Source organism: Rhodanobacter sp. Root627, from assembly GCF_001427835.1.
Classification (GTDB): domain Bacteria; phylum Pseudomonadota; class Gammaproteobacteria; order Xanthomonadales; family Rhodanobacteraceae; genus Rhodanobacter; species Rhodanobacter ginsenosidimutans.
Genome location: NZ_LMGW01000002.1, coordinates 918442 through 1149127 on the forward strand (window position 1 = coordinate 918442; position 230686 = coordinate 1149127).

The 230686-nt window shown below is 66.7% G+C and carries 178 protein-coding genes, 1 riboswitch and 1 other annotated feature (2 of these 180 running past the window's edge); of the genes, 88 read left to right on the forward strand and 90 right to left on the reverse strand.

All coding sequences use genetic code 11. The annotated features are described in order from the left end of the window. From ASD68_RS11335 to ASD68_RS11355, 5 genes are all read left to right on the forward strand, one after another. On the forward strand, positions 1-368 hold the final stretch of the coding sequence (locus ASD68_RS11335) for a CDP-glycerol glycerophosphotransferase family protein (RefSeq protein WP_156458384.1). Its footprint begins 649 nt before the window's first position; 368 of the gene's 1017 nt are visible here — the last part of the coding sequence; its start codon lies beyond the left edge, outside the window; its stop codon occupies positions 366-368. 38 nt (positions 369-406) lie between these two features. Continuing rightward, entirely contained in the window at positions 407-868 is a 462-nt protein-coding gene (locus tag ASD68_RS11340) for an adenylyltransferase/cytidyltransferase family protein (protein ID WP_056607534.1), read from the forward strand. Positions 869-908: 40 nt separating this feature from the next. Further along, on the forward strand, positions 909-1724 hold the full coding sequence (locus tag ASD68_RS11345) for a glycosyltransferase family 2 protein (protein WP_056606800.1): 816 nt from the start codon (positions 909-911) through the stop codon (positions 1722-1724). A gap of 130 nt (positions 1725-1854) precedes the next feature. Next, complete coding sequence (locus ASD68_RS11350) at positions 1855-3744, forward strand: glycosyltransferase family 39 protein (protein WP_056607536.1); 1890 nt, start codon at positions 1855-1857, stop codon at positions 3742-3744. Continuing rightward, a complete protein-coding gene (locus tag ASD68_RS11355; protein ID WP_056083132.1) occupies positions 3741-4055 on the forward strand; it encodes a tetratricopeptide repeat protein in 315 nt (104 codons plus the stop codon). Before ASD68_RS11350 ends, ASD68_RS11355 begins: the two co-directional genes overlap by 4 nt. A gap of 3 nt (positions 4056-4058) precedes the next feature. Here the strand turns inward: ASD68_RS11355 and ASD68_RS11360 are convergent, their stop codons facing one another. Next, on the reverse strand, positions 4059-4946 hold the full coding sequence (locus ASD68_RS11360) for a lipid A biosynthesis acyltransferase (RefSeq protein ID WP_056606803.1): 888 nt from the start codon (positions 4944-4946) through the stop codon (positions 4059-4061). A gap of 123 nt (positions 4947-5069) precedes the next feature. Here ASD68_RS11360 and dtd point away from each other — a divergent pair, with 123 nt between their 5' ends. Both dtd and rpoD read left to right on the forward strand, forming a co-directional pair. Continuing rightward, complete coding sequence (dtd, locus tag ASD68_RS11365; protein WP_056083138.1) at positions 5070-5510, forward strand: D-aminoacyl-tRNA deacylase; 441 nt, start codon at positions 5070-5072, stop codon at positions 5508-5510. A 155-nt stretch (positions 5511-5665) separates the two neighbouring features. Beyond that, a complete protein-coding gene (rpoD, locus tag ASD68_RS11370) occupies positions 5666-7546 on the forward strand; it encodes an RNA polymerase sigma factor RpoD (protein ID WP_056083141.1) in 1881 nt (626 codons plus the stop codon). A 166-nt stretch (positions 7547-7712) separates the two neighbouring features. Here rpoD and ASD68_RS11375 read toward each other — a convergent pair whose 3' ends face one another. Genes ASD68_RS11375 through ASD68_RS11385 form a run of 3 tightly spaced genes read right to left on the reverse strand, consistent with a single transcriptional unit; the run spans position 7713 to position 11072 of the window. Further along, positions 7713-8540 carry an aldose epimerase gene (locus ASD68_RS11375; protein WP_056606807.1) on the reverse strand — a complete coding sequence of 276 codons (828 nt, stop codon included), beginning with the start codon at positions 8538-8540 and terminating at the stop codon, positions 7713-7715. Further along, entirely contained in the window at positions 8530-9570 is a 1041-nt protein-coding gene (locus ASD68_RS11380; RefSeq protein ID WP_056606810.1) for a glycoside hydrolase family 43 protein, read from the reverse strand. Before ASD68_RS11380 ends, ASD68_RS11375 begins: the two co-directional genes overlap by 11 nt. Next, positions 9570-11072: an MFS transporter gene (locus ASD68_RS11385; RefSeq protein WP_056607538.1), complete on the reverse strand. Its 1503-nt coding sequence runs from the start codon at positions 11070-11072 to the stop codon at positions 9570-9572. The genes ASD68_RS11380 and ASD68_RS11385 overlap by 1 nt, the downstream gene beginning before the upstream one ends. 647 nt (positions 11073-11719) lie before the next feature. Between ASD68_RS11385 and ASD68_RS11390 the strand changes: the two genes are divergently transcribed. The 5 genes from ASD68_RS11390 (at position 11720) to ASD68_RS11405 (ending at position 18976) form a co-directional block, all read left to right on the forward strand. Next, entirely contained in the window at positions 11720-13015 is a 1296-nt protein-coding gene (locus tag ASD68_RS11390; RefSeq protein WP_056606813.1) for an MFS transporter, read from the forward strand. Between the two features lie 24 nt (positions 13016-13039). Next, complete coding sequence (locus tag ASD68_RS16875; protein ID WP_200945377.1) at positions 13040-13180, forward strand: hypothetical protein; 141 nt, start codon at positions 13040-13042, stop codon at positions 13178-13180. Continuing rightward, positions 13177-16041, forward strand: coding sequence for a glycosyl hydrolase 115 family protein (locus tag ASD68_RS11395; protein WP_056606815.1), 2865 nt, complete (start codon positions 13177-13179; stop codon positions 16039-16041). Before ASD68_RS16875 ends, ASD68_RS11395 begins: the two co-directional genes overlap by 4 nt. Before the next feature lie 67 nt (positions 16042-16108). Next, entirely contained in the window at positions 16109-17548 is a 1440-nt protein-coding gene (gene uxaC, locus ASD68_RS11400; RefSeq protein WP_056606818.1) for a glucuronate isomerase, read from the forward strand. A gap of 81 nt (positions 17549-17629) precedes the next feature. Then, positions 17630-18976, forward strand: coding sequence for a glycoside hydrolase family 27 protein (locus ASD68_RS11405; protein ID WP_056606821.1), 1347 nt, complete (start codon positions 17630-17632; stop codon positions 18974-18976). A gap of 428 nt (positions 18977-19404) precedes the next feature. Here ASD68_RS11405 and ASD68_RS11410 read toward each other — a convergent pair whose 3' ends face one another. Next, positions 19405-21597: a M3 family metallopeptidase gene (locus ASD68_RS11410; RefSeq protein WP_156458385.1), complete on the reverse strand. Its 2193-nt coding sequence runs from the start codon at positions 21595-21597 to the stop codon at positions 19405-19407. A gap of 307 nt (positions 21598-21904) precedes the next feature. Here ASD68_RS11410 and ASD68_RS11415 point away from each other — a divergent pair, with 307 nt between their 5' ends. The 3 genes from ASD68_RS11415 to ASD68_RS11425 all read left to right on the forward strand — a co-directional run bounded on the left by ASD68_RS11415 (position 21905) and on the right by ASD68_RS11425 (position 26964). After that, positions 21905-22159, forward strand: a complete 255-nt coding sequence (locus tag ASD68_RS11415) for a hypothetical protein (RefSeq protein ID WP_056606825.1) — start codon at positions 21905-21907, stop codon at positions 22157-22159. Positions 22160-22423: 264 nt separating this feature from the next. Then, a complete protein-coding gene (locus tag ASD68_RS11420; RefSeq protein ID WP_056606828.1) occupies positions 22424-23572 on the forward strand; it encodes an endo-1,4-beta-xylanase in 1149 nt (382 codons plus the stop codon). 224 nt (positions 23573-23796) lie between these two features. Beyond that, positions 23797-26964 (forward strand): TonB-dependent receptor, encoded by a 3168-nt coding sequence (locus tag ASD68_RS11425; RefSeq protein WP_056606831.1) that lies wholly within the window; start codon positions 23797-23799, stop codon positions 26962-26964. 362 nt (positions 26965-27326) lie between these two features. Here ASD68_RS11425 and ASD68_RS11430 read toward each other — a convergent pair whose 3' ends face one another. The 11 genes from ASD68_RS11430 to ASD68_RS11480 all read right to left on the reverse strand — a co-directional run bounded on the left by ASD68_RS11430 (position 27327) and on the right by ASD68_RS11480 (position 45552). Continuing rightward, on the reverse strand, positions 27327-28640 hold the full coding sequence (locus ASD68_RS11430; RefSeq protein ID WP_056607542.1) for a gluconate:H+ symporter: 1314 nt from the start codon (positions 28638-28640) through the stop codon (positions 27327-27329). 99 nt (positions 28641-28739) lie between these two features. After that, on the reverse strand, positions 28740-30764 hold the full coding sequence (locus ASD68_RS11435; protein ID WP_235578720.1) for a YjhG/YagF family D-xylonate dehydratase: 2025 nt from the start codon (positions 30762-30764) through the stop codon (positions 28740-28742). Next, entirely contained in the window at positions 30764-32365 is a 1602-nt protein-coding gene (locus ASD68_RS11440; protein ID WP_056606832.1) for an aldehyde dehydrogenase family protein, read from the reverse strand. The genes ASD68_RS11435 and ASD68_RS11440 overlap by 1 nt, the downstream gene beginning before the upstream one ends. Then, complete coding sequence (locus ASD68_RS11445; RefSeq protein WP_056606836.1) at positions 32362-33180, reverse strand: fumarylacetoacetate hydrolase family protein; 819 nt, start codon at positions 33178-33180, stop codon at positions 32362-32364. Before ASD68_RS11445 ends, ASD68_RS11440 begins: the two co-directional genes overlap by 4 nt. A gap of 35 nt (positions 33181-33215) precedes the next feature. Beyond that, positions 33216-34664, reverse strand: coding sequence for a mannitol dehydrogenase family protein (locus ASD68_RS11450; RefSeq protein ID WP_056606837.1), 1449 nt, complete (start codon positions 34662-34664; stop codon positions 33216-33218). After that, a complete protein-coding gene (locus ASD68_RS11455; RefSeq protein WP_056083178.1) occupies positions 34661-35707 on the reverse strand; it encodes a sugar kinase in 1047 nt (348 codons plus the stop codon). The genes ASD68_RS11450 and ASD68_RS11455 overlap by 4 nt, the downstream gene beginning before the upstream one ends. Before the next feature lie 12 nt (positions 35708-35719). Next, a complete protein-coding gene (locus ASD68_RS11460) occupies positions 35720-38371 on the reverse strand; it encodes a glycoside hydrolase family 3 C-terminal domain-containing protein (RefSeq protein WP_056607546.1) in 2652 nt (883 codons plus the stop codon). Between the two features lie 84 nt (positions 38372-38455). Beyond that, the gene (locus tag ASD68_RS11465) at positions 38456-40075 is read right to left on the reverse strand and encodes a glycoside hydrolase family 43 protein (RefSeq protein ID WP_235578739.1); all 1620 of its coding nucleotides are present in this window, start codon (positions 40073-40075) and stop codon (positions 38456-38458) included. Between the two features lie 59 nt (positions 40076-40134). Continuing rightward, on the reverse strand, positions 40135-41385 hold the full coding sequence (manD, locus tag ASD68_RS11470; protein WP_056606839.1) for a D-mannonate dehydratase ManD: 1251 nt from the start codon (positions 41383-41385) through the stop codon (positions 40135-40137). A gap of 22 nt (positions 41386-41407) precedes the next feature. Then, positions 41408-43420 carry a sialate O-acetylesterase gene (locus tag ASD68_RS11475; protein ID WP_082546047.1) on the reverse strand — a complete coding sequence of 671 codons (2013 nt, stop codon included), beginning with the start codon at positions 43418-43420 and terminating at the stop codon, positions 41408-41410. Positions 43421-43422: 2 nt separating this feature from the next. Further along, the gene (locus ASD68_RS11480) at positions 43423-45552 is read right to left on the reverse strand and encodes an alpha-glucuronidase family glycosyl hydrolase (protein WP_156458417.1); all 2130 of its coding nucleotides are present in this window, start codon (positions 45550-45552) and stop codon (positions 43423-43425) included. 209 nt (positions 45553-45761) lie between these two features. Between ASD68_RS11480 and ASD68_RS11485 the strand changes: the two genes are divergently transcribed. Further along, positions 45762-46838, forward strand: coding sequence for a LacI family DNA-binding transcriptional regulator (locus ASD68_RS11485; RefSeq protein WP_056083183.1), 1077 nt, complete (start codon positions 45762-45764; stop codon positions 46836-46838). A gap of 279 nt (positions 46839-47117) precedes the next feature. On the opposite strand, the gene xylA is transcribed toward ASD68_RS11485, so the two are convergent. The 5 genes from xylA to ASD68_RS11510 form a co-directional block, all read right to left on the reverse strand. Beyond that, positions 47118-48458, reverse strand: a complete 1341-nt coding sequence (gene xylA / locus ASD68_RS11490; RefSeq protein ID WP_056606841.1) for a xylose isomerase — start codon at positions 48456-48458, stop codon at positions 47118-47120. A 48-nt stretch (positions 48459-48506) separates the two neighbouring features. Continuing rightward, positions 48507-50021 (reverse strand): xylulokinase, encoded by a 1515-nt coding sequence (gene xylB, locus ASD68_RS11495; RefSeq protein WP_056606843.1) that lies wholly within the window; start codon positions 50019-50021, stop codon positions 48507-48509. Between the two features lie 617 nt (positions 50022-50638). Continuing rightward, positions 50639-51577, reverse strand: a complete 939-nt coding sequence (locus ASD68_RS11500) for a hypothetical protein (protein WP_056083191.1) — start codon at positions 51575-51577, stop codon at positions 50639-50641. Between the two features lie 4 nt (positions 51578-51581). Next, positions 51582-52766 carry an SPFH domain-containing protein gene (locus tag ASD68_RS11505; protein ID WP_235577618.1) on the reverse strand — a complete coding sequence of 395 codons (1185 nt, stop codon included), beginning with the start codon at positions 52764-52766 and terminating at the stop codon, positions 51582-51584. A 15-nt stretch (positions 52767-52781) separates the two neighbouring features. Then, positions 52782-53663, reverse strand: coding sequence for an alpha/beta hydrolase (locus ASD68_RS11510; protein ID WP_056606846.1), 882 nt, complete (start codon positions 53661-53663; stop codon positions 52782-52784). 149 nt (positions 53664-53812) lie between these two features. Here ASD68_RS11510 and ASD68_RS11515 point away from each other — a divergent pair, with 149 nt between their 5' ends. After that, on the forward strand, positions 53813-58462 hold the full coding sequence (locus ASD68_RS11515) for a DEAD/DEAH box helicase (RefSeq protein WP_235578721.1): 4650 nt from the start codon (positions 53813-53815) through the stop codon (positions 58460-58462). Between the two features lies 1 nt (position 58463). Continuing rightward, positions 58464-58622, forward strand: coding sequence for a hypothetical protein (locus ASD68_RS17125; protein ID WP_200945378.1), 159 nt, complete (start codon positions 58464-58466; stop codon positions 58620-58622). Positions 58623-58648: 26 nt separating this feature from the next. On the opposite strand, the gene ASD68_RS11520 is transcribed toward ASD68_RS17125, so the two are convergent. The 4 genes from ASD68_RS11520 to glk all read right to left on the reverse strand — a co-directional run bounded on the left by ASD68_RS11520 (position 58649) and on the right by glk (position 66228). Further along, positions 58649-59713, reverse strand: coding sequence for a DUF5009 domain-containing protein (locus ASD68_RS11520; protein WP_056606850.1), 1065 nt, complete (start codon positions 59711-59713; stop codon positions 58649-58651). A 216-nt stretch (positions 59714-59929) separates the two neighbouring features. Then, positions 59930-62251 (reverse strand): family 20 glycosylhydrolase, encoded by a 2322-nt coding sequence (locus ASD68_RS11525; RefSeq protein ID WP_056606852.1) that lies wholly within the window; start codon positions 62249-62251, stop codon positions 59930-59932. Between the two features lie 131 nt (positions 62252-62382). Then, on the reverse strand, positions 62383-65091 hold the full coding sequence (locus tag ASD68_RS11530; RefSeq protein WP_056606855.1) for a TonB-dependent receptor: 2709 nt from the start codon (positions 65089-65091) through the stop codon (positions 62383-62385). Between the two features lie 114 nt (positions 65092-65205). Next, positions 65206-66228 carry a glucokinase gene (gene glk, locus ASD68_RS11535; protein WP_235578722.1) on the reverse strand — a complete coding sequence of 341 codons (1023 nt, stop codon included), beginning with the start codon at positions 66226-66228 and terminating at the stop codon, positions 65206-65208. 3 nt (positions 66229-66231) lie between these two features. On the opposite strand from glk, the gene ASD68_RS17055 reads away from it, so the two are divergent. The 3 genes from ASD68_RS17055 to ASD68_RS11545 all read left to right on the forward strand — a co-directional run bounded on the left by ASD68_RS17055 (position 66232) and on the right by ASD68_RS11545 (position 69176). After that, positions 66232-66438, forward strand: a complete 207-nt coding sequence (locus ASD68_RS17055; RefSeq protein ID WP_162247411.1) for a hypothetical protein — start codon at positions 66232-66234, stop codon at positions 66436-66438. Between the two features lie 283 nt (positions 66439-66721). Then, positions 66722-68002, forward strand: a complete 1281-nt coding sequence (locus ASD68_RS11540) for a sugar MFS transporter (RefSeq protein WP_056606860.1) — start codon at positions 66722-66724, stop codon at positions 68000-68002. Positions 68003-68120: 118 nt separating this feature from the next. Beyond that, positions 68121-69176, forward strand: coding sequence for a LacI family DNA-binding transcriptional regulator (locus ASD68_RS11545; protein WP_040670294.1), 1056 nt, complete (start codon positions 68121-68123; stop codon positions 69174-69176). 23 nt (positions 69177-69199) lie between these two features. Here ASD68_RS11545 and ASD68_RS11550 read toward each other — a convergent pair whose 3' ends face one another. The 15 genes from ASD68_RS11550 to zwf all read right to left on the reverse strand — a co-directional run bounded on the left by ASD68_RS11550 (position 69200) and on the right by zwf (position 91043). Further along, complete coding sequence (locus ASD68_RS11550; protein ID WP_082546048.1) at positions 69200-70072, reverse strand: phosphatase PAP2 family protein; 873 nt, start codon at positions 70070-70072, stop codon at positions 69200-69202. 11 nt (positions 70073-70083) lie between these two features. Next, entirely contained in the window at positions 70084-71265 is a 1182-nt protein-coding gene (locus tag ASD68_RS11555; RefSeq protein WP_056606862.1) for a CoA transferase, read from the reverse strand. A 127-nt stretch (positions 71266-71392) separates the two neighbouring features. Next, positions 71393-73246, reverse strand: coding sequence for a beta-L-arabinofuranosidase domain-containing protein (locus tag ASD68_RS11560; protein WP_235578723.1), 1854 nt, complete (start codon positions 73244-73246; stop codon positions 71393-71395). Positions 73247-73254: 8 nt separating this feature from the next. Continuing rightward, positions 73255-75450 carry an SUMF1/EgtB/PvdO family nonheme iron enzyme gene (locus tag ASD68_RS11565; RefSeq protein WP_056606864.1) on the reverse strand — a complete coding sequence of 732 codons (2196 nt, stop codon included), beginning with the start codon at positions 75448-75450 and terminating at the stop codon, positions 73255-73257. 28 nt (positions 75451-75478) lie between these two features. Then, positions 75479-76438, reverse strand: coding sequence for a ribokinase (locus ASD68_RS11570; RefSeq protein WP_056083223.1), 960 nt, complete (start codon positions 76436-76438; stop codon positions 75479-75481). Further along, entirely contained in the window at positions 76435-77571 is a 1137-nt protein-coding gene (locus tag ASD68_RS11575) for a serine hydrolase domain-containing protein (RefSeq protein ID WP_162247416.1), read from the reverse strand. The genes ASD68_RS11570 and ASD68_RS11575 overlap by 4 nt, the downstream gene beginning before the upstream one ends. Before the next feature lie 543 nt (positions 77572-78114). Beyond that, the gene (locus ASD68_RS11580) at positions 78115-80349 is read right to left on the reverse strand and encodes a TonB-dependent receptor (RefSeq protein ID WP_235577622.1); all 2235 of its coding nucleotides are present in this window, start codon (positions 80347-80349) and stop codon (positions 78115-78117) included. 276 nt (positions 80350-80625) lie between these two features. After that, positions 80626-81522 (reverse strand): LysR substrate-binding domain-containing protein, encoded by an 897-nt coding sequence (locus ASD68_RS11585; protein ID WP_056083232.1) that lies wholly within the window; start codon positions 81520-81522, stop codon positions 80626-80628. Between the two features lie 103 nt (positions 81523-81625). Further along, positions 81626-84058, reverse strand: coding sequence for a sodium:solute symporter (locus ASD68_RS11590; RefSeq protein ID WP_235578724.1), 2433 nt, complete (start codon positions 84056-84058; stop codon positions 81626-81628). A 110-nt stretch (positions 84059-84168) separates the two neighbouring features. Then, positions 84169-85050 carry a CoA ester lyase gene (locus tag ASD68_RS11595; protein WP_056606872.1) on the reverse strand — a complete coding sequence of 294 codons (882 nt, stop codon included), beginning with the start codon at positions 85048-85050 and terminating at the stop codon, positions 84169-84171. 111 nt (positions 85051-85161) lie between these two features. Further along, on the reverse strand, positions 85162-86028 hold the full coding sequence (locus ASD68_RS11600) for a hypothetical protein (RefSeq protein WP_056606875.1): 867 nt from the start codon (positions 86026-86028) through the stop codon (positions 85162-85164). Positions 86029-86167: 139 nt separating this feature from the next. Then, entirely contained in the window at positions 86168-86812 is a 645-nt protein-coding gene (gene eda, locus ASD68_RS11605) for a bifunctional 4-hydroxy-2-oxoglutarate aldolase/2-dehydro-3-deoxy-phosphogluconate aldolase (protein ID WP_056083245.1), read from the reverse strand. Between the two features lie 54 nt (positions 86813-86866). Beyond that, a complete protein-coding gene (gene edd / locus ASD68_RS11610) occupies positions 86867-88711 on the reverse strand; it encodes a phosphogluconate dehydratase (RefSeq protein ID WP_056606880.1) in 1845 nt (614 codons plus the stop codon). Positions 88712-88799: 88 nt separating this feature from the next. Next, entirely contained in the window at positions 88800-89513 is a 714-nt protein-coding gene (gene pgl, locus ASD68_RS11615) for a 6-phosphogluconolactonase (RefSeq protein ID WP_056606883.1), read from the reverse strand. 66 nt (positions 89514-89579) lie between these two features. After that, a complete protein-coding gene (gene zwf, locus ASD68_RS11620) occupies positions 89580-91043 on the reverse strand; it encodes a glucose-6-phosphate dehydrogenase (RefSeq protein ID WP_304437644.1) in 1464 nt (487 codons plus the stop codon). Positions 91044-91291: 248 nt separating this feature from the next. Here zwf and ASD68_RS11625 point away from each other — a divergent pair, with 248 nt between their 5' ends. From ASD68_RS11625 to nagA, 3 genes are all read left to right on the forward strand, one after another. Beyond that, positions 91292-92044 (forward strand): GntR family transcriptional regulator, encoded by a 753-nt coding sequence (locus tag ASD68_RS11625; protein WP_007080594.1) that lies wholly within the window; start codon positions 91292-91294, stop codon positions 92042-92044. Positions 92045-92071: 27 nt separating this feature from the next. Further along, positions 92072-93103 (forward strand): SIS domain-containing protein, encoded by a 1032-nt coding sequence (locus ASD68_RS11630; protein ID WP_056606887.1) that lies wholly within the window; start codon positions 92072-92074, stop codon positions 93101-93103. 196 nt (positions 93104-93299) lie between these two features. Continuing rightward, entirely contained in the window at positions 93300-94457 is a 1158-nt protein-coding gene (gene nagA, locus ASD68_RS11635) for an N-acetylglucosamine-6-phosphate deacetylase (RefSeq protein ID WP_056606890.1), read from the forward strand. 8 nt (positions 94458-94465) lie between these two features. Here the strand turns inward: nagA and ASD68_RS11640 are convergent, their stop codons facing one another. Then, positions 94466-96628, reverse strand: coding sequence for a prolyl oligopeptidase family serine peptidase (locus ASD68_RS11640; protein ID WP_056606893.1), 2163 nt, complete (start codon positions 96626-96628; stop codon positions 94466-94468). Between the two features lie 242 nt (positions 96629-96870). Between ASD68_RS11640 and ASD68_RS11645 the strand changes: the two genes are divergently transcribed. Then, positions 96871-99294, forward strand: coding sequence for a prolyl oligopeptidase family serine peptidase (locus ASD68_RS11645; RefSeq protein ID WP_056607558.1), 2424 nt, complete (start codon positions 96871-96873; stop codon positions 99292-99294). 43 nt (positions 99295-99337) lie between these two features. Beyond that, positions 99338-99808 (forward strand): GNAT family N-acetyltransferase, encoded by a 471-nt coding sequence (locus tag ASD68_RS11650; RefSeq protein WP_200945379.1) that lies wholly within the window; start codon positions 99338-99340, stop codon positions 99806-99808. A gap of 130 nt (positions 99809-99938) precedes the next feature. Here ASD68_RS11650 and ASD68_RS11655 read toward each other — a convergent pair whose 3' ends face one another. After that, positions 99939-100295: a cupredoxin domain-containing protein gene (locus tag ASD68_RS11655; RefSeq protein WP_056606897.1), complete on the reverse strand. Its 357-nt coding sequence runs from the start codon at positions 100293-100295 to the stop codon at positions 99939-99941. Positions 100296-100305: 10 nt separating this feature from the next. Continuing rightward, positions 100306-100854, reverse strand: a complete 549-nt coding sequence (locus tag ASD68_RS11660) for a DUF4142 domain-containing protein (protein ID WP_200945380.1) — start codon at positions 100852-100854, stop codon at positions 100306-100308. 146 nt (positions 100855-101000) lie between these two features. Here ASD68_RS11660 and ASD68_RS11665 point away from each other — a divergent pair, with 146 nt between their 5' ends. After that, positions 101001-101699: an RNA polymerase sigma factor gene (locus ASD68_RS11665; RefSeq protein WP_056606900.1), complete on the forward strand. Its 699-nt coding sequence runs from the start codon at positions 101001-101003 to the stop codon at positions 101697-101699. Positions 101700-101727: 28 nt separating this feature from the next. Here ASD68_RS11665 and ASD68_RS11670 read toward each other — a convergent pair whose 3' ends face one another. Beyond that, entirely contained in the window at positions 101728-102567 is an 840-nt protein-coding gene (locus ASD68_RS11670; protein ID WP_235578725.1) for a helix-turn-helix transcriptional regulator, read from the reverse strand. A 242-nt stretch (positions 102568-102809) separates the two neighbouring features. Between ASD68_RS11670 and ASD68_RS11675 the strand changes: the two genes are divergently transcribed. The 5 genes from ASD68_RS11675 to ASD68_RS11695 all read left to right on the forward strand — a co-directional run bounded on the left by ASD68_RS11675 (position 102810) and on the right by ASD68_RS11695 (position 107994). After that, complete coding sequence (locus ASD68_RS11675; protein ID WP_056084260.1) at positions 102810-103061, forward strand: hypothetical protein; 252 nt, start codon at positions 102810-102812, stop codon at positions 103059-103061. An 84-nt stretch (positions 103062-103145) separates the two neighbouring features. Next, complete coding sequence (locus ASD68_RS11680) at positions 103146-103604, forward strand: MarR family transcriptional regulator (RefSeq protein WP_056083275.1); 459 nt, start codon at positions 103146-103148, stop codon at positions 103602-103604. Between the two features lie 36 nt (positions 103605-103640). Further along, a complete protein-coding gene (locus ASD68_RS11685; protein ID WP_056606903.1) occupies positions 103641-105092 on the forward strand; it encodes an efflux transporter outer membrane subunit in 1452 nt (483 codons plus the stop codon). A 111-nt stretch (positions 105093-105203) separates the two neighbouring features. Further along, positions 105204-106322, forward strand: coding sequence for an HlyD family efflux transporter periplasmic adaptor subunit (locus ASD68_RS11690; RefSeq protein WP_235578740.1), 1119 nt, complete (start codon positions 105204-105206; stop codon positions 106320-106322). 145 nt (positions 106323-106467) lie between these two features. After that, positions 106468-107994 (forward strand): DHA2 family efflux MFS transporter permease subunit, encoded by a 1527-nt coding sequence (locus ASD68_RS11695; protein WP_056606908.1) that lies wholly within the window; start codon positions 106468-106470, stop codon positions 107992-107994. A 136-nt stretch (positions 107995-108130) separates the two neighbouring features. Here ASD68_RS11695 and ASD68_RS11700 read toward each other — a convergent pair whose 3' ends face one another. The 3 genes from ASD68_RS11700 to ASD68_RS11710 form a co-directional block, all read right to left on the reverse strand. After that, positions 108131-108652: an acyloxyacyl hydrolase gene (locus ASD68_RS11700; protein ID WP_056606911.1), complete on the reverse strand. Its 522-nt coding sequence runs from the start codon at positions 108650-108652 to the stop codon at positions 108131-108133. A 175-nt stretch (positions 108653-108827) separates the two neighbouring features. Then, a complete protein-coding gene (locus tag ASD68_RS11705; RefSeq protein ID WP_056606914.1) occupies positions 108828-110309 on the reverse strand; it encodes a pitrilysin family protein in 1482 nt (493 codons plus the stop codon). Next, a complete protein-coding gene (locus ASD68_RS11710; protein ID WP_056607565.1) occupies positions 110306-111694 on the reverse strand; it encodes a pitrilysin family protein in 1389 nt (462 codons plus the stop codon). The genes ASD68_RS11705 and ASD68_RS11710 overlap by 4 nt, the downstream gene beginning before the upstream one ends. A gap of 145 nt (positions 111695-111839) precedes the next feature. Between ASD68_RS11710 and ASD68_RS11715 the strand changes: the two genes are divergently transcribed. From ASD68_RS11715 to fabB, 3 genes are all read left to right on the forward strand, one after another. Beyond that, positions 111840-112424 (forward strand): DUF2239 family protein, encoded by a 585-nt coding sequence (locus tag ASD68_RS11715; protein WP_056606917.1) that lies wholly within the window; start codon positions 111840-111842, stop codon positions 112422-112424. A gap of 255 nt (positions 112425-112679) precedes the next feature. After that, entirely contained in the window at positions 112680-113195 is a 516-nt protein-coding gene (gene fabA / locus ASD68_RS11720) for a 3-hydroxyacyl-[acyl-carrier-protein] dehydratase FabA (protein ID WP_007080576.1), read from the forward strand. A gap of 1 nt (position 113196) precedes the next feature. Continuing rightward, entirely contained in the window at positions 113197-114405 is a 1209-nt protein-coding gene (gene fabB, locus ASD68_RS11725; RefSeq protein ID WP_056606920.1) for a beta-ketoacyl-ACP synthase I, read from the forward strand. A 122-nt stretch (positions 114406-114527) separates the two neighbouring features. Here the strand turns inward: fabB and ASD68_RS11730 are convergent, their stop codons facing one another. The 4 genes from ASD68_RS11730 to ASD68_RS11745 all read right to left on the reverse strand — a co-directional run bounded on the left by ASD68_RS11730 (position 114528) and on the right by ASD68_RS11745 (position 125182). Continuing rightward, entirely contained in the window at positions 114528-115298 is a 771-nt protein-coding gene (locus ASD68_RS11730; RefSeq protein WP_056606923.1) for a prephenate dehydrogenase, read from the reverse strand. A 272-nt stretch (positions 115299-115570) separates the two neighbouring features. Further along, the gene (locus tag ASD68_RS11735) at positions 115571-118747 is read right to left on the reverse strand and encodes an efflux RND transporter permease subunit (RefSeq protein WP_056606926.1); all 3177 of its coding nucleotides are present in this window, start codon (positions 118745-118747) and stop codon (positions 115571-115573) included. 301 nt (positions 118748-119048) lie between these two features. Continuing rightward, positions 119049-122207 (reverse strand): efflux RND transporter permease subunit, encoded by a 3159-nt coding sequence (locus ASD68_RS11740; RefSeq protein ID WP_056606928.1) that lies wholly within the window; start codon positions 122205-122207, stop codon positions 119049-119051. A 1112-nt stretch (positions 122208-123319) separates the two neighbouring features. Continuing rightward, positions 123320-125182 carry a TonB-dependent receptor gene (locus tag ASD68_RS11745; RefSeq protein WP_056607567.1) on the reverse strand — a complete coding sequence of 621 codons (1863 nt, stop codon included), beginning with the start codon at positions 125180-125182 and terminating at the stop codon, positions 123320-123322. A 138-nt stretch (positions 125183-125320) separates the two neighbouring features. Further along, a riboswitch (cobalamin riboswitch) is annotated at positions 125321-125545 on the reverse strand. 126 nt (positions 125546-125671) lie between these two features. Here ASD68_RS11745 and ASD68_RS11750 point away from each other — a divergent pair. The 6 genes from ASD68_RS11750 to ASD68_RS11780 all read left to right on the forward strand — a co-directional run bounded on the left by ASD68_RS11750 (position 125672) and on the right by ASD68_RS11780 (position 131174). Further along, entirely contained in the window at positions 125672-126337 is a 666-nt protein-coding gene (locus ASD68_RS11750) for an alpha/beta fold hydrolase (protein ID WP_056606932.1), read from the forward strand. Positions 126338-126363: 26 nt separating this feature from the next. Then, the gene (locus ASD68_RS11755) at positions 126364-127401 is read left to right on the forward strand and encodes a histidine kinase (protein ID WP_056607569.1); all 1038 of its coding nucleotides are present in this window, start codon (positions 126364-126366) and stop codon (positions 127399-127401) included. Next, complete coding sequence (locus ASD68_RS11760) at positions 127398-128105, forward strand: LytTR family DNA-binding domain-containing protein (protein WP_056606936.1); 708 nt, start codon at positions 127398-127400, stop codon at positions 128103-128105. Before ASD68_RS11755 ends, ASD68_RS11760 begins: the two co-directional genes overlap by 4 nt. A 587-nt stretch (positions 128106-128692) precedes the next feature. Next, on the forward strand, positions 128693-129238 hold the full coding sequence (locus ASD68_RS11770; protein ID WP_056083325.1) for a hypothetical protein: 546 nt from the start codon (positions 128693-128695) through the stop codon (positions 129236-129238). Positions 129239-129347: 109 nt separating this feature from the next. Then, positions 129348-130037, forward strand: a complete 690-nt coding sequence (locus ASD68_RS11775; protein WP_056606944.1) for a hypothetical protein — start codon at positions 129348-129350, stop codon at positions 130035-130037. Positions 130038-130466: 429 nt separating this feature from the next. Continuing rightward, the gene (locus ASD68_RS11780) at positions 130467-131174 is read left to right on the forward strand and encodes a DUF4328 domain-containing protein (protein WP_056606947.1); all 708 of its coding nucleotides are present in this window, start codon (positions 130467-130469) and stop codon (positions 131172-131174) included. Between the two features lie 195 nt (positions 131175-131369). On the opposite strand, the gene ASD68_RS11785 is transcribed toward ASD68_RS11780, so the two are convergent. Next, complete coding sequence (locus ASD68_RS11785) at positions 131370-132422, reverse strand: NAD-dependent epimerase/dehydratase family protein (protein WP_056606950.1); 1053 nt, start codon at positions 132420-132422, stop codon at positions 131370-131372. 435 nt (positions 132423-132857) lie between these two features. On the opposite strand from ASD68_RS11785, the gene ASD68_RS11790 reads away from it, so the two are divergent. Further along, a complete protein-coding gene (locus ASD68_RS11790; RefSeq protein ID WP_056606952.1) occupies positions 132858-133517 on the forward strand; it encodes a glutathione S-transferase family protein in 660 nt (219 codons plus the stop codon). A gap of 37 nt (positions 133518-133554) precedes the next feature. On the opposite strand, the gene ASD68_RS11795 is transcribed toward ASD68_RS11790, so the two are convergent. After that, the gene (locus tag ASD68_RS11795; RefSeq protein WP_056606955.1) at positions 133555-135036 is read right to left on the reverse strand and encodes a SulP family inorganic anion transporter; all 1482 of its coding nucleotides are present in this window, start codon (positions 135034-135036) and stop codon (positions 133555-133557) included. A gap of 72 nt (positions 135037-135108) precedes the next feature. Then, positions 135109-135162, reverse strand: a sequence feature (sul1 is cis-regulatory element that is thought to sense ions involved in sulfur or methionine metabolism; They are found in Alphaproteobacteria). 185 nt (positions 135163-135347) lie between these two features. Here ASD68_RS11795 and hemC point away from each other — a divergent pair. Continuing rightward, positions 135348-136262, forward strand: coding sequence for a hydroxymethylbilane synthase (gene hemC, locus ASD68_RS11800; protein ID WP_056606959.1), 915 nt, complete (start codon positions 135348-135350; stop codon positions 136260-136262). Positions 136263-136518: 256 nt separating this feature from the next. On the opposite strand, the gene ASD68_RS11805 is transcribed toward hemC, so the two are convergent. Both ASD68_RS11805 and ASD68_RS11810 read right to left on the reverse strand, forming a co-directional pair. Next, positions 136519-137316 (reverse strand): DUF481 domain-containing protein, encoded by a 798-nt coding sequence (locus tag ASD68_RS11805; protein ID WP_056606962.1) that lies wholly within the window; start codon positions 137314-137316, stop codon positions 136519-136521. A gap of 85 nt (positions 137317-137401) precedes the next feature. Then, positions 137402-138298, reverse strand: a complete 897-nt coding sequence (locus ASD68_RS11810; protein ID WP_056083353.1) for a hypothetical protein — start codon at positions 138296-138298, stop codon at positions 137402-137404. 127 nt (positions 138299-138425) lie between these two features. Between ASD68_RS11810 and ASD68_RS11815 the strand changes: the two genes are divergently transcribed. After that, the gene (locus ASD68_RS11815) at positions 138426-139397 is read left to right on the forward strand and encodes a WYL domain-containing protein (RefSeq protein WP_056083356.1); all 972 of its coding nucleotides are present in this window, start codon (positions 138426-138428) and stop codon (positions 139395-139397) included. A 107-nt stretch (positions 139398-139504) separates the two neighbouring features. Here the strand turns inward: ASD68_RS11815 and ASD68_RS11820 are convergent, their stop codons facing one another. Beyond that, positions 139505-141313, reverse strand: a complete 1809-nt coding sequence (locus tag ASD68_RS11820; protein ID WP_235578726.1) for an SLC13 family permease — start codon at positions 141311-141313, stop codon at positions 139505-139507. Positions 141314-141467: 154 nt separating this feature from the next. Between ASD68_RS11820 and ASD68_RS11825 the strand changes: the two genes are divergently transcribed. Next, complete coding sequence (locus tag ASD68_RS11825; RefSeq protein WP_056606965.1) at positions 141468-142397, forward strand: patatin-like phospholipase family protein; 930 nt, start codon at positions 141468-141470, stop codon at positions 142395-142397. 8 nt (positions 142398-142405) lie between these two features. Here the strand turns inward: ASD68_RS11825 and ASD68_RS11830 are convergent, their stop codons facing one another. Together ASD68_RS11830 and ASD68_RS11835 are read right to left on the reverse strand one after the other, a co-directional pair. Continuing rightward, positions 142406-142774 (reverse strand): DUF488 family protein, encoded by a 369-nt coding sequence (locus tag ASD68_RS11830; RefSeq protein ID WP_056606969.1) that lies wholly within the window; start codon positions 142772-142774, stop codon positions 142406-142408. A 32-nt stretch (positions 142775-142806) separates the two neighbouring features. Then, the gene (locus ASD68_RS11835; RefSeq protein WP_056606972.1) at positions 142807-143523 is read right to left on the reverse strand and encodes a glycosyltransferase; all 717 of its coding nucleotides are present in this window, start codon (positions 143521-143523) and stop codon (positions 142807-142809) included. Between the two features lie 1032 nt (positions 143524-144555). On the opposite strand from ASD68_RS11835, the gene ASD68_RS11840 reads away from it, so the two are divergent. The 3 genes from ASD68_RS11840 (at position 144556) to ASD68_RS11850 (ending at position 147573) form a co-directional block, all read left to right on the forward strand. Beyond that, complete coding sequence (locus ASD68_RS11840; RefSeq protein WP_056606973.1) at positions 144556-145641, forward strand: DUF748 domain-containing protein; 1086 nt, start codon at positions 144556-144558, stop codon at positions 145639-145641. Between the two features lie 43 nt (positions 145642-145684). Further along, positions 145685-147058: a bifunctional UDP-N-acetylglucosamine diphosphorylase/glucosamine-1-phosphate N-acetyltransferase GlmU gene (gene glmU / locus ASD68_RS11845; protein ID WP_056606976.1), complete on the forward strand. Its 1374-nt coding sequence runs from the start codon at positions 145685-145687 to the stop codon at positions 147056-147058. A 98-nt stretch (positions 147059-147156) separates the two neighbouring features. After that, positions 147157-147573, forward strand: coding sequence for a hemerythrin domain-containing protein (locus tag ASD68_RS11850; protein WP_056606979.1), 417 nt, complete (start codon positions 147157-147159; stop codon positions 147571-147573). A 26-nt stretch (positions 147574-147599) separates the two neighbouring features. On the opposite strand, the gene ASD68_RS11855 is transcribed toward ASD68_RS11850, so the two are convergent. Continuing rightward, on the reverse strand, positions 147600-148583 hold the full coding sequence (locus ASD68_RS11855) for a hypothetical protein (RefSeq protein WP_056606982.1): 984 nt from the start codon (positions 148581-148583) through the stop codon (positions 147600-147602). Positions 148584-148677: 94 nt separating this feature from the next. Here ASD68_RS11855 and ASD68_RS11860 point away from each other — a divergent pair, with 94 nt between their 5' ends. The 6 genes from ASD68_RS11860 to ASD68_RS11885 all read left to right on the forward strand — a co-directional run bounded on the left by ASD68_RS11860 (position 148678) and on the right by ASD68_RS11885 (position 153639). Further along, entirely contained in the window at positions 148678-148947 is a 270-nt protein-coding gene (locus ASD68_RS11860; protein WP_007082529.1) for a phosphopantetheine-binding protein, read from the forward strand. Between the two features lie 117 nt (positions 148948-149064). Then, positions 149065-149358 carry a hydroxymyristoyl-ACP dehydratase gene (locus ASD68_RS11865; RefSeq protein ID WP_056083378.1) on the forward strand — a complete coding sequence of 98 codons (294 nt, stop codon included), beginning with the start codon at positions 149065-149067 and terminating at the stop codon, positions 149356-149358. After that, complete coding sequence (locus ASD68_RS11870; protein WP_056606985.1) at positions 149355-150308, forward strand: acyltransferase; 954 nt, start codon at positions 149355-149357, stop codon at positions 150306-150308. Before ASD68_RS11865 ends, ASD68_RS11870 begins: the two co-directional genes overlap by 4 nt. Further along, positions 150262-150900, forward strand: a complete 639-nt coding sequence (locus ASD68_RS11875; RefSeq protein WP_304437673.1) for a LolA-related protein — start codon at positions 150262-150264, stop codon at positions 150898-150900. The genes ASD68_RS11870 and ASD68_RS11875 overlap by 47 nt, the downstream gene beginning before the upstream one ends. Further along, positions 150897-153221 carry an MMPL family transporter gene (locus ASD68_RS11880; RefSeq protein WP_056606991.1) on the forward strand — a complete coding sequence of 775 codons (2325 nt, stop codon included), beginning with the start codon at positions 150897-150899 and terminating at the stop codon, positions 153219-153221. Before ASD68_RS11875 ends, ASD68_RS11880 begins: the two co-directional genes overlap by 4 nt. Next, positions 153205-153639: a hypothetical protein gene (locus ASD68_RS11885; protein WP_056606993.1), complete on the forward strand. Its 435-nt coding sequence runs from the start codon at positions 153205-153207 to the stop codon at positions 153637-153639. Before ASD68_RS11880 ends, ASD68_RS11885 begins: the two co-directional genes overlap by 17 nt. Here the strand turns inward: ASD68_RS11885 and ASD68_RS11890 are convergent. The 6 genes from ASD68_RS11890 to ASD68_RS11915 all read right to left on the reverse strand — a co-directional run bounded on the left by ASD68_RS11890 (position 153624) and on the right by ASD68_RS11915 (position 160520). After that, a complete protein-coding gene (locus tag ASD68_RS11890) occupies positions 153624-154766 on the reverse strand; it encodes a Fic family protein (protein ID WP_056606995.1) in 1143 nt (380 codons plus the stop codon). The genes ASD68_RS11885 and ASD68_RS11890 overlap by 16 nt on opposite strands. 113 nt (positions 154767-154879) lie before the next feature. Further along, positions 154880-156472, reverse strand: a complete 1593-nt coding sequence (locus ASD68_RS11895; RefSeq protein WP_056607000.1) for a tryptophan 7-halogenase — start codon at positions 156470-156472, stop codon at positions 154880-154882. Positions 156473-156474: 2 nt separating this feature from the next. Then, the gene (locus ASD68_RS11900) at positions 156475-157737 is read right to left on the reverse strand and encodes a cation:proton antiporter (RefSeq protein ID WP_056083396.1); all 1263 of its coding nucleotides are present in this window, start codon (positions 157735-157737) and stop codon (positions 156475-156477) included. Between the two features lie 49 nt (positions 157738-157786). Next, positions 157787-158542, reverse strand: a complete 756-nt coding sequence (locus tag ASD68_RS11905; protein ID WP_056083398.1) for a glycosyltransferase family 2 protein — start codon at positions 158540-158542, stop codon at positions 157787-157789. Further along, on the reverse strand, positions 158539-159330 hold the full coding sequence (locus tag ASD68_RS11910; RefSeq protein WP_056607003.1) for a beta-ketoacyl synthase chain length factor: 792 nt from the start codon (positions 159328-159330) through the stop codon (positions 158539-158541). Before ASD68_RS11910 ends, ASD68_RS11905 begins: the two co-directional genes overlap by 4 nt. Continuing rightward, positions 159327-160520 carry a beta-ketoacyl-[acyl-carrier-protein] synthase family protein gene (locus ASD68_RS11915; RefSeq protein WP_056607006.1) on the reverse strand — a complete coding sequence of 398 codons (1194 nt, stop codon included), beginning with the start codon at positions 160518-160520 and terminating at the stop codon, positions 159327-159329. The genes ASD68_RS11910 and ASD68_RS11915 overlap by 4 nt, the downstream gene beginning before the upstream one ends. A gap of 159 nt (positions 160521-160679) precedes the next feature. Here ASD68_RS11915 and ASD68_RS11920 point away from each other — a divergent pair, with 159 nt between their 5' ends. Beyond that, positions 160680-161384: a YdcF family protein gene (locus ASD68_RS11920; protein ID WP_056607009.1), complete on the forward strand. Its 705-nt coding sequence runs from the start codon at positions 160680-160682 to the stop codon at positions 161382-161384. 222 nt (positions 161385-161606) lie between these two features. Next, positions 161607-162509: an oxygen-dependent coproporphyrinogen oxidase gene (gene hemF, locus ASD68_RS11925; RefSeq protein WP_056607012.1), complete on the forward strand. Its 903-nt coding sequence runs from the start codon at positions 161607-161609 to the stop codon at positions 162507-162509. Between the two features lie 106 nt (positions 162510-162615). On the opposite strand, the gene ASD68_RS11930 is transcribed toward hemF, so the two are convergent. Beyond that, on the reverse strand, positions 162616-164070 hold the full coding sequence (locus tag ASD68_RS11930; RefSeq protein WP_235578741.1) for a mannitol dehydrogenase family protein: 1455 nt from the start codon (positions 164068-164070) through the stop codon (positions 162616-162618). A 56-nt stretch (positions 164071-164126) separates the two neighbouring features. Next, positions 164127-165635, reverse strand: a complete 1509-nt coding sequence (locus ASD68_RS11935) for an altronate dehydratase family protein (RefSeq protein ID WP_056607015.1) — start codon at positions 165633-165635, stop codon at positions 164127-164129. Between the two features lie 337 nt (positions 165636-165972). Here ASD68_RS11935 and kduI point away from each other — a divergent pair, with 337 nt between their 5' ends. Both kduI and kduD read left to right on the forward strand, forming a co-directional pair. Further along, positions 165973-166821 carry a 5-dehydro-4-deoxy-D-glucuronate isomerase gene (gene kduI / locus ASD68_RS11940; RefSeq protein ID WP_056607018.1) on the forward strand — a complete coding sequence of 283 codons (849 nt, stop codon included), beginning with the start codon at positions 165973-165975 and terminating at the stop codon, positions 166819-166821. Between the two features lie 7 nt (positions 166822-166828). Continuing rightward, positions 166829-167584: a 2-dehydro-3-deoxy-D-gluconate 5-dehydrogenase KduD gene (kduD, locus tag ASD68_RS11945; RefSeq protein WP_056607023.1), complete on the forward strand. Its 756-nt coding sequence runs from the start codon at positions 166829-166831 to the stop codon at positions 167582-167584. Between the two features lie 101 nt (positions 167585-167685). On the opposite strand, the gene ASD68_RS11950 is transcribed toward kduD, so the two are convergent. Continuing rightward, complete coding sequence (locus ASD68_RS11950; protein ID WP_056607576.1) at positions 167686-168330, reverse strand: hypothetical protein; 645 nt, start codon at positions 168328-168330, stop codon at positions 167686-167688. Positions 168331-168476: 146 nt separating this feature from the next. On the opposite strand from ASD68_RS11950, the gene gpmA reads away from it, so the two are divergent. Together gpmA and ASD68_RS11960 are read left to right on the forward strand one after the other, a co-directional pair. Further along, positions 168477-169220 carry a 2,3-diphosphoglycerate-dependent phosphoglycerate mutase gene (gpmA, locus tag ASD68_RS11955; RefSeq protein ID WP_056607026.1) on the forward strand — a complete coding sequence of 248 codons (744 nt, stop codon included), beginning with the start codon at positions 168477-168479 and terminating at the stop codon, positions 169218-169220. A gap of 326 nt (positions 169221-169546) precedes the next feature. Then, the gene (locus ASD68_RS11960) at positions 169547-170098 is read left to right on the forward strand and encodes a hypothetical protein (protein WP_056607029.1); all 552 of its coding nucleotides are present in this window, start codon (positions 169547-169549) and stop codon (positions 170096-170098) included. Positions 170099-170227: 129 nt separating this feature from the next. Here the strand turns inward: ASD68_RS11960 and zapE are convergent, their stop codons facing one another. Further along, positions 170228-171340, reverse strand: coding sequence for a cell division protein ZapE (zapE, locus tag ASD68_RS11965; protein WP_056607032.1), 1113 nt, complete (start codon positions 171338-171340; stop codon positions 170228-170230). Between the two features lie 54 nt (positions 171341-171394). Continuing rightward, positions 171395-172087: an alpha/beta fold hydrolase gene (locus tag ASD68_RS11970; RefSeq protein ID WP_056084270.1), complete on the reverse strand. Its 693-nt coding sequence runs from the start codon at positions 172085-172087 to the stop codon at positions 171395-171397. 48 nt (positions 172088-172135) lie between these two features. On the opposite strand from ASD68_RS11970, the gene ASD68_RS11975 reads away from it, so the two are divergent. Then, entirely contained in the window at positions 172136-172729 is a 594-nt protein-coding gene (locus tag ASD68_RS11975) for an ACP phosphodiesterase (protein ID WP_056083432.1), read from the forward strand. 254 nt (positions 172730-172983) lie between these two features. Here ASD68_RS11975 and ASD68_RS11980 read toward each other — a convergent pair whose 3' ends face one another. Next, positions 172984-173505, reverse strand: coding sequence for a c-type cytochrome (locus ASD68_RS11980; protein ID WP_056083435.1), 522 nt, complete (start codon positions 173503-173505; stop codon positions 172984-172986). A gap of 418 nt (positions 173506-173923) precedes the next feature. On the opposite strand from ASD68_RS11980, the gene ASD68_RS11985 reads away from it, so the two are divergent. From ASD68_RS11985 to ASD68_RS11995, 3 genes are all read left to right on the forward strand, one after another. Beyond that, on the forward strand, positions 173924-175156 hold the full coding sequence (locus tag ASD68_RS11985; RefSeq protein ID WP_056083439.1) for an efflux RND transporter periplasmic adaptor subunit: 1233 nt from the start codon (positions 173924-173926) through the stop codon (positions 175154-175156). 105 nt (positions 175157-175261) lie between these two features. Then, positions 175262-178501 carry an efflux RND transporter permease subunit gene (locus ASD68_RS11990; RefSeq protein WP_056607036.1) on the forward strand — a complete coding sequence of 1080 codons (3240 nt, stop codon included), beginning with the start codon at positions 175262-175264 and terminating at the stop codon, positions 178499-178501. A gap of 247 nt (positions 178502-178748) precedes the next feature. After that, positions 178749-181877: an efflux RND transporter permease subunit gene (locus ASD68_RS11995; RefSeq protein ID WP_056607041.1), complete on the forward strand. Its 3129-nt coding sequence runs from the start codon at positions 178749-178751 to the stop codon at positions 181875-181877. A 43-nt stretch (positions 181878-181920) separates the two neighbouring features. On the opposite strand, the gene mnmE is transcribed toward ASD68_RS11995, so the two are convergent. The 4 genes from mnmE to rpmH all read right to left on the reverse strand — a co-directional run bounded on the left by mnmE (position 181921) and on the right by rpmH (position 185824). After that, entirely contained in the window at positions 181921-183261 is a 1341-nt protein-coding gene (gene mnmE / locus ASD68_RS12000; protein WP_056607043.1) for a tRNA uridine-5-carboxymethylaminomethyl(34) synthesis GTPase MnmE, read from the reverse strand. Between the two features lie 230 nt (positions 183262-183491). Further along, on the reverse strand, positions 183492-185210 hold the full coding sequence (gene yidC / locus ASD68_RS12005) for a membrane protein insertase YidC (protein ID WP_056607046.1): 1719 nt from the start codon (positions 185208-185210) through the stop codon (positions 183492-183494). A 60-nt stretch (positions 185211-185270) separates the two neighbouring features. After that, a complete protein-coding gene (gene rnpA / locus ASD68_RS12010; protein ID WP_082546050.1) occupies positions 185271-185675 on the reverse strand; it encodes a ribonuclease P protein component in 405 nt (134 codons plus the stop codon). Positions 185676-185689: 14 nt separating this feature from the next. Next, a complete protein-coding gene (gene rpmH / locus ASD68_RS12015; protein WP_007082494.1) occupies positions 185690-185824 on the reverse strand; it encodes a 50S ribosomal protein L34 in 135 nt (44 codons plus the stop codon). Between the two features lie 190 nt (positions 185825-186014). Here rpmH and dnaA point away from each other — a divergent pair, with 190 nt between their 5' ends. The 9 genes from dnaA to ASD68_RS12060 all read left to right on the forward strand — a co-directional run bounded on the left by dnaA (position 186015) and on the right by ASD68_RS12060 (position 196427). Beyond that, complete coding sequence (gene dnaA, locus ASD68_RS12020; RefSeq protein ID WP_056607052.1) at positions 186015-187349, forward strand: chromosomal replication initiator protein DnaA; 1335 nt, start codon at positions 186015-186017, stop codon at positions 187347-187349. Between the two features lie 247 nt (positions 187350-187596). Then, positions 187597-188697: a DNA polymerase III subunit beta gene (gene dnaN / locus ASD68_RS12025; RefSeq protein WP_056607054.1), complete on the forward strand. Its 1101-nt coding sequence runs from the start codon at positions 187597-187599 to the stop codon at positions 188695-188697. An 85-nt stretch (positions 188698-188782) separates the two neighbouring features. After that, entirely contained in the window at positions 188783-189862 is a 1080-nt protein-coding gene (gene recF, locus ASD68_RS12030; RefSeq protein WP_056607057.1) for a DNA replication/repair protein RecF, read from the forward strand. Between the two features lie 103 nt (positions 189863-189965). After that, positions 189966-192395, forward strand: a complete 2430-nt coding sequence (gene gyrB / locus ASD68_RS12035; protein WP_056607059.1) for a DNA topoisomerase (ATP-hydrolyzing) subunit B — start codon at positions 189966-189968, stop codon at positions 192393-192395. Positions 192396-192617: 222 nt separating this feature from the next. Continuing rightward, entirely contained in the window at positions 192618-193910 is a 1293-nt protein-coding gene (locus ASD68_RS12040; RefSeq protein WP_056607061.1) for a tetratricopeptide repeat protein, read from the forward strand. Positions 193911-194107: 197 nt separating this feature from the next. Beyond that, on the forward strand, positions 194108-194767 hold the full coding sequence (locus ASD68_RS12045; RefSeq protein WP_040671100.1) for an energy transducer TonB: 660 nt from the start codon (positions 194108-194110) through the stop codon (positions 194765-194767). A 97-nt stretch (positions 194768-194864) separates the two neighbouring features. Further along, positions 194865-195590, forward strand: a complete 726-nt coding sequence (locus ASD68_RS12050) for a MotA/TolQ/ExbB proton channel family protein (RefSeq protein ID WP_056083465.1) — start codon at positions 194865-194867, stop codon at positions 195588-195590. An 11-nt stretch (positions 195591-195601) separates the two neighbouring features. Next, positions 195602-196018 carry a biopolymer transporter ExbD gene (locus ASD68_RS12055; protein ID WP_007082486.1) on the forward strand — a complete coding sequence of 139 codons (417 nt, stop codon included), beginning with the start codon at positions 195602-195604 and terminating at the stop codon, positions 196016-196018. 4 nt (positions 196019-196022) lie between these two features. After that, complete coding sequence (locus ASD68_RS12060; protein ID WP_056083467.1) at positions 196023-196427, forward strand: biopolymer transporter ExbD; 405 nt, start codon at positions 196023-196025, stop codon at positions 196425-196427. Between the two features lie 128 nt (positions 196428-196555). Here ASD68_RS12060 and ASD68_RS12065 read toward each other — a convergent pair whose 3' ends face one another. Both ASD68_RS12065 and ASD68_RS12070 read right to left on the reverse strand, forming a co-directional pair. Continuing rightward, positions 196556-197305 (reverse strand): pyridoxine 5'-phosphate synthase, encoded by a 750-nt coding sequence (locus tag ASD68_RS12065; protein WP_056084271.1) that lies wholly within the window; start codon positions 197303-197305, stop codon positions 196556-196558. Positions 197306-197382: 77 nt separating this feature from the next. Continuing rightward, positions 197383-198027: a 4'-phosphopantetheinyl transferase superfamily protein gene (locus tag ASD68_RS12070; RefSeq protein ID WP_056607066.1), complete on the reverse strand. Its 645-nt coding sequence runs from the start codon at positions 198025-198027 to the stop codon at positions 197383-197385. 174 nt (positions 198028-198201) lie between these two features. Between ASD68_RS12070 and ASD68_RS12075 the strand changes: the two genes are divergently transcribed. Further along, positions 198202-201675: a PAS domain-containing hybrid sensor histidine kinase/response regulator gene (locus tag ASD68_RS12075; protein WP_200945381.1), complete on the forward strand. Its 3474-nt coding sequence runs from the start codon at positions 198202-198204 to the stop codon at positions 201673-201675. Positions 201676-201751: 76 nt separating this feature from the next. Here ASD68_RS12075 and ASD68_RS12080 read toward each other — a convergent pair whose 3' ends face one another. The 4 genes from ASD68_RS12080 to acs all read right to left on the reverse strand — a co-directional run bounded on the left by ASD68_RS12080 (position 201752) and on the right by acs (position 210824). After that, on the reverse strand, positions 201752-203215 hold the full coding sequence (locus ASD68_RS12080) for a glutamate synthase subunit beta (protein WP_056607068.1): 1464 nt from the start codon (positions 203213-203215) through the stop codon (positions 201752-201754). An 18-nt stretch (positions 203216-203233) separates the two neighbouring features. After that, the gene (locus ASD68_RS12085; protein WP_056607071.1) at positions 203234-207934 is read right to left on the reverse strand and encodes a glutamate synthase-related protein; all 4701 of its coding nucleotides are present in this window, start codon (positions 207932-207934) and stop codon (positions 203234-203236) included. 168 nt (positions 207935-208102) lie between these two features. Then, positions 208103-208774 carry a response regulator transcription factor gene (locus ASD68_RS12090; protein ID WP_056083485.1) on the reverse strand — a complete coding sequence of 224 codons (672 nt, stop codon included), beginning with the start codon at positions 208772-208774 and terminating at the stop codon, positions 208103-208105. A 109-nt stretch (positions 208775-208883) separates the two neighbouring features. Then, on the reverse strand, positions 208884-210824 hold the full coding sequence (acs, locus tag ASD68_RS12095) for an acetate--CoA ligase (protein ID WP_056084277.1): 1941 nt from the start codon (positions 210822-210824) through the stop codon (positions 208884-208886). 211 nt (positions 210825-211035) lie between these two features. On the opposite strand from acs, the gene ASD68_RS12100 reads away from it, so the two are divergent. Together ASD68_RS12100 and ASD68_RS12105 are read left to right on the forward strand one after the other, a co-directional pair. Next, complete coding sequence (locus ASD68_RS12100) at positions 211036-212400, forward strand: DcaP family trimeric outer membrane transporter (RefSeq protein ID WP_056607075.1); 1365 nt, start codon at positions 211036-211038, stop codon at positions 212398-212400. Between the two features lie 93 nt (positions 212401-212493). Beyond that, on the forward strand, positions 212494-214149 hold the full coding sequence (locus tag ASD68_RS12105; RefSeq protein WP_056607078.1) for an MFS transporter: 1656 nt from the start codon (positions 212494-212496) through the stop codon (positions 214147-214149). Between the two features lie 67 nt (positions 214150-214216). Here ASD68_RS12105 and ASD68_RS12110 read toward each other — a convergent pair whose 3' ends face one another. Then, positions 214217-214477: a GlsB/YeaQ/YmgE family stress response membrane protein gene (locus tag ASD68_RS12110; RefSeq protein ID WP_056083492.1), complete on the reverse strand. Its 261-nt coding sequence runs from the start codon at positions 214475-214477 to the stop codon at positions 214217-214219. 162 nt (positions 214478-214639) lie between these two features. Between ASD68_RS12110 and ASD68_RS12115 the strand changes: the two genes are divergently transcribed. Beyond that, a complete protein-coding gene (locus ASD68_RS12115) occupies positions 214640-215728 on the forward strand; it encodes a PA0069 family radical SAM protein (RefSeq protein ID WP_056607081.1) in 1089 nt (362 codons plus the stop codon). Between the two features lie 149 nt (positions 215729-215877). On the opposite strand, the gene ASD68_RS12120 is transcribed toward ASD68_RS12115, so the two are convergent. After that, a complete protein-coding gene (locus ASD68_RS12120) occupies positions 215878-217563 on the reverse strand; it encodes an AarF/UbiB family protein (RefSeq protein ID WP_056607084.1) in 1686 nt (561 codons plus the stop codon). A gap of 164 nt (positions 217564-217727) precedes the next feature. On the opposite strand from ASD68_RS12120, the gene ASD68_RS12125 reads away from it, so the two are divergent. After that, a complete protein-coding gene (locus ASD68_RS12125) occupies positions 217728-217907 on the forward strand; it encodes a hypothetical protein (protein ID WP_056607088.1) in 180 nt (59 codons plus the stop codon). Positions 217908-217931: 24 nt separating this feature from the next. Here ASD68_RS12125 and ASD68_RS12130 read toward each other — a convergent pair whose 3' ends face one another. Continuing rightward, positions 217932-219989 carry a S9 family peptidase gene (locus ASD68_RS12130; RefSeq protein ID WP_056607093.1) on the reverse strand — a complete coding sequence of 686 codons (2058 nt, stop codon included), beginning with the start codon at positions 219987-219989 and terminating at the stop codon, positions 217932-217934. A 100-nt stretch (positions 219990-220089) separates the two neighbouring features. Beyond that, entirely contained in the window at positions 220090-221025 is a 936-nt protein-coding gene (locus ASD68_RS12135) for a patatin-like phospholipase family protein (protein ID WP_056607095.1), read from the reverse strand. 167 nt (positions 221026-221192) lie between these two features. Between ASD68_RS12135 and ASD68_RS12140 the strand changes: the two genes are divergently transcribed. The 9 genes from ASD68_RS12140 to ASD68_RS12175 all read left to right on the forward strand — a co-directional run bounded on the left by ASD68_RS12140 (position 221193) and on the right by ASD68_RS12175 (position 228117). Beyond that, positions 221193-222074, forward strand: coding sequence for a 2OG-Fe(II) oxygenase (locus ASD68_RS12140; protein ID WP_056607098.1), 882 nt, complete (start codon positions 221193-221195; stop codon positions 222072-222074). A gap of 129 nt (positions 222075-222203) precedes the next feature. Further along, positions 222204-222815: a DJ-1/PfpI family protein gene (locus ASD68_RS12145; RefSeq protein ID WP_056607101.1), complete on the forward strand. Its 612-nt coding sequence runs from the start codon at positions 222204-222206 to the stop codon at positions 222813-222815. A 10-nt stretch (positions 222816-222825) separates the two neighbouring features. Next, positions 222826-223011 (forward strand): hypothetical protein, encoded by a 186-nt coding sequence (locus ASD68_RS16880; RefSeq protein ID WP_156458389.1) that lies wholly within the window; start codon positions 222826-222828, stop codon positions 223009-223011. Next, positions 223008-223412 (forward strand): GFA family protein, encoded by a 405-nt coding sequence (locus ASD68_RS12150; protein WP_056083520.1) that lies wholly within the window; start codon positions 223008-223010, stop codon positions 223410-223412. The genes ASD68_RS16880 and ASD68_RS12150 overlap by 4 nt, the downstream gene beginning before the upstream one ends. Positions 223413-223440: 28 nt before the next feature. Continuing rightward, positions 223441-224070 carry a glutathione S-transferase family protein gene (locus tag ASD68_RS12155; RefSeq protein WP_056083522.1) on the forward strand — a complete coding sequence of 210 codons (630 nt, stop codon included), beginning with the start codon at positions 223441-223443 and terminating at the stop codon, positions 224068-224070. A gap of 142 nt (positions 224071-224212) precedes the next feature. After that, positions 224213-224917, forward strand: coding sequence for a YafY family protein (locus ASD68_RS12160; RefSeq protein ID WP_007082447.1), 705 nt, complete (start codon positions 224213-224215; stop codon positions 224915-224917). Between the two features lie 120 nt (positions 224918-225037). Next, the gene (locus tag ASD68_RS12165; protein WP_056607104.1) at positions 225038-226825 is read left to right on the forward strand and encodes a DUF885 family protein; all 1788 of its coding nucleotides are present in this window, start codon (positions 225038-225040) and stop codon (positions 226823-226825) included. 80 nt (positions 226826-226905) lie between these two features. Next, positions 226906-227316: an MbcA/ParS/Xre antitoxin family protein gene (locus ASD68_RS12170; RefSeq protein WP_056083525.1), complete on the forward strand. Its 411-nt coding sequence runs from the start codon at positions 226906-226908 to the stop codon at positions 227314-227316. 99 nt (positions 227317-227415) lie between these two features. After that, positions 227416-228117, forward strand: a complete 702-nt coding sequence (locus ASD68_RS12175; RefSeq protein ID WP_056083528.1) for an RES family NAD+ phosphorylase — start codon at positions 227416-227418, stop codon at positions 228115-228117. Between the two features lie 37 nt (positions 228118-228154). On the opposite strand, the gene ASD68_RS12180 is transcribed toward ASD68_RS12175, so the two are convergent. From ASD68_RS12180 to pspA, 5 genes are read right to left on the reverse strand one after another with little or no spacing between them, the layout of a single operon-like run. Beyond that, complete coding sequence (locus ASD68_RS12180) at positions 228155-228367, reverse strand: hypothetical protein (protein ID WP_056083530.1); 213 nt, start codon at positions 228365-228367, stop codon at positions 228155-228157. A 9-nt stretch (positions 228368-228376) separates the two neighbouring features. Further along, entirely contained in the window at positions 228377-228769 is a 393-nt protein-coding gene (gene pspC / locus ASD68_RS12185) for an envelope stress response membrane protein PspC (protein WP_056083533.1), read from the reverse strand. After that, positions 228766-229041 carry a PspC domain-containing protein gene (locus ASD68_RS12190; protein ID WP_056607107.1) on the reverse strand — a complete coding sequence of 92 codons (276 nt, stop codon included), beginning with the start codon at positions 229039-229041 and terminating at the stop codon, positions 228766-228768. The genes pspC and ASD68_RS12190 overlap by 4 nt, the downstream gene beginning before the upstream one ends. Then, positions 229038-229259, reverse strand: coding sequence for an envelope stress response membrane protein PspB (gene pspB / locus ASD68_RS12195; protein ID WP_056083539.1), 222 nt, complete (start codon positions 229257-229259; stop codon positions 229038-229040). The genes ASD68_RS12190 and pspB overlap by 4 nt, the downstream gene beginning before the upstream one ends. Before the next feature lie 6 nt (positions 229260-229265). Further along, complete coding sequence (pspA, locus tag ASD68_RS12200; protein WP_056607108.1) at positions 229266-229946, reverse strand: phage shock protein PspA; 681 nt, start codon at positions 229944-229946, stop codon at positions 229266-229268. Positions 229947-230169: 223 nt separating this feature from the next. On the opposite strand from pspA, the gene pspF reads away from it, so the two are divergent. Next, positions 230170-230686 carry the 5' portion of a phage shock protein operon transcriptional activator gene (pspF, locus tag ASD68_RS12205; protein ID WP_056607111.1) on the forward strand. 527 nt of this gene lie beyond the right edge of the window, so the window shows 517 of its 1044 coding nt (coding positions 1-517); it begins with the start codon at positions 230170-230172; its stop codon lies off the right edge, out of view.

A 230686-nucleotide genomic window follows, 5' to 3' on the forward strand; every position in this document is an offset into this window, starting at 1 on the left:
CGGCGCTGGCGCCGCTGCTGCAGGACGCCGACGTCTTGCTGACGGACACCTCGTCGGTGGCCGCCGAATTCATGTTGCTGGACAAACCCGTCGTGGCATTCCGCAACCGCCTGCCCGGCCCGCACCTGGTGAACGTGGACGACCCCGCCGCACTGGAGAGCAGCCTGGAAGCCGCGCTCGGCGGCGACGATCCATCCCACGAAGCGCGACGCGCATATGCCCACGCGATGCAGCCGCTGCGCGACGGACGTTCCAGCGAGCGCGTGCTCGACGCGGTGGAAGCGATGCTGGCGACGGGCCGCGGCGACCTGAAGCGCAAGCCCTTGAGCCTGCTGCGCCGCTTCAAATACTGGCGCAAGCTGCGATGAGCGGCGCCGTCGACACCAACGAGGCAGGGATTCGATCGATGAAAAACGTCGTGCTGACCTACGGCACCTTCGACCTGTTCCACATCGGCCACCTGAACCTGCTGCAGCGGCTGAAGGCGCTGGGCGATTACCTGGTGGTGGGCGTGTCCACCGACGAGTTCAACGCCACCAAGGGCAAGCAGACCATCGTGCCGTTCGAGGATCGCCAACGCATCGTGCAGAACATCAAATGCGTGGATCTGGCCATCGCCGAAAGCCACTGGGAGCAGAAGGTTGGCGACATCGCGAAGTACGGCGTGTCGACCTTCGGCATGGGCGCCGACTGGGCGGGCCGTTTCGACGAACTGAAGGCGCACTGCAACGTGGTTTACCTGCCGCGCACCGAAGGCATATCCAGCACCAGCATGAAGAAACTGCTGCGCGTGCTGGACAAGGAACACGTGGATGACCTGCGGCAGGCGTTGAACGTCATCTCGGCGATCATCGACCGCTTCGATTGACCGCCGCAGCGACCCTGGCTTTGACTGGTAAAATCGCCGCATGCCCCAGCTTCCCCTGACCCTGGTCGTCATGACCCACAACGAGGCGGCCGTGATCGGTCGCTGCCTGGACAGCGTGCCGTTCGCCGCGGAAAAGCTGGTGATCGATTGCGGCAGCACGGACGCCACTCTCGAGGTGGCCCGCGCCCACGGCGCTCGCGTGGTGCACCAGGACTGGCTGGGCTTCGGCCCGCAGCGCAATTTCGGCACCACCCAGGCCAGCCACCCGTGGATCCTGGTACTGGATGCCGATGAGTTCCTCTCGCCGGAGCTGGCGCGCGAACTGGAGCAGCGGCTTCCGCAGGTGATGGCGTCCGACGCGGCCGTGGGCATCCTGCGCCGGCGCACGCTGTACATGGGCGCGCCGATGCGCTGGTACCGGCCGATGGTGGGCGAGAAACTGGCGCGCCTGTATCACCGCGACCGCGCCCGCTGGCGTGACGTGCGGGTGCATGAATCGCTGACCTGGGACGGGCCGCAGGCGTCGTTCAAGGCGCCGTTCGAACATGAGAACAACCCCACCCTGGTGCACAAGGGCCTGAAGGTGCTGCGCTACGCCGAGTTGAAGGCGCGCGACTGGCAACAGAAGGGCCGCAAGCCGCGCATGTGGGATTGCGCGCTGGTGTTCGCCACCACCTTCTTCAAGGATTACGTGCTGCGCCTGGCCATGTTCGACGGCTGGCGCGGCTTCGCGGTCTCCCAGACCAACGCCAGCTACGCGGTCTACAAGCGCATGCGTTATTACGAGATGTGCCGCAACCCGGCGTCGGTGGCGATGGCCGGCGAGGTGCTGATCCGCCACGGGCTGGATCGCTAGCAATCACCGCCGATCACCGCACCCGAGGACGCGCCCGCGACGTGCCGGCCGGTACGATCTGCGGCGCCGGCCACGTTGCCGCGATGCGGCGCAGGCTAGAATCGGCTGCCTCTCCACCATGAGCTTTCCCGTGCCCGTCAACGCCTACAGCCGTCTCGAAAACCTGCGCGCCATGTGGTCGTGGCTGCTGTTGTGGACCGTGGTGGCACTGCTGGCCATTTTTTCGCACGGGCCGATGCCGCTGTATTCCACCCGCACGCTGGCGGTGGCGTGGGAGATGTTCAACCAGGGCCACTGGCTGGTGCCGTACATCAACGGCGAGCCGTACAGCGAGAAGGCGCCGCTGCTGTTCTGGCTGATCCAGAGCGGCTGGTTCGTGTTCGGCGTCAACGATGTCTGGCCGCGGGTGCTGGAGGTTCTGTTCGGTGCCACGCAACTGGTGCTGGTGTCGACCCTGGCGCAGCGGTTGTTTCCGAACCGCCCGTGGATGGCCAAGGCGGCGCCGTGGATGCTGCTGGCGCTGGGCTACGCGTTCCTGTTCGGCCTGCAGATCATGTACGACGTGCTGCTGGCGGTGTGGACGCTGGCGGCGCTGCTGTGCCTGACACCGAAGGCCCGCCGGGCCGAACCGCGCTGGCTGCTGTTCGGCATCTGCATCGGGCTGGGCCTGCTGACCAAGGGTCCGGTGATGCTGTTGCACGTGGTGTTTCCGTGGCTGCTGGGCCCGTTGTGGAACGACTGGGCGCGCCAGCACCGGCTGCGCTGGTACGGGCGCGGCGTGCTTTCGTTGCTGCTGGGTGCGGTGATGCTGCTGGCGTGGGCGCTGCCGGCCGGGTTCGCCGGTGGCGAGGCGTATCGGCAACGGCTGTTTTTCACGCAGACGGCCGGCCGCGTCGTCGATGCACTGTCCAAGGGCAAGGATCTGCAGAATCACGCCCAGCCGGTGTGGTGGTACCTGTTGTGGCTGCCGGCCCTGCTGTTTCCGTTCAGCGGCTGGCCTCGCGCGCCGGTGGCGGTAGCAGCGACCTTGCTGCGCCGGCCCTGGGAACGCGGCATCAAGCCCGCGCTGTGGCTTTCGTTGCTGGCGCTGGTGGGGTTGCTGGTGTTGGCCGTGATTCCCGGCGCCTCGCCGTGGCTGGCGAAGCTGCTGGTGTGCCTGTTGCTGGTGCCGCTGTCGGTGGCGCTGCTGCGACGGCCGCTGGAGCCGGGCCTGCGCTTCGCGCTGTGCTGGCTGTTGCCCGGCTTCTTCGTGTTTTCGCTGATCAGCGGCAAGCAGCTTTATTACCTGCTGCCGGAGCTGGCCGGCGCGGTGCTGCTGATCGCCGGCTGCATCGCCGTGCTGCGCGAGCGCCATCCCGTGCTGGCCAGCCACGGCTGGCTGGGCACCTGGCCGCTGGGCGTGGGCGGCATCGTGTTCGCGCTGCTGCTGTTTGCCATGCCACCGCTGGTGGCCAACCATGTGCTGACCGGTGAATGGGCCAGCGACGCGGCACCATACAGCCGCTACTTCAGCGTGATCTTCCTGTTGCTGGGCGGGCTGTTGTTGCTGCGCGGCCGCGGCGAATTGCGCCGCCTGGCTTTCGCCGGCCTGATTGGCGTGCTGTCGCTCAATACGCTGTTCACGCTGGCCTTGTGGAAGAACTACGACATCCGCCCCGCGGCGCGCCTGCTCGGCGCCGTCGAACAGGCGCATCGACCGATCGGTTACCTGGGCAATTACGCCGGCGAGTTCCACTTCGCCGGGCGGCTGACCCAGCCCATCACCGAGTTGTACGGTGACCAGGCGCTGCTGGATTTCGCCCGCGACCACCCGGACGCGGTGGTGGTGACGCACCCGGACGCGCTCGACCCGAACGACCTGCGCTACGCCTTGCTGGTGCAGCCGTTCCGCTCATCGTGGCTGGCGGTATGGCCGGCCCAGTCGCTGGCCGACCTGCGCGAGGGCCACACCCCGCCCGAGCCCAGCCGCCCCACCCAGGTCTACCCGGCCGACGATCGGCGTTACCGGCTGCAACCGTGAGCGCGCCGCTGATCGCCAGCCTGCGCCAGCAATGCGGTGGGCCGCGGGACGGCGCGCTGCTGCGTTTCTCGCTGGGCACCGCACTGCTGAACGACGGCGACGCGGTCGCCGCGATCGAGGAATTGCGGCGCGCGGTGGCGTTCGACCCGGCCTATTCCGCGGCGTGGAAAGCCCTGGGCAAGGCCTGCCTGGCCGCCGGCCAGGAACCGGCCGCCGCCGAGGCATGGCGCAGCGGCATGGCGGCCGCGGCGCAGCGCGGCGACAAGCAGGCGGAGAAGGAAATGGCGGTGTTCCTGCGGCGGCTGGGCTGAGATTCAGCGCGCGTCGTAAGGGCTGGCCCAGCCGTGGCCCGAGAAGCGTTTGTACTGCCACTGATACTGCGCAAAGGCCTGCTCGACGCAGGCTTCCACGCCCCGGTTGAGCGCGTTGCAGGCCACCACCGGGTCCGCGTCATCCAGCTGCGGCGGCGCGGGCCGGATATGAATGCGATAGCCCTCGCCACGCGGCAACCGCTCGGCAAACGCGAACAGCACGGTGGCGCCGGTGCGCGCGGCCAGCCGCGGCAGCAACACCATCGTCAGCGCGTCACGACCGAAGAACGGCACCGCCTGTCCCTCGCCCGCGCGCGGCTTCTGGTCGGGCAGGATGCCCACCGTGCCACCCGCGGCCAGCCGCTTGTACAGCGCACGCACGCCCGCGCCATCGGCGCGCACCTGCTCGGGCGCCAGCGCGCCGCGCACCTTGCGCAGCAGCGCCTCGATCGCCGCGATCCGCGGCGGACGGTAGAGAATGGCCAGCGGCATCTTGCTGCCCAGCCAGTAATTGAGCAGCTCCCAGCAGCCCAGGTGCGGCGCGGCGATGATCACCCCCTTGCCCTCGGCCAGTGCGTCATCGAGCAGCGCCTCGCCACGCACCTCGCGGATCAGGCCCAGCGAACGCTGCGCGCCGCTGCCCCAGATCTTGATGATCTCGGTCACCGACTTGCCGCTCTCCATCATCACGTCGCGCAGCAGCGCCGCCTGGGCCGCGTCATCGAGTTGCGGCCGCGCGATGCGCAGGTTCACCGCGGTGTTGTGCGCCGTGCGGCCGGCCCGCCACAACAGCAGCCGGCCCAACAGCGCACCGGCGCGATGCAATAACCGCAACGGCAGCAGCGCGAGCAAACGCAGCACGAGATAGAGAAGGTAGACGTCGGGACGCATCCACGAAGTTTACGTGAGGCCGCCGCAGAATCCTCCCGCCGGCGGTACCGGTATCCGCCGCACCGTCTTCCGCCGACCCCGCTGGCGCCGTAAGCTGTGCGCTTCCCGCTACGCCGAGCCCTCATGATTGCCCTGATCCAGCGCGTGCTGTCAGCCGAAGTCGAGGTCGATCAGGAATGCGTTGGCGCCATCGGACCCGGCCTGCTGGCGCTGGTGGCGGTGCAGCCGGACGACGGCGAGACCCAGGCGCGGCGGATGCTGGAGCGACTGCTCGGCTACCGCGTTTTTGCCGACGACGCCGGCCGCATGAATCGCTCGCTGACCGATACCGGTGGCGGCCTGTTGCTGGTCAGCCAGTTCACCCTGGCGGCCGACACCCGCTCCGGCATGCGCCCAAGCTTCACTTCCGCCGCGTCACCGGAGCACGCCCGGCACTGGTTCGACCGGCTGCTGGAGCTGGCGCGCGCCGCGCACCCGGGGGTGGAAACCGGCCGCTTCGGTGCCCATATGGTGATCCGGCTGGTCAACGATGGCCCGGTGACGTTCCGGCTCGATACCGGCTGATGCGAGGCCTGCACCCTGCACCGGAAAACCACGCAAGGCCCCGATCTGGCGCGCTTTTTGCGTGGTCCATCCTGACGATTTCTCACTTGCAAACTGGTCAAAAAAGCAGCATATCGCTATAATGTCCGGTTCTTGAACCCCGCGGTGGTCGGTTAATGAATAGCAAAGCTCCCCACGAGCAACAGTCGGAAATCAAAGCACTCATCTCCAAGGGTCTGGAGCAGGGTTATTTGACGTACGCCGAAATCAACGACCACCTGCCCGACGACGTCGTCGATCCGGAGCAGATCGAAGACATCATGGCGGTGCTCAAGGGCGTCGGCATTGAAGTCCACGACGCCGCACCGGATACCGACACCATCGCCGATGGCGCCGCCCCCGGCAACACCTCCGGCGACGACGAAGCCGCCGCCGAAGAAGCCGTGGCGCTGCTCTCCGCCGTCGACGCCGAGGTCGGCCGCACCACCGACCCGGTGCGCATGTACATGCGCGAGATGGGCACGGTCGAGCTGCTGACCCGCGAAGGCGAGATCGCCATCGCCAAGCGCATCGAGGAAGGCCTGGGCCAGGTGCAGACCGCGCTGGCCAGCTTCCCGCTCACCATCGAATTGCTGCTGGAAGAGTACGACCAGCACCTGGACGGCAAGCGCCGCCTCAGTGAAATCCTGGCCGGCTTCCTGGACCTGGAAGAAGCCGCCGACCTCGCCCGCAAGGAAAAGGAAGCCGCCGCCGCGCTGCTGCCCGAGCCCGATCCCAACGACGAGTCCGAAGGCGACGACGAGGACGAAGACGAGGAAGAGGAAGAGGCCGGCCCGACCGGACCCGATCCGGAAGAGGTCAAGCGCCGCATGGAACTGCTGCGCGACTACTACGCCAAGTTCCAGAAGGCCGCGCCCAAGGCCGACAGCATCACCGACAAGAAGATCGTGAAGCTGCGCGACCAGATGGCCGAGGAGTTCCTGAAGCTCAAGCTGCCTAGCGCGCTGATCGACGGCTTCGTGCGCAAACTGCGCGAAGTGGTGGGCGATATCCGACACCACGAGCGCGCGCTGATGGACATCTTCGTCAAGCAGGTGAAGATGCCCAAGACCGAGTTCATCAAGACCTTCCCCAGCAACGAGGGCAACCTCGAGTGGGCGGCCGAGCTGAGCCGCAAGCGCCAGAAGTGGTCGCCGAACGTCAAGACTCATCGCGAGGCGATCGACGCGGAGCAGGAGAAGCTGGCGGCCATCGAGCGCAAGCTGTTCCTGCCGCTGATCGACATCAAGGACATCAACCGCGCCATGGCCAGCGGTGAGGCGCGCGCGCGCCGCGCCAAGAAGGAAATGGTCGAGGCGAACCTGCGCCTGGTGATCTCGATCGCCAAGAAGTACACCAACCGCGGCCTGCAGTTCCTGGACCTGATCCAGGAGGGCAACATCGGCCTGATGAAGGCGGTCGACAAGTTCGAATACCGCCGCGGCTACAAGTTCTCGACCTACGCCACCTGGTGGATCCGCCAGGCGATCACCCGCTCGATCGCCGACCAGGCGCGCACCATCCGCATCCCGGTGCACATGATCGAGACGATCAACAAGTTGAACCGCATTTCCCGCCAGATGCTCCAGCAGTTTGGCCGCGAGGCCACGCCGGAAGAACTGGCCAAGGAAATGGAGATGCCCGAGGACAAGATCCGCAAGGTGTTGAAGATCGCCAAGGAACCCATTTCGATGGAGACCCCGATCGGCGACGACGAGGATTCGCACCTGGGCGATTTCATCGAGGACGGCAACGCCAGCTCGCCGATCGACTCGGCGACGGAAACGGGCCTGATGGAAACCGTGCGCGACGTGCTCGGCGGGCTCACCCCGCGCGAGGCGAAGGTGCTGCGCATGCGCTTCGGTATCGACATGAATACCGATCACACGCTGGAGGAGGTCGGCAAGCAGTTCGACGTCACCCGCGAGCGTATCCGCCAGATAGAGGCCAAGGCGTTGCGCAAGCTGCGCCATCCCAGCCGCTCGGAGCAACTGCGCTCGTTCCTCGACGTGGAATAAGCGCTACCGCGCCATCAACGAAAAGCCCCGCCAAGTGCGGGGCTTTTTCGTTGGGCCGGAGCTCTTTTTGTAGGAGCGGCTTCAGCCGCGATGCTTTTGCCGCTGGTCGAAGAAGAGCATCGCGGCTGAAGCCGCTCCTACAACAGCCGTCGGCGTGGAGTGCGGATCAATCCCACGCCAGGCGGTACCACGCCGACAGCGTGGCGCCGGGCTCGAGCTGTTGCGCCGAGCCAAGGTTGAACGCATCGGGCGGGCCGCTCTGCGGTTCGACGCAGGTGGCGTGCGCCGGCTGGTCGTAGACCACCCAGTGGTCGCAACTCGACGTCAGCCGCAATTGCTGCGGCCCACGCGCCAGCACGACCGGCTGCTCGTTGATGAAGCAATCGTCCCACGGCCCCGGCGGCGGCTCGGCCAACGGCAGGGTCGCCATGCCTTCGGCGTCGCGGGGGTAGAAACGCGACGGCTGGAAGTCGAGGCGATCGGGCTTCAGGAACCACGGATGCCAACCCAGGGTGACCGGCATGGCCTGCTCCCCGGCGGTCACCGACAGCGTCATGTGCAATTCCCGCTCGCGTGCCTCGATGCGCTGGTGGGCACGGCCGCCGAACGGCCAGCGGTGGTCGCGCGGCAGCGGCAGCGACATCGCCACATGCGTGGCCGAGTGCTCGTCCACCTGCCACGGCAGCAGCAGCGCCACGCCGTGGATGGCGTGATCACCCAGGTTCACCGGCAACTGGCGAGGGCCGTGGAAATCGAACTTCCCGCGCCGTACGCGACCGGCCCACGGCAGCATGGGGAAGCTGCCCCAGGCGATCGCCGCCTGGTTCTGCGGGCCGTAATCCACCAGCCAGGCGACGCCATCGAACATCACCTGCGCCACGCGCCCGCCGGCAACCGGCGCGATATCGACCGACAACGGGCCATGCCCGATCCGCAGCAGCGGCCCCGGCGCAAGCTCGGCGGTGACGTCGGTATCCGTCTGCTCAGGCGCCATACGGGTGCAGCGTCACGATGCGGCCCTGCTCGTCGTGCTGCAGCTCGGTCATCTTGATCGAGCGCAGGTGCGTCACGCCGCCGGACAACAAGGCGTCGTGATAGAACAGGTACCACTTGTCGCCGAACGCGCAAGTCGAATGGTGCGTCGTCCAACCCACCACCGGGGACAGGATGCGGCCCTGGTAGGTGAACGGCCCGTACGGGTTGTCACTGGTGGCGTAGCACAGGAAATGCGTGTTGCCGGTGGAGTAGGACAGGTAGTACGTGCCCTTGTAGCGATGCATCCACGGCCCTTCGAAATAGCGTCGGTCGTGGTCGCCCGCCAGCAGCGGCTTGCCGTGTTCGTCGAGGATGACGATCTCGCGCGGCGCTTCGGCGAAGCCGGTCATGGCCGCGTCGAGCCGGGCCACGCGCGGACCCAGGGCGGGTTCGTGCGCCGCCGGTTCCTCGTTCGCCTCGGCGTAGGTGTTGTCGCGGTATTTCTGCAGTTGGCCGCCCCAGAGACCGCCGAAGTACATGTAGTGCTCGCCATCCTCGTCGGCGAAGACCGCCGGGTCGATGGAGTAGCTGCCCTCGATCGCCTGCGGCTCGGGCTTGAACGGGCCTTCCGGGCGGTCGCCCACGGCCACGCCGATCTGGAAGATGCCGTCGGGGCGCTTGGCCGGGAAATAGAGGTAGTACTTGCCGTTTTTTCGCGCGGCATCCGGCGCCCACATCTGGCGCTCGGCCCAGGGCACATCCTTCACGTGCAGGGCCACGCCGCAGTCGACCGCCTCGCTGTCGGGCGATGCCATGCGGAAGACGTGATAGTCCTCCATGCAGAAGTGGTCGCCGTTGTCGTTGAACGGCACGCCGCCCTCGACGTCGTGCGACGGGTAGATGTAGATCGCCCCGTCGAACACATGCGCGGAAGGATCGGCGGTGTAGATATGCGTGACCAGCGGCTTGGAGATCGCCTGCGCGGTGAGCGCCTGCACTTCGGCCGGAGTGGGGTTTTCCGGCACGCCGTCGGTGGAAGGGTTCGACATCAGACTGCCTCCTCGGCCAATCGCCGACGCTGCTCGAGCTCGAGCTCGATGCGCGACTCCATCGGCTTGTTGATTTTGTAGAAGAACAACAACCCCACGCAGGCCAGGAACGGCAGCGCGGCGTAAAGGCTGATCGACAGGCGGATGCCATCGACCGTGGCGGCGGCCTGGGTCGGCGCACCGGCCTCGTAGCCGTAGTGGGCGAGGAGGCCGGCAACCAGCGCGCCGCCGATGCTCAGGCCCAGCTTCAGGCCGCACAACATGGCCGAGAAGATGATCGCGGTGGCGCGGCGGTTGTTCTTCCACTCCGAGTAGTCGGCCACGTCGGCGGTCATCGCCCACAGCAGCGGGATGGTGATGCCGTAGAAGAAGCCGTGCAGGATCTGCGCAACGAACACCAGCCCGATCCGGTCCGGCGGAAAGGTCAGGAACGCCAGCAGGAACAAGGTGGAGACGAACAGCGCCGCGCCGAACACGTCGCGCTTGCCGAAACGGTCGGCCAACCGCTTGGAGAAGCCGATGCCGACGATCATGAAGATGATGCCGCCGGCGTTGAACAGGCTGAACGCCGAGGTCGCCGGGTCTTCCGGCCACTGGAACTTGGTCAGGCCAATGCCGGTGAGCAGCGCGTTGAGCCCGTCGATGAACCTGTTGAAGCCGATGCCATGCAGGAACGCCGCCAGCGCCGGTTCGTCCAGGTAATACTCGAAGTAGTAGACGTAGGTGCCGCCCTTCAACGCCAGCGTGGTGAACACCATGATGGTCAGCAGCAGCATGACCATCCACGGGCGGTTGCCGGCCAGGTCGGCCAGATCCTGGCGGACGCTGGATTTCTGCTCCGGCGCCGGGACGATGCGCTCGCGGGTGGTGAAGAAGGTGATCAGCAAGAACACCGTGCCGACCCCCGCGAACAGCAGCATCGCATTGTGGAAGCCCTGCACCTTGTCGCCGCCGCCGAGGATCAGCACCAGCGGAAGCAGCAGCGACTGCACCATCAGTTGCGCAACCATCACCGCCACGAAGCGATAGGACGACATGCTGTTGCGCTCGGCCATGCTGCCGGTCAGCACGCCACTGAGCGCCGAGTACGGCAGGTTGCTGGCGGCGTAGACCATCACCAGCAGGGTGTAGGTCGTGGCCGCGTAGATGACCTTGCCGCCCGGTGCCAGGTCGGGCGTGCTGAAGGCCAGCAGCGCCAGTGCGCCGAACGGGATCGCGGTCCACAGGATCCACGGCCGGAATTTGCCCCAACGCGTATTGGTGCGGTCGGCCAGCAGCGCCACCACCGGGGTGAACACGAACGCTCCCAGCAGGCCGACGACGAAGATAATCTTGGCCGCCGTGCCGGCGGGAATGCCGAAAACGTCGGTATAGAAGAAGGCCAGGAACGTGATCAACGTCTGGAAGATCAGGTTGGCGGCCAGGTCGCCCAGGCTGTACCCGACTTTTTCCGTGACCGAAAGCCGGTCGGTGGCGCTACGCGTGGTTGTGGATGGCTTCATGATGGACCGCTTCCGCGCTGTCGCGCCTGAGAGGAGTGTCACGCCACCTTCGCCCGCTGCCTGGCGACCGCCGTGATGCATGCCTGGCGGCGCGTCGAGCGACGAACAATCGATGTCGCACATATGGCGGCCCGCTCGATGCGTCTGCGTCGGGCGGGCCGCCGGTGTCACTGCCGCCAATCTACGACATGGCGGTTTGTTGCGTCAGAAAGTATCGGGTACCCCATGGCAAAAGCCACCGCCCCCGCGCCACGGCGGCGGGGTCTGCGACGGATACCTGCACCGGAGTCCCCCTTCCAACCCTGATATTCGCTTTTATTGTCGAGGGGTCCATGCAGTCCACCGCACACGGCGGGCCACCCTACTTATTTCAAAAAGATAGCGCTAACACTAGCACCCCGCACGCTGCAAAGCAGCATTCGACGGGGGTATCCGGATGTGGCATAAAGCGGTAAAACAAGTAGTTGGGTGAGGGGAGATTTCCACGGACGGCACAAAGGCAGCGACCTGCCCGATGGGGCCTGTTTTCACTGGTAGCGCTATCACCGTCAGGATGACGCTGGGCCGGCTTGATGGGCACACACCAGACCGCCCATCAACCACGACGCGCCGCCATCGCGGCCGGCCTATCGCCAAGGGAGATCGACATGAACGCCATCGACGCTGCCACCACGCCGCCCGGGAAAGGGGGCCGATACCGCTGGCGCGTCTGCGCGCTGCTGCTGGCGGCCACCACACTCAACTACATCGACCGCCAGGTGCTCGGCGTGCTGGCGCCGTTCCTGCAAAACCAGATCGGCTGGAACGAGATCGAGTACGGCTACATCGTCACCGCGTTCCAGTGCGCCTACGCCATCGGCCTGCTGTGCGCCGGCGCGATCATCGACCGCTTCGGCACGCGCATCGGCTACGCCCTCTCCATCGGTATCTGGAGCCTGGCGGCGATGAGCCACACGCTGGCCGCCAGCGTGTTGGGATTCGCGCTGGCCCGGTTCGCACTGGGACTGGGCGAGGCCGGCAACTTCCCGGCCGCGATCAAGACCGTTGCCGAATGGTTTCCGCGGCGCGAGCGCGCATTGGCTACCGGCATTTTCAACTCGGGCTCCAATATCGGCGCCATCGTGGCGCCGATGGTGGTGCCCCTCATCGCCGTGGCGTGGGGTTGGCAGGCCGCGTTCCTGTTTACCGGCGTGCTCAGTGCCACATGGCTGGCCACATGGCTGCTGACCTACCGGACGCCGGAGCGGCAACCAAAACTCTCGTCCGCCGAACTGGCCTATATCCAGAGCGATCCCGCCGAACCAACCACCCGCGTGCCGTGGGCAACGATCCTGCACCACCGCCAGGCGTGGGCGTTCATCGTCGGCAAGTTCATGACTGATCCGATCTGGTGGTTCCTGCTGTTCTGGCTGCCCAAATTCCTGCACAGCACGTACGGCCTGTCCCTGCTGGAACTGGGCCTGCCGCTGATCGCGATCTACGTGACCGCCGACGTCGGCAGTATCGCCGGCGGCTGGCTGGCCGGCTACCTGATCCGTCGGGGCTGGAGCGCCAACCGGGCCCGCAAGGGCGCGATGCTGGCCTGCGCCCTGTGCGTGGTCCCCATCGTGTTTGCCGCCAACGCCCGCCACATGTGGGTGGCGGTGGCGTTGATCGGGCTGGCAACGGCCGGCCACCAAGGCTGGTCGGCCAACCTGTTCACGCTGGCCTCGGATCTGTTCCCGCGGCGCGCGGTGGCCTCGGTGGTCGGCATCGGCGGCTTTGCCGGCGCGGTCGGCGGCATGTTGATCGCCACGTTCGCCGGCTTCCTGCTGCAGGCCACCGGCAGCTACGTGCCGTTGTTCATCATGGCCGGCTCGGCCTATCTGCTCGCCCTGCTCGCCGTGCACGCGCTGGCCCCGCGCCTGCAACCCGCGTCGCTCGGCACCACCACAAACCCTTGATCCCCAGCTCGTCGGAGAGGGCCAATGAAAAAGATCGAAACCTTCCTGGCCCACCTGTGGCGCGAGAAGGGGCGTGCGTATCTCGTCGACAGTCGCCGCCACGGACGGCCGGCGATGCGGTGGTTGCGCGGTTACGTGCGCGGCGTCAAAGGCCCAGCCAAATGAGCGTGCGGTGTCTTGTCTTCGCGGTTGTCGCACTGCTGGCGGGCACCAGCGTTCATGCGGCCACCGACTGCACGCAGCCAGCGGCCGTGTGCGCCCACGCGGCGCCCGGCGCCGCCGCTTTGATCGAGGCCAATACACCAGCGACCATCGTGGCCGATGCGCAGGATTACCCCGGCGTATTGCGCGCCGCACACGATCTGCAATCGGATCTTTCCTCGGTGGCCGGTACGCAAGCGGCGTTCACCACCGACACGCCGGCATCCGGTCACGCCGCGATCATCATCGGCACACTGGGCCACAGTCCGCGCATCGACCGCATCGTGCGCGACAAACACCTCGACGTGAGCGACGTCACCGGCCGCTGGGAGGCGTACGCCTTGCAGGTGGTCGAGCGTCCCGAACCGGGCATCGACCGCGCGCTGCTGATCATCGGCGCCGACAAGCGCGGCACCATTTTCGGTATCTACGAAGTGTCGCGCCGGATCGGCGTCTCGCCGTGGACGTGGTGGGCCGACGTGCCGGTGCCGCGCCTCGCGGCGCTGTACGCGGCGCCCGGGCGCTTCGTCGATGCGCCGGTGGTGCGTTACCGCGGCATCTTCATCAACGACGAGGAGCCCGCGCTCGGCGGCTTCGCGCGGGCGAAGTTCGGCGGCTTCAACCACAAGTTCTACGCCCACGTTTTCGAGCTGATCCTGCGCCTCAAGGCCAACACCTTGTGGCCGGCGATGTGGGGCAGCGCGTTCGCCGACGACGACGCCGAGAACCCGGTGCTGGCCGATGCATACGGCGTGGTCATCGGCACCTCGCACCACGAACCGCTGATGCGTGCCCACGCGGAGTGGGAACGCTACGGTCACGGGCCCTGGGATTATTCGAAGAACCCCGAGGCGCTGCGCAAGTTCTGGCGTGGCGGCATCGAGCGCATGGATCACCACGAAAGCCTGGTGACCGTGGGCATGCGCGGCGACGGCGACGAGCCGATGACCCAGGGCACCGCCATCGGCCTGCTGGAACGCATCGTGGCCGACCAGCGCAAGATCATCGCCGACGTCACCGGCAAGCCGGCCGAGCAGACGCCGCAGGTGTGGGCGCTGTACAAGGAAGTGCAGGACTATTTCGACGCAGGCATGCGCGTGCCCGACGACGTGACGCTGCTGTTTGCCGACGACAACTGGGGCAACCTGCGCCGCGTGCCCAAGCTGGGCGACAAACGCGCCGGCGGCTACGGCATCTACTACCACTTCGACTACGTGGGCGGGCCGCGCAACTACAAGTGGATCGCCAGCAGCCAGATCGAGCGCACCTGGGAACAGATGCGGTTGGCTTCGGCCTATGGCGCCAACCAGTTGTGGATCGCCAACGTGGGCGACATCAAGCCGCTGGAATTTCCCATCAGCTTCTTCCTCGACCTGGCGTGGAACCCGCAGGCAATGACGCTTGAGCGACTGGACGGCTATGCCGCCGACTGGGCCGCGCAACAGTTCGGCAGCGAACACGCCGCCGCCATCGGCGAGCTGCTGACCCGCTACACGCAGTACAACGCGCGACGCAAACCGGAGCTGTTGTCGCCCGACACATTCAGCCTCACGAACTATCACGAGGCCGACCGCGTGCTGGCCGACTGGCAGGCGCTGGCGGACAAGGCGCAACGCATCGGCAAGGCACTGGGCGGCACGTATCACGACGCGTACTACGAACTGGTCGAGTACCCGATCCTGGCCAGCGCCAACCTCAACGCGCTGTACGTGGCGGTGGCGCGCAACCGGCTGTACGCGCAGCAGGGCCGCGCCTCGGCCAACGCATGGGCGAAGGAGGCCGAGCGTCTTTTCGCGCGCGACGCCGAGCTGGCGCGCGTCTACGAGCAGGACATCGCCGGCGGCAAGTGGGCCCACATGATGTCGCAGACGCACATCGGCTATACCTACTGGCAACAGCCCGAGCGCAACGTGCTGCCGGCGCTGTCGCGGGTGGATGTGCCGGCCGATGGCGTGATGGGCGTGGCGATCGAGGGCGACGCGCGTGCGCTGCCACATGTCGCACAAAGCGCGAAGTTGGCGCCGCTGGAGTCGTACGGCGCCGCGTCGCAGGAGGTGGTGGTGTTCAACCGCGGCGGCGCGCCGTTCACCTTCGCGGCGAAGCCGTCGCAGCCGTGGCTGCGGGTCACGCCGGCCAGCGGCAAGATCATTGATGCCAGCAAGTTGCGGCTGGACGTGGACTGGAAGGCGGTGCCGCCAGGCACGCACACCGCCGAACTGTATGTGCGCGGCAGCGACGGCACCGAGGTGCACATCGACGTGCCCGTGCGGCGCGACAACACGCGCATGAGCGGCTTCATCGAGAGCCGTGGTGTCGTGGCCATCGAGGCCGCGCACTATGCGCGCAAGGTCGATGGCGAGGGCGTTCATTGGACCACGATCCCCAACCTTGGCCGCACCCTTTCCGCGGTCACCGCCTTGCCGGCAACGGCGCCGAGCAACACGGCTGGCGGCAACGGTCCGCGTCTGGAATATCCGGTATGGCTGCAACGCGACGGCGAGGTGGATGTGCGTGTCACCGTGTCGCCCACGCTCGATTTCCGCGGCAGCGACGGGCTGCGTTTCGGCGTCTCGATCGGTGACGAAGCGCCGCAAATCGTGACGATCAAGCTCGACCCCACGCCGGGCAAGGCGGATTTCATGGCCTGGAACAAGGCCGTCGCCGACAGCGTCGACGTCGTGGTGTCCCGGCACAAGGTCAGGGCAGGCGCGCAGACGCTGACGCTGTGGCGCATCGATCCGGGCGTGGTGTTCCAGCGCATCGAGATCGTGCGGGGCCCGCCGCGCGACAGTTATCTCGGTGCACCCGAAAGCATCCGCCGTTGATCACGCCTCCGTTCTCCCCCTTTGCGAGGAGAATGGAGCCATTCCCCACTGCTGATATGCCATCGCCATGAGCCTTGCCGGAAATTCCTCCCAGTCAAAGCCGCTCGTCCTGGACGAGAACCGCCTGTTCGCCGCCGACCCCGCGCAGCGCGCCATCGCTCGCCGCCTGTACGCGCAGGTGGCGCAGTTGCCCATCGTCAGTCCGCACGGCCACACCGACCCGTCATGGTTCGCCGGCAACGCACCATTCGCCAATGCCGCCGAGCTGCTGCTGGTGCCGGATCACTACGTGTTCCGCATGCTCTACAGCCAGGGCGTGCCGCTGGATGCGCTGGGCATTCCGCGCCGCGATGGCACGCGCGCCGAGGTGGATCCGCGCGAGGCGTGGCGGCTGTTTGCCGAGCGCTTCCACCTGTTCCGCGGCACGCCTTCGTCGATGTGGCTGAACCATGTATTCCATGAAGTGTTCGGCCTGCGCCAGCGGCTGGATGCGGGCAATGCGGACGCGTACTACGACACCATCACCGAGGCGCTGCAGACCGACACGTTCCGTCCTCGCGCGCTGTTCGAACGCTTCAATATCGAGGTGATCGCCACCACCGAATCGCCGCTGGATCCGTTGACCCACCACGCGGCGATCCGCGACAGCGGCTGGTCCGGCCGCGTCATCACCGCGTACCGACCCGACCCGGTGATCGACCCCGAACACGAGCAGTTTCCTTCGGCCCTGCAACGCTTTGGCGAGATCACCGGCGAGGACGTCCATACGTGGGAAGGCTACCTGCGCGCCCACCGCCAGCGCCGCGCCTTCTTCGCCTCGCTGGGCGCCACCTCCACCGATCACGGTCACCCAGATTGCACCACCGCGGACCTTCCGGTCGATGAGGCGCGCAAGCTGTTCGACAAGATCGTGCGCGGCCAATTCTCGGCCGCCGAAGCGGCCACCTTCCGCGGCCAGATGCTCACCGAAATGGCGGCCATGAGCCTGGACGACGGCCTGGTGATGCAGCTGCACCCTGGCTGTTTCCGCAATCACAACCAGGGCCTGTTCGAGAAGTTCGGCCGCGACAAGGGCGCCGATATCCCGGTGCGCACCGAGTACGTGCACGCACTGAAACCGCTGCTGGACCGCTTCGGCAACGAGCCCGACTTCCGGCTGATCCTGTTCACCCTGGACGAGAGCACCTACTCGCGCGAACTGGGCCCGCTGGCCGGCCATTATCCGTGCCTGCTGCTGGGCCCGGCATGGTGGTTCCACGATGCGCCCGAAGGCATGTGGCGCTTCCGCGAACAGACCCTCAGCACCGCCGGCTTCTACAACACCGTCGGCTTCAACGACGACACCCGCGCCTTCCTGTCCATCCCCGCCCGCCACGACGTGGCCCGCCGCATCGACTGCGCGTTCCTGGCCAAGCTGGTGGCCGAGCATCGGCTGGATGAGGACGAGGCGGTGGAGGTGGCGGTGGATCTGGCGTATCGGTTGCCGAAGCAGGCGTACAAGCTCTAACGGGAACCCGCCATCTGTCCGTGCGGCTCGATCGGCATCCGGCGGCCTTCACCCGTAATGACTCAACCAAGGCGCAGAGACATGTTGAAAACTCTTTGGCGGATTGCAGGCGCGGCGGCCCTCGCCGTTGCAGCGCAGGCACAAGCGCAGCAGGCCACGCTGTCTCCCACACCGCCGATGGGCTGGAACAGTTGGGATTCCTACGGCCTGACGATCGATGAGGCGCAGTACCGCGCCAACGTGGACGTGCTGGCGACGCGGCTGAAGGCGGCCGGCTACCAGTACGCCGTGGTCGATGAGGGCTGGTACCTGGCGAACCCGCAGGATGCCTCGAAGCCCGAGACACTGCATTACCGCATCGATGCCAACGGGCGCTACGAACCCGCGCTCAACCGCTTCGCCACGGCGACGGGGGCGGCGGGGTTCAAGCCGCTGGCCGACTACGTCCATGCGCAGGGGTTGAAGTTCGGCATCCACATCATCCGCGGCATCACCAAACAGGCCGTGGCCGGCAACCTGCCGATCGCGGGCAGCGCGTTCCACGCCGTCGATGCGGCGGACACAGGCGACACCTGCCCGTGGAATCCCGACAACTTCGGCGTGAAGGACAACGCCGCCGGCCAGGCCTGGTACGACTCGCTGATGCGGCAGTATGCAAGCTGGGACGTGGATTACATCAAGGTCGACTGCATCGCTTCGCATCCGTACAAGGGCGACGAGATCCGCATGATCCACCGCGCCATCGTGAAGACGGGGCGGCCCATGATCCTGAGCCTCTCGCCCGGCCCCGCGCCGCTGGAACAGGCCGCGGAGCTCGGCCGGAACGCACAGCTCTGGCGCATCTCCAACGACGTCTGGGACCACTGGGAGGACAACGGCGAGTGGTCGCAGAACGTGAAAGCGCAGTTCGCCGTGATCGCGAGCTGGGCCAGCCACGTAAAGCCGGGCAACTGGCCCGACGCCGACATGCTGCCGCTGGGCTGGCTCGGCCCGGTCCCCGGCGAGGGCAAACAGCGAACCACGCGACTGACCCGCGACGAGCAGCGCACCCTGGTGACGCTGTGGTCGATCGCCCGCTCGCCACTGTTCTTCGGCGGCAACCTCACCAAACTGGATGACTGGACCCAGGCGCTGCTGACCAACCCCGCGGTGATCGCGATGGACCAGCGCGGCGAAGGCCAACGTCTCGCGGGACAGGATGGGGCGGTCATCGCATGGACGTCGCATGCGGACGGGGCGGACTACCTGGCGCTGTTCAACACCAGCGATACGGCAACTACGGTGAAAGCCGGATTTGCGAAGTACGGGCTTGCGCAGGGCAGCTATTCCGTACGCGACGTCTGGGGTGCGAGGAGCCTGGGCAAGCTGGCCGCCGTGAATCACGCGGTCGCCGCGCACGGCGTCTTGCTGTTGGAGTTGCGCCGGTGAGACCTGACGGAGTCAGGTTCACCTCCCTGACTCCGATCTTGCTCGTCTTGCCGGCAGCAAAACGCCCCTGTGGGAGCGACTTCAGTCGCGATGCTCTTGCTCTTTCCCGTATCCGGCGTACCGAAATTTCCAAAACAGGAGCTTTCCTCCTCCTTCGGAACGCGTACCGCAGACATCAGGTTATGTTTCATTAACAAACTATGTAGTACAGTAACACCCATGTCGTGAGACAACACTCCCACCGCATGACCCGGTTCCCCTCCGGTTTCATGCATACAAAGATGGACCCCCCGAAACCCGCAGACTCCCCCTCTGCGGGTTTCTTTATGCGCCACTGTCAGCAACCCGCCCGACACGCATCGGCGGGCAGGCACAACAAAGCCGCCCGAATCGCTCCGGGCGGCTTTGTTTTTCAGCGGACGAATGCGTCAGTCGTTCGCAACATCCAACCCGCGACGTTCGAGCAGCGGCTGGATTTTCGGCTCCTGGCCGGTGAAGTCATGGAACAACTGCAGTGCATCCTTGCTGCCGCCCTGCGACAGCAGGGTCTGGCGGAAGCGGTCGCCATTGGCGCGGGTCAGACCGCCGTGGGTCTTGATCCATTCGACCGTGTTGGCGTCCAGCACTTCGGACCAGATGTAGGCGTAATAGCCGGCCGCGTAGCCGCCCATGATGTGGCTGAAATACGGCGTGCGATAGCGCGGCGGCACCGCTGTGTAATCGGTGCCGTTCGCCTTCAGCGCAGCCGCTTCGAACGCCATCACGCCATCGGCGGCGGGGATCTGGTCGGCGCCGAGCTGGTGCCAGCTCTGGTCCAGCATCGCCGCGCCCAGGTATTCGGTGGTGGCAAAGCCCTGGTTGAACTTGGAGCTGGCCAGCACCTTGTCGAGCAGTGCCTTCGGCATCGGCTCGCCGGTCTGGTAGTGCTTGGCGTAATTGGCCAGCACGCTGGGCCAGTCGGACCACATCTCGTTGACCTGCGACGGGAACTCGACGAAATCGCGCGGCACGCTGGTGCCGCTGAAGTACGGGTATTCCACGTTCGAGAACATGCCGTGCAGCGCATGACCGAACTCGTGGAACGCGGTGGTCACCTCGTCCCAGGTCAGCAGGGTCGGGCCGCTGGCCGGCTTGGTGATGTTGAGGTGGTTGGCGACGATCGGCAGGTTGCCGGTCAGCGCCGACTGGTCGACGTAGGAGTTCATCCAGGCACCGCCGCGCTTGGACGGACGCGCGTACATGTCGGCCAGGAAGATCGCCAGCTGCGAGCCATCCGCGTTGAACACGTCGTACACCAGCACGTCGGGGTTGTAGACCGGCAGGTCGGTGCGCTGCTTGAAGCTGAGGCCGTAGAGCTGGCCGGCGGCGTAGAACACGCCGTTTTCCAGCACATTCTTCATCTCCAGGTACGGCTTGAGCTGGCTCTCGTCGAAGTTGTATTTCTCGGCGCGCACCTTCTCGGTGTAGTACGCCCAGTCCCACGGCTCAAGCTGGAACGTCGGCTCGCCCTTCGCCGCCTGCTCCTTGTCGATCATCGCCTGCAACGCTGCGCCCTCGCGCTTCGCATTGGCCACGGCCGGCGGTGCCAGCTGGGTCAGCATGGCATTGACCGCTTCGGGCGTCTTGGCGGTTTCGTCGGCCAGCACGTAGGCGGCATAGGTCGGATAGCCGAGCATCTTCGCCTTCTCCGCGCGCAGCTTCAGCATCTGCGACACGATGGCGGTGTTGTCATATTTGTTGCCGCGGCTGCCGCGGGCCACCGAGGTCTTGTGCAAGCGCTCGCGCAGGGCGCGGTTCTGCAACTGCGCTTCCGGCGGCTGGCCGGTGGTGTTGAGCAGGGCGATGACGTACTTGCCGTCCAGGCCCTTCTCCTTCGCGGCAGCGGCGGCCGCGGCGATCTGTTCGTCGCTGAGGCCGGCCAGCTCTTCCTTGGTGTCCACCACCACGGCCGAATCGTTGACCTCGGCCAGCACGTTCTGGCTGAACTGCGTGCCCAGCCTGGCCTGCTCGCCGTTGATGGTCTTCAGCCGTGCCTTGTCGGCCTCGGACAGCTTGGCGCCGGCGCGCACGAAATCGGTGTGGTAGCGCTCGATCAGGCGCACGCCTTCCGCGTCCAGGCCCAGGCTGTCACGCGTGTCGTACAGCGTCTGGATGCGCTCGAACAGTTTCGGGTTCAACGCGATCGCGTCGCGATGCGCGGCCAGCTTCGGCGCGTATTCGGCCTGGATCGCCTTGCGCGCATCGTTGGTGTCCACGCCAACGAGGCTGAAGAACACGGTCGAGGTGCGGTTCAGGATCTGCCCGGATTTCTCCAGCGCGAGGATGGTGTTGTCGAACGTCGGCGCCTCAACGTTGTCGACAATTGCCGCCACTTCCTTCAGCTGATCGGCCATGCCGCGGTCGAAACCGGGCGCGAAATCACTGTCCTTGATCTTGTCGAACTGCGGGTAATGCAGCGGCAGTGGGCTTTCAGCGAAAAACGGATTGCTGCTGTCGGTGGCGACTGCCGGGCTCTGCGCCTGGGACGTGGCGGATTCCTTCTTGCCGGATGCGGTATCGGTGCAACCGGCCACGGAGCCGGACAGGGCTATGGCCAGGGCCAGCGCGACGGGATGTTTCATGGAGGACTCTCGACGTGGGCAAACCCCGATCGTACCCAATGCGCCTGCGGATCACCCATGACTAAAGGCATGAAATCAACGAGTCGGAAATCACGGAGTCAGGTCTGGCAACGCAGCGTCTGCAGATGGCCGCCGGCTTCGGGGCCTATTTCACACGGTCGGACGCATCGCCTGCGGGACCGAGGGGAAGTCCGAATGCAACGATGCCGGACTCGACCATCCTGGCCCCGGGAGGGAATGAGCCGCAGCTGTTCAGCAAAACCTTCAGCGCCGTCGAATCGCACTCGCTTACGCACGCGATCCGCTATTGGCCCAACTCCTTCGGGAAGGGCTGACGGCACCCGATCCGCTGCAGCTCGGCATCGTTGCGGAAGCGGACGGCCAGCTGCTGGATGCCGACGGCAACCCCCAGCCCAGGCTTTACGGCATCGGCTCGCTGCTGCGCGGAAACCTGTGGGAATGCACGGCCATGCCCGAAATAAGGGGCGCAGCGAACCGGCTGGCACAGACATTGACCGCAGCGGGAGACACGCCCGGCAGGCGGGCTGTCTCGCAAGCGTGAACTCTGTGACATGCAGCCGTATGGACGTCCATATGGAAGCGCCTCCGCAGGCGCCTCCTGCCCAGTGCCGGTTGCGGATACGCGCAACCGCAGGCCAATGCAGGCTTGGGGCCGGGCCTCCCGATCAACGAAATGAGGGTTGAAACGAGGGGCCGGGTTCATTGAACCGATCTGGCTATCATCGGTGGTGAATCCGAGCCTTTTCAGCAAACTGGTCACCACTGGAGCAGCACGATGTCCCACCCGCGAATCCCACGTCGCCTGATGCGTTCCCTGACGTGCACCCTCGGCCTGGCACTGGTCGCCTGCGTGCTGCCCGCGTACGCCGCGGACGCGCCGGCCACCACGCTCAAGCAGGCGTACGCCAATGACTTCCTCGTCGGCACGGCCGTCAATGACGACATCGTCAGTGGCAAGAACGCGGCGTCGCAGGCGTTGGTGCTGAAGCATTTCAACGCGATCACGCTGGAAAACGCGATGAAGGTCGAGGTGGTGCATCCGTTGCCCGACCAGTGGGATTTCAAGGCGGCGGACGCGTTCGTCGATTTCGGCCAGAAGCATCACATGTTCATCGTCGGTCACACGCTGGTGTGGCACAACCAGACGCCGGACTGGTTTTTCGAGGACACCGCCGGCAAGCCGCTGCCGAGCAAGCAGCTGGCCGAGCGCATGCGCCAGTACATCGAGAAAGTGGCTGGGCGCTACGCCGGGCGCGTTGACAGTTGGGACGTGGTCAACGAGCAGATCGGCGATGACGGCAACTACCGCGACACGACCTGGGTGCGCGGCATCGGCGACGGCGACGAGTTGATGCGGCTGGCCTTCGGCAATGCCGCGCGCTACGCGCCGGACACGGAGCTGTACTACAACGACTTCAACGCGTGGCGGCCGGCGAAGGTCGCCGGCATCGTGCGCATGGTGAAGATGCTCAAGGCGCACGGCGTGCGCATCGATGGCGTCGGCATCCAGGGCCACTGGGGCCTGGATTATCCGTCGCTGGAGGACATCAAGGCGGCGATCGACGCGTATGCCGCCGCCGGGGTCAAGGTGTCGATCACCGAGCTGGACGTGGACGTGTTGCCGCTGACCAAGGAGGGCCAGATCATCGGCCAGGGCATGACCCACCCGCAGTTCCAGTTGCCGGAGTTCAAGAAGTTTCTCGACCCTTACCGCGACGGCTTGCCTGCCGCCGTGCAGCAGCAGCTGACCGACCGCTACGCCGAGCTGTTTGCCCTGTTCCACCGCGAGCGCGACAAGCTGGAGCGTGTGTCGGTATGGGGCGTGACCGACGACATGTCGTGGAAGAACGGCTACCCGATCCCGGACCGCACCAACTATCCGCTGCTGTTTGATCGTCACCACCAGCCCAAGCCCGCGCTGGATGCTGTGCTGGCGGTACCGCTGCGGCATTAGGACGCAGTCGCACGGCAAGTGCGCGCGGTGGCGCCACCGCGTGCGTGGTATTGGAAAAAACCGTATATGAAAGCGCTCGCCGCGCATGTATACAGATAAAAATGTTAGCGCTATCCAGGCTATAGCAATTGCCGCGGCCAGGCTTGGGGATTTTACTGGTACGCAGGTAAATGGAGACGGTGCAGCGGGGGCTGCGCACGCTCCATCCATCGAGAGGGGGAGACATGAAGAGGAACAGCCAAGAGCTGCTGCTGGGCGGAACGCGCGCGCGCGGAAATCGTCGGTTTCGCGAGACGCGGCTTGCCGCCGCGATCGCGCTGGGCATGGCGCTGGTAGGTGCGCCATGCCTGACACAGGCACAGGACGCCAACACGGATACCGCGGCAACGACCGCGCCCGAGTCGGCGGCGATGGCGCCATCCAAAAAGGACGCGGCGGCCAAGCCGGCCGTGTCGGACATGAGTGCCATCACGGTCACCGGCATCCGCGCCAGCCTGATGTCGGCGCAATCGCTGAAGCAGAACGCCGACCAGATCATCGACTCGGTGACGGCCACGGACATCAACGCGCTGCCCGACCGCAGCGTCACTGAAACCCTGCAGCGCATCAGCGGCGTCACCGTGGATCACTTCCTGGCCGACGACGACCCGAACCATCCGGCGGCCGAGGGCAGCGGCGTGCTGATCCGCGGCCTGCCCTACGTGGGCAGCCTGCTCAACGGCCGCTCCAGCTTCTCGGCCAACAACGGCCGCGCGCTGGGCTTCCAGGACGTGCCGGCGGAATTGATGGCCGGCGTGGATGTGTACAAGAACCCGTCCGCCGAAATCATCGAAGGCGGCATCGGCGGCACGGTGAACCTGCGCACGCGCATGCCGTTCGATACCGGCAAGACCACCGCGTTCTCCTTCGGCATCAACGAAGGCGACATGGCGAAGAAGCACAAGCCGGCGGCCTCGTTCCTGTACAGCAACGTGTGGGAGAGCGATACCTTCGGCAAGTTCGGCGCGTTGTTCGACGTGGCGATCTCCGAGCTGGCCACGCGCAGCGACGGCGTGCAGGTGCAGCCCTACGTATTGCGCCCGACCAGGAACGACGGCCCCGACACCTGGTTGCAGGATGCCGACGGCAACTGGCGCAACGACCTCGGCGCCACCGTCGCCGATGGCGCGCCCAATGGCCAGGGCTACGTGCCCGGCGGTGTCAACTGGCGGCGCATGGACATGGATCGTCGCCGCATCGGTCTCTACGGCGGCCTGCAATGGCAGCCGAACGACCGCTGGGAGATTTATTCCCAGTTCTTCCGCTCCAACTACAACCTGCACTGGTCCGAGCACTTCGTGCAGTCCAACGAGGCCAACTTCTACAACCTGCTGCCGGCCGATGGCACCAACTTCACCTATGACGATCGCGGCGTGTTCCAGACCGGCACCGTGACCTCGTCGGCGTGGCGCGGCGACCCGGCACTGGGGCCGTTCGGCAACAACGCGTACTACACGACGAACCGCGATGCCCAGCAGTTCACGCAAACCACCGACTGGTCCAACGGCTTCAAGGTCAACCTCACCGACAACGTGATCCTGAGCGGCGACCTGCAGCTGGCAAAATCCATCAGCAACACACTGGACTTCACCGTCTACAACCAGATCTACATGCCGCCGCTCCAGCTCGACGTCAGCGGCAGCGTGCCCAGCGTGACGGTCACCGACCCGGCCTACCTGGCCGACGGGCACAACTACATCCTGTGGTCCGCCATGGACCACCTCCAGCACGACTACGGCCTGGAGCGGGCCGCCAAGATCGACCTGGAGGTCAACTTCGACAGTGCGGTGGTGCGCTCGCTGCGCGTGGGTGTCCGTGCCACCAACAACCACCGCTACAGCAACAACACCAACAGCTCGTACAACTGGGGCGCGCTCAACACGCACTGGCTGACGTACGACTCACCCGAGGACCTGGCCCGCGCCGACACCTTGCCGAGCTGGATGCAGTCCTACGAGACGCTGGGCAACTTCTATCGCGGGGATGCAAACGTACCCACCACGCTGTGGTTCCCCAGCAGCGAGCTGGTCAGCAACTACCGCAAGGCGATTCCCGCGCTGCGCTCGCACGCGCTGGAAGGCGGCATCTGGTGCCCGCAGGAAACCACCGACGGGTCCTGCACGCCGGGAAGCCCGATGAGCGACAACAACATGTGGGAGAAGACCCAGGCCATATACGGCTCGCTGTACTTCGGCTCACCGGACGACCGGTTCGACGGTAACGTCGGCCTGCGCCTGGTGCGCACCAGCGTGCGCTCGAACGGCTCGGTCACCTTCCCCTCGCTCTCCAGCGCCTCCGGCGACCTGGGCGATTGGCCGCAGAGCGTGCTCGACGTGATGTTCAGCGGCTTGACCGAACCGATGGAAGGCCACACCAGCTACAAGAACGCACTGCCCAGCCTGAATCTCCGCTACAAGCTCACCGACGACTTGCAGTGGCGCTTTGCCGCCGGGCGCGCCATCACCCGGCCGGCCATCAACCAGCTCAACGCCTATCTGAAAGTGGGCGCTTCGTGGGCGGCAACGCCCGGCGGTCAGTCGACGCTGGCTGGCTGGAAGGCAACGTCCGGCGGCAACCCGGCACTGCGCCCGATGATCTCGGACCAGTTCGACACCTCGCTGGAGTGGTACTTCGCTCCCACCGGGCAGCTCTACACCACGCTGTTCCACAAGAAGCTGAAGAACTACATCGCCGACGAGATCTGGCTGCAGAACATCGCCGGCCAGACCCTGCCGGTCAGCGGCCCGGTGAACGCCGGCGACGGTACGGTGAAGGGCTTCGAGATCGGTTACTCGCAGTTCTTCGACTTCCTGCCGGGCGCCTGGCGCGGCTTCGGCGTGCAGGCGAACTACACCTACCTGAAGAGCTCGCGCATCGCCGGCACCACCTCCTGCGACCCGGACCACAACAACGGCAGTTGCGATGCGGAGTTCATCGTCAACAACCAGCCGTTGCCGATGCAGGGCCTGTCGCCTAAGAGCTACAACTTCACGGCGATGTACGAATACGGCAACTGGTCGGCACGACTGGCCTGGTCGTGGCGTGATCGCTACCTGCTCGCCGAGCAGGATTCGGGCGACACCTACGTGCCGGTGTGGAGCGACAGCTTCGGCCAGCTGGACGGTTCGGTGTTCTTCAACATCAACAAGAACGTCAAGGTCGGGCTCCTGCTCAACAACCTGACGAACGCCAAGACCAAGGTACTGATGGGGCCGTCGACGTACGCCAACAGCGACGTCCGCGACAGCAATCCGACATTGGCACCGTCCGGCTTCGTGGACCAGAACCGTTACCTGCGCAGCACGTTCGTGAACGATCGTCGTGCCGAAGTGGTGATCCGCGCCACGTTCTGACCCGCCGCCTAGGAGCGTGGGCGGTAGAAACTTTCGAGGCGAAAAAGTGGTGGCGTGAGGACAGATTTTCGCCGTTTCGCCGGCCCATGGTGGTTCCATGGGCCAAGAAACGGCGGAAATATGGACCGCGCAACCGCTTTTGCAGCCCGGAAGATTTCTACCTCCCACGCTCCTCACTGTCCGCGCCGCTCGCAACGGGGCGCGGACAGTCACGGCGATTGCCGCTTGCCGACGCGTGTGCCGTTCGGCAAGCGGCCTCTTTTCTCCCGATGCATTGCACCAGACCACGGACGCGCGGGGCGACAGCTCCCGCGGCCCGCGCGTGGCCCATCGTCAGCCCGGCAGGCGATGCAGGGGCAGGCTCAGCCCACCACCATGTTCAGCAGCAGCACGCCGGCCAGACCGATCAGCGAGATCGTCGTCTCCATCACGGTCCACGACAGGAAGGTCTGCTTCATGGAGAGGTTGAAGAACTCCTTGAACATCCAGAACGCCGAGTCGTTGACGTGCGATCCGAACACGCTGCCGCAGCCCACGGCCAGCACCATCAGTTCCGGCGACGCGCCGGTGGTGGCGATCAGCGGGCCGACCACGCCGGCGGCGGTGAGCACGGCCACGGTGGATGAGCCGATCATCACCCGCAGCAGCGCGGTGGCGATCCAGGCAAACAGCAACGGCGTCATCTGCCAGGTGCGGCTGAGTTCGGCGATGGTGGCGCCCACGCCGCTGTCCACCAGCACCTGCTTGAACACGCCGCCGGCGGTGATGATCAGCAGGATCACCGAGATGCCGCTGATGGCGGCGTTGAGCCAGCGGGTCTGCGTTTCCAGCGCCGCGCCGCGGCGGTAACCCAGCCAGTAGAACGCGGCCACCGTGGCCAGCAGCAGCGCGATGGTGGGGTTGCCCAGGAACATCAGGGTCTCGCGCAGGATGCCTTTGGGCAGCACGCCGTCGGCCAGCACCGAGAGGCCGATCAACCATATCGGCGACAGCGCGATCAGGAACGAGCTCCATGCGCCCGGCGGCGACTGGTGGGTGGTGGTCGAGCCGGCAAACAGCTCCAGCATCGGCGGATCGATCGCCTTCATCCGCCGCGCCAGCCACGGGCCGGCGATCACCACCGCCGGTATCGCCAGCACCACGCCGTACATCAGGGTGTGGCCCATGTCGGCGCCGAAGGTGTTGACCAGGAACACCGGCCCCGGATGCGGCGGCAGGAAGCAGTGGGTGGTGCTGAGCGAGGCCACGGTGGGAATGGCCAGCTGCAGGATCGGCAAGCCGGTGCGCCGCGCCAGCGAGAAGATCAGCGGTATCAGGATGATGAAACCGGCGTTGAAGTACAGCGGGATGCCGACCATGAAACCGGTCAGCAACAAGGCCCACTGGATGTTGCGCAGGCCCAGCGTGGCGACCAGGGTGGTGGCGATCTTCTCCGCCGCGCCGCTTTCCTCCAGCACCTTGCCCAGCACCGCGCCCAGGATGATCACCAGCGCCAGCCCGGCCAGCGTGCTGCCCACGCCGTGATCGATGGTTTTCAGCAGCTCCTGCGGCGACATGCCCAGCAGCAAGCCCATCGGGATCGCGGTCAGCAGCAGCGACAGGAACGGGCTGACCTTGCGCGCGGTGAGAAAGATCTGCACCGCGATAGCCGCGGCGATGATGAGAAACGTGACCATCCAGTACTCCCCTGGTGCGAACAGCTTCATGCATGACCGCGACGACCTGGGCCGGCGCTACGTGGTGGTGTGCCGGCGCCGGGGCGCCGGCGTGATCGATCAACTGCTGGCTTGCTCCCCGCGTTGCCGTGCCAGCGCCTCGCGTCCCGCGCGCAGCGTTTCCACGATGGCATCCACGTCGTACACGCATCCGCCCCAGGTACCGCCGCTGGCTTCCTGCAGCGCGGCCCACAGGCGCGTGTCGTCGGGCAGCTTCGGATGCGGTGCGATCGCCGGGTGGATCGCGCGCGTGGCCAGCAAGGCTGTCGCTTGTTCCGGTGGCAACGGTTGTGCCGGGTCGGTGCCGATGAAATCGATCCGGCCCTGCAAGGTGTTGCGATCGATCTCGATGCGTACCAGGTCGCCGTCGCGCAGCCGCCCGATCGGGCCACCCGCCAGCGCCTCCGGCCCCACGTGGCCGATGCAGGCGCCGGTGGAGACGCCGGAGAAACGCGCGTCGGTCAGCACCGGCACGTGCTTGCCCCAGGGCAGGTATTTCAGCGCGGAGGTGAGCTGGTAGGTCTCCTCCATGCCGGTGCCGGCGGGGCCGCAGCCGGCCAGCACCACCACGTCACCCGCCACCACCGCACCTTCGCCCTTGCGCTTGATCGCCACGATCGCGTCGTGCTCGGACGCGAACACGCGCGCCGGGCCGGTGTGGCGGTACACGTTGTCGTCGTCGACCACGGTCGGGTCGATCGAGGTGGCCTTGATCACCGAGCCATCCGGCGCAAGGTTGCCGACCGGGAACACCAGCGCCGAGGTGAGCCCCGCGGCACGGGCCGCGTCCGGGCCCATGATCACGTTGGCCGGATCGATGCCGTCCAGTTCGCGCAGGCGTTCGCGGGCGATGCGCCGTGCGGCGCTGTGTTCCCACCAATCGAGATTCTCGCCGACGGTGCGGCCGCTGACGGTGGGCGCGTCCAGGTGCAGCAGGCCCATCTCGCGCAGGTGCAGCATCACCTCGGGCACGCCGCCGGCCATGAACACCTGCACCGTGGGATGGTGGCGCGGGCCGTTGGGCAGCGCGTCGACCAGGCGCGGCGTGGCGCGATTGGCGGCGGTCCAGTCGGCCACGGTGGGCGGCGCCAGGCCGGCCGCGTGGGCGATCGCCGGCACGTGCAGCATCAGGTTGGTGGAGCCGCCGAACGCGGCGTGCACCACCAGTGCGTTCTCCAGCGCGTGGCGGGTGAGGATGGCCGACATCGGCGTGCTCGCCTTGACCAGACGCACCAGCGCCAGCGCCGCGCGCCGCGCCATGTCCAGCCACACCGGCTCGCCGGACGGCGCCAGCGCGGTGTGCGGCAGCGCGATGCCCAGCGCCTCGGCGATCACCTGCGAGGTGGCCGCGGTGCCCAGGAACTGGCAACCGCCGCCGGGCGAGCCGCAGGCGCGGCAGCCCATCGCGGCGGCGTGTTGCAGGTCGATCAATCCGTGCGCGTAGCGGGCGCCGATGGTCTGCACCTTGGCGGTGTCCTCGGCGCCGCGCGCGGGCAGCGTCACGCCGCCGGGCACGATCACGCCGGGCAGGTCGCGGCTGCCGGCCAGCGCCATCATCATCGCCGGCAGGCCCTTGTCGCAGGTGGCGATGCCGAGCAGGCCGCGGCGGTTGGGCAGCGAGCGCACCAGCCGGCGCATCGTCATCGCCGCGTCGTTGCGGTACGGCAGGCTGTCGAACATGCCGGTGGTGCCCTGGGTGCGCCCGTCGCAGGGGTCCGAGCACATCACCGAGAACGGCAGGCCGCCTTGCTCGGCCAGCGTTTCCGCCGCCGCGCGCACCAGCTTGTCGATCTCCCAATGGCCGGTGTGCAGGCCCAGCGCCACCGGTTTGCCGTCGGCGGCGCGCAGGCCGCCCTGGGTGCTGAGGATCAGGTACGGATCGCGCCCGATCTCGCTGGCGCGCCAGCCCATGCCGGCGTTCTGGGTCATGCCGAACAGGTGGCCGCTGGGCGCCTCGCGCAGGGTGGTGTCGTCGACCGGCAAACTGCCGGCCGGGCCTTCGCCGGAGGTGTGGGTGGTGGTCAGCGGGGTGCCGTCACCCAGGATGGCATCCAGCAAGGCATCGTCACTTTGCACGCCGGCCATCACAGGTCGGCCGTGGTCAACTGCCCGTCAACCAGGCGCACCAGCGAACCGGTGGGGTTGGCGTCGCGCAAGGATGGCGGCAGCCGTTGCTGGCGCACGTGGTCGTAGCTGTGCAGCGCGGCAAAGCGCAGCAGCGAGGCCGGGATGCCGACGGCGGTAAAGCCGGGATGCCCGGTGGACGGGAACGGGCCGCCGTGGTTCTGCGCGGGCGACACCGCCACGCCGGTGGGCATGCGGTCGTTGATCAGGCGGCCGACGCGGTGGCGCAGCGCCGGGGCCAGCGCGTCGTACTCGGCATCGTCGGCGCCAGCGGTGTCGCTGTAGATGGTGCCGGTGAGGTTGCCTTCCAGCGCCTGCGCGATCTGCAGCAACTGCGCCTGCGACTCGGCCAGCACCAGCAGGCTGACCTGGCCGAAGGCCTCGTTCTGCAGCGCACGCGGCGCCTCGACGAAGCGGCTGCCGGACACCTTCAGCAAGGTCGGCTGGAACGCGTAACCGGCGCTGTCGGTGGCGATCTCGCCGCCGGCCAGCAGCTCGGCGCCGGCGTCGCGCAGCGCGTTCACCGCCTCGGCCACCAGCTGCGGGCTGCGCGGGGTCAGCAGCACGCCGGCGGGCGTGGCCGCGGTCAGCCGCTGCATTTCCTGCACGAAGGCGTCGGTGTCCGCGCCCGGCGGCAACACCGTCACGCCCGGGCGGGTGCAGAACTGGCCCGCGCCCATCGCGCAGGAGGCGGCCAGCTCGGCGGCGATCGCCGCACCGCGCTCGCGCAGCGCGCCACCCAGCACGAACACCGGGTTGACGCTGGACATCTCCAGGTAGGCCGGCGTGCCGGCCGCGTCGGCGGCGGCCTTGATCGCCATGCCGGCCGGACGGCTGCCGGTGAACGCCACCGCGGCAGTGCGCGGATCGGCCACCACACGCAGCCCCAGCTCGTTGCTGGTGTGGAAGAACATCTGCACCGCGCCCGTCGGCAGGCCGCTGGACTGCAGCGCCTCCAGCGCGGCTTCCGCCAGCAGCTGCGAGGTATGCGGATGGGCCGGGTGGGCCTTGGCGATCACCGGGTTGCCGGCGGCAAAAGCGGCGGCGAAATCACCGCCGGAGACGCCATTGAAGGCGAACGGGAAATTGTTCGGCCCCAGCACCAGCACCGGGCCACCCAACGGGCCGAGTACGGAGCGCAGGTCGGCGGCGGTGTCGATCGTGGGCCGGGCCCAGCTGCCGTCACGCGCGGCCTTGGCGGCCTGGCGCAACTGGCCGGTGGTGCGCGGCAACTCGCCTTTGCGCAGGCGCCCTTCGAGCGGCAAGCCGGTTTCGCGATGCGCGGTTTCGACCAGGGCGTCGGCACGCGCCTCGATGGCGGCGGCGTAGGCGTCGAGGAAGGCGCCGATGCGCTCGCCCGGCAACTGCGCCATCTCGGCGGCGGCACGCTGGCCGGCGTCCAGCATCGCGTCTAGATCGGCCCAGCCGGAGATCGGGTAATCGTGCGCGTCCAGCTCCTGCCCCTGCGAGGGATTGAACGCGTGGAAGCTGCCTTCCGGCGCCTGCGCCTGGACCCAGCGGCCGTCGACAAGAATGGGTTGCATGGAAGTGGGATTGCTCATGATACGGGGTTCTCCAGAACCAGACCGCCGATGTCGATGCTCACGACATCGCCGGCCTGCAGGGTGAAAGTTTCATCCGGCACGATGCCGGTACCGGTGAACAGGAAGGCGCCGTGGGGGAAGGTCAGCTCGCGGAACAGGTAGCCGGCCAGTTCCTCCAGCGCGCGCTTGATCTGCGAACTGCGGGTTTCCCCGGCAAATACAACCGCGCCACCGCGGCGGATCTGCAGCGCGATGGCCAGGTCGCGCAGGCTGTCGACCGGGCACAGGCGGATGCCCGGGCCGATCGCGCAGGCGCCGTCGTAGACCTTGGCCTGCGGCAGGTACAACGGGTTTTCGCCCTCGATGCTGCGCGAGGAGACGTCGTTGCCCACGGCGTAACCGCGGATGCCGCCGGCGCTGTCCAGCACCAGCACCAGTTCCGGCTCGGGCACGTTCCAGGCACTGTCCGCGCGCACCCGAATGCCCTGGCCGTGGCCGCTGGTACGCCATCCGCAGGCCTTGAAGAACAGCTCCGGCCGCGCCGCGCCGTACACCTTCTGGTAGACGTCCGCGCTCTGCGACTCCGCCTCGCGCGCCATGCGGCTGCTGAGGTAGGTGACGCCGCTGGCCCAGGCTTCCTGCGCATCCTCGATCGGCGCCAGCAGGGCGCCATCGGCCGGCGCGCCGCGCGTGGCGGACGCCAGTTGCGCCTGCGCCGCCTCGGCCGGCAAGGCCAGCCAGGCGGACAGGCTGAAATCGACGGGGAGGTAATGGCCGTCCAAAGCCCAACGCGGGCCATCGGCGGTGGTGTGGCGGGTCAGGCTGGGATGCATCGGAGGCTCCAGGAAGTCGGGGTGAGAAAGGTGGGTCAGCTATCCAGCGCGTGCCGCACCGCATCCGGCGTGGCCGGCGCCAGTGCGGCGTGCGCGGCACGCAGCGCGGTGGTGAAACGGGTATCGCCGGCCAGCGCGCCGAACACGCCGTCCAGCGCCAGGAAGGCATCGACGTCACCCGTCGCGCCGCAGCGCGCCAGCGTGTCGGCCAGCGGATCGACGATGGCCACGCCGTTGCGCGCCTGGCGCGCCACGAAGTGCAACCAACCCGCGACCGGCAGGCACAAGCGCTCGATCGGCCGGCCCGCGGCCAGCGCCTCGGCGATCGTGCCCAGCAGCCGCACCGGAATTTTTTGCGAACCGTCCCAGGCAATCTGCGCCAGCAGGTGGCGGATGGCCGGATTGCGGAAGCGGGCCAGGATGGCGTCGACATAGGCCTGCGGATCGAAACCCGGCAACGCCGGCAGCGAGGGCACGATGTCCTGGCGCATCAGCCGCTCGATGAAGCCGGCCAGCAACGGCTCGGCCATCGCCGCGGACACCGTCTCCAACTCCATCAGCGAACCGAGATAGGCCAGCGTGGAATGCGGGCCGTTGAGCAGGCGCAGCTTGGCGCGGTCGTAGCCGGCGATGTCGCGGCTGAGGGTGGCGCCGGCGCGCTCGAACGGCGGGCGCTCATTGCAGAAACGGTCCTCGATCACCCACTGCGTATACGCCTCGCGCTGGATCGGCCAAGCATCGACGCAACCCAGTGCGTCGGCCACGCGCTGGCGCAGCGCGTCGTCGGTGGCGGGGGTGATGCTGTCCACCATCGAACAGGGGAACGCCACCTCGGCCTCGATCCATGCCGCCAGCTCCGCATCGACGCGCGCCGCGTATTGCAGCACGGCGCGGCGCAGGCGATGGCCGTTGCCGGCAAGGTTGTCGCAACTGAGCACGGTGTACGGAGCGATGCCGCGCGCATGCCGTTCGCGCAAACCGGCGACGACGTAGCCGATGGCGCTGCGCGGTGTCTGCGGCGCGGCCAGGTCATGCGCGATATCGGGGTGAGCGAGATCAATATCCTCACCGGCAAGGCAGTAGCCCTTCTCGGTGATGGTCAGCGTGACCAGCTTCACCGCGGGCTCGGCCAACCGCGCCAGCACGGCGGCCTGGTCTTCGCTGGCCACCAGCAGTTCGCGGATCGCGCCGATCACCCGCAGCGAGGTCTGTTCGCCCAGCAAGGCCAGCGTGTACAGGCCATCCTGCGGGCGCAGCGCGTCGCGCACGCCGGCGCTGTGCAGGGAAACGCCGCAGATGCCCCAGTCGGGATGCTCGGCGAGCAGGTCGTCGACATACACCGCCTGGTGCGCGCGGTGGAACGCGCCGGGGCCGAGGTGCACGATGCCGACGCGCACGGCGGCCAGGTCGTAGTTCGGGCGGATCACCGTGGCCGGCAACGTCGGCAACGCGGCAGCGGACAAGCGTGCAGCCGGTGCCTTCAACGCCGCACCTCGAAACCTTCCTGGGCAAGAAGCGCGAGCATGTCGGCCTCGCGCAGCAGGTTCACGTCGCCGAGCACCGAGTGCTTGAGGCTGGCGGCAGCGATGGCGAAATCCAGCGCGTCCTGCTCGCCCATGTCGCGCAGCAGGCCGTGCAGCAAACCCGCGGCGAAGGCGTCACCGCCACCGATGCGATCCACGATGCGGGCGAGGCGATGCGTCCGCGTGGTCAGCACCTGCTGGCGCGTGGCCAGCAGGCCGCTGAGGTCATGCGTGTCCACGTCCAGGTGGCGCCGGTCGGTAGCGGCCATCAGGCGCAGTTGTGGGAACGTGGCGAAGGCCAGCTCGGCCGCCGCACGGAAACGTTGTTGGGCATCGCCCTGGTCGAACGTCGCACCCAGGATCAATGCGATGTCGCGCTCGTTGCCGAACACCAGCTCGGCCTCGGCCAACACCTCGCGCAGCAGCGCCGGGGCCTGTGCCGCCCGCGCCCCCCACAGCTTGCTGCGGTAATTGCAGTCGAACGAGACGCTGACGCCGGCATCGCGTGCCGCACGCACGGCGGCCAATGCCGACTGCGCGCTGGCATCGCCCAGGGCCAGGTTGATGCCTGACAGGTGCAACCAGCGGGCACCATCGAGCAGGCGTGGCCAGTCGTGCGCCGTGGCCGCGGTGCATGCGAACGCCGAACCGGCGCGGTCGTAGACCACTTCGGTAGGGCGCTGCATGGCACCGGGTGCGATGAAATAGACGCCCATACGGCCATCCGCAAAACGGAGGCCGGCTGTGTCCACGCCATGACGCCGCAGTTCGGCGGCGCAGGCGTGGCCGATGGCGTTGTCCGGCAGTGCGGTCACCATGGCGCTGCGGTGACCGAGGATGGCCAGCGAGGCGGCGACATTCGCCTCCGCGCCGCCGAAGCGTGCGTCGAGGTGCGGGGACTGCAGCAGCAGCTCCTGCCCCGGCGGCGACAGGCGCAACAGCAGTTCGCCGAAACAGACGACGCGGCTTTCGCCGCGCGTCTGCCGTGGTGCATTGGACATCATCAAGCCGGCGACTCAGTTGACGGTGAAGGATTGCGTGGCACGAATGTCCGCACTGGAGGCACCGATCTGCACTTCATAACGTCCCGCGTCGACGGCGTAGGCCACCTTCTTGGTGTCGTAGTAACGCAGGTCGGTGGCCGGTGAAACGTCGAACGACACTTCACGCGTCTGCCCCGGTTCCAGGGTGATGCGCTGGATGCCGCGAAGGTCCTTGTTCGACCGTTCGTGCGGCGTGCCGACCCCGCGCAGGTAGAGCTGCACCACTTCGTCGCCGGCGCGCTTGCCGGCGTTGTGCACCTTCACCGTGACGTGCAGCTTGTCGTCCTTGCCGATCTTGTCGTGGTTGAGCTTCAGATCCGCATAGGTGAACTTCGTGTACGACAGGCCGTAGCCGAACGGGTACAGCGGCTCGCCCTTGAAGTAGCGGTAGGTGCGGCCGTCCATGCGGTAGTCGTCGAACGCGGGCAGCTTTTCGCTGGCCTTGTAGAACGTCACCGGCAGGCGGCCGGCCGGATCGGCGTTGCCGAACAGTACGTCGGCCACGGCGTTGCCGCCGCGCTGGCCGGGGTACCACGCCAGCAGCACGGCGGGCAGGTGCTGGTTGGCCCAGTCCACCGCCAGTGCGGAGCCGCTGGTGAGCACCAGCACCACCGGCTTGCCAGTGGCTTCGAGTGCCTGCAGCAGCTTGCGCTGGGTGGCGGGCAGGCGCAGGTCGGTGCGGTCGCCACCGGCGAAGCCCGGGTAGTTCACCCGCATTTCCTCACCTTCCACGTCGCTGGTGAGGCCACCGGCGAAGACCACCACGTCGGCATCCTTCGCCGCATCGAGCGCGGCCTGGAACGGCGCCTTGGCGCCAGGCATGCGCCAGGCCAGGCGCACGCCGGCATCGCGTTCCAGTTCCTTGTATTCCACGCGGATGTCGTAGGCGTGGCCACCTTCCAGCTTCAGCTTGACCTGGGTGGCGGTGAGGTTGTCGGCCCGTTCCCAGCGGTCGATCACCGGCTTGCCATCCAGGTACACGCGCACGCCGTCGTTGGCGGCCGCTTCCAGCACGTAGTCACCGCTCACTGGCGGCAGCAGCTGGCCGCTCCAGCGGATGGAGAAGTTGTCGCTGGGTACCGCCTGGTCCGGCTGGGCTTCGCCACGGGCGAGCAGGTTGTCGGTGGGCGAGCCGCGATCCCAGTTGAAGCCGATCACCGGATCCACCCGCACCAGCGCTGGCGTGCCGGACAGGTCGGTGTTGCGGAAATACTCGCCGCGCAGGCCGCGCTCGGCATCACCGGCGGACGGACGCAGATATTGCGCCTCCACCAGCGGCATGCCGGTGGGATCGCTGCGGCCCTCGACCAGATCGACGCCGCGCGCGTACACCACCTTCGCCTGCGGCGCCGCCTCGCGGATGCCGCGCAGGATCGTCACCGGGTCGGCCGGCGTGCCGTGGTAGTTGCCCACCAGGGCCATGGTGTCGTCGGCGGTGGGGCCGATCACCGCGATGTGCTTGACGTCGCGCGACAACGGCAGCACGCCGTCGTTCTTCAGCAGCACCATCGATTCGACGGCAGCGCGGCGCGCCAGCGCATCGTGCTGCGGCGACTGGTTCACCGAATACGGCACGTCGGACCACGGCACCTTGCTGGCCGGGTCGAACATGCCCAGGCGCATGCGCGCCTGCATCAGGCGGGTGAGCGCGACGTCGATTTCGCTTTCCTTGATGAGGCCGTCGTGCACGGCCTTGACCAGGGCGGCGTACTCGGTGCCGCAGTCCAGGTCCACGCCGTTCTTCACCGCCAGCGCACTGGCCGCCTCGACGGTGTCGACCACCTTGTGGTGCTTGTAGATGTCCTCCACCGCGCCACAGTCGGAGACCACGTAACCCTTGAAGCCCCAGTCCTTGCGCAGGATCTGTTCCAGCAGGCGCGGGCTGCCGGTGGCCGGCTCGCCGTTGACGCGGTTGTAGGCGCTCATCACCGCATCGACGTCGGCCTCCTGCACCAGCGTCTGGAACGCGGGCAGGTAGGTTTCGTAGAGGTCGCGCTCGCTGGGATGCACGTCGAAATGGTGGCGGTCGGCCTCCGGCCCGCTGTGCACGGCGAAGTGCTTGGCGGTGGCGTCCAGCTTGCGATATTTGGCGTCATTGCCCTGCAGGCCGGTGACGAAGGCCACGCCCATGCGCTCGGTGAGGTAAGGGTCCTCGCCGTAGGTTTCCTGGCCGCGGCCCCAGCGTGGGTCGCGGAAGATGTTGATGTTGGGCGACCAGTAGGTGAGGCCCTCGTAGCGGCCGTGGCTGTCCTTGCGCTGGAACTCGTTGTACTTGGCGCGCGCCTCGTCGCTGATGGCGGTGGCCACCTCATGCATCAACGGCACGTCGAAGGTGGCCGCCAGGCCGATCGCCTGCGGGAACACGGTAGCCTGGCCCGCGCGCGCCACGCCGTGCAGGCCCTCGTTCCACCAGTCGTACGCGGCCACGCCCAGGCGCGGGATGGCCGGCGCGGTGTTCTGCATCTGCGCGGCCTTTTCCTCCAGCGTCATGTGCGCGACGAGGTCGGCGGCGCGATCGTGGAAGCTGCGGCTGAGGTCACGGTAGACCGGTGTGGACGCGGCCGACGACGTTGCGTCGGCGTTGCCCTCCGCATGCAAGGGGAACACGGGCGAAACCAGGGCCATGCCCAGAGCCACCGCCATTGTCGTGCGGAACATGCCGCGCCACGCCTGTCGCTTCGCCATAGTCATCGTTCCCTTTTGCGTTGCTTATTGGTTGTCGAGTCGACGCGCATACGGACCCACCGTCGCGCCGATGAATCCACCTGCCACATCGGTACTGAGCAGCGTGCCGTCCGCCTGGCGTTCGAGCCACTTCCAGCCCGACCCGTCATCGTAGGCGAAACCATAGGCTTTGCCGTCACCGCTGATCTTCAACTTTAGTTCACCCACGCTGGCCGGCAGGACGGCGCTGTCGACCACGGCCTCGTCGTCGCCGCGATGGCTGCGCAGCGACAGCCGCAAGTGGTCGCCCTCGCGCTGCACGCCCAGCGCGTACCAGTAGTGCTCGTTCTGGTACGCCGCGATACCCGCCTCGACGCCCGCAGCCGGCACCGACAGCGCGGTGCTGGCGTCGAACGTCAGGTGTTGCTGGCGGCGGGCCAGGTAGGACGGATTCTTCAGCGTGTCCAGATCCTGCGCCAGCGGATGGATGGCCAGCTTGCCGGGGTGCGAGGACAGATCCGCCCACGATTGCTTCGGCGTGCGCGCGAACAGCCATTCGCTGCCCAGCGTGGTGCTGTCGAAATCATCGCGCGCGTCGAAGTTGCCGCTCAACGGCGCCTGCGAGGCATCGCGCTGCATGAAGGCCGGCCCCTTCACCACCTGCGGAATCGCCTGGCCGTGGGGCAGGATGATCGGCCAGTCGTCCTTCCATTCCACCGGCAGCAGATAGGTCTCGCGGCCGGTGTTGTAGTGCGTGCCGTCATAGGCGCGGCTGGCCAGGAACACCGCCCACCAGCTGCCGTCGGCGGCTTCCACCAAGTCGGCGTGCCCGGCATTGGTGATCGCATTGGCGCGATCGGCGGGCAGGTCGCGCTGGGTGAGGATCGGGTTGCCCTCGTACGGCACATACGGGCCCCACACCGAACGACTGCGGAACACCACTTCGGAATGTTGCGGGCCGGTGCCATCCTCGGCGCACATCAGGTAATACCAGCCGTTGCGCTGGTAGATGTGTGGGCCTTCGATCCAGATCGGTTTCCTGGCGAGCTCGGTGCCGCCGTTGATGATGACCTGGCGTTTCCCCACCGGTTTCAGCGAAACCGGATCGAACTGCCGCAACCAGATCGCGCGATGGCCTTCGTACAACGGCTTGCCCTCGGGTTCGTCGTTGTTGAGCAGGTAGGCCTTGCCGTCCTTGTCGAAAAACAGCGACGGATCGATGCCGCCCACGCCCTTCAGCCACACCGGATCGGACCACGGGCCGGCGGCGCTTTTTGCGGTGCTGACGAAATTGCCGCCGCTGTCCACCGCGGTGTTGACCACGTAGAACGTGCCGTCATGATGGCTGATCGCGGGCGCGAACACGCCGCGCGACATGTTCAAGCCATCGAAGTCCAGCGTGGTCGGTTTGTCGATCACGTGGCTGACGGGTTTCCAGTGCACCAGGTCCTTGCTCTCGAACACGGGGATGCCCGGGTAGTAGGCAAAGCTGGAATTGACCAGGTAAAACGTGTCATCCACCCGCACCACACTGGGGTCCGGATAGAAGCCGGCCAGCACGGGGTTGCGGAAGTGGCCGGCCGGCAACGGCTGCTCGAACGCGCGGTCGTGGCCCTGGTAATCGAACCAGTCGAACAGCACCGGCTCGGCCGCCTGGGCCGCCATGCCGCAGCTGGCCAGCAGGCACAGCAGCAACGTCTTGAATGATCGTGTCGGCATCGTCATCACCAGTTCCACATCGCGCCGTCTTCCAGGCGCGCGATCGGCAGTTGCTTGGGCTGGTATGGGTATTTCGCGGCCAGCTTCTCGTCGATGGTGACGCCATGTCCGGGCGTGTCGCCCACGTGCAGGCGGCCGTTGCGCAGGACGTAATCATGCGGGAACACCGCGTCGGTCTCGTCGGTGTGGAACATGTATTCCTGGATGCCGAAGTTCGGTACCCAGGTGTCGAAGTGCAGCGCCGCGCCCATCGTCACCGGCGACAGGTCGGTCGCGCCGTGGAAGCCGGTGCGCACGCCGTGCAGCCCGGCGAAGTCGGCCAACCGGCGCAGGTGGGTGATGCCGCCGCCGTGCACGATGGTGGTGCGGATGTAGTCGATCAGCTGGTTCTCGATCAGGTGCTTGCAGTCCCAGATCGAGTTGAACACCTCGCCCACCGCCAGCGCCGTCACCGAGTGCTGGCGGATCAGCTCGAACGCCTTCTGGTCTTCGGCCGGGGTGGCGTCCTCCAGCCAGAACAGGCGGTACGGCTCCAACGATTTGGCCAGCCGCGCGGCCTCGATCGGCGTGAGGCGATGGTGGGCGTCGTGCAGCAATTCCACCTCGGCGCCGTGGTCGGCACGCAGCTGTTCGAACAGCTTCGGCACCACGCCCAGGTAGCGCGGGGTGTTCCAGGTGGTTTCCAGCGGCAGCTCGCTCTCGGCCGGCTCGTAGCCCTTGGCGTTGGAGACGCCGTAAGCCTTCTTGATGCCCGGCACGCCGCACTGCGCGCGCACCGCCAGGAAGCCCTGCTCGATGAACCGGCCCACCGCGTCGGAGGCCTCGGCGATGTCGCGGCCATTGGCGTGGCCGTAGACCAGCGCGCCTTCGCGCGAGCGGCCGCCCAGCAACTGGTAGATCGGCATCCCCGCCATCTTGCCCAGGATGTCCCACAGCGCCACGTCCACCGCGGCGATCGCACTCATCGTCACCGGGCCGCGCCGCCAGTAGGCGCCGCGGTAGAGGAACTGCCAGATGTCCTCGATCTGGCCGGCGTCGCGGCCGATCAGGTTGGGCACCACGTGATCCTGCAGGTACGACGCCACCGCCAGCTCACGGCCGTTGAGCGTGGCATCACCGAGGCCTTCGACACCCGAGCGGGTGACGATCTTCAGTGTGACGAAGTTGCGCCCCGGACAGGTGACGATGACTTTCGCCTCGACGATTTCGCGATCGCGCGAGGAACCGCGGGTAGGAGTTTCGTTTGTGTTGCTCACGGGGATGTCCTCGGGATCGGGTTCAGTGCGGGGAAGAGGTGATATCGAGCTGGAACGGCACCGCGGGCAGGCCCGCTTCGTCGTACAGCGTGCAGAACGGGCTGTCGGCCCAGCAGTAGCGCACCCGGGCGATGCCGTGGGCGGGCGGCGTGTCCAGATGCAGCAGCACCTTGCCGTCGCGCAGGTCGGCATCGGCGTAGCTGCAGCTATTGGCCTGCGTGCCGCACAGCTCGAAGCCGATGGGATGATTCGAACTGTAGGCCACCAGCTTGCCGGTGACATCGCTGAAGCTGACCGCGACGGTGTCACCCTCGCGCGTGGCGGCGACGGGCAGCGGGCCGGACGGCGACAGCGATTCGCCATAGACCACATGCCGTGCGGCGCGCGCCAGGCGGCGGCCCAGCTCCTGCTTGTTGGCCGGGTGGATGTCGTAGCGCTCGCCGATATCCACGGCCACGGCCAGCGCCGAGTGCGGGTCTTCGGCGGCCACCAGACGCTCTGCCTCGCGTACCCCGGCCCAGCCGCTTTCCGCTGGCTTGGTGGGTGCGGGGCCGTAGCTGGAAAGTTGCACGATCAGCAGCGGCAGTTTGGCCCCGAACTGGGCGCGCAGATCACCGCGATAGGCTTCCAGCAGGCGGCGGTATTGGTCCGCCTCACCGGTGTTGGATTCGCCCTGGTACCACAGCGCGCCACGGAACGCGTAGTGACCCAGCGGCGCGATCATGCCGTTGTAGAGCGTGGTCTTGCCCGAGACCGTCAACCATGGCGCCAGTGGCGGCGTGCCGATGTCCCTGGGTACCTCGCGATACTGCCAGCCGTTGGTGTCGAGCGGCACCGAACTGCCATCGGCGAATTTCAGTACGCGCGTGTCGGAGGGCCCCATCATGCCGCCCGCCAGATAGGTGTTGAGATCGTTGATCACGATCAGATTCTTGCCGGCATGCAACAGGCCGTGCGGCAGCCGATAAATGCGTGGGCTGCCGCCGTAACTGCTGCTGCCCACCCCGCGGCCATTCACCCAGGTCTGGTCGATCTCGTCCACGTTGCCGATCGCCAGCGTGGCGTCCTGCGCAGCCTGCTGTTTGGTCAAGGTCACGGTGGTGCGGTACCACAGCATGCCGGTGTAGCTGGCCAGCTCGGGCACACCCCAGGTTTGGTAATCGACCAGGGTTTTCGGCGCTGCTTTCCAGCCGGCATCGGAAGCCGCAGGGTTCCACGGCTCGTCGCCTTTCTTCACTTGTGGCTGGCGGCTCCACCACTTCGCCCAGAACGTGCCCCACTGCGCGGCGGCGGCCTGCGGATCCTTGGCGTGCAACGCCAGCGTGTCGAGTGCTTCGTCGTAGCCGCCCACTTTGCGCAGTGCCTGCGCGCTCAGCCACGGCTCGATGCGCGAGCCGCCGAGGGAGGCGTTGATCAAGCCCATCGGCACGTCCACGGTCTTCTGCAATTCGCGCGCGAAGTAGTAGCAGGTGGCGGAGAAATCCGGCACGTTTTGCGGCGTGGTCGACTTCCATTGCACCGGTGCGGCGAAATGATCCTGCGGCGCCGATGCGCCGGTCTGCGGCACGGTGAGCATGCGGATGCGGTCGTTGTTGGCGCCGCTGGTTTCGCTGTTCAAGTTCAACGTACGGCGTACCTGCAACTCCATGTTGGACTGGCCACTGCACAACCACACATCGCCGACGAGAATGTCCTTGGCCGTCTGGCTGCTGCCGTCGGCCGCGATCACGCTCAGCGTGTACGGGCCACCGGCCGGCAGGGCCGGCAATGACGCCTGCCAGTGACCGTCAGCGCCGGCGCGGCTGCTGACGGTCTTGCCGTCGAGCGCGATCTTCAGCGATTCACCCGGACTGGCCTGGCCCCACACCGGAATCGCCCGGTCGCGCTGCACCACCGCGTGATCCTGGAACAACGGGTCCAGCAGCGGCTTGTCCGCCGCCTGTGCGACGGATACCGCCAGCAGGCTGCAGGGCGCCAGCAGCAGGCAGGCGAGGCGGAGGGTCTTGGTGCCGATGGGCGGGCGTGTGGTTGCCATGGTCAGTGTCCCGGTGCGTAGGGAAAGGAAAGGCTCTTGTAGTAATCCAGCGTATGCGCGGGCGGCGCGTAGCCGGCCGGCAGGGGCAGATGGTTGAGGCTTTGCCAGTAGGCGATGCTGGCGTCGCGCCACCATTGCGCCTCGTTCTGCTGGATGGCCAGGAACGCGGCGGTCTGGGCGTAGCGCTGTGCATCGATGCGGCCATCCAGCGATTTCCAGGTGGCGCGCATCTGTTTCACCTCGTCCACGCCGTGGCTGTAATGCATCACCAGCTCGTCCCACAGCGTGTGGCCGGAGCGCATGCGGTAATCCCACGGCAGGTGGTGGAACCACAGCAGGTAGGCGTCGGGCGTCGATTTCAGATCGTTGAATTCCGCGGCCACCGGCGGCGCGTACTGGTCCACCGCGTCGCTGCCCTTGCGGGTGCGGTCGAAGCCGATGCCGTTCGTGTCGGCGCGGTGGTAATAGACCGGGTTCCAGTCCGCCCGCGGCAGGCTGTCGTCCCACGGCGCGGGGCCGTAGTGATGGCCGGCGCCCATCAGGTGCGCCAGGCCCAGCGGCGTCATGTAATCCACCGCCGCTTCGCGCGAGGCCATCATCATGCCCACGATGGGCTTGGCCACCGCGTCGTCGGGGGCGAAGGTCATGCGCGCCCAGTCGTCGGCGATGGCGCGGGCGGACTGTGTCGGGTCCCATGCCAGGCGGCCGAACGCATACCAATTGGCCTGGTCGAACACCGAGCCGCTCCAGTCGCGGTCGGTGCCGATGTTGGCCACGCCGGCCATGCCGGTCAGCGTATGGCCGTCCAATTGACCGTCGACCACCTTGGCCACGGGGGAACCCTTGCCCTTGGCGTAGGTGTCGGCGCGCAGCACTTCCTCCCACAGCGGGCCGAGGTAGACCAGATGCGTGGCGAAGCCCAGGTATTCCTTGGTGATCTGGAACTCCATCATCAGCGGCGTCTTCGGCATCGCGCCGAACAGCGGGCTGAACGGCTCGCGCGGCTGGAAATCCAGCGGGCCGTTCTTCACCTGCAGCAGCACGTTGTCGCGGAACGTGCCGTCCAGCGGCTTGAACTCGTTGTAGGCCTGCTTGGTGCGGTCGTCGAGGTCGTGCTCGGAGTAGACGAAGGCGCGCCACATCACGATGCCGCCGTGCGGCGCCAGCGCGTCGGCCAGCATGTTGGCGCCGTCGGCGTGGGTGCGGTGATAGTCCTGCGGGCCGGGCTGGCCTTCGGAGTTGGCCTTGACCAGGAAGCCGCCGAAGTCGGGGATCACGCGATAAATCTCGTCAGCCTTGTCGCGCCACCACTGGCGCACGGCCGGGTCGAGTGGATCGGCCGTCTTCAGGCCACCGATCTCGATCGGCGCGCTGAAACGCGCACTGAGATACACGCGGATACCCCACGGGCGGAACACCCCGGCCAGCGCCGCCACTTTCTTCAGGTAGGCGGGCGTAAGCACCAGCGGATCGGCGTTGACGTTGTTGAGTACGGTGCCGTTGATGCCGATGGAGGCATTGGCGCGGGCGTAGTCGGTGTAGCGCGGGTCGAGGTAACCGGGCAGTTTCCACCAGTCCCAGATCGAGGCGCCGGCATAGCCGCGCTCCACGCTGCCGTCGAGGTTGTCCCAGTGATCGAGCACGCGCAACTTCACCTGCGGCCGGTCGCGCAGGTCCAGGCCGGTGGCCGGATGCCCTGTCTGCAGCAGGCGCAGGAAGCGGAAGCTGCCGTACAGCACGCCGATGTCGTCGTTGCCGACAATCGCCGTGGCGGGGTGGCCGTTCACCACCACGCTCTTGATCAGGTAGCCCTCGCGCCCCAGCTCGCGGGTGTCCAGGTGCAGGCCGGCCACCACGGGTGACGAGGCGGGTGTGCCGATGATCAGCGCGCCATCGCGGCTGACTGTGCCCGACAGTTCCGGCGTCTTGCCGAGCAGGCCACCCAGGCCACGGACGAGTTCGCCGCTGGCCGCCTTCGCGGTCGGCGAGCCTTGCCCTGCGACCAGTTGCACGGCCTGGCGGGTATCGATACCTGCCGGCGCGGCGGCGAGCGCGTGGTAGCGCAGCCACAGATCATGGCCGTCCTCGGCGTGGGCGCGACCGGCGCCCAGGCATGCGAACAACACCGCCAGACCCGCGATCAGCAGGCGCGGGCCAACGCCCGAACGGCTACGATTCAGCCCCCAAGGCCTGCGCCATGAACGATGATTGGCATCACAACAGAATGTTATCGCTAACATATGCAAACATGCGCGCATGGCTGGACCTCGTAGGGATGGGGATCCGGGAATCTGGCAACGGGCCCGCGCAACGCGACGCGCACTGCTGAAAGGAAACGGCATTGAAGACAACAGGCAAGAAATCGGCTCGCCGGAAAGGGCGTGCCGTCACCATCGACGAGGTAGCGGTTCTCGCCGAAGTATCGCCAATGACGGTGTCGCGGGTGGTCAACGGCCACGCCAAGGTGCGCGAAACGACCCGCGAAAAAGTGATGCAGGCCGTGCGCGAGCTGGGCTACGTGCCGAACCAGGCGGCCAGTTCGCTTGCCGCCGCGCAGGACGTGCGCATCGCGCTGATCTACACCAACCCCAGCGGCGCCTACCTGCGCGAGCTGTTGCTGGGCGCGCTGCATGGCGCCGAGCGCACCGCCGCGCAACTGGTGATCGACAGCTGGGAAACGCTGGATGCCGCCGCCGAACGCAAGGCCGCGCGCGCGCTGGCCAAGAGCGTGGGCGGGGTGATCCTGCCGCCGCCGCTGTGCGAATCCAAGGTGGTGATCGAGGAACTGACCAAGGCCGGCGTGCCGGTGGTGGCGGTGGCCTCGGGCCACTTCATCCACGACATCTCCAGCGTGCGCATCGACGACTTCCTGGCCAGCAAGGAGATCGTCGAACACCTCATCAACATGGGTCACACGCGCATCGCGTGCGTCAAGGGCCACCCCAACCAGATGGCCAGCCAGCGCCGCTTCGAGGGTTACCAGGCCGCGCTCAAGGAAGCGGGCATCGCGCGGGATGCCGAACTGGTGCAGCAGGGCTACTTCACCTACCGCTCCGGGCTGGAGGCGGTCGAGAAGCTGCTGTCGCTGCGCAAGCCGCCCACCGCGATCTTCGCCAGCAACGACGACATGGCCGCGGCGGCCGTCTCGGTGGCGCACCGACGCGGATTGCGGGTGCCGCTGGATCTGTCCATCGTGGGTTTCGATGACACCTCGGCCGCGACCACGGTGTGGCCCGAGCTCACCACCGTGCGCCAGCCGATCTCCAGCATGGCCGATTCGGCGATCGACATCCTGCTGCGCGCGATCCGTCGCAACGGCAACGAAACCCGCGTGGTGGTCGATCAGGTGGTGGCGCACCAGCTGGTGATGCGCGGCTCCGTGGCGCCGGCGAAGACAGCCGCCAAGACGCGCAGCTGAGGCAGCTGCGCGTGTCGTGCTTTGGCACGACACGCCCTTGCGTGTCGTGCCAGGAAATGAAACGGGGCGCCGCAGGCCGAAAGCCACGCGGCCGACAGCATCGACCGGTGTTTCCAGCCCCGCATCTGCCCGCGACGAATGAACGATGCCGCCGGGCATGGCGCGCGTGGCGCCATGAATATCCATTGCCATGTCCACCCCCTCGGTCCGTGTCGCTCCGGATTGCCCGTGGTGTCACACCGTGCCGCCGCCCCTGCGGCGACACGGGTGGCTTGGGGTTCAGCGCATCAGGTACTGGTTGATCAGGTTCTCGTAGCGCTCCTGCTTGCCGCTGCGCTGGGTCGGTTCACCCTGGGCGACCGCCAGATCACGCAGCGCGGCCAGGTCGAGCTTGCCTTCGGCGAAGTCCTTGCCCTTGCCGGCATCGAAGCTGGCATAACGCTCGGCGCGCCACTTCTCCCACGGCGAGGCGTTGAGCAGCGAATGGGCCACTTCCAGGCCGCGCGCGAAGCTGTCCATGCCGCCGACGTGGGCGATGAACAAGTCGTCCGCATCGGTGGATTCACGGCGCACCTTGGCGTCGAAGTTCAGGCCGCCCGGGGCCAGGCCACCCTGGCGCAGCACCACCATCATGGCGCCCACGGTGTCGTACAGGTCGCTGGGGAACTGGTCGGTGTCCCAGCCGTTCTGCGCGTTGCCGCGGTTGGCGTCGATGCTGCCCAGCATGCCGTGGTTGGACGCGATCTGCAGGTCGTGCTCGAAAGTGTGGCCCGACAGCGTGGCGTGGTTGGCCTCGATGTTGAGCGAGAAGTCCTTGTCCAGGCCGTTCTGCTTCAGGAAGCCGACGACGGTCGAGGAGTCGAAATCGTACTGGTGGTTCATCGGCTCCATCGGCTTCGGCTCGATCAGGTACTTGCCCTGGAAGCCGATGCTGCGGCCGTAGTCACGCGCGGCGGTGAGGAACTTGGCGAAGTTGTTGAGCTCGCGCTTGGTGTCGGTGTTGTGCAGCGAGGCGTAGCCTTCGCGGCCGCCCCAGAACACGTAGTTCTCGCCGCCCAGCTCCACGGTGGCTTCCAGCGCCGCCTTGATCTGCGCCGCCGCACGCGCCACCACGGCGAAGTCCGGGTTGGTGCCCGCGCCGTTCATGTAGCGCGGATGGCTGAACAGGTTCGCCGTGCCCCACAGCAGCTTCATGCCGGTGGACTTCTGGCGCTCCTTGGCCAGCGCGACCATGTGCTTGAGGTTCTTCTCGTACTCGCCGATGTCATCGGCATCCGGCGACATGTCGATGTCGTGGAAGCAGTAGTACGGCACGCCGAGCTTGGTGAAGAACTCGAACGCGGCGTCGATCTTGTCCTCGGCACGACCCAGCGCGGTGGTGGCGTGCTTGTCCCACGGATACACGCGGGTGCCGGGGCCGAACGGGTCGTGGCCGGCATTGCAGAAGCTGTGCCAGTAGCACGCCGCGAAACGCAGGTGCTCGGCCATGGTCTTGTCGCCGACTTTCTTGTTGGCGTCGTAATGTTTGAACGCCAGCGGATTGTCCGACCCGATGCCCTCGTAGGGGATGGCGCCGATGCCGGGGAAATACTCGCGTTTGCCGATGAAGGGGGTGCTCATGATGGTGTCCTGGTGGATAGGTGATGATGGTGTTTGATGCTGGAAGCTTCAGCCGCCGCTCGTGACGTTCTCGTTGGCGTGGCTCGCCACGGCGGCTTCCAGATGACGAGAGAAGTGGCCGTAGTGGCTGCGATAGGCGGCAGTCGCAGCCGGATCCGGACGGGTCGAGAGTGCCGGATCGAGGTGAACATGCTCGGTGGCCAGGGCCGCGATATCCGCGTGGCCACCCGCGGCGTGATCCAATGCCCACAATGCCTGCAGTGCGGCGCCGAAAGCCGCGCCTTCGGCTTGCGTGGGCACGTCCACCGGCAATTCGAACACGTCGGCCACCATTTGTCGCCACGCGGCGCTGTGGCTGCCGCCGCCGGTGAGGCGGATGGCGTCGAAGTGCAGCCCCGCGGCGCACAGCGCGTCATAGCCATGGCGCAGCGCGTAGGTCGCCCCTTCCATCGCGGCGCGGTAGAGGTTGGCGCGGTTGAGGTTGGCTGTATCCATGCCGTGCAGGCTGGCGCGGGCGTGCGGCAGGTCGGGCGTACGCTCGCCGTTGAAGAACGGCAGCATCACCAGGCCGTCGGCGCCCGGCGTGGTGCCGGCCAGCACCTTGTCGCCATCGCGGCTCTCGAAGCCGAACGCGCGCGCCACGTTTTCCGTGGCCACGGTGCAATTCATGGTGCAGATCAGCGGCAGCCAGCCACCGGTGGACGAGCAGAACGCCGCCCAGCTGCCGTTGTCGTCCACCACCGGATGGTCGGCGTGCGCGAACAGCGTGCCGGAGGTGCCCAGGCTCATGCTCAACACGCCGGAGGCCACGTTGCCGGTGCCGATCGCGGCCATCATGTTGTCGCCGCCGCCGGCCGAGACGCGCACGCCGTGCGGCAGGCCCAACTCATCGGCAATCGCGGCGGAAATGGGGAAGCTGGCATCCGCCTCGACCAGCGGCGGCAGGCAGGCGGCCAGGTCGCGCTGCGCATCCGTGGCGGCCAGCAGCTCCGGCGACCACTGGCGCGTGCGCACATCCAGCCAGCCCGTGCCCGAGGCGTCGCCGTATTCCATCCAGCGCTCGCCGGTCAGCCAGAAATTCACATAGTCGTGCGGCAGCATGATGCTCGCCAGCTGCCGATATACCTCGGGCCGGTGCTTGCGCGTCCACGGCAGTTTCGAGGCGGTGTAACCGGCCAGGATCGGGTTGCCGGCCAGCGCCACGGCGCGCAGCGGCCCGCCCACGGCGCCCATGATCTCGTCGCATTCGGCCTGGGTGCTGGTGTCGCACCACAGCTTGGCCGGCGCCAGCACCTGGCCGGCGGCGTCCACCGGCACGAAACCATGCTGCTGACCGGACACGCCCAACGCCACCACACGGGCGCGCAGGGCCGGGTCCAGCTTGGCGAAACAGCTGCGGATCGCGTCGATCCACCACTGGGCTTCCTGCTCGCGGCTGCCATCATCCTGCGCCACCAATTCCAGCGCATGGCTGTGCGTGGCCAGCACCTCGTGCGCCACCGAATCGTACGCAACGAGCTTGACGCTCTGGGTGCCTACATCAAGTCCAACGACCAAGCTCATTGCGGTTCTCGCGGGTTAGGGTGTTAGCGCTAACATTCATATAAACAAAAAAATGCCCGTCTGGCAATATGCCCCCAGATTCAACGCCCGCAGGCGGAAAAGGACGCAACCACGGACTTTACCCCACCCGGCGGAAATTGCATGCCGCAACGCAAAATCCCCCGCATTCACCGGCATGCCGTGTCGTGGTGATTCCGGAACGCTGCGGCTATCATGGCGAGACGGGCCTGTAGCTCAATGGTTAGAGCAGGGGACTCATCGAAATGGTGCCGCCACGGCGTAATCCGTGGATGGAATCGGGATGAATTCAGGGAAACCTCAGCGGCGCGCAACGCGGCCGGTGGCAACCCTGAGCCAAGCCGCCGGTACACCGGCGGAAGGTGCAGAGACTACCTGAGGGCTACAGCGCCCTTGATCACAGGCTCGAGCGTCCCGCACCCCACCTGCCCCATCGGCAGAGGGTGAAGAGATAGTCCGCTCCGGAGGGAAACCCCCGGCACAAGCGAATCCCTTGGTTCCAGGTTCGAGTCCTGGCGGGCCCACCATCCAGTGAATCCGCGCGCGGGTTGTTACCGGATTCCGGCGTGCGATCCACCCGTGGCTGCCCGCGAAAGCCCTCAATTCACCAGATGTCCGTATCTTTCCGCCAGGCTGATGGTGGCTGTCATGCCCGCGTTGAACTCCAGGAAGTCAGCTTCGATCCCGTCGCTGAAGATCACCCCGTAGCCCGCCATCTGCGAGACAAGCTGCAGCGGCTCGGTTCGGGTGACTTGCCCGAACACCAACTCGACTTGCGTCGTGCGGCTGGGGAATGGTTCGCGCACCGTGAACTGCAGATGGTCTGCATCCCAGGCAAAGCCATGTTCCCACATGAGCTGTGCCGACCCCGCAAGCGCGTGGCCGGCGATGCCGGCGGCGCCCGCCAACAGGCTCTGAAACCACCCCGTCGAACCCAGGCCCGTCGACACGATGAGTCCACTGGACGAGTGGGTCTCCGAGCGCGCCCCCTGCTGGATCTGGTAACGCGCGGACACGTGCGACCGCGGCCCGATGAAAAGGTCGTTGACCGCAAAAAGCTCCTGTCCATCGCTCAGGGCCGCTCGCGCCATGGTTACGCGGCTTAGCGAACGCCTGCCGGCGATGGCCTCCTTCGCAATGGTGGACAGGTCCCCGACCTCGAAGGGAAGCAGCACACCGTCCCAACGCGCCGGATCGGGGTTGACCCCGATGACCGGTTGCGCGCCCTTGAGGTACTTGAGCGTGTTGGCGACAAGGCCATCCTGGCCCAGGACCACCACCAGCGCATCCGGCGCGAAGAGGTAATTCGCCAGGAAACCCCGATCCAGTCGATGCACCCGCCCGAAGCGACCCAAGGTTGCCTCGGACGTTTCAACCGCCTGCTGATAGATGCGGTGCTCGGCTTCATAGTCGGAAAAATCCGCGCCGAGGTGTTCCACGTAGAAGCGTGCCTGCTCGATCGTGTTGAAGCGCGCGATCAGCTCCTCAAGCCGCGTCTTGCGGGTCACCAGCACGATCCGCTGGTTGAGTGCATCCATGGCGTCAGGCCTTCGCTGCCGGCTTGGGGCGCCCATGCGTCAATTGCTGCAGCAAATCGGGGGAGATGTTGAGTTCGCCGATCCGCTCGGCGTTTGCCGCCAATCCCTGGAATGCCTGGGCGATCAGCACGTTCGGGTCCGCCTGCCCCACCATCAGGGCCTGCAGCACTTTCGGATCGACGCCCTGCACCGCCTTCATGCTCGCGGCGATCCCGTAGGCCTTGGCGTCGGCTTCCGTCTGCGCGTTGGTGGCACGCAGCATGGTCAGGCTCTTGTTCTTCTCTTCCAGCGCGATGCGGCCGGCCAGATCCTGATCCTGGATCGCCTGACGTTTGGCCAATACGGCCTGCTCGGCTTCCAGTTGTGCCTCGCGGATCTGGCGTTTTTTCGCTTCCACAGCGATCTCGGTATTGAGCTCGTTCTCCTTGACCGCGCGCTCCTGCTCGATCGCGGCGTTGCGGCGCACATAGGTCGCATCGTCCGCCTGCTTGAGAATCTGCTCGCGAACCTGCGCCTCCAGCGCCCGGGCGGTTTCCGGGTTGGGCTTCACGGCGAGAATCGCGAAGTTGACCAGCTCAAGCCCGAGGCTGGGCAGGCCATCCGCGCGCTGCAAACCCTCGCGCACGACCTGCACCAGATGATCGGAGCCCTGCAGCAATTGCTGCAATGTCTGGCTCTGCAACACCGAACGCAGTTGTACCTGCACGGTATTGACGACGCGCTGGGGGAGCTTGGTCCAGTCTTCGGAGGCATAGCTGCCGTCCGATTTGAGGGTGAAGTTCATCAAGGCGGCGAGCGTGGCCGGCTTGGACACGCGATAGGTGACCTGGCCCTGGACCGTCACGACCTGAAAGTCGCTGCTGACTTCCTGGAACATGAACGGGGCATCCACGCTTTCAAGCGGAATCGAAACCAGGGTGGCGCTGGGTGCGAAATACCAGAACGTGAGGCCCGTGCCCTCACGAGTCGATTTACCGTTCTTGTACTGGATGAGGTAGGTGCTTGGATTGGCTTTGACGTACCGAAAACCGAACATGGTCGTATCCCTGGTTGAATTGAATGATGACGTGCATGTGGCCTTGGTGAAGGCCGACTTACACCCGAGTATTCCCTTCTCCTGCCTCGTTTCCCCGGTGTGCCCGCCGACGACCCGCGTGGTGAACGCTTGGACGCGCGTCCAGCGTATCAATTGCCATAACCGCGCTCACGAGCGATCCGGCGCCTGCCGTTGCAGCCAGTCGCCCAACTGGTGCAGCACCTGGCTGCGGCCCGGCTCGGCCTCGTTGAAAAGCTCGTGGTACAGCATCGAGAAAAAGCGCGTGGTGACCTGGCCGCCGGGGGCGGCGGCGCGCGAGAAATCGCCGCTCCCGGAGGGGTCGACCAGTGCGTCGCTGCCGGAGACCAGCAGCAAGGTGGGGACGGGCAGACGCGCGGCATCGGCGATGCTGGAGGCGCCCGCGCGAAAGATGAAGTCGGCCAGCCGCGGGGTGATCCAGCCATGGCGCAGGGGATCGGCGCGATACGCGGCGACCCTTGCACGGTCGTGCGAGATGCGGCCGAAACTCAGGCCGCTGCGCAGCGGCAGGTTCGGCGTCATCCGGTTCAGCACGCGGGCCAGCGCACGGCGCCAGCGCGGCTCCCAGCTGCGCAGCGCGGGTGAACTGAGGATCACGGCGCCGGGTGCGATGCGGCCATCCAGCACACTGCGCGCCACCACCACACCGCCCATGCTGTGGCCAAGCACCAGCGGTACGCAGCCCAGCGTGCAGGCGTAATCGCGGTGGATCGCCGTCAGGTCCTGCAGCAGATCGTCGTCGTGGCGCAGCGCGCCGCGGCGGCCGGGCGTCCTGCCGTGGCCGCGCTGGTCGTAGCTGCGCACGGCGTAGCCACGGGCGCCCAGCCACTGCGCAAGCTCCGCATAGCGCCCGCTGTGCTCGCTCAGGCCGTGGACGATCAGCACGGCGCCGCGCGCCTGGGCCAGCGGCCAGTCGCGCACGAAAATCGGCTGACCATCGGCCATCGTCAGCCACGATTCCACGGCTTGCGCATCACTCTGGCGCGACGCCGGTTGCAGCGGTTGCTTCACCCCATCCTCCCGTGCTGAGCTTCCATCGCGAGCCAACCACCCGCGGCGGCGAAACCTTGATAGTGACATGGGGCGCGGCCGCCGCGCGCCGCGCGCGATCCAATTGAGCACTCCGGTACCGCCCCCATATCTGACCGATGAGCTCCTCCGTGCCCACGCAGCACCCGTCGCCGAGTCCTTCCCCGCTGGATGATTTCCACCCGGCGGTGGCGGCATGGTTCCGCCGCACGTTTCCCGCGCTCACGGCGGCGCAGGCGGCGGCGTGGCCGTCGATCCGCGCCGGCAACCACACATTGGTGGCGGCGCCGACCGGGTCGGGCAAGACGCTGACCGCCTTCCTGGCCGCCATCGACGAACTGGTGCGCGAGGGCGTGGCGCACGGCGGCGTGCTGGCCGACGCCACCACCGTGGTCTACGTGTCGCCACTGAAGGCGCTGTCCAACGACATCCATATCAACCTCGACGCGCCGCTGGAAGGCATCCGCGCCGAGCTGGAAACACTGGGCCTGCCCGACGTGGCGATCCGCACCGCCGTGCGCACCGGCGATACGCCGCAGGCCGAGCGCAACGCGCTGCGCAAGCAACCGCCGCACATCCTGGTGACCACGCCCGAATCGCTGTACGTGCTGCTGGGTTCGGCCTCGGGCCGCGCCATGTTGTCGGGCGTGCGGTCGGTGATCGTGGACGAGATCCACGCCATCGCCGGCAGCAAGCGCGGCTCGCACCTGGCGCTATCGCTGGAGCGTCTGCAGTCGCTGTGCCAGCGGCCGCTGTTGCGGATCGGGTTGTCGGCGACGCAGAAGCCCATAGAAAAGGTCGCCGACTTTTTGGTCGGCGACGCTCCTGCTCCTCCCCCTGCATGCAGGGGGAGGTTGGGAGGGGGTAACGCTCTTGATCTTGAGTCCACGAGCAAGAGCACCCCACCCCAACCCTCCCCTGCGCGCAGGGGAGGGAGCAGAAGCGCAACCATCATCAACGTGGGCCACACCCGCCCCCGCGACCTCGCCATCGAAGTGCCGCCGGTACCGCTGGAAGCGGTGATGTCCAACGACAGCTGGGAGCTGGTCTACAACCGGCTGGCGCAGCTGGTGCAGGCGCATCGCACCACCCTGATCTTCGTCAACACGCGGCGCATGGCCGAGCGCGCCGCGCGGCACTTGTCGGAGCGGCTGGGCAAGGAAGTGGTCGCCGCGCATCACGGCAGCCTGGCGAAGGAGCAGCGGCTGGACGCGGAGCAGCGGCTGAAGCGCGGCGAATTGTCGGTGCTGGTGGCCACCGCTTCGCTGGAGCTGGGCATCGACATCGGCGAAGTGGACCTGGTCTGCCAGCTCGGCTCGCCGCGCTCGATCGCCGCGTTCCTGCAGCGGGCCGGCCGCTCCGGCCACAGCATCGACGGCACGCCGAAGGCGCGGCTGTTTCCGGCCACCCGCGACGATCTGGTCGAATGCACGGCCCTGCTCGACTGCGTGCGTCGCGGCGAGCTCGATGCGCTGATCCTGCCGCCACAGCCGCTGGACGTGCTGGCGCAGCAGATCGTGGCCGAAGTGGCCTGCCAGGAATGGAGCGAGGACGCGCTGTACACGCTGGTGCGCCGCGCGTATCCGTACCGCGATCTTTCGCGCGCCGATTTCGATGCCGTGGTGCGCATGCTGGCCGAGGGTTTCACCACCCGCCAGGGGCCGCGCGCGGCGTATATCCATCGCGACGCGGTGCATGGTCAGTTGCGGGCGCGGCGCAGCGCCCGGCTCACCGCACTCACCTCCGGCGGCACCATTCCCGATACCGCCGACTACAAGGTGGTGCTGGAGCCGCAGGCGATCATCGTGGGCACGGTGAACGAGGATTTCGCGGTCGAGAGCATGGCCGGCGACATCTTCCAGCTGGGCAACACCAGCTACCGCATCCAGCGCGTGGAGCGTGATCGCTTGCGCGTGGAAGACGCGCGCGGCGCGCCGCCCAGTATTCCGTTCTGGCTGGGCGAGGCGCCGGGGCGCAGTGATGAATTGTCGTTCGGCGTGTCGCGGCTGCGCGAGGAAATCGCCGCTCTGCTCGAGCCCCTCTCCCGCGTGCGGGAGAGGGGTTGGGGAGAGGGCAAGGCGCTTGCCGAACAGTCCCACACGCCCGAACCCTCTCCCCCGGCCCCTCTCCCGCAAGCGGGAGAGGGGAGCAAGGCGCGCGCGCTTGCGTGGCTACACGACGAACTCGGTCTCGGTGAATCCGCCGCCCAGCAACTCGTCGACTATCTCGCCCGCGCCAAATCCGCGCTCGGCGTCCTGCCCAGCCAGCACACGCTGGTGCTGGAACGCTTCTTCGACGAATCCGGCGGCACCCAGCTGGTGATCCACACGCCGTGGGGCAGCCACATCAATCGCGCGTGGGGGCTGGCGCTGCGCAAGCGATTCTGTCGCCAGTTCAACTTCGAGCTGCAGGCGGCCGCGACCGAGGATGCGATCGTGCTGTCGCTGTCCACCAGCCACAGCTTTCCGCTGGAGGAGGTGGCCCACTACCTGCACTCCAACACCGCCGAGCACGTGCTGGTGCAGGCGTTGCTGGATGCGCCGCTGTTCCCCGCGCGCTGGCGCTGGAATGCCGTGACCGCATTGGCGCTGCCGCGCTTCACCGGTGGCAAGCGCACGCCGCCGCCGTTGCAGCGGATGAAAAGCGAGGACCTGCTGGCCGCCGTATTCCCCGACCAGGTGGCCTGCCTGGAAAACATCGTGGGCGAGCGCGAGGTGCCCGACCATCCGCTGGTCAACCAGACCATGCACGACTGCCTGCGCGAGGCGATGGACGTGGACGGCCTGCTGCGCATCCTGCGTTCGCTGGAAGCGGGCGAGATCGCCATCGTGGCGCGCGACCTCACCGGCCCCAGCCCGCTGGCGGCCGAGGTGTTGAACGCGGCGCCGTATGCGTTCCTCGATGACGCGCCACTGGAGGAACGCCGCACCCAGGCGGTGCAGACACGGCGCTGGAGCGCCGACGATGCCGACGACCTGGGCCGGCTCGATCCCGACGCGATCGCCGCCGTGCGCGAGGAGGCCTGGCCGCAGGTGCGCGATGCCGACGAGATGCACGAGGCACTGACGCTGCTGGGGTTTGTCACCGAGGCGGAAGTCGACGCCAACGCGGGCTGGAGCGAACGGTTGCAAGTGTTGGCCAGGGCAAGGCGCGCCACCCTGTTCGCTCCCACAGGGGCATGGACGTCCGCCGAACAGCTGCCCATCTGGCTGGCGCTTCATCCTGACACGGTGATGCAGCCATCGATTGCCGCCCCGGCCGAATACGCCGCGCAAACCTGGACGCGCGAGGACGCGCTGCTGGAACTGCTGCGCCGTCGCCTGGGCGGGCTCGGCCCGGTCACCGTGGCCGCGCTGGCCGGATCGATGGCGGTGCAAGCGGTGGAGGTCGAACAGGCGCTGCTGCGCCTGCAAACCGAAGGTTTCGTGATGCAGGGACGCTTCACCGCGGAGGCCAGCGCCACCGAATGGTGCGAGCGCCACCTGCTGGCACGCATCCACCGCTACACGATCGGCCGCCTGCGCCGCGAGATCGAGCCGGTCAGCCGGCGCGACCTGATGCGTTTCCTGTTCGACTGGCAGCATGTATCGGCCGCTGCGCGGCTCAATGGGCCGGATGCGCTGGCGGCCACGCTGGCGCAACTGGAGGGCTACGAAGCGGCAGCGGGTGCGTGGGAGTCGGAAATCCTGCCTGCGCGCGTCGCCGACTATTCGATCGGCTGGCTGGACGATCTGTGTCGCGCGGGGCGCATCGGCTGGACCCGGCTGCGCAGCGGTGGCGGCAGCGGCGGGCCGGTGCGCGGCACGCCGATCGTGTTGCTGCCTCGTCGTGAGATGGCCGTCTGGACGTCCATCGCGGAAAGGGAGCCGATCGACGCTGCGTTGTCGTCGCGCGCCCAGGCGGTGGCCGATGCCCTGGCCGAACGCGGCGCGCTGTTTTTCGACGAATTGATGGATGCCACGCGCTTGCTGCGCACCGAAGTGGAAAACGCGCTGGGTGAGCTGGTGGCCGCAGGCCAGGTTCGTGCCGACAGTTTTGCAGGCTTGCGCGCGTTGCTGCTGCCAGCGGCCAAGCGTGATGGCGGCCGGCATCGGCGGGTGCGGCGGCATCAGCTGAGCAGCATCGAGGATGCGGGGCGGTGGTCGTTGGTGCGCAGCGCTGCAAGGACGGATGAAGGGTCGCGGCAAGAGCGGCCCCTCTCCTCAATCCTCTCCCACCCGCAAGGGGACTCCCTTCGGTCGCCAACGGGGAGAGGAGGCGATGGTGGCGCTTCGCGCCGATTGGATTCGAATGAAGCGGAAGCGGAGCACGTCGCCCGTACCCTGCTTCGCCGCTACGGTGTGGTGTTCTGGAAATTGCTGGAGCGCGAAGCGCCATGGTTGCCGTCATGGCGCGACCTGCTGCGCGTGTATCACCGGCTGGAGGCACGCGGCGAGGTTCGCGGCGGGCGTTTTGTCGAAGGCCTGGTCGGCGAGCAGTTCGCGCTGCCCGAGGCCATCGCCCCGCTGCGTGCGGTGCGCAGGCGCGCCGATGACGGCGAGCTGGTGTCGGTCAGCGGCAGCGATCCGCTGAACCTGGTCGGCACCGTATTGGTGGGCGACAAGGTGGCGGCGTTGGCCGGTTCACGCGTGCTGTACCGCGACGGCGCACCGATCGCGGCGCTGGTCGGCGGCAAGGTCAGCGCGCTGGTGGAGTTGTCCGCAGCCGATCAGCAACGCGCGAAGCACGTGCTGCTGCGCTATCCACCGTCGCAGCCGGAAGTACCGGCGGTGGCGCCCTGAGGTGGGTTGCCTGCCGATATTGCTGTTGTTTCCCACGGGGTTCGGTATCGGCTACCTGATTGCCGGCAACCTTGGCGCGTTGTGGGGTGCCGGTGTCGGCCTGCTGCTGGGTGTGTTGCTGATGATCGCCTTCATCAAGGCCTTGCGCGGCCGGCGCTGAACCTCGAGGCCTTCCCACACAGGTACCTACAGTTTCAGATAGACCCGTCGCCGATCCATCGCCCACACGATCAGCCACCACACCGTCACGAACACCACCGCGAACGCCAGCGATGGCACGTACGGACCGAAGTGCGGCGTCATCCAGCCGGCGAACAGGTGCTGGTAGATCGGTTGGTTCCAGCCCAGCGCGGGCAGCAGGATCTGCATCAGTTCGGAGCCGGCGTAGGCGGCGATCGCGTTGACGCCGAAACGGCGACCCCAGGCCGGCCAGCCGTGCCGATCGATCAGCCAGTGGAAGGCCAGCAGCGCCAGCGTGGCCCAGCCGGCTGTCCACAGCACGAACGACGACGTCCACAGGTTCTTGTTGAGCGGCAGCCACAGCGACCACAGCGCGCCGAGCAGCAGCAACAGCACACCGGCGATCAGCAATCGGCGGATATCTCCACGGCGCAGCCAGCAACCGACGCGCAGGCCCAGCAAGGTGGTGGCGAGCGAAGGCAGGGTGGCGAGCAGGCCTTCGGGGTCGTGCCCGCGGCCGGTGGCCGGGTCGATCAGGTAGACGAAGTGGCCGAACACGGCGCTGTCGGTGCGGCTGACGATATTCACCCACGGCTCCAGCGAACCGCCCGCCAGCAGCAAGCCCCAGTAACCAAGCAGGATGCCGCCGATGGTGATCCATTGCGTGCGTGGTCGGGTATAAACCGCAAACAGCGCCACCGCGGCGAAGCAGATGCCGATCCGCTGCAGCACGCCCGGAAAACGCAGGTGCGCATGCGGCAACAACCACGCCGCCAGCAGGTTGATCGCCACGCCCAGCGCAAGAATGCGCAGCGCCCGCCACAGCGCCGCCTTCACCAGAACGCCGGGCGCCACGCCCTGTTCCAGCCGCGGCAGCAGGGCCAGCGCGGTCGACACGCCGACCACGAACAGGAAGAACGGAAACACCAGATCGGTCGGCGTGCAGCCGTGCCACGACGCGTGTTCCAGCGGCGCGTAGACATGCCCCCAGTCGCCGGGGTCGTTGACCAGCAACATCCCCGCCACAGTGCAGCCGCGCAGGGCATCGAGGGAAGCGAGGCGCTTGCTCATGCGGCCATGCCTCGCTCCTTTCCCAGGGTTGCAGGGGAGGAAACACGACGCGGCGCGCTTCGCTCCTCCCCCTGCGCACAGGGGGAGGTTGGGAGGGGGTGGCGCAGGGTGGCGGGGAAGCTCAAGAGCAACCCCTCCCCAACCTTTCTGCGACCGAAGGAAGTCCCTTCAGGGGCGTTGCAGAGTAGTGAGCAAGGGAGACGTGCGGCGCCAGGTTCATGGCTTCAACGCCACCTGACCGATCGCATACAGCGCGCCATCGATCGGCGCCGTGTAGATCAGGCACAGCGCGTGCTCGCCCTGCTGCGCAGGCAGCGCCGCGTTGAGGGTGAAGTTGCGCGCGCTGTGCGCGGGGTCGGGCAGCGGCATGCTGGCCAGCACCGGGCCATTGCAGGTATCGCGGTGCACCACCAGCTCGCCGAACGGCGTGCGCCGTGGGCGCGACACCACCAGTTTCTGGTCGTGGGCCATCGCGAAATTGCGTACCAGCCGCGCGGCATCGACGCGGATCGAGGTCAACCCGTCCAGCGGCGTGGCCGGATAAAGATGGCAGCTGTCGAATACGTTGATGGTGTACACCGGTGCCGTCGACGTGGCGTCCGGCAGTGGCTGCACGCGCAGGCGGAAATCGCTGCCGGGGCAGTTGGGCATGGTGTTTCCGGCCACCGTGAGCAGGCTGGCGCGATCGAGCACGCGCTGCCGCGCGGCAGCCAGTTCGTTGCCATCCGCCGCAAAGCTGGCGGCACGCACGGTGATCGGCAGTGTCACGTTGAACGGTGCGTCGTAACGTGGCGAGCTGAGTGTGGGCGTGCTGCCGTCGGTCGTGTAGTGGATGTTGCCGAAGTCGGTCTGGTTGGCCAATGTGACCGTGGCCCGGCCGGTGACCAGCGCGACGTTGCGATCGATCGCGATGTCCACCGCGAACGCGCCATCGGCGTACGGAATCCGCTGCGCCTTGTAGCGCTCCAGTTGCGCCGGCAGGCGGGCCAGGAAGGCGGGCCAGTGGTTGCTCGCGGCCGGCGACCAGGCCACCTCGCTGAGCGCATCCAGGCGTGGGAATACCGCATGCTCCACATGGGCGAACGTGGGCATGTGTTCGGTCCATACATTGACCTGCACACCCAGCACATGCTTCGCCTGGGCGGCGCCCAAGACAGCGGGTACCACCTGGAAACCATAGACGCTGCGCAGGGATTCCACGCCCAGCCGGCCGGCGTAGTCATCCTCCAGCTCGCTTTGCACGTGGTCGAAGTAGAGATTCGGCGCGGGCGCCATCACCACGTCGTGACCCAGCATCGCGGCCTTGATCGCGCCGTCGGTACCGCGCCAGGACATCACCGTGGCATCGGCCGGCAGGTTGTCGCCTTCGAGGATTTCGTCCCAGCCGATCAGCTTGCGTCCATGTTTTTCCAGGTACTGGCCGACGCGGTCGATGAACCAGCCCTGCAGCGCGTTCTCGCTGGTGATGCCCAGCTCGCGCATCTTCGCCTGCACCGCGGGCGAAGCTTCCCACTGATCCTTGATCGCCTCGTCGCCGCCGACGTGGATGTACGTGGACGGGAACAACGCCAGCACTTCGTCCAGCACGTTGTCGATGAAGGTGAAGGTGTCGTCGTCGACGTTGTAGAGCCAGGGGTTCACGCCCCAGTCGATGGACACCTGCGGCCGCTGGCCGGTGACGCCCAGCTGCGGGTACGCGGCCACCGCGGCCTGCGCGTGGCCGGGCATGTCCAGCTCCGGCACGATGGTGATGTGGCGCGCGGCGGCGTAGGCGACCACCTGGCGGATCTGGTCCTGGGTATAGAAACCGCCGTAGCGTTTCGGCTCGCCGTTTTTACCCGCGTCCGGCGGCGTGCGCCACGCGCCGATGCGGGTGAGCTCGGGGTAGCGCTTGATCTGGATACGCCAGCCCTGGTCGTCGGTGAGGTGCCAGTGCAGCGTGTTCATCTTGTGCTGCGCCATCTGGTCGATCAGCGTTTCCACCTCGGCCACGCTCTGGAAATGGCGCACGGAATCCAGCATCAGGCCACGCCAGGCAAAACGCGGCTGGTCGCGGACCTGCATCGCCGCCAGCGTCACCGGGCCGTGCTTCGCATCGGGCGTCAGCAACTGCCACAGGGTGATGGCGCCATGAAACAGGCCGGCGTCATCGCGCGCGCTGATGCGGATGCCCTCGGGCGTGACATCCAGCGCGTAACCTTCCGCCTGCGTTACGACGGCCTGCGGGTCACGCTGCAGGACGATGGCATGCGCCGGCACCGGGCCGTGCTGCACGCGCAAGCGCAAACCGCGCGTGCGCTCGACCAGGCTGGACAGGTAGGCGGCGGTGCTGGCCGTGCCCTTCCCGTCATCGGCAATCACGATCGGCGTATCGACGCCCACCGTGAACCGGCCTTCGGTGACGGTGACCTGCGCCGGCTGCGGGATCAGCGGAACCACCGCGTCGGTGGCGGCGTGGGCGGTTGCGGACAAGACCACCATCAGGGCGGCGCAGAGCCATGCGCAGGCATGCAGAAGGGTGGGCAGACGACGCGTCATGGTCCATCTCCATCGTGGGTCGCTAAAACCGCGCGACACGCTTTAAAAAAAGGGCCCGTACAGTGTGCCTGACGGGCCCGGAAAGGGGGTTGGTGGTGGGCCATCCGTGGCCCGGGAGGTACGGGGGTAGGTCAGTACTTGAAGCGGAAGTTGAGGTAGTACTGGCGACCGTTGGAGTAGAACGCGGTAGGTACCGTGGCGGCCTGGTAGTAGGTGATGGTCGGATCGTTGAGGTTCAGCGCATCCAGGCTGACGCTCATCCATTCGGTCGGGCTGTAGCTGACCGACGCCGACAAGGTGGCGAACTTGTCCTGGTAGTAAGGGTTGGCGCCCTTCAGGCCGATCAGGAAGGACGAACGGGAGGTGTAGTTGACGCGCGCGGCAAACTTGTCGTTCTCGAAGTACGCGCCCACGTTGTAGGTGTTCTTCGAAGTGCCCAGCAAGTGGTTGCTGCCGTCGGCCCAGGTGTGATCGGTGCTGCCATCGGCGTAGGTGTAGTTCGCGGTTACGCCGAAGTGGTCGCCGATCGGCTGCTGATAGGCCAGTTCCACACCCTGCACGTCACCGTCGGCGTTGACCGGCGACGAGATGTCGTATTGCTCGAGCTGGTGGGTCAGTTCGCTGAACAGCATCTGCTTGGACACGCCGTAAGCGACGTAATCCTTCAGGTGCATCGAGTACGCGCCTGCGGACAGCAGGCCACGCGGCATGAAGTACCACTCGAGGGCGGCGTCGAAGTTGGTCGACAACACCGGCTTCAGCATCGGGTTGCCGCCGCTGCCGGTCTTGCTGAGATCCGAGCCACTGGATGCCGCGCCGAGTGCGGAGTAATCCGGCAGCGTCTGCGTTTGCGAGGCGGCGAAGCGGAACAGCAGGTCGTCGGCAAGATTGAACTTCAGGTTGGCGCTGGGCAGCACGCGGTTGATCGTGTTTTCCTGCTGCTTCGCATCCCATGCGCCAAACAGGCTGCTGACATCCGCGGTGGCGGCGTTGGCGTTGACCACGTAGCTGTCGACGTTCTGCCGGATGTGCGAATAGCGCAGACCGAAGTTGCCGCTCCAGCCATCACCGGTGAAGTTGGCTTGCAGGTAGCCGGCCAGGTTCTTCTCGTTGACCTTGAACTCGGCGCCGTAGTTGTGGCGGCCGGTCGGGCCATCATTGTCCGACAGCCACGTCGAATTCTGTTCGACGGCGTCCTTCAACGAGCCAACGGTGTAGTACCAGATATCGGTGGGGAAGTTGCCGCCGATGCCGCTGCCGAAATCGCTCGGGTACTTGCCGGTGACGCCATTGGCTTCCAGCGCGGGGCCGATCGCGCCGGGGCTGGCGCCTTCCGGCGAGAAGACCTGCCGGGTGTGGTTGGCGTAACGCACACCGAAGTCGATCGAGGACAGCACACTGCTGTCGAAGTACTGGGTGAAGTCCGCGGTGCCGAACTTTTCCTCATCCACGGTCTTGTACATCTGGTTGCCCCAGGTGCCGAAACCGGTGGCCGCCGGGCCGGTATATCCACCCAGGCTCCAATCGACCGGTGAACCGATGCCGTGCGTCTGGTACTGCGCACCACCGCCGATGGCCGTGGTCACTTCGGCGATGTACTGCTTGGCGGTAAGGCCGGTGCCCTTGCTGGTGCCCAGCTCGAACTTGCTCGACAGGCTGTCGGTGATCTGCCAGTCCGCATCGAGGGTGACGTAATTGGACTTGGCCGAGGACGTGCGGGCAATCATGTCGTAGATGCCGTAGGCAGTGCCGGCAACACCTGCATAGCTGGCGTCGGTCAACACGCCATTGCTGACGGTGTAGCCGGGCTCGGGCGCCTGGCTGGAGATGAAGTTGCCGCCCCACAGCATGAAGTTGCGGTTGTAGTTGTCTGCCTTGAGGTCCGAGTAGAACCCGTTCAGGCCCAGGGTCAGGTCATCGCTGGGACGGAACTGCAGCGACAGCAGGCCACCCTTGCGATCACGCACCTGGGTGAACAGGGTCGAGCCCAGCAGGCTGGGCGCCAGGACGCCGGCCAGATCCGGATTGGTGGCCGTCACCGGCGCATCCGCGGCGATGGTGAGGAAGCCGGACGGCAGCTCCTGCGCCTCACGCTGCAGGTGGCGTTTCTGCTTGAACGCCTGCACCAACACGCCGAAGGTGTCGGTCTTGTAGTTGAACAGGGCGGACAGCTGCGGATCATTCGCACCGGCTGCGTCGGAACGGACCGCGCCGACCGAGGCGTTGATGGTGACCGGCTTGTCGAAGTCCAGCGGCTTGCGCGTGATGATGTTGATGTTGCCGGAAGTGCCGCCGTCCACCAGCTTGGCTTCGGATGACTTGTGCACTTCCACGCGGCTGACCAGTTCGGACGGCAGCAAGGTGTAGCTGACGCTGCGGCCGACGGTCTGCATCTGACTGAGCACGAACCAGTCGGCCGAACCCACCGAGTGGCCGTCGATCAGGGTCTGGGTGAGGCTGGGGCTGGTGCCACGCAGGCTGACGCGATCGGATTCGTCGAAGCCGCCCTCGTCGGAACTGGACGAGCTGATGTTGACGCCCGGCAGGCCCTGCAGGGCATCGGCAACGTTGTGGGCCGGCAGCTTGCCGACGTCTTCGGCGGTAACCACTTCGAGATGCGAATCAGCCGCCTGTTTCAGGTTCAGCGCATTTTCCTGGCTGGCGCGAATGCCGGTCACCGTAACGGTGCTCAGATTCTTGACCTCCTCGGCCTTCTTCTGCGCGGCCGACGTGGCGGTGCTGCCGCTGGTCTGGCTGGCGGCGTCCTGGGCAAATGCCGCACCCGACAGGCACAAGCCGGTGATGATGCTCGCGGCGAGCATGGTCTTGCGGTAGTTCATGGTGTTTCCTCCCCTCAGAGGTGGCTGGTTTGGTGACCGGCGAACGGAATGCCGACGGTCGAGCTCTTCATGGATCGCAGGTTTTGTGGCTGGATGCCCGGTGCCGCCGACGTGTCACGTGTTCCTCCGCTCTTCGAGAAACCAGCCTGCAGCACCCATGACGCCAAGCTGGCCGTGCTCAATCAATCGAACCGGAACCTGTTGCAGATAAGCGCGCATCACGCCCTTGTTGAAGTAGCGTTCGGCGAACGTGCTGGACGCCAGGAAGCCGTGGATCTGCGGCAGGATGCCGCCGGCCAGGTACACGCCGCCGCGCGCGCCGTAAAGCATCACCAGGTCGCCGACGAAGCTGCCGAGCAACCCGCAGAACATGTCCAGCGCCTCGACCGCGGCCGGGTCTTGCCCCGCCAGCGCCGCGGCGGTGACGTCGGCGGGCGTGGTCGCCGCGGGCGACGTGCGATGCAGGCTGCACAGCGCGCGATAGAGATTCAGCAAGCCGGGGCCGGAGAGCGCGTTTTCGTACGAGACGTAATCGCGCCCGTGCGCCAGCAACGGCAACACCTGCCGCTCGCGCTCGGTACCCGGTGCCAGTGAAATCTGCCCCGCTTCGGTGGCCAGCACGTGCGCGTGCGGCTCACCCGGCATCAGCACCGCCGAGCCCAGCCCGGTGCCCGGCCCCATCACCAGCACCGGGCCGGGCGCGGTCGGCCGGATCGCGTCGATGACGGCGCGCGTATCGGCCTGATCGACAAACTGCGTGGCGTAGGCAAGCGCTTCGAAATCGTTGATCACCGCCACCCGCCTGATGCCCAGGCTTTGGCGGATGTCGCCGATGGATACCGGCCAGGGCAGGTTCTCATTGACGATGGCGTCGCCCAGCACGTAGCCGGCGCAGGCCACCGCGCATTCCGCCGGCGCCGGTTCCTGCGCCACGCCCGGCAACTGCTCCACAAAGTCGCGCAATACGGCGGTAAGGCTGGGCCAGGCGGCGCACTGGTAGCGGCGGTAGTGCAACACGTCGATCGGCTGCTTGCGGTTCGCCGCCGGGGCGACCAGCGCGATGCGCGCATGCGTGCCACCGACATCGGCAGCCAGGAACGGCGCGACCCGATGATCCGCCGCCGTCGACGGCGACATGACATGACGCTGGTTGACCACTTCCCCCACCCCGATTCTCCCTTGCCAGGTTTGCCGTGCGATGCGGGCATTGCTGCCGCAGCAGGTCGCACGGGTGCTGATGGGGACGGAGCATGGACTGAGAATGACAACGTTGTCAAACCATCGGCGCCAAATTTTCAGACGCCGCATGATGCGTCGCAATACATTTGCCCCGACGCCATCACCTGAATCTAATTGATCGCAAAATATGCCTTGTTTTTAGGGTTATTCCTCCTTGATCCGGCCATTATGCGGATGCGGCAACGCCGCAAGAACGGCGGCTGACCGTCTCGGTACGCGCGATATGGACGGCCATAAGCAGCGCTCAATGAGTGCATTTATTGACAACGTTGCACTTTCTGTCCAATTGCGAGACATTCCGTCAGCGGGGGCGCTTCGCCCCCATTTCGACGCCACCATCGGGGGCGATCATCCACTGCCATCGTCGGTGGCGGACATCGGGGGAATACGCATGGCAACCACGCTGGACGCGGCGCAGGCAGACCGCTCGAACCTGGGGCCGATCATCATCATCGGCGTCCTGTTTTTCATCTTCGGCTTCGTGACCTGGCTCAACGGGCCACTGATCACTTTCGTCAAGCTGGCATTCGACCTCAACGACGTGAATGCTTTCCTGGTGCCGATGGCCTTCTATCTGTCGTACTTCTTCCTGTCGCTGCCGGCCTCGGCGATCCTGAAAGTGACCGGCATGAAGCGCGGCATGGCGCTGGGCCTGTTCGTGATGGCGATCGGCGCGGTGCTGTTCGGCCAGTTCGCCACCATGCGGATTTTCCCCGGCGCGCTGTTCGGCCTGTTCGTGATCGGTGCCGGCCTTTCATTGCTGCAGACCGCGTCCAACCCGTACATCAGCATCCTGGGACCGATCGAGAGCGCGGCGCAGCGCATTGCGGTGATGGGCATCTGCAACAAGTTCGCGGGCATTCTTGCGCCGCTGCTGATCGGTGCGCTGGTGCTGCATGGCATCGGCGATATCGACCAGCAGGTGAAAGCCGCCGACCCGGCCACGCGCGAAGTGCTGCTCAATACCTTCGCCGCGAAGATCCACACCCCGTACATGGTGATGGCCGGCGTGCTGGTGTTGCTGGCGATCTGGGTGGTGCGCTCATCGCTGCCCGAGGTGGAGGCGTCGACCGCCAACAGCGCCGGCGCCGGTGCGTCGCGCCGCGGCATCCTCTCGTATCCGCACTTGTGGCTGGGCGTGCTGTGCCTGTTTCTGTACGTGGGCGTGGAGGTGATGGCGGGCGACGCCATCGGCACTTACGGCGCGGGCTTCGGCCTGCCGCTGGACGAGACGAAATTCTTCACCGCGTTCACCCTGGGCGCGATGCTGCTGGGCTATATCGCCGGCTTGCTGATGATTCCGCGGGTGATGTCGCAGCAACGCTACCTGGCGATGTCGGCGGTGCTGGGCGTGTTGTTCACCATCGGCGCATTCCTCACCCACGGCTATGTGTCGGTGGGCTTCGTGGCGGCGCTGGGTTTTGCCAACGCGATGATGTGGCCGGCGATTTTCCCGCTGGCGATCAAGGGCCTTGGCCGCTTCACCGAGTTCGCCTCGGCGCTGCTGATCATGGGCATCGCCGGCGGCGCGATCGTGCCGCAGCTGTTCGTGCACCTGAAGCAGCACATCGATTTCCAGCTGGCTTTCCTGCTGCTGATGGTGCCGTGCTACCTGTACATCCTGTATTACGGGCTGGCCGGCCACCGCGTGGGCCAGGACGCGGCAGCGTGACGTATTTGGCCGTCCGGGCGTCGGCGCCGCTAGAATGGCTGATCCGGCACGCGGCTTTCGCGCGTGCCACCGTGTTGGTGCCGCCGCCGTGCGGCCCGATCGCCTGAAGGATCCGTCATTGCGTAACGCCACCATCAAGCATGTTGCCGAACTGGCTGGCGTGTCGCTGAAAACCGTATCGCGGGTGATCAACCACGAGGCCTCGGTACACGAGCGCACGCGTGAGAAAGTGCAGCGGGCGATCGACACCCTGGGCTATCGCCCCGACCCTTCCGCCCGCAGCCTGCGTAGTACGCGGGCGCGCCTGCTGGGCCTGGTCTATGACAACCCCAACGCGCACTACATCATCAGCATGCAGCGCGGCGTGCTGTCGGTTTGCCGCGAGAGCGGCTACGGCTTGCAGATCCATCCCTGCGACGCCTCCTCGCCGAAGCTGGCCGAGGAGCTGTGCGCGCTGGTGCAGCACTCGCGCCTGGCCGGGCTGGTGCTGGCGCCACCGATGTCCGAGCAGCCCGAGCTGATCAAGACCCTGGCTGATGCCGGCATCGCGTTCATGCGCATCATTTCCGCGCGCAGCGACCCGCAGGATGGCTACCCCTGCGTGTACGTGGACGATCGCGACGCGGCGTATGCGATCACCGAGCACCTGATCCAGCTCGGTCACCAGCGCATCGGTTTCCTGTGGGGCGGCCGCGAGCATCGCTCCAGCGGCGAGCGCTACCAGGGCTACGAGGATGCGCTGAAGGATTACGGCATCACGCTGGACCGCAAGCTGATCGTGGCCGGCGATTACTCCTTCGACGACGGCTTCCGCGGCGCGCGCAAGCTGCTGGCGCTGAAGGATCGCCCCACCGCCATCTTCGGCTCCAACGACGAGATCGCCGCCGGCGTGCTGGCGGCGGCGCATTCGGGCGGCATCAGCGTGCCGTGGGAGTTGTCGATCACCGGCTTCGAGGACAGCCCGTTCTCCAAGCAGTCGTGGCCCGCACTCACCACCGCCCGCCAGGCCACCGAGGAAATCGGCCGCCACGCCGCACGTCGACTGATCAGCGGCCTGGAACACGACGCCCACGGCGAGCCCGTCGACCCGGTCAACCACGGCTTCAGCCCGGAACTGGTGGTGCGCGGCTCGACCGGACCGCTGCGCAGCGCGCCGAAAAAGCGCACGCGCTGAGCGCCCACCCCGCGCCACAAACCTTACTGGATGGCCGGCATCGGCTGCGCAAGCGCCGCGCTTTCGGCAGCGCAATCGCGGGTGGGTTTCAGCCCGCGGCTGCGCGCCTGGGCGACTTCGGCCCGGGCCGCATCGAGGTCAGCGCGGAAGTCCGCGTTGGCATGCAGCCGCGCGACCACGGCGGCCGCCATGAAGCGGCCCTGCACTACGTCGCTTTGCCAGTGCACGTTGCAGACCAGCCGGCTCTCACCGTAGGAGCGGCCGCGGGCGAGGATGGCGTCGGTGTGCTCGGGGGCCACTTCACTGAGGATCAGCGCCCAGGCCCAACCGATCGAGGTATGCCCCGACGGATACGAGCCGTTCGCCGCCAGGCCTTTTTCCTTGGCCGGGGTGCAGGTAGGCGCGTGGTTCTCCATGAACGGGCGCGGCCGTTTGTAATGATGCTTGGCCGCATCGCTGACGACCGCGGCGTCGGTGCGCGTGCGTCGCAGCAGCCGGTACAGGTGCAGCGTGGTGTGTGCATCGACGGCCACGTCCATGGCGCAGGAAAAAATGTTGGCGGCCTGCGGGAAGCCCAGCCCGTCATCGGCAATGGCCTGCGTCCAGCGCGGCGTACCGCGCAGGTGACGCACCGCACTGATCGCCTGGTCGGCGGCGAAACCGGCCGAGTCGCGCGCGGGTGGCGGAGGCAGCAGGGCCACGCTGTCGGGCAGTTGCGCCGTCGTCAGATAACCCACCGCCACGCCGGGACGGATCTCGGGAACATCCAGCGGACGCGTATCGCCGGTTGCGCAACCGGCGCTGATGCCGGTGGCGAGCAACAGGCCGGCACTCGCCAACCAGCGGCGACCGAGTGACGGGAAACGCGTGACGAGATGCAGCGAAATGACACGCATGGTCAGGATCCTTATACGTCGACAGTGCCGTCAACGCGAGCCACCACCGCCTCGGTATCCTGGCCCAGCGTCGGCGCAGTGAACGGTGTCGGGCCGGGCGTGCGGCCAAACCGGATCGGTTGCGTCACGCCACGGTAGCGGCCCACCACTGGGTGATCGAAGCTGGTCATCATCTGCTCCGCCACCACTTGCGGATGCTCGAACATGTCCTCGACCCGGCGCGCGGCGGCGCAGGGCACCTCGTCGCCAAACCAGGCCTCCCACTCCAGCGCGGTGCGCGTTGCCAACGCGGCGTGCAGCAGCGGCACGATCTCGTCGCCGTGCTGCGCGCGCTTGCGCACGCTGTCGTAGCGCGGGTCATCGACCAGTTGCGGCAACCCCACCTTGGCGCACAGCGCTTTCCAGAAGTGCGGCGTATTGGCCGAGATATACAGGTGGCCTTCGCGCGCCGGGTGGATACCGGTGACGCCACCGGAGCGCATGTCGCGGCCGATGTCGGGCGATTCACCATCGACCCACACCATCCGCGCCGACTGCATGGTCAGCGCGCTGCGCAGCAACGACACGCCCACGAACTGGCCCAAGCCGCTGCGCTCGCGCTCGAACAGCGCCGACGACACCCCGGCCGCCAGCAAGGCAGCCGCATAGTAATCGACCACCGAGCCGTAGATGATCTCGGGCGCGCCGCCACGCTTGCCCTGCAACACGCACATGCCGGTCATCGTCTGCAGCACCTGGTCGTAGCCGGCCTTGTCCTTCATCGGCCCGGTTTCACCGTAGCCGGTCAGTGCGCAATAGATCAGCCGCGGGTTGATCAGGTTCAACTGCTCGTGGTCGATGCCGAGCCGCTTCGGCACGCTGGGGCGGAAGTTGTGCACCAGCACGTCCGCCTCGCGCACCAGCTTCAGCAGCACCGCGTGTTGGGCCGGCTGTTTCAGGTCCAGCGTGATGCCCAGCTTGCCGCGATTGACGCCGATGAAGGCGCGGCTCTCGTCCTGCAGCGTGGATGGGTACTTGCGCAGATTGTCGCCATCGGGCGGCTCGATCTTGATGACGGCAGCGCCCTGGTCGGCCAGCATCGTGCAGCCATAGGGGCCGGCGATATAGCTGCTGAGATCGAGCACGCGCACACCGCTGAGCGGCCCCGGCGCGCCGGACCGACCTACCAGGTCGAAGGGAGAGGAAGTTGCCATGCCGTCTCGGTCCATGAATCCGTGTCATCGATGTAGTGGGAAAGTCTGCTATGCACCGACGCGAAGAAACACTGCGGCCGGATACTTTCTCGCCGCACAAATTCTTGCTTGATTGCGCGGGCGCCCGTCATTCCGCGACGGCTTGCGGATCGTCGGCAAGCTGCATCCAGGTAAGTCGCCACGCGCCATGACGGCGACCGCCCGCGCGGTAATACGGCACGAACACCAGCGGCTCGCGATAGCCCAGTTGCATGCTGATTCGCGGGCCTTCGCCATCGGTCGGCGCGGGCAGCAATTGCAGCCAGTCGTCGCTGTGGCCTGGCGGCAGGCGCAGGGTTTCCTCCATCTTGAAGCCATCGATCAGGCCGGTGGCATAGGCCAGAGGGCCGCGGCTGATCGCCAGGTATTCGTAGCGCAGCACCTCCTGCGCCACCGGTGAACCGTCCGGAGCGAACGACTCCTGCACGTTGCGGTTGAGCTTGCGATGGACGGCCGGACGCATCGGGAAATTCAGGGTGATTTCGTCACCGGGCTGCCAGGCGCGCATCAGCTCGACATAGGTATCGGGCAGCAGATCTGCGGTCACGGCCACGCCGTTGACCTGGATGGCGGCCTGATCCGCCCATCCGGGAATGCGCAGCGACAAGCGGAAGTTCGCCACGTGCTCCGACCGCACGACGAGGTGAATGGCACCATCGAACGGGTAGTCGGTGTGCTGCGTCAGGCTGACCTGGCCCGCCTGCGCCAAGGTCGTCGTCATCTCCCCGGGCCCGTACAGATTCACCGCGACGTGATCGTCCGCGATGCGTTGCCAGGCAATCGCGGGCAGTTCCTCCAGTGCCATCGCGCCGCTGGACTTGCAGCAGCGCCAGTAGGTGGTGTGCACGCGCTTGCCGTTGGGAAACACGTAGTAGCACCAGTCCTCGCCATTGGGTGCCTGCGCGCCCAACAGGTCGTTGTAGGCAGAACGTTCGATTTCCCCGGCGAATTTCGCGTCGCCGCTGATTGCCAGCAACTCGCGGTTCAACTGGATCCACGCCAGGGTGGAGCAGGTTTCGACATAAGCTTGCGGGTTGAACGCAAAGGGCGCGTTGAATACCTCGCGCGAACGGTGCGCCACCCCGCCCCACGGACCGCCGCCCAGCGACAGGTGGTTGTCGCGGATGCTGGTCCACAGGCGATCAAGCACCTGCCGGTAAACCGGATTGCCGGTGGCGCGATGCAGCTTGGCCAGACCCACCAGGTTCCACGCCAGTTGATAGGCCTTGCCGGTGGCGATCTCGGCGGCATCGGCACCGGCAAGCGCGCGGTCGAGCAAGGCCAGGTCCGGGTTGTCGTTGGCCTGTTTCAGGATCAGCTCGGCCAGTTCCAGGTAGCGCTTTTCGCCGGTGACCAGGTACAGCTCGGCGGCCGGGTCCATCAGCACCGTCGCCGACATGCCGTGGTGATTGCCCAGCTCGGTGATGTCGATGCCACCGACCGTCAAGGTGTGCAGGCAGAGGTCACCGATGCGTCGCGCGGCATCGAGGTAACGCGGTTCGGGGAAGTGCTTGTGTACTTCGAGAAAACCGAGGATCAGATAGCTGTGGGTCCAGACGTCCCAGGTGCGCACGCTGGGCGCGCCGTCCCAGGTGCCCGGCTTGGGCGGCTGTTTTTGCATGAAGCGGTGGCCGCTGGAATAGGTGCCGAGATAGCCGTCCGCCTCCTGCTCGGCCACCAGGAAATCGGCGACCTGGCGCAGGTTCGCCAGCAGCGCGGGATCGCCGCTGCGCGCGGCCGCCTTGGCCGCCGCCACCAACCACTTGCCGGCATGCTCGCCGTACCAGTCGCCCTCGGTGTTGCGCAGCTTCCACTCGCGGCCGAAGATCTCGATGGCCGGGCTTTGCGCGTCGGTGATGAAGTGCGAAAGGCGCCCCGTGCGGTTCGCTTCCAACGCATCGCCCAGCAAGCCTCCCAGGCGCACGTCAACCGGTGTGTGCATGACGGTGCTCACGATGCCGCGTCCACGACGCAACGGAAACCGACGCGGCCGGAGCGGTCCTTGGCCGGTGCCATCAGCAGGTATTTGCCGTGCTGGTCGAGGCGATAGGCCTGCGGGAAGTACCAGTGCGAGGTTTGCGGGCGGTACGAGCTGCCGCCGCGCAGGATGCCGGCGCGGGTGTGTTCGTCGTGGTATTCGTCGGTCCACTGCCACACGTTGCCGACCAGATCCATCACCCCGAACGGGCTGGCGCCGCGTGGGTGCGCGTCGACGTCGGCGGCCGGGCTGAGGCGACGGCCGTATTCGGGTGCCGGCACCGCGTCGGCGTCCCATGAGTTGCCCCACGGATACAGTCGCCCGTCCGTGCCCTGGGCGGCGTACTGCCACTCCCATTCGCGTGGCAGGCGCTTGCCGGCCCATGCTGCGTAGGCGCGGGCGTCCTCGATCGACACCCAGGTCACCGGCTTGTTGTCCCAGCCGGCCGGCGGCGCACCATCGACCCAATCACGCAGGAAGTTGTGCGCGTCGCGTGGCCGGTAACCACTGGCATCGATGAACCGCTTGAACTGCGCATGGGTGACCGGGTGGCGGTCGATGAAGAACGGCCGCATCGCCATGCGTCGGCGGTGCGACCGGCGGGCGCTGCTTTCCCACGGATACTGCACGTCCACGCCTTGCCACATGTGGCCTTCGATCTCGATGCCGTTGACGACGAAGTCGAACTCGCCAGCGGGGATCGCCAGCATGCCGTCCGGCGCTGCCGCCGCCGGCGCGGTGGCGGCGATGGTGACCAGTTGCTGCGGCAGCGACTTCCATTCGTGGCTGAAGGCGTTGAGCGGCGTCCTGGCCGCCTCGCGGGCGCCGGCCATATAGACGTCCAAATCTTCCGGCGCGGCGCCTTCGGCCAGCGCCAGCACTGCGCCAAAGCCATGGCCTTCCAGCGTGAAGCTCAGGATCGCGTTCTCGCCCTCGATGCGCGGAACCAGCACTTCGCCGTTCCAGGCGTCGACATAGCGGGTACCCGCCACGTGCGCTACGGCCAGTTGCTCGCCCTCGATCGGGTATTCGTTGCGATTGACGATGGTCCACAACTGCAAGCCACTCACCGGGAAGTGGCTGGCGAACACGCCTACCTGCCGGGTCGGCGCGTACGGGCGCCAGTCCATGCTGACCAGCAGCGGCGCGAACTGGCGATACAGGGTGGCGATACGGCGCAGCGCCTCGGCATTGCGCGGTGTGAACTGGTTCCAGATGCCCCAGATGTTTTCCCAGGCGTTGTAGCCGATGCCATTGAAGAAGATGTATTGCAGGTCATGGGTGCGGTCGCGACCCCAGCGGTTTTCGTAGTTGACCATGTGGCGCGGCTCCAGCCACTTCCACTTGGACACTGGCGGCACCAGGGTGTTGGGCGCTTTCTTGCCCCAGCTCTGCACGTTCCAGATCAGGTGTTCGGAGGCACTGATGGTCGACTCCGGCTGCACCACCAGCGGATGGCCGATGGCGTCGCCCGCATCCACGAAGGCGCGCGGCACACCGTTGTAGGTGTCGCCATTGACGCCGTCGGCGCCGACCGCCTTGGCGAGTTCAGCCATCGTGTCCCAGTCGCTTTTCTCAGGTTCGCGGGTGCCGTGATCCCACGGCATCGTCGGCAGAAAGACTTTCACGCCGCGGCGATGGAAATCGGCCACCGCACCACGCAGGCCTTCGATGCCGCCGGGCAGGTCGCGGCCCAGGTCGGTCTTGTTGCGGTCGTCGATGCCGATGTTCGGGTAGACGAACCAGATCAACACGCTGTCGATGCCGCCAAAGCGTGCGATCAGGTCGTCGAGATAGCGATCGACGGTGTACTTGCCGGCGAAGGGATCGTGGAAGTAGCGGTCCTCGACCATCATCTGCGCGTGCACGAAATTGCGCTGCGCCCACTGCAGTTCCGGGCGACGGTAGTAGCTGTCGTTGTAGCCGATGCGCACCAGATGCTCACGGCGCCAGTCGCGCACTTCGCGTACCCAGTCGTCGGCGCTGGCGGCCACGTCCATCTTCCATTCGCCGATGTCGGCAAACGGCCAGCCCGGCATCTTGCCCGGGGTGGGCAGGTAGCGGCCGGTGGTGACGTGGGAGAACTTGTACTCGGTCGCGACGGGCAGCTGCGATTCGCCGGCGGACGCGTCAGGAGCGGAGCGGAAAGGGTCGATGTCGCTGTTCATGGGCGGATCACTGCAATCAATGGGAGGATCACGTCAGGCCGCAATACGCCGCCAGCGCGACGTGATCAGGGGAGGTGGAGGCCGCGGCGGGACGTGCCTGCAGGAAGGCATCGACCTCGGTGCGCGCGGGGATGCTCGCTTGCGCGCCGAGCCGGGTGCAGGCCAGCGCGGCGGCGGCACTGGCGCGACGCAGGGCCAGCGGCAGCGCGTCGCCCTGGCCCAGGGCTGCGGCCAGCACGCCACAGAAGGTATCGCCGGCGGCGGTGGTGTCGACCGGCTCGATCGGGAATGACGGCTGCAGGAAGGTCTCGTTGCCGCGTCGCGCCAGGCAACCGCGTGCGCCGAGGGTGACGATCACGCAGGGCACGTCGACCCGGGCCAGCGCCTCGGCCACGCTGCCGGCGTGGCCGCTGATCGCCGCCAGCTCGCCTTCGTTGACGATCAGCACATCCACGCTGGCCAGCAGGTTGGCCGGCAGCGCCTGCGCCGGGGCCGCGTTCAGCAGCACGGTGACACCGGCCGCACGGGCGGCCAAGGCGCTGGCAACGACGGTATCCAGCGGCGTCTCCAATTGCAGCAGCAGATGGCTGACGTCGTGCAGCGGCGGCAGGTGGCTGGCCTGCAGAAACTCGTTGGCACCGGGCGCCACCGTGATGGCGTTCTCGGCATTGTCGGCCAGGCAGATGAAGGCCATGCCGCTAGGTTGGCCGTAAGCTCGCGCCACGCTGGCACGCACGCCGGCGGCGCGCAGCGACTCCTCGATCGATCGCGCGTTGGCATCGTCGCCCAACGCCACCAGCATGCGCGTCGCCGCACCGCCGGCATGGGCGCAAGCCACCGCCTGGTTGGCGCCCTTGCCACCGGGAAACATCTGTACGCCGCAGCCCAGCACGGTTTCGCCCGGTGCCGGCACGTGCGGCACGCGCACCACGTAATCGAGGTTGGCCGAACCCATCACCAGAATGCTGTCGCGAGCGGGAGTAGTCATGGAACGAGGGCCTGGTAGACGAGGTTGTAGAAGGGCCGGCTGATCCGCGGCAGGTCGTTGTCGATATCGCTGCGCGGCAGGTGCTGCAGCATCACGATCGCAATCAGGCGTTCGTGCCGATCGATGGTGTAACTGGTCGACGCCGCGCCCGACCAGCCGAACTGGCCGGGCGAACCCAGCTGCCCGCGCCGTGCCGCGTCGATCACCACGTAGCCGCCCAGCCCGAAGCCTTCGGCGTCGCTGAACTGGGTTACCGGCGGATCGAGCAGCAACTGGTTCGTCATCATCAGCTCGACCGTCTTGCGGCCAAGAATCGAGACGTCACCGAGGCTGCCGCTATCGAGCAGCATCTGGCAGAAGCGGGCGTAATCGGCGGCGGTGGAATACAGGCCGCCGGCCGCGCTGGCGTAGGGTCGCAGGCGTGCGCCCGGTTGCGTCGCCGAGGGGCCGTCATCGAGCACCAGCTGGCCGCGTTCGCCCATGGTGGTGATATCCACCACGCGATGGCGCTGCGCCGCCGGCACGCTGAAACCGGTATCGCGCATCTGCAGCGGGTCGAGGATGCGCTGCTGCAGGAACGCCTCGAACGGCATCCCGCCCACCACCTCCACCAGCCGCGCCAGCACTTCCAGCCCGGCGCCGTCGTAACCGAAGCGCGCGCCCGGATCGGCGGCCAGCGGGGCGCGGCCGAGTCGTTGCACGAAATCGCGAAGATCGGTGGCCGCCTGCGGATCGCTGCGCGTGGCCAGCATCGCGGCGGCATCGTCGCCGGGCAGGCCGGCCGGGAAGCCGGCGGTGTGGGTCAGCAACTGGCGAATGGTGATCGGGCCGGTCGCCGGTCGCAGCGTGGGCGCTTTCGCCGTGCCGGTGGCCACCTGCATCGTGGCGAACTCGGGCAGGTAGCGCGCCACCGGATCGTTCAGACCGATCCTGCCTTCTTCCAGCAGGATCAACACGGCCACCGAGGCAACCGTCTTGGTCATCGAATAGATGCGAAAGATCGAATCCTTCTGCATGGGCGCATGCCGCGCGAGATCGCGATGGCCATAGGCGCGGTAATCCACCACCTCGCCATCGCGCATCACCAACGTCACCGCTCCCAGGTAACCGCCCGGAGTAACGGTCTGCTGCATGAAACCATGCAGACGTTGCAGGCGCGGTGCGGAAAAGCCGTGCAAGGACGCCCCGGCCCGAGGCAACGCCTCTGCCGACGCCACATCCGCATGGACAACCGCCATGAGGAGGGGGATGGCGCCGAACAGAGTCGCTGCAAACCGGAACATGGAACACCTCGCACTGCGAAAACCGGGTGGCCAGCCGAACCGACCGGCCACCCTCATGACTGCCGGGGCCATCTGCCGGATTGGCGCCCGGCCAGGACGTGACCGGGTGCCTCGGCGAGAACGCCCGACCGCGGCCGGACATGTCTTGTTGTCATTGCCGATGGTTGCGGGAACTCAGGATATAGAACTTGTCAGTGAGGTTCCGATATCCGGCAGAAGTGTCGTTGCCACCCGATCGTGCTTTCGAGCGTAGGTGCTGCGAGAGATGCATAAAACCACCCGCAGCTATATTCAGAAGTTTGCACGGGTTGTGTCCGCGAAGGCCGGCACCCACCGCACAAGCGAAAGCCGCATCCGCAGGACGGACACGGCTTTCGGTTCACAACGTGGACATCAGAATGTGATCGAGTGGCTCAGGGAAACCACCCGGCCACGACCGGCCCAGAAGTTCTGCCAGCCCGGCAACTGTGACCAGCTCAGCACGTATTGCTTGTTGAACAGGTTGTCGACGCCCAGCGAGAACTTGCCAATGCTTTCGGTCTGGTAGTTAACGCCCAAGTCGACCAGGGTATAGCCGTGGGTGTTCTCCTCATTCTCGTAGGTCTCGCCGTTGGCACCTGCGAAGACACCGCGCAGATCGCGACTGAGCAGCTTGGTCGCACCCAGGGTCAGGTTGGCCTCGGGCAGGAAGTTCCAGCTCACCGACGCGACGACCTTGTCCGGGCTGATATCCAGCACGCCCATGTCCTTCACCATGCCGCTGCCTTCGTAATACTCCGTCTTGCCGCGGATGCGCGAGTACAGCAGGGTCGCCTTCCATTCGTCGTTGAAGGTCCAGCCGCTGCTGAACTCCAGGCCCTTGATACGGGTTGGCGCACGGGTGAGAACGAAGTCGTCGGTTTCCGCATCCACCGACAGCGATGAGCCGAACGGCGATTTGCTGTCGTAGTACGACATGCCCAGCGAGCCCTGTTCACCGCGCCAGTTGAAGCCGATCTCCCGGTTGGTGACGATGATCGCCTGCAGGTCCTTGATGCGGCTCACCGACTGGCCCGGCTCGCTGATGTTGCGCAGCGGTATACCGATGTTGGGCAGGCCGAAACCCTCGCCGTAGGAAACGAATGCCGACCACTCGTCGTTGAAGCGCCAGATCGCGCCGAGGTTGGTCATGTTCTCGACGTAGTTGAGGCCGCCGCCCTCCACGGACACGCTGTTGCGGTAAGCCGTGGTGACGTAGCTGTCCACGTGCAGCTCGCCGTCCTCGCGACGCACGCCGCCGCTGAGGGTCAACGGGCCCACGTCCCAGGTCAGCTGCGCGTACGGCGCCACACTGGTGTATTCCATCGGCGGTACCCAGACGCGGTTGGTCAGCGCGAGGCGCTGCGCGGCCACGTCTTCGACTACATCCACACCCACGCGCAACTGCAAGCCTTCGGCACTGAACAGGTCGCCGCGGGTCCACGAAGTACGGAGGCCCTTCTTCTTCGAGGTAATTTCGGATTGGTCGAAGATGCGTTCACTCTCCGGCGGGGCGGGCTTCACCACCTGTCGATCCGAGCCGTTCTCGGGGATGTAGCGCATGGCCTGGTCGGCCCAGTAGGCGTCAGCGGTGAAGATGCCGCCGAACAGATTGCGGTGACTGTAATTGGCCGAGATCTGGGTGAAGTCGTTGAACTCGGACCTGGAGCCGTCGATCGAACCGCGCTCGGATGTGTTGGTGGTGGGTACCGGGCATTCGACCGGGTCGAAACGGCAACCTTCGACCTGGATGTAATTGGCTTTGCCGGCAATCTTGAATTTGCTGTAGCTGGCCTGGATGCGCTGTTCCTCGTCCGTGCCGAAGTTGTAGCCGCCTTTCAGGAACAGGTTCTTGGCGGTCGAATCGGACGTCGAGCCGCTGGTATTCATGCCGATACGGCGACCGTTGCCGTCATAGGAGATGCCGCGATCGATGTACGAGGCACTCAGCAACGCATCGCCGGCGTCGCCTTTGTAGGCGTGGGTGACGCCGACCTTGTACTGGCCGCTGTCGGAGCCGAACTGCGAGCTGTAACGCGTGTTCAGCGTGGTTTCGTGGCCCTTTTTGGTTGGCACCTTGGAGATGTAGTTGATGATGCCGCCGGCCGCGCCAATGCCCTCGGCCGCAGATGGACCATTGATCACCTCAATGCGGCCGATCACGCCCATGTCGGTGAAGGTGCCGTTGCGATTACCCTCGCGCAGCGGCGAGCCCTGCGGGATGCCGTCGAACAGGCGCAGCGCGATACGTCCGCGCAAGGTCTCGCCGGAGTTGCTCATCGCCTGCGAGGCTTCGGAATAGCCGGGCACGGTGCGCGCCAGCACGGCGGTGGCGTCCTCGGTCAACGTCAACGTGCGCTCCACCTCGGCCTTCGAAACCACGGTGATGGCGCCGGGGATCTTGTCGATGGCAGTAGCCGTGCGGGTACCGGTGGTGACCGTGACGGCACCGAGCTCGACGGCTTCCTGTGCGGCCGCCGCTTTCCTGGCCTGCGTTTCTTCGGCGCGGGTGTCGGTGGTATCCGCTGCTGTGACTTGCTGCGCATGCAGGCTGGCGCTGATGGCCGATGCCAGCAGCAGACAACCGAGAGCGGCAGGTATCTGTTTCATGATGTGTTGTCTCTAGTTGTTGGTTGGTTGCAGAGACGCTGTTGTGGACACGCGACTCCCCCGATCGACGTACTGCGGCGCGGATGAAAGCCCCCACCGCTTGCCCTTTGGCAGTGCCTGATCTGCAACACCGGCACTGTTTTGAGCTTATGGAGTGCGCCCTGCGGGTAGAACCGCCTGCGGGTATGTTCAGACTCTAGTTTTTGTTGCTTACGCCGCGGCCGCGGACCACGCGTGCCAGCGCATGGATCGAGGCTGGCGACAGGGGGAGGTCGATCAGCTGGCGCGGGGCCGGCTTGCGGCGGCCTTCATCACGGCCAGGCTTTCCTGCAGCAGCACGGTGACGAGGCTGATACGCACGGTGGCGCGCGACCACACGATGCCGATGCGCCGTGGCACGCAGATCTGCGGCACCGGCATGCGCACCAGTTGCAGGCCTTCGGGCCAGGGCGGCGCCCAGTCGGGTACCAGCGATACGCCGAGGCCGCGGTCCACCATCACCGCGATCGCGTTCAGTGCATTCAGCTCGAAGCGCTCCTGCGGCACGATGCCCACCGCGCGCAGGTACTCGTCGGCCTGGCGGCCGCCCCACTGGTTGCGGTCATAGCGAATCAACGGCTCGGTGGCGAGCAGCTCATGCGGATCGCGTCCGGCCATGCTGGCCGGTGCCAGCACCACCAGCGGCTCCTCGCGCAGCAACTGCCAGTCGCAGGTCTTGGGCAGCGCAAACGGCGCCTGCAGCACGATCGCCGCATCCAGTTCGCCGCTTTCCACGGTGCGATACAGGTCCGCCGAATAGCCCGGTCTGATGAATACGTTGATCTGCGGAAACTTCTCCACCATCCGCGCGAAGATGTCTGGCAGCATGCCGGCCAGCGCCGTGGGACAGGCCCCCAGCTTCAGCTCGCCCGATACCGCGCTGCTGTTGGCCACGCTGCGCAGGTCGGCCACGTCGCGCAGCATGTCACGGGCGCGCTGCAGGATGCGCGAGCCTTCTTCGGTGATGCATACGGTGCGCCCGGCGCGGGCGATCAGCGGTACGCCGATTTCGCGTTCCAGCGTGCGGATCTGCTGCGCCACCGCCGCCGGCGTGATGTTCAGTACGCGCGATGCGGCCGCCATCGAGCCGCAATTGACCACGGTGACAAAGGTATGGAGGAATTGGGTATCCACATCGTTTCACTCAGCGCCGGGCGCAGGTTGGGGTGGGGAGCCGGGCAGGCATGCACCTGCCCAGCATCGCCGGCCACCCGGGCAACCGCACCGAGGTGCGGCGTTATGTCTCGTTCGACGCGGGCGTCGCACGATTCACATCCGACCGGGAAAAGATGGTCAAGCCGTCCAGTGAGCGGGTCGGCGGCGGGAAAAACAGGCTCGCCACGTAACCGATCACGATGCACAACATGATCGAGATGGCGAGATAGAAATACGGATGCACCAGGCTCATCGACCACGCCCAGGTGGTCAGCACGATGCTCGAACCCACGCCGATGGCCACACCCGGCGAATTGGCCCGGCGGGTGAACATCCCCAGCGTGTAGGCCCCGGCGAAACCGCCACCGAGCAGGCCGGCCAGTTCGATCGATACGTCGAACAGCGAGTGGATGTCGTAACGCGACAACAGCAGCGACACGCCGATGGCGATCAAACCGGTGACCACGGTGGCGATCTCGGCGAAACGCACGCTGGTGGCGGGGTCCGGCTTCTTCACCAGCTTCTCGTAGAAATCCACCGAGGCCAGCGTCGACACGCTGTTCATGATGCTGGACAGGGTCGACATCGCCGCGGCGAAGATGCCCGCGATGATCAGCCCGGTGACACCCATCGGCAGCTCGGCGGCGATGAACAGCGGGAAGGTGGCGTCGATCGGCAGCAACGGGTCGAGCCGCTCCGGGTGCGACTTGTAATACACGAACAGCGCCGTGCCGATCGAGTAGAAGATGAAGCCGCCGGGGATCATGATCGCCGCGAACGCCCAGATCGAACGGCCCGCCTCCTTGTCGGACTTGGTCGACAGCGTGCGCTGCATCAGCACCTGATCCTTAGGGAAGGTCAACACCACGTCGAACACCACCAGGAAGATGAAGCCCCACACGGTGGCCTTGGTCAGGTCGAAGCTGAAGTCGAACAGCCGGGTCTTGTTCTCCGCCGCGGCCACCGCGTAGAACTCCTCGAAGCCGCCGTTGATGTGATAGACGATGAAGCCGATCGCGAACAGCGCGCCGCCCATGATCACCAGTACCTGCACGAAGTCGGTCCAGATCACCGCCTTCATGCCGCCCAGCGCGGTGTAGATGATGGTGACCACACCCATCAGCAGCACGCTCCAGACCACGTCGATACCAGTAATGGTGGCGATCGCCAGCGCGGGCAGGAACAGCACCACGCTCATGCGGCTGCCGATCTGCATCACGATGCACAACGCACTGGCCAGCATGCGAATGGCCGGGTGGAAGCGCGTTTCCAGATACGAGAACACCGACATCAGATCCAGTCGGCGCAGCAGCGGCACGATCCACACCGCCACAAACATCAGCCCGAGCACGGCGATGAGGTTGTTGGTCATGTACTGCCAGTTGGTCTCGAATGCCTTGGCCGGGATCGCGATGAAACTGATCGAACTGGTGTTGGTGGCGTACAGGCTGACGCCGGCGGCCCAGAACGGAATGCTGCGCCCGCCGACGAAGAAGTCGGCGGTGGAGTTGCGCTTTTCGCGCAGATAAAAGTACAGCCCCATGCCGAACATCATGCCGAGGTAGACGACGATCACCAGCCAGTCCAGCCATTTCAGCAGTTGGCTGCCCGCGGCCACCTCGGCGGCCTCGAACACGATCTGGCCGTCATCGGCCGGCTGCGCCCACAGCACACCATCGCCCCAGCTGGCGGTGGCTGTCGCCTGCGCGGGGCGGACGCCCGGCAGCACGGCCCATGCGCTCGTAATCGTCTGGAAGGTCATCAACTGGCGGGTGCCCGCGGCGTCGGCAACGAGGTAGATGACGTGAGCCTGGCCGATCGCACGGCCGGAGTTCGCCAGCACCGTGCCGGGCACCTCGGCGCGCGACTCCCAGCCCGCTTCGGCGCTCCAGCGAAGCAGCCGATCAGGCGCATCGACCGCCCCCGGCAGTACCAGGAACAGTCCCCGGGTCTGCGCCGTCAGGGAGATCGGATCACCACCGCCGCTCCAGCCAGCGTGCACCAGCCATGACGCGTTCGGCGTATCCGGCAGGATCTGCAGCAAGGCCGACGTACCATTCGCCGCCACACCGGCGACAAACAGGTCATCACCCTGCAAGGTGCCTCGTGCGTGCCGCAGTGGACGCGGCAGCGGCGGCAAGGTGCGTGCACCGAGCTGGCCGTTGGTGAACGCAAGTCGGGATACCTGATCGACCGAGCCACCCTCGCCCGACAACACGAACGCCCGCGTACCGTTGCCGACTGCGGCCTGCACCGTACCCGTCGGTTGCCACGCCGAGCGCGTCCACGCGGCGCGATCAGCGTCGAGCACCCAGACGCCGTCGGTGGTGATCGCCACAGGCCGCTGGTCCACCGTCACCACCGCGCTGAGCGTCGCTTGCGTGGCCAGCGGCGGCAGCGCGACCGGTTTGGCCGACGTCAGGCTTTCCGCCGCGCATGGCGCCGCCACCAGGCAAAGCAGCAACAGCCAGCGCCGCAGCAAAACCGCCACGGGGAAACGGGAACGAGCGGACAACGGGAAACTCATGCGCACGATTTCAACCTCGAACCACCATGCAGGCGCATGCGGCTATGCGTATCGACGTCGGTGGCACGAAACCGGGTTTCGCGAAAACCACGCGCCGTCTAGGAAAGCGGTTTATTGGAGCCCCCATCCGTCTCGCGCACGCTGGCGAGCATTGCCTGCGCGCGCTTGACGAAAGGTGGATCGATCATCTGCCCATCGACGACGAAGGCGGCCCTGCCCTCGGCCGCCGCCCGGTCCGCCGCCTCGACGATGCGCCGCGCTCTGGCAATCTCGTCGGCGCTGGCGCGAAACACGTCGTTGGCCAGCGGCACCTGGCGCGGATGGATGCAACTCTTGCCAATGTAGCCCAGCCGCCGCGCCATCAGCGCCTCCACGCGGAAGGCTGCATCATCACGCAGATCGGCAAAAGCCCCATCGCAGGCGAACACGCCGGCCATGCCGGCCGCGACCCGCAGCTCGAACAGCGCGGCGTGCAGGTTGGCCGGATCGCGGCGGTCGATGCCCAGTGGCTCGAACAGGTCGGCCAGCCCCAACTGCAGGCCGGCCACGCGAGGATGCGCGCTGGCCAGCTGCGCCGCCCGACGCAACCCGCATGGCGTCTCGATCGTCAGCAACAAGCGAATCGGCTGACCCACGCCCTGCATCGATTCAGCACGCTCCAGCAGTGCCACCGCCGCCAGCACCTCATCGACGCGCTCGACCTTGGGCAGATTGACCATGTCCACGCCGGTGCCAGCCAACGACAGCAAGTCGGCCTCGCCATGCGCCGAGTCCAGCGCATTGCTGCGCACGATCAGGATCTTGCCTGACACCCGCGCAGCCTCCGAACGCAGGCACTGCACCACCGCCCCACGCGCCATGTCCTTGGCCTCGACGGGGACGGAATCCTCCAGATCGAACGAGAGCGCGTCCGCGTCGCCGGCCAGTGCCTTGGCGAACAACTCCGGGCGCACCCCGGGGACGAAGAGCTTGCTACGCATGGTGGGCACCGTTCATGCCCAAAGTGTGCGTGAACCAGGCCGGCGGAAAACCCGGCATGAAACGGGTTCAGACGATACTTTTCGTTTCGATTCGTGCCCCGCGATGTGCTCTTACACGCGGGCGATGCAACCGATCGCCAGCGCCGCCAGCAGCACGCCGGCCAGGTTGAGCCGGCTCAGCCGCTCGCGGAACAGCAGTACGCCGACCAGTGCGCCCAGTGCCACCACGCCGATGTTCATGCTGGCGAAGACCAGCGCCGGGTGTTGCGGCAACGCGCGATGGCCGCGCAGGTAGAACAGGATATTGCCGAAGTTGAACAGCCCCAGCAGCACGCCGCCGAGCAGGTTGCGCGCGGTGAAACGGGCACCGCCGCGGCAGCGGCGCCACAGCGCCAGGGCGAACGCCACTGGCAGGGCCAGCGCGAACATCGCCTGCAACGAGGTGGCCAGCGGCACGCCGGCTTGCGCCACGCGCTTGAACAGGATGTCGATGACGCCGAAACCGGCCAGCACCAGCAGCGGGTAAAGCCAGCGTGCGGCGTTGGCGGCTGCGGGTGTGGCGGGCGATGGCGACGTCCGCCACAGCATCGCCGCCAGCGCCAGCAGACCCAGCACGATGCCGACCGCGGCGGCCGGGCGCAGCGATTCGCCGAAGAACACGAACGCCGCCGGCAACGACAGCAGCAGGGACAGGCGCTGCGCCGCATCGCTGCGCACGATGCCGGCGTGGCGCACCGAGGCGCCCAGGGCCAGGAAGATGGTCGGCAGCAGCAGGCCCAGGCCGATCAGCGCCAGCCACGGCACCGCCACGTCGTGCAGGGCGGCGACGTCCGGCTGCAACATCAGCGCCACGAGCACGCTGGCGACGGCGTAGTTCCACGCGATCGCCTGGCCCACATCCACCTCGAAGCGGCGGGCGAGCTTGAGCAGCGCCGAGACCAGCACGCTGCATGCGATGGCGAGAAAGACGTCGATCAACGGAATGTCCCGACGGCACAAAGACCCATGTAGGAGCGACTTCAGTCGCGATGCTTTTGCTTTTGGCCTGAGGTTTCCAAGGCCACACAAACAAGAGCGTCGCGACTGAAGTCGCTCCTACAGGTTCCTGCAATACGGCTTACTTCAGTGCGGCGGCTTCGCGCGCCAGTTGCTCGATGCCGGCCCAGTCGCCGCGTGCCATCTTGTCCGCCGGCGTCAGCCAGGAGCCGCCCACGCAGACCACGTTGGTCAGCTTCAGGAAGTCGATCGCGTTGCTGAGGTTGATGCCGCCGGTGGGGCAGAAATGGATCTGCGGCAGCGGGCTGGCCCAGGCGGCGAGCAGCTTGGCGCCGCCCACCGGCACCGCGGGAAACAGCTTCAGGTGCTCATAGCCGCGCTCGAGCAGGGCCATCGCCTCGCTGGCGGTGGCCACGCCGGGCAGCAGCGGCAGTTCGTTGTCGTCGGCCGCATCGAGCAGGCGCGGCGAGGTGCCGGGCGAGACGGCGAAATGCGCGCCGGCCAGGCGGGCGGTTTCCAGCTGGCCGCCGCGCAGCACCGTGCCCACGCCGACCACGGCTTCCTTGACCTCGGCGACGATGGCGCGAACCGCATCCATCGCGGCCGGCGTGCGCAAGGTGACTTCGATCGTGCGAATGCCGCCGGCCACCAGCGCGCGTGCCATCGGCACCGCATGGTTGACGTCGTCGATGATCACCACCGGCACCACCGGGGCGAGCTTGAGAATCGTGGCCAGCTTCTGTTGTCGCGTTTCCTGCAATGTCATGGTCGATGGCATCCGTTTGTATCGGTGGTGCCGGCGCAGTGCGCCGGTGCGGGTTCAGAGATCGGCCGCGTGGTGGCGGTCTTGCGTGCCGAACACGGTAACGCCCGTATCGGCGCCACCCACGGCATTGCGCATCATCGCGAACAGCTCGCGGCCCATGCCGCTGTGATGGGCGCTGAGGTCGGCCACGGCCTGCGGGCGGGCGGCCCATTCGGCGGCGTCGACTTTCGCTTCAAGCGTACCAGCGATGGCGTCGAGCCGGATCACGTCACCGTCGCGCAGCTTGCCCAGCGGGCCGGCGTCGATCGCCTCGGGCGTCACGTGGATCGCGGCGGGAATCTTGCCGGAGGCGCCGGACATGCGCCCGTCGGTGACCAGCGCCACGTGGAAACCGCGCGACTGCAGCACGCCCAACGGCGGGGTGAGCTTGTGCAGTTCAGGCATGCCGATCGCCTTGGGGCCCTGGAAACGCACCACCGCCACCAGGTCACGCTCCAGCTCGCCACGGTTGAACGCGGCCAGCATTTCCTCCTGGTCGTTGAAGACGACGGCGGGCGCCTCGACCACCATGCAGTCGGCGGGCACCGAGGACACCTTGATCACCGACAGGCCGAGGTTGCCCTTGAGCACGCGCAGGCCACCATCGGCACGGAACGGCTCGGCGGCGGGGCGCAGCACGTCCAGGTTGCTGCTGGCCACGACCTCGTTCCAGACCAGCTTGCCGTCGGCGTCCAGCGCGGGCATGCGGCGGTACGGCGCCATGCCTTCGCCCCACACCGTGCGCACGTCGCCATGCAGCAGGCCGGCGTCGAGCAGGGAGCCGATCAGGAACGGCATGCCGCCGCTCTGGTGGAAGTGGTTCACGTCGGCGCTGCCGTTGGGGTAGACCCGCGCCAGCAGCGGCACCACCGCCGAAATGGCGTCGAAATCCTCCAGCGTGAGGATGATGCCGGCCGCGCGCGCCACCGCCACCAGGTGCAGCAGGTGGTTGGTGGAGCCGCCGGTGGCATTGAGGCCGATCACGCCGTTGACGATGGTGCGCTCGTCGACGAGGTGACCGATCGGCGTGTATTCCTCGCCCAGCGCGGTGATCGCCACGGCGCGATACACGGCGGCGCGGGTCAGCGCATCGCGCAGCAAGGTGTTGGGCGTGACAAAGCTGGAGCCGGGCAGGTGCAGGCCCATGATCTCCATCAGCATCTGGTTGGAGTTGGCGGTGCCATAGAACGTGCAGGTGCCCGCCCCATGGTAGGCGGCCGACTCGGCTTCCAGCAGCTCCTCGCGTGTGGCCTTGCCCTCGGCGTAAGCCTGGCGCACCTTGGATTTCTTGTCGTTCGACAGGCCGCTGGTCATCGGGCCGGCGGGCACGAAGATGGTCGGCAGGTGGCCGAAAGTGAGCGCCGCGGTGATCAGGCCGGGCACGATCTTGTCGCAGATGCCGAGCATCAGCACCGCGTCGTAGGTGTCATGCGACAACGCCACCGCGGTGGCCATCGCAATCACCTCGCGCGAGAACAGCGACAGCTCCATGCCCGCGCGACCCTGGGTCACGCCATCGCACATCGCCGGCACGCCGCCGGCCACCTGCGCCACCGCACCGACCAGGCGCGCGGCCTGGCGGATCTGTTCGGGGTACGGTTCATACGGCTGGTGCGCGGAGAGCATGTCGTTGTACGAGGTGACGATGCCCACGTTCGGCGTGACGGTGCCGCGCAACGCGACCTTGTCCTCGCCGCTGGCGGCAAAGGCGTGCGCCAGGTTGCTGCAGCCCAGGCGATGGCGATATACGCCCTTGCCGCTGGCCTCGTCGATGCGTGCCAGGTAGGCACTGCGCGTGGGGCGGCTGCGCTCGATGATGCGCTGGGTGACTTCGGCAATGACGGGGTGCAGCGTACTCATGACAAAACTCCGTGGATGTCGGCCGGTTGCGGCGGCCATTTGCGTTCGTTGGCAGTGGCGATCAGGGCGAAGCCCGCGGGTGTGACCGTCAAGGGCACCAATAGACGGACAGCGGTGCGCGGGTCTGGGCCAGCACGCTGCGCACCGGATAATGTTGCGCGGCCCCCAGACCCAGCCTGGCATCGGCCAGCACGTCGCGTTTGGTGGCGCCGGTCACCAGCAGGTACAGCGCCCGGGTATCGAGCACGGCCGGCAGGCTCAGCGTGATGCGCGGCTCGCCCGCGCCGGGCGCACGCATCGGCAACACCCGCGTTTGGCCGTCCAGATCAAGCGCCTCGGCCAGGTGATCGCCGCCGGGGAAGAACGAGGCGGTATGGCCATCATCGCCCATCCCCAGCACCACCGCATCGAACGGATGCGGCAATGCGTCGATGCGCGCGTTGGCCTCGGCAAGGCCCTTCTCAGGGCTTTCCGCGTCGGTGTACAGCGGCACGAACTGCGCCGCGCTGGCGGCGTTCTGCAACAGCGTCGCCTTGACCAGCCGGGCGTTGGAGCGCTCGTCGGTGTCCGGCACCCAGCGCTCGTCGACCAGGGTGATGTGCACGCGGGCCCAGTCCAGCGATTCACGTGAGAGACGGGCGAAAAGATCCTTCGGCGTGCTGCCGCCGGAGACGGCCAGCACGGCACTGCCGCGCTGGTCGATCCCCTCGCGCAGGTGGCCGGCGATGCGCTCGGCCAGCGCCGCGGCCTGCGCCTTGCAATCGGTGAAACTGTGGGTGGTGACGTTCAGTATGGAAGACATGGCATCAAGAGGGCGCCGCGCAACGGCGGCGCTAGGGATGGGAACAAGGGCGCGAACGCCCGCGGATCAATCGTTGTCTTCGTGCCAGGTGCGGCCATCGCGCTCGATCAATGCCACTGCGGCGCTGGGGCCCCAACTGCCGGCCGCATACGGACGCGGCGACTCGTTGCTGCCGGCCCAGGCAGCCAGGATCGGATCGGCCCACTTCCATGCGGCCTCCACCTCGTCGCGACGCATGAACAGGGTGGGGTTGCCGCGCACCACGTCGAGCAGCAGGCGCTCGTACGCATCCGGCTGTTGTACGCCAAATGCCTCGGCAAAACTCATGTCCAGCGGCACGTGGCGCAGACGCAAGCCGCCGGGGCCGGGGTGCTTGATGCTCAGCCACAGCTTCACGCCCTCGTCCGGCTGCAGGCGCAGCACCAGGCGGTTCTGCACCACCGGGCCGGCGGACGCGTCAAAGATGGAATGCGGCACCGGCTTGAACGCCACCACGATTTCCGAAACGCGGCTGGGCAGCCGCTTGCCGGTGCGCAGGTAGAACGGCACGCCGGCCCAGCGCCAGTTGGCGATTTCCGCCTTCAGCGCCACGAAGGTTTCGGTGTTGGACTGGTGGTTCTCAAGTTCATCGAGGTAACCGGGCACGCTGGCGCCCTCGGCCACGCCGGCGCGGTACTGGCCGCGCACGGTGAGCTGGCTGGCGTTGCTGGCGTCGATCGGCTTCAGCGCGTTCAGCACCTTCAGCTTCTCGTTGCGCACCGCGTCGGGCGACAGCGACGACGGCGGCTCCATCGCCACCATGCACAGCAGCTGCAGGATGTGGTTCTGCACCATGTCGCGCAGCGCGCCGGCATGGTCGTAATAACCGGCACGACGGCCCAGGCCCAGCGTTTCGGCCACGGTGATCTGCACGTGGTCGATATGGGCGGAGTTCCACAGCGGCTCGAACAGCACGTTGCCGAAGCGCAGCGCCAGCAGGTTCTGCACCGTCTCCTTGCCGAGGTAATGGTCGATGCGGAAGGTCTGCGATTCGTTGAACACGCGGCCCACGTCGTCGTTGATGCGGTTGGCGCTTTCCAGGCTGCGGCCGATGGGCTTTTCCAGCACCACGCGCGACTTGCCCTCGTTCAGCCCGTACTGGCCCAGGCGGGCGCACAGGTCAACGAACAGGTCCGGCGAGGTGGAGAGGTAGAACACCCGCACGTGGTCAGGTTGCTCGCCGATCAGCGCCGCGAAGTCGTCCCAGCCGGCATCCTTGCGCGCATCCAGCGGGCGGTAACCGACCTGCTGCAGGAACTGGTCGACCTTGGCCGGCTCGCTGCCGGCCAGCGCGTTCAGCGTCTTGCGCAGCGAGGCGCGGTAACCGTCGTCGTCGAGCACTTCGCGGGCCACGCCGATGATGCGGCTGCTGGCCGGAATCTGGCCGTCCACGAAGCGATGAAAAAGAGCCGGCAGCAGTTTGCGCAGGGCAAGGTCGCCGGTACCACCGAAAATGACCAGGTCGAACGGTTCGACCGGCAGGGAAATCACAGTCACGCCTTCACCTCAACGACAGCAAGCAGTTAGGGAAATGGGCGAACGGGGTCGCCCACGCGGTTCGGCGCCGATCATACCAGTGGAATACCACAGCGCACCAGTTCCCCCGCCAAACGGCTGCGCAGGGTGGACAAAGCCCACCGACTTCGGAAATCATGCCCACCCACGCCATGCAGGCCCTCATTACCTGCCAAAGGCGGCGAAGTTGTCTAACTGGTTCGCTATTGGTATCTTTCGTAACTATGGAAAGCGCCCTGGCACTCGAATATCAGCGGATCTGCAACGATCCGGCCGTCTATCAACCGCTGGCGTATCTGCGCCTGCGCCGCGCGATCCGCAACATCGTGGAGCGCCGCGGCATCGAGCCGGGGCAGACCCTGCCCAGCGAACGCGACCTGGCGCAGACGCTGAAACTGTCGCGCGTCACCGTGCGCAAGGCGATCGCCGGGCTGGTTGAAGACGGCCTGCTGCATCAACGCCACGGTGCCGGCACCTTCGTGGCCGAGCGCATCGTGAAACCGATGTCGCGGCTGACCAGCTTCACCGAGGATCTGCGCGAGCGCGGGTTGTCGCCGCGCTCCGAATTCTTCGAGCGCAGCCTGGGCGAAGTGACGCCGGAAGAATCGATGGCGCTGAACCTCTCGCCCGGTTCGATCGTGGCGCGGCTGCACCGCGTGCGTTACGGCCAGGACGAACCGCTGGCGATCGAGCGCAGCGCCGTGCCGGCCAGCCTGCTGCCCGACCCGATGCTGGTCAGCGACTCGTTGTACGAGGCGCTGGAACGCTTCAACGCCCGCCCGCGACGCGCACTGCAGCGCTTGCGCGCGGTGTCGCTGAACGCCCATCAAGCGCGCCTGCTGCACGTTTCCGCGGGCAGCGCCGGGCTCAACATCGAGCGGCGCAGCTTTCTGGATGACGGCCGCGTGGTCGAGTTCACCTGCTCCTGGTACCGCGGCGACATCTACGACTTCGTGGCGGAACTGCAAACCGACTGATCCATTACCTTGGGAAAAACCACCGACATGGCTGCCAGCGACACGTTGATGCACACCGAAGCGCACGAGACGGCCGATGTCGTGGCGCGCCAGTTCGCCGCCAACGAAGGCGTGATCGCCGCGCTGGCGCAATCGCTGCGCGAACAGCCGCCGCGCTTCATCGTCACCTGCGCCCGCGGCAGTTCCGACCACGCGGCGGCGTACGCCAAGTACGTGTTCGAAACCCAGCTGGGCATCGCCACCGCCTCGGCGTCGCCGTCGGTGACCTCGGTCTACGCGGCGCCGCAGCAGTGGCAGGGCGCGTTGTTCATCGCCATCTCGCAATCGGGCAAGAGCCCCGACCTGGTGCGCAACGCGGAGGCCGCCAAGCTGGCCGGCGCGCGCGTGGTGGCGCTGGTCAACGTGGAGGATTCGCCGCTGGCGAAACTCGCCGATACGGTGATCCCGCTGCACGCCGGTCCCGAGCGCAGCGTGGCCGCCACCAAGAGCTACATCGCCGCCTTGGCCGCCGTGCTGCACCTGTGCGCCCGCTGGAAGAACGACCCGGCCCTGGCCACGGCGCTGAACGCCCTGCCCGACGCCTTGCGCAGCAACTGGGATGCCGACTGGTCGTCGCTGAGCGAAGGCCTGAAGGGCGCCCACAACCTGTTCGTGGTGGGGCGCGGTTTCGGCCTGGGCATCGCGTTGGAGGCGGCGCTGAAATTCAAGGAAACCTGCGGCCTGCACGCCGAGGCGTTCAGTTCGGCCGAGGTGAAGCACGGCCCGATGGCGCTGGTGGGCCCGGATTTCCCCGTGCTGTGTTTCGCCCAGGACGACGACACGCTGGACAGCACGCTGGCGGTGGCGCGCGAATTCCGCAACCGCGGCGCGCAGGTGTTCGTGGCCGCACCGGGCCTGGAGGGCGAGGGCACGCTGCCGGTGGCCACCGGCCTGCCCGCGTTGTGCACGCCGCTGCTGATCATCCAGAGCTTCTACCGCGCGGCCAGCGAACTGGCCTTGCTGCGCGGATTCAATCCGGATGTGCCGCCGCATCTCAACAAGGTCACCGAAACGGTTTGATCGGCTTCGTGCCCGGGCGTCGACGCTGAACGGCCCTTCGACTCCGGCCTGCGGCCTACGCTCAGGGCGAACGGTTGAGGGCTTGGACGGCGTCGGAAAACACCGTTCGCACTGAGCGTAGCCCGCGTCAGCGGGCGAAGTCGAAGTGCCGGGACGAAGCCGGCATCCATCTTCTGTCCTTCATCGAGGCTCCATCATGACTCTCGCCCTTATCAACGGTCGCGTACTCACCCCTGAAGGCTGGCGCGACGACGTCGCCGTCCTGCTCGACGGCGCGCGTATCGCCGCCGTGCTGCCGGCTTCCGATCCGCGCGTACGCGACGCGCAAACCCATGACCTGGCCGGTGCCACGCTGTTGCCCGGCTTCATCGACGTGCAGGTCAACGGTGGCGGCGGCGTGTTGTTCAACGATGCGCCCACGGTGGAGACGATCCGCCAGATCGGCGTCGGCCATCGCCGCTATGGCACCACCGGTTTCCTGCCCACGCTGATCAGCGACGACGCCGACGTGATGCGCGCGGCATTGAAGGCCGTGGAGCAGGCGCTGGCCGAAGGCGTGCCGGGCCTGCTGGGCATCCACCTGGAAGGCCCCTACCTGGCGCCCGCGCGCAAGGGCGTGCACGACCCGAAATTCTTCCGCGTACCCGACGCCGACGAGCTGGCGTTGCTGTGTGCGCCGCACCGTGGCGTGCGGCTGATCACGCTGGCGCCGGACCAGATGCCCATCGCCAGCATCAGCGCCCTGGCGGCCAGCGGCGTGATCGTCTGCGCCGGCCACACCGCCGCCGACTACGCCACCACACGCGCCGCGCTGGACGCGGGCGTACGCGGCTTCACCCACCTGTTCAACGCCATGACCCCGTTCGGCAGCCGCGAACCGGGCGTGGTCGGCGCGGCACTGGACGATGCCGATAGCTGGTGCGGCATCATCGCCGACGGCCACCACGTGCATCCCGTCAGCCTGCGCGTGGCGATCGCCGCCAAGGCCCGCGGCAAGATGCTGCTGGTCACCGACGCGATGCCGCCGGTGGGCGCCGAAAGCCCCGAATACAAGCTCAACGGCGAAACCATCATCGTCAAGGACGGCGTCTGCCAGACCGCCAACGGCACCCTGGCCGGCTCCGCGCTGGACATGGCCGGCGCCGTGCGCAACGCGGTGGAAATGCTGCGCCTGCCGCTGGACGAAGCCGCCCGCATGGCCAGCACCTACCCGGCCGATTTCCTGGGCCTGGGCGCCAGCCACGGCCGCATCGCGGCCGGTTACCAGGCCGACCTGGTGGCGCTGGATGCCGACTACCGCGTGCAGCAAAGCTGGATCGGCGGCGTCGGGAGCCAAGCCCCCGACGCCGTATGAGCACGGCGTTATTTGGCCGGCAACCCCAACTCATGCGCGAAGAAGGTCAGCCCGATGGCGGTGTCGCCCACCCGCTGGCTGAAGGGCGCGCCCACGCCGTGGCCGGCATTCATGCGGGTCAGCAGCAGGATCGGTTGATCCGATGAGGTGGCGTTCTGCAGCGCGGCGGTGAACTTGCGTGATTGCCACGGCGCCACGCGCGGGTCGTTGGCGCCGGTGGTCATCAGCACGGCCGGGTAGGCGGTGCGCGGCTTCACGTTCTGCAGCGGCGAATAGGCCAGCGTGGCCTTGAACTGCGCGGGGTCGGTGACGCTGCCGTACTCGCTGACGTTGTACGGGCCGTTGGCGAAATCCGTCTCGTGGCGCAGCATGTCGTAGATGCCCACCCGCGCCACCACGGCACGGTAGTCAGCCGGGTGCTGCACGATCTGCGATCCCATCAACAGGCCGCCATTGCTGCCGCCCAGGATGCCCAGGTGGGCGCGGTCGGTCCAACGGGTATTGAACAGCGCCAGCGCGGCCGCGTGGAAATCGTCGAACACGTTCTGCTTGTGCAGTTTCTGGCCCTGCGCATGCCAGGCCTGACCGTTCTCGTTGCCGCCGCGGATGTTGGCATAAGCCAGCACGCCACCGCGCTCCAGCCAGGCCAGGTTGGCGCCCACGAAGCCGGGTTTGATCGGGATGTCGAAGCCGCCGTAGCTGTACAGGATGGTGGGGCGCGTGCCGTTGGGGGTGATGCCGGGCATCGACAGCACGGTGACCGGAATCTTGGTGCCATCCTTCGAGGTGCCGTCGATGCGCTGCACCTTCACCTTCGAATAATCGGCGGCAGGCTTGACCTGGAAGATCGTCTTCAAGCTGCCGCTGCGGCCGTCGTATTCCACCCAGCGCGACGGCGTGGTCCAGCCGCTGTAGCTGATCAGCGCCTTGTCCTGGCCGGACTCGGAGGCGATCGCGCCCACGCTGATACCGTGCGCCGGCAATGGCAGGCGGCGCACGAAGGCGGCCTTGGCGTCGTACTGCTCCACCCACCAGTCCGGGCCTTCGCTGCGCACCACCAGGAAGCCGTTGCCCAGCGGCGCCAGTTGCTGGATCGCACCCTTGCGCTCGGGCAGCACCGTGGTGGTGGCACCGTTCGCATCCACCGCCACGATGCGGCCGCGCGGCGCGTCCGCGAACGTCGCCACGTATAGACGTCCAGACACCCAGGCCGCGGTGCGCGCGTTGGCGTCATGGCCCAGCACCGGGCGGAACGCGCTGCCGCGGCGGATGAACACCTCGGCCGGACCGCCGTCGCCCTCGTAGGCCAGCACGGCGGCCTGCGCCGAGGTGGTGTCATCGACCAGCACGTACTCGGCCACCTTCGAATAATCGCGGCCGAACACCGTGCGGTCGGCCGCGACGGGCTGGCCCAGCGTGTGGTGCGCCAGCGCCGCGTTGAACTGTTCCACCGGCTTGCCGGGCGCGGGCGGCACGAAGCGCACATAGCTGAAGCCGCGCTCGTCCGCATCCCACGCCACGCCCTGCGGCGTGGTGCCGCCGCCGGCCCAGGGCAGGGTGTCGGGCAGCAGCTTGCCGCTGTGCACGTCGAGCACGTGCAGGGTGGTCAGCTCGCTGCCGCCCTCGGCGCTGCCGTAGGCCAGGTAGCGCCCTTTCGGCGAGGGCCAGTAGCCGGTGATGGCGGTGCCGCCGTGGTCGGCATTGGGGTCCACCAGCGTTTTGGCGGCGCCGTCGGGCCAGGCCTGCGCGATCACCACCGGCTGCGGCTGCGGCGGCGTCTGCTGCTGGTAGAACAGCGTGCCGCCGGCCAGCACCGGACCGCTGCGGGTGGTGGAGGTGATCGCCAGCTGGCGCACCCGCGCGGTGAGCGCCGCACCCTCGGGCATCTTCGCCAATTCGGCTTCGGTGTAGGCGTTCTGTGCGCTGATCCACGCCTGCACCTGCGGATCGTCGGGGTTTTCCAGCCAGCGGTAGGGGTCGGCCACGGTCACGCCGTGCAGCACGCTGCGGTCGGTCCGCGCGGGCGTCGGCGGCGGCAGCAGGCGCTGGCCGATCAGCGACACGTCGCGCGACGGCGTGCGTGTGACTGGCGTCGGCGCCGTCGACGTCTGGGCGAGACAGGCCGCAGCGGGTGCGAACATCAGGATGGCCACCACGAGGGCTTGGCGCATGACGGAAACTCCCTGCAAAACGAAGGCACCGAGGGTAACGCGGGCCACTTCGATTCCGGGTGATTTCGGGGCCTGACTTGTGGCAGGGGTGGCGCCCGCGCCGGGGATCGCCCGCTATGCTCAGAGCTTGCGAAAAAATCGACCGCCTACTGCGAACGTCGCCGAACGTCCGTGCCGGCGACGCTCTCGCTACGGCGTTCGAATTTTTCGCAAGCTCTCACCATTTGCAGGAAACCCCGAAGATGCGTCGACTGCTGCTTGCCGGCCTCATTGCCTTCACCGTGCTGCCGCTGGCGGCGACACCGCCGTCCACCCCGCAACCGCTGGACCTGGAAACCATCATGGCCAACCCGGATTGGGTCGGCCAGGCGGTGGAAAGCCCGTACTGGAGCGTGGACGGGCGCAGCATCTACTACGCGGTGAAGCGCGACGGCAGCCCGGTGCGCGACCTGTACCGGGTCGACGCGGCCAGCGGCCAGAGCGTGAAGCTGGATGCCGCGGCGCGGGCGCAGGCCGGCGGCGATCCGGTGTTCGACCGCAGCCGGCAGCACGCCGCGTACATCCTGCATGGCGACGTTTTCGTGGTCGACGTGGCCAGCGGCCAGCGGCGCCAGGTGACGCGCACGCCGCAGGACGAGTCCTCGCTGCAGTTCTCCGCCGATGGCCGCGCGCTGCAATACCGCGACGGCAACGACTGGTACAGCTACGACCTGGCGCAGGCTGTCGTCGCTCCGGTGGCCTTGCTGAAATTTGCCGACGATCCGCAGGACGCCAAGCCCGATGCGCTGGGCGAGCGGCAACTGGCCACCTTCAGCACGCTGCGCCAGCTCAAGGCCGACAAGCAAGCCGTGCGCGACGAGACCGAGGCGTTGCAGGCCGCCGACCCCGGCCGCGCGCCGATGCCGTTCTGGCTGGGCGACAAGATCAAGCTGGTGGATGCCCAGCTCTCGCCCAACGGCCGCTGGATGCTGCTGGTGACTGTGCCCAAGGACGCCAACCCGGGCAAGCTGCCGCAGCTCACCCACTACGTCACCGACAGCGGTTACGCCGAGCCCGAGGACGTGCACACCTACGTGGGCTGCAACGACCCGGCCGGCCAGTCGCTGCTGCTGCTGGACCTGGTCAACCACAAGCCCTACGCGCTGCCCACCGACAACCTGCCCGGCATCAAGGACGACCCGCTGAAGACGCTGCGCGGCGACGCCATCGCCGCGCTGGAAAAAGCCGGCAAGGCCGACCAGGCCAAGGCGCTGAAGGCGCCGGACGTGCGCCCCGTGACCGTGGCCGGCGACGGCGGCGACAGCATCGCCTGGAGCGACGATGGCACCGAGCTGGCCGTGCAACTGCGCGCCATCGACAACAAGGACCGCTGGATCGCCAGCGTCGATTTCGGCGACCACGCGCTGGTCAATCAGCAGCGGCTCACCGACCCGGCCTGGATCAACTGGAACTTCAACGATTTCGGCTGGCTGAAAGACAGCCACACGCTGTGGTATCTCAGCGAACAGAGCGGCTGGTCGCAGCTCTACAGCAAGCCGCTGGATGGCAAGGCCAAGGCGCTCACGACCGGCCGCTTCGAAGTCAGCCATCCGCAATTGAGCCCCGACGGCCGCTGGTTCTACCTGCGCAGCAACCAGGTGGCGCCATACAGCTACGACGTCTACCGCGTGCCCAGCACGGGCGGCGCAATGACGCGCGTCACCCAATACCAGGGCATGGACGACTTCAAGCTCTCGCCCGACGGCAGCCAGCTGGCGGTGCTGCATTCCTCCGCCTACCGTTTGTCGCAACTGGCGGTGCAACCGGCGGCCGGCGGCGCGGCGCGCGAACTGACCGACACGATGAAGCCGGCCTTCACCGCGCATCAGTGGATCACCCCGAAGATCGTGCAGATCCCGTCCAGCCACGGCGCCGGCGTGATCTACGCCAAGTACTACGGACCGGCCGAAAGCGATGGCACCAGCCGTCCCGCCGTGCTGTTCGTGCACGGCGCCGGCTACCTGCAGGACGTGACGCTGTCGTCCACCTATTACTTCCGCGAGCAGATGTTCAACAACCTGCTGGTGCAGCGCGGCTATGCCGTGCTGGACATGGATTACCGCGCCTCCGAAGGCTATGGCCGTGACTGGCGCACCGCGATCTACCGCAACATGGGCCATCCGGAATTGGAGGATCTGCTGGACGGCAAGGCCTGGCTGGTGAAGAACCACGGTGTCGACCCGCAACGCGTGGGCATCTACGGCGGCAGCTACGGCGGCTTCATGACCGAGATGGCCTTGCTGCGCGCCCCGGGCGAATTCGCCGCCGGCGCCGCGCTGCGCCCGGTCAGTGACTGGACGCTGTACAACCACGAATACACCGCCAACATCCTCAACGACCCGCAGATCGATCCGGCCGCCTATACGGCCAGCTCACCGATCGAGTACGCCAACCAGTTGCAGGACCCGCTGCTGATCGAACACGGCCTGATCGACGACAACGTGCTGGCCGAGGATTCCATCCGCCTGTACCAGCGCCTGATCGAGCTGCGCAAGAAGAACTTCTGGATCTCGCTGTACCCGATGGAGCGCCACGGCTTCGTGCATCCCGACGCGTGGTATGACGAATACCGGCGCGTGTACGAGCTGTTCGACACCTATGTGAAACCGACGGCGCCGAAGCCGTAGTTGCCTATACTTTCGTACCGAACGACAAGGCTGGTTTTTCACCGTGCATTACGAGATCACCCAGGCGTCCGCCACGGACGCCCAGGCCATCGCCGGCATGGCCGTTGCGCTCACCGAGGAAATTTCCCGCCGCATGGGCGTGCAGCATTTCGACCTGGACCTCGACGGCACCGCCGCGCTGTGCGCGCGGACGCTTGCCGAAGGCAGCTACACCGCGCTGTTGGCCACGGTGGACGAGCGCCCGGTGGGTTTTGTCGGCCTGTCGCAGGGTTGTGCCCTGTACGCCGGTGGTGCCATCGGCACGATGCAGGAGTTCTACGTGGCGCCCGACTTTCGCTCGGGCGGCGTCGGCGCCGCCTTGATCGAGGCAGTGAAGGCGCAGGCGCGGGCGCGCGGTTGGCGCCGCATCGAGGTCTGCACGCCGCCCCTGCCCGAATTCGACGCCAGCCTCCGCTTCTACATCCGCGAGGGTTTCGAGATCAGTGGCGGACGAAAGCTGAAAGCCATCGCGTGAAAAAATAGGGGGCGCGCCACGGATTGGCGCGCCCCCGACTGCAGGAGCGGCTTCAGCCGCGATGCTCTTGCTTTTCAGCCTCAGGGCGAGAGCATCGCGACTGAAGTCGCTCCTGCAGAAAGCGATGGCGCTACTTCACCACCAGCGTGGCCACCATCGTGGGGTGGAACTTGCAGTAGACCTCCACCGTGCCGGCCGTGGCTTTCATGCGCACGGTGGCGCCGGGTTTCAGGTCGATGTCGAAGCGGCCGTCACGAGCGGTGGCGGTGTGTTCCAGGATGCCGCGATTGACCCACTCGATGATGTCGCCGGCGCGTACGCCGGTCGGCATCGGGCCGTACTGCATCGTGTCGACCACGATGACGTGCACCTGCGGTGCCGGCGTGGCCGATGGGGCGGTCGTGGGGTTTTTTGTCGGCGGGGTGGCCGCCACCGCCAAGCCGCTCATCGCCAGCAGGCTGGCAAATACCATCAACGTGCAACGCATGATCCGCTCCTTACTTCAGGCTCTGCGCCAGGTGTTCGGCGTGCATCTGATGCGACTCGAACAGCTTCAGGCCGGTTTCCAGCAGCGACTTCAGCTCTTCGTTTCTGGCCGACGGAATCAGCGTGCCGGAGAGCGCCTTGTTGACCGTCTGGTGGAAGGCCACCTCGTTGGCCGCATAGGCCTTGTCGTAGGCGTCACCGCTGAGCGCGGCCAGCTTCACCTGCTCAGCCGCGGCGGCCTTGGCCAGCGCCTGGCTGGTGGGGTTGTCGGCCGGCGTCACGCCCAGCTTCTTGCACAGCGCCAGCGCCTGTTCGTTGACGGCGGCGTGGTCACGTGCCATTTCCTCGGCGAAGGCGATCACGGCCTTGTTGTGGGACTTCTTCAGCGCCTGCTTCGCCGCGGTGACATCGATTGCACCGGCGGTATAGGCGATGTGCGCGATCTGCGCGTCATCGATGGTGGCCGGCGCGGTGGCGGCGGCCGGCGCGGGCTGCGCCTGCACGCTGGCGACGGTGCCGAAGGCAAGGGCGATGGCGAGAGCGAAAAGTGATTTTTTCACGTGATTTCTCCTGATGGACATGGGCAGGTTCGGCAGTTGCCCGTCTGCGGCCATGGGATGCGCGTGCTGCCCGCGAGGTTCCGGAAATCCGCAGCGGGAACCTGCGGCGAGGTCATCGCATCCCATTCGGTGTACAAGGAGAAATCATGTCCGCTTCCCTTCATGCCGTTGCCGTTGACTACTCCGCGCTGGACGATGCCGCGCTGGTTGCCCTGGTGCGTGGTGGCCAGCAAGGCGCGTTCCGCCACATCATGCAGCGCTGCAACCAGCGACTGTTCCGCATCGCCCGCAGCGTGCTGGGTGAGGATGCCGAGGCCGAGGACGTGCTGCAGGAGTCCTACCTGCGCGCGTACCGCAAGCTGGATACCTTCCGCGGCGAGTCCAGCCTGCTGACCTGGCTCACCTCCATCGTGCTGAACGAGGCCCGTGGCCGGCTGCGCAAGCGGCACAACATGGTCGGGCTGGAGAAAATCGACGAGTCCCCCATGGATACCCACCAGATCGTCCAGTTCCCCTCGCGCTTCGGCAGCGAAGACCCGGCCGTGTCCGCCGCGCGCACCCAGATCCGCCACCTGCTGGAACACGCCATCGACGCCTTGCCGCCGGCGTTCCGCACCGTCTACATGATGCGCGACGTGGAGGAGTGCTCGGTGGAGGAAACCGCCACCCAGCTGGCGATCAACCCGCAAACGGTGAAGACCCGCCTGCATCGCGCCCGCCGGCTGCTGCGCCATTCCCTGCACGGCACGGTGGCCGCCTCCCTCACCGACGCCTTCCCCTTCATGGGCGAACGCTGCGCCCGCGTCACCGAGGCGGTGATGGCGCGGTTGGCGGCGAAGGGGTAGCCGTTTCCTACATTGCTGGTGATGGCTATCAGCCGCCCAGACGCTGCGCCATCCGCGCGAAGCTGGCCGCGGTCGGCGCGTCGGCGGGGGCGAAGAAGAACGCGGTGGCGCGGTCGAGGTGGTCTTCGTCGCGGATCGGCATGCGCATCGAGTGGATGCTGAGGTGGCCGAAATCCGGGTGGAAGAACGGCACGATGATCGCGCTCAACGGCGCCGTGTGGCAGCGCTGCCACAGCGTCACGAATTCGGGGCTGGCCGCCGTCAGCGCGGCGATCAGGCGGTCGAAGCGGGTGTCTTCGGGATGCGCCGCGTAATTCATGCGGAACATGCCCAGCAGGTTCAGCGCGCCGTTCTCGAAATCCGGGTACAGCCGGCGCCGCGCCGGGTTCATGAACGCGTTCCAGATGTGGTTGTCGGCGAATGGCCCGCCGAACTCGCCCAGGTCGTACAGCTTCCCTGCCAGCCGGTTCCAGGCCAGCAGGTTGAACACCGTATCCAGCACGAACGCCGGCGCCTGGTACAGGTCCAGCACCTGCTGGGTCACCGGCGGCAGGGTGAAGTGGTGCTCGGTCACCTCGGTGCGTGACAGGCCCATCAGCGAGAACAGGTAGGTTTCGTCGGTGGCCGACAGCGACAGCGCCCGCGCGATGCGGGTGAGCGCGGCGGCCGACACGTTGATGTCGCGACCCTGCTCCAGCCACGTGTACCAGGTGAGCCCCACGTCAGCCAGCGTGGCCACTTCCTCGCGCCGCAAGCCGGGGGTGAGCCGGCGCGTGCCGCGTGGCAAACCTACCGCCTCGGGCGTCAGCATCGCCCGCCGCGTGCGCAGGAAAGCCTTCAGCTCGTTGCGTTGCATGGGCGTGGTCATCGACAACCGGTGTGGTGGTGGTGGGAGTACCAGCAGTGGGAAGTGCCTTCCCATGATAGCGGCGGTGGAAATAGGGTTGCCTGTCCCGTCCGTCACCCTTCCACGCCGGTGATCGCCGATCACGGCCACGCGGACGCCCGTTTTGTTCAACCCGCACCCACCACGCACGGCTCCCAGCCGTTCGCCGTGCCCGCCGGCCATCGCCGTGCCTGTTTGTTTTGCACCTTCGCCAGGAGACCGACATGTCGCTACTCCCCTTTCCCCAACCCGTGCAGCCCGACACCGATGCCTTCACCGATTTTGTGGTGCACGCACAGCTGATGCTCGATCCGGCCACGCCGGAATCGGTACGGCGCGAAGCCGAACCGCGCCTGCTGGGGCAGCTGCCCACCTTGCTGGCGCTTGGCGTGTTCGACCTGTTTGCGATCCGCGACCCCGCCTTGCGCAACCTGGTGCAGGACGAACTGGCGAGCCTGCGCGCCCGGGCGGGCTAAAGCGCGGTAACGCTTGCCAGAGCAAAGATGAACGTCCATATATTTGCCTTGACAAATATATCTGTGGCAATAGAATGCACGGCCATGAATTCCGAAGTGCTCGCTTTTGGCACGCCCCGGGAGAGCCTGGGCATCCTGCTCGGCCTCGTCCGCAGCGAAGTCGTGCGTGCGATGGAGGCCGAACTGGCGGCCAAGGGATTGAACCTGAGCTTCACCCAGTTCCTGATCATCAAGCGGCTGTCCCGGCTTGGCCCGATGTCGGCCACCGAGCTGGCCCGCTCGGTGGAGCTGGACGGCGGCGCCATGACCCGCCAGCTCGATCAGCTCGAAGGCAAGGGCTACCTGCGCCGCTGCCGGCATGAGCAGGACCGCCGCGCGCTGCGGATCGAGCTGACCGAGGCCGGCAGCACGCTGTGGCAGGAGCTGACCAACTGCAACGAACGCGTGCTGAGTGCGGCCCAGCGCTCGCTGGATGAAGCCGAACAGGCGCAACTGCACGACTACCTGGAGCGCGTGTTGCACGCGCTTCGCGACAAGAACTGACCCTCTCACCCCGGACTTTTCACCCTGGACCTTTCCATGCGTCTGCATCTTCTTGCGGCTGCCGCCGCCCTGACCCTCGCGTTGGCCGGCTGTGCCAGCAGCGGCGGCCTGCACCCGGACGGCACGCCGATCGATCCGGCCACGCTGAAGGCCGACCACAGCCTCGCCCATTTCTCCGCCGCCGCCTGGCCCTCCACCGACTGGTGGAGTGCTCTGGGCGACCCGCAGCTCGACGCGCTGATCGCCGAAGCGCTGCAGAACAACCCCGACCTCGGCGTCGCCGATGCCCGCGCCCGCGCCGCCCAGGCCGAGGCGGGCGTCGTCGATGCGGCGCGCAAGCCCAGCGTGAACGGTGGCGCCTCGGTCGCCGCGGCCCGGCCACCGGCCGCGCTGCTCGGCGACAAGGCGCATTTCGGGCTGGCCAAGTACGGCTATGCCAGCTTCAACTGGGATCTGGACCTGTGGGGCGGCAAGCGCGCCGCGTGGGAAGCGGCGGTGGGCCAGGCCCGTGCCGCCGAGGTCGATGCCCGCGCCGCACGCATCGAACTCTCCGGCAACGTGGCCCGCGCCTACGCGCAGCTCGGCTACGCGTTCACCCAGCAGGATCTGGCCGCCAGCGAGCTGCAACGCGCCAGCCAGTCGCGCGAACTGACCCGCCAGCGCGTCGCCGCCGGCATCGACAACCAGATACAGCTGCGCCAGGGCGACGCCGAAGTGGCCAGCGCCGAGCAGCAGGTGGCGCTGGCCAGCCGCGCCGTCGACGCCGCGCGCTCGTCGCTGTCGGTGTTGCTGGGCAAGGGCCCGGACCGCGGTTTGCAGATCGCCCGGCCGCAGCTGCTGCACCCGGCCGAACTGGCGGTGCCGTCCAACCTGCCGCTGGATCTGGTCGGCCATCGCGCCGACCTGGTCGCCGCGCGCTGGCGCGTCGAGGCCGCCGGCAAGGACATCAAGGCGGCGAAGACCGAATTCCTGCCCAGCATCAGCATCGGCGCGATGGCCGGCGTGGTCAGCATGGGCGGCGCCAACCCGCTCAGCCTGGCGGGGCGGTTCTACCAGTTCGGGCCGTCGCTGAGCCTGCCGATCTTCGACGGCGGCAAGCTGCGCGCCAACCTGTCCGGCAAGGATGCGCAGTACGACATCGCCGTGGCGCAGTACAACCGCACCCTGGTGGGCGCGCTCAACCAGGTCGCCGACGACTTGTCCGCGTTGCAGTCGCTGCAGCAGCAGCTCGACGCGCAGCAGCGCGCGCAGGATGCCGCCCAACAGGCCTGGCAGTTGGCCGAGCAGCGCTACAAGGCCGGCATCGGCAGCTACCTGGAAGCGCTCAGCGTGCGCCAGCAGCTGCTGGCGGCCGAGCGCGGCACGGCGCAGTTGCAGGCGCAGCAGGTCGATCTCTCGGTACAGCTGATCCAGGCCCTCGGCGGCGGCTTCCGTCCGCAAGCCGATGCGCCCGCGCCGCTTTCCTCTTCCACCCCATCACGTTCCTGAGGCACCCCCATGTCCAGCCAGACACCGCCCGAACAGGGCAGCACACCCACCGCGCCACCGGTCGCCGCACCACCGTCCCCGCCGCAAACCAAGACCCGGTCGCGCGGCTTGATGCTGCGCCTGCTCGGCGTCGTGCTGTTGGTCGCCGCCATCGCCTGGGGCCTTTGGTATTACTTCGACGGCCGCTGGTACGAGGGCACCGACGATGCCTACGTCAACGGCAACGTGGTGCAGCTGACGCCGCAGATCGCCGGCACGGTGATCAGCATCGGTGCCGATGACGGCGACCGCGTGCATGCCGGCGACGTGCTGATCAAGCTGGACCGCAGCAACGCCGACGTGGCCCTGGCCGGCGCCAAGGCCGACCTGGCCGGCACCGTGCGCAAGGTGCGCGGCCTGTACAGCAGCGTCAGCGGCGCGCAGGCCGACGTGGCCGCGCGCAAGACCGCGGTGGCCAAGGCCCGGGCCGACTACAACCGCCGCGTGGCGCTGGCAAAGTCCGGCGCCATCTCGGCCGAGGAGCTGTCGCACGCCAGCGACGCGCTGACCACCGCCGAGAGCGGCCTGATTGCCGCCCAGCAGCAGTACCAGACCAGCAAGGTGCTGGTGGACGACACCGTGGTCGCCTCGCACCCGGACGTGGAGGCCGCCGCCGCGCGGCTGCGCGCCGCGTTCCTGGATGACCTGCGTACCACCCTGGTGGCGCCGGTGGACGGCTATGTGGCCAAACGCTCGGTGCAGCTGGGCCAGCGCGTGCAGCCCGGTGCGCCGCTGATGGCGGTGGTGCCGCTGAACGAAGTGTGGGTAGACGCCAACTTCAAGGAAACCCAGCTCACCGACATGCGCATCGGCCAGCCGGTGGAGATCGAATCCGACGTCTACGGCAGCGACGTGAAGTACAAGGGCAAGGTGCAGAGCCTGGGCGTGGGCACCGGCAGCGCGTTCTCCCTGCTGCCGGCGCAGAACGCGACCGGCAACTGGATCAAGATCGTGCAGCGCATCCCCGTGCGCATCCTGTTCGACGACCCGGCAATGCTGCAGAAGCATCCGCTGCGGCTGGGCATGTCGCTCACCGTGGACGTGGGCCTGCACGATCGCAGCGGCCCCACGCTGGCGCAGCAGCCGCCGACCAAGCCCGCCTTCAGCACCGACGTTTACGCGCAGCAGTCGGCCAAGGCCGACGCGATGATCGCGCAGATCATCCACGCCAACATGGCTGGCGGCGAATAACTCATCAGACTCCCTCCCCTGCTTTGCAGGGGAGGGCTGGGGAGGGGTTCGCTCTTGATCTTTAGGTCAAGAGCGTTACCCCCTCCCAACCTCCCCCTGCGAGCAGGGGGAGGAGCAAGGCAGACTCCCTCACTGACCGATTGCGATGACCACCCATTTCCGTCCACCCAATCTGGCACTCAGCACGATCGGCCTGTCGCTGGCCACGTTCATGCAGGTGCTGGACACGACGATCGCCAACGTGTCGTTGCCGACCATCGCCGGCAACCTCGGCGTCAGCAACAACCAGAGCACGTGGGTGATCACCTCGTTCGCGGTGAGCATGGCGATTTCGCTGCCGCTCACCGGCTTCCTCACCCGCCGCTTCGGCGAGGTGAAGCTGTTCACCGCCTGCACGCTGCTGTTCGCGCTGACCTCGTTCATGTGCGGCGTGTCCCAGAGCATGGGCATGCTGATCCTGTTCCGCGCGCTGCAGGGCGCGGTGGCCGGGCCGATGTATCCGATCACCCAGAGCCTGCTGATCGGCATCTATCCGCCGGCCAAGCGCGGCATGGCGCTGGCACTGCTGGCGATGGTGACGGTGGTGGCGCCGATCGCCGGCCCGATCCTGGGCGGCTGGATCACCGACAACTATTCGTGGCCGTGGATATTCTTCATCAACGTGCCGATCGGCATTTTCGCCAGCATGGTGGTGGCCAACCAGTTGCGCGCGAAAGTCGAGAAAACCGAGCGGCCGAAGATCGACTATGTCGGCCTGATCACCTTGATCATCGGCGTGGGCGCGCTGCAGATCGTGCTGGACAAGGGCAATGACGAGGACTGGTTCAACTCCACCTTCATCATCGTCACCAGCATCATCTCGGCGGTCAACATCGCGATCTTCCTGATCTGGGAACTGACCGACAAGGATCCGATCGTCGACCTGAAGCTGTTCCGCCACCGCAATTTCACCGCCGGCACGATCGCGCTGGTGCTGGCCTACGCCGCGTTCTTCGCGATCGGCCTGCTGGTGCCGCTGTGGCTGCAGCGCAACCTGGGCTACACCTCCACCTGGGCTGGCTATGCCACCGCACCGCTGGGCATCATTCCGGTGCTGCTGACTTTCTTCGTGGGCAAGTACGCCACCAAGGTCGACCTGCGCCTGCTGGCCTCGGTGGCGTTCATCGTGATGGGCGTGACGTGCTTCATGCGCGCCGATTTCTACATCGGCATCGACTTCTATCACGTGGCGATGGTGCAGCTGTGGCAGGGCCTGGGCGTGGCGCTGTTCTTCATGCCGATCCTCACCATCCTGCTGTCGGACCTGCAGCAGAACGAGATCGCCTCGGGCTCCGGCCTGGCCACCTTCCTGCGCACCCTGGGTGGCAGCTTCTCGGCCTCCATCACCACCTTGCTGTGGGAGCGCCGCGCGGTCGCCCACCACGAGCAACTGGCCGAGCACATCAACGTGTTCAACCCCACGTCGCAGGCGGCGATGGATCGCCTGGGCCAGGGCGACGCGCAAGCGGGCGCCAGCGTGATCAACAACATGATCACCCAGCAGGGCTACCAGATCTCGTTCAACGAGGTGTTCCACATGCTGGGCTGGGTGTTCATCGCGCTGGTGCTGGTGATCTGGCTGGCCAAGCCGCCGTTCAGCGCCAAGGCGGGGCCGGCGGCGGGCGGGCATTGAGTCTTGGAAGAGCCCCTCATCCGCCTTCGGCACCTTCTCCCGCAAGCGGGAGAAGGGAAGCCTCGGTCCCGCACCTTTTCCCTTCTCCCGCTTGCGGGAGAAGGTGCCCGACAGGGCGGATGAGGGCGCTCTCGATCTAGAACGCCACCCCCACCAACGCCATCGTCTCGCCCCGATTCGGCTCATGCAGGCTGCCGTTGGAAATGTGCCGCAGCTGCACGCTGAAACGCTGGCCCTGCCAGCCCACGGTGGTGGCGAATTCGTAGACGCTGCTCAGCGCCTGGGTGCGGCCGGTGTGCGCCACCGGTTGCAGGCTCAGGAACAGCCGGCGGCTCCATTCGTCGCCTTCGCCGGCATAGAGCCGCACGCCGGCGGCCAGCAGCGCGATGCTGTCGCGGGTGGTGTAACGCTTGCCGCGAAAGCGGGCCACGTCGCGACCATCGATCCAGCCGACGGAGACGTCGGGCGCCCAGCTGAAGCGGGTGTCGCCGAGCGGGTGCGGTGCGAACACCGCTTCGATGAAGGCGGTATTCGCGCCGTAGTCGTCCATAAAGCTTTGCCCGGCTTGCAATTCCCAGTGGGCGGCGGTGGCAGGTAGGGCGGTGAGGGTCAACGGCAGCAACACGAACGCCGAGCGGAGCGTGGGGATGAAACGCATGGGGAACCTGTGGAAATAAATGGTGTACGCGGTAGTTCAGTATATCGTGTCGCGCACGAGTGACCGCAGGCAAGTCCCCGTTTCTCGCCATTTCCCCGGCCGTCCACCGGACCGTATCCGCTGCGGGCAACCGCTTCGGGCGGCACGCAGCGGGTCCGGTCGACGCAGTCGATGGTCAGTGGGTCGCTGTGCCCAAATCGGCACGATCCAGGTCGAGCGTCGCCGCATCCAGCAACACCGCCTTCGGATGGGTCTTGCGCACCGCGGCCGCGAACTGGCTGGCGTCGCCGACCACCACCACGGTGGCTTCATCGGCGTCCAGATGCTTGTGCGCGTACTTGCGCAGCTGGCGTGGCGTCACCGCGTTCACCTGGTCCGGAAAGCGGCTGATCTCGCCGAGGTTGACGTCGTACACGGCCAGCTCGGCCAGCTGGGTGGCCAGGCCGGTGGTGGTTTCCAGGCTGCGGCCATAGCTGCCGATCAGGGTGGCCTTGCGTGCGGCCAGTTCGGCGTCCGGTACGTTTTCGGCGCCCAGTTGGTGGAACTGGGCCAGCATAAGGTCCACCACCTGCGGCACCGCGGGGTTGCGGGTTTGCGCCGAGGCCAGCCACGCGCCGGCATTGCGCAGCGGTTGCAGCTCGCTGAACGCGCCGTAGGAAAGCCCGCGCTTGATGCGGATTTCCTCGTTCAACCGCGCCGAGTACGAACCGCCCAGCACGGCGTCGGCGACCAGGCCGTCGTAATAGTGGGCGTCGCTGCGCGGCGGTGCCGGATGCGACGCCACCACACCGGCCTGCCCGGCGCCGTGCTGGTTGACCAGCACCACCGCCGGCAATGAACGCTCGCCGCTGCCGGGCGGCTTGGCCGGCAAGGACGTGGCGGGCCGCGACCAGTCGCCGAAACTGGCCTGGGCCAGTTGCAGCGCCTGCGCCGGCGTGATGTCGCCGGCCAGGACCAGGATGGCGTTGTCGGGCCGGTACAGCGCGGCGTGCCATTGCTGCACATCGGCGCGGCCGATGCGGGCGATCGATGCGGGCGTGCCGCTGCGCGGGTGGCCATAGGCGCCGGTGCCGAAGGTGCCGCGCGCGGCCACCAGCCCGGCCAGCGCCGTCGGCTTGCTGAGGGTGAGGCGGACCTCGTCGATAGCCTGCGCCTGCGCCCGTTTCAGCTCGCGCGCATCGAAGGCCGGCTGGCGCACCACCTTGGCCAGCAAGGCCAGCGCCTGCGGCAGGCGCGGCGTGGTGACGGTGATGCCCACGTCGCTTTCGTCCCAACCGGCGGCCGCGCTCAACGAGCCTCCCAGGGTTTCGGCGGCGGTGGCGATCTGCGGCGCGGTGAGGCCGGCAGCGCCCTTGCTCAGCAGGTTGGCGGTGAGGTCGGCCAGGCCGGCCTGCGTGGGCGGGTCCATCTCGTCGCCGCTGCGTATCACCAGTCGCGCGGTGACCAGCGGCAGGCCGTCGCGGCGCACGCTGATCACCCGCAAGCCGTTCGGCAAGGCCTGGCTGGTCGGGGTGGGGATGGTCAGCGTGGGCGCAGCGCCCGGCACCGGTGGCGTGGTCGGAAACGTAGCCGGCGGCTCGGCCGCGACGGCGCTGCCCAGGGCAACACACAGGGTGGTGAAGAGGGTGGCACGGAAAGGGTTGATTGGACGGTTCACTTCGCGCTCTCCCCGCTGGACGGCTGGGCGGCCTTGGCCGCCGGCAGGTAATCGATGGTGACGTGGTACGCGCCGGTGACGTATTTCTGCAGTACCCGGTGGACGTCTTTCGCGGTGACTTTCTGCAAGGCCGCCAGGTCGGTGTTGGCGCGGGCCACGTCACCACCGATCAACGCTGCCTGGCCCAGCGCGAAGGCCAGCCCTTGCGCGGTCTGGCGCTGTTTCAGCTCATCGGTCAGCAACAGCGTCTTGGCGCGCTCCAGCTCGTCGGCGGGAATCGGCTGGGTGGCCAGCCAGATGATTTCCTCGTGCAGCAGTTTTTCCGCCTCTTCCGGCGCGTGGCCGCTGGCCAGGATCGCGTAGGCCAGGAACAGGCCCGGCCCCACCCGCACATCGGCTTCCGCATCAACCTCCCGCGCCACCTGGTGGCGATACACCAGCGCCTGGTACAGCCGCGATGCGTCGCCGCGCGCCAGCAGCGCGGCGGCCACCTGCAGCGCGATGGTGTCGGCGCTGTCAGCCGCTGGCGGAATCAGCCAGCTGAGCGCCACCGCCGGTAGCGGCGCGGTGGCGGCGGTGATGGTGACGCGGCGGTTCTTGCGCCGCTTCGGCTCGGTGGCGGTGACCCGCGGGATCGGCGTGGCCGGCTTCGGTATCCAGCCGAAATACTGGTCGACCCAGGCATCGAGCTGCTTCGGGTCGAAGTCGCCCGCCACGATCAGGGTGGCGTTGTCGGGGCGGTAGAAGGTGCGGTGGAAATCGATCACGTCCGGCAGCGTTGCCGCTTCCAGATCCTCGATGCTGCCGATGGTGGGGCGACGGTAGGGATGCACCGTGTAGGAGTTGGGATCGATCGCGTTGAACAGCTTGCCGTAGGGGTTGGCCAGCACGCTCTGGCGATATTCCTCCTCCACCACGGCGCGCTCGGATTTGAAATTGGGCTCGTCCACGTTGAGGCTGGACAGCCGCTCGGCCTCGGCCCACAGCAGCGTCTGCAGGTAATTGGCCGGCACCACCTCGAAATAGTTGGTGACGTCGTCGCTGGTGGTGGCGTTGTTGGCGCCGCCCACGTCCTCGGTGAGCCGGTCCATCTGCTCGGCCTGCATGTGCCGCGTGCTCTTGAACATCAGGTGCTCGAACAGGTGCGCGAAGCCGGAGCGGCCTTTCGGGTCATCCTTCGAACCCACGTGGTACCACATCTGCACCGCCACGTTGGGACTGCTGTGGTCCTCCACGCTCAGCACCTGCAAGCCGTTCGGCAAGGTGCGTTGCTGGTAGTGCAATGGGGGGATATCCAGATCCGCCGCCGCGACCGGCGCGGGCAGGGCCATGGCGGCAAGCAGGACGAGCGAAGCCAGCAAGGGGGCCGGACGCAGCAGGCGCATGGGCATTCCTGTCGGTTGAAAGAGGTAACGATAGCAAGCCGGCGCGGGTGCGCGTCCATCCCGACGAACGAGATTTGCCCGGGTGATATTGACGATGAATATTTACCGGGTAATATGCCGGTACATTTCTACCCGGATCAAACTCATGATGCCTACCGACGATGTGACCTGCAGCGCCTTCGACGATCGCCACCTGATCGCCCGCGGCCCCCTGGCCGAGGTCGTTCGCGCCACCAAGCAGGCGCTCGACGCGGGTGCCGCCGGTTCGATCCTGATTTTCGACGACCGCACCAGCCAGCTGATCGAGGTCGATTTCCGCGGCTCGCCGGATGAGGTAATGGCACGGCTGCCGGGGCCTGCGCCCACCGCCGCCCGCGGCCCCGGCCGTCCCCGACTGGGCGTGGTGGCGCGCGAAGTCACCCTGCTGCCGCGACACTGGGACTGGCTGGGCCAGCAGCCCGGCGGCGTATCGGGCGCGTTGCGTCGCCTGGTGGAACACGCCACCCGCCAACAGGAACCGCAAGCCCGGGCACGCCAGGCGCAAGAAGCGACCGACCGCTTCATGCGCGTGATGGCCGGCGACCTGGCGGGTTACGAAGAGGCCTCCCGGGCGCTGTACCGCGGCGAACGGGAGCGTTTCGCAGAACTGACGGCAACATGGCCGGCCGACGTGCGCGAACACCTGTTGAAACTGGCCGCCGATGCGTGGGCGTCGGAAGTGACGGCTTAAAAGGGCGCACCTCGGCACCGAAAGAAACCGTAATCCCCTCTCCCCTGTGGGGAGAGGGCAGGGAGAGGGGGCACACGCCGCGGGGAACCTCCAACGAAGCCCCCACCACCCGTCTTGACGCCCCGTTATGACCCCGCCCGCTACCGTGTGTCGCATTGTGCGAATCGGCGTGCCCCTGTCACCATACGGTTTGACCGGTAGCTGTGGCCTGCATGCGCGCACTTCACTCCGGCTTCCTCCACTGATGAGCTTTTCATGACGCGTCCTTCCTCGTTAGATCACGATCAACTGCTGGCTTGTGCCCGTGGCGAAATGTTCGGCCCCGGCAACGCCCGCCTGCCGCTGCCGCCGATGCTGATGTTCGACCGCATCACCCACATCTCCACCGAAGGCGGCGCCTACGGCAAGGGCGTGATCCAGGCCGAGATGGATATCCACCCCGACCTGTGGTTTTTCGCCTGCCACTTCGAGAGCGATCCGGTGATGCCCGGCTGCCTGGGGCTCGACGGCATGTGGCAGCTCAGCGGCTTCTACCTGCCGTGGCTGGGCGAGCCGGGCCTGGGCCGCGCGCTCGGCGTGGGCGAGGTGAAGTTCACCGGCCAGGTGCTGCCCACCGCCAAAAAGCTGCGTTACGAGATCGATATCCGCCGGGTGATGCGCGGCAAGCTGCGGTTGGTGATCGCCGATGGCAAGACGTTCGTCGACGACCGCCTGATCTACGCCGCCGACAACATGCGCGTCGGCCTGTTCCAGTCCACCGAGGGTTTTTGAGATGCGTCGTGTTGTAGTGACCGGTATGGGTGTGGTGTCGTGCCTGGGCAACGACGGGGCGACGGTTTCGTCGGCCCTGCGCGACAGCCGCAGCGGCATCCGCACCGTTCCCGATTATGTGGAGCTGGGCCTGCGCAGCCATGTGGCCGGCGTGCCCGAGATCGACCTGGTGGCCGAGATCGACCGCAAGCTGAAGCGCTTCATGGGCGACGCGGCGGCGTATGCGTATGTGTCGATGCGTGACGCGATCGCCAACGCCGGCCTTTCCGCCGAACAGGTCAGCAACCCGCGCACCGGCGTCATCGCCGGCTCCGGCGGCGGCTCGCCGCAGTGGCAGATCGAAACCGGCGACCTGCTGCGCAACAAGGGCGTGCGCAAGATCGGCCCGTACATGGTGCCGCGCACGATGTGCTCCACCGTGTCGGCCACGCTGGCCACCGGCTTCGGCATCCTGGGCCTCAGCTATTCCATCTCCGCCGCCTGCGCCACCTCGGCGCACTGCATCGGCGCGGCCGCGGACCTGATCCGTCACGGCGCGCAGGACATCGTCTTCGCCGGGGGCGGCGAGGAAGTGCACTGGGGCATGACCTCGCAGTTCGACGCGATGGGCGCGCTCTCCACCAGCTACAACGCCACGCCCGAATCGGCCTCGCGCCCGTACGACGTCAGCCGCGACGGCTTCGTCATCGCCGGTGGCGGCGGCATGCTGGTGCTGGAGGAGTACGAACACGCGCGTGCCCGCGGCGCCAACATCCTGGCCGAGCTGGTCGGTTACGGCGTCACCTCCGATGGCGGCGACATGGTCGCGCCCTCGGGCGAGGGCGCGGTGCGCTGCATGCAGATGGCCATGGCCAATGTCAGCGGCCCGATCGACTACCTCAACACCCACGGTACTTCGACGCCGGTGGGCGACGTGGTCGAGCTGAAAGCGGTGCGCGAAGTGTTCGGCGACGTGGTACCGCCGCTGTCCTCGACCAAGGCCCTCACCGGCCATTCGCTGGGCGCCGCCAGCGTGCACGAGGCGATCTACAGCCTGCTGATGCTCAACGAGAACTACGTGGCCGCCTCGGCCAACATCACCGAGCTGGATCCGCTGGCCGAAAGCTTCCCGATCGTGCGCGAAAGCCGCGACGCGAAGCTGACCACGGTGATGTCCAATAGCTTCGGCTTTGGCGGCACCAACGGCACCTTGGTGTTCGCCAAGGTTTGAACTGGTTTTTGTCGGAGCGGCTTTTGTGGGAGCGGCTTCAGCCGCGATGCTCTTGCTCTGGGACTTCAAAGAAAGAGCATCGCGACTGAAGTCGCTCCCACAGTCGCTCCCACCGGTGAGGGTCAGGCATCCTGCTTCCGCACCGGAATCGCCAGACTGTCGTCATCCGCACTGGCAAGCTGCCGGTCGATGCGCTGCAACGCCCCCAGCAACTGCGCCCGCGCCTCGGCGGCGAACGGGTTCTCCTGCTGGATCGCGGCAAACAGATGCCCGGCATCGCCACGCACCGCCGCCAGCATGTTCTTCAGGCCCTGGAACGACGGCGGGGTCACCGACAGGTCGTCGTCCACGCCGATCTCGATCAGCCCCTTGGCCAGGAAAAACGCCAGCGCGTGGGTATGCGCCATATGCCGGTCATGCGTGGCCGGGTCCTGGTCGATCACCTCGCAACCCAGCTCGCGGAACAGTGCGCGCGTGCGCTCGGCCGTCTGCGGATGCCGGGCGCTGGCGCACACCACCGTGCGCAACGGCCGCTCGCCCCGCGCCAGGCTGAGCGGGCCGAACAGCGGGTGCGTGCCCACGTGCGGTATCGCATCGCCCAGCTGCTCATCCATCAGCGCGCAGGGGTGCAGCTTCACGCTGCCCACGTCGATCACGGTGTGCCCAGCGCCCAGATGCGGCTTCAGCGCGGCCAGCGCCTCCGCCATCCGCGGCACCGGCATCGCCAGCACCACCCAGTCCGCGCCATCGATGGCGGCGACCATCGACGCCGCCGCCAGCGCCGCCGGCACCTCGGCCTGCGGATCATGGATACGCACCTCATGCCCCGCCCGCGCCAGCAGATCGGCAAACGCCTGGCCGAAGCGGCCGTAACCGAGTATCGCGAACACCATGGAGCCTTCCTGCGCGTCGAAAACAGTTGATGCTGCCACAAGCGCGGACTCTTCGTTCTATTGAGGGGCGTGATGGGTTGAGCCAAACGTGGGATTGGCCGTCCAAAAGCATGATGTCGAGGCGGCATGCCCTTCGACTCTGGCCGCTGCGCGGCCGACGCTCAGGGAGAACGGTGGAGGTTCGTTCGGTCGATGTCAGATTCCCTCACCCGATCACACTGAGCGTAGCCGTCCGCAGGACGGCGGAGTCGAAGTGCCACGAGAGCCGCGACTCAAGCCGAACCACCCGCCCTGGCTTCCAGCCGCAACAACTTCTGCCGCTTCTTCTCCGCCTTGCGCTCCCTGCGCGCGGCCTTGCGCTGCTTGCGGTCATGGCTCCACAAATAGATCGCGGGCGTACTCAACAACGTTAGAAGCTGCGACACGAACAGACCGCCGAGGATGGCGATACCCAGCGGCTGGCGCATTTCCGAGCCGTAGCCGAAGCCGATGGCCAGGGGCAGCGCGGCGCCCATGGCCACCAGGGTGGTCATGGTGATCGGGCGGAAGCGGACCAGGGCGGCTTCGCGGATCGCTTCGGGTGGTGAGCGGCCGTGTTCGCGTTCGGCGACGAGGGCGAAGTCGACCATCAGGATCGCGTTTTTCTTCACGATGCCGATCAGCATCAGCACCGCGATGGCGGACATCATGGTGAGCTGGGTGTGGGTGACCAGCATGGCCAGGAATGCGCCCATGCCGGCGGCCGGCAGCGTGGACAGGATGGTCAGCGGGTGGATCAGGCTTTCGTACAGCACGCCCAGCACCACGTACATCACCAGGATCACCGCCAGCAGCATCAGCAGGCCGTTGTTGAGCGCGTCCATCAGGTTCTGGTTGTCGCCGGTGTAGCTTTTCTGCACGCCGGCGGGCAGGCCGGCGGCGAAGATGGCCTGGTCGACGTATTTCAGGCCGTCAGTCTGGGTCAGGCCCTTGGCCAGGTTGTAGTTGATCGAGGCCGATTCGAGCTGGTTGTAGTGGTTGATGGTGACCGGCGCGATATGCGGCTCGATGTGCGCCAGCGCCGACAGCGGAATCATCTTGCCTTCCGTGTTGCGCACGTAGGTGTTGAGCAGGTTGGCGGGGCTCAGCGATTGTTCGGCATCGGCGGTGAGCACCACGCGGTACTGGTTGATGTCGGAATAGATGGTGGAGATCTGGTTCTGGCCGAACGCGTTGTACAGCGCCGAATCGATCTGGCCCATGCTCACGTGCAGGCGGCCGGCGGCATCGCGATCCACCTGCAACAGCTGCTGCCGGCCGATGCTGTCGAAGCTGGTGCTGACGTCGCGGAATTGCTTCATGCCGCGCATCACCTGCGCCAGTCGCAGCGTGGGTTGCTGCAGCGGCAGGCCGGCGGTGCTGCTGAGCTGGAACGCATACTGGCCCTTGGCGCCGCCGCCGGGGCCGCCGCCGCTGATGAACTGCACCGTGGTCAGCGTCACGTCGAGGTCGCTGACCTGCTTGTAATACTTGTCCAGCCGGTCCACCACGGCCTGGCCCGGTTCGTGGCGGTCGTTGGGGCCGTCGCCCAGCGGCTTCAGATCCACGAACAGCGTGGACTGGTTGCCCACCGCGCCATTGTTGTTGTTGCCGCCGAGAATGGTGGAGACGTCGAGCACCGCCGGGTCGGCCTGCAGCACCGCGGCCATCGCCTGCGTGCGTTCGGCCAGCAGGGTGGGCGAGATGTTGGCGTCGGCGGTGATCTGCGCCTGCAGCAGGCCGGTGTCCTCCTTCGGCATCAGGCTGCCGCCGGCGGTCTTGGCCACCACTACCGCCAGCACCACGGTCAGCACCAGCAGCAGGATCGGTTGCCAGCGCATCACCCGCCGATGGTGCATGGCCCAGTCCAGCGCGCGCTCGTAGATGCGCAGCAGGCCGCTGTCGAAGCGCTCGGCCATGCGCTCCAGCCGGCCCGGCGTGCGCGTGCCGGACTCGGGTGCCAGCCAGGCGCCGCACAGCGCCGGCGTCAACGTCAGCGACACCAGCGCCGAGATCACGATGGTGGCGATCAGGGTGACCGAGAACTCGCGCATCAGCATGGTGAACATGTTGTTGCCGAACACCATCGGCCCGAACACGGCGATCAGCGACAAGGTGATCGACACCACCGTGAAGCCGATCTCGCGCACGCCGGTGAGCGCGGCCGGCAGCGGCGCCATGCCGCGCTCGATGTGGCGCACGATGTTCTCGATCACCACGATCGCATCGTCCACCACGAAACCCACGCACAGCACCAGCGCCACCAGCGAGAAGATGTTGAGGGTGAAACCCAGCATCCACATCACCACGAACGCACCGGCCAGCGACAGCGGCACGCTGAACATCGCGATCACCGTGGGCCGCAGCCGGCGCAGGAACACCAGCATCACCAGCGCCACCATCACGATGCTCATCAGCAGCGCTATCTCCACCTCGTCCAGCGCCGATTCGGTGGTGGGGGTTAGGTCGAAGATCGGGTGGATTTCCACGTCGGCCGGCATCAGGTGGCTGAAGCCCGGCAGGGCGGCGCGGATGGCGTTCACCGTGGCCACCGCGTTCGCCTCCGAGCGCTTGCTGATCTGCATGGTCACGGCGCGCTGGCCGTTGAACCACGCCGCCGCGTACTGGTCCTGCTGGCCGCCGCTGATGGTGGCCACGTCGGACAGCCGCACCGGCACGCCGTCGCGGCTGGCGATCACCAGCGGGGCGAAATCGGCCACGGTGTGCAGCGCGTCGTTGGCGCTCACCGTCATCTGGGTGGCGCCGTTGCTGAGCATGCCTTGCGGCGAGGTGACGTTGGCCGCGCGCAGCGCGTTGGCCACGTCGTTGCTGGTGATGCCCTTGCGCGCCAGCGCGGCGCTGTTCAGCGCAATCCGCACCGCATGCGGCGCGCCGCCGGACACCTGCACCTGGGCCACGCCGGGGATCTGCGCCACGGCCGGTTTCAGCAAGGTGTCGGTGAGGTCGTAGAGCTGGTCGGGGGCCAGGCTGGTGGAGGTCAGCGACACCAGCAGCACCGGAATTTGCGAGGTGTCGAACTTGAAGTAACCCGGCGGGCTGGGCATGCCCGCGGGCAGGTCGGCGGCGGCCGCGTTGATCGCCGCCTGCACGTCGCGGGCGGCCTTGTCGGCGGTGCGGTCCATCTCGAACAGGATCTGGATCTGCGCGCCGCCCTCGCTGGCGCTGGAATACATCTGGCGCACGCCGGGAATCCGCCCCAGGTGCCGCTCCAGCGGCGCCACCACGGTGCTGGCCATGGTTTGCGCGTTGGCGCCGGGCATCTGCGCGAACACCACCACGCCGGGAAATTCGATCGACGGAAACGCCGCCACGCCCAGCAGCAGGTACGCCCACAGGCCACCCAGCATCAGCCCGATCGCCAGCAGCGAGGTGCCGACCGGGCGACGCACCATCGGCGCGAACACGTTCATGCGCACCGCCTTGCGTCACCGCGCGAGGTCGTCGATGGACGGGAACGGCGGCGGTCGTCGGCGAGAAAGGATGCAGGCATGCGCAGGGATATTACCGACGACGGCCTGCACGTGGATGTCGGGTCCGCGAAAGTTTCTTCCACTCGGGTTCCCGGGAAAGCTTCGACCTCGCCCGTCATTCCTGCGAACGCAGGAATCCAGGGCCTTTGCGTTGAAGGGCCTGGAGGCACTGGATCCCAGCCTTCGCCGGGATGACGAGCAAAAGCTGATCCATCAGACCTCCCCAGGACCGGCACGCGGTTTACGACGCACTGGCCGCCAGGCCCGCGCGCAGGCGTTTCTTCTCCGCCTTGCGCGCCTTGCGTGCGGCCTTGCGCAGCTTGCGGTCGTGACCCCACAGGTAGATCGCCGGCGTGCTCAGCAGGGTCAGCAACTGCGACACCAGCAAGCCGCCCACGATGGCCACGCCCAGCGGCTGGCGCATCTCCGAACCCACGCCGAAACCGATCGCCAGCGGCAGCGCCGCGCCCATCGCCACCAGCGTGGTCATGGTGATCGGGCGAAAGCGCACCAGCGCCGCCTCGCGGATCGCCTCGGGCGCGGACAGCCCGCGCTCGCGTTGCGCCACCAGCGCGAAATCCACCATCAGGATCGCGTTTTTCTTCACGATGCCGATCAGCATCAATATCGCGATGATCGCCATCAGGCTGAGCTGGGTCTGCGTCACCAGCATCGCCAGGAACGCGCCCGCGCCGGCCGCCGGCAAGGTGGACAGGATGGTCAGCGGGTGGCCCAGGCTCTCGTAGAGAATGCCCAGCACGATGTACATCGCCAGGATCGCGCCCAGCAGCAAGGTGCCGCCGTTGGATTGCAGATCCTGCAGCTCCTCGTCGGTGCCGCCGAATTTCAGGCGGATGCCGCCGGGCAGGTGGATCGCCAGCGCGGCCTGGTTGACCAGGTCGATGCCATGGCTTTCAGGCACGCCGGCGGGCAGGTTGTAGCTGATGTCGGTGGCTTCCAGCTGATCCTGGTGGACCACGCCGGACGGGCTGATGTTGGCCTCGATGCGGGCGATCGCGGATAGCGGTATCAACCGGCCCTGCGCGTTGCGCACGCGCGTGTCCAGCAGCGCGGCCGGGCTCAGCGACTGCGCGCCGGCACTGGTCAGCACCACGTGGTATTCGTTGATGTCGGAATAGATGGTGGACACCATGCGCTGGCCGAACGCGTTGTTCAGCGCCGTATCGACCATGCCCATGTTCACATGCAGGCGCGCCGCGGCGTCGTGGTCCACCTTCAGCATCTGCTGCTTGCCCACCTCGTCGAACTCGCTGCCCACGTCGCGCAGCTCTTTCGACTTGCGCATCTGCTGCACCATCTTCAGCGCCCACGGCTGCAGGTCGCCGCCATCCTTGCTGATCATCTGGAAGCTGTGCTGCGCGCCCTCGTTGTTGCCGCCACCGCCGCCCATGAACTGCAGGGTGCGCAACTGCACCTTCATGTCGGGCAACACCTCGAACTGCTTGCTGAGCCGCTCCAGCACCACTTTCGAACTGTCGCGACGATGGCCCGGACCTTCACCCAGCGGCTTCAGGTCGATCCACATGCGGCCGTTGTTGCCCACCGCGCCGCCGTTGCGGCCCAGCATGGACGACACATCCAGCACGGCCGGGTCCGCCTGCACGATCGCCGCCGCCTGCTTCACCCGCTCGGCCATCAGCTGCGGCGAGATGTTGGCGTCGGCGCTGATGTTGCCGTTGAGCGCGCCGGTGTCCTCCTCGGGCATGAAGGTGCCGCCGGCGGTCTTCACCACCGCCATGCCCAGCACCACCGTCGCCACCAGCAACAGCAGCGGCTGCCAGCGCATCAGCCGGCGGTGGTGCATGGCCCAGTCCAGCGCACGCTCGTAGACGCGATGCAGCCAGCGGTCGAAGCGCTCGAACGCGCGCTGGATGCGGTTGAGCGGTTTTTCGCCGGCATGTTCCAGGGTGAGAAAGCGGCCGCACAACGCGGGCGTCAGCGTCAGCGATACCAGCGCCGAGATCACGATCGCCGCGGTCAGCGTCACCGAGAACTCGCGCAGCAGCATCACCAGCATGTTGTTGCCGAACAGCAGCGGCGCGAACACCGCCACCAGCGACAGCGTGATCGACAGCACCGTGAAGCCGATCTCGCGCACGCCGATCAACGCCGCCGGCAGCGGCGGCTGGCCGCGCTCCATGTGGCGCACGATGTTCTCGATCACCACGATCGCGTCGTCCACCACGAAGCCGATGCACAACACCAGCGCCACCAGCGACAGCAGGTTCAAGGTGTAGCCGAACGCCCACATCGCCACGAACGCGCCGGCCAGTGACAGCGGCACGCTGAGCAGCGCGATCAGGGTGGGGCCGAGGCGGCGCAGGAAGATCAGCATCACCAGCGCCACCATCACGACGCTGATCATCAGTGTGAACTGCACTTCATGCAGCGCGGATTTGGTGGTCTGGGTGAGGTCAAGAATCGGCGTGATGGTGACATCGGCCGGCAGCATCGCGCGGAACGCCGGCAGCTGGTCGCGCACCGCGGCGGCGGTGGCCACCGCGTTCGCCTCCGGCCGCTTGGTCACCTGCATCATCACCGCGCGTTGGCCGTTGAACCAGGCGGCCTGGTATTGATCCTCCGGCCCGGAGGCTACCGTGGCCACGTCGGACAGCCGCACCGGCATGCCGTTTTTCATCGCGATCAGCAGGTTGCCGAATTCGGCCGGGTCCTGCAGCGCGTCGTTGGCCGACACCGTCATCTGCGTGTGGCCATCGCTGATGATGCCCTGCGGCGAGGTGACGTTGGCCGCCCGCAGCGCGTTCGCCACGTCGTTGGTGGTGAGCCCCTTGGCCGCCAGCGCACCGGTATCCAGCGTCACCCGCACCGCATGCGCGGTGCCGCCGAACACCTCCACCTGGGCCACGCCGGGGATCTGCGCCACCGCCGGGCTGAGCAAGGTGTTGGTGAGGTCGTACAGCTTGTCCGGCGGCAACCCGGTAGAGGTCAGCGACACCAGGATCACCGGCACCTGGGTGGTATCCGCCTTGAAGTATTGCGGCGGGTTGTCCATGTGCGTGGGCAGGTCGACCGCGGCGGCATTGATCGCCGCCTGCACGTCGCTGGCGGCCTTGTCCGCGCTGCGCCCCATGTACAACTGCAACCGCACGAAGGTGCGCCCCTCGGTGCTGTTGGAGTACATCTCCTTGACCCCGGGAATCCGCCCCAGATGCCGCTCCAGCGGCGCCGCGACCGTGGCCGCCATGGTCTGCGCGCTGGCGCCCTGCATGTTGGCCGACACCATCACCACCGGCAGATCCATCGACGGCAGCGCGGCCACGCCCAGCAGCTGGTAAGCCCAGCTCCCCGCCAATATCAACCCGATCGCCAGCAGCGAGGTGCCGATCGGTCGGCGGATCATGGGCGCAAAGATATTCATGGGCTCTCCGTGGCGGGCAAGGATAGCCGCTGCCATGGCCCACCGCGATGTGCCTGAAGTCGGCCCTGCCGGATGGCATGGGCCTACCGAGCCGCGACCTTCTTTTGTAGGAGCGCACCCTGTGCGCGATGCTTTCGCTTTTGCTTTGGTGTTTTTGCGGAAACGGCTTCGGTCGCGATGCTCTTGTTTTTTTTGGCCGTCTGTAGGAGCGACTTCAGTCGCGACGCTTTTGCTCTTGAATGTGGCCTCAGAGGAAGAGCTTTCGTCTGCCTACGGCAGCCGAGTTACTTTCTCTTTGCGTGGCCAAAGAGAAAGTAACCAAAGAGAAAGGCCACCCCACTTGGCGCTTGCCCGGGGTCGGGCTTTTCGACAGCACATCCATGTGCTGGCGAAAAGGCGTCGGCATCCTGCCGATTCCCCCTGCGGGGCCTTGTCGCCCCCGCCTCACCGCCGCATAGGGGCCCCGGGTAGAGCGACGGGCCATCCTGGCCCGTACTCGGGATGAAGCCAAGGCAAAGGCAAAGGCGAAAGCAGAAGCAAAAGCAGAAGCAAAAGCGAAGCTGCTCGCCTCAGCCGTTCTCCCTGAGCGTAGGCCGAAGGCCGAAGTCGAAGGGCCGCTCGGCGTCACCCTTCGACTCCGCCGCTGCGCGGCTACGCTCAGGGCGATCGGACGGTGAGGAAAAGAACAGAAGACTCCACGCCGCGACGCTCTCGCAGCGGCGCAGCCGCTGCGCACCGAGTGCGCGCCACGATGGCGCGCTGCTCTACCCGGGGCCCCTCTGAAGCGGCGGGCGGGCGAAGGATGCAAGCCAGTTTGGCGTCAGTCCATGGCGAGGGCATGGATGCCCGAGTTGAGGCAGCGCAGGAGCGGTTGCCCGATGGACTGTCGACAAACCCCGCAGCCCGACCGCGAACCTTGCGGGCAGGATGCCCGCTAGGCGCGCAAGCGGGGTGGCCTTTCTCTTTGGTTACTTTCTCTTGGCCACGCAAAGAGAAAGTGACTCGGTCGCCATTGGCGATCGGAAGCTCTTGCTCTGAAGCTCTATGTGTCGGGCATCAGAACAAAAGCATCGCGACTGAAGTCGCTCCTACAGAGGGGCCAAGCCGAGGCATCACCGCATCGTGGGGCTATACCGCACCGTCAAAAAGAAGCTCCGCCCCGGCTGGTTGTAGTACCAGACCGTTTCGTAGTCGCGGTCGAAGGCGTTGGCCAGGCGGGCTTCCAGTTGCCAGTTGGGGGTGAAGTGGTAGCTGGCGCGCAGCTCGGTGGTGGTGTAGCCGGGCACGGCTTGCCGGTTGCGGGCGTCGGCGTAGCTGTGGCTGCGGGCGTTGAGGGTGGCACCCAGGCCGAACGCGCCGAAGCTGCGGTCGACATCCAGCCGGGCGGTGCGTTGCGGGCGGCGCATCAGCAGCTTGCCGTCGTTCGGGCCGCCGTCCTCGTTTCGTGGCTGCAGCCAGGTCAGGTAGCCCTGCACTTGCCAGCCGGCGAGGACGACGCCCAGCTGGCCTTCCACACCGCGGATGCGTGCCTTGCTGATGTTCAGCGGGAAGTAGTTGCTGTCCAGCGCGATCATCTGGTCGATGTGGGTCTGGTAGGCGTTGATGCCCCAGTTCCAGTGGGTCAGGCGCTGGTTGAGGCCGAGTTCGACGCTGCGTGATTCTTCCGGTTTCAGGTCGGGGTTGCCGCTGCCGTAGGGGTAGTACACATCGTTGAAGGTGGGCGCGTGGAAGGCGGTGCCATAGCTGGCCGAGAGGCGCAGGCCGTGGTCGAAACGGTAACCCCAGGCGGCGCCGCCGGTGTTGTGGTTGCCGAACTGGCCGTTGTGGTCGCGGCGCGCCGAGAGCTGGATTTCCTGGCGGCCGAAGTTGCCCTGGTATTGCGCGTAGCCAGCGGTGTTGTTGCGGCGGGTGTCGAGGTAGCCGGTGTCGCTGTCGACGCGCTCACCCTGCCAGTCCAGGCCCACGGTCAGTAGTTGGTTGGGCGCCACGGTGATGTCGTTCTGCCAGCCGGCCTGGTCGTGGCGCGAGCCGATGTAGCCGCGAAAATCCTGGTTCTCGTAGCTGTCGTATCGGTCCAGGTTCTGGCCCAGGCTCAGCGTGGTTTTCCAGGCGTCGGTGGGGTTGATGCTGAAACGCCCGCCGGCCACTTGCTGCAGGGTGCGGCTGCGGTTCTGGTAGCTGCCGTCGAACTCGACCTCGCCCAGGTTGCGCAGCCAGGTACCGGAGAGTTCGGCGCCGTTGTCCCAGCGGTAGCCGCCGCTGGCGGTGAGGTTCTTGTTGCGGTTGCCGTCGCGGTCGGGCTCGTCGATGTAGCAGGCGGTGAAGGCCTCGGCCGCGCCGATGCGGCAGCTGTTGATGCCGCGGGTGTACTGCGCGCCCACGCCGATGTTGTACCAGGCGTGCTCGTCGCCGCCGGACAAGCCCGCCTGCCCGCGCAACAGGTTGTTGCTGCCGGTGGTGAGGCTGAAGGACGGTTGCAGGCCGCCGCCGGGCTGGCCGTGGCGGGTGAATATCTGGATCACGCCGCCGATCGCGTCGGCGCCGTAGAGGCTGGAGCGCGGCCCGCGCACCACTTCGACGTGGTCGATCTGTTCCACCGGAATCTGCTCGAACGCGGCCAGGCCCGCGGTGACGGAACCCACCCGCACGCCATCGACCAGCAGCAGCACATGGGTCGCATTGGTGCCGCGCATGAACAGCGACGTCTGCTGGCCCAGGCCACCCAGATTGCCCAGGCTCACGCCCGGCAGGCCGGTCAGCAGGTCGGTGACGGTCAGCGGTTGCAGCCGGTCGATGTCCTCGCGGTTGATCACGCTGACCGAGGCCAGCGATTCGTCGACGGTGATCGCGGTACGCGTGGCGGTGACGATCACCGCGTCCAGGTTCTCCGCGCCCACGGGATCGGGCCGGCCCGCATCGGCTTGCGCCGCCATCGATGTGGCCAGCAGCGCGGCGACCAGCAGGGTGCGTTTCATGTACGTCTGTTCCACAGGCATTCTCCGCCGCGCGCCCGCGCACGGCTCTTTGCGTCAATGAGCCGGTGGCGAAGAAGGAGGGGACGGAACAACGGGCAGGCGAGCGCCGACACGACTGTTCGGCCTCGCCCACCGCGAGCCACCAGGAATCGTGCAGGCCGGTCTCCGGGCTCACGAGTGGCAGGGGAAACCTGCCTCGAACAGCGCCTTCCCGTGCAAGCACAGTGGCATTCGCTGATCGACGATTCTCGCTTACCGTTGCGGGGGCAGCGCCGGCCTTGCGGTGATCAACACCACGCACCGGCTTCCCGTTTCATCCCTTCGGCGTGAAGCCGTCGGGACACCTGAACCGAGCCACTTTAGCGTCGCGGGGTAGTTGAGGCAACGAGCGGGCGGTGTGGTGCTACGCCGCACAAGCATCGCGAACGGTCCGGGCAGGCGCCGGGCGACTGCTACGATGCTGCCCGTCTTCCACCGCCGATCGATGCCATGTCCCTGCTGCCCACCGTCGAACACGAAACCGCCGCCAACCCCACCCACAGCATCATCTGGCTGCACGGCCTGGGTGCGGATGGCAACGACTTCGCGCCGATCGTGCCGGAGCTGGTGGCAAAAGATTGGCCGGCGCTGCGCTTCGTGTTTCCGCATGCGCCGGTGCAGCCGGTGACGATCAACGGCGGCGTGCCGATGCGCGCCTGGTACGACATCCACGGTTTCGACGCGCGGGCGCCGCAGGACGAGGCGGGGATCCGCGTGTCGATTGCCGCCGTCGAAGCGCTGATCGCCCGCGAGAACGCGCGCGGCGTGGCGGATGACAACATCTTCCTGGTCGGCTTCTCGCAAGGCGGCGCGATCGCGCTCAGCGCCGGTCTGCGCCATCCGCGCAAGCTCGCCGGCATCGTGGCGCTGTCCACCTACGTGCCGATATCCAGCCTGCTTGCCGCCGAACGCCACCTGGCCAACGGCGCCACGCCGATCTTCTGGGGCCACGGCAGCGCCGATCCGGTGGTGCTGTACCAGCGCGGCGTGGATTCGCGCGATCTGCTGCAGTCGCTGGGTTACACGGTGGACTGGCACAGCTACCCGATGCCGCATTCGGTCTGCGCCCAGGAGATCGCCGACCTGCGCCAGTGGCTGGGCGCGCGGCTGGCCTGACCCGCGCGGTGCGGCATACTCGCCTGATGCGCGAACTGCCCGCCCGCCGCCTCGAAGCCAGCCCCTTGCCGGACTTCTGCCGGCTGCCGGCGGTGTTCGCCTGGTTCGTGGTGGGCGCGCTGACGGTGACCGTGATGTGGCTGGCGCCCGGGCAGACGCGCGGCTGGTCCGGCTACAGCGTGGCGGTGCTGTTCGTCAGCTGGCTGGCGCTGGTGATCGCGGTGCTGCTGTGCAAATCGCGGCCGTGGCTGCAACGCCTGCCGGGCCGCTGGCCGTACCTCGGCGCGTGGCTGCTGATCATGCTGATCGTGGTGGCCGCCAGCGCGGCCGTGCACTGGCTCGACGCCTCGCTGCAAATGCCTTTCATCACCGCGTCGATGGGCGCGTTCGTGCGCGACAACGCCGTCATCGCCGCGCTGCTGGGCGCCGCGATGCTGCGCTATTTCTACGTGCTGGCGCAGTGGCAGGCGCGGCTGGCCGCCGTGACGCGGGCGCAGGTGGGCGCGTTGCAGGCGCGCATCCGGCCGCACTTCCTGTTCAACAGCATGAATACCGTGGCGGCCCTGATCCGGGTCGACCCGGCCGCCGCCGAGCGCACCGTGGAAGACCTGTGCGAACTGTTCCGCGCCGCGCTGGGCCAGCACGACACCGACACCGGCACCCTGGGCGAAGAGCTGGCGCTGATCGAGCGCTACCTGGCCATCGAGCAATGGCGCCTGGCCGAACGGCTGCGCGTGGTGCGCCAGCTGGATGATCTACCGGCCGATTTCCCGCTGCCGCGGCTGCTGCTGCAACCGCTGGTGGAAAACGCCGTGCGCCACGGCATCCAGCCGCTGCGCGCGGGCGGCGAGGTGGTGTTGCGCGGCGCCCGCGAAGGCGCCGGCGTGATGGTGGAAATCATCAACCCCCTGCCCACCACGCCGCCGGAACCGGGCAACGGCCACGGCCTGGACAGCGTGCGCCAGCGCATCGCCTACCACTACGGCCCGCGCGCCCGTTTCGAGGCCGGCCCGCGCGGTGACCAGTTCGTGGTGACCCTGCACCTGCCGGGGCCAGCCGCATGACCCGCGTACTGATCGTCGACGACGAACCGCTGGCACGCGCCCGGCTGGCCGCGCTGTTGGCCGAATGCGACGGCTGCGAACTGGTCGGCAGCGTGGCCGACGGCGAAGCCGCGTTGGCCGTACTCGGCGAATTGCAACCCGACGTGCTGCTGCTGGACATCAACATGCCCGCCCTCAGCGGCACCGCCCTGGCCCGCCGGCTGGCCGGACGGCCGCGGCCATTAATCATCTTCTGCACCGCCTACGAAGCCCACGCACTGCAAGCCTTCGAACTGGGCGCCGTCGACTACCTGCTCAAACCCGTACGCCTCGACCGTCTGCGCGAAGCCCTGCAACGCGCCCAGCGACGGCTGGCCGAACAACCCCGCGAACGCACCACCTTCCTCCACGGCCGCCTCCGCGGCGCACCCGTGCGCATCGCCCTGGACGAAGTGATCTGCCTGCTGGCCGAGGAGAAATACGTGGTCGTGCAACATCAGGGAGGGGAATTGCTGATCGAGGAATCGCTGCGGCAGCTGGAAGAAACCTATCCCGAGCAACTGCTGCGCCTGCACCGCAATTGCCTGGTGCCGCCGGCTCGGTTGCTGGGGCTGAAAATCTTGCCCGATGGTCGTGCGTTGGCGCGCCTTGATGGCACTGAGCTGGCGCCGGAAGTGAGCCGAAGGAATCTGCCGGCGGTGCGGAAGTTGTTGCGGTTGGGGTGAGGTGTCGGGTTGTATATCAAAGGCACCACACGGCGGCGTCTGACAAGCGAGCGGGGCAAGCTAATCGGATAATGCATCGAAGGGAAGCCGCCAGCAGATCACTCACTGGATGGTTATTCACGGGTGCGAAGCGCGCGATCTTGGTTTCGGCGGTGGGATTAGGCGGCATCAGCCAGAGCAAGTCTTTGATTCGCGTACACCTACAGCACCAAGAAGATGTCGCCACGCGGGAATAGGCTGCAGGATTACACTGCATTTTGAAATCTACATAGCGTTAGACCTCATGAGCAGAACTTGCGGCACGTCAATGCATAGAAAGCAGTTGCTCGCCAGCGAGGTGGCAGTCTGTTACTACTGCTTCGCCCAATTTCCGCCTTCGACTATTACGCAGTGGTGCGACGGCGACGAGCTGGGGCACACTGCAATCTGCCCTCACTGCAGTGTCGACGCGGTTGTTGGCTTCAACGGTCCGGTCGATGTTGCCTGGGTTAAGGACGCGCATCAAAAGGGGTTCGGCTAGCATGTGGTCTAACATTTCATTCGAGGCGGACGGCTCCGCCGCCGCTCAATTCCAGCGTTAGGCGCGTATGGAAATTGTCGGGCTCATTATTGCATCGCTTGGCGTCCTGATCGTCTTTGACACGCCAAGAAAATGGATCGCAGCTCAATTCAGCCGAAAAAGGGTGAACCAAACGAGACCTTCACTTGCAGAGGACGAGCCCACTTCTCTACATGCCATCATCCTGTACGTCAATTCGAGCGCTAAGCCTTTAAATCTGGACAATGACATTGCACTTGCTACAAGTTCGACGGTTGATCCATTTGTCGGGGATGGTAGGTGGTTGTTGGACATGGTGAGCGCATTGAGCATATCCACCATGGGGCAGCTAGATGAGCTCGTGGCGCGGCACACTCCACACGCCAAATTGCTTGCGCATGCAATACTCTCTGAACACCAGAAAATCCGCCGCGGTCATGGCCTAAGCCTCGTTCTAGAGATTGAAGCAATGCAGCGCTACGGCTCGGATTGGTACGAGAAATTCATTAAATTACTCAAGATGACATCTTCGTCAAAAAGGTTCGCTGATGAGATCTATTCTTTCTACATGACGGTTCGTAGATCACGTGCCTAACAATTCGTTCAAGCCGAACCCGCATCGGGGCGGCGCCCGCGTGCCTACGCTACGCTAGCACGCAGTCGCCGCCCCGCTACGGGTCGGCTTAACTAAGGCGTTAGACCTCATGTTCAAAATTGCGGCCATCCTTAGAAAAAGCCAGAGTCCCAACGTCTTCCGTAGGGCGATCCTGAGTGCGTTCTCTGGAGGCATTGGCGATGAGTACCTCATATGCAGCGGCTTCTTCCAAGAAAAGAAATACAAAGTTAACTCGTACTATGCATCTGACTCCTTTATCGCAAATGTCCCGCCGAAGCCCTGCAAGGCCACAGTGACTACTGTTGGCATATATGACCCCCATACATGGGGATCTCAGTACAACGACTTTGTAGCCAAGCTTTCTTCAATAAAGTGTTCGTGCGGAAACCACCTATCGGTCAAACAGCGCAAACGGAAGGGCAGCAACAAGTGGCACGCCAAGGTCTTCGTTGCAAAGAGCAATGGCCAACCGCGGCTAGCCATTGTGGGAAGCAGCAACATCACCAAGAATGCGTTTGATGAAAAGAAAGGCTGGAATCGCGAGTGCGATGTTCTAATCTGGAACTCTTCAGACGCGCAAGTGGATGCCTTAGTTAGGGCAGCCATTTCTGGCGGGGGAGATCAACCTGGCCTAGGCGCGGCTCAGGATGGCCAGGCTCCAGAAGTCTTCATTTCTTCCTACGATGCGGAAGACCCGCTAAATTTTCGTCGCGGCAGCATCCAGTCAAGGTTGGAGCTGCTTTGGCAGGACGTGATCGATGCCAGCGATGAGATCTAACAATTCATTCAAGCCGAAGCCGCTTCGCGGCTCAGAACCAAAGGGGTCAGGTTCATTTAGCACAAAAAACTAGCCGAAAATAAATGAACCTGACCCCTTTCCTGCTGCAACGTAGGAAGTCTGCAACCCGTCCATGCAAAGTTGATTTCCTATTTCACGGGCTTTTTGAACGACAGCTTTCAGCCAACCAACGACCCGGTAAATCAACCACAGCTCGATGACGACGAGACAACCATCGAGATGAAACTATTTTTCTCGACGGCTGCGCTTGCGGGTACCAACGGTGTTTCCGTCTTTATCGATGCCTAGGGAAAAGGCGTCGGAACTGCATGATCGTAAGCAAGCAGCCAGTTTTAGGCTCGTCGTCACGATGTCCGCAGCGGCCGACTAGGTTGTCGATTAATTCAAACGCAAAAAAAAGGAGAATTCATGCAAGACATGGGTGTCATTTCCGAACACAGGGAATACGAGTATTCCGTGAACCCGTCATTTCTGACTAAGTTTCTAAAAGTAATGTTGTTCATTTCGATTGGTACGACGGTACTTTTGCTGATCTCCAATTTCATGCAGTTTGAGCTAGTGTCGAGCGGTATCATAACGAAGTCTTCTGCCGATGCCAACGATACGCGCCAACACTTCTTGAGTATTCTTCGACTGGCGATATTCATCGTAACTTCCATCACCTTTTTGATGTGGATCTACCGCGCCAATAAAAATGCTCAGGGATTTTCAAGCAAGACTCTGGAATTCACACCGGGATGGGCGGTAGGTTATTTCTTCATACCGGTTGTCAGCCTCTACTTGCCGTACAGGGCCATGAGGGAAATATGGCGAGTCAGCTCGGCACCTGATCATTGGAGAACTCAGCCTGGCAGCGCTTTACTTCAGTGGTGGTGGGCAGTATGGCTGGCATCGAATTTTTCCGGTTTTGCTGCAGCAAGATTTTCCATGCACATAAAATCTTTGGCCGATATTCAGCACGCCACGATCGCATCCATTCTGTCAAATTGCATTAACATATTGGCGTACATCCTGGCTCTATCGGTAGTTGTCGCGATATCGACCAAGCAGCGAAAACTGGTTGATGAAGGTTCGGGCAATTCGTTCGATGCGGATGGCCTCGCCACCAACAACTGACGAAATAGGGACCAGTCTGGAAGCAGGGGTCGGTGTGAACCTTCTTGGTAAGTCGACCCCGGCGTTTTCCCTGCTTTTCGACTCGACGGTATTCGATTGATCTATTCAAAAAGTCGGAATCGATGCAACCTGCCCACGGTGTTGCATCAAGGCGCGTGAAGAGCTAGTCGATCGCGCAGGCTCGCCGATGAAGCGCTAGGAAAACATCGCCCCAACGCCCCGCAGGAAGCGCGCCGAAACGTCGTCGTACAGGGCGTTCGCCTCGGTGTCGATGCTGCGCCGTTCGTGCTTTGCCATGAACCAGGCAATCGACTCGTGGATCGCGTCCTCGAAACGGTGTTGCGGTCGATAGTCGGGGACAAGGGAGCGCACCTTGGCGTTGTCGAAGATCGCAGCATTCGCCTTGTCGCCCTTGATGGGGCCCTCGAAGGCGTCCTTGTTGAAGCGCACCAGGAGGTCGGTGGGCACGAATACGGTCTGCTCGTAGACGCGCCCGGGGTCCAGGCCCGCGGCGTTGGCGATGAACGCGTGGATCCGATTCCAGGTCATCACGTCGTCCGATGTGATGTGGAAGGCCTCGCCGATCGCCTTGTCGTTGCCCAACAAACCCGCAAAAGCCTGCGCGAAGTCGCGATGGTCGGTCAGGGTCCACAAGCTGGTGCCGTCGCCGGGAACCAGGATGGGGGCGCCGCGCTTCATGCGGTCGACGACGGTCCACGGGTGCGTCCACGAGTTGATCGCGGCGGGGATGTCGCAATGCGCATACGTGTGTGAGGGCCGGACCACGGTGAAGGGGAATCCGGTTTCACGATGGGCGGACTGGAGTCGCGCCTCCGACTCTGCCTTGTCCCTGCTGTATTGCCAGTAGGGGTTGGCAAGCGGCGTGGAACCTTCCCTGGCGATGTAGAAGCCTGGCGGGGTTTCGTAGGCGGAGGCGGACGAGATGAAGACGTACTGCCGGGTAATGCCCGCGAAGGTCTCGATATCGCGGCTGATGTGGTCGGGATCGAATCCGATCCACTGGACCACCGCGTCGTAGTGGCCGTTGGCCGCAACGTCGGACTTGATCGCCGCCCGGAACGACGCCGTGTCGTTGACGTCGGCCACGATCACGTGAGCGCCCTCCGGGGCATCGGCCTTGCGCGAGGTGCCCCTGTTGATCAAGGTCAGGTCGTGTCCCCGGGAGACGACGAGCGGCGACACCGCCGAAGAAATAAGTCCTGTTCCCCCGATAAACAACATGCGCATGGCGGCTCCTTCGTTCCATTTCAGACCGGGTCGAAACGATTCGACTCACTCGCCAATGTATCTGGTTGGTGGCGACAGGTGACGCGATCCGGCGACAACGGCAGGCGCCTCAGCACAAGGCCGTCCGCCACGAGTTTTAAGGCGCATCCCTGCCCGTGGCGAGCTGGGTGCAGGTGCAGCGGCTTTACCTCCCGTCCTATGTTCTGGAGGTCGAGCTGACCGCGGAGTTTGAGGAATGAGGGTGCGCCGTGGGGCGCGCTTGTCTGCGGCAACACGAAAAGCCACCCGCGGCATTCGTGGCCGGCACGGCAAGAGCGTCGCGACTGAAGTCGCTCCTACATGTGGCGGGTGTTTGCCGCGGCATCTGGCGGATTGATTTGGCGTTCGCGACACTACAACCCTGCTGTTGTCGCATACCCCCGAGGAGTCGCCGCCATGTCGCTCGCGCTTTACGGTCACCCGTTCTCCTCGTACACGCAGAAAGTCCTTGTCGCGCTGTACGAGAACGCCATCCCCTTCGAGTTTCGCTGTCTCGGACCGGACACGCCGCAGCATGTGGCCGAGTGGTTGCGTCGCTGGCCGCTGGGCAAATTTCCCCTGCTGGTGGATGGCGAGCGCAGCGTGGTCGAGACGACGATCATCATCGAGTACCTGCAGCTTGCGCATCCCGGGCCGGTCCGGCTGTTGCCCGCGGATTCGATGGCCGCGTTGGACGTGCGCTTTCTCGATCGCTTCTTCGACCTGCACGTGATGCAGTGGGTGCAGCACGCAGTGGATGGCGCGCTGACGGGTGACCCCGTGAAGCGCGAGGAGGGGCTTGCGCTTGCGGCGAAGAAGCTGGATCTCGCCTATGCCTGGCTGGAAAAACAGCTGGCGGGCAGGACCTGGGCCGCCGGCGAGGCGTTCACGCTGGCCGATTGCGCGGCCGCGCCCGCGTTGTTCTACGCGGACTGGACGCAGCGGATTCCGGAGACCTGCCCGGTGTTGCGTGCCTACCGCGCGCGCTTGCTGGCCCGGCCCTCTTTCGCCCGCGCCGTGAACGAGGCGAGGGAGTTCCGGCCGCTTTTCCCGCTGGGCGCGCCGGATCGCGATTGAGCGAAGCCGGGCGGCTGATGGCTCGCCGCACTTTCCGCTACGCGCCGTCTTTCCGCGCCACTTCCGGCAGACGGTGCCTGGCAAACCTGTCCACCATCGATGCGCTGGCCTCGTTCAGGCCGGCGACTTCCACCTGCGCGCCGTGACGACGCAGCTTGTGCACGATGTCGTCGAGCGCGCCGATGGCCGAGACATCCCAGAAGTGGGCACCGCTGACGTCGATGCGCACGTGGGCCGGCACATCCTGGTAATCGATCGCGTCCACCAGGCTATTGGAGGAGGCGAAGAACACCTGGCCGGTGACGTAGTAGGTGAGGATGCGTCCGTCACTGGAGCTGGCGGCTTTTACCTCGAACATCCGCGCGACCTTGCCGGCGAAGAACACGCCGCTGAGCAGCACGCCGACGAAGACGCCCTTGGACAGGTCACGGGTCGTCACCACCACGATGACGGTCGCCAGCATCACCACGCTGGACTGCCATGGATGCGATCGCAGGCTCTTGAATGACGACCACTCGAACGTGCTGATCGACACCATGATCATCACCGCCACCAGCGCGGCCATCGGGATGCGCCGCACCCAGTCGCCCGCCACCACGATCAGGAACAGCAGGAAGCAACCCGCGAACAGGGTCGACAAGCGGGTCCGGCCGCCGGCGGTGACGTTGATGACCGACTGCCCGATCATCGCGCAGCCGCCCATGCCACCGAGGAAGCCGGTGACGAAATTGGCGGCGCCCTGCCCCATGCACTCGCGGTTCTTGTTGCTGGGCGTATCGGTCATGTCGTCGACGATGCGCGCCGTCAGCAGCGATTCGAGCAGGCCGACCGCGGCCATGGCCAGCGAGTAGGGGAAGATGATGCGCAAGGTATCCAGCGTGAATGGCACCTGCGGCACGCCGAACAGGGGCAGGCTGGAGGGCAGCGGGCCCATGTCGCCGACGGTGCGCAGCTTCAGGCCGGCCATGATCGAGAACGCGGTGATCACGATGATGCTCACCAGCGCCGAGGGTACGCGTTTCGTCAGTAGCGGGAAGAGATAGATGACCGCCAGGCCGGCGGCGACCATCGCGTACATGTGCCAGTCGGCGCCCACGAACTGGGGCAGTTGCGCCATGAAGATCAGGATGGCCAGCGCATTGACGAAGCCGGTCATCACCGAGCGCGAGACGAACTTCATCACCAGACCCAGCCGGGCCGCGCCGGCGACGACCTGCAGCAGGCCCATCAGGATGGTGGCGGCGAACAGGTATTGCAGGCCGTGATCGCGCACCAGGGTGATCATCAACACCGCGGTCGAGGCCGTGGCGGCCGAGATCATGGCGCGGCGGCCACCGAGGATGGCCGAGGTCACCGCGATCGAGAACGAGGCGTACAGGCCTACCTTGGGATCGACGCCGGCGACGATGGAGAAGCCGATGGCTTCGGGGATGAGCGCCAGCGCCACCAGCGCGCCGGACAGCAGTTCGGTGGGCACGTTGGTCAGCCAATCGCGCCGGAAGTTGGGGAAAGTCCGCATTTTTTCAGGCCAAAGGGTTCGCGGACACCGCCGCATCAGCGGCATGTCTCTCGGGCAGGGGATGGTGTCGCGAGGTTTCCGGGGGATAGGCGCCCGGACGAGCCACCCGGCAGGGCCGGGTCCATGGAGGTGCGTATGCTCGCGGTTTCGGGGCGGCGGATCAACCGGCAATGCCGGAACCGGCACATGCAAGCCGGGCCGGACGGGCTACGGTAAATGCGAAACGCCGGTCGGGCTGCGGCGAATCGTCGGGCGGTCTGGCCCGCCGTTCTGCGCGACAATACGGTTTTGCCAATGCCCGCGGAGTCCCCATGACCACCACCTTGCGCATCGCCACCCGCAAAAGCGCGCTCGCCCTCTGGCAGGCGGAGCACGTGGCGGCCTTGCTGCGCGTGGCGCATCCCACGGTGGATGTGGTGCTGGTGCCGATGAGTACGCGCGGCGACGAGATCCTGGATCAGCCGCTGGCCACGATCGGTGGCAAGGGCCTGTTCCTGAAAGAGCTGGAAGTGGCGATGCTGGAAGGCCGCGCCGATCTGGCCGTGCATTCGCTGAAGGATGTGCCGGCCGACCTGGAGCCGGGCTTCGCGCTGCCGGCGATCCTGCCGCGGGCGGACGCGGCCGATGCGTTTGTCAGCAACGATTACGCCGACCTCGCCGCGCTGCCGCAGGGCGCGCGGGTGGGCACGTCCTCATTGCGGCGACAGACCCAGTTGCGGGCGCTGCGGCCAGATCTGCAATTGCTCGACCTGCGCGGCAACGTGGGCACGCGGCTGGGCAAGCTCGATACCGGTGACTACGACGCCATCGTGCTGGCGTGCGCGGGGCTGGAACGGCTGGGCCTGGCCTCGCGTATCCGCTCGCGACTGGCCGCGCCGGACTGGCTGCCCGCGCCCGGGCAGGCGGCCATCGCGATCGAGGCACGCGACGACAATCCGCGCGTCCTGCAGTTGCTGGCGGCGCTGGACGATGCCGATACGCGCGTCACCGTCAGCGCGGAGCGGGCGATGAACCGCGCGCTGGGCGGCAGCTGCACCGTGCCGGTGGGCGCCTGGTGCGTACTGGGCGAACACGGCCTGCATCTGCGCGGCATGGTGGGTGATGTGGAGCGTGGGCGATTGCTGCACGCCGAAGCCCATGCGACCAGCGACCAGGCGCAAGCCCTGGGCGAACAGGTAGCCGAGGCGCTGTTGCAGCAGGGCGCCGGGGCGCTGTTGGGATTGTGAGGTAGAGCGACCCCTCCCCAACCCTCCCCTGCGCGCAGGGGAGGGAGTACGGCGAGGCACTCTTGTGGCTCCTCCCCCTGCTGGCAGGGGGAGGCTGGGAGGGGGTGGCTCGGGCTTGCCGCGAAGGTCAAGAGCGAAACCCCTCCCCGGCCCTCCCCCGCAGCAAGCAGGGGAGGAAGAAAGGCGACCGCTCTCCAACGACAACGGCCCTCCCGCTTGCGCGGAAGGGCCGTGGCGATACCCCGGTGCAATCAGCTCAGAAGCTGTAGACCAGGTTGGTGGTGGTGAGCGTGTCGGTGTTCTTGGTGCCCGGCAACACGTCGGTGTTGTGGCGCACCTGGAAGCCGACTTTCAGCGCCAGCTTCTTGGTCATGCTGACGGCCAGCCCCGCGTCGTTCTGCAGGTAGGTGTTCTTGGAGCCTGCTTCGACCAGCAGCGTGTCGTCGAACGAGGTGTTTTCGGTGAGCTTGTACTTGTAGTTGACCAGGCCGCGGCCGACCATCTCGCTTTCGGTGGGCTGGCGTACGGCCACGCTTTCGTTGTCCACGATGATGTGGGTGTCAGCCGGGCGGTAACGCTTGTAACCGGGGCCGACTTCGAACGAGAGCTCGTTGCGCTCGTCTTTCAACGCGATGTAGCCGTAGCCCAGCGAGACGATGCCCTGCCATAGGTTGGCGCCGAAATCGTCGTGCTCGTAACGCGCCGCGCCCACGATGTAGCTGCGCGGATCAAGCTTGTAGCCCACCGACGCGCCGCCGTCGTAACGGTTGGCGGTGGTGTTGAACTCCTTGATCGTGTTGCCGGCTTCGTCCTCGATCGTCTGCTGGCTCTTCGAGCGCAGGCCGTCGACGAAGAAGCTGTTCTTCCACTGGTCGTTTTCCTGGTTCAGGCCGAGCTTGGCGTTGAGGTTCTCCGAACGCGAGTTGCCGGTGGAGGACGCGAAACCGAACTCGCCCGAACCGCTCCAGCCGCCGTTGTTGGGCGCGCTTTGCGCCTGCACGCCGAAACTGGCACACGCCGCCAGCAGCGCGCTGGCCATCAAGGTCTTTTTCATCCGGGGAGCGATCCATTTGTTAATTAAAAGTGAGTTACTACGATAGCCGGCCGCATTGAACTTGCTATGAATGACGCCGGCAAGTTCAGCGGATGATGTCATTCCGGCGCACGGCGGCGAACTGGCGTTGTTCCAGCCAGCGCCCCAGCAGGCAACTGGGCGCCGCCACGGCAGCGGCCAGCAGCGGCGTGTGGATCCACATGGCCAGCACGATCGCCAGTGCCGGGACGGCGTAGGCCAGCAAGGTCGACACCCACCGGGCCGAGCGCAATACCGCCGTGCGTGCGGGGCGACGGCGCTCCAGCGATCGCCAGGCCCGGACTTCCGTCACCCACGTCGCCAGCGCCAGCGCCAGCAACACCGCCAGCCATGGCATGCCCAGGAATGGCGAGCCCTGCTGGCCCTGCGCCACCGTGATGGCCCACAGGCACAGGCCACCGGCATAGCCGGCGAAAAGCACCCGGCGCAGCGGAAACTGCCGTGACGGCGGCGGCGGCGCCGGCCGCACCCAGCGGCGGCGATGGTCGTAATGGTTGTAGGCGAGGCTGGCCAGGCTGCAAAGCGCCAGCGCCGCACCGGCCAGTCGCGTCGCCCAGAAATCGTTGTCGCCGCGGGCCAGGCCGGCCACGCCAAGCATCGGCAGGTAGGTGACAAACGCCAGCAACGCCGCCCGCGTGGGTCGGCTGTCGCGATACGGCTGCCAGCCATACCAGTCGTGCGCGGCACCGCGCCCCGGCAGGCAGGCCAGCATCAGGCCGAACCCGGCCAGCACCAGCCCGGCCGCCAGCGGCACCAGCGTTCCGCTGCGGCCATCCGGCCGTCCCAACACCAACGCCATCCCCAGCCACGCCCACAGGCCGTAGCCGCTCGTGGCCAGCACGCGCCAGAACGGTGCCGCCACATGGGTGACCGCCCGCGCGGCTTGGCTGCCGTTCGCGTCGTTGGCCGGCGCGGCATCGGGCGAGGAGGAGATCGGTGGCATGGACGTTGTCAGTCAAGGCATCGAACGCTCAGGATACGGCAAGCGCCCCGGTGTGTCCCGGCGACCGCATCACACACGCCGCCCGTGCTACAACGCCTGCATTCCAACCCCAGCCTGGACCCGCGTCATGGACCGCTACGAACGCATACTCACCCTGCATCGCATGCTGAAATCGGCGCATTACCCGATCCCGTTGCCGCGCTTGCTGGGCGAACTCGAATGCTCCCGCGCCACGCTGTATCGCGACGTGGCGTTTCTGCGCGATGCGCTGGGCGCGCCGATCGAAAGCGCCGGCGGCGATTCGGCCGCGTTCCGCTATGCGCTGGGCGAGGGCGAGCGTTTCGAACTGCCGGGCCTGTGGCTCACCTCCGACGAACTGGCCGCGTTGCTGGCCCTGAACGAGTTGATGGGCCGCAGCGGGCCGGGCGTGCTGGCCGGCGCGCTGGCACCGTTCAAGGCGCGCATCGAAGGGCTGCTCACCGACCAGGGCAGCGGCACCGCCTTGCCGCTGGAGCGCATCCGGGTGATCCCGTGGGGCGAGCGGCGGCTGGACCAGCAGGTGTTCCGCACCGTGGCCGGTGCCGTGTTGCGGCGGCGGCAACTGCGCTTCCGCTACCGCGCGCGCACCACCAATGCCGACAGCCACCGCACCGTGTCGCCGCAGCGGCTTACCCACTACCGCGACAACTGGTACCTCGACGTGTGGGATCACGACCGCGAGGCGCTGCGCAGCTTCGCGGTGGACCGCATCGCCGAGGCGCAGGCGCTGGAGCAGCCGGCGATCGACGTCAGCGAAGGCGACCTCAACGACCTGCTCGCCTCCAGCTACGGCATCTTCGCCGGCAAGCCCAAAGCCTGGGCCACCCTGCGCTTCTCCGCCCACGCCGCCCGCTGGGTCGCCGACGAACACTGGCACTCGCAGCAAAAAGGCGAGTGGCTGCCCGACGGCCGCTACGAACTGAAAGTGCCCTATTCCAACTCGAAGGAACTGCTGATGGACGTACTCAAGTACGGCCCGGATGCCGAAGTGGTGGCACCGATGTCGCTGCGCGAGGAGATGAAGATCCTGCTGCAGCTGGCTTTGGGCGGGTACCAGTAGGGTCGGGATTTGGGATTTGGGATTCGGGATTCGGGATTCGTAAAAGCAACAGCGACGCCGCAAGCCGCTCTAACGAATCCCAAATCCCAAATCCCGAATCCCGGCCTTCAAGGATTGAAAGGCCAGAGGATGGGAATCAGCCACATCGACACCGCGCAGAAAATCGCGATCAGCGGGATGCCCACTTTCATGAAGTCGGTGAAGCGGTAGCCGCCGGCGTAATAGACCATGGTGTTGGTGGGGTAGCCGACCGGGGTGGCGAAGGAGGTGGCGGCGGCAAAGGCCACCGCCACCACGAACGGGCGTGGATCGGCGTGCACCGCGTGCGCCACGGTGATCGCGATGCCTACCATCAGCACTACCGACGGGTTGTGGCCCATCAGCTCGGTCAGCAGCGCGGTAAGCAGGTAGACCATCAGCAGCGCGGCCAGCGGGCCGTGTCCGCCCACCAGTTCCATCGCGCCTTGCACCACCACGGTGGACAACCCGGTGTTCTCGATCGCCAGTCCCAGCGGCAGGATCGCGCCGAGCAGCACGATGATCTTCCAGTCCATGCCCTCGTAGACGTCTTTACGGCCAAAACAGCCGGTGAGCGCCATCGCCACCGCACCGCATATGGCGGCGATGGGAATCGGCAGCCAGTGCAGGCCGGACACCACCACCACGGCGGCCATGATCGCCGCAGCCACGATCGCCTTGCGCGACATGCCACGGGAATCGTCGCGCTCGTTCAACACGATGAAGGTCTCGTCGCTGCGCAGCTTGGCCATGGCGTCTTCGTCCACCAGCACCAGCAGCACGTCGCCGACGGCCAGGCGGGTGACGCTGAGCTTGTCGCGCAGCACTTCGCCGCGCCGGTGCAACGCCAGCACCGTGGCGCGGTAGCGCCAATCCAGGCCGATCTCGGCCAGGCGGCGATCCTCCACCGGGCTGGCCGGCGCCACCATGATCTCGGCCAGCACGCGCGGCTGCTCGCCCTCTTTCGCGTAGCGCCGCTCGGGTGCGTTGTGCAGCCTGGTCTGGCGCTGGAATTCCTCGATCTTGTCCCAGTCGCCGCGCACCAGCAGCACATCGCCGGCCTGCAGTTTCTGTTCGCGCGGCGACCACATGCGCCGTTCGCCGCGCAGCAATTCCAGTGGATAGACGTTGAACTTCTCGCCCAGCCGCGCCTCGGCGATGGCCGTGCCCAGCAGCGGTGAATCCTCACTCACTTCCAGCTCGGTGACGTATTTGCCGATGTCGCTGCCCTGCGGCAGGGTCGCGTCGATGTGTTTGGGCAACAGGTGCCGGCCGATCAGCATCAGGTAGGTGATGCCCACCACCGCCAATACCGCGCCCAGTTGGGTGAACTCGAACACGCCGAAGCCCGCCATGCCGTGTTTCTGCGCCAGGCTGTCAGTCAGCAGGTTGGACGAGGTGCCGATCAGGGTGCACACGCCGCCCATCTGCGCGGCGTAGGCCATCGGCATCAGCACTCGCGCGGGCGAGGTGCCGGTGCGCTGGCATACACGCAGCGCCAGCGGCAGGAAGGTGGCCACCAGCGCGATGTTCTTGACGAAGGCGCCCAGCGGCGCGATCGCCAGCATCATCGCCAGGGTCAGCAGCCATGGTTTGCGGATCTTCATCAGCAGGCGGGTCAGCGGATCGAGCACGCCGGAGCGCTCGATGCCCAGGCTCAGCGCGAACATTGCCGCCACCGTCACCGTGGCCTCGTTGCTGAAGCCGGACAACGCCTGCACCGGCGTCACGATGCCCAGCACCACCAGCGATCCCAGCACCAGCAGCGCCACCAGGTCGATGCGCACTTTCTCGCTGACGAACAGCGCCATCGCGCCCACGATGATCGCGACCGTGGCCCATGCCTGCCAGCTCACCGGCGAACCCCCGCGCAGCGCGGGCGCGATTTCTCGGCGCAAGACATCCGGCGCCCGACGATGGTGTGGGCGATTGGTTTGTCGTCATTCACGCCCCGCATCATGGGACAAACACCTTGTCGGTTCCAGAATGCGTGGACTTCAACACAGGCTGGTGCCAACGTATCGTGATGACCCGGACCCCTTCGACGAAGCCATGACCGACGCCTTGCCCGCATCCTCCACCGTCCGCAAACCCACCGTCGCGCTGGCGCTGGGTGCCGGCGGCGCGAAGGGCCTGGCGCATATCGGGGTGATCCGCGAGATCGAGGCGCAGGGTTTCGAGATCGTGGCCATCGCCGGCAGCTCGATGGGCGCGCTGATTGGCGGCATCCACGCGATGGGCAAGCTCGATGTATACGCCGACTGGGTCAGCGCGCTGGCCAAGCTCGACGTGCTGCGGCTGGTGGACTGGACGTTCTCCGGCGGCGGCCTGATCAAGGGCGAGAAGATCATCGAGACGCTGCGCGCCCTGGTCGGCGATACGCTGATCGAGGAGCTGCCGCTGACCTTCACCGCGGTGGCCACCGACCTGGACCGCGGGCGCGAGGTGTGGCTGGGCCGTGGCAGCCTGTTCGACGCCATCCGCGCATCGATCGCGATCCCCACCGTGTTTCGCCCGTACACCCTCGACGGCCGGCGCCTGATCGACGGCGCGCTGCTCAACCCGGTGCCGGTGACGCCGCTGATCCGTGAAGCGGCCGACTACCTGGTGGCCGTCAGCGTGGACGGCCCGGCGCTGGTCGCCACTCCGGCGAACGTGCCGGCGGAGGCGCCGCGCGAAGGCAACGGCTACCGCCAGCGCATCGGCGATTTCATCGGCCGCATGATCCCGCATGGCGAAGCCCGGCCGGCGGTACCGGGCGCGTTCGAGCTGCTGACGCAGGCGATGGATCTGATGCAGGCGAACCTGTCGCGCCTGCGGCTGGCCGCCTACGAGCCGGACCTGCTGATCCAGCTGCCACGCAACATGGCCAGCGCGTACGAGTTCTACCGCGCCAGCGAATTGATCGAACGCGGCCACGAACAAACCCGCGAGGCGCTCGCCAACTGGCACCGCGGCGGGGCGCCCGTTCGCAATCCCTGACGCCGGCCTCAGCGCGGCTTGTGCCGGCGCAGCCACTGCCCCATCAGCGCCTGCAACGCCACCGCGTCGTTGTGCTCCTCATCGCGGGCGCCGTACAGCAAGGTAACCGGCTCCCTGGCGGATCGCCGCGCGAGCGCTTGCCAGACGTCGGCCGAGTCGGCCAGCTCGGCCGCGTAGCGTTGGCGGAACTCGTCCCACAGCGCCGGGTCATGGCCAAACCACTTGCGCAGTTCGGTGGACGGGGCCAACGCCTTGGCCCAGACATCCATCGCCACCGCCTCCTTCTTCAGCCCGCGCGGCCACAGGCGATCGATCAGCACGCGGTAACCGTCGCCCTCGGCGGGCGCCTCGTAGACGCGTTTGATGGCGATGCCCATGACAACCTCCGCAGGCCGCGCGCAGGCGGCGGTTACAGTTCCTCGACCACGGTGACCTTGCCGCGGCGCATCAGCCACGCCACGCCGCGCAGGTCGGCCAGCCCCACCCACAGCCGGTCCAGCATGCCGTACTTGGAAACTCCCGCCGTGCGCGGGCGGTGGCCCACCGGCACGCTCTGGGTCTGGAAGCCGGCGCGCTTCACCAGCGCGGGCAGGTAGCGGTGCATGTGGTCGAAATAGGGCAGGCGCAGGAACACCTCGCGCTCGAACAATTTCAGCCCGCAGCCGGTGTCCGGCGTGGCGTCGCGCAGCATGCGCGAGCGCACCGCGTTGGCCACCTTCGAGGAAATGCGCTTGTTGAAGCTGTCACGGCGGGTGGTGCGCCAGCCCGCGAACAGCCGCACGTCGGCCGCCGCGGCATCGCGCGCGGCCAGCAATTTGGGGATGTCGGCCGGATCGTTCTGGCCATCACCATCCAGCGTGGCGATCCACGGCGACTGCGCCGCCCGCACGCCGTTCCACACTGCCGTGCTCTGGCCGCTGCGGGTGACGTGATGCAACACGCGCAACTCCGGATGCAGCGCTTTCTGCGCCGCCAGCACCGCGCGGCTGTCGTCGCTGGAGTCGTCGTCGATGTAGATGATCTCGAACGCCAGCTTGCCACGCAGCGCGGCGGCAATCTCGGCCAGCAGGGGCGGGATGTTGTCGCGCTCGTTGAACACGGGAACGACGACGGATAATTGCGGCATGGGGAAGCCTTTCAGCGAGACAAAGGCTGCGCGCGGCGCAGCGACAACAGAGTTTAATGCCTAGCGCCGCCACTAGGCGGCTGCGCTCTGGGAAATGGCTGTGGGAGCGACCTCAGTCGCGATGCTTTTGCTCTTGAATGTGGCTTTAGAGCAAGAGCTTTCGATCGCCTTTGGCGCTCGAGTTACTTTCTCTTTGCGTGGCCAAAGAGAAAGATAACCAAAGAGAAAGGCCACCCCACTTGGCGCTTGCCGCCCATCCATGGGCGGCAAGTCCGTGAGCCGGGGCCGGGCTTTTCGACAGGGCATCCTGCCCTGACGAAAAGGAGCCGACATCCTTGTCGACTCCCGCTCCGCGGCCTGTCGACCCCGCCTCACCGCCGCACAGGGGCCCCGGGTAGAGCAGCGGGCCATCCTGGCCCGCACTCGGGATGAAGCAAGGGCAAAAGGAAAGGCAAAGGTAAAGCCGCCAGCCTCAACCGTTCGCCCTGAGCGTAGGCCGAAGGCCGAAGTCGAAGGGTTGCCACTTAGCCTCACCCTTCGATTTCGAAGCTGCGCGGCTACGCTCAGGGTGATCGGAGTTTTGAGGAAAGCCCCATGCCGCGACGCTCTCGCAGCGGCAACGCCGCTGCGCACCGAGTGCGCGCCACGATGGCGCGCTGCTCTACCCGGGGCCCCTCTGAAACGGCGGGCGGGCGAAGGAGGAGCCCGCAGGGTGGTTCGCATGGACGCGAACCAGTTTGGCGTCAGTCCATGGATGGACTGTCGACAAACCCCGTAGCCCGCACGCGTACCTTGCGGGCAGGATGCCCGCAAGGCGCGTAAGCGGGGTGCTCTTTCTCTTTGGTTACTTTCTCTTTGAGCACGCAAAGAGAAAGCAACTCGGTCGCCGAAGGCGATCGAAAGCTCTTCGCTCTACAAGCAACATCAAAACCAAAAAGCATCGCGACTGAAGTCGCTCCCACAGGCCGCCCCGCCCACGCCCCGCCCACATTCGCCTCCCTAGAATGCGCCGGAGCCCCGAAAGGATCGCCCATGAAATTCCGATATCGCCGCTCCGTCGGCTGGCTGCTGGCAGTGATTGTGGTGCTGGTGGTGGCGCGGCTGGCCTTGCCGTATGCGGTGAAAAGCTACCTCAACCTGCGCATGGAGCGGATGGGCGATTACCACGGCCAGCTGGCCGATGTGGACATCCACCTGTGGCGCGGCGCCTACGGCATCGAGGGGCTGAAAGTGGTCAAGGTCAGCGGCAAGGTGCCGGTGCCGCTGTTCGATGCCACCCACACCGATATCGCGATCAGCTGGCGCGCACTGACCCACGGCCGCCTGCGCGGCAAGGTGGCGTTCACCCGCGCATCGCTGAATTTCGTCGATGGCGACGGCAACGCCAGCGGCCAGTCGGGCAAGGGCGTGAACTGGCGCGACCAGCTGGAAATGCTGGTGCCGATCCGGCTGGACGAGCTGGCAGTGCACGACAGCACGGTCACCTTCCACAACTTCACCTCGCATCCGCGGGTGGACATGAAGATGACCGACGTGAATGGCACCGTCGTCAATCTCACCAATGCCGACCGCCGCGACGGCCGCCGCGTGGCCACCCTGCAGGCCACCGCCAGGGTGCTGCAGGATGCGCCGCTGGAGGTCAAGGCCAGCATCGATCCGCTCGACCGAAGCGGCGATTTCATGGTCGAGCTGCGCATCAGGGACATCCAGCTGACCCGCCTCAACGATTTCGCCCGCGCCTACGCCAAGCTGGATTTCGCCGGCGGCAGCGGCGATTTCACGATGCAGCTGGAGGCGCGCGACGGCCAGCTCGATGGCTACGCCAAGCCGCTGCTGCACGGGGTCGAGATCTTCAGCTGGAAACAGGACGTGGAAGAGGACAAGAAGAATCCGCTGCGCGTGGCATGGGAAGCCGTGGCGCAGGGCGTCACTTCATTGTTCAAGAATCACGCGAAGGACCAGTTCGCCACCCGCGTGCCGATCAGCGGGCGCATCGACGACAGGAAGCTGGGCACCTGGGCCGCGATCGTGGGCGTGCTGCGCAATGCGTTCGTGAAGGCATACACGCCGCAGTTGGAGGATCTGAAGCCCGCGCCGAAGGCAACTGAAAGCGACTGATGCCGCTGCTATCCTGCGTGGTTTCCGAACTGCATGGTGAACCATGGCAACGCCGCCCCTGCACGTAATCGTCCTCGCCGCCGGCGCCGGCACGCGAATGAAATCGGCCCGGCCCAAGGTGCTGATGCCGCTGGCCGGCCAGCCCCTGCTGGCCCATGTAGTGAACGCGGCGCGGGCGTTGCAGCCGGCGGCGATCCACATCGTGCACGGCCACGGCGGCGACCAGGTGCAGGCCGCGTTTGCCGAGCAGACCGACCTGCGCTGGGCGCTGCAGGCCGAGCGCCTGGGTACCGGCCACGCGGTGGAGCAGGCGCTGGCCGGCGTGCCGGATGGCGTTCGGGTGCTGGTGCTGTATGGCGACGTGCCGCTGACCCGCGTCGAGACGCTGCAGCGGCTGGTGCAAAGCGGCAGCGCGCTGGGCCTGCTCACCATGCACCTGGCCCAGCCGCGGGGCTACGGCCGCGTGTTGTGCGATGACGCCAGTCGCGTGCAGGCCGTGGTCGAGGAGAAGGACGCCGATGCGCAGCAGCGCGCGGTGGATCTGGTCAACACCGGCATCCTGGTGGCCGACGCGCAGGCGCTGCGCGGCTGGATCGGGCGGCTCGATCGCAACAACGCCCAGGGCGAGTACTACCTCACCGACATTTTCGGGATGGCCGCGCAGGAAGGCCAGCCGGCGCTCAGCGTCGAATGCGACGATCCGCTGGAAGCGGCCGGCGCGAATGACCCGCTGCAGTTGTCCACGCTGGAAGCCGCCTACCGCCGCCGCGCCGCCGAAACGCTGATGCGCGAGGGCGTGCGCCTGGCCGACCCCCTGCGCCTGGACGTGCGCGGCACGGTCGAGGCCGGCAGCGACGTGGAGCTGGATATCGACGTGATCCTGGAAGGCCGCGTGCAGCTGGGCGACCGCGTGCACATCGGCCCGTTCTGCCGCCTGCACAACGTGCAGCTGGCCGCGGGCACCGTGGTGCAATCGCATTGCGACCTGGACGGCGTGGTCACCCACGGCCCCTGCACCATCGGCCCGTTCGCGCGGTTGCGCCCCGGCACCGAGCTGGACGCGGGCGTACACATCGGCAACTTCGTGGAAACCAAGAAAACGCACCTGGGCGAGGGCAGCAAGGCCAACCACCTCACCTACCTCGGCGACAGCGTGGTGGGCAGCGGCGTCAACATCGGCGCCGGCACCATCACCTGCAACTACGACGGCGTGAACAAGTTCCAGACGCACATCGGCGACGGCGCCTTCATCGGCTCCAACAGTTCGCTGGTGGCGCCGGTGACGATCGGTGCGCAGGCCACCATCGGGGCCGGCTCGGTGATCACCCGCGACGCGCCCGAGGGCGAGCTCACGGTGGCGCGTGGGCGACAGCTGACGTTGCCGGGCTGGAAGCGGCCGGTGAAACAGCCGCGCTGAGCGCGGGAAGTCGGCGGCGGCGGCGGCGTGACCCAGGTCAGTGCGGGTACGTATGGTGGCCGCCATGCTGCCGGCTCCCCCAGCGACGGAGTCACCGCATGTCCCCCACCCACCTCATCGTCAACCTCCGCAACGAGCACGCGCAAATGCGCGACATGCTGGATTCGGTGCGGCGCGTCGGCATTTCCACGCCGGACGGCCAGCGCCAGCTGAAGAAGGCGCGACAGTTGATCGTCGACCACCTGCATCACGAAGACACCCACCTCTACCCCGCCCTGCGCGGCAACCCGCAAACCCAGCCGCTGGCCAACGAATACGCCAACGAAATGCAGGAACTCTCACGCGAGATCCTGGCCTTTTTCGACGGCATGGAACGCGAACACGACGACCTGGTGTTCGCCCGCGGCTTCGGCAAGGTGATGGGCGCGCTCAACAAGCGCTGGACGCGCGAGGAAGTGCGCCTGTACCCGGCCTACGACGCGCATTGCGGCGACAAGCTGGCGGCCGCCGGCTGAGCGGACGACCGCAGCAAAGACCGCGTTCAGGCGTAGCGCCAGCCGTCGATTTCCACCAGCAACTCACCACGGCAGATGTCGCCGTGCAGCACCAGCACCGGTACGCCGGGCAGGCGTTGCTGCAGGAAGTCGTTCACGCGTGCGGCATCGACACCGTGTCGCACGTAGGCTTTCAGCGGTGACTGGGTGTCGAAGCCGGCGCTCATGCCGGCGCTGGCCAGCAGGGCTTCGAGGTTGACCAGGGTTTCCTCAAGCTGCGCATCGAGGTCGTCGTGGTGCGCCGAGGCGTGGCCCACCACGGCCGCGGTGCCGGATATCGCCAGCGCATCCAGCGCCGGCAGGCTCATGGCGCGGGCGAAGCTGGGCGGCGTGCTGCCGTATTGGCGCGGGTAGCGCCAGGCGCTGACCTGGCGCGGGTTTTCCACGCGCTGGCCCGGCTGGTCGCAGGCCAACAGGTAGACCTGCAGCAGCGGCACCTCACCATGGTGGCCGATGGCGGTGGCGGCGGGGAAGCCTTCGGCGAAGAAATCGCCCATGCCCTCGGCGCGACCGATGCAGAACTGCTTGTAACGCTCGGCGTCGCCCTCGCCCTGGTTGATGGCGGCCATGTAATTCCAGATGCGCAGCACATGGTGCTCGGCGCGCTGGCCGACGAAGGCGCGCAGCTGCTCATAGGCGTGGGTGGCGGTGGCCTGCGGGCCGCCGTAGTCGCGCTCGTCCAGCTCGATCGCGGCGTACAACCAGCCGCCGCCGGCCGACCAGCGCAGGTCGCCGGCGACGCCGGATTCCACCGGCGCATCCACCTGCCAGATCTCCAGCGTTGACGGCGCGTCGAAACTTTCCAGCGTCACCTGCAGGCAGCGCGGGTCTTCGCGCCGTGCGCGCGCGCCGAAATCGAACAACGCCAAGGTGCCGGTTTCCGCCAGGGCAGCCTCGACATCGGCCACGCGGTAGGAAACTCGCGGTGCGCGCCGCAAGGGCGCGCGCTGTGGGTTTTCACATCCCTGCATCTTCGTTACAACCGGGTAAGACAAGGGCGCTATGTTACACTCCGCGCCCAGTGCCCCCGGGGGGAGGCAATGCAATTTGAGTACGGAAGCAAGCATGGCGGAACAGACAGCGGCGCAACACGAATTGGCCACGTTGGTCGTGCAATGCCTGAATCTCGAAACGGTCACCCCCGCGCAGATCGACCCCGACGCCCCGTTGTTTGGCGGCGACCTGGGGCTCGATTCCATCGATGCACTGGAAATCGCGCTGGCGGTGTCCAAGCGCTACGGTTTCCAGCTGCGTTCGGACAACCCGGACAACCGGCAGATCTTCACCAGCCTGCGTACGCTTTCGGCGCATGTCGAGCAGCACAAGGTCAGCTGAACACTGCGGCCCCGCTGGCGTTTTCCCCCATCGCGCCGTGCTTCCCCGCGAATGCCTTGCCCGTGGTCCGGGCCGCGCACTCACGCGGCCGGGCATGACCTTGCGTGTGGCGACATCATGACCGCGTTCGAACATCCCCTCTGCATCAACGCCACCCATCCGGCGCTGCCAGGCCATTTCCCGGGCCAGCCGCTGGTGCCCGGCGTGGTGTTGCTGGAGCAGGTGGCGCTGGCGCTGCGCGCCTGGCGCGGCCAGCGGCTGGCGCGGGTGGTGGAGGCGAAATTCCTGGCCCCGCTGCTGCCTGACGAAGCGGCCACGGTGCGGCTGACGTCGGCCGAGGCGCGGGTGCGTTTCGAGATCCGCCGGGAGGACACCGTGCTGGCGCGCGGCCTCATCGAGGGCGCGGCATGAGCAACACCGAGAACTGGCAGAGCCGCCCCGAGGGCGGTGGCCGTTTCGCGTTGTGGCTGATCCGCAACATCGCCCTGTATGGCGGCCGCCGGCTGGGCCGCTTGTGCCTGTACCCGATCACGGTCTACTTCTACCTGCGCCGCGCGCCGGAGCGGCAGGCGTCGCGGCACTATCTGCAGCGCGTGTTCGGGCGGCCCGGCACGCCATGGCAGGTGATGAAACACCTGCACTGCTTTGCCGCCACGATCATGGATCGGGTGTTCCTGCTGGCGCATGGCGAGCGGCCGTTCCGGATCGAGGTGGTGGGCCTGGAACAGTTGGAACAGCGCGTGGCGCTGGGTCGTGGCGTGCTGCTGTTCGGTTCGCACCAGGGCAGTTTCGAGGCGCTGCGGGCGATCGGCGGGCGACGCCCGGAGCTGCCGCTGCGGGTGGTGCTGGACAAGCAGAAAACCCCCGCGATGACCGAACTGCTGGAAGCGCTGGCACCGGAGATCGGCGGCTGCGTGATCGATGCGGCACAGGACGGCACCAGCATCGCGCTGGCGATGGCCGAAGCCTGCCAGCAAGGTGCGGTGGTGGCGATGCTGGCCGATCGTGGCCGCGGCCACGAGGTGTTGCGTCGCGTCCCGTTCCTGGGCTCGACCGCGCCGTTCCCGGTCAGCCCCTGGTTGCTGGCGCATACGCTGCAGGTGCCGGTGGTACTGTGCTTCGGCATTTATCTGGGCGGCAACCGCTATCGGCTGACGTTCGAGCCGTTCGCCGACCAGGTCGAGATTCCACGACAAAACCGCGGGCCCGCGCTGGATACCTTGATGGCCCGGTATGCACAGCGGGTGGAACACTACATCCATGTCGCTCCCTACAACTGGTTCAACTTCTATGATTTCTGGCAAGACGCTCGTGATGATGTCGGGCCTGCTGCTGTGGTCGGCGAGCATATCGGCGTCTGAAGCGGCGGCGCCGGCGCCGGCCTCATCGGCCACGCTGGCCCTGATCAACGCGCTGGGACAACCGGCGCCCGCACACACCGCCTTCGCCGAAGCGCGCTTCATGCATGTGCTGGATCGGCCGCTGGTGATTTCCGGCGAGCTGGCCTGGCTGGGTGGCGACAAGCTGCAGCGACGCGTGGAGCAGCCCAAGGCCGAAACCTTCACCATCGCCGACGGCGAGGTGACCCAGGGGCGCGCCGGCAAGAAACCGCGCCACTTTTCGCTGAGCCGCGCACCGCAACTGCAGGTGCTGCTGGACAGTTTCGTGGCCCTGCTCAGCGGCGACCCGGCGCATCTGCAGCAGGTGTTCACCATCAGCCACCACGGTGACCCCGCCGCGCAGTGGACGCTGAACCTGGTACCGCGCGACACCAAGGTCGCCCGCACCATCGCCGCCATCACCATCAACGGTTACGCGACCGTGTCGCGCTGCATGCAGATGCACGAGGCCGATGGCGACCTGGCGGTGGACCTGCTGGGCCCGCTGGCGGCGAAGATGCCGGCGCAACCCACGCGCGAATCGCTGCTGGCGCTGTGCGGGGAGGCGCCTTGAGCCTGCGCGGAGGCGGGCGCACCACGCTGCTGGTGCTGTGGCTGCTGGCACTGGCCGGTCTGGGCTGGGTGGTCAGCCAGCGGCTGAAGATCAGCACCGACCTGCGCAGTTTCATGCCGGCGCCAACCACGCCGGATCAGCGCCTGTTGATGGAGCAGGTGGGTGAAGGCCCGGGCTCGCGATTGCTGCTGCTGGCGATTTCCGGTGGCGCCGACGACCAGCTGGCGGCGCTCAGCCAGGGACTGGTGGCGGCGCTGAAAAACGACCCGCGCTACAGCCAGGTCATCAACGGCAGTTTCGATCCCGGCGCGCTGGACCCGGCCCTGTTGCCGTATCGCTACCTGCTGTCGCCCACGCTGGATACGCAGCCGCTGGACGAGCCTTACCTCGCCGACCAGCTGGAGCAGCGGCTGGACGAGCTGTCCTCGCCCGCGGCCAGCCTGCTGAAGGGCCTGCTGCCGCGCGACCCCACGCTGGAGGTGCTGAAACTGGCCCAGATGTGGGCGCCGGCCAAGTCACCGCAGGTGCGCGGCGGCGTGTGGTTCTCGGCGCAGGACGAAGCCCTGCTGCTGGTGCAGACAGTCGCCGCGGGCTTCGACCCCGGCGCCCAGCAACAGGCCATCGACGGTATCGAGAAGGCGTTCCACGCCTTGCCCGGCAGCGCCGGCGCCAAGCTCGAGCTGAGTGGCCCGGGTTATTTCAGCGTGGTGGTGGGCGCGCAGACGCGGCATCAGGCGGACTGGATCGGGCGCATTTCCACCGTGGGTTTCATCGCCTTGCTGCTGCTGGCGTATCGCAGCATCGGCTCGCTGCTGCTGTCGGCGCTGCCCATCGCCAGCGCCGCGCTGGCCGGCATCGTGGCGTTGACGCTGGCCTTCCCCGACGTGCACGGCATCACCCTGGCGTTCGGCTTCACCCTGCTGGGCGTGGCGCAGGAATACCCGATCCGCGTGCTCAGCCATCGCCGCGCGGGCGAGGATGCGCTGCAGAGCGTGCGCAGCTTGTGGCCGCTGCTGCTGACCGCCATCGCCTCGGCCTGCATCGCCTATCTCGCCTTCTACGCCTCGGGCGTGAACGGCCTGAAGCAGCTGGCGGTGTTCACCATCGTGGGCCTGCTGGCGGCCGGTTTCAGCACCCGTTATCTGCTGCCGCACCTGCTGCCGCGGCGGGTGCGCGACGTGGCCGACATGGGTTGGCTGGTGCGCGCGCGCGACATCGTGGATCGCCTGCCGCGACCGCGTTGGCTGCCGCTGCTGGTGGCCGCCGCGATCGTGGCGATGCTGGCGCTGGCGCCCGGCCCGTTCTGGCAGAACAACCTGGCGGCGTTGACGCCGTTGCCGCAAAGCATGCTGCAGCACGACGCACGCCTGCGCCAGGCGCTTGGCGCGCCCGACGTGCGCTACCTGCTGGTATTGCAGGCACCGACAGCCCAGGGTGTGCTGGAGCTGTCGCAACGGCTGCAGCCGCGCGTCGATGCGCTGGTCGCCAGGCATGCGGTGGATACGCTGGAACTGCCCTCGCGCTACCTGCCCGCGGTCGCCCTGCAGCGCGAGCGCCAGCAGAAGTTGCCCGACCAGGCCACGCTGCAGCATGACCTCGCTGAAGCACTCGACGGCCTGCCGTTCCGCGCCGACCTGTTCCAGCCCTTCCTCGATGACGTGAACACTGCACGCACGCTGCCACCGCTGACACCCGAACGCTATGCGCAGACGCCGCTGGGCCAGCGTCTCGCCGCGATGCTGGTACCGCGCGATGGCCATTGGCTGGGCCTGGGTACGGTCAGCGGCGTCCACGACGTGGCCGCGCTGCAGGCGCTGGGCGAAGGCAGCCACGGCAGCGTGCGCCTGCTCGACCTGAAGGCCGCGTCCGAATCGCTGGTGGTCGATTACCGCACGCGCATCCTGCAGGCGCTGCTGGCCGCGGCGGTGCTGCTGGTGCTGACCATCAGCTTCGCCTTGCGCAGCGTGCGCCGCGCCTGGCACGTGCTGGCGCCGATGACGCTGGCCACCTTCCTGGTGCTGGCGGTGGAGCGCATGGCCGGTATCGAGATCTCGCTGTTCCACCTGGTGGCGCTGATCCTGGCCGGCGGGCTGGGCCTGCATTACGCGCTGTTCTTCGAACGCGACACCGGCGACCCGGCCGAGCAGCGGCGCACGCTGCACGCCACGCTGGTGTGCGTGCTGTCCGCGCTGCTGGTGTTCGGCATGCTGGCGTGGGCCACGATCCCGGTGCTGCGCGCGATCGGGCTCACCGTGAGCCTGGGCGTGGCGTTCCACTTCTGCCTGTCCATCCTGATGGCGCCGCATGCTTCCGAAAGCTGACTGGGCTCATTTGATCCCGCACGCGGGCACGATGTGCCTGCTCGACGGCGTGCTGGCGTGGGACGAGAAAACCATCCACGCCATCAGCGCCGGCCACGCGCGTCCCGAGAACCCGCTGCGCGGCGAACACGGCTTGCACGCCGTGCACCTGGCCGAATACGGCGCCCAGGCCATGGCCGTCCACGGCGCGCTGCTGGCACAGGCGGATGGCGTGGAGAAAGTGCGGCCGGGGCGGCTGGTCAGCCTGCGCGATGTGCAGTTGCACGAGGAATATGTCGACAGCCTGGATGGCCGTCTGGACGTCCATGCCGAATGCCTCTACGCCGACGACAGCGGCGCGCAATACGCGTTCCGCGTCGAGCATCGCGGCCGCGTGCTGGCGACGGGTCGCGCGGCCGTGATCTACGCGGTCGGCTGAACCGCCTTGATTTGATACCGCGTGCTGCGGCCGCCGCCCGGCAGCCGCTCCAGGCACCCCTTGTCCAACAGGTCCGCCAGATGACGGGTGGCGGTGGCCTTGGATACCCTAGCCAGCGCCTGGTATTTGGCGGCGCTGATGCCGCTTTCGAAGCCGCGCTCGCCGCCATCGAGCAGGCGGTTGAGCAGCTTGATCTGCTCGGGCAACAAGCCATGGTGATGGTGCTGCTGCCAGAAGCGCGCCTTGGCCAGCACGCGATCGATGCGCTGCAGCGCTTGCTGCAGGCTGTTCAACAATGTGGACAGAAACCAGTGCAGCCAGGCCGTGATGTCGAGATCGGCCTTCTGGCTGGATTCCAGCACGCGGTAGTAGCCCGCGCGGTCGCCCAGGATGCTGGCCGACATGGCATGAAAGCGGATGGCCTGGTGTTCGCCTTGGGCCAACGCAAGATCCGTGATGGCGCGGGTGAGTCGACCATTGCCATCGTCGAAGGGATGCAGGGTGACGAACCAGAAGTGGGCAATGCCGGCGCGCAACAGCGGGTCGAGGCGGGTATCGCCACGGCTGGCGTTGAACCAGTCGAGGAAGGCATTGAGCTCGGTTTCCAACCCCGCGCGCGGCGGCGCCTCGAAATGCACGGTGGGTCGATCGATGCGCCCGGACACCACCTGCATCGGCTCGTCGCCGCGCAGTCGACCGACGCGAACCGGGTGCGCGAGCAAGGTGTCAGGTTGGGGAAATAACCACACATGCCAATGCAACAGGCGCGGCATATCCAGCGGTGTATCGCTGTGCTGGATGGCATCGAACATCAACTCGGCCAGACCTTCGCTGCGCGGGGTGGGGCGCGCGCCTGCGTCGACGGCAACACCCAATCGGCGGGCCAGCGACGAGCGCACCGATCCGACGTTGAGCGACTCCCCCTCGATCGCCGACGAGGTGATGATGTTTTGCAGCAAGGTGTCCAGCTCGTCCTGCGCCCGGGGTTCACCCGCGACGGCGCCCGCCATGCCCAGCAGCCGGCCTTGGGCGTGCTGGCAGTCACGCAGCAGGGGTGCCAGCGTTTCGGCCTGCCAGCGAAAATGCGGCCAATGCGGCTTTTGCCAGATCCAGCGGGGACTGTCCAAGCGCGGCGCTCCGGGTTGTGAGCCGATTAGCAGACCTATTCAGCTCATTGAATGAGCCGATTATGGTGTTTATTCGGCTCGCTGACCAGCGTTCACCCGCGCGACCGTCCGGTTCAGCCCGGCGCCATGAACAACATCGGCTGTGGCTGGCCGGAAGGCGTGGCGTCCACGTCCGCGCCGGCGGCGGCCTGCGCGTCGATGGCGTCCGCCAGACCTTGCAGCAGGCGCACGTTCTCACGCAGCCGCTCGCGCACGCCGGCGTCGTCCAGGGTGTCGTGCATGCCCTCGTTGAGGGCGACGAACCACGGCAGCTGGCGCTGGTCGAAGATCACCGGCGGGTTTTGCGGCGTGGTGGTTTCGTGCCATTGGCGGAAGCGCGCCTGCATGCGCTGGTTGAGCTCCTGCGCCAGCGCCAGCTCGGGTGCCACGTCGGCGAACAGCGCCACGTCGGCCAGCCGCTGCTGGAACACCAGCTGGCACAGCACGCCCCAGTAGAACGCGTGGTCCCAGATGATCTTGGCGGCCATCACGGTGACGTCGCCGAACAGTGGGTACTGGTCGCGGAAGATCTGCAGCATGCTGTCGTAGAACGACTGGTACAGCCGCTCGTAGCTGCGCACGCGCGGCGCCAGCGGCAGGCCGGCGTGATCGTCGGCAATCAGCTGGCAGATGTAGGTGTTGCCGATGGCGATGAAGTCGCTGCCGGGGGAATAGAACGGGTCGAGGAACGCACCGGCCTCGCCGGCCAGCGCCCAGCGGTCGGCGCTGAACAGCTGCGAGCAGCCGTAGGAATAATTGCGCAGGAAGCGGAAATCCAGCAGCTTGTCGGCACACCGTGCCACCTCGCGCGCCACTGCCGGCTGATGGCGCGCCAGCCACGCCTGGGCACGGTCGAAGGTGTTGAACTCCTCCAGCGGGTGCATGGCCGCGTCGGCCACGATGCCGACCGAATGCGCGCCCGAGGCCAGCGGAATCAGCCACACCCAGTAGCCGGGGCCGCACAGGTGGTTGGTGGAACGCCAGCGCTCCGGCGGCGTGCAGCGGCGGCGCCAGTCCGGGTCATCGGACCAGTCGTCGGGCTTGAGTCGCTCGTCGACGCGGAACCAGGCGGCATTGACGTGGTGGCCGTTGTCCACCGTGAGCTCCAACCGCCGCCGCACCAGGCCGGCGCGGCCGGAGGCATCGACCAGCCAGCGCGCATGCAGCACGTGCTCGCCATCCGCGTCGCTGCAGCGCACGACATGGCCGTCGCTGCCCTTGCCCAGGTCGAAGCCGCGCACGCGGCTGCCCTGGCGGAAATCGATGCCGCGGCGAACCACTTCCTGGCCCAGGAAGTTCTCGAAGATGCCGCGGTCCAGCTGGTAGCTGGGGGCGGGGAAGACCTCGCTGACGCCCAGTTCGGCAACGGCATCGATCGCGCTGCTGCCGTGGGTGAAGAAGTAGCGCAGGCCGAACTTCAGGATGTGTTCGCGCTGCAAATAATCGCGCAGGCCCAAGGTTTCGCCGAAGTAATGCGCGCCGATGTCGACGGTGGATTCGCCCACCTTGTGCGCGGCCAGCGGCAGCGGATGGGTGGCGCGTTCCAGCACCACGATGTCGAGCCCGGGAAGCCGGTCGTGCAGTTGCAGCGCCAGGGTCAGACCGGCAAGGCCCCCGCCCAGGATGACGACGTCGTGTGTGGTCTGGCCGTCCGTGGTGGCGGTCATGTTTACTCCAGTGGGGGGGCGTGCGGGATGGTGTCAGCGGGGATCATCGGCCGCGCTGGCGCGGGCCGGCGATCCAGGGCCACCAGCATCGGGGTGGCCATCATCGTGGTGATGATGGCGATCAGCAGCAGGATGGTGAACAGTTGCGGCCCGATCACCCCGGCATCCAGGCCCACCTTCAGCACGATCAGCTCCATCATGCCGCGGGCGTTCATCAGCGAGCCCACCGCGAAGGCGTCGCGCCAGCGGTAACCGCCCAGCCGCGCGCCCACGGCGCCGCCGAACAGCTTGCCGGACGCCGCCACCAGCAGGATCAGGGCCAGCGCGCCGAAGGCCTGGATGTCCAGCGCCGCGGCGGTGGTGCTGAGGCCGGCCAGCGCGAAGAACACCGGCAGCAGCGCCATCACGGTGATGTTCTCCAGCCGCAGGATCAGGCTGGCCAGCAGCGCATCGTTGCGCGGCAAGGCCACGCCAAACAGGAAGGCGCCGAACACCGCGTGCAGATGCATCCAGTGGGTCAGCGCACCGCAGGCGAACGTGCCGATCAGCAGCAGGGCCAGCATGTAGCTGTCGGGGTGGCCTTGCTGCGCGTGGCGTCGCAACAGCCACGCCAGGCACGGGCGCAACACGCCAAGGCACAGCAGGATCATCGCGACGACGCCGATCGAGGCGCGCAGGAACGGCGTCCAGTCGCCGTTCGACGAGGCCATCGCCATGGCAAACGCCAGCGCCAGCCAGGCCAGCACATCGGCCACCGCGGCACTGGCCAGGGCGAGCTGGCCCACGGGCGTGCAGGTGCGGCGCGAGTCCTTGAGGATGCGCGCCAGCACCGGCATCGCGGTGATGCCGATGGCCGCGGCCAGGAACATCGCGAACGCCCAGAACGAAACCCCCGGCGGGGCGAATCGCGCCTGCAGGCTGGGCGCGATCAGCAGGCCCAGCGCCATCGGCAGCAGCACCGCCAGCACGCCGACCGCGCCGGCGGCGCGCAGCGAGCGATGCGAGCCGGCAGGCAGGCGCAGTTCGGCACCCACGATCAGCATGAACAACACCAGGCCGAGCTGGCTCAGCGCATCCAGCGCGGGCAGTGTGTCGGCGGCGAACAGCCACTGTTGCCACTCCGGCGCCACGGTGCCCAGCAATATCGGCCCCAGTGCCAGGCCGGCCAGCATTTCCCCGATCACCCGCGGCTGGCCAAGCCAGCGCAACACCCACGCCAGCGTCCTCGACGCGGTCAATATCACGACCAGCTGCAACAACAACACTTGCCTTCTCCCCGAAACTACCTGTAACCCCTGGTCGTACAACCCCTCGTCAGACAACCCCCAACTGGTCCTGCACGATCGTCGGCGTACCACGCGATCGACGATGGCTGGCCATGATATGGCCGTAATGCACGACCCGGCCAATGGTGTAAACCGTGATGCGGACCACATCGCGCACCGGGCTGAAATGGCTGGGTCGGAACGAGCCATGGTAGCGCGAAGCGATCGGCACGGAGACCACGCCAAGCTTCTTCTCGCGCGAGGCGACAATCAGGATGGCCGCCTCGAACACAAAATTTTCCGCCGGCAGATCAACCAGTTCCAGCGCCGCGCGCGGATACCAGCGCTGCCCGCTCTGGGTGTCGGCCACCGGCTGGGCGCAGGCCCAGGAGACGCCCCAGTCGGCCACGGCGTTGGCGCGGCGGCGGCCCTTGGGCTGCTGATCCCTGTCCAGCAGGCGCGCGCCGATCACGATGTGGTCCGGGTAGCGGGCGGCGGCGGCGGCAATGCGCGGAATGTCGCTGGCCAGGTGCTGGCCGTCGCCATCCATCGTCACCACGGCGTCGTAACCCTGGCGCAGTGCTTCGCGAAAGCCGCGCCGCAGGGCTTCGCCCTTGCCGCGGCGGTGCGTGTGGCGCAACAAGGTCACCGGCAGCGCGGCCACGATCTCCGGGGTGCGGTCGTCCGAGCCGTCGTCGATCACGATCACCGGTGCGCCCAGCGCCAGCACGGATTCCACCACCGACTGGATGGCCGCCTCTTCATTGAGGCAGGGAATCAGCACGCACCAGCGCGGGGTGTTCAAGCGACCGCCTCCGTGTCGATCTGCAAGCCCAGTCGGGGGCCGGCAGCCAGCTGGCAGCGGCCGGTGCCGCGGGCCAGCATGGCCAGCAACGGCAGTGCTTCGGCGGATGCGTTGCCCGCGCGCCAGCCACTCAGCGGCGGCTCCAGATCGGTCCCTTCGCCACCGGCATTCAGCTGGATATCGAGCCGCGCCCGCGTCGCCGGGCTCGCCGCGGGGGCCAGCACCAATGCGCAGGCGAACGGTTGTTCACCGCCGATCACCTTGCCCAGCGGCCCACTGCCGGCGGTGTCGGCGCATACCAGCAGCACGGGCCGCTGCTCGGCCAGCACCTGGCCGGCGGCCTCCAGCAGGCCCGCGCCGAAACTGGCGCGATGCGCGCACACGGCGGTGGACGGCTCGTGACAACCCACCGCGATCGTCCAGTAGCCGACCGGCGCGTTATGCACCGAGTTGTGGAAGCGGGTCGGCGACAGTTCGGTTGGCGAGTGCGCCAGCGTGGCGCACATGTAATCGGTGATCGACTGCTCGCCATGCGACGAGGCGAAAACGCAGGCCAGGCTGGCCGCCTCGCGCCCGCTCATGGCCACCGCCTGGCCGGCCACCTCGACCGCCAGCAGCACGCTTTCCGGTGCGCGACGGCGCTCGTTCGGCGCCATCCTGGCCGCCGCCGGGCGCGCCGGCGGCGGTGGCGGCGAACCACCATCGAGCAGGCTGCGCAAGGCATCGAAATCACCCAGTTGCGGCGACCACAGACCCATGCCGTCGACGTGAATCCGCAGCGCGCTCATGCCGCAAACCCCGCCGCCGCGAACGCCAGGCAGGCGTTGTTGCCGCCGAAACCGAACGAATTGCTCAACGCCACCTGGACTGGCTGGTGCTCGTTGCGCCAGGCGAAGCTGGGGCCGCAGGCCGGGTCCGGCGTGTCGCCACCGAGATTGCCGGGGACCAGGCCGTGTTCGATCGCCTGTAGCGCCACGGTGGCCTCCAGGATGCCGGATGCGCCCAGCGTGTGGCCCGTGAAGCCCTTGGTGGAACTGGCCCGCGTGGTGGCGGGAAACGTGCGGCTGACCAGCGCGGCTTCCACCTCGTCATTCTTCTGGCTGGCCGTGCCATGCAGGTTGAGGTAGTCCACCTGCGCCGCCTCGAGCCCGGCCCGCGCCAGCGCCGCATGCAGCGCCAGCCCCGCGCCCAGCCCCTGCGGATGCGGCGTGGACATGTGGTGCGCGTCGCTGGCCTCGCCGTAGCCCAGCAGCCGTGGTGCCTGCGGCGCCGCTTCCACCCGCTGCAGCAGGGCGAAGCCCGCCGCCTCGCCGATCGAGATGCCATCGCGCGCCACGTCGAACGGGCGGCACGGTTGGGTCGACACCAGCTCCAGCGCGTTGAAGCCGAACAGTACGCTGTCGCACAAGGTATCCACGCCGCCCACCACGGCTGCGTCGATCAACCCCAGCGCGATCATCCGCTGCGCGCTGGCGAACACCTTGGCGCTGGACGAGCAGGCGGTGGACACGGTGAGGCAGGGGCCTTCCAGCCCCAGCGCGGCGGCGACGAAAGCCGCCAGCGAGTGCGGCGCATGGATCGCCGGGCGCTGCATGTCGGCGGGGAAATTGCCATTGGCATCGAGCCGCCGATAGGCCTCCTCGGTGGCACCGATGCTGGAGGTGGACGTGCCCACGAACAGACCGATGCGGCTGGCGCCATGGCGCTGCCGCGCTTCCTGCACCTGGGCCAGGAAGCCGTCCTGGTTCAGCCCCAGCCAGGCCAGCCGGTTGTTGCGGCATTCCCAGGACGCGTGTTCCGCGGGCAGGGCGGCCTGCTCCAGCCCATCGACCCGACCGATCCAGCACGCCAGCGGCGCGCTGCTGAAATCGTTGGGACGCAGGCCGCTGCGCATGCGCTCCAGCGTTTCGCGCTGCGCGTCCAGGCCGTGGCCCATGGCGGAAGTGGCGGTGTACGCGGTAACCGCGAGAGGCATCATCGACAAAGACATCCGCCGGAGCGTAGCGGGCGCTCCGGGGCTTGCCTAGTCTGATCGGCGCCTTGTCGCCGCCGCGACGAATGTGAGGGTTGCCTTCACGGAATTGCGCGAGTGGGGGCGTTTGCGCACACTGCCTCTCTTTCTTGCATGCACCCACCCTTGTCTCCCAGCCTTTCCCCCGCGCAACGACGCCTGCGCTACCTGCGCGATCGCGACGTGCAATACGCCGCGCTGGTGACGGTGCTGGTCATGCTGCTGAGTGCCGGGTTGGTGTGGCTGGGCTACCTGATCCATGTCTGGCGGATTGCCGTGCGCAGCCCGCTGGCGCCGCCGCGCCGGATGACCGTGCTGGTGTTCGGGCAGCGGCTGGGGCACGACCACCCGCAGCGCGATTACCGCCTGCGTCTGCGCCGGGCGATGGCCTTGCTTCGGCAACAACAGGTGGATCACCTGCTGTTGCTGGGCGGCCGCAGCGGCGGCAACCGCAGCGAGGCCGAAGCCGGCCTGGCCTGGCTGCAACGGCGCGGCCTGCCCGCAGTGGCGCAAATCGAGCTGGAGCAGGATTCGATCGATTCGCTGGAAAACCTGCGCCACGCCCGCCGCCTGCTGCAGGCGCAACCGCCCGCCGGCGAGCTGCCCACCGTGGCGCTGGTCACCAGCCGCTACCACCTGGCGCGCTGCCTGCTACTGGCCCGGCGGCTGGGCTTCGACAGCGTGCCGATCGCCGCCGAGCCGGTGTTGCCGAAACGGCCGCGTTACGTCGGCCTGTTGCTGATGGAAGCGACCTACTTGATGTGGATCGACATCGGCCTGCGCTGGGCGCGCCTGACCGGGCGCCACCGCATGACCGAACGGATCAGCTGACGCTCAAGAACACTGTAGGAGCGACTTCAGTCGCGACGCTTCTACCTTGAGGTACCGGAGCAAGAGCGTCGCGACTGAAGTCGCTCCTACAGTAGTTTGCGCCGCCTGGATGACAAAACCACCCGGAACCTGATCCAGCTCAGCCCGCCGCGGCACCCCGCCGCAGAGGTACCCCGGGGTCGCTTGCTAAGCTTGCGCCATTCCCCCGCGACGAGCCCCACGATGAGCCAGCAAGCCGATCTTGCCGAAACCTTTTTGCGCGATCTGCAGGATCGCATCTGCAGCGCGATCGAGCAGGCCGACGGCAGCGCCCGTTTCGAGGAAGACGCCTGGCAGCGCCCCGCCGGTGGTGGCGGGCGCACCCGCGTGCTGCGCGATGGCGCGGTGTTCGAGCAGGCCGGGGTGAATTTCTCGCGCGTGTCCGGCAACCAGCTGCCGCCCAGCGCCACCGCGCACCGGCCCGACCTAGCCGGCGGCAGCTTCATCGCCACCGGCGTGTCGCTGGTGCTGCACCCGAAAAACCCGCACGTGCCCACCACCCACGCCAACGTGCGCTATTTCGAGGCCAGCAAGGAGGGCGTGGAGCCGGTGTGGTGGTTCGGCGGCGGTTTCGACCTCACCCCGTTCTATCCGGTGGACGAAGACGTGCAGCACTGGCACTCGGTGGCGCGCGACTTGTGCGAGCCGTACGGTATGGACGTCTATTCGCGTTACAAGCAGTGGTGCGACGAGTACTTCTACCTGAAGCACCGCGACGAGACCCGCGGCGTGGGCGGACTGTTCTACGACGACTTGAACGAGGGCGGTTTCGAGCGCTGCTTCGCCTTCACCCGCGACGTGGGCGAGGGCTTTCTCGACGCCTACCTGCCTATCGTGGAGCGCCGCAAGGACACGCCTTACGGCGAACGCGAGCGCGAGTTCCAGTTGTACCGGCGCGGACGCTACGTGGAGTTCAACCTGGTCTACGACCGCGGCACCCTGTTCGGCCTGCAGTCGGGCGGGCGCACCGAATCGATCCTGATGAGCCTGCCGCCACGGGTGCGTTTCGAGTACGCGTACGAGCCGGAACCCGGCTCGGCCGAGGCGAAGCTGGCGGCTTACCTGAAGCCCCGCGACTGGCTGTAGGGTCCGGTTTCGCTGTGGGAGCGACTTTAGTCGCGATGCTCCTGCCTTGGAGTTTCACAGCAACAGCATCGCGACTGAAGTCGCTCCCACAGGTTGGTTCGGTGACTCAGCGCAACGCCACATCGGTTTCGCGCAACATTTTCGCCAGGCGTTCGGGCTTCAGCCGCAAGCAGTCATAAGCCTGCGCCATGGCATCGACGAAACGGCGGTTGCCCGTCAGCGCGGGCGGGAACACGGCGTCGAGCGCGAGAAACGCCGGCAGGTCGTGCGCCACCTCGTTCACGCAGGCGCGGCCGATCCTGAGCAGTTCCGGCGCCAGCGGATCGACCAGCGTCTCGCCCGCCTGCGCCCGTTGCCGCACGAAATGCATCCATGCCGCCACCGGCAGGCACAGCCGTTCGATCGGGTGGCCGCTGCGCAGGTGGTCGAGAATCGTGCCGAACAGGCGGAACGGCAGTTTCTGCGAACCGTCCCACGCGATCTGCGCCAGCTCGTGGCGGATCGTGGGGTTGCGGAAGCGCTGCAGGATCGACTCGGTGTAGGCGGCCAGATCCATGCCGGGCGGGCTGACCAGGGTGGGCTGGATGTCCTCCATCATCAGGCGGCGCACGAACGCGGCCAGCGCCGGGTCGTCCATGGCATCGCCCACGCTGGCGTGGCCCAGCAGCAGGCCCAGATAGGCCAGCGAGGAATGCGCGCCGTTGAGCAGGCGCAGCTTGGCGCGCACGTACGCCGGCACGTCGCCGGTGAGGGTGACGCCGACGCTGGCGAAATCGGGGCGCTCGTTGCAGAACGCGTCCTCGATCACCCACTGGCTGAACGCCTCGCGCTGCACTGGCCACTGGTCGCGCACGCCCAGCGCCTCGCTCACGCGCTGGCACAGGGCGGTATCCGTGGCCGGCACGATGCTGTCCACCATGGTGCGGGGGAAGGTCGCTTCCTGCTCGATCCAGCGCGCCAACGCGGTACTGCCTTGCGCCGTGGCCAGTCGCAGCACGGCGGCGCGCAGGCGCAGGCCGTTGTCGACCAGGTTGTCGCAGCTGATCGTGGTGAACGGCGCCAGCCCGCGCACGTGGCGACGGCGCAGACCTTCGACGAGAAAGCCGAGGGCGCTGGCCGGTTGCTGCGGCGTGGCCAGGTCGTGCATCACGTCCACGTGGCGCAGGTCCAGCTCGCCGCGGGCATCCAGGCAATAGCCTTTCTCGGTGACGGTGAGGGTAACGATGCGGGTCTGCGGGTTGGCCAGCCGCTCCAGCACGCGCTCGCGATCCTCCGCGGCCACCAGCACTTCGCGCAGCGCGCCGATCACCCGGTAGGACACCTGCTGATCCAGTACCGCCATCGTGTACAGGCCATGCTGCGGCCGCAGCGCATCGCGCAGGCCGCGGCTTTTCAGCGATACCGCGCAGATGCCCCAACCCGGTTCGCGCGCCAGCAGGCGATCGATGAACACGGCCTGGTGGGCACGGTGGAAGGCGCCGGGCCCCAGATGGACGATGCCGATGCTGATGGCGTCCAGCGGATAGTCGGGTAGCGCCAGGTGGGTCGCCGGTGCGGGCAACGTGTCCGGGCCGAGCAGCGCGGTGGGGGCACCGGTGACGGCGGCTTTCGCGCGGCTCACAGGGTGACTCCGGTCTTCCACAAGGCAATCTCGCGCTCGTCGTTGATCTCGTTGCGGGCCGGTTTTCCCGACGCCGTGTCCAGCACCAGTTGCTGCAGCGCGTCGGCCAAGGCCTCCATGCCGCGACCATCCAGCAACGCGCCCGCGTCGAAGTCGATCCATCGCGGCTTGGCCGCGGCCAGCGCGCTGTTGGTGGCGATTTTCAGCGTCGGCACCGGAAAGCCCAGCGGCGTGCCGCGACCGGTAGTGAACAGGATCACGGTAGCACCGGCGGCGGTCAGCGCGGTGGCCGATACCGCGTCGTTGCCGGGCGCCTCCAGCAGGGCCAGGCCGGGCGACTGCGCGCGCTGGCCGTAGCGCAGCACCTGGGTGACGGTGGCATGGCCGCCTTTCTGCACCGCGCCCAGCGACTTCTCCTCCAGCGTGGTGATGCCGCCGGCGATGTTGCCGGGCGAGGGGTTCTCGTGCACCGGCTGGCCGTGATCGAGGAAATAGCGCTTGAAGTCGTTGACCAGGGTGCCGATCTGCTCGAACACCTCGCGGCTCTGCGCGCGCGCCATCAGCATGCGCTCGGCGCCGAAGATCTCGGGAATCTCGGTGAGGATGGGCGTGCCGCCGGCCGCGGCCACCCGGTCGGCAATGCGCCCCACCACCGGGTTGGCGGTGATGCCGCTGAAGCCGTCGGAGCCGCCGCATTTCAGGCCGATGACCAGGTCCGACAGGTCGCAGGGCTGGCGCCGGTCCTGTTCGGCCACCGCCACCAGTTCCTCCACCGCGGCCAGTCCCTGCTCCACCTCGTCGTCGGCAAGCTGCGAGTTGAACCAGCGCAGGCGTGCCGGGTCGATACCGTCCATCGCCTCCAGCAGCCACTTCATCTGCAGCGACTCGCAACCCAGGCCCACCAGCAACACGCCGCCGGCGTTGGGGTGGCGCGCCAGCGCGGCCAGCATCTGCCGGGTGTGTTCCAGATCGCTGCCCAGTTGCGAGCAACCGAACGGGTGGGTGAACGCATGCACGCCGTCGACGCGCCCGCCAAAGCGGCGCTCGGCCTGCTCGGCGATGCGCCGCGCGGTGCGCGCCACGCAGCCCACCGTGCACAGCACCCAGATCTCGTTGCGGGTGCCGACTCGGCCATCGGCGCGGCGGTAGCCCTGGAAAACGGCGGTGCGGTCGGTGTGTTGCATTGGCGCCGCGGCCAGCGGCTGGTAGTGGTAATCCAGCGTGCCCGACAGCCCGGTGGCCATGTTGTGCGTGTGTACCCAATCGCCCGCGGCCACCGCCGTGGTGGTGCGGCCGATCGCGAAACCGTATTTGTGCACCGGCTGACCGGCGGCCAGCGCCCGCACGGCAAACTTGTGCCCCTGCGGCACGGCCTGGCGCAGCTGGACGTCACCGGAAGCCAGCGATACGACGGTGCCCTCGGCCAGGTCGGTGAGGGCGATCGCCACATCGTCCTCGGCGTGGACATGCAGGGCGGTCAGCGGAGCGGAGCGATCTGAGGACATGGTTTTGGGATGCGAACTAGTAACCGGTGTCATTGGAGCGCCGCGGCGCAGGCTTGTCGAGCATCGCGGCCGATGAATCCATCACGCTACACCCGAATCCGGGTTGGAAGACATCCCGAAAGTCACCGCCCACCACAGCGCTGACCATCATCCCAGCAGGGCAACAGGGATTCTTCCAGCCTCCGATGACACCGGTCACCAAAACCTGCCCAGATGGCTATGATGGGGGTTCATCACCGTCGACGGCTGCCGCAGGCCCACCGCCGTCGACCCGCTCCGGCGGCCTGCCGACCCACGCGCTCCCTGAACGCCGCGCGCCCACCGCATGAGGACCGACATGTACCAGAAGACCTACCACGCCACCCACCCCGACATGATGGACGGCGCCAGCAACGACCAGCTGCGCGACCGCTACCTGATGAGCGACTTGTTCGCCGCCGACGAGGTCCGCCTCAACTACAGCCACAACGAGCGCTTCGTGATCGGTGGCGCCGCCCCGGTGAAGCAGGCGCTGGCGCTGCCGCAGCAGACCGAGCCGGCCTCCGCCGCCGGCCAGCCGTTCCTGCAGCGGCGCGAGCTGGGCGCGGTGAACGTGGGCGGCGGCGTGGGCCGCATCCGCGTCGACGGCCAGGTGTTCGAGATGCAGCCGAAGGATGGCCTGTACGTGCCGATGGGCAGCGCCGAGGTGAGTTTCGAGTCGGTGGACCCGGCCAACCCGGCGCGTTTCTACCTGATCTCCACCCCCGCGCACGCCCGTTTCGAGCTGAAGCACATCCCGATCGACCAGGCCGTGGCGCTGGAGCGCGGCGCGCTGGAAACCTCCAACGAGCGCACCATCTACCAGTACATCGTGCCGGCCACCTGCGCCTCGTCGCAGCTGCTGCTGGGGCTGACCGTGCTCAAGCCCGGCAGCGTGTGGAACACCATGCCGCCGCACCTGCACGACCGCCGCTCGGAGGTGTACTTCTATTTCGACCTGGGCGAAAACGACCGCGTCTACCACTTCATGGGCGTGCCCGATGCGCAGCGCCACATCGTGATCGCCGACGGCGAGGCGGTGGTGTCGCCGCCGTGGTCGATCCACATGGGCGCCGGCACCAGCAACTACTGTTTCATCTGGGCGATGGGCGGCGAGAATCTCGATTACACCGACATGCATGTGCTCGACATCTGCCAGTTGAAGTGAGGTCGCCATGAATCCCTTCTCATTGCAGGGCAAGGTGGCGCTGGTCAGCGGCGCCAATACCGGCCTGGGCCAGGCCATGGCGATCGCGCTGGCCGAAGCCGGCGCCGACGTGGCCGCCGTGGGGCGCACCGATCCGGCCGACACCGCCCAAGCGGTGCGCGCGGCCGGGCGCCGCTTCCACTGGGTCGAGGCATCGCTGGATACCGCCGCGCCGGTCCCCGCCATCATCGAAGCCGTCGAGCGCGAGCTGGGCGGCATCGATATCCTGGTCAACAACGCCGGCACCATCCGCCGCAACGACGCGCTGGATTTCAGCGAGGAGGACTGGGATGCGGTGATGGGCGTGAACCTGAAGACCGTGTTCTTCCTTTCGCAGGCCGTGGCGCGACGGCTGGTGGAGCGCAAGCGGCCCGGCAAGATCGTCAACATCGCCTCGATGCTGTCCTTCCAGGGCGGTATCCGGGTGGCCTCCTATACGGCCAGCAAATCCGGCCTGCTGGGGCTGACCCGGCTGCTGGCCAACGAGTGGGCCGCGCACGGCATCAACGTCAACGCGATCGCGCCCGGCTATTTCGAAACCAACAACACCACCGCGCTGCGCGCCGACGAAAAGCGCCAGCGCGAGATCGTGGCGCGCATCCCGGCAGGCCGCTGGGGCGTGCCGGCCGACCTGGCCGGCGCGGTGGTGTTCCTGGCCGCAGCCGCCTCGGATTACGTGCACGGCACGGTATTGCCGGTGGATGGGGGCTGGCTGGCGCGCTAACAGGCTCACTGCTGTTGTAGGAGCGGCTTCAGCCGCGACGCTCTTCGCATCTTAAGCAAGAGCGTCGCGGCTGAAGCCGCTCCTACACGAGCCGCGCGAACTTACGGAGTCGCGCCGCTGAACGTCTGCACCGTGGCGCCTTTCACCGGGCCGATCTGCGCGCTGTCGCTGACTTTCAGCACCACGTCGCGGCGAAATTCCAGCGTGCCCTTGACCACGGCATGCGGGCCGATCACCACGGTCGGCTTGCGGTCGTTGCCGCCAAACCAGCTGCTGGATTTGTCGACCAGGATGCCACCTTCCACCTGCGAGCCGGCGCCGACGGTGATATCCCCGGCCACCGTTTCGATGCCGCCGGCCACATGCGCCGCGTCCAGCGTGATGGCGCCGTTGACGTTGCTGAGCTTGCCGCCGATGTCGGCGCCCCTGGCCAGCTCGACGCTGCCGTTGGTGGCATCGACGTCGCCGTTGACCTTGCTGTCGGTGCCGAGGTGGATGGCGCCGTTCACCGTGCTGAGCTCGGCCGCCTGCGCGCGCTCGCCCAGGGTCACCGCGCCGTTAACGGTCTGAGCCTCCTTGACGATGGCGCCGGCGCCGATCTCCACCGCGCCATTGACGGTGCTGACGTCACCGGCGTGCTGCCCGGCCTCCACCCGCGCGGCGCCATTGATCTTGTCGATATCGTTGTCGCTGGCCGCGGCCAGCAGCGGCAGAACCAGGAGCAGGGCAAACAGGATGCGACGCATGGGCAGTTCCTCGTGATGGGTGACGGCTTGAGATGCGCTGGCGGCGCCATGGGTTGGCATGACCTGTGGCAGGGCTGCATTTGACGATACCCGATGCTGGGCTGCACCATTCATCGTTTCCCTCCTCTGCACAAACGGCGCCCACCATGCACAAACTCGTACTGATCCGGCACGGCCAATCCCAGTGGAATCTCGACAACCGCTTCAGCGGCTGGGCCGATGTCGATCTCACCGAACAGGGCGTGGCCGAGGCCGCCGAGGCGGGCCGTCTGCTGAAAGAGGCCGGCTACACGTTCGACGTGGCGCACACCTCGGTGCTCAAGCGCGCCGTGCGCACGCTGTGGGGCGTGCAGGATGCGATGGAGCTGATGTGGATCCCGGTGCTGACCGACTGGCGCCTCAACGAGCGCCACTACGGCGCATTGACCGGCCTCAACAAGGCCGAGACAGCCACCAAGTTCGGCGAGGACCAGGTGAAGATCTGGCGCCGCAGCTACGACATCCCGCCGCCGGCACTGGAGCGCAGCGCCAACGAGTCGGTGAACGACCCGCGCTACGCCACGCTCGACCCCAGGGACATCCCCGACACCGAGTGCCTGAAAGACACCGTGGCCCGCGTGCTGCCGTACTGGCACGAGGTGCTGGCGCCGGCGATCAAGGCCGGCCAGCGCGTGGTGGTGGCCGCGCACGGCAACTCGCTGCGTGCGCTGGTGAAGTACCTGGACGGCATTTCCGACGAAGCCATCGTGGAATTGAACATCCCCAACGGCGTGCCGCTGGTCTATGAATTCGACGACGAGCTGAAACCGCTGCGCCACTACTACCTGGGCGATGCGGATGCGATCGCGGCGAAGATGGCTGCGGTGGCGAATCAGGGGAAGGCGAAGTAAGCCAGTAATAACTTCGTTGCGGCTTTCCCGCGACGTGTCCCCCTCTCCCTACCCTCTCCCCGCAGAGGAGAGGGGATTACGGCATCTTTCGATTTTGAGGCGCGGCGTTGTGTGGGCTTGCCGCCGCGAAACGCGGAAGTCCGAAGCCACCGTGACCTCCTCTCCCCCTTGGGGGAGAGGAAAGAGGAGAGGGGCCGGTGCTTGCGGAGAAGCCGGTGCAACGCGTCGATATCGGCCCCCGTGCACACAAAAACACTGACAACCGTCACTCGTCAGCGCAACGACCGCCGCACTAAGCTGGCGCCATACCGTCACCGGATCGCGCCATGCCCGCGCACATGCTCAGTTACCTCGTCGCGCTGCCGTTTATCGCCTGGATGATGTGGCGGCGTATCAGCCGGCAATTCGGCCGCCAGCCGATCCGCCGCAAACGCATGGTTTTCCGGGTGGCCATTTTCGCGGTGGTCGGCGGCTTGCTGCTGCTCAGCGGCCTGCATCGGCTGGCGCTGGCCGAAGGGGCGTTGGCTGGCATGCTGATCGGCGGCGCCATCGGCCTGCTGGGGCTGAAACTCACCCGCTTCGAAACCGACCCCGTGCGCGGCGACGGCTACGTGCCCAACACCTGGATCGGCGCGCTGCTCACGCTGCTGCTGCTGGGCCGGCTGGCCTGGCGTTTCGCGTTCATCGGCTCGCAGATCCCGCCCGGCGTGGAGGACCCGATGGGTCACGCGATGGCAACCCACAGCGCCAGCCCGCTGACGATGCTGGTGGTCGGCGTGCTGGTCGGTTACTACCTCGTGTATTACAGCGGCTTGCTGATTCACCATCGGCGGTTTCAGCGGGCGCAGCCAACTTCCACAGCCAGCGACGGCATCTAGCGATACGTTGATCGAATTTCTACCCGTCATTCCAGCGAACGCTGGAATCCAGTGCCTTCACGCAGCTGCCGCGGCGCTGGATCCCGGCGTTCGCCGGGATGACGGGTCATGCACCCCCGCGGCGCCACGCTAGGGAAGGTGCGCGCTGGCCAGGTATTCCTCGCTCTGCATCTCGATCAGCCGCGACTCGGTGCGACCGAATTCCGCGCGCAGGCGTTCGCCGTCGTACAGCTCGGTGATCGGCGCGGCGGCGGAGAGCACCAGCTTTACCCGGCGGTCGTAGAACTCGTCCACCAATTGCACGAAACGGCGTGCCGCATCCTCGCTGTAGACGGTGAATTGCGGCACGTTGGCCACGATCACCGCGGGCCCGGCCTTGGCCAGTTCGATGTAGTCGGCCACCGCGCGCGGGCCTTCGCATAGCGCAGGGAAATCGAACCACAGGATGTTGTCGGCCCGCTTGCACAGCGCGATGTCGCGACCGTTGATGTGGATGCTGCCGCCCTCGCGCACCTCGCCGCCGGCCTGGTTGGCGAAGATGCGCTCCAGCGCCCGGTGCGCCTCGGCGCCGGGCGGGTAGTGGTAGACCGACGCCTGCGCCAGCGCGCGCAACCGCCAGTCGCGCGAGGAGGCCATTTCCACCACGTGGCAATGCTGCTCGATCAGCGCGATGGCAGGCAGGAAGCGGGCGCGCTGCAGGCCGTCGCGATAAAGGTTGGCCGGCGCGGTGTTGGAGGTGGTGACCAGCGCCACGCCACGCTCGAACAGCGCCTGCAGCAGGTTGGCCAGGATCATCGCATCGCCGATGTCGTTGACCAGGAACTCGTCCAGGCACAGCACCCGGCAATGCGCGGCAAGTTCTTCCGCCACTTCGTCCAGCGGACTCTGCCGCTCACCCAGCGCGCGCAGGCTGTCGTGCACCTCCGCCATGAAGCGGTGAAAATGCCGACGCCGCGCCACGCCGTGGGGCAGGCTGGCCACGAACAGGTCCATCAGGAAGGTCTTGCCGCGACCGACCGACCCCCACAGGTACAAGCCCGGCACTGCCGTGGCCGGCTCGCTGGCGAGCAGGGATTTCAGCCGTCCAAACAGGCCGGTGTCGGTTGCAGGTTCGGCGCACAGCGCCGCGTGCATGCGATCGAATTCGGGCAGCAAGGCCAGCTGGGTCGGGTCCGATTCCCAGCGATGCGCGGCGACGCCGTCGAGATAGCGGGCGGAGGGGGTAAGCGTGGTTTCGGGCATGGGCCGATCAAAAAACGGGGTTCGTGGTGGCGTCGCGGAAAACCGTGGTGACGGTCAGGCGCCGCTCCGCTTGGCCGGCAACCAGCCGCGCACCGCGTGTTTGATGGCGCCGCGCAGGTCCATCAGCCGGCGATGGAAGAAGTGGCTGGTCTCGGGCATCCGCACCAGCTCCGGCTTGCGCTTCAGCGCATCCACCCAGTCGAATACGGCTTGCGGCTCGACCACCTCGTCGGCCTCGCCCTGCACGATCAGCCAGGGGCAGGTGGGCGGCGCAACCGTCTCGAACGCCCAGCGGCCGACCGGCGGCGCGATGCTGACCAGCGCGTCGGCGCGCAGGCGCACCGCGTTGCGGATGCTGACGTAGCTGCCGAACGAAAAGCCGGCCAGCCACAGCGCATCGTCCGGCCGCGTGCGCCGCACCCAGGTCACCACCGCGGCCAGGTCGTCGCCCTCGCCGTTGCCCTCGTCATACGTGCCTTCGGACGCGCCGGTGCCGCGGAAATTGAAGCGCACCGTGTCCAGTCCCGATTCGCGTAACGCCCGCTCCACCATCGTCACCACCTTGTTGTGCATGGTGCCGCCCTGCAGTGGATGCGGGTGGCAGACCACCGCCACGCCACGGCGGGCGCAGCCGGGGTCGGCGATGTCGCTGATGAGTTCGAGCTTGCCCGCGGGTCCGGCCAGCATGAAACTGGCCGCTTCCTCGGGAAAACTGACGGGATCGGCGGGTAGCGCAATGGGAGTCATGCGGACGATCATAACCGCCGGACGGATCGGCTGCCGCAAGGCGCGCCGGTGAACCATCTGGCCCACACCCTGCTCGCCGGCGACGACGAGGCCTTGCAGCTGGGCGGCATGCTGGGCGATTTCGTGCATGGCGCGCCGGACCCGGCACGGTTCGCGCCGCGGGTCATCGACGGCATCCGCCTGCATCGCGCCATCGACGTCTATACCGACGCGCACGCCGAGGTGCTGGCGGCCAAGGCGCAGTTGCCGCCGCCGTACCGGCGCTACGCCGGGATCCTGCTGGACATGTGGTTCGACCATTGCCTGGCGCGCGATTTCTCGCACTGGAGCGGGCAGTCGCTGACGCAGCGCTCGGACGCCCTGCGCGCGCTGCTGCGCCGGCGCGATGGGTTGCTGCCGCCCGGGTTGCAGCGCTTTTCCGCCTACATGGAACAACACGACCTGCCCGCTGCCTATGCCGACCGCGCCGTGCTGGGGCAGGCGCTGGCGGGGATTGGGCAACGCCTGAGCCGGGCCAATCCGCTGGATTCGGCAGTGCCGGTATTGGTGGAGCATGAGGCGGTGTTGCAGCGGCACTTCGAGGCGTTCTTTCCGCAGGTGCAGGTGTTTGCACGGGAGTGGATTGCGCGACATGCAGAGTAGGTTCGGCGTCCTCCCCTGCGGCGGAAGGGGGAGGGTTAGGAAGGGGTGCTTTTGACTTTTTCCGCCAGCCGGGGCTCCCCATCCCAACCTGCATTCGGGCCATCCTTGGCCCTCACCCTTCGGGCGGCTTCGCCGTGCAAATCGGCAATCCTGCCGATTTGTCCCCCACAGGGGGAAGGGGCAAACGAAAACGCCGCCCGGAGGGCGGCGTTTTGCGACAGCTTGTTGGATCAGGCGATGCTCGCCTGATCGAATTACTTCGCCTGATCGACAATCCAATGCACGGCGTTGGTGACCTGCTCGTCGGTCAGCGCCGGGTTGCCGCCCTTGGGCGGCATGAAGTTGCCGTCGGGGCCGTGGTAACCCTCGATCGCGTGCTTGACCAGGGTGTCGATGCCCTCGGCGATGCGCGGCGCCCATGCGCTCTTGTCGCCCACCTTCGGCGCGCCGGCGATGCCGCCGGTGTGGCAGCTGGTGCACAGGTGATCGTAGATTTCCTTGCCGTCGGTGGTGCCGCCGTAGGCGACCTGCGAGGCGGCGGCCTTGGTGGCGGCTTCGGCGGCCGCCTGCATCGCGGCACGGCCGGTGTCGCCCGCGTACACGGCGCCGGCAGGAGCGATCCGCTCGGTAACGCGCGCCGGCTGGGTCGGGTCGGTTTCCTTCGGCTCGTTGTTGTAGATGCACAACGCCGTGACGATCAGGATCACCGCCACCACCACGAGGCCGCCGATCATGATGGCGAACTGGCGCATGGTTGTCTGGTCGGATTTGCTCATGGAACCGCTCACGCGTGTACTCCAGTCAGTAGATAATCCCGGCCGGGCCCGGTAGGTTTCGGGCCTGGCCGATAATATGGTCAGCGGCAGTGCCGCCAGTGGTAGCGCCATGGCCGCGAGACAACCCGATGCCCCGGCAACCGGTTGGCCCCGTCGAAGGCAGGCGGATGCCAGCGGCGGATTATAAACGAAGCGGGCCACAAGTTTCAGGCGGGGTGCGGCGTTGGCGATAGTGACCGGCAAGGGTGGCGGCATGGCACGGCAACGGCAGCACCGTGTCGTCAGTCATGACACACCCGTGTCAACTGGCATTGTCCCGGTTCGTTGAACTGCCTCTATGCTTTCATCCCGGATCCCCCACGCCTGCCCAACGCGGTCGTGTTCCCGGCAGCCACACTGCTAAACCCAGGAGTTCTACATGTCGCGTTTTTGGAAGATCACGTTGATCGTGATTGCGGTAGTGGTGCTGGCGATCGTGGGCGTGCGCCTGCTGCACAAGCCCGCCGGCAAGGCTGCAGGTGCGCCCGCCGCCGGCGCCAAGGCCGATGGCCCCGAGGCCACGCCGGTGCCGGTGACGGTGGTGCCGGTGGAGCGGCAGAACGTACCCGTGTTCCTCACCGCGCTGGGCACGGTGCAGGCACTGAACACGGTGACCGTGAACCCGCAAGTAGGCGGCCAATTGCTGAGCCTGGATTTCCAGGAAGGCCAGCCGGTGAAGAAGGGGCAGGTGCTGGCGCAGATCGACCCGCGCACCTACCAGGCCGCCCTTGACCAGGCGCTGGCCAAGAAGCGGCAGGACGAAGCGCAGCTGGCCACCGCCAAGAGCAACCTGGCGCGCAGCCAGGACCTGGCGGCCAAGGGCTATATCTCGAAGCAGGATCTGGACACCCTGCGCAACACCTCCTCGCAGTACCAGGCCGCGGTGGCGTCCGATGCAGCCAGCATCCGCGATGCCCAGGTGCAGCTGGCGTACACCAAGGTGGTGTCGCCGATCGACGGCCTGGCCGGCATCCGCAACGTGGACCCGGGCAACGTGGTGAGCGCCAGCACGGCGATCGTCACGCTGACCCAGCTGCATCCGATCTACGTGATGTTCACCCTGCCCGAGCAGAACCTCGACCTGGTGCGCGGCGCCGCCGCCAACGACAGCTCGCCACTGGAAGTGACCGCACTGGACCGCGTCGACGCCCACCCCATCGCCACGGGCGGCGTGCTGAAGGTGATCGACAACCAGATCGACACCAGCACCGGCACGTTCCGCCTGAAGTCACAGTTCGCCAACGAGAAGAACGAGCTGTGGCCCGGCCAGTTCGTCAACGTGCGGCTGCAGGTGCGTACCGCCATGGGTGCGCTGGTGATCCCGGCGCAAGCCGTGCAGCGCGGCCCCGATGGCGACTACGTCTACCAGGTGCAGGGCGACAGCACGGTCAAGATGCAGGCGGTGGTGGTGGCCGGCGAAGTGGGCGACAGCCACGTGATGATCGGCAGCGGCCTGAAGGCCGGCGACCGCGTGGTCACCGAGGGCCAGTTCCGGCTGAAGCCAGGCAGCAAGGTCAACGCGCTGAAACCCGGCGAAGTGCCGGCGGTGCCGACCCAGGCCGAGCTGGACAAGGCGAAGCAGGACACCAAGGCGGGCCGTCGCAGGCACTGACGCGTGACACGGGCCACCGCCCACCGGGGCGCGGCCCGCGCGATCCATCTGCCGCTGGCTGGGCATGACCGCGGCTGACGCCGCTCCTACACGTTTCGGATAGCCATGGGATTCTCCACACTCTTCATCCGCCGCCCGATCGCCACCTCGCTGCTGATGGTGGCGATCCTGCTGCTGGGCATCCTGGGCTACCGGCAGTTGCCGGTGTCCGCGCTGCCGGAAATCGAGGCGCCCAGCCTGGTGGTGACCACGCAATACCCGGGCGCCAGCGCCAGCACCATGGCCTCGCTGGTGACCACGCCGCTGGAACGCAACCTGGGCCAGATCTCCGGCCTGGCGATGATGAGCTCGGACTCCTCCGCCGGGCTGTCCACGATCATCCTGCAGTTCAACATGGACCGGGACATCGACATCGCCGCACAGGACGTGCAGGCGGCGATCAACCAGGCCAAGGGCACGCTGCCGGGCAACCTGCCGTACCCGCCGGTGTACAACCGGGTGAACCCGGCCGACGCGCCGATCCTCACCCTGTCGCTGCAATCGGGCAGCCGCCCGCTGCGCGACGTCAACGACCTGGCCGACTCGATCCTGGCGCAGAAGCTGTCGCAGGTGCAGGGCGTGGGCCTGGTGTCGATCGCCGGCAACGTGCGCCCCGCCGTGCGCGTACAGGTGAACCCGGCGCAGTTGTCCAACCTCGGCCTGACCATGGAGGACGTGCGCAGCGCGCTGACCCAGGCCAACGTCAACGCGCCCAAGGGCACGCTCAACGGCAAGACGCAGAGCTACTCGATCGGCACCAACGACCAGCTCAGCAACGCAGCCGAATACAAGAACACCATCATCAGCTACAAGAACGGCGCGCCGGTGCGGCTGTCGGACGTGGCCAAGGTGGTCGACGGGGTGGAGAACGACCAGCTCGCCGCCTGGGCCAACGGCCAGCCGGCGGTGCTGCTGGATATCCGCCGCCAACCCGGCGCCAACATCGTGCAGACGGTGAAGCAGATCCGCCAGGTGCTGCCCGAGCTGCGCAACGCGCTGCCGGCCGACGTGCACCTGGACGTGTTCGCCGACCGCACCATCACCATCCAGGCCTCGGTGCACGACGTGCAGTTCACCCTGCTGCTGACCATCTTCCTGGTGGTGGCGGTGATCTTCGTGTTCCTGCGCCGGCTGTGGGCCACGGTGATCCCGTCGGTGGCGGTGCCGTTGTCGCTGATGGGTACGTTCGGCGTGATGTCGTTCACCGGCATGTCGCTGGACAACCTGTCGCTGATGGCGCTGACCGTGGCTACCGGCTTCGTGGTGGACGACGCGATCGTGATGATCGAGAACATCGTGCGCTACATCGAGCAGGGCAAGAGCGGCAAGGAGGCGGCCGAGATCGGCGCGAAGGAGATCGGCTTCACCGTGCTGTCGTTGACGGTGTCGCTGGTGGCGGTGTTCCTGCCGCTGCTGCTGATGCCCGGCGTCACCGGCCGGTTGTTCCACGAGTTCGCCTGGGTGCTGACCATCGCGGTGACCATCTCGATGCTGGTGTCGCTGACGCTGACGCCGATGATGTGCGCCTACCTGCTGAAACCCGACGAACTGCCGCCGGGCGATGACGCACATGAGCGCTCCGCCGCCGATGGCAAGCGCGACCTCTGGGTGCGCACGGTCGGCGCGTACGAGCGCTCGCTGGACTGGATCCTCGATCACCAGAAGCTGACCATGCTGGTGGCCGGCGCCGCGGTGGTGCTCACCGTGTTCCTGTACATCGTGATCCCCAAGGGCCTGCTGCCCGAGCAGGACACCGGCCTGATCACCGGCGTGGTGCAGGCCGACCAGAACATCGCCTTCCCGCAGATGGAAGACCGCACCAAGGCCGTGGCCGAGGCGCTGCGCAAGGATCCGGGCGTGGCCGGCGTGGCCGCGTTCATCGGTGCCGGCACGATCAACCCCACCATCAACCAGGGCCAGCTCAGCATCGTGCTGAAGGAGCGCGGCGACCGCGACGGGCTGGACAAGCTGCTGCCGCGGCTGCAGCAAACCGTGGCCGATATCCCCGGCGTGGCGCTGTACCTGAAGCCGGTGCAGGACGTGACGCTGGACAGCCGCGTGGCCGCCACCGAATACCAGTACACCTTGTCCGACGTGAATTCGGCCGAGCTGGCCACCTACGCCGGCCGCATGACCGAGGCGCTGCGCCAGCGCCCGGAACTGGCCGACGTGGACAACAACCTGGCCGACAAGGGCAACGCGCTGAAGCTCACCATCGACCGCGAGAAGGCCAGCCGCCTGGGCGTGCCGGTGCAGAGCATCGACGACACGCTGTACGACGCCTTCGGCCAGCGCCAGATCTCCACCATCTTCACCCAGCTCAACCAGTACCGCGTGGTGCTGGAGGTGGCGCCGGAGTTCCGCAATTCGGACGACCTGCTGAACAAGCTCACCGTGCGCGGCAACGGCAACGGCGCGCTGACCGGCAGCAACGCCACCAGCTTCGGCCAGGTGAAATCCAGCAACTCGGCCACGCCCTCGGGCATCGGCAATGCGGGCAACGTGGGCTTCGAGATCGGTGGCGGCGGCACCATCCCGCTGTCGTCGCTGGCCAGTGCCGAGGTCACCAGCGCGCCGCTGGTGATCAGCCACCAGCAGCAGTTGCCGGCGGTGACGGTGGCGTTCAACGTGGCGCCGGGTTACGCGCTGTCCGACGCGATCGACGCCATCCACGCCACCGAGGCCGAGCTCGATTTCCCACCGCAGGTGCGCGGCGAGTTCGTGGGCAAGGCGGCCGAGTTCAGTTCATCGATCGGTGACGAGGTACTGCTGTTGCTGGCCGCCATCGTGGTGATCTACATCGTGCTGGGCGTGCTGTACGAGAGCTACATCCACCCGCTGACGATCATCTCCACCCTGCCGCCGGCCGGCGTGGGCGCGCTGCTGGCGCTGATCATGTGCGGCATGAGCCTGTCGGTGGACGGCATCGTGGGCATCGTGCTGCTGATAGGCATCGTGAAGAAAAACGCGATCATGATGATCGACTTCGCGATCGAGGCCCGCCGCACCGGCATGAACGCGCACGACGCGATCCGCCGCGCCTGCCTGCTGCGCTTCCGCCCGATCATGATGACCACCGCCGCGGCCATGCTCGGCGCGCTGCCGCTGGCGCTGGGCAACGGCATCGGCGCGGAACTGCGCCGGCCGCTGGGCGTGTCCATCGTGGGTGGCCTGCTGTTGTCGCAGCTGGTCACGCTGTACACCACGCCGGTGATCTACCTGTACATGGAGCGCTTCTCCGACTGGCTGGCCGCGCGCCGCGAACAGCGCGCCCTGCGCCACGCCCAGGCCAGCAACGCGGCGTGATCCCGCCGATGTCCGCCTTGCTCCCTCCCCTGCAAGCAGGGGAGGGCTGGGGAGGGGTCGCTCTTCGCCCGCCCAAAAGCACCCCCTCCCAGCCTCCCCCTGCGCAGCAGGGGGAGGAGCGGTGTGCGCCAGGCTGTGGAGAACGACGGCGACTCAACCATTTCGCTCCTCGACCGTTGAGAAGTGGAATGCGTCGTTCACACCCGCTCTGGCATACCTCCGCAGGCTCCCCGGTCACGCTTGATCCATGAATATCTCCGGCATCTTCATCCGTCGCCCGATCGGTACCTCGTTGCTGGCGATGGGCCTGTTTGCGGTGGGGGCGATCTGCTATTTCCTGCTGGGCGTGGCGGCGCTGCCGGCGATGCAGTTTCCCGCGATTTTCGTGCAGGCCAGCCAGAGCGGGGCCGACGCGAGCACGATGGCGTCGACGGTGGCCGCGCCGCTGGAGCGCCACCTGGGCCAGGTGCCCGGCATCCAGAGCATGCGTTCGGGCAGTTCGGAGGGCCGCACATTTGTCTTCATGATGTTCAATACCGATGTCGACCTGGATGCGGCGGCGCGCGACGTGCAGGCGGCGATCAACGCCGCCGCGCCTGATCTGCCCACCGGCCTCAACGGCGCGCCCAGCTACCAGAAGGCCGACCCCAACGACGACCCGATCATCGCCTTCGCGCTGACCTCGGACACGCAATCGGCCGAGGCGCTGTTCAACGTGGCCGATACCTTGCTGGCGCAGCGGCTGCGGCAGCTGCCGGGGGTGTCGGCGGTGGAGATCGCCGGCGCCGCCACGCCCGCGATACGGGTCGACGTGAACCTGCGCGCATTGAACGCGATGGGCATTTCGCCGAACCAGTTGCGCAATGCGCTCAGCGCCGCCAACGTCACGTCGCCGGAGGGCTTTTTGTCCAACGGCAAGACCACCATGGCGATCACCGCCACCACCCAGTTGCACAGCGCCGATGACTTCGCGTCGCTGGTGATCGCCAGCCACGACGGCACGCCGGTGCGGCTGCGGGATGTGGCGCACGTGTACGCCGGGGCGCAGGATGCGTACCAGGCGGCGTGGTTCGACGGCAAACCCGCCGTGCTGATGTATGTCTACAAGAAGACCGATGCCAACATCATCGCCACGGTGGATCTGGTCAAGGCACAGGTGCCGCTGCTACACGCCTACCTGCAACCCAGCACACGACTGACGCCGTTCTTCGACGGCACGCCGACCATCCGCGCCTCGCTGCACGAGGTGCAGGCCACGCTGCTGATCTCGCTGGCGATGGTGATCCTGACCATGGCGTTGTTCCTGCGTCGGCTGGCGCCCACCATGATTGCCGCCGTGGCGGTGCCGTTGTCACTGGCTGGCGGCTTCGTGGCGATGTACCTGTTCGGCTACACGCTCAACAACCTCACCCTGCTGGCGCTGGTGATCGCCATCGGTTTCGTGGTGGACGATGCCATCGTGGTGATCGAGAACATCATCCGCCACATCGACGCCGGCATGACGCGCTTGCAGGCCACCCTGGCCGGCGCCCGCGAGATCGGCTTCACCATCGTCTCGATCACCGCCTCGCTGGTGGCCGTATTCATTCCGCTGCTGTTTGCCGGCGGCATGACCGGCATGTTCATGCACGAGTTCGCCGCCACTCTGGTATCGGCCATCGTGGTGTCGGCGGTGGTGTCGCTGACGTTGACGCCGGCGTTGTGCGGCCGTTTCCTCAGCGGTCATCGCGAGCCGGAGAAGCCCTCGCGGCTGGGCCTGGCGCTGGACCGTTTCCACGCGGGCATGCTGCGTGTGTACACCCGCTCGCTGAACTTCGCGCTGCGCCATGCGCTGATGCTGTCACTGACGCCGCTGCTGCTGATCGCGGCCACATTCTTCCTGCTCGGCGTGGTCAAGACCGGTCTGTTCCCGGCGCAGGACACCGGTTTGATCTGGGGCCGCGCCAGCTCCAGCGCCACCGTATCGTTCGATGAAAGCCGCCAACGCCTGGTGCGACTCACCGAGATGCTGCAGGCCGACCCGGATGTGGCGTCGGTCGGCTCACGGTTGGGCAGCAGCCGCCACGGCACCAGCGGCTCGTTCAACATCGACCTGAAAACGCGCGCCGAGGGCCGGGTGGATGACACCTTCGCCGTGCTGGCGCGTCTCAGCGCCAAGGCCGCAAAGTATCCCGACCTCAACCTGCGCCTGCGTCCGGTGCAGGATCTGCCCAGCGGCGGCGGCGGTGGTGGCGACCAGGGCGCGCAATACCAGGTCGGGCTGCAGGGCAACGACCTGGCCCAGTTGCAGGAATGGCTACCCAAGCTGGTGGCGGAACTGAAGAAGAATCCGAAACTTGCCGACGTGGGCAGCGACGTAGAAGAGGGCGGCCTGCGCCAGAACATCGTGATCGACCGCGATCGCGCCGCGCAGTTGGGCGTGTCGATCGGCGCCGTCGACGGCGCGCTGTACGACGCGTTCGGCCAGCGCCAGGTATCCACCATCTATTCGGACATCAACCAGTTCAAGGTGGTGGTCAACGCACTGCCCGAGCAGACCGCCACCCCCGACGCGCTCAACCGCATCTACGTGCGCTCCAGCAGCGGCAAGATGATCCCCATCACCGCCTTCGCCCGGCAGGAGCCAGGCCTGTCGCCCTCATCCATCAGCCACGAGAACCAGTACACCACGATGGATCTGAGCTTCAACCTGGCCCCCGGCGTGAGCATGGGCGAGGCGATGGCGATCGTGCAGGCCACAGTCAGCGGCATGCGCATGCCCGGCGACATCCGGCTCAATGTGGGCGGCGATTTCCGTCGTTTCCAGGAATCGCAAAGCGGCATGCTGTGGCTGGTGCTGGCCGCCGTGCTCACCGTCTACATCGTGCTGGGCATGCTGTACGAAAGCCTGCTGCACCCCATCACCATCCTGTCCACCTTGCCCGCTGCGGGCGTGGGTGCCTTGCTGGCGCTGTGGCTGACTGACACCGAACTGTCGGTGGTGGCGCAGATCGCGCTGGTGCTGTTGATCGGCATCGTGAAAAAGAACGCGATCATGATGATCGATTTCGCCCTGGTGGCCGAACGCGAACACGGCAAGACCCCACTGGAAGCCGTGCGCGAAGCCTGCATCGTGCGCTTCCGGCCGATCATGATGACCACCATGGTGGCGATCCTGGCCGCGCTGCCCATCGCGATCGGTCTGGGCGAAGGCAGCGAACTGCGCCGCCCGCTGGGCATCGCCCTGATCGGCGGCCTGCTGATCTCGCAAAGCCTCACCCTGCTCAGCACCCCCGCGCTGTACGTGATCTTCTCGTGCCTGGCCGAGCGGCGGAAAAGCTGGGCGGCGCGGCGGCGTGCGCGGCGAACGGCGCGGCGGTTGCCGGCAAGCATCTGATCCGGCCGAAGGCCACCTGCTGTCCGTCAAGCCGTATGGGCGGCTATTTGCCGATGCAGAACGAGCCGAAGATCGCCCCCAGCAGATCATCACTGCTGTAGCTGCCGGTGATTTCGCCCAGGGCCTGCTGGGCGTGGCGCAGTTCTTCGGCAGCGAGTTCGCCGGCGCGGGTGGTGGCCAGCACGGTGGCGGTGCGAGCGAGGTGGTCGCGGACGGTTTGGAGGGCCAGAACGTGGCGGCGACGGGCGCTGAAGCTGCCTTCGCCACCGGCGCCGGCCAGCAGGCGCAGCGCCTTGCGCAGGGCGTCGAGGCCGGCGCCGGTCTTGGCCGAGGCCCACAGCCAGCGGGTGCCGTGGCGCTGGCCGCTGCGGGCGGGGGCCTGATCCAGATCGATCTTGTTGATCATCACCAGCCGCTCGACGCCTTCGGGCAGGTTGGCGAAGAACCGCTGGTCGGCATCGGCGTGTTCGGCGTCGGTGACCAGCAGGGCCACGTCGGCGCGCTGCAGTTCGCCATGGGCGCGGCGCACGCCTTCGCGCTCGACTTCGTCGTCGGTGTCGCGCAGGCCTGCGGTGTCGGCCAGTTCCAGCGCGATGCCGTCGAGGTCGAGATGCTCGCGCAGCACGTCGCGGGTGGTGCCGGCGACAGCGTTGACGATGGCGCGGTCGCTGCCGGCCAGCGCGTTGAGCAGGCTGGATTTGCCGGCGTTGGGCCGGCCCACGATGGCCACCTTGAGGCCGTCGTTCAAGCGCACGCCGCGTTGCGCTTCGCGCAGCAGCTCGGCCAGTTCGTGGCGCAGCTTGTCGAGTTGTGCGGTGATGGCGGGGTCGGCGAGGAAATCGATCTCTTCCTCGGGAAAGTCGATCGCCGCCTCGATGTGCACGCGCAGGGCGATCAACGATTGCAGCAACACGTCGACCTTGCGCGAGAACACGCCCTCCATCGATTGCAGCGCCGCGCGCGCGCCGGCCTGCGAGCGGGCCGCGATCAGGTCGGCCACCGCTTCGGCCTGAGCCAGGTCGAGCTTGCCGTTGAGGAAGGCGCGTTCGGTGAATTCACCGGGGCGCGCCAGCCGCGCGCCCAGTTCGCAGCAGCGGCGCAACAGCAGGTCGAGCAATACCGCGCTGCCGTGGCCCTGCAGTTCCAGCACGTGTTCGCCGGTGTACGAGGCGGGCGCGGGGAAATGCAGCAGCAGGCCGCGATCGATCAACTCGCCGGCGCCGTTGCGGAAGGCGGCGAAGTGGGCATATCGCGGCGTGGGTGCGCGGCCGAGCAGGGTCGCGGCGATGGCGGGAACGGCCGGCCCGGAAACCCGCACCACGCCCACGCCTGCCATGCCCGGTGCGCTGGCGACGGCGGCGATGGTGTCGGTGGAGGTGTTCATGATGGTTCTCCGGATCGCAGATGATTCTGACGCAGGAATCCGACGCCCGCAGGTTGAGGATGTGGCTTCTTGCGCGGCCCTTCGACTTCGCCGCTGCGCGGCTACGCTCAGGGTGAACGGTGTTATGGGGGGCTCGTGGTTTTCAGCCGAAGGGAAAAACCGCAGCCCCTCAAAAGAAAACAGCTGCGCCGGTTGTCCGGATGCAGCTGTTCAATCCCAGATGGTGATGCTCAGGCGGGCTTCGCGGTTTCCTCGCGGTCCACGTGATGGGTGACCCACCACTGCTGGCCCAGGCCGACGATGCCGTTTACCGCGTAGTAGAGACACAGGCCGGCGGGGAAGAAGGCGAACATCACCGAGAACAGCAGCGGCATCACCTTCATCATCTTCGCCTGGGTCGGGTCCATGCCCGCGGCGACGGGGTTCAGCCATTGCGTACCCAGCATCACCAGCGCGTAGATGATCGGCAGGATGTAGAGCGGGTCGGCGGCGCTGAGGTCGGGGATCCACAGGAACGGTGCATGGCGCAGTTCCAGGCTGTACTCGAGCACGTAGAACAGGCCGTAGAACACCGGCATGGTGATCAGCACCGGCAGACAGCCGCCCATCGGGTTGACCTTCTCCTTCTTGTACAGCTCCATGGTGGCCTGCTGCATCTTCAGCTTGTCGTCGCCGTAGCGCTCCTTCAGCTGCGCGATGCGCGGCGCCAGCTTGCGCATGCGCGCGCTGGAGCGGTACTGCACGGCGGTGAGCTTCCAGGTGAGCCCCTTGATCAGCAGCACCAGCAGGATGATCGCCACGCCCCAGTTCTTGGAGATCGCGTGGAACTGCGACAGCACCCAGTGCATCGGCACCGCGATGGCCTTGAACATGCCGTAGTCGATGGTCAGGTCCAGCCCCGGGGCGATCGCGTCCAGCGTGCCTTGCACGTTCGGGCCGATGTACAGCCGCGCCTCGCTGCTCTGGCTCTGCCCCGGCGCCACGCTGAGGGTGGGGCCGACGGCGCGGATCAGGTGGCGCGGATGGGCGCTGTCGGGGTTGAGGGTGGTGGTGGTGTAGTGATCGGTCTGACCCGCCGGCGGAATCCACGCGGCGAAGAAGTACAGCTTCAGCATGGCGGCCCAGCCGCCCTTGTAGGAGGCGTCGAGCGCGTCGTCCTTCTCGGCGAAATTCTTGAACGGCAGCTTTTCGAACTTCTCACCGGTGTACCAGGCGGCGCCCTGGAAGCTGCGCGACTCGGGATCCATGAGGCTCTTCAGCCAGCCGCTCGGCTTGGGCGGCTCCACCCGCAGCAACTGGCGGTAGGCATTGCCTTGCCAGGTCTGGGTGCTGCCGTTGTCGATGCGCTGGGTCAGCCCGATCACGTAGCTGCCGCGCTTGAAGGTGTAGATCTTGGTGACCTTGAGGCCGTCGGCGTTCTGCCAGGTCAGCGGCACCTGCAGCTCGTCCTGGCCGCTGGCCAGTTCGTAGGCCGCCTTGTCGCTGTGGAACAGCGCCAGGTGGTTCGGCTGATCCTGTGCACCGCTGCTGCTGACCAGGCCGTTCTGCGCCACGAAATAGCGCGTGTCGCTGTCGTTCAACAACGCGACCGGCGGCGGCGTGGGTTGCTTGTGGGTGGGCGCGACGGAGGGGTAGGCGAGCAGGTCGGTGTGCACCACGCTGCCACCGCGGGTATCCACCACCAGGCGCAACACGTCGGTGGTGATGGTGATGCGAGACGAGGTGGCAATAGTTGGCGCCGCGCTCTGCCCCGCGGTGACGGCGGCCGGTGGCGCGCCTGCTTCGGGGATCGCGCCGGGCACGCTGGCATCAGCCGGCGCCGCGGTGCTGGACGCGCTGGCCACGGCCGCTTGTGGCGGCTGCGGTGCGTAATCCTTCTCCCAGGCCAGAAACAGCAGATAGGCAACCGCCAGCAGGGCGAACATGAGGAAGGTGCGCGTTTGATTCATCGCGTAGCAAATCCGGTAACGCCACGACTGGGGAAGGCCGCGGAGGCAGAAAGAAAGAGGTCAACGGCCGATTGTGGTGGTGTCGTCGGCCCGCTTCAATGGTTCGGTGGCCGCGGATCGGCCGGCGATCAGCTTTTTCCACAGCACGTCGATCTCCGCCAACAGCTGCGGCCCGGGCACGTTGGCCGCCTGCTCGCGCGCCATCACCATCAGGTCGACGGAAGGCAGTTGATGGCGTACGCGACGAAAGGATTCACGCAGCAGCCGCTTGATGCGGTTGCGTTCCACCGCGCGTTTGGAAACGCGCTTGGAAATCGCCAGGCCGAGGCGGGCATGGCCCAGCTCGTTGTCGCGGTAGCGCATATGAAAACAGCGGCCGCCTGCGCGTCCGCTGCTTGCTCGCAAGGCGGCGAAGTCACCAGGCCGACGTAGCCGCGCCTCGCGCGGCAGGTCGGCATGAGGCATCACCGGTACGCCGCTTACGGGATCAGGCGCTTGCGGCCCTTGGCGCGACGGGCGTTGATGATCTTGCGGCCGTCGGCGGTGGCCATACGGGCACGGAAACCGTGCGTGCGAGCGCGCTTGAGCTTGCTGGGCTGGAAGGTCCGCTTCATGGCTTACTCCGAAGGGAATGTGGATAAAAAGGTTTGCGAGTATGTGGTCAGATCGCGCTGCTGTCAAATACACGGCCCAATGAGCCTGTGGACACCATGTGGATAAAACGGCCGGGCGGCGGGCCGAACTGGTAGACTTGCCGATCGACATTCCGCGCGCCAGCGCCCCTGCAGTGGACTGAGTAGATCGATGAGTGATTTGTGGCGACGTTGCCTTGAGCGTCTCGAAGGCGAACTGAGCGCCGAGGACCTGCACACCTGGCTGATGCCGTTGCAGGCCCGCGACAGCACCACGGGCCTGCAGTTGTTTGCGCCCAATCCCTATACGCTCGATACCGTGCGCGACCGCTACCTGCCGCGGATCGAGGCGGTGATGCAGCAGCTGACCGGCCACGCGCTGACGGTGCGGCTGGAGGTGGGTTCCAACTCGGCCCGCCCGGCACCGGCCGCCAAACCCGCGCCTGCGCCAGTTCGCGCCACACAGGAACCGGCCGCGGCCAGTTTTCCGCACAACCTGGACCCGCATTACACCTTCGAAACCTTCGTCGAGGGCAAGTCCAACCAGCTGGGCAAGGCCGCCGCGATGCAGGTGGCGATGAATCCCGGCCGCGCCTACAACCCCTTGCTGCTGTATGGCGGCACCGGCCTGGGCAAGACCCACCTGATGCATGCGGCCGGCAACCTGATCCGGCAGCAGAATCCGGAGCGCAAGGTGCTGTACCTGCGCTCGGAGCAATTCGTGGGCTCGATGATCGAGGCGCTGCGCGCCAAGAGCATGGATCAGTTCAAGCAGCGCTTCCGCTCGGTCGACGCGCTGCTGATCGACGACATCCAGTTCTTCGCAGGCAAGGACACCACGCAGGAGGAGTTTTTCCACACTTTCAATGCGTTGTTCGAGTCCAAGCAGCAGATCATCCTCACCTGCGACCGTTACCCGAAAGAGGTGGACAAGCTCGAACCGCGCTTGAAGTCGCGCCTGGGCTGGGGCCTCAGCGTGGCGATCGAGCCGCCGGATTTCGAGACGCGCGCGGCGATCCTGCTGGCCAAGGCGCACGACAAGGGCGTGGCGGTGGACGAGAACGTGGCGATGCTGCTGGCCAAGCGCATCCGCTCCAACGTGCGCGACCTCGAGGGCGCGCTGAACACGCTGGCGGCACGCGCCAATTTCTACGGCAAGCCGATCACCACCGACTTCGCCGAGGAGACCTTGCGCGACCTGCTGGCCACCCATGCCCAGGCGATCACGGTCCCCAACATCCAGAAGATCACCGCCGAATACTTCAACGTGCGGCTGCAGGATCTGCTGTCCAAGCGGCGCGTACGCTCGCTGGCGCGGCCGCGGCAGTATGCGATGGCGCTGTCGAAGGAATTGACCGAGCACAGCCTGCCGGAGATCGGCGAGGCGTTCGGCGGGCGCGATCACACCACCGTGCTGCACGCCTGCCGCACAATCCGAAAATTCGTCGAAACCGATACGCGCATGCGGCAGGACTGGGAACAACTGATCCGCACGCTGACCGGCTGAGGTGACTCAGTGCGCAAAAGTCATGCATAACTGGTGGGGCTGGCTGTGGATAATAGGTGGATGAAACGCGGTAAAAAGTTACCCACAACTGATCAACAGCCGGCGCCACCGCTCAAGCACAGCCAAGAACACCAGCAAGTATTTGATTGTTATCGCAATATGGCGCTATAAAAGTTATCCACGGCGCCTACTACAACAACTAAACTTCTTTTAAAAAAACAGAACAGAAGCTAGGGGAAGCGAAATCATGCAATTCAGCATCCAGCGAGAAGCCTTGCTCAAACCGCTGCAGCAGGTGATCGGCGTGGTGGAACGCCGCCAGACGCTCCCCGTGCTCGCCAACCTGCTGGTCAAGGTGGGCGACGGCAAGGTGTCGCTGACTGGCACCGATCTCGAAGTGGAAATGGTTGCGGCCACCAGCGCCGAAAAGCTGGCTGATGGCGAGATCACCATCCCGGCCCGCAAACTGTTCGACATCGTGCGTGCACTGCCGGATGGCGCCCAGATCGACCTGAAACTCAACGGCGATCGGGTGGCGCTGAATGCGGGACGCAGCCGCTTCACGCTGACCACGCTGGCGGCCAGCGAATTTCCCACCGTCGACGAGATCGAGCTAGTGGAAACCGTAAGCCTGCCCGAACAGGTGCTGCGGGACTTGATGGAACACACCTCGTTCGCCATGGCCAACCAGGACGTGCGCTATTACCTCAACGGCATGCTGCTGGATCTGCAGGAGCACACGCTGCGCTGCGTGGCTACCGACGGCCACCGCCTGGCGATGAAGGAAACGCAGCTGCAGAGCTCGGTCACCACGCGTCGCCAGATCATCATCCCGCGCAAAGGCGTCAACGAGCTGGTGGGCCTGCTGGAGTCGGGCGACGGCGAGGTGGAGCTGGAATTTGGTCGCAACCACCTGCGCGTGCGCCGCGGCAGCGTGGTGTTCACCTCCAAGCTCATCGATGGGCGTTTCCCCGATTACGAAGCGGTGATCCCGCTCGGTGCCGACAAGACCGCCACGCTGGATCGCGAGGTGTTGCGCGGTGCGTTGCAGCGCGCGGCGATCCTGTCCAACGAGAAGTACCGGGGCGTGAAACTGGAACTGTCGCCGGGCAAGCTGCGCATCGTGGCGCACAACCCCGAGCAGGAAGAGGCCGTGGAAGAGGTCGAGGCCGATACCCACGTTTCCGATCTCGCCGTCGGTTTCAACGTCGGTTATCTGCTGGACGCACTGGCGGCACTGGACGGCGAGAAGGCCCGGCTGAGCCTGCGTGACGCGCAGTCGAGTTGCCTGGTGCAGGAAGAAGCCAGCGAGCAGGCACGGCACGTGATCATGCCGCTGCGACTCTGACGCTTCATGACGGCAGCTTTGCTGGAGCAAACACGCGCCGGGCGTCTCAAGACTGCCCGGCGTTTTTTCGTGCGGGGTTTGCCGCATGCGATTTGAACGGTTGCGCATCCAGGGGTTGCGTTGCCTGTCCCGGGTGGATGTGGAACTGGGGCCGGGCATCAACGTGTTCGAGGGCCCGAATGGCGCCGGCAAGACCAGCATGCTGGAAGCTGCGTTCCTGCTGTCGCATGCGCGCTCGTTCCGCAGCGGTGCCAAGGAGGCGCTACTGCAGCGCGGTGCGCCCGAGCTTGCGGTGTTTGCCGAGCTGAAGCATGACGATGGGCGGTCGAGCCGGGTCGGGCTGGGGCGGGCAGGGTCGCCACGATGGGATGCGAAGATCGATGGCGAGAAGGTGGCACTGGGCGCCCTGGTGGGAGAATGCGCCGTGGTGTGCTTCGAACCGGGGTCGCACGCGCTGATAGCGGGTGCGGCGGAAGAACGCCGGCGCTACCTGGATTGGGGTGTGTTCCATGTGGAACATGCTTTCCTGGATAACTGGCGCCGCTACCAGCGCGCATTGAAGCAGCGCAACGCCTTGTTGCGGTCGGCCACAGTGTCCGACGAGCTTTACCAGCCGTGGGAGGCCGAGCTGTCCCAAGCCGCCCAAGCCATCGAGGCGCTGCGCCAGGACTACCTGCAGCAGCTGGAACCCTTGTTGTCCGCCAGCACCGCCGGCCTGCTGCCGGAGTTGGGTGACGTGGAGCTGCGCTGCAAGCGGGGCTGGCCCGATGGCGTTGATCTCGCCGATGCGCTGCAGGAGCAGCGCCCCCGCGACCGGATCAGGGGACACACCACGTTCGGCGTGCACCGGGCGGACTGGTCCATCGCGTTCGCCCATGCGCCGTTGCGCGAGCACTTGTCGCGTGGCCAGGAAAAGCTCACGGCTCTGGCATGCCTCCTGGCGCAGGCGGCGCTCTTCGCGCGCGATCGCGGTGAATGGCCGGTCGTCTGCCTCGATGATCTGGCTTCCGAGCTGGATCAGGCGCATCAGCAGGCCGTGGTCACCGAGCTGGAGGCCGCGGGCGCCCAAGTCCTGCTGACCGGCACCGATTTGCCGACGCCGCTGAAGGCCGTGCCGCACCGGTTGTTCCATGTGGAACAGGGCAATGTGGCGCCCCTGCTATAATCCATAGGTTGCATCTACCCAGATTGCATAACCTTGCATAACCCTTGCCCGGCTTACATGGCGCCGCGTCGGGCGGGTTCTGGCGCCAGGAAACGGGCAACGCATGAACGAATCCCAAGACTCCACCTACGACTCCAGCAACATCAAGGTCCTCAAGGGCCTGGAAGCCGTACGCAAACGGCCAGGCATGTACATCGGTGATACCGATGACGGCACCGGCCTGCACCACATGGTGTTCGAGGTGGTCGACAACGCGATCGACGAAGCGCTGGCCGGCTATTGCGACCGGGTGACGGTGACCATCCACGAGGATGGTTCGGTAAGCATCAGCGACAACGGCCGTGGCATCCCGGTGGACATGCACCCCGAGGAAGGGCGCTCCACCGCGGAAGTGGTGATGACGGTGCTGCACGCCGGCGGCAAGTTCGACGCCAACTCGTACAAGGTCTCCGGCGGCCTGCATGGCGTGGGCGTCTCGGTGGTAAACGCCTTGAGCGAGCACCTGTGGCTGACGATCTACCGCAACGGCCTGGAGCACCTGCAGGAATATTCCCTGGGTGAACCGCTGTACCCGCTGAAGGTGGTCGGTCCCTCCACCAAGCGCGGCACCCTGGTGCGCTTCCTGCCGAGCCCGGCAACCTTCACCAACAACATCGAGTTCCACTACGAAGTGCTGGCCAAACGCCTGCGCGAGCTGTCATTCCTGAATTCCGGCGTCACCATCGTGCTGACCGACGAGCGCGGCGACGGCCGACAGGACACGTTCGCCTACGAAGGCGGCATCCGCTCTTTCGTGCAGCATTTGGCGCAATTGAAGACGGCGCTGCACCCCAACGTGATCAGCCTCACCGCGGAACACGACGGCATCGTGGTGGAAGTGGCCATGCAGTGGACCGATTCCTACCAGGAAACGATGTTCTGCTTCACCAACAACATCCCGCAGCGCGATGGCGGCACCCACCTCACCGGTTTCCGCGCGGCACTGACACGCTCGTTACAGAACTACATCGAAAAGTCCGGCATTGCCAAGAGCGCCAAGGTCATGCCTTCGGGCGATGACATGCGCGAGGGCATGATCGCGGTGCTGTCGGTGAAGGTGCCCGATCCGAAATTCTCGTCGCAGACCAAGGACAAGCTGGTGTCGTCCGAGGTCAAGACGGTGGTGGAGCAGGTCGTCAACGAAAAGTTGGGCGAATTCCTGCTGGAACACCCCAACGAGGCCAAGGCGATCGCCTCCAAGGTGGTCGACGCCGCCCGCGCCCGCGAGGCTGCACGCAAGGCCCGCGAGATGACCCGCCGCAAGGGCGCGCTGGACATCGCCGGTCTGCCCGGCAAGCTGGCCGACTGTCAGGAGAAGGACCCGGCCTTGTGCGAACTGTTCCTGGTCGAGGGTGATTCCGCCGGCGGCTCGGCCAAGCAGGGCCGCAACCGCAAGACCCAGGCTGTGCTGCCGTTGAAGGGCAAGATCCTCAACGTGGAAAAGGCGCGCTTCGATCGCATGCTGTCCTCGGCCGAGGTGGGCACGCTGATCACCGCGCTGGGCACCGGCATCGGCAAGGACGAGTACAACCCGGACAAGTTGCGCTACCACCGCATCATCCTGATGACCGATGCGGACGTCGACGGCTCGCACATCCGCACCCTGCTGCTGACCTTCTTCTACCGCCAGATGCCCGAACTGATCGAGCGCGGCCACATCTACATCGGCCTGCCGCCGCTGTACAAGGTGAAGCAGGGCAAGCAGGAGCTGTACATCAAGGACGACACCGCGCTGAACGACTACCTGATCTCCAGCGCCGTCGACAACGCCTCGCTGACCTACAGCCCGGATGCGCCGCCGATCACCGGCGAAGCACTGGAGAAACTGCTGCGCGGCTACCAGTACGCCCAGGACCAGATCGCCAAGCTGGCCCATCGCTTCGACGCGGCGGTGCTCAACGCGCTGCTGGAACATCCGCCGATCGAACCGGCGCTGTGGGCCGATGCGACCGCCATGCAAGCCTGGCTGGACGGCGCCGCGCAGCGCCTGGCCGCCAGCGGGCTCGGCAAGCCGCACTACCGCCTGTCCCTGCGCCCCGGCCACGATGAACATCCGCCGGCGATCGAGGTGGTGAAGGAACAGCATGGCCTCAGCCATACCTGGTTCCTGCCGCAGCCGTTCTTCAGCAGCAACGAGTTCCGCCCGTTGCTGGCGATCAGCCAGCAGATTGCGGGCCTGATCCAGCCCGAAGCGGTCGTGCGTCGCGGCAACGCGTCGCGCGGCGTGCTGAATTTCGTCGATGCCCGCAACTGGCTGCTGGACGAGGCGAAAAAAGGCCGCAGCATCCAGCGCTTCAAGGGCCTGGGTGAAATGAACCCGGAGCAGCTGTGGGACACCACGGTCAACCCCGACACCCGCCGCATGCTGCAAGTGGGTATCGAGGACGCCATCGCCGCCGATCAGATCTTCTCCATGCTGATGGGCGAGGCGGTGGAACCGCGCCGCGACTTCATCGAAACCAATGCGTTGAAGGTGGCGAACCTGGACATCTAAGCGCGTCGGGCAATCGCGAATGTGATGCCCGGCTCGGCTTCGTCCGATCAAATATGTCCGGAAAAAGGTGGACAATCCGAAAGGTTCGCGCTAGAAACATCTAAGTAATTGAAATACTTAATGTTTATTTTATAAATCAACGCTTGTCACCGTGCGCCGGGACGCGCTACGCTCAGCGACCCCTCACGCGTCAGCGTGAACCCCCTAACCACGAGGACCGTCATGAAGCCCTTTCATCTGTTTCGGACGCTGGCTGGCGCGACCGTCGCGCTGGCCCTGATCAGCAGCCCGCTGATGGCGCGCCCGCACAAGGCGGACACCGACAAGAAGGAAGCGTTGTATCCCGACGCGACCCGTGAAGCGCCCAAGCTCGACCTGACCAGCAAGAAGGATCAGAAGGCGATCAACGAAGGCCTCGATGCGGTCAGCCTGGGTGACAAGGCAAAAGCCGAACAGGTGCTGGAGCCGATCGTCGAAAGCAGCAAGAGCAAATATGCCCAGGCTCTGGCGCTGCAAGGGCTGGCCAACCTCAAGTACAACGACGGCGACGTCAAGGGCGCCATCGGCACCTTGCAGAAATCGCTGGCCATCGGCGTGATGCCCAACGACACCTACTTCCAGTTGCTCTACGAACTGGCGCAATTCCAGATGGCCGACGAGCAATACCAGGCGACGCTGGACACCATTGCGAAATGGCGCGCCGAGGGCAAGAAGGAAACCGCCGACTCGTACGCACTCGAAGGCAACGCCTACTACCGGCTGGAGAAATACCCCGAGGCGATTGCGGCCGTCCAGAAGGCCAAATCGATGACCGACAAGCCGAAGGAAAGCTGGGACCAGATCCTGATGGCCAGCTATGCGCAAAGCGGCCAGAAAGACCAGGCGATGAAGCTGGCGCAGGAGCAGCTCGCTGCCAACCCGAATGATCCGGAGGCCCGCGCCAATGCCGTATCGGTGCTGGTCAATGCCGAAAAATATCCCGAGGCCATCCAGCTGCTGGAGAAGGCCCGCGCCGCAGGCACGTTGACCGACGAAAAGGACAACATGACCCTGGCCAAGCTCTACCTGCTGCAGGCGCAGAGCAGCAATGACCCGGCACCGAACGCGGCGAAGGCGGCCCAGGTGCTCCAGGACGGCATCGCCAAGCACACGATCACCGGCAACAGCGAGACCTACAAGCTCATGGGTCAGTCGTACGAGATGGCCGGCAATTCGGACAAGGCGATCGCCTCGTACAACCTGGCACTGCCGCAGGCTACCGATGGCGAATCCGCCCTGCGCGCCGCGCATCTGCTGATGGTGGAAAACAAGTTCAGCCAGGCGAAGCCGCTGCTTGAACAGGCGATCCAGAAGGGCGTGAAGCACAAGGGCACGGCCTACATGTTGCTGGCCGAGACCGAACGTGGCCTCAAGAACAAGCCGGCAGCGATCGCCGCCATGAAGCAGGCAGCGCAGCAGCCGGAAACCGCAGAAAAGGCCAAGGCGTGGCTTAAAACCGCTGGTGTGAGCAAGTAAACAGCCCTGCGCACCCGTGAAGCAGATGGACGTCCATTTGCGTTATTCACGGGTGCTATACAAATGCCTCGTGCTGTTGTACCGTTGAAAATTCTTCCCCGCGTATCCCCAGCGGCGAGTGCTGTCCGAGAGGGCAAGGCTCGACCCATGCGCTGCGGCACGTCCACTCCGATTGACTAGCTTCAGAAAGTTGACAGATGGCCTCTAGTAACGAAGAAAACGGGCGTGAACCATTCAGTTGGAAACGCACCTGGGCGTTGGCAGTGGCCGTCGGGCTGCATGCTTTCGCGTTCCTGTTGCTGATCGCGCCGATGGCGCCACATCAGAAAGAACAGAAAGCCAAGGAACACATCGTCCAGGTGAGCTTCATTCCGCCGCCGCCGCCGCCGCCACCGCCGCCGCCGCCGCCGCCGGAACCGCCAAAACAGCCGCCACCGAAAATCATCAAGCAGGTCGTGCCGCCGCCGACACCGCCGCCGCCGGCTCCGCCGCCGGCAGTGGAAGAGGTGTCGCAGATGGCCGTGCAGGCTCCGCCGCCGGCACCACCGGCACCGCCCGCACCGCCGACCGAGATCACGGCCAGCCAGGATCTGAGCTACAACAGCCGTATCCAGCCGCGGTACCCGCCACAGGCGATCCGCATGCGGCACGAGGGTACGGTAGTGTTGATGATCCTGGTGGGCACGGATGGTTCGCCGAAGGACATCAAGGTCGACAAATCCAGCGGTTTCCACGAGCTTGATCGTGCGGCTATGGACGCAGCACGACGCTGGCGCTTCAATCCCACAGTACGAAACGGACAAAAGGTCGAGGGGTACGCTCGCGTTCCCGTCAACTTCAATCTCAACCAGATGTAATCGGGCTCCTCCGGTCACATTCTCAGTTCACGCTTGACTTCCCTAGGGTAGCGTTATGTTCCTACAGACTCCTGCACCGTCCGATGCCACTCCCGTCATGGGTGGCAATACCAACGCCGAAGCCATGAAACAGATGGGCTTCGCCAACCTGGCACAGAACTTCGACTGGCTTGGCTGGGTGGTTTTCATCACGCTGGTCGTGATGTCGTTCCTTTCCTGGTACTTCATCATTGCCAACGGTATCCGCAACGCCCAGGTGCGTTCGCGTGCCGACAAGGTGATCAACGATTTCTGGGGCAACGCCTCCACCCAGGACGCCATCCGTGAGCTGGAAGCCCAGCCCAAGGGCGAACCGTTCTCCAAGATCGCGCTGGATGCCGCTTCCGCGGTTGCCCATCACCAGCAGTCGGTTGCCGGTGCGCCGGGTCGCCTGGCCGAATCGCTGAGCCGTTCGGAATTCATCGACCGTGCCCTGCGCCAGGCCGTGGCCCGCGAGAGCCTCCGTCTGGAAGGCGGTCTCACCCTGCTCGCCACCGTGGGTTCGGCAGCACCGTTCGTCGGTCTGCTCGGTACCGTGTGGGGCATCTACCACGCGCTGATCGGCATTGCTGCTACCGGCAACGCGTCGATGAACGCCGTGGCAGGTCCGGTCGGTGAGGCTCTGATCATGACCGCGTTTGGTCTGTTCGCCGCTATCCCGGCGCTGTTCGCGTTCAACTTCTTCAACCGCTCGAACCGTCTGACCTACGCTCGTTTCGACGAATTCGCGCACGACCTTCATGACTTCTTCGCCACCGGTTCGCGCGTCGAAAGCCAGAAGTGAGGGATTGACCCATGGGCATGAGTACCGGTGGCAATAACGGCGGGCCGATGTCGGAAATCAACGTTACGCCGCTCGTCGACGTGATGTTGGTTCTCCTGATCATCTTCATGATTACCGCGCCGCTGATGTCACACAGCATCACGATTGACCTGCCTACCGCCAATCCGAAGGTGAAGGACGATGAAATGCCGGTGCCGCCGCTGGATCTTGCGATCAAGCAGGATGGCAGCTTGTACTTCAACGATCACCCGGTCACGGATGTGGAGTTGCGGGCACAGTTCGCGGTGAACGCGCAGAAGTCGCCGCAGCCGGAACTGCAGATCCGTGCGGACAAGACAACCGAGTACAAGATTGTGCGCAAGGTTCTTGGCGACGCCAAGGACGCTGGCATGGTCCATGTCGGGTTCATGACGACCGGCAAGGAGTAACGAGATGGCATTCAGTACCAATACCAGTGGACCGATGTCGGAGATCAACGTTACCCCGTTGGTCGACGTGATGCTGGTGCTGTTGATCATCTTCATGATCACGGCGCCGGTACTCGCCCACAAGATCAAGGTCGATCTGCCGCAGCCGAATCCGAACGTGATCAATCCACCGAATCCGCTCGATCCCATTCGACTGAAGATCGATGCCGGTGGTGGGTTCTACTGGAACGACACGCCGGTCGATGAGCTGGGACTCAAGGCGCAGCTGGCGGTCATCGCCCAGCAGACCAATCAGCCGGAGATCCAGATCAACGCGGCCGATACGGTGGCTTACGAGTACGTGGCGCGCGTGCTGGCTGACGCGAAAAGCTACAACCTCGTAAAGATCGGCTTCACCGAAGGCGATTGATCCGGTCAACAACCGGTTGCATGAGATAAACAAAAAACCCCGCTTCGGCGGGGTTTTTTGTGGGTGGAAATCGAACCCGTTGTATCGGAAATCGCCTTCGCTACGCGCCGGCGGCGCGCCACGACGACTCAGCGCAGGATCTGCAGGTAGTTGCGTACGGTGACGGCAAGGCCTTCGTACAGGGCTTCGCCGATCAGCGCATGGCCGATGGAGACTTCCGCCAGACCGGGGATGGCTGCCTTGAACGTGCCCAGGTTTTTCTGGCTGAGATCGTGGCCGGCGTTGACCGCCAGGCCAGCCTGCTGCGCGCACCGCGCCGTGGTGACGCAAGCTTCCAGTGCCAGGCCAGGGGCATCTTCGGCGAACGCCTTGGCATAGGGGCCGGTATAGATCTCGATGCGTTGCACGCCGATCGCCGCAGCCTGCTCGAAGGCTCGGGTCGTGTTGTCCGCGTCGACGAACAGGCTGACACGGCACCCCAGTTCGCAGAGTTCGGCGACGAGCGGACGCAGCCGTTCGATGTCGCGCAGGATATCGAAGCCGTGGTCGGAGGTGATCTGCCCGTCGCTGTCCGGTACCAGGGTGACCTGGGTCGGACGCACTTCGCGCGCCAGCGCGATCAAGCCGGGGTAGGCGCCGCGCGGACCGGCAAACGGATTGCCCTCGATGTTGTATTCGACCCGGCCGCGCAGCAGGGTGGCCAGCGCACGCACGTCGTCGGGTCGGACATGACGCAGGTCCGGCCGCGGGTGCACCGTGATTCCGCCGCAGCCCGCCTCGATGCAGGTGCGTGCCGCCTGGCAGATATCGGGTTCGGTATCACCGCGCGAATTGCGAAGGACCGCGATCTTGTTGAGATTGACGCTGAGCAAAGTCATGGCGGAGTCGATGCAGGTGGCGGAGGCAACGGCTGATCGGATGCGGAATCGCTGCGTGGCCGAAAACAGTGCACCAATCAAACGGCGCTGGCAAGCGCCCTCAGCCGAATCCGTCGCGCCTCACCACGCCATGCCAGCGCACCGACAAAAGCCTGGCCCAGCGCAAGCGGCTGCAGCTGCCAACCGCCCACATCCTCGCCATCGAACCGACGCAGCTGGATCAGTGCGTCGTCGCCGACGACGCTGAGCCGATCCAGGCCGAACGACAGTCCGTGGCCATGCGCTTTCAGAAGCGCTTCCTTGGCCGTCCATATATCAAGGAAAACCCCGCCGCGACGCTCGGGTGCGGCGCTGGCCAGCACCGCAATTTCGTCGTCGCTGAAAAACCGCTGTGCGATTTCCAGCGCCTTGGGCCGCGGACGCCGGCGCTCGATGTCCACGCCTGGCGTGATGCCGCGGGCGACGGCGATCAGTGCGTGGTCGCCGCTGTGCGACCAGTTGAAATCTAGCGCATCATCGTGAATCGAGGCCAGGGCTGGCCGGCCATGGTCGCCCTCGCGCAACTCCACCGCGGACGGATCGATGGCGAGGTAGCGGGCCAACAGCCGGATCAGCGGCCGGCGACCCTCGGCGCGTTGATAATCCAGTTTCCACACGTGGATCTCGTCATCGTGCAGGGGCTCTGCTACGTTGCCAAGGCGGGGTGTGTCGGCGATCGTCATTCCACCATGGTGACGTTCACCGTGCAGGGGTACAAGCACGGCGCGGCCTGCTCATCGGCGCGACCGGCTACCGTGCAAGTCGCCACAGCGAGGCGCCGTCGGGGGCTTTCGGTGTCGACGCCGCCCACGCGAAACGTCATCGAGGCAGCGTCGTTCGTTTGCCGGGAGAGGGGCTTGATACAGGGTTGGCTGCTGCTGCTGGTATCGCTCCTGTATGTGGGCGTGCTGTTCGTGGTTGCCTACGCGGGCGATCGCCGGCCGCTCTACCCGCGCCAGCCGAAACTGCGTCCCGTCATCTACAGTTTTGCGCTGGCGGTGTACTGCTCGTCTTGGACGTTCTACGGTGCGGTCGGAACGGCGGCGCGCGACGGCCTGGCCTACCTGCCGATCTACCTGGGGCCGATCCTGCTGTTCGTGTTCGGCTTCGGCTTGATGCAGCGGATCGTGCGGATCGTGGGCCAGCGCAACATCACCTCGATCGCCGACTTCATCGGCGCGCGGTTCGGCAAGTCCCATGGCCTGGCGGCGCTGGTAGCTGTCATTGCGGTGACTGCCGTAGTGCCGTACATCGCATTGCAGTTCAAGGCCGTGGCCATGTCGTATGGCGTGCTCGGCGGGCATGCGTCGGTGCCGCTGCCGGCGGATGGCGTGGACAGCGCGTTGTGGTGTGCGGCGCTGCTGGCGGTGTTCGCGATCCTGTTCGGTACGCGCAGCATCGATGCGACCGAACACCATCACGGCATGATGCTGGCGATCGCGCTGGAGTCGTTGATCAAGCTGGTGGCGTTCGTGGCTTTGGCCGGTTACGCGCTATGGCGTGGGCCGGGTCTGGTGGCCACGGTGCAACTGCCGATGGACCAGCTCAGCCACGGGCTCTCGTCGGGCTTTCTGGCGCAAACCATGTTGGCGTTCTGCGCCATGTTCTGCCTGCCGCGCCAGTTCCAGATCGGCGTGGTGGAATGCGAGGAAGTCGATGACCTGAAGCGCGCGCGCTGGATGGTGCCGATCTACCTGGCCATCATCAGCATGGCGGTGCTGCCCATCGTGGCAGCGGGCACGCACATGCCCGTCGTGCGTGATGGCGCCGCCGATGCCTGGGTGCTCACGCTGCCGCTGGCGTACGGGGACAGCGGCGTCGCCCTGCTGGCCTTCATCGGTGGATTCTCCGCGGCGACCGGCATGGTGATCGTGGCCTCGGTGGCGCTGTCCACCATGATCAGCAACGACCTGGTGATGCCCGCGTTGTTGCGTATCCGCTGGTTGCGGCTGGAACAGCGCGATGACTTGTCGCAGCTGGTGCTGGCCGTGCGCCGGGTGGCCATCGTGGCGTTGGCGTTGATGGCCTACGTCTACTACCGGCTGGCGGCCAACGCGGAAAACCTGGCGGCTACCGGATTGCTGGCCTTCGCCGCAGTGGCGCAGTTCGCGCCCGCGTTGATTGCCGCCCTGTACTGGCGCGGGGCCAGTCGCCGCGGCGTGGTCACCGGTTTGCTCAGTGGCTTCGCGGTCTGGGGTTACACCTTGCTGCTGCCGGCGCTGAGCCGCTCGGGTGCATGGCTGCAGCATGGCCCGCTAGGCCTGGGCTGGCTGCGACCGCAGGCGCTGTTCCAGCTCAGCGGCTGGGACCCGGTGATGCACGGCACGTTCTGGTCGTTGCTGGTGAACGTGGGCTGCCTTGTGTTCGTGTCGTTGCGCTTTCGGCCCAGCCTGGAGGAGCGCCTGCACGCGGCGGTGTTCATCGATGCCGACCCGGCCGGGCGGGGCGGGCCGGGCGATTGGCGCGGCCGTGTGGTGGTGGGCGACCTGCGCACCATCGCCGAACGCATCGTGGGCGAGCGCAGCGCCCGGCGGGCGTTCGATGAATACGGGACGCGGCGCGAGCGGCCGCTGCTGGCGGGCGAGACGGCGGACCGGGCATTGATCCAGTACACCGAGCGCCTGTTGGCCTCGGCGGTGGGCGCGGCCAACGCGCGGCGCATCCTGATCGGCGCGCTGTCCGGCAGCGGGCTGGACCTGGCCGAGTCGATGGCGCTGATGGACGAGGCGTCGCAGGAGCTGCGCTTCAACCGCGAGCTGCTTTCCACCACGCTGGAGAACGTGTCGCAGGGAATCAGCGTGGTCGATGCGGACATGCGCCTGGTCGCGTGGAACCGCCGCTACCTGGAACTCTTCGACTACCCCGACGGCATGGTCCACGTGGGCGTGCCGGTGGCCGACCTGATCCGCCGCAACGCGGAGCTCGGCGAATGTGGCCCCGGCGAAGTGGACGGCCATGTGGCCAAACGCATCGACTACATGCGGGCCGGCTCGTCGCACCTGTTCCAGCGCACACGACCGGATGGCACCGTGATCGAGATGCGTGGGCGCGCGCTGCCGGGCGGCGGCTACGTCACCACGTATACCGATGTCACCGCCTACAAGCATGCCGAGCAGGCCCTGATCGAGGCCAACGAAACCCTGGAACTGCGGGTGGAGCAGCGCACCGCGGAGCTGTCCGAATCCCTGGTCGCCACGGCGCATGCCCGCCGGGCGGCGGAAACGGCCAACATCTCCAAGACCCGCTTCCTGGCCGCGGCCAGCCACGATTTGTTGCAACCGCTGAACGCGGCGCGGCTGTTCACCTCGGCCCTGCGCCAGCATCCGGGGCTGGATGCCGAAGCCAGCCAGCTGGCCGAACGCATCGACGCCTCGTTCCGCTCCGCCGAGGACCTGCTCGACGCCTTGCTCGATACGTCGCGCCTGGATACGGGCAGCTACCGGCCCGAAGTGAGCGGCTTCGCGCTGGCGGAACTGTTCGAATCGCTGCAGGCGCAGTTCGCCGTGGTGGCCGAGCAACGTGGCCTGAAACTGCGGGTGGCGACGACCCGCCTCGCCGTGCGCAGCGATCCGCAGCTGTTGCGACGCGTGCTGCAGAACTTTCTCTCCAATGCCTTGCGCTACACGCGCCAGGGCGGCGTGCTGCTGGGCGCGCGGCGGATGGGCGACGAGGTGCGGATCGAAGTGTGGGACTCGGGCCCCGGCATCGCGGCGGAGCAGCGGGCGCGCATCTTCGACGAGTTCCAGCGGCTGGAGCAGCCGTCACCGTGGGGCGAGAAAGGGCTGGGCCTGGGCCTGTCGATCTGCGATCGGCTGGCCGGTATTCTCGGCCATCGGCTCGACCTGCATTCGCGCCCCGGCCATGGCAGCTGCTTCGCGGTCACCGTGCCGCGCAATGAACCGGTGGCGCCGCGGCGGCACAAGATCCTGCAGCGTGGGCCGGATGCACGGCTGCCGCTGACCGTGCTGTGCCTGGACAACGATGAATCCATCCTCGATGGCATGCGTGCACTGCTCGGTCGATGGGGCGTGGATTGCCGCACCGCGGTGGACGTGACGCAGGCGCGCATCGAATTGCAACGCGGGCCGGTCGACCTGATCCTCGCCGACTACCATCTGGCCGACGACACCGATGGCTTGCAGGCATTGGGGCAATTGCGGGCCGACTTCGCGCAGTTGCCGCCGGCGGCCATCATCACCGCCGATGGCAGTGTCGAGCTGAAACAGCGGGCGCGGGCGTTGGGCTATCCGTTGCTGCACAAGCCGGTGAAGCCGGCGGCGTTGCGGGCATTGCTGGCTTCGCCGCTGCGGCCGCAGGGTAGCGGCGACTAACAACGGGGGGCGGGAGTTCGGCAGGTAATCACTGCGCTGCGCGCCGGATGGCGCGCAGCGTATCGTCGGTATCAGCTCAACGCGGCAGCGTAGAAACGCCCATCAGGAACTCGTCCACGGCGTGGGCGCACTGGCGCCCCTCGCGGATCGCCCAGACCACCAGCGATTGCCCGCGACGCATGTCGCCGGCGGCGAACACCTTGTCGACGCTGGTGCGGTAGCTGGCGGCGCCGTCGGTGCTGGCCTTGGCATTGCCGCGGGCGTCCTTGTCCACGCCGAACGCATCCAGCACCGCCTGCACGGGCGACACGAAGCCCATCGCCAGCAGCACCAGGTCGGCGGCGATCTCGAATTCGCTGCCGGCGACTTCGCTCATCTTGCCGTCCTTCCATTCCAGCCGTACGCCGGTGAGGCTCTTCACGTTGCCCTTGCCGTCGTCGTTGAAGTGCTTGGTGGCCACGGACCAGTCGCGCTGGCAACCTTCCTCATGCGAGGTCGATGTGCGCAGGCGCAGCGGCCAGTACGGCCACACCAGTGGCTTGTTCTCCTGCGCCGGCGGTTGCGGCAGCAGCTCGAACTGGGTCACCGAAATCGCGCCTTGGCGGTTGGAGGTGCCCACGCAGTCGGAGCCGGTATCGCCGCCGCCAATCACCACCACCTTCTTGGCGGTGGCCAGCGTCTGGTGCTTCAGCCTATCACCGGCCACCACCTTGTTCTGCTGCGGCAGGAAATCCATCGCGAAATGGACCCCCTTCAGCTCGCGCCCGGGCACCGGCAGGTCGCGCGGCGTTTCGGAGCCGCCGGCGATGACCACCGCGTCGAACTCGGCCTGCAATTGCTCGGGCGTGACCGCCTCGACCTTGCCGTAGCGGGCGGCGTCCGCCGCCGCACCCACGAAGACGCTGGTGCGAAACTGCACACCCTCGGCGCGCATCTGCTTCACGCGCCGGTCGATATGGCTTTTTTCCAGCTTGAAATCGGGGATGCCGTAGCGCAGCAGGCCGCCGACGCGGTCATTCTTCTCGAACACGGTCACCGCATGGCCCACCCGCGCCAGCTGCTGCGCGGCGGCCAGGCCGGCCGGGCCGGAACCGACCACGGCGACTTTCCAGCCGGTCTTGATGGCGGCCGGCTGCGGCGTGACCCAGCCCTCCTCCCACGCCTTGTCGATGATCTTGTGCTCGATCGACTTGATGCCCACCGCGTCGCTGTTGATGTTCAGCGTGCAGGCGGCCTCGCACGGGGCGGGGCAGATGCGGCCGGTGAACTCGGGGAAGTTGTTGGTGGAATGCAGCACCTCGATCGCGTGCTTCCAGTCCTGCCGGTACACCAGGTCGTTGAAGTCCGGAATGATGTTGTTGACAGGGCAGCCGTTGTGACAGAACGGGATGCCGCAATCCATGCAGCGCGCGCCCTGGACTTTCGCCTGCTCATCAGTCAGCTGCTGGGTGAATTCGCGCCAGTGCTTGAGCCGCTGCGTGGGTACCTCGGCGGTTTCCGCCTGACGGGGGTATTCGAGAAAGCCGGTAATCTTGCCCATTGTCTATTCCTTCGCGGGTCAGGCCGTGGCCTTCTCGGTGGATGCCAGTACGGCGCGCTGGTGCAGTTCGGAAAGTGCGCGGCGGTATTCGGCCGGCATCACCTTGACGAAACGCGCACGCGCGGTCGGCCAATCGTGCAGGATCTCCTTGGCGCGGAAGCTGCCGGTGTAGCGGAAATGCGCTTCCACCAGTCGCCGCACGATCGCCTCGTCGGTTTCGCCCGTGGCGCCGCGCGCGCCGGCATGCCACAACTCGCGCGGGATGCGCAGTTCCTGCTCCACGCCCGACAGCAGCGGCTCGATGCCGACCATCGCCAGGTTGCATTTGTGCTCGAAGACGCCGTCGGGGTCGTAGACGTAGGCCACGCCGCCGGACATGCCCGCGGCGAAATTGCGGCCGGTGTCGCCCAGCACCACCACGGTGCCGCCGGTCATGTATTCGCAGCCGTGGTCGCCCACGCCCTCGACCACCGCGGTGCAACCGGAGTTGCGCACCGCGAAGCGTTCGCCGGCCACGCCGTTGAAATACGCCTCGCCTTCGGTGGCGCCGTACAGCACGGTGTTGCCCACGATGATGTGCTCGGGGCCGAAGCCGTGGAAGTCGTTCGGCGAGCGCACGACGATGCGGCCGCCGGACAGGCCCTTGCCGACGTAGTCGTTGGCTTCGCCGACCAGGTCCAGGGTGATGCCGCGGGCCAGGAACGCGCCGAAGCTCTGCCCGCCGACACCGTCCAGCTGGATGTGGATGGTGTCGTCCGGCAAGCCGACGTGGCCGTAGCGACGCGCCACTTCACCGGACAACATCGTGCCCACGGTGCGATTGACGTTGCGCACGCTGACGATGAAGCTGGTCTTTTCGCCATGCTCCAGCGCCGGCTGTGCCTTGTCGATCAGGGTGTGGTCGAGTGCCTTGCCGGTGGCGCGATCCAGGCCGTGATCCTGCTCGGCGACATGGCGCACGGCCACGTCCGCGGGAACCTCCGGGCGATGGAACACGCGGCTGAAGTCCAGCCCGCTGGCTTTCCAGTGCGCGATGCTCTGGCGCGTGTCGAGCAGGTCGGCGCGGCCGACCAGGTCTTCGAAGCGGCGGATGCCCAGCTGCGCCATCAGCGCACGGGCCTCCTCGGCGACAAAGAAGAAGTAATTCACGACGTGCTCGGGCTTGCCCGAGAACTTCTTGCGCAGCACCGGGTCCTGCGTGGCCACGCCGACCGGGCAGGTATTGAGGTGGCATTTGCGCATCATGATGCAGCCCTCCACCACCAGCGGGGCGGTGGCGAAGCCGAACTCGTCGGCGCCCAGCAGCGCGCCGATCACCACGTCGCGGCCGGTCTTCATCTGGCCATCGGCCTGCACCCGGATGCGCCCGCGCAGGTGGTTCAGCACCAGCGTCTGCTGGGTTTCGGCCAAGCCCAGTTCCCACGGCGTGCCGGCATGCTTGATCGACGACCACGGCGAGGCGCCGGTGCCGCCGTCATGACCGGCAATCACCACATGGTCGGCCTTGCACTTGGCCACGCCCGCGGCCACCGTGCCCACGCCCACTTCCGACACCAGCTTCACCGAGATCGAGGCCTGCGGGTTGCAGTTCTTCAGGTCGTGGATGAGCTGGGCCAGATCCTCGATGGAGTAGATGTCGTGATGCGGCGGTGGCGAAATCAGGCCCACACCCGGCACCGAGAAGCGCAGCTGCGCGATGTAGTCGGACACCTTGTGACCCGGCAGCTGGCCGCCTTCGCCCGGCTTGGCGCCCTGCGAGATCTTGATCTGGATCTGGTCGGCGGACATCAGGTAGGCCGCGGTGACACCGAAGCGGCCCGAGGCCACCTGCTTGATGCGCGAGCGCAGCGAATCGCCATCCTGCAACACCAGGTCGCGCTCGATGTGCGCCGCGCCGAGCAGGCCGGCAACGGTGTCGCCCTGCTTGATCGCGATGCCGCGCTGCTCGTTCTGGTAGCGCGCCTCGTCCTCACCGCCTTCGCCGGTGTTGGACTTGCCGCCGATGCGGTTCATCGCGATCGCCAGCGTGGTGTGCGCCTCGGTGGAGATCGAGCCCAGCGACATCGCGCCGGTGACGAAACGCTTGACGATTTCCTTCGCCGGCTCGACCTCGTCCAGCGGGATCGCCGCGGCCGGGTCGATGCGGAACTCGAACAGGCCGCGCAGCGTCATGTGGCGCTTGGACTGGTCGTTGATGAGCTGCGCGTATTCCTTGTAGGTCTGGCCGTTGTTGGAGCGCGTGGCGTGCTGCAGCTTGGCCACCACGTCCGGCGTCCACATGTGCTCGTCGCCGCGCACGCGCCAGGCGTACTCGCCGCCCGGGTCCAGCCGATCGGCCAGCACCGGGTCGTCGCTGTAGGCGGCGGCGTGCGTGCGCAGGGCTTCCTCGGCCACTTCGAACAGGCCGATGCCCTCGATGTTGGAGGTGGTGCCGGTGAAATACTTGTCGATCAACTCGCGGTTCAGGCCCACGGCCTCGAAGATCTGCGCGCCGGTGTAGGACATGTAGGTGGAGATGCCCATCTTGGACATCACCTTCTGCAGGCCCTTGTTGATCGCCTTGATGTAGTTGGTGATCGCCTTTTCCGGCTTCACCTCGCCACTGGCGCAGACGTGCGCCAGGGTTTCCATCGCCAGGTAGGGATGGATCGCTTCGGCGCCGTAGCCGGCCAGCAGGGCGAAGTGGTGCACCTCACGGGCGGAACCGGTTTCCACCACCAGGCCAGTGCTGGTGCGCAGGCCCATCGTTACCAGATGCTGGTGCACGGCAGAGGTGGCCAACAACGCCGGGATGGCCACGCGCTCGCGGCTGGCGCCGCGGTCGGAGACGATCAGGATGTTGTGGCCAAGGCGGATCGCGTCGGTGGCCTGGGCGCACAGCGAAGCCAGCCGCGCCTCGATGCCGGCCTTGCCCCATGCCGCGGGGTAGCTGATGTCCAGCTCGAAGCTGCGGAACTTGCCCTTGGAGTAGCGCTCGATGTCGCGGATCTTGGCCATCTCGGCGAAGTCCAGCACCGGCTGCGATACCTCGAGCCGCAACGGCGGGTTGATGTTGTTGATGTCCAGCAGGTTCGGCTTCGGGCCGATGAAGGACACCAGCGACATCACCATCTGTTCGCGGATCGGGTCGATCGACGGGTTGGTGACCTGCGCGAACAGCTGGCGGAAATACTGGTACAGCGACTTGTTCTTGTCCGACAGCACGGCCAGCGGCGAGTCGTTGCCCATCGCGCCGATGGCTTCCTCGCCCGCCTGCGCCATCGGCAGCAGCTGGAACTTCAGGTCTTCCTGCGAGTAGCCGAACGCCTGCTGGCGATCGAGCAGGGTCTCGGTGGAACGTGGCTCCGTGCGCGCCGCCGGCAGATCGTCCAGCTTGATCCGGATGTGTTCGATCCACTGCTTGTACGGCTTGGCGTTGGCCAGCTGATCCTTCAGCTCCTTGTCGTCGATGATGCGGCCCGCTTCCATGTCGATCAGCAGCATCTTGCCCGGCTGCAACCGCCACTTCTTCACGATGCGCGATTCCGGTACCGGCAGCACGCCGGCCTCGGAGGCCAGGATCACCAGGTCGTCGTCGGTGATCACGTAGCGCGCCGGGCGCAGGCCGTTGCGGTCCAGCGTGGCGCCCACCTGGCGGCCATCGGTGAAGGCGATCGCGGCGGGGCCGTCCCACGGCTCCATCATCGCGGCGTGGTATTCGTAGAACGCGCGACGGTTGTCGTCCATCAGCGTGTGACGTTCCCAAGCCTCGGGAATCATCATCATCATCGCCTGCGACAGCGGGTAACCGCCCATCGTCAGCAATTCGAGGCAGTTGTCGAACGACGCCGTGTCGGACTGGCCGGGGTAGATCAGCGGCCACAGCTTCTGCAGGTCGTCGCCCAGCACGGGCGAGGAGATCGCGCCGGTGCGCGCGTTGATCCAGTTGACGTTGCCCTTGACCGTGTTGATCTCGCCGTTGTGGGCGATCATGCGGTACGGATGGGCCAGCTCCCACGCGGGGAAGGTGTTGGTGGAGAAGCGCTGGTGCACCATCGCCAGTGCCGACACCGTGCGCGGGTCGGCCAGGTCGAGGTAGTACTGGCCCACCTGGCCGGCCAGCAGCAGGCCCTTGTAGACGACCGTGCGGGTCGACATCGAGGGCACGAAGTATTCCTGGCCGTGCTTCAGGTGCAGCGCGCGGATGGCGTGGCTGGAGGTCTTGCGGATCACGTAGAGCTTCCGCTCCAGCGCGTCGGGCACCATGATGTCCGGGCCGCGACCGATGAAGATCTGGCGGATCACCGGCTCGCGCGCCTTCACCGCGGGCGACATCGGCATCGCATCGTCCACGCGCACGTCGCGCCAGCCCAGCACCACTTGCCCCTCGGCGTGCACCGAGCGCTCCAGCTCCTGCTCGCAGGCCAGCCGGGAGGCGTGTTCCTTGGGCAGGAACACCATGCCCACGCCGTATTCGCCCGGGGGCGGCAGCACCACGCCCTGCGCCGCCATCTCCTCGCGGTAGAAGCCGTCGGGGATCTGGATCAGGATGCCGGCGCCATCGCCCATCAACGGGTCGGCGCCGACGGCGCCGCGATGGTCCAGGTTGCGCAGGATCATTAATCCCTGCTGGACGATTTCGTGCGTTTTCCTACCCTTGATATGGGCGACGAAACCCACGCCACAGGCGTCATGTTCATTGCTTGGGTCGTAAAGACCCTGTGCGCGCGGTTGTTCCATGTGTCGATCCCGGAAAAAGGGGAGTATCGACTATAGTGCGCTGCAACAAAAAAGCAAGAAAAATCAAATAGCCGTATATGAGGCCGAACCGGAAGCGCCGATCAGCCCGAAAAAAGGGCAAACGACCGTACGAATTTCCGACCTTGCCGGCGTCTGCCCGGCGCTCGCTCAGCCGGCGCCGTCCGGCAGCGGCGGCGGGCTTTGCTGGTCCACCGCCAGATGGCTGGCGACCAATGCCACCTGGGTGCGGTTGCCGACCCCCAGCTTGCGCATGATCGCGGTCATGTGCGCCTTCACGGTGGCTTCGGAGACGCCCAGCTCCCAGGCAATCTGCTTGTTGAGCAGGCCCTCGGCGATCATCGTCATCACCCGGAACTGCTGCGGAGTCAGCGTCGCCACCTGGGCGGCGACGGCGGCTTCGTCCGGTGGCAGTTCGGCCGCGGCGCCCACCAGCGTCGGCGGCAGCCAGACGTCGCCATCGAGCACGGCGCGGATCGCCGCCACGATGTCTTCGCCGGGACTGGACTTGGGGATGTAAGCCGACGCGCCGTGACCCAGCGCGCGGCGCGCCACCTGCGGCTCCTCGTGACCGGAGACCACGATGGTCGGCAGGCCCGGATACTGGCCGCGGATATGCGCCAGCGCGGAATAGCCGCGGGCACCGGGCATGTGCAGATCCAGCAGCAACAGGTCCGCGTCGGGCAGCCGTTCGATCAACGCCAGCAAGGCATGCACGCTGTCGGCCGCATGCACCTGCGCCTGCGGCACCGCCGTCAATACCGCCCGCTGCAACGCATCGCGAAACAGCGGGTGGTCATCGGCGATCAGGATGTCGGGCATGGGGAGAGCCGGGAGTAGGGAATGGGGAATAGGGAATGGATGTACGAGGTTTGCGGGGAAGTGCGCGCTTGCGCACCGATTCCCCATTCTCCATTCCCCATTCCCGGTACTACTTGATCAACCGCTCATCCACCAGGTTCTGCACTACGCCGGGGTCGGCCAGGGTGGTGATGTCGCCCAGCTGGTCGGGTTTGTTCTCGCCGATCTTGCGCAGGATGCGGCGCATGATCTTGCCCGAGCGGGTCTTGGGCAGGCCCGGCGCCCACTGCAGGTAATCGGGCGTGGCGATGGGGCCGATTTCCTTGCGCACCCAGGCGACCAGTTCCTTGCGCAGGTCGTCGCTGCCGGTTTCGCCGACCACCAGGGTGACGTAGGCGTAGATGCCCTGGCCCTTGATGTCGTGCGGGCAGCCGACCACGGCGGCCTCGGCTACCTTCGGGTGGGACACCAGCGCGCTTTCCACCTCGGCGGTGCCCAGGCGGTGGCCGCTGACGTTGATCACGTCATCGACGCGGCCGGTGATCCAGTAGTAGCCGTCTTCGTCGCGGCGCACGCCGTCGCCCGAGAAGTAGTTGCCGGGGTAGGCGCTGAAATAGGTGTCGATGAAGCGCTGGTGGTCGCCGTAGATGGTGCGCACCTGGCCCGGCCACGAGGTGGTGATCAGCAGATTGCCCTCGGCCTCGCCTTCCAGCACCTTGCCGTCGGCATCGACGATGGCGGGGGTTACGCCGAAGAACGGTCGCGTGGCGGAGCCGGGCTTGGTGGCGATGGCGCCGGGCAGCGGCGAGATCATGATGCCGCCGGTTTCGGTCTGCCACCAGGTGTCCACAATGGGGCAGCGGTTTTCGCCGACCACGCGGTTGTACCACTCCCAGGCCTCGGGGTTGATCGGCTCGCCGACCGAGCCCAGCAGGCGCAGCGACTTGCGCGAGGTCTTCTTCACCGGCTCCTCGCCTTCGCGCATGAGCGCGCGGATCGCGGTGGGCGCGGTGTAGAACAGGCTGACCTTGTGCTTGTCGATCACCTGCCAGAAGCGGCTGTGGTCAGGGTAGTTCGGCACGCCCTCGAACATCACCGTGGTGGCGCCGTTGCAGAGCGGGCCGTACACCACGTAGCTGTGGCCGGTGACCCAGCCCACGTCGGCGGTGCACCAGTAGACGTCGTCCTCGCGCAGGTCGAACACCAGCTCGTGGGTGTAGCTGATGTAGACCAGGTAGCCGCCCGTGGTGTGCAGCACGCCCTTGGGCTTGCCGGTGGAGCCGGAGGTGTACAGCACGAACAGCGGGTGCTCGGCCTCGACCGGGGTGGGTGCGCAATCGGTGGACTGGCCCTCCATCAGCGTGTGGTACCAGCGGTCGCGCGGCGACTGCATGTTGATCGGGCCGCCGGTGTGGCGCACCACGATCACGGTTTCCACGCTGCTGGTGCCGGGGCGTTCCAGCGCGGCGTCCACGTTGACCTTCAGCGGGATGTGCTTGCTGGCGCGCAGGCCTTCGTCGGCGGTGATCACCACCTTGGCTTTTGAATCGACGATGCGGCCGGCCAGCGAATCGGGCGAGAAGCCGCCGAACACCACCGAGTGGATTGCGCCGATGCGGGCGCAGGCCAGCATCGCCACCGCCGCCTCCGGAATCATCGGCAGGTAGATCGCGATGCGGTCGCCCTTGACCACGCCGAGGTTCTTCAGCGTGTTGGCGAACTTGCACACTTCGGCATGCAGCTCGCGGTAGGTGATGCGGCGCGAGTCCTTTGGGTCATCGCCCTCGAAGATGATCGCCACCTTGTCGCCGCGCTTTTCCAGCTGGCGGTCGAGGCAGTTGGCGCTGACATTGAGCTGGCCGTCCTCGTACCAGCGGATGTGCAGGTCGGACGGGTCGAACGAGACATCCTTGATCCTGGTCGGCGGCTTGATCCAGTCGACGCGCTGGCCGATGCGCTTCCAGAACCCTTCCGGGTCCTTGATCGATTCGTCGTAAAGACGCGCGTAATCGTCCGCGCTGACGCGCGCCGCCGCGGCGAATTCGGGGTTGACCGGATAAAGCTTGGACATGGCTGGCCTCCTGCTGGCCGCCGCATGGGCGGCATCGATGAATGGATGGCTTGGCGGCGTCGACGCCACCTGACGATCGAGTGTAGCCCCATCGCCAACGGGCGGCAGGCGGCCGCGCGCATCGACTTTGGTCGAATAGCGACCAAAGGCGAATAGCGGCGCGCGCCGCAGCATGGCCATGCTCAACTCGACAACCACCGGGGAGAGCCGCATGACCACGCGATACCCAAACCGCTACAAGGCGCTGGCGCTTGGCGTGGCCTGCGCTCTCAGCCTGCCGCTGGCGGCGCATGCGCAAAGCGATACGCGCGAACAACAGCTCGAGCAGCGCGTGGCGCAACTGGAGCAGCAGTTGAACGAGCTGAAGAGCCTGGTGCAGGCGCAGGCCGCGCAGGCGCAAGCCCCGGCCGCGGCCCCGGCGAAGACTGTCGCCGCCGCACCCGCCGCGCACGAGGTGGTGTTGACCACGCCCGGCAACGCGTATGCCAACACCAAGGTGAAGATCGGCGGCTTCATCAAGACCGATTTCATGTCCACCCATACGGATGGCTATCTGGGCGACCAGAACGCGGCGCGCGACTTGTACCTGCCCGGCGCCACGCCGATCGGCGGCAAGTCGGCCAGCTACAGCGATATGCACGCCAAGTTCTCGCGCATCGGCGTGGGCGTGGACAGCCTCACCGACGGCGGCGACAAGGTCGGCGCCTTCCTGGAGTGGGATTTCTTCGGCAACTCGCTGGGCAACGAGAACGCCAGCAACGGCTACGGCCTCACCCTGCGCCACGCCTACCTGTACTGGAACAACTGGCTGGCCGGCCAGACCTGGACCAACTTCATGGACCCGAACGCGCTGCCGGAGGCGGTCGACTTCATCGGCGTCACCGACGGCACCGTGTTCGTGCGCCAGGCGCAGTTGCGCTACACCAGCGGCGGTTTCGCGGTGGCGCTGGAAAATCCGCACACCACGGTCACGCCCTACCAGGGCGGCAGCGCGCAGCTTTCGCCCGACCACAACGTGATGCCCGACCTCACCGCGCGCTACACCTGGAAGGGCGACTGGGGCTTCTTCGGCGTGGCCGGCCTGCTGCGCCAGCTGCGCACCGATGGCCGCAACGACGCGCTGCCCAGCGACACCAGCACCGCCACTGCCGGCGGTGTCAGCGTGATGGGCAAGGCCGTGCTCGGCAGCAACGACGACTTGCGCTACAGCGCCACCGTGGGCAAGGGCATCGGCCGCTACGTGGGCCTGGCGAACTTCGCCGCCGACGGCATGTTGAACGCCGCCAGCGACATCGAGACCCGCCGGGTCTGGGCCGCGTATCTGGCCTGGCACCACGCGTTCGACGACCGCCTGCGGATGAACCTGATGGTGGCGCGCAACGGCATCGACAACGATGTGGCGCTCACCGGCCCGGCAGCCAACCGGCACACCGAAAGCGCGCACGTGAACCTGCTCTATTCGCCCCTGCCCAAGGTGGATCTCGGCGCGGAATACGCCTGGGGTCGCCGCGTGCTGGAGAACAACGACTCGGGCAAACTGCAGCGGCTGCAGTTCACCGCCAAATACTCGTTCTGACCGGCGCCGGCTCGCCGGCGCGCCACTGGCTTTGAACCGATGGCCGTCCACCCGCGAGGGAGGGCGGCGATCCATTACCAAGGGGAGTACAGCATGGCAACCACTGCGATTGACGGGCGTCCCGCGCTCGACGTCAGCCACAAGCGGGTGATCCTGGCATCCAGCCTGGGTACCGTGTTCGAGTGGTACGACTTCTATCTATACGGGTCGTTGGCCGTGATCATCGGCCACCAGTTCTTCTCCGGCCTCAACGAGGCCAGCCAGTTGGTGTTCGCGCTGCTGGCGTTCGCCGCCGGCTTCGCGGTGCGACCGTTCGGCGCGCTGGTGTTCGGCCGGGTCGGTGATCTTGTCGGCCGCAAATACACCTTCCTGATCACCATCGTGATCATGGGCCTGTCCACCTTCTTCGTGGGCCTGTTGCCCAGTTACGGCTCGATCGGCGTGGCCGCACCGGTGATCCTGATCCTGCTGCGCATGCTGCAGGGCCTGGCGCTGGGCGGTGAATACGGCGGCGCCGCCACCTACGTGGCCGAGCATGCGCCGCCGGGGAAACGTGGCCTGTACACCAGTTTCATCCAGATCACCGCCACCTTCGGCCTGTTCCTGTCGCTGCTGGTAATCCTGGGCTGCAAGTGGCTGCTGGGTGACAAGTTCGACGACTGGGGCTGGCGCATTCCGTTCCTGATCTCGTCGCTGCTGCTGATCGTGTCGGTCTACATCCGCCTGCAACTGGCCGAGTCGCCGGTGTTCCAGCAGATGAAGAACGAAGGCAAGACGTCGAAGGCGCCGCTGACCGAATCGTTCGCCCGCTGGGGCAACCTGAAACTGGTGCTGCTGGCCCTGTTCGGCGCCACCGCCGGCCAGGCCGTGGTGTGGTACTGCGGCCAGTTCTACGCGATGTACTTCCTGGGCAGCACGCTGAAGATCGATGCCACCACCACGCAATTGCTGATTGCCGCGGCGCTGTTGATCGGCACCCCGTTTTTCGTGGTGTTCGGCTGGCTGTCCGACAAGATCGGGCGCAAGCCGGTGGTGCTGGCCGGCTGCCTGCTGGCGGCGCTGACGTACTTCCCGATCTTCCAGGGCCTCACCCACTTCGGCAACCCGGCCATCGAGGCGGCCAGCGCCAGCGCCCCGATCACAGTGGTGGCCGACCCCGCCGACTGCCATCTGCAGATCAACCTCACCGGTACCTCGGTGTTCACCAGCTCGTGCGACATCGCCAAGAGCACGCTGGCCAAGCGCGGCGTGCCGTACGCCAACGAGGCGGCAGCGGCCGGCTCGGTGGCGCGGGTGACCGTGGGTGGCGCATCGCTCGACGCGTTCGATGGCTCGACCCTGCCCAAGGCGGAGTTTGCCGCCAAGTCCAAGGCGTTCGCTGCCAGCCTCGGCACCGTGCTGGATCAGGCCGGCTACCCGGCCAAGGCCGCACCGGCCAACAGCAACTATCCGATGCTGATCGTGCTGCTGACCCTGCTGGTGCTGTACGTGACCATGGTCTACGGCCCCATCGCCGCCTGGCTGGTGGAGATGTTCCCCACCAAGATCCGCTACACCTCAATGAGCCTGCCGTACCACATCGGCAACGGCTGGTTCGGCGGCTTCCTGCCCTCGGTGTCGTTCGGCATCGTGGCACTCACCGGCAACATCTACTCGGGCCTGTGGTACCCGGTGGTGATCGCGATGATGACCTTCGTGATCGGCCTGTTCTTCGTGCGTGAAACCAAGGACGTCGACATCACCGCCTGAGCGGTCTGTCGCGGCCACAAAAAAACGCAGCGGCGCGAGCCGCTGCGTTTTCTTTTGCGCCCACCGGTCAGGCGCGCTTGATCAATCCGATGATCACCAGCAACACGATCGCACCGATCATCGCGTACACGATGCTGGTGACGATCGGGCTGCCCAGGCTGAAACCCACGCCCAGCGCCGGCAGCAGCCAGCCGGCCAGGAACGCGCCGATGATGCCGACCACGATATTGCCCAGCAGGCCAAAGCCGAAACCGCGCACGATCAGCCCGGCCAGCCAGCCGGCAACCGCGCCAATGACGAGAAAAATGATCAATCCAGTGGCAGTCATCACGAACTCCTTGATCAGACGAGGCGTTGGATAGCGCGCGATGCCCCGGAACCGCGCCCGCCAAGAGTCAGCGCCCGGGTGTATAGCCGCTGTGAGCACACCCGTCGCCGCAGCGCGTGGCCCTTCGCAAGCGCTGAGACGCCGCCACGCCACACTGCGCCGATGAACGTTCCGCCCGATCGCCGCCCGCTCAAGGGCCGCGGCGCCGCCTCCAATCCCGAAGGACGCTTCGAGAACATCCGCCACCAGGCGGAGGACGACGGCTGGCCGCGCGAACTGCTGGACGAGGAGGCGCCGCGCCCGCGCACCGAAGTCACCGAGGAACGCGCCCGCAGCGTAATCAGCCGCAACGATTCGCCCGACATCGGTTTCAGCCAGGCGATCAACCCGTATCGCGGCTGCGAGCACGGCTGCATTTATTGTTTTGCGCGGCCATCGCACAGCTACCTCAATCTGTCGCCGGGCCTCGATTTCGAAACCCGGCTGCGGGCCAAGAGCAATCTTGCCGAGGTGCTGCGCGGCGAACTGGCAAAGCCGGGTTACGTGGTCAGCCCGATCAATATCGGCAGCAACACCGACCCCTACCAGCCAGTCGAAAAACGCTGGCGACTGACCCGCGCCGCGCTGGAGCTGCTGGCCGAATGCCACCACCCCTGCACCATCGTCACCAAGAACGCGCTGGTGGAACGCGACCTGGACATCCTGGCGCCGATGGCGCGCGAGGGGCTGGTACGGGTGCTCGTCTCGGTCAATTCACTGGACAACCGCCTGGCCGCCAAACTCGAACCACGTGCCAGCGCCCCGCACCGCCGCATCCAGGCGATCGCCGCGCTGCACGCCGCCGGTGTGCCGGTGGGTGTGTTGGTGGCGCCGATCATCCCCGCGCTGAACGATCGCGACATGGAAGCGGTGCTGGCCCAAGCCGCCGCGGCCGGCGCCAGCAGCGCCGGCTACACCACCGTGCGCCTGCCGTGGGAGCTGAAAACCCTGTTCCGCGAATGGCTGGCGCTGCACGTGCCGCAACGCGCCGCCCACGTGATGAGCCTGGTGCAACAGATGAACGGCGGCCGCGACTACGACAGCGACTTCTCCACCCGCATGCACGGCCAGGGCGTGTTCGCCGACCTGCTGCGCACACGCTTCACCGTCGCCTGCCGCAAACACGGCCTGACCCGCGCCCACGACCTGAAACTCGATACCTCGCGCTTCGTGCCGCCACGCAAGGCGTCACCGCAGGGGGAGTTGTTTTGAAGGCCGCGAGTAGGGAATGGAGAACAGGGAATCGGAAGAGCGTCGCTTGGGCGAGGTTTTTGGGGAAGCCCCACCCCTTTGACGGTCTGGAGTGCCTCGAGGTTTCTTTTCCGGCTTCTACCATTCCCTATTCCCTATTCCCCGCTCAATCAATCAGGCGTGCGGTCGGCGGCCCGATCCACCTTGCGGTCGCGCCGCAGCGCGCTGAGGATCAGGCCCGCGCCCAGCACGCCGGCCACGATGATGAACAGTGCGGACAGGATCGGCAGGCCGAACAGGGTGGCGCCGCCCTGGATGCGGGCGGTAAGCGCGGCGCCGATCACCAGCGCGGCCACGATCACGCCGGTGGCGATGCGGTTGGCGATCTTCTGCAGGCTTTCCATCATGCGGGATTCTTCCAGCCCGTCGATGCGCACGCGCAGCCGGTTTTCCGCCAGTGTGCGCAGGATGGCGCCCATGTGCTGAGGTGTGCGACGGGCCAGTTCCTGCAGGTCCAGCCATTCGCTGGCCAGGTTGGCGGGCGACAGCGAACCCAGCGCCTGCCGCCGCATCATCTGCTGCAGGTGTTGCTCGACCACGGCGCGGGTATCCAGCGCCGGGTCGAGCGCGGTGGTGACGGCTTCCAGGTTCAGCAGGGTCTTGCCCAGGATGGTCAGCTCCGGCGGCGGCCGCAGGCCACAGGCGGCGCCCACCCGGGTCAGCTCCAGGATCAGCCGACCTTCGGAGTACTGGCGACTGGCGTCGTGCAAGCCGGCATAGCCGGATACCAGCTGATCCACGCTGCGACGGTATTGGCTGTGGCGAAAATCCTGCAGCGGCGTGCCCATCGCTTCGCTGATTTCGCCCACCTGGTCGCCGTTGCCGCCGATCGCGCCCAGCATCAGCTTCAGCAGGCTGTGCCGCGTATGTGGCGGCAATCGCGCCACCATGCCCAGGTCGAACAGCGCCAACCGCTGGTCGTCCATCAGCAGCACATTGCCCGGGTGCGGGTCGGCATGCACCAGGCCATGCACGAATACCTGGTCGAGATAGGCGCGCAGCAGTTCCTGTGCCTGCTGTTTCAGCGGATGCTCGATGCGCCGCACCGGTGGCACGTGGGTGACCTTGATGCCGTGCACGCGATCCATCGTCAGCACGCGCTCGGTGGTATAGCCGTCCATCGGCTGCGGCACGTACAGGTGGCGGTAGTCGTCCAGGTTGGCGGCGAAGCGGCGCAGGTTGTCCGCCTCCAGCGCAAAGTTGACCTCGTTGGCCAGGCTGTGGCGCAGCTCCTGCACCCAGTCGGCAAAGCCGTAGCGGCGGCCCATGTCGGTGAGGCGGTCGGCGGCGCCGGCCAGCCTGGCCAGGATAGCCAGATCCTCGCGCAGCGTCTGCGCGATGTGCGGACGCTGTACTTTCACCACCACCTCGCGTCCGTCGCGCAAGGTGGCCGCATGCACCTGCGCCATCGAACCGGCGGCCAGCGGCACATCGTCGAAGCTGCCGAACAGCACACCGATGCGCGCGCCCAGCTCCGCCTCGATCACCGCACGCACCTCGGCCACCGGCACCGGCGCCACGTCATCCTGCATCCGTTCCAGCGCCGCCAGATAGGCGGGCGGCACCATGTCCGGCCGCGTCGACAGCGCCTGGCCGATCTTGATGAAGGTGGGGCCCAGTGCCTCCAGGTCGTCCACGAAATGTTCCGGCTGGCCCGGCACCACCGGGTCGGCGTCCTGCGCCAGCGCCACCTCCTGCACATCCAGATCCAGCCCGTTGAACAGGCCCGCCTTGCGATAACGCAACAGGAAAGCGCCGATCTGGGCATACCGCGACAGGCTGGTCGATTCGCTCACACGCGTGCTCCGCTGGTTTGACCCAGCATGCAGAGGCGGCCGGCAAGGAGGCGTCAAGGCGCGCCACATCTTCACGGGGCGGTGATCGCCGCGTCGTTTCAATGATCGTCACTGCAAGATCGCCGTTGCCGCCACCAGCGATCGACCGCCCGGAGAATCCCCCGATGTCCTCATTCGCGCTTTATCTGATCGGCATGATCGTCGTGATCGGCGGCCTCGCCTACGTGGCTTTCCTGATGCACGTGCCCTCGCAGTGGATCATCGCCGGCGCCGTGGTGCTGCTGGGTCTGGGCATCGTGGGCGCGGTTACCCACACGCGTCGGCGCGATCCGCCGGAGTCGTGATCGGATCGCGCCGCGGCTGCCGGCTCAGTTCGTGGCCGGCAGGTATTTCTGAAACCAGCCCAGCGCCCGCTGCAGCACGTCGCGCTGATGCGCGGGGTCGACGAAGTGGTGGCCCTCGTTCGGGTACACCACCAGCGAGGTGGGCACATTCTGCGCGCGCAGCGCGTGCCACATCTCGAACGATTGCGGCGCGGGGCATTCGGCGTCGCGGTCGCCGACCACGATCAGCATCGGCGTCTTCACCTGCTTGATGAAGTTGATCGCCGAGCTCTTCGCGTACACCGCCGGATCGTCGTAGACGGTGGCGCCGAAGAACGGCGGCATCCACTGGTCGATCAGGTTCTGGCCGTAATAGCTCTGCCAGTTGGAGATGCCGGCGCCGGCCACCACTGCGTGGAAGCGCTGGGTCTGGCTGGGCACAAACATGCTCATGAAACCACCATAGCTCCAGCCGGTGAGGCCGAGCCGCTTGTCGTCGACCGGGAGTTTCTTCTCCACCGCATCGACCCCGGCGAGGATGTCGCGCAGGTCGCCGTAACCGAAATCCTTGCGGTTGGCCTGTACGTATTTCTCGCCCTGGCCGAAGCTGCCGCGCGGGTTGGGCATGAACACGAAATAGCCCAGCGCGGAGAACGGCACCGGCCCGTAACCCACGCCCGGCCAGCGCGGGATCACCGCGCTCGACGGGCCGCCATGCACGCTGACGATCATCGGATACGTCTTTTTCGCGTCGTAATGGGCCGGGTACAGCAGCCAGCCCTGCACGTGGAAACCCTCGTTGTCCCACTCCACCGATTCGGCCTTGCCCCAGGTCGGCTTGTGCGCAGCGTTGATCGCCGTGACCGCCGGTGGCGGCATCGTGCTCGAGGTGCCGGCGTGCACTTCCGGTGCGGCGGCGTAAGAGCTCTGCACGAACGCCACGCGTTGCCGGTCGCGCGAAAGCGACATCGCCATGGCCGCGCTGCCGTCGCCGATGCTGGCCGGCAGCGTGAAACGCACCGCCGTCTGGCGCGCGCTGTTGCCATCGACCGCGTAATCCGCCAGCTGGCTTTGCCCGTTGCTGATCTGGCTGACCAGCATCGACTGCGGCCCGGTCCAGGTGAGCCACGCCGGCGTGACGCGAATGCCCGGTGTGAGATTCGTCAGCGTACCGCCGCTGCTGGATACGGCGTAGATGTCGCCGCCGGTGGCGCCCTGGTCGCTCATCAATCCGCCGATGAAGCTGATGCGCGATGCGTCGGGCGACCAGCGCGGCAACGCGATCTGCAAGTTGTGCAGCGAGCCGCTGCGCGCGCTGGCGGGGTCGACCAGCAAGGTGGCGGGCGCATCGGCCCGCGCGGGTTGCACGTAGAGTTTCGCGATCCACCAGTTGTTGTCGCCTGGCGGTTGCGCCGCAGTATAGGCGATGCGCGTGCCATCCGGTGACCAGCTGAATTCGTACGCGTAGATGTTGGCCGGGGTGAGCTCGCGCACTTCGCCTCCGGCCACGGCGACGCTGGCCACGCGTTGCACTTCCGGCCCGCTCACGCCCACTTCGCCCACCGCCGGTTTGGCGGCAGCCACCGCGCTGGCATGGCGGGTGGCGCCGGGCACGTACAGAAAGCCCAGGAATTGGCCGTCCATCGTCCATTGCAGCGCGCGCACGTAGCCGCGCAGTTGCGCCAGCCGGGCCGGGGCGGCTTGGCCGATGGTGTCGGCCAGATACACGTCGTTGTGCATCACCGTGGTGCTGGTGAGATCCACGCTGCAATTGGATACGAACGCGAGATGGCGCGAGTCCGGCGCCCAGGCGATGTCGGATTCCGCGCAATGGCCCGGTTTCGCCGCGGCGCTGACGCGATGTGCACGGCTGCCATCGGCCGCGGCCACGGTGATCGCGGGCTTGCCCTGGTCCTCGGTTACCCACGCCAACTGCCTGCCGTCAGGCGAGATCGCCACCGCGCGGATGGGTTGCACCGCGTCGAGCTGGTGCAGCAAGGATTCGATGCGCGGATCGACCGCGGCGGGCGTTTCCGCAGCGAGCAGGGCGGGCGTCGCCAACGCCAGCAGCAGGGCGGCGCACCAAGGCAGGCACTTGGACATGAGCGACTCCGACGCGGAAGGCGTCGACGCTACAACCGGGGCTGCGCAAAACCCAGTGCATGAAGGCATGTCCGCGAGAGCGCTGGCGTCTAAGCCGCCTTCAATGCGTCGCGGGCGGATGCGTCGCCACCATGGACGCCTGGCGCGCCGCCTTCATCGCGGCCAGTTTGGCGCGGATCGCCGGTACGGCCGCCAATGCTGCTTGCTCGCCGCGCAGGATGGCGCGGTCTTTCTGGGTGAAATCCGCGGCGCCGATGCCGTCCAGTTTGGGGTGGATCACCATGTCGGCGCGGGCCAGTTCCTGCTCGCCGAGCTGGCGGCCCATGATGGAGATGGATTTGCCGATGACGTCCAGCATGCCGTCGGGGCTGCTGCGGTCCGGTGGCGCCGAGATGTCCACCGCGATGACGAAGTCCGCGCCCAGCCCGCGCGCGGCATCCACCGGCACCGGGCTGACCACGCCGCCGTCGACGTAATGCTTGCCGTCGATGGCGGTGGGTTCGAACACGCCGGGCACGCTGCTGGAGGCGCGCACGGCCTGGCCGGTATTGCCCAGCACGAACACGGTGCGCTGCCCGCTTTCCAGTTGCGTGGCCACCGCGGCAAAGGGCAGTTGCAGGCGCTCGATCGGCCGGTTGCCCACTTCCTTGTTGATGTAATCCTGCAGCTTGCGGCCCTGCACCAGTCCGCCGGAAAACAGCCGCACGTCGCGGATTGACGCTTCATCCAGCGAGAGCGCCGCCTGCTGCAACTGGAACGGGTTCATGCCGCTGGCATACAGCGCGCCGACCACGCTGCCGGCGCTGGTGCCGGCCACCACCTCGGCGTGGATGCCGCTGGCCTCCAGCATCTTGATCACGCCGATATGCGCAAACCCGCGCGCCGCGCCGCCGCCCAGTGCCAGTCCGATCTTCAGCTTCACCGGCGCGGGGGCGGCCAGTGTGGGTGGAATGTCGGGCTTGCGCGATGCGAAACAGGCGCTCAGGGCGAGCGAAGCCAGCACGGGCAACAAGAAGCGGGTGCGATAAAACAACATGGTTCGGCCAGAAGGTGGCAGTACGACGAGTGTAGGGCACAACAATCGTGCCGAAAAATTGCCCGCGCGCGCGATGCGGCCAGCTTGCACCCACTCCCGGGCAGGCGATACTGACCCTCCCCACGACGCGCAGGCCCCACCTGCCGTCCACCCGAGCCGGAGTCGCCGTGGCAACGCACACCCAACTGACCGCCCAATGGCACGACTGGATCGTCGAAAACCTGGCCCGCGGCTGCGCCGTGCAGGCGCTGGTGGAAGACATGTGCCGCAGCGGCTTCGACGCCACCTTCGCCCATGCCGCGGTGGAAGCCCTGGCCCGAGGCGAGCAGCCGCCCGCCGCCAGACCGCTGAAAGCGCAAACCATCGCCTATGTCGCGGACGCGCCGCGACTGCCGGCGGGCAATGTCATCCCCACCCATGATCGCGACGTCCGCGTGCTGCTGCGCGTGGCGGCGCCCACCATCGCCGTGCTCGACCAGGTGCTCAGCGACGAGGAATGCGACGAGCTGATCCGCCGCTCCGCCGACAAGCTGCAGCGATCGACCACGGTCGATCCGGTCAACGGCGGCTACGAGGTGATCGCCGCGCGCAGCAGTGAGGGCACCTTCTTCCCCGTCAACGCGGACGACTTCATCGCACGGCTCGATCGCCGCATTGCCGAATTGATGAACTGCCCGGTGGAAAACGGCGAAGGCCTGCAGGTGCTGCACTACGGCGAAGGCGGCGAATACCAGCCGCATTTCGACTACTTCTCGCCCGGCGACCCTGGCAGCGAGGCGCAGATGGCGGTCGGCGGCCAGCGCGTGTCCACCTTGCTGATCTACCTCAACGACGTGGCGCAGGGCGGCGCCACCGTGTTCCCCACGCTGGGCCTGCGGGTGCTGCCGAAGAAAGGTATGGCCGTCTATTTCGAATACAGCAACCGCGCCGGCCAGGTCGACCCGCTGACCCTGCACGGCGGCGAGCCGGTGGAAAAAGGCGAGAAGTGGATCATCACCAAATGGATGCGCCAGCGCAGCTACGGGTTGGCGGCGCCAGCCGAGCCTTGATTCCCTTCCCCCGCAAGCGGCGGGAAGGAACAACATGTCGCCGCACGATCCCTCGCGACCATCCCTGCTGACACGACGTTGGCAGTAGCGCCAGCCCATCCTGTCACTCCAGCAGAGGAGGGCGAGGGTATGCGCGATACGGTTTACTTCCTGGTGTTCGAGGGTTTTGCCGACTGGCAGGCGGCGCTGGCGTTGTGCGAGATCCGCCGCCCCGGCGACTGGCTGGTGCGGACTGCGGGCTTCTCGTCCGCGGCGGTGGTGTCGATGGGCGGCCTCACGGTCTCACCCGACGTGACCCTGGCGCAGATCGATGTGGAACGCGCCGCCTTGCTGGTCGTGCCCGGCGGGCACCTGTGGCAGCGCGGCGACGGTGACGCGGCGGTGGCGGCGATCCGCCGTGTCCATGATGGCGGTGCGCCGGTGGCCGCGATCGACAGCGGCGTGCTGGCACTGGCACGCAGCGGCCTGCTCGATGGCTGCCGGCACACCGGCAACTGGGCCGGCCACATCGACCGCCACGTGCCGACGTATGCAGGCGCCACGCAATACGACGCCGGCGTGCTGGCGGTGAGCGATGGCGGCGTCATCACCGCCAGCCACCTGGGCAGCGTGGAGTTTGCGCGCGAGGTGATCCACACGCTGGATCTGTACAGCGCCAGCGACCGTGAACTCTGGTACCGCCTGTTCAAGCACGCGCAAATGCCGCCGTGGTGCGTGGGCGACGTCGCCGCCGCGGCGTGAGGGCGCCGCCATGAAACCGCTCTTTCAACGTCTGCTGACGGCGTACCAGCCGTTGCGACAACGCGGTCTGCTGCTGGATGGCCGGCAGCCCGCGGGCACCGCGCCGCCTGTCGTCGCCGCACGGCGTCCGCGCATCACGCTGGCGGCGCTGACCGGCTTGCGTCACTTTCTTTTTCCCCCGGAAGACTCACCATGACCCATACCTTTCACGGCAGCTGCCATTGCGGCGCGGTACGTTTCGAAGCCGATATCGACCTGGCCGCGGGCACTGGCCGCTGCAACTGTTCGATCTGCACCAAGACGCGCCACTGGGGCGCCATCGTGCGGCCCGATGCCTTCCGCCTGCTGGCCGGCGAGGCGGCGTTGTCGGATTACCAGTTCAACACGCAGAGCGCGCATCACCTGTTCTGCAAACACTGTGGCGTGCGGCCGTTCGGTCGAGGATTTATCGAGGCGATCGGTGGCGACTACGTGTCGATCAACCTGGCCTGCCTCGACGACGTCGAACCGCAGCAACTGATCGATGCGCCGCTGCACTTCGCCGACGGCCGCCACAACAACTGGATGTCGCCGCCCGCCGAAACGCGGCACCTCTGAAACACCCTTCGCCCATCAGGAGAGCGCCATGAGCAAGCCCCACGTCAGCTTCTTCCATTCGCCGCAAAGCCGTTCCGCCGGCACCCGCGCCCTGCTCGAAGAACTTGGTGCCGACTACGAGCTGCACCCGCTCAACCTGAAAAACGGCGAGCAACGCCAGGATGCCTATCTGGCGATCAACCCGATGGGCAAGGTGCCGGCGATCCACCACAACGGCGCGCTGGTCACCGAGCAACCGGCGGTGTTCATCTACCTGGGCGACCTCTACGCCGACGCCGGGCTGGCGCCGTCCATCGGCGATCCGTTGCGCGGGCCGTATCTGCGCTGGCTGGTGTTCTACGGCTCCTGCTTCGAGCCGGCGGTGACCGACAAATCGATGCAACGCGAGCCGGCGTCGCCCTCGACCTGCGGCTATGGCGATTACGACACCATGCTGAAGACACTCACCGACCAGCTCGAGAAGGGCCCTTGGCTGCTGGGCGAGACGTTCAGCACCGCCGACGTGTTGTGGGGCACCGCGTTGAACTGGACCACCATGTTCAAGCTGGTGCCGGAGTTGCCGGTGATCCGCGCCTACATCGACCGCGTGTTGGCACGTCCGGGCGTGCAGCGCGCCGCGGCGCTGGACGCCGAGCTGGTCGCGGCGCAATCGGCGTAGGAACAACCGGAGCAAGGCGCAGATGGCCACCGTGCTCTCCAGCCCGCCTCCCCCGGTGTTGCCGGGGGAGAGGGCTTCAAATGCATGCTTCCCGTGACATTCGACGCTTTTCCCCATCGCCGGTCTCGGCGATGATGGCTGGATGCGCCGTGCCGATCGCCTGTTCCTCATCATCCACGCCCTGCGCGGTCGCCGCACCGCGCTGCAGGCGCGCCAGCTGGCGGAGACGCTGGACGTGTCGGTGCGCACGGTCTACCGCGACGTGGCCGACCTGCAGTTGTCCGGCGTGCCGATCGAGGGCGAGGCCGGCGTGGGTTACGTGCTGCGCAAGGGCTCGGATATCCCGCCGCTGATGTTCAACGCCGACGAACTCGAATCGCTGGTGGTGGGCACGCGCTTCGTGCGCGCGTTTGCCGGCGCGCGGCTGGCCGCGGGGGCGCAGGCCGCGCTGTTGAAGATCGAGGCGGTATTGCCGCCGGACCTGCGCGAGCGCTCCAGCCGCACGCCCATCTTCGCGCCGACCTGGCGCGACGAGAAAACCCTCGCCTTTGCCGCCCGCATCGACCAATTGCACGCGGCCATCGGCGGCAACCGCGTGCTGGAGCTGGGCTATCGCGACGAAGCCGGCAACCCCAGCACGCGGGAGATCGAGCCGCTGTGCCTGGCGTTCTGGGGCGGCAAGTGGACGCTGGGTGCGTGGTGCCGCCTGCGCGACAGCTTCCGCAGTTTCCGGCCCGACCGGATCGATGATTTCCGTGAAACCGGTGAGCTGTTCGACGAAGTCGCCGGCCGCAACCTGGATGCCTACCTGCAGGCGATGCGCGGTCATTACACGGTTATCGACTAGCCGCGGTTCGGGCGCCCGCAGCGGCATCGCCCTTCTCCATCACACGGTACCCATCCATCGGCACGGTGCCATCACGGCGTTCGGTGCGATGATCGGCGGATATTTTTCGTGGAGACCGTGATGATCCGTTGTTGGCGTTACCTGCTGCTGGCGGGCCTGGCGTGCAGCGCTTTGGCGCATGCCGGCACGGCCGATGACCGCTTTCGCGCGATCTACCAGCAGGAATGGTCGTGGCGCATCGGGCAGGCCGGCATCGTCGCGTCGGGCGAACCGCAACCCAACAACGGCCGGCTCGATACGGTCGACGCGGCCAGCCAGCAGCAGCGGCTGGATTACTGGCAGGACGTGCTCAAGCAGCTGGACGGCGTCGACGCGACCGCGCTGTCGCGCGCCAACCAGGTGAACTACGCGATCTATCGCGACCAGATCAGCAACTTCGTCGCCAACCAGCGCTTCAAGAACTGGCAGATGCCGTTCAACAGCGACTCGGCGTTCTGGTCGGACATCGGCTACGACCTGGGCAGCGACCGGCTGCGCACGGTGGAGGATTACCGCATCTACCTCGACCGGCTGGGCCAGATCCCGGCGTATTTCGACCAGCAGATCGCGAACATGCGCGCCGGCCTGAAGCGCGGTTTTTCCGTGCCGCGCGCCGTGCTGGACGGGCGCGACGCATCGATCGCCGCCGTGGCCGAGCTGACCGACCCCACCCAGGCCAGCCTCTACGCGCCGTTCCTGCACCTGCCGGCCACGTTGCCGGCCGAGCAGGCGCAGGCCATGCAGGGCAAGGCCTTGCAGCGCATCCGCGATGACGTGATCCCCGCCTACGCCAAGCTGCTGGCGTTTTTCCGCGACGAATACGTGCCGCAGGCGCGCACCACGCTGGCGGCCGAGGCGCTGCCCGACGGCAAGGCGTTCTATCGCCAGCAGATCCACGAATACACCACGCTCGACCTCGGCCCCGACGCGATCCACCAGATCGGCCTGGACGAGGTGGCGAAGCTGCACGCGCAGATGCTGGAGGTGATGAAGGAAAGCGGTTTCCAGGGCGATTTCCCCGCGTTCCTGCACTTCCTGCGCACCGACCCGCGCTTCTATGCCAAGACGCCGGAAGAGTTGCTGATGCGCAGCGCCTGGGTGGCCAAGGAAGTGGACGGCCAATTGCCGCGGCTGTTCGGCCACCTGCCGCGCGCGCGCTTCACCATCGTGCCGGTGCCGGCAGCCATCGCGCCGTACTACACCTCCGGCCGCGGCGACGCGAACGAGTACATGGTCAACACCTACGACCTGCCGTCGCGGCCGCTGTACAACATGCCGGCGTTGACCCTGCACGAGTCCTACCCCGGCCACGCGCTGCAACTGGAACTGGCCGAAGAGAACCCCGATCAGCCCGCGTTCCGCCGCGACAGCTACATCTCCGCCTATGGCGAGGGCTGGGGCCTGTATTCGGAATACCTTGGTAACGAGATGGGCATCTACAAGACGCCGTACCAGAAGTTCGGTTACCTCACCTACCAGATGTGGCGGGCCTGCCGGCTGGTGGTCGATACCGGCATCCATCACCTGGGCTGGACCCGCCAGCAGGCGATCGATTACCTCACCGTCAACACCGCGCTGTCGGCCCGCGAGATCGCCAACGAAGTGGACCGCTACATCAGCTGGCCCGGCCAGGCGCTGTCGTACGAGCTGGGCTACCTGAAAATCCGCGAGCTGCGCGCCAGGGCGGAGAAGGCGCTCGGCGCGAAATTCGATGTCCGCCACTTCCACGACACGGTGCTTTCCACCGGTTCGGTGCCGCTGCCGTTGCTGGAGCAGCGCATCGACCGCTTCATCGCCGAAGGTGGGCCGGAGCCGGATTACGGCTGCGCCTGCGCCAGAAAGGGCGATGCGAAGCGTTCAGGCCAGTAACGCCCATCCTGACAACTGCCGTCCCAATAACTGCCGGCATGTAGTAATATTTGATGCAACTTCACAGGGAGAGTAAGCGCATGACGGCTCATTCGACCCGCATCGCCGAAGCCGCGCCCCGCTACACCTCGCCGGATACGCTTGCCGATCCGGCGCTGCGCGCGTTCTTCAACCTCACCGAACAGTGGAAGCTGCGCATCGCCGACCAGCGCAAGCTGCTGGGCGATCCGCCGGAGTCCACCTTCTACAAGTGGAAGCGCCAGCAGGGCGGCAGCCTGGGGCGCGACACGCTGGAGCGGATCAGCTACCTGCTGGGCATCTGGAAGTCGCTGCAGATCCTGTTTCCCGACCCGGCCCAGGCCGATACCTGGCTGCACCAGCCGAACACGGCACCGCTGTTCGGTGGCCATTCCGCCATGGAGCGCATGTTGTCGGGCAACGTGGCCGACCTGTACGTGGTGCGCCAGTACCTGGACGCGCAGCGCGGTTGAGCAAAGTGCAGATGATGGTCGCGCGCGGCGAGACGAACGCGCGGCATGCTTTTGTCCCTCCCCCGCGAAGCAGGGGAGGGAGCACATCCTGGAGCTTTGATGCCGACCGATCTGCCACCCGTCAAACGCATCCGCTGGAGCCGCGCCTGGCGCATCGTGCCCAGCCGTTTTCCGCCGGTAGGCGTGTACGACCGCATCGCGGACCCGGCTGATATCGATGCGCTGTTCGCGATCGAGGCGCTGACCAATCCGCGCCTGCGCGAGGAGGCCGACGCGTTGAAGCTGGTGCCCAGGGAGCGGCGCCTCAGCGGCCCGGGCGCCACCCCGGTGATGGCCGCGTTCACCCATCTCAATCCCGAAGGCAGCCGGTTTTCCGATGGCACCTGGGGCGTGTTCTATGCCGCCCACAGCGTGGCCACGGCGGTGGAGGAAACCGTCTATCACCGCGAACGCTTCCTGGCCGCCACCGCCCAGCCCGCCGCCGACATCCAGATGCGCTGCTATCGCACCAGCGTGGACGGCAAGCTGTATGACCTGCGTGGTGGCTGGGCCGCGGCGCAGGCGCCGGACAGCTACGCGGCCAGCGTGGCGCTGGCCCGCGAGCTGCGGGCCGCGGGTGCCAATGGCGTGGTCTACGACAGCGCGCGCGACAGCGGTGGCGAATGCCTGGCTGCGTTCTACCCGGATGTGGTGGCGCCCTGCGTGCAGGCGCAGCACCTGGTCTATCGCTGGGATGGCACCCGCATCGCGCAGGTGCTGGAGGTGAGTGAAGTCAAACGGTCGAGCCTGGACAAACCGTAGGGGCGACTCGCCGTCTTCCGGGCGCAGGCCCGGCTGGCTACAGCTTGTCGAATTCCCGCTTCAGGTCGTAACCCTTGTCGGTGACGATGCGCTCCAGTGTCTGTACGCGCTGCTCCAGCGTGTTCATGCGCGCCTGGTATTGCGGATCTTCGCGCGGCTGGGTGTGCTTGAAGCGCAGGTGGTCGCGGAAGATGCGCGCGCCGAGGACGACGATGATGATGCAGAGGATAAAAAATTGACCGTTGTCCATCGTTGATTCCTAGGATTCCAGATCGCGAAACTGGCGATCGAGGTCGTACCGACTCGAGGTGACGTAGCCTTCCATGTGCTGCAGTTTCATGTCCAGCTCGCGGAAGCGGTGGCGCACGTCGCGAAAGGTGTCACCCGCCGAGCGCCGCACGCTGCGCCAGTACTCCTCGTCGGCGTCCCAGTCGTAGAGTGCCTCCGGCTTGGTCGGCAGCACGAAGCCCAGCACCAGGTACGCCGCCAGCGTCACCACGTTGAACCACAGCAGCGCGACGATCGCCAGGCCCCGCACGAGGGTGACGTTCCAGCCGAAGTAATCGGCCAGGCCCGCGCACACGCCCATCAGCTTGCCGTGGCCTGGGTCACGATAGAAGCGCTGCGCGCGCCAGTTGCCGTCGTGTCTCATGGCTCGGCCCGGTGGCGTGGCTGCCAGCAGCTGCGCTCGTCGCCGCGGCCGCAATAGCGCAGCGGCCGCTGCGGCATGACCATCGCGGCGACCACGTAGGCCACCACGGTGGACATCGGGAAGCACCAGAGCAGCACCAGCGCCCCGATGCGGGTCAGCCATGCCGGCCAGCCGAAACCCTCCGCGATGCCCGCGCACACGCCAAAGATCAGGCCGCGTTCCGAGTCGCGGTGGAGTCGGCGCTGATGATAGTCGTCCGTTGAACCGTTCATGCCTTGTCTCTCCAGTTGGGTACTTCGGTATCCAGGATGGTCTCCAGCGTCTTCACGCGGCCCTCCATCCGGTTGGCGAGCTGCCACAGATCCGACAGCATTTTTTCGTCTTCGCGGGTCAGGCACTGGGCGCGTCGGCGCTGGGTCGTGTAGTGCAGGATCAGCCACAGCGGCGCGACGAAAATGCAGAACATGGCGAAGATGGCGGTAACGTCCATGTCGCGTTACTCCTTGGCGGCTGCTGTCTCCGAGCCCATCCGTTCCTTCAGCGCGGCCAGTTCGGCCTCGACGTGGTCGTTGGTTTCCAGGTCGGCGAATTCGCGGTCAAGGTCGCGCTGCTTGCCCAAGTCGTAGGCTTCGACGCGGCCTTCCATGTGCTCCAGCTTGCGCTCGTAATGCTCGAAGCGGCCCAGCGCGTTGTTGATGCGCTCGTCATGGGTGCGGCTGCGCGCCTTCAGGCGGTTGGCCGCCGTGTGGTGGCGCAGCTCGAACGATTTCTGCCGATGCTTGGCATCGGCCAGCTTGCCCTGCAGCGCGGCGATGTCGTCATTGAGCTTGGCCAGGCCCAGCTCGACTTCGTGGCATTGCCCCTGCAGCGCCTCGCGCGCCGTGTCCGTGTGTTTCTTCTCGACCAGCGCGGCCTTGGCCAGGTCATCGCGACCCTTGTTGATGGCCAGCTCGGCGCGGCGCTGCCACTCGTCGGACTCGCGCCGGGCGTATTCCACGCGCCGCTCCAGTTCCTTGCGGTCGGCGATGGCGCGCGCCGCGGCGGAGCGCACCTCCACCAGCGTGTCCTCCATCTCCTGGATGATCAGCCGCACCACCTTTTCCGGTTCTTCGGCCTTGTCCAGCATCGCGTTGATGTTGGAGTTGATGATGTCGCTCATTCTCGAAAAAACGCCCATGTCTGCTTGCCTCGTGATGGTGAAGGGGCCACGAAGTGTCTAGAGCACGGGTCGTGCCAAACCGGCGCATGCGTTCAAGTTATTGATAGATCGAAACTTGTGGCTTCGAGGCTGAAAGTGGGCGTCATCTGAGTCGGTTCTATCGACCGATATATGGTTATATTCACCAATACTGAGCGAAAACGAACCATCAGGCGCGCTGCCTCGCTTCGAGTGATGCCCCATGCCAGATCCGCGTCCATCGGGTACCGAAACCACCGCCATGCTGGGCGAGTCCACGGCGTTCCTGGACTTGCTGGAACACACCTCGCGGGTGGCGGCGGTGAACAAGCCGGTGCTGGTGATCGGCGAGCGCGGCACCGGCAAGGAGTTGATCGCGGCGCGGCTGCATTACCTGTCGCCGCGCTGGGAGGCGCCGCTGGTCAAGCTCAACTGCGCGACTTTGACCGAGGCGTTGCTCGAAACCGAGCTGTTCGGCCACGAGGCGGGCGCATTCACCGGCGCCAGCCGCCGCCACATCGGCCGTTTCGAGCAGGCCCATGGCGGCACGCTGTTTCTCGACGAGCTGGCCACGGTCTCCCTGCGCGTGCAGGAAAAGATCCTGCGCGCGGTCGAGTACGGCCAGTTCGAACGCGTCGGCGGCAGCGAGACGCTGAGCGTGGACGTGCGCATCGTGGGCGCCACCAACGGCGACCTGCCCGCCGCCGTGCGCGCCGGAACGTTTCGCGCCGACCTGCTCG

Coding starts and splice junctions, on each gene's coding strand:
- dnaN (WP_056607054.1), top strand. CDS start 187,597: ATGCAATTCAGCATCCAGCGAGAAGCCTTGCTCAAACCGCTGCAGCAG.
- ASD68_RS11860 (WP_007082529.1), top strand. CDS start 148,678: ATGGCGGAACAGACAGCGGCGCAACACGAATTGGCCACGTTGGTCGTG.
- ASD68_RS11835 (WP_056606972.1), bottom strand. CDS start 143,523: ATGCCGCAATTATCCGTCGTCGTTCCCGTGTTCAACGAGCGCGACAAC.
- ASD68_RS11595 (WP_056606872.1), bottom strand. CDS start 85,050: ATGCGTAGCAAGCTCTTCGTCCCCGGGGTGCGCCCGGAGTTGTTCGCC.
- ASD68_RS12065 (WP_056084271.1), bottom strand. CDS start 197,305: ATGACTTTGCTCAGCGTCAATCTCAACAAGATCGCGGTCCTTCGCAAT.
- dtd (WP_056083138.1), top strand. CDS start 5,070: ATGATTGCCCTGATCCAGCGCGTGCTGTCAGCCGAAGTCGAGGTCGAT.
- ASD68_RS12040 (WP_056607061.1), top strand. CDS start 192,618: ATGAAGCCCTTTCATCTGTTTCGGACGCTGGCTGGCGCGACCGTCGCG.
- ASD68_RS11755 (WP_056607569.1), top strand. CDS start 126,364: ATGCGCGAACTGCCCGCCCGCCGCCTCGAAGCCAGCCCCTTGCCGGAC.
- ASD68_RS11540 (WP_056606860.1), top strand. CDS start 66,722: ATGGCAACCACGCTGGACGCGGCGCAGGCAGACCGCTCGAACCTGGGG.
- ASD68_RS11655 (WP_056606897.1), bottom strand. CDS start 100,295: ATGCGTTGCACGTTGATGGTATTTGCCAGCCTGCTGGCGATGAGCGGC.
- ASD68_RS11410 (WP_156458385.1), bottom strand. CDS start 21,597: ATGAAACATCCCGTCGCGCTGGCCCTGGCCATAGCCCTGTCCGGCTCC.
- zapE (WP_056607032.1), bottom strand. CDS start 171,340: ATGCCCGAAACCACGCTTACCCCCTCCGCCCGCTATCTCGACGGCGTC.
- ASD68_RS11690 (WP_235578740.1), top strand. CDS start 105,204: ATGCTGCGCCTGCTCGGCGTCGTGCTGTTGGTCGCCGCCATCGCCTGG.
- uxaC (WP_056606818.1), top strand. CDS start 16,109: ATGAGCCTTGCCGGAAATTCCTCCCAGTCAAAGCCGCTCGTCCTGGAC.
- ASD68_RS11340 (WP_056607534.1), top strand. CDS start 407: ATGAAAAACGTCGTGCTGACCTACGGCACCTTCGACCTGTTCCACATC.
- ASD68_RS11575 (WP_162247416.1), bottom strand. CDS start 77,571: ATGCAGCAGACCGTTACTCCGGGCGGTTACCTGGGAGCGGTGACGTTG.
- glmU (WP_056606976.1), top strand. CDS start 145,685: ATGGCAACGCCGCCCCTGCACGTAATCGTCCTCGCCGCCGGCGCCGGC.
- ASD68_RS11685 (WP_056606903.1), top strand. CDS start 103,641: ATGCGTCTGCATCTTCTTGCGGCTGCCGCCGCCCTGACCCTCGCGTTG.
- mnmE (WP_056607043.1), bottom strand. CDS start 183,261: ATGAACACCTCCACCGACACCATCGCCGCCGTCGCCAGCGCACCGGGC.
- ASD68_RS12165 (WP_056607104.1), top strand. CDS start 225,038: ATGATCCGTTGTTGGCGTTACCTGCTGCTGGCGGGCCTGGCGTGCAGC.
- hemF (WP_056607012.1), top strand. CDS start 161,607: ATGAGCCAGCAAGCCGATCTTGCCGAAACCTTTTTGCGCGATCTGCAG.
- ASD68_RS11440 (WP_056606832.1), bottom strand. CDS start 32,365: ATGAGCAATCCCACTTCCATGCAACCCATTCTTGTCGACGGCCGCTGG.
- edd (WP_056606880.1), bottom strand. CDS start 88,711: ATGAGTACGCTGCACCCCGTCATTGCCGAAGTCACCCAGCGCATCATC.
- ASD68_RS11425 (WP_056606831.1), top strand. CDS start 23,797: ATGAAGAGGAACAGCCAAGAGCTGCTGCTGGGCGGAACGCGCGCGCGC.
- ASD68_RS11445 (WP_056606836.1), bottom strand. CDS start 33,180: ATGCATCCCAGCCTGACCCGCCACACCACCGCCGATGGCCCGCGTTGG.
- ASD68_RS12085 (WP_056607071.1), bottom strand. CDS start 207,934: ATGGAACAACCGCGCGCACAGGGTCTTTACGACCCAAGCAATGAACAT.
- ASD68_RS16880 (WP_156458389.1), top strand. CDS start 222,826: ATGAAACCGCTCTTTCAACGTCTGCTGACGGCGTACCAGCCGTTGCGA.
- ASD68_RS11580 (WP_235577622.1), bottom strand. CDS start 80,349: ATGAAACAGATACCTGCCGCTCTCGGTTGTCTGCTGCTGGCATCGGCC.
- ASD68_RS11990 (WP_056607036.1), top strand. CDS start 175,262: ATGGGATTCTCCACACTCTTCATCCGCCGCCCGATCGCCACCTCGCTG.
- ASD68_RS11420 (WP_056606828.1), top strand. CDS start 22,424: ATGCGTTCCCTGACGTGCACCCTCGGCCTGGCACTGGTCGCCTGCGTG.
- ASD68_RS11970 (WP_056084270.1), bottom strand. CDS start 172,087: ATGACTCCCATTGCGCTACCCGCCGATCCCGTCAGTTTTCCCGAGGAA.
- ASD68_RS11710 (WP_056607565.1), bottom strand. CDS start 111,694: ATGCGCCTGCTGCGTCCGGCCCCCTTGCTGGCTTCGCTCGTCCTGCTT.
- xylB (WP_056606843.1), bottom strand. CDS start 50,021: ATGAGCTTGGTCGTTGGACTTGATGTAGGCACCCAGAGCGTCAAGCTC.
- ASD68_RS11560 (WP_235578723.1), bottom strand. CDS start 73,246: ATGCACACACCGGTTGACGTGCGCCTGGGAGGCTTGCTGGGCGATGCG.
- ASD68_RS11465 (WP_235578739.1), bottom strand. CDS start 40,075: ATGGCGGCCCAGGCGGCCGAGCCGGTGCTGTTCGACTGGTTCGATTAC.
- pspC (WP_056083533.1), bottom strand. CDS start 228,769: ATGAGACACGACGGCAACTGGCGCGCGCAGCGCTTCTATCGTGACCCA.
- ASD68_RS12175 (WP_056083528.1), top strand. CDS start 227,416: ATGCCGACCGATCTGCCACCCGTCAAACGCATCCGCTGGAGCCGCGCC.
- glk (WP_235578722.1), bottom strand. CDS start 66,228: ATGTCGCCGTCGACGGCGGCGGATCATCGGGTCGCGCCGTTCCTGGCT.
- yidC (WP_056607046.1), bottom strand. CDS start 185,210: ATGAATCAAACGCGCACCTTCCTCATGTTCGCCCTGCTGGCGGTTGCC.
- fabB (WP_056606920.1), top strand. CDS start 113,197: ATGCGTCGTGTTGTAGTGACCGGTATGGGTGTGGTGTCGTGCCTGGGC.
- ASD68_RS12155 (WP_056083522.1), top strand. CDS start 223,441: ATGAGCAAGCCCCACGTCAGCTTCTTCCATTCGCCGCAAAGCCGTTCC.
- ASD68_RS12050 (WP_056083465.1), top strand. CDS start 194,865: ATGGGTGGCAATACCAACGCCGAAGCCATGAAACAGATGGGCTTCGCC.
- acs (WP_056084277.1), bottom strand. CDS start 210,824: ATGTCCAAGCTTTATCCGGTCAACCCCGAATTCGCCGCGGCGGCGCGC.
- ASD68_RS11380 (WP_056606810.1), bottom strand. CDS start 9,570: ATGTCGAACCCTTCCACCGACGGCGTGCCGGAAAACCCCACTCCGGCC.
- ASD68_RS11700 (WP_056606911.1), bottom strand. CDS start 108,652: ATGCGTTTCATCCCCACGCTCCGCTCGGCGTTCGTGTTGCTGCCGTTG.
- ASD68_RS12055 (WP_007082486.1), top strand. CDS start 195,602: ATGGGCATGAGTACCGGTGGCAATAACGGCGGGCCGATGTCGGAAATC.
- ASD68_RS11980 (WP_056083435.1), bottom strand. CDS start 173,505: ATGAGCAAATCCGACCAGACAACCATGCGCCAGTTCGCCATCATGATC.
- pspB (WP_056083539.1), bottom strand. CDS start 229,259: ATGGACGTTACCGCCATCTTCGCCATGTTCTGCATTTTCGTCGCGCCG.
- ASD68_RS12115 (WP_056607081.1), top strand. CDS start 214,640: ATGAACGTTCCGCCCGATCGCCGCCCGCTCAAGGGCCGCGGCGCCGCC.
- ASD68_RS12170 (WP_056083525.1), top strand. CDS start 226,906: ATGACGGCTCATTCGACCCGCATCGCCGAAGCCGCGCCCCGCTACACC.
- ASD68_RS11665 (WP_056606900.1), top strand. CDS start 101,001: ATGTCCGCTTCCCTTCATGCCGTTGCCGTTGACTACTCCGCGCTGGAC.
- ASD68_RS11780 (WP_056606947.1), top strand. CDS start 130,467: ATGCAAGACATGGGTGTCATTTCCGAACACAGGGAATACGAGTATTCC.
- ASD68_RS11735 (WP_056606926.1), bottom strand. CDS start 118,747: ATGAACGTGTTCGCGCCGATGGTGCGTCGCCCGGTCGGCACCTCGCTG.
- ASD68_RS11345 (WP_056606800.1), top strand. CDS start 909: ATGCCCCAGCTTCCCCTGACCCTGGTCGTCATGACCCACAACGAGGCG.
- rnpA (WP_082546050.1), bottom strand. CDS start 185,675: ATGCCTCATGCCGACCTGCCGCGCGAGGCGCGGCTACGTCGGCCTGGT.
- ASD68_RS12060 (WP_056083467.1), top strand. CDS start 196,023: ATGGCATTCAGTACCAATACCAGTGGACCGATGTCGGAGATCAACGTT.
- ASD68_RS12100 (WP_056607075.1), top strand. CDS start 211,036: ATGACCACGCGATACCCAAACCGCTACAAGGCGCTGGCGCTTGGCGTG.
- ASD68_RS12080 (WP_056607068.1), bottom strand. CDS start 203,215: ATGGGCAAGATTACCGGCTTTCTCGAATACCCCCGTCAGGCGGAAACC.
- ASD68_RS11570 (WP_056083223.1), bottom strand. CDS start 76,438: ATGACTACTCCCGCTCGCGACAGCATTCTGGTGATGGGTTCGGCCAAC.
- ASD68_RS12135 (WP_056607095.1), bottom strand. CDS start 221,025: ATGTTGTTTTATCGCACCCGCTTCTTGTTGCCCGTGCTGGCTTCGCTC.
- ASD68_RS11825 (WP_056606965.1), top strand. CDS start 141,468: ATGACCGACGCCTTGCCCGCATCCTCCACCGTCCGCAAACCCACCGTC.
- ASD68_RS11815 (WP_056083356.1), top strand. CDS start 138,426: ATGGACCGCTACGAACGCATACTCACCCTGCATCGCATGCTGAAATCG.
- ASD68_RS11785 (WP_056606950.1), bottom strand. CDS start 132,422: ATGCGCATGTTGTTTATCGGGGGAACAGGACTTATTTCTTCGGCGGTG.
- ASD68_RS12125 (WP_056607088.1), top strand. CDS start 217,728: ATGTCCTCATTCGCGCTTTATCTGATCGGCATGATCGTCGTGATCGGC.
- ASD68_RS12105 (WP_056607078.1), top strand. CDS start 212,494: ATGGCAACCACTGCGATTGACGGGCGTCCCGCGCTCGACGTCAGCCAC.
- ASD68_RS17055 (WP_162247411.1), top strand. CDS start 66,232: ATGACGCTGGTTGACCACTTCCCCCACCCCGATTCTCCCTTGCCAGGT.
- ASD68_RS12090 (WP_056083485.1), bottom strand. CDS start 208,774: ATGCCCGACATCCTGATCGCCGATGACCACCCGCTGTTTCGCGATGCG.
- ASD68_RS11995 (WP_056607041.1), top strand. CDS start 178,749: ATGAATATCTCCGGCATCTTCATCCGTCGCCCGATCGGTACCTCGTTG.
- ASD68_RS12130 (WP_056607093.1), bottom strand. CDS start 219,989: ATGTCCAAGTGCCTGCCTTGGTGCGCCGCCCTGCTGCTGGCGTTGGCG.
- eda (WP_056083245.1), bottom strand. CDS start 86,812: ATGACATTGCAGGAAACGCGACAACAGAAGCTGGCCACGATTCTCAAG.
- ASD68_RS12190 (WP_056607107.1), bottom strand. CDS start 229,041: ATGAACGGTTCAACGGACGACTATCATCAGCGCCGACTCCACCGCGAC.
- gyrB (WP_056607059.1), top strand. CDS start 189,966: ATGAACGAATCCCAAGACTCCACCTACGACTCCAGCAACATCAAGGTC.
- ASD68_RS11360 (WP_056606803.1), bottom strand. CDS start 4,946: ATGCGTCCCGACGTCTACCTTCTCTATCTCGTGCTGCGTTTGCTCGCG.
- rpoD (WP_056083141.1), top strand. CDS start 5,666: ATGAATAGCAAAGCTCCCCACGAGCAACAGTCGGAAATCAAAGCACTC.
- ASD68_RS11870 (WP_056606985.1), top strand. CDS start 149,355: ATGAGCAACACCGAGAACTGGCAGAGCCGCCCCGAGGGCGGTGGCCGT.
- dnaA (WP_056607052.1), top strand. CDS start 186,015: ATGAGTGATTTGTGGCGACGTTGCCTTGAGCGTCTCGAAGGCGAACTG.
- rpmH (WP_007082494.1), bottom strand. CDS start 185,824: ATGAAGCGGACCTTCCAGCCCAGCAAGCTCAAGCGCGCTCGCACGCAC.
- ASD68_RS11530 (WP_056606855.1), bottom strand. CDS start 65,091: ATGAACTACCGCAAGACCATGCTCGCCGCGAGCATCATCACCGGCTTG.
- ASD68_RS11915 (WP_056607006.1), bottom strand. CDS start 160,520: ATGATGCCTCTCGCGGTTACCGCGTACACCGCCACTTCCGCCATGGGC.
- ASD68_RS11910 (WP_056607003.1), bottom strand. CDS start 159,330: ATGAGCGCGCTGCGGATTCACGTCGACGGCATGGGTCTGTGGTCGCCG.
- fabA (WP_007080576.1), top strand. CDS start 112,680: ATGACGCGTCCTTCCTCGTTAGATCACGATCAACTGCTGGCTTGTGCC.
- ASD68_RS11895 (WP_056607000.1), bottom strand. CDS start 156,472: ATGACCGCCACCACGGACGGCCAGACCACACACGACGTCGTCATCCTG.
- ASD68_RS11520 (WP_056606850.1), bottom strand. CDS start 59,713: ATGAGCAAGCGCCTCGCTTCCCTCGATGCCCTGCGCGGCTGCACTGTG.
- ASD68_RS11695 (WP_056606908.1), top strand. CDS start 106,468: ATGACCACCCATTTCCGTCCACCCAATCTGGCACTCAGCACGATCGGC.
- ASD68_RS11840 (WP_056606973.1), top strand. CDS start 144,556: ATGAAATTCCGATATCGCCGCTCCGTCGGCTGGCTGCTGGCAGTGATT.
- ASD68_RS11390 (WP_056606813.1), top strand. CDS start 11,720: ATGAACGCCATCGACGCTGCCACCACGCCGCCCGGGAAAGGGGGCCGA.
- gpmA (WP_056607026.1), top strand. CDS start 168,477: ATGCACAAACTCGTACTGATCCGGCACGGCCAATCCCAGTGGAATCTC.
- ASD68_RS11805 (WP_056606962.1), bottom strand. CDS start 137,316: ATGAAAAAGACCTTGATGGCCAGCGCGCTGCTGGCGGCGTGTGCCAGT.
- ASD68_RS11730 (WP_056606923.1), bottom strand. CDS start 115,298: ATGGTGTTCGCGATACTCGGTTACGGCCGCTTCGGCCAGGCGTTTGCC.
- ASD68_RS11865 (WP_056083378.1), top strand. CDS start 149,065: ATGACCGCGTTCGAACATCCCCTCTGCATCAACGCCACCCATCCGGCG.
- ASD68_RS11625 (WP_007080594.1), top strand. CDS start 91,292: ATGGAAAGCGCCCTGGCACTCGAATATCAGCGGATCTGCAACGATCCG.
- ASD68_RS11565 (WP_056606864.1), bottom strand. CDS start 75,450: ATGAACAGCGACATCGACCCTTTCCGCTCCGCTCCTGACGCGTCCGCC.
- ASD68_RS11750 (WP_056606932.1), top strand. CDS start 125,672: ATGTCCCTGCTGCCCACCGTCGAACACGAAACCGCCGCCAACCCCACC.
- ASD68_RS11405 (WP_056606821.1), top strand. CDS start 17,630: ATGTTGAAAACTCTTTGGCGGATTGCAGGCGCGGCGGCCCTCGCCGTT.
- ASD68_RS11760 (WP_056606936.1), top strand. CDS start 127,398: ATGACCCGCGTACTGATCGTCGACGACGAACCGCTGGCACGCGCCCGG.
- ASD68_RS11950 (WP_056607576.1), bottom strand. CDS start 168,330: ATGCGTCGCATCCTGTTTGCCCTGCTCCTGGTTCTGCCGCTGCTGGCC.
- recF (WP_056607057.1), top strand. CDS start 188,783: ATGCGATTTGAACGGTTGCGCATCCAGGGGTTGCGTTGCCTGTCCCGG.
- ASD68_RS12110 (WP_056083492.1), bottom strand. CDS start 214,477: ATGACTGCCACTGGATTGATCATTTTTCTCGTCATTGGCGCGGTTGCC.
- ASD68_RS11935 (WP_056607015.1), bottom strand. CDS start 165,635: ATGTCCTCAGATCGCTCCGCTCCGCTGACCGCCCTGCATGTCCACGCC.
- ASD68_RS11675 (WP_056084260.1), top strand. CDS start 102,810: ATGTCGCTACTCCCCTTTCCCCAACCCGTGCAGCCCGACACCGATGCC.
- ASD68_RS11460 (WP_056607546.1), bottom strand. CDS start 38,371: ATGGCCCTGGTTTCGCCCGTGTTCCCCTTGCATGCGGAGGGCAACGCC.
- pspA (WP_056607108.1), bottom strand. CDS start 229,946: ATGGGCGTTTTTTCGAGAATGAGCGACATCATCAACTCCAACATCAAC.
- ASD68_RS11645 (WP_056607558.1), top strand. CDS start 96,871: ATGCGTCGACTGCTGCTTGCCGGCCTCATTGCCTTCACCGTGCTGCCG.
- ASD68_RS12045 (WP_040671100.1), top strand. CDS start 194,108: ATGGCCTCTAGTAACGAAGAAAACGGGCGTGAACCATTCAGTTGGAAA.
- ASD68_RS11740 (WP_056606928.1), bottom strand. CDS start 122,207: ATGAATATCTTTGCGCCCATGATCCGCCGACCGATCGGCACCTCGCTG.
- ASD68_RS11395 (WP_056606815.1), top strand. CDS start 13,177: ATGAGCGTGCGGTGTCTTGTCTTCGCGGTTGTCGCACTGCTGGCGGGC.
- ASD68_RS11525 (WP_056606852.1), bottom strand. CDS start 62,251: ATGACGCGTCGTCTGCCCACCCTTCTGCATGCCTGCGCATGGCTCTGC.
- nagA (WP_056606890.1), top strand. CDS start 93,300: ATGACTCTCGCCCTTATCAACGGTCGCGTACTCACCCCTGAAGGCTGG.
- ASD68_RS11885 (WP_056606993.1), top strand. CDS start 153,205: ATGCTTCCGAAAGCTGACTGGGCTCATTTGATCCCGCACGCGGGCACG.
- ASD68_RS11795 (WP_056606955.1), bottom strand. CDS start 135,036: ATGCGGACTTTCCCCAACTTCCGGCGCGATTGGCTGACCAACGTGCCC.
- ASD68_RS11375 (WP_056606807.1), bottom strand. CDS start 8,540: ATGGCGCCTGAGCAGACGGATACCGACGTCACCGCCGAGCTTGCGCCG.
- ASD68_RS12070 (WP_056607066.1), bottom strand. CDS start 198,027: ATGACGATCGCCGACACACCCCGCCTTGGCAACGTAGCAGAGCCCCTG.
- ASD68_RS11670 (WP_235578725.1), bottom strand. CDS start 102,567: ATGACCACGCCCATGCAACGCAACGAGCTGAAGGCTTTCCTGCGCACG.
- ASD68_RS11745 (WP_056607567.1), bottom strand. CDS start 125,182: ATGAAACGCACCCTGCTGGTCGCCGCGCTGCTGGCCACATCGATGGCG.
- ASD68_RS11680 (WP_056083275.1), top strand. CDS start 103,146: ATGAATTCCGAAGTGCTCGCTTTTGGCACGCCCCGGGAGAGCCTGGGC.
- ASD68_RS11455 (WP_056083178.1), bottom strand. CDS start 35,707: ATGATGTCCAATGCACCACGGCAGACGCGCGGCGAAAGCCGCGTCGTC.
- ASD68_RS11855 (WP_056606982.1), bottom strand. CDS start 148,583: ATGCAGGGATGTGAAAACCCACAGCGCGCGCCCTTGCGGCGCGCACCG.
- ASD68_RS11640 (WP_056606893.1), bottom strand. CDS start 96,628: ATGCGCCAAGCCCTCGTGGTGGCCATCCTGATGTTCGCACCCGCTGCG.
- ASD68_RS11500 (WP_056083191.1), bottom strand. CDS start 51,577: ATGGATGCACTCAACCAGCGGATCGTGCTGGTGACCCGCAAGACGCGG.
- ASD68_RS11475 (WP_082546047.1), bottom strand. CDS start 43,420: ATGGCAACCACACGCCCGCCCATCGGCACCAAGACCCTCCGCCTCGCC.
- ASD68_RS11960 (WP_056607029.1), top strand. CDS start 169,547: ATGCCCGCGCACATGCTCAGTTACCTCGTCGCGCTGCCGTTTATCGCC.
- ASD68_RS11555 (WP_056606862.1), bottom strand. CDS start 71,265: ATGGCAACTTCCTCTCCCTTCGACCTGGTAGGTCGGTCCGGCGCGCCG.
- ASD68_RS11430 (WP_056607542.1), bottom strand. CDS start 28,640: ATGGTCACGTTTCTCATCATCGCCGCGGCTATCGCGGTGCAGATCTTT.
- ASD68_RS11715 (WP_056606917.1), top strand. CDS start 111,840: ATGATGCCTACCGACGATGTGACCTGCAGCGCCTTCGACGATCGCCAC.
- ASD68_RS12160 (WP_007082447.1), top strand. CDS start 224,213: ATGCGCCGTGCCGATCGCCTGTTCCTCATCATCCACGCCCTGCGCGGT.
- pgl (WP_056606883.1), bottom strand. CDS start 89,513: ATGTCTTCCATACTGAACGTCACCACCCACAGTTTCACCGATTGCAAG.
- ASD68_RS11385 (WP_056607538.1), bottom strand. CDS start 11,072: ATGAAGCCATCCACAACCACGCGTAGCGCCACCGACCGGCTTTCGGTC.
- kduI (WP_056607018.1), top strand. CDS start 165,973: ATGTACCAGAAGACCTACCACGCCACCCACCCCGACATGATGGACGGC.
- ASD68_RS11850 (WP_056606979.1), top strand. CDS start 147,157: ATGTCCCCCACCCACCTCATCGTCAACCTCCGCAACGAGCACGCGCAA.
- hemC (WP_056606959.1), top strand. CDS start 135,348: ATGACCACCACCTTGCGCATCGCCACCCGCAAAAGCGCGCTCGCCCTC.
- ASD68_RS11985 (WP_056083439.1), top strand. CDS start 173,924: ATGTCGCGTTTTTGGAAGATCACGTTGATCGTGATTGCGGTAGTGGTG.
- ASD68_RS11550 (WP_082546048.1), bottom strand. CDS start 70,072: ATGCGTGTCATTTCGCTGCATCTCGTCACGCGTTTCCCGTCACTCGGT.
- ASD68_RS12180 (WP_056083530.1), bottom strand. CDS start 228,367: ATGGACAACGGTCAATTTTTTATCCTCTGCATCATCATCGTCGTCCTC.
- ASD68_RS11875 (WP_304437673.1), top strand. CDS start 150,262: ATGATGTCGGGCCTGCTGCTGTGGTCGGCGAGCATATCGGCGTCTGAA.
- kduD (WP_056607023.1), top strand. CDS start 166,829: ATGAATCCCTTCTCATTGCAGGGCAAGGTGGCGCTGGTCAGCGGCGCC.
- ASD68_RS16875 (WP_200945377.1), top strand. CDS start 13,040: ATGAAAAAGATCGAAACCTTCCTGGCCCACCTGTGGCGCGAGAAGGGG.
- ASD68_RS11775 (WP_056606944.1), top strand. CDS start 129,348: ATGTTCAAAATTGCGGCCATCCTTAGAAAAAGCCAGAGTCCCAACGTC.
- ASD68_RS11830 (WP_056606969.1), bottom strand. CDS start 142,774: ATGGGCATCGCCATCAAACGCGTCTACGAGGCGCCCGCCGAGGGCGAC.
- ASD68_RS11630 (WP_056606887.1), top strand. CDS start 92,072: ATGGCTGCCAGCGACACGTTGATGCACACCGAAGCGCACGAGACGGCC.
- ASD68_RS12150 (WP_056083520.1), top strand. CDS start 223,008: ATGACCCATACCTTTCACGGCAGCTGCCATTGCGGCGCGGTACGTTTC.
- ASD68_RS11790 (WP_056606952.1), top strand. CDS start 132,858: ATGTCGCTCGCGCTTTACGGTCACCCGTTCTCCTCGTACACGCAGAAA.
- xylA (WP_056606841.1), bottom strand. CDS start 48,458: ATGAGCACCCCCTTCATCGGCAAACGCGAGTATTTCCCCGGCATCGGC.
- ASD68_RS12145 (WP_056607101.1), top strand. CDS start 222,204: ATGCGCGATACGGTTTACTTCCTGGTGTTCGAGGGTTTTGCCGACTGG.
- ASD68_RS11435 (WP_235578720.1), bottom strand. CDS start 30,764: ATGGCCGGCGTGCAAAGTGACGATGCCTTGCTGGATGCCATCCTGGGT.
- ASD68_RS11810 (WP_056083353.1), bottom strand. CDS start 138,298: ATGCCACCGATCTCCTCCTCGCCCGATGCCGCGCCGGCCAACGACGCG.
- ASD68_RS11770 (WP_056083325.1), top strand. CDS start 128,693: ATGGAAATTGTCGGGCTCATTATTGCATCGCTTGGCGTCCTGATCGTC.